180 protein-coding genes, 4 tRNA genes and 2 pseudogenes (1 of these 186 cut by a window edge) are annotated in these 230686 nt (G+C 41.1%); 74 read left to right on the top strand and 112 right to left on the bottom strand.

Annotated features, from left to right (window positions below):
* The 4 genes from VB073_RS07105 to VB073_RS07090 all read right to left on the bottom strand — a co-directional run.
* Window positions 1-862, bottom strand: the beginning of a protein-coding gene (locus VB073_RS07105; protein ID WP_323403459.1) for an alpha-glucuronidase family glycosyl hydrolase. 1574 nt of this gene lie to the left of the window's left edge; 862 of the gene's 2436 nt are visible here — the first part of the coding sequence; the start codon lies at window positions 860-862; its stop codon lies off the left edge, out of view.
* Between the two features lie 210 nt (window positions 863-1072).
* Window positions 1073-1753, bottom strand: coding sequence for a DUF3823 domain-containing protein (locus VB073_RS07100; protein WP_323403458.1), 681 nt, complete (start codon window positions 1751-1753; stop codon window positions 1073-1075).
* A 230-nt stretch (window positions 1754-1983) separates the two neighbouring features.
* Window positions 1984-3777: a RagB/SusD family nutrient uptake outer membrane protein gene (locus tag VB073_RS07095; protein ID WP_323403457.1), complete on the bottom strand. Its 1794-nt coding sequence runs from the start codon at window positions 3775-3777 to the stop codon at window positions 1984-1986.
* A gap of 12 nt (window positions 3778-3789) precedes the next feature.
* Entirely contained in the window at window positions 3790-6948 is a 3159-nt protein-coding gene (locus VB073_RS07090; protein ID WP_323403456.1) for a TonB-dependent receptor, read from the bottom strand.
* A gap of 800 nt (window positions 6949-7748) precedes the next feature.
* On the opposite strand from VB073_RS07090, the gene VB073_RS07085 reads away from it, so the two are divergent.
* The 9 genes and pseudogenes from VB073_RS07085 (at window position 7749) to tnpA (ending at window position 17448) form a co-directional block, all read left to right on the top strand.
* Entirely contained in the window at window positions 7749-8198 is a 450-nt protein-coding gene (locus tag VB073_RS07085) for a helix-turn-helix transcriptional regulator (protein WP_323403455.1), read from the top strand.
* A gap of 443 nt (window positions 8199-8641) precedes the next feature.
* Window positions 8642-9694 carry a CHC2 zinc finger domain-containing protein gene (locus tag VB073_RS07080; protein ID WP_323403454.1) on the top strand — a complete coding sequence of 351 codons (1053 nt, stop codon included), beginning with the start codon at window positions 8642-8644 and terminating at the stop codon, window positions 9692-9694.
* Complete coding sequence (locus VB073_RS07075) at window positions 9675-10370, top strand: hypothetical protein (protein ID WP_323403453.1); 696 nt, start codon at window positions 9675-9677, stop codon at window positions 10368-10370. The genes VB073_RS07080 and VB073_RS07075 overlap by 20 nt, the downstream gene beginning before the upstream one ends.
* 81 nt (window positions 10371-10451) lie before the next feature.
* Complete coding sequence (locus tag VB073_RS07070) at window positions 10452-13739, top strand: reverse transcriptase domain-containing protein (RefSeq protein ID WP_323403452.1); 3288 nt, start codon at window positions 10452-10454, stop codon at window positions 13737-13739.
* Between the two features lie 169 nt (window positions 13740-13908).
* Window positions 13909-14127 (top strand): hypothetical protein, encoded by a 219-nt coding sequence (locus VB073_RS07065; protein ID WP_323403451.1) that lies wholly within the window; start codon window positions 13909-13911, stop codon window positions 14125-14127.
* On the top strand, window positions 14120-15376 hold the full coding sequence (locus tag VB073_RS07060) for a 5'-methylthioadenosine/S-adenosylhomocysteine nucleosidase (protein WP_323403450.1): 1257 nt from the start codon (window positions 14120-14122) through the stop codon (window positions 15374-15376). Before VB073_RS07065 ends, VB073_RS07060 begins: the two co-directional genes overlap by 8 nt.
* Before the next feature lie 208 nt (window positions 15377-15584).
* Window positions 15585-15677, top strand: a pseudogene (locus tag VB073_RS07055) (IS200/IS605 family transposase); the annotation flags it as partial.
* Between the two features lie 133 nt (window positions 15678-15810).
* Window positions 15811-16857: a hypothetical protein gene (locus tag VB073_RS07050; protein ID WP_323403449.1), complete on the top strand. Its 1047-nt coding sequence runs from the start codon at window positions 15811-15813 to the stop codon at window positions 16855-16857.
* A 378-nt stretch (window positions 16858-17235) separates the two neighbouring features.
* Window positions 17236-17448, top strand: coding sequence for an IS66 family insertion sequence element accessory protein TnpA (gene tnpA / locus VB073_RS07045; protein WP_416349511.1), 213 nt, complete (start codon window positions 17236-17238; stop codon window positions 17446-17448).
* Window positions 17449-17491: 43 nt separating this feature from the next.
* Here the strand turns inward: tnpA and VB073_RS07040 are convergent, their stop codons facing one another.
* Window positions 17492-17734: an integrase core domain-containing protein gene (locus tag VB073_RS07040; protein WP_323403448.1), complete on the bottom strand. Its 243-nt coding sequence runs from the start codon at window positions 17732-17734 to the stop codon at window positions 17492-17494.
* A gap of 191 nt (window positions 17735-17925) precedes the next feature.
* On the opposite strand from VB073_RS07040, the gene VB073_RS07035 reads away from it, so the two are divergent.
* On the top strand, window positions 17926-19146 hold the full coding sequence (locus VB073_RS07035) for an ISL3 family transposase (RefSeq protein WP_323403447.1): 1221 nt from the start codon (window positions 17926-17928) through the stop codon (window positions 19144-19146).
* A 9-nt stretch (window positions 19147-19155) separates the two neighbouring features.
* Window positions 19156-19578, top strand: a complete 423-nt coding sequence (locus VB073_RS07030) for a transposase (protein WP_323403446.1) — start codon at window positions 19156-19158, stop codon at window positions 19576-19578.
* Here VB073_RS07030 and VB073_RS07025 read toward each other — a convergent pair.
* Entirely contained in the window at window positions 19565-19783 is a 219-nt protein-coding gene (locus VB073_RS07025; protein ID WP_323403445.1) for a hypothetical protein, read from the bottom strand. The two genes, VB073_RS07030 and VB073_RS07025, sit on opposite strands and share 14 nt — an antisense overlap.
* Before the next feature lie 774 nt (window positions 19784-20557).
* Here VB073_RS07025 and VB073_RS07020 point away from each other — a divergent pair.
* Together VB073_RS07020 and VB073_RS07015 are read left to right on the top strand one after the other, a co-directional pair.
* Window positions 20558-20797, top strand: coding sequence for a hypothetical protein (locus tag VB073_RS07020; RefSeq protein ID WP_323403444.1), 240 nt, complete (start codon window positions 20558-20560; stop codon window positions 20795-20797).
* Window positions 20798-21209: 412 nt separating this feature from the next.
* The gene (locus VB073_RS07015; RefSeq protein WP_323403443.1) at window positions 21210-22226 is read left to right on the top strand and encodes a nucleotide-binding protein; all 1017 of its coding nucleotides are present in this window, start codon (window positions 21210-21212) and stop codon (window positions 22224-22226) included.
* A gap of 71 nt (window positions 22227-22297) precedes the next feature.
* Here the strand turns inward: VB073_RS07015 and VB073_RS07010 are convergent, their stop codons facing one another.
* The 3 genes from VB073_RS07010 to VB073_RS07000 are packed head-to-tail and all read right to left on the bottom strand — an operon-like array spanning window position 22298 to window position 23611.
* Window positions 22298-22756 (bottom strand): group II intron maturase-specific domain-containing protein, encoded by a 459-nt coding sequence (locus VB073_RS07010; RefSeq protein WP_323403442.1) that lies wholly within the window; start codon window positions 22754-22756, stop codon window positions 22298-22300.
* Window positions 22757-22780: 24 nt separating this feature from the next.
* Window positions 22781-23206, bottom strand: coding sequence for a reverse transcriptase domain-containing protein (locus VB073_RS07005; RefSeq protein WP_323403441.1), 426 nt, complete (start codon window positions 23204-23206; stop codon window positions 22781-22783).
* A gap of 9 nt (window positions 23207-23215) precedes the next feature.
* Window positions 23216-23611 carry a hypothetical protein gene (locus tag VB073_RS07000; protein ID WP_323403440.1) on the bottom strand — a complete coding sequence of 132 codons (396 nt, stop codon included), beginning with the start codon at window positions 23609-23611 and terminating at the stop codon, window positions 23216-23218.
* A 737-nt stretch (window positions 23612-24348) separates the two neighbouring features.
* On the opposite strand from VB073_RS07000, the gene VB073_RS06995 reads away from it, so the two are divergent.
* Window positions 24349-25560 carry a hypothetical protein gene (locus VB073_RS06995; protein WP_323403439.1) on the top strand — a complete coding sequence of 404 codons (1212 nt, stop codon included), beginning with the start codon at window positions 24349-24351 and terminating at the stop codon, window positions 25558-25560.
* A gap of 715 nt (window positions 25561-26275) precedes the next feature.
* Here VB073_RS06995 and VB073_RS06990 read toward each other — a convergent pair.
* The 4 genes from VB073_RS06990 to VB073_RS06975 form a co-directional block, all read right to left on the bottom strand.
* Window positions 26276-27472 (bottom strand): IS256 family transposase, encoded by a 1197-nt coding sequence (locus VB073_RS06990; RefSeq protein WP_323403438.1) that lies wholly within the window; start codon window positions 27470-27472, stop codon window positions 26276-26278.
* Between the two features lie 191 nt (window positions 27473-27663).
* Window positions 27664-28869, bottom strand: a complete 1206-nt coding sequence (locus VB073_RS06985; protein ID WP_323403437.1) for a DUF4062 domain-containing protein — start codon at window positions 28867-28869, stop codon at window positions 27664-27666.
* Window positions 28870-29025: 156 nt separating this feature from the next.
* Window positions 29026-30540, bottom strand: a complete 1515-nt coding sequence (locus VB073_RS06980; RefSeq protein WP_323403436.1) for a hypothetical protein — start codon at window positions 30538-30540, stop codon at window positions 29026-29028.
* Between the two features lie 210 nt (window positions 30541-30750).
* Window positions 30751-31029: a helix-turn-helix domain-containing protein gene (locus VB073_RS06975; RefSeq protein WP_323403435.1), complete on the bottom strand. Its 279-nt coding sequence runs from the start codon at window positions 31027-31029 to the stop codon at window positions 30751-30753.
* Window positions 31030-31613: 584 nt separating this feature from the next.
* Between VB073_RS06975 and VB073_RS06970 the strand changes: the two genes are divergently transcribed.
* The 5 genes from VB073_RS06970 (at window position 31614) to VB073_RS06950 (ending at window position 38742) form a co-directional block, all read left to right on the top strand.
* Entirely contained in the window at window positions 31614-32450 is an 837-nt protein-coding gene (locus VB073_RS06970) for a hypothetical protein (protein ID WP_323403434.1), read from the top strand.
* A gap of 134 nt (window positions 32451-32584) precedes the next feature.
* Window positions 32585-33904 carry a hypothetical protein gene (locus VB073_RS06965; RefSeq protein ID WP_323403433.1) on the top strand — a complete coding sequence of 440 codons (1320 nt, stop codon included), beginning with the start codon at window positions 32585-32587 and terminating at the stop codon, window positions 33902-33904.
* Window positions 33886-34527: a condensin complex protein MksE gene (locus VB073_RS06960; RefSeq protein ID WP_323403432.1), complete on the top strand. Its 642-nt coding sequence runs from the start codon at window positions 33886-33888 to the stop codon at window positions 34525-34527. The genes VB073_RS06965 and VB073_RS06960 overlap by 19 nt, the downstream gene beginning before the upstream one ends.
* 2 nt (window positions 34528-34529) lie before the next feature.
* Window positions 34530-37802: a hypothetical protein gene (locus tag VB073_RS06955; protein ID WP_323403431.1), complete on the top strand. Its 3273-nt coding sequence runs from the start codon at window positions 34530-34532 to the stop codon at window positions 37800-37802.
* Window positions 37792-38742 (top strand): hypothetical protein, encoded by a 951-nt coding sequence (locus tag VB073_RS06950; RefSeq protein WP_323403430.1) that lies wholly within the window; start codon window positions 37792-37794, stop codon window positions 38740-38742. The genes VB073_RS06955 and VB073_RS06950 overlap by 11 nt, the downstream gene beginning before the upstream one ends.
* A gap of 563 nt (window positions 38743-39305) precedes the next feature.
* Here the strand turns inward: VB073_RS06950 and VB073_RS06945 are convergent.
* The 5 genes from VB073_RS06945 to VB073_RS06925 all read right to left on the bottom strand — a co-directional run bounded on the left by VB073_RS06945 (window position 39306) and on the right by VB073_RS06925 (window position 47496).
* Window positions 39306-39752 carry a DUF2971 domain-containing protein gene (locus VB073_RS06945; protein WP_323403429.1) on the bottom strand — a complete coding sequence of 149 codons (447 nt, stop codon included), beginning with the start codon at window positions 39750-39752 and terminating at the stop codon, window positions 39306-39308.
* Between the two features lie 561 nt (window positions 39753-40313).
* Window positions 40314-41000: a tetratricopeptide repeat protein gene (locus VB073_RS06940; RefSeq protein WP_323403428.1), complete on the bottom strand. Its 687-nt coding sequence runs from the start codon at window positions 40998-41000 to the stop codon at window positions 40314-40316.
* Window positions 41001-41075: 75 nt separating this feature from the next.
* The gene (locus VB073_RS06935) at window positions 41076-43040 is read right to left on the bottom strand and encodes an RNA-binding domain-containing protein (RefSeq protein ID WP_323403427.1); all 1965 of its coding nucleotides are present in this window, start codon (window positions 43038-43040) and stop codon (window positions 41076-41078) included.
* Window positions 43041-43291: 251 nt separating this feature from the next.
* Entirely contained in the window at window positions 43292-45565 is a 2274-nt protein-coding gene (locus VB073_RS06930; RefSeq protein ID WP_323403426.1) for a DUF2357 domain-containing protein, read from the bottom strand.
* Window positions 45566-45570: 5 nt separating this feature from the next.
* The gene (locus tag VB073_RS06925; RefSeq protein ID WP_323403425.1) at window positions 45571-47496 is read right to left on the bottom strand and encodes an McrB family protein; all 1926 of its coding nucleotides are present in this window, start codon (window positions 47494-47496) and stop codon (window positions 45571-45573) included.
* 661 nt (window positions 47497-48157) lie between these two features.
* On the opposite strand from VB073_RS06925, the gene VB073_RS06920 reads away from it, so the two are divergent.
* The gene (locus tag VB073_RS06920) at window positions 48158-50038 is read left to right on the top strand and encodes a DUF2075 domain-containing protein (protein ID WP_323403424.1); all 1881 of its coding nucleotides are present in this window, start codon (window positions 48158-48160) and stop codon (window positions 50036-50038) included.
* A 302-nt stretch (window positions 50039-50340) separates the two neighbouring features.
* On the opposite strand, the gene VB073_RS06915 is transcribed toward VB073_RS06920, so the two are convergent.
* The 5 genes from VB073_RS06915 to VB073_RS06895 all read right to left on the bottom strand — a co-directional run bounded on the left by VB073_RS06915 (window position 50341) and on the right by VB073_RS06895 (window position 54035).
* Window positions 50341-50763 carry a PIN domain-containing protein gene (locus tag VB073_RS06915; protein WP_323403423.1) on the bottom strand — a complete coding sequence of 141 codons (423 nt, stop codon included), beginning with the start codon at window positions 50761-50763 and terminating at the stop codon, window positions 50341-50343.
* The gene (locus VB073_RS06910; protein ID WP_323403422.1) at window positions 50735-51085 is read right to left on the bottom strand and encodes a hypothetical protein; all 351 of its coding nucleotides are present in this window, start codon (window positions 51083-51085) and stop codon (window positions 50735-50737) included. The genes VB073_RS06915 and VB073_RS06910 overlap by 29 nt, the downstream gene beginning before the upstream one ends.
* Before the next feature lie 637 nt (window positions 51086-51722).
* Window positions 51723-52013, bottom strand: coding sequence for a hypothetical protein (locus tag VB073_RS06905; RefSeq protein ID WP_323403421.1), 291 nt, complete (start codon window positions 52011-52013; stop codon window positions 51723-51725).
* Window positions 52014-52019: 6 nt separating this feature from the next.
* Window positions 52020-53102 (bottom strand): right-handed parallel beta-helix repeat-containing protein, encoded by a 1083-nt coding sequence (locus tag VB073_RS06900; RefSeq protein ID WP_323403420.1) that lies wholly within the window; start codon window positions 53100-53102, stop codon window positions 52020-52022.
* Window positions 53103-53402: 300 nt separating this feature from the next.
* On the bottom strand, window positions 53403-54035 hold the full coding sequence (locus tag VB073_RS06895; protein WP_323403419.1) for an NAD(P)H-dependent oxidoreductase: 633 nt from the start codon (window positions 54033-54035) through the stop codon (window positions 53403-53405).
* Window positions 54036-54181: 146 nt separating this feature from the next.
* Between VB073_RS06895 and VB073_RS06890 the strand changes: the two genes are divergently transcribed.
* Window positions 54182-54547, top strand: a complete 366-nt coding sequence (locus VB073_RS06890) for a helix-turn-helix domain-containing protein (protein ID WP_323403418.1) — start codon at window positions 54182-54184, stop codon at window positions 54545-54547.
* A gap of 102 nt (window positions 54548-54649) precedes the next feature.
* Window positions 54650-54874 (top strand): hypothetical protein, encoded by a 225-nt coding sequence (locus tag VB073_RS06885; protein WP_323403417.1) that lies wholly within the window; start codon window positions 54650-54652, stop codon window positions 54872-54874.
* A 42-nt stretch (window positions 54875-54916) separates the two neighbouring features.
* On the opposite strand, the gene VB073_RS06880 is transcribed toward VB073_RS06885, so the two are convergent.
* Genes VB073_RS06880 through VB073_RS06870 form a run of 3 tightly spaced genes read right to left on the bottom strand, consistent with a single transcriptional unit; the run spans window position 54917 to window position 59491 of the window.
* On the bottom strand, window positions 54917-56767 hold the full coding sequence (locus VB073_RS06880; RefSeq protein ID WP_323403416.1) for an MBOAT family O-acyltransferase: 1851 nt from the start codon (window positions 56765-56767) through the stop codon (window positions 54917-54919).
* On the bottom strand, window positions 56757-58052 hold the full coding sequence (locus VB073_RS06875; RefSeq protein ID WP_323403415.1) for a GDSL-type esterase/lipase family protein: 1296 nt from the start codon (window positions 58050-58052) through the stop codon (window positions 56757-56759). The genes VB073_RS06880 and VB073_RS06875 overlap by 11 nt, the downstream gene beginning before the upstream one ends.
* A complete protein-coding gene (locus tag VB073_RS06870) occupies window positions 58049-59491 on the bottom strand; it encodes a hypothetical protein (protein ID WP_323403414.1) in 1443 nt (480 codons plus the stop codon). Before VB073_RS06870 ends, VB073_RS06875 begins: the two co-directional genes overlap by 4 nt.
* A 275-nt stretch (window positions 59492-59766) precedes the next feature.
* On the opposite strand from VB073_RS06870, the gene VB073_RS06865 reads away from it, so the two are divergent.
* The 4 genes from VB073_RS06865 to VB073_RS06850 all read left to right on the top strand — a co-directional run bounded on the left by VB073_RS06865 (window position 59767) and on the right by VB073_RS06850 (window position 61785).
* Window positions 59767-59922, top strand: a complete 156-nt coding sequence (locus VB073_RS06865; protein ID WP_323403413.1) for a hypothetical protein — start codon at window positions 59767-59769, stop codon at window positions 59920-59922.
* 152 nt (window positions 59923-60074) lie between these two features.
* Window positions 60075-60305 carry a phage tail protein gene (locus tag VB073_RS06860; RefSeq protein ID WP_323403412.1) on the top strand — a complete coding sequence of 77 codons (231 nt, stop codon included), beginning with the start codon at window positions 60075-60077 and terminating at the stop codon, window positions 60303-60305.
* Window positions 60306-60399: 94 nt separating this feature from the next.
* Window positions 60400-60738 carry an antibiotic biosynthesis monooxygenase gene (locus VB073_RS06855; protein WP_323403411.1) on the top strand — a complete coding sequence of 113 codons (339 nt, stop codon included), beginning with the start codon at window positions 60400-60402 and terminating at the stop codon, window positions 60736-60738.
* On the top strand, window positions 60739-61785 hold the full coding sequence (locus tag VB073_RS06850) for a DUF2891 domain-containing protein (RefSeq protein WP_323403410.1): 1047 nt from the start codon (window positions 60739-60741) through the stop codon (window positions 61783-61785).
* A gap of 82 nt (window positions 61786-61867) precedes the next feature.
* Here VB073_RS06850 and VB073_RS06845 read toward each other — a convergent pair whose 3' ends face one another.
* Together VB073_RS06845 and VB073_RS06840 are read right to left on the bottom strand one after the other, a co-directional pair.
* Window positions 61868-62311, bottom strand: coding sequence for a cold shock domain-containing protein (locus VB073_RS06845; protein ID WP_323403409.1), 444 nt, complete (start codon window positions 62309-62311; stop codon window positions 61868-61870).
* A 44-nt stretch (window positions 62312-62355) separates the two neighbouring features.
* Window positions 62356-63471, bottom strand: a complete 1116-nt coding sequence (locus tag VB073_RS06840; protein ID WP_323403408.1) for a DEAD/DEAH box helicase — start codon at window positions 63469-63471, stop codon at window positions 62356-62358.
* A 315-nt stretch (window positions 63472-63786) separates the two neighbouring features.
* Here VB073_RS06840 and VB073_RS06835 point away from each other — a divergent pair.
* Window positions 63787-63861: transfer RNA gene (locus VB073_RS06835), tRNA-Val, on the top strand.
* 164 nt (window positions 63862-64025) lie between these two features.
* On the opposite strand, the gene VB073_RS06830 is transcribed toward VB073_RS06835, so the two are convergent.
* The 5 genes from VB073_RS06830 to VB073_RS06810 all read right to left on the bottom strand — a co-directional run bounded on the left by VB073_RS06830 (window position 64026) and on the right by VB073_RS06810 (window position 68902).
* The gene (locus VB073_RS06830; protein WP_323403407.1) at window positions 64026-64787 is read right to left on the bottom strand and encodes a metallophosphoesterase; all 762 of its coding nucleotides are present in this window, start codon (window positions 64785-64787) and stop codon (window positions 64026-64028) included.
* The gene (locus tag VB073_RS06825) at window positions 64784-65554 is read right to left on the bottom strand and encodes a hypothetical protein (RefSeq protein ID WP_323403406.1); all 771 of its coding nucleotides are present in this window, start codon (window positions 65552-65554) and stop codon (window positions 64784-64786) included. The genes VB073_RS06830 and VB073_RS06825 overlap by 4 nt, the downstream gene beginning before the upstream one ends.
* Entirely contained in the window at window positions 65539-66525 is a 987-nt protein-coding gene (locus tag VB073_RS06820) for a hypothetical protein (RefSeq protein WP_323403405.1), read from the bottom strand. Before VB073_RS06820 ends, VB073_RS06825 begins: the two co-directional genes overlap by 16 nt.
* Before the next feature lie 605 nt (window positions 66526-67130).
* The gene (gene purU / locus VB073_RS06815; RefSeq protein ID WP_323403404.1) at window positions 67131-67994 is read right to left on the bottom strand and encodes a formyltetrahydrofolate deformylase; all 864 of its coding nucleotides are present in this window, start codon (window positions 67992-67994) and stop codon (window positions 67131-67133) included.
* 212 nt (window positions 67995-68206) lie between these two features.
* A complete protein-coding gene (locus VB073_RS06810; RefSeq protein ID WP_323403403.1) occupies window positions 68207-68902 on the bottom strand; it encodes a Crp/Fnr family transcriptional regulator in 696 nt (231 codons plus the stop codon).
* 274 nt (window positions 68903-69176) lie between these two features.
* On the opposite strand from VB073_RS06810, the gene VB073_RS06805 reads away from it, so the two are divergent.
* From VB073_RS06805 to VB073_RS06770, 8 genes and pseudogenes are all read left to right on the top strand, one after another.
* Window positions 69177-69524 carry a thioredoxin family protein gene (locus tag VB073_RS06805; RefSeq protein ID WP_323403402.1) on the top strand — a complete coding sequence of 116 codons (348 nt, stop codon included), beginning with the start codon at window positions 69177-69179 and terminating at the stop codon, window positions 69522-69524.
* A gap of 29 nt (window positions 69525-69553) precedes the next feature.
* Window positions 69554-70510, top strand: a complete 957-nt coding sequence (gene trxB / locus VB073_RS06800; RefSeq protein ID WP_323403401.1) for a thioredoxin-disulfide reductase — start codon at window positions 69554-69556, stop codon at window positions 70508-70510.
* A 1-nt stretch (window position 70511) separates the two neighbouring features.
* Window positions 70512-70928, top strand: coding sequence for a thioredoxin (trxA, locus tag VB073_RS06795; RefSeq protein WP_323403400.1), 417 nt, complete (start codon window positions 70512-70514; stop codon window positions 70926-70928).
* Between the two features lie 60 nt (window positions 70929-70988).
* The gene (locus VB073_RS06790) at window positions 70989-72236 is read left to right on the top strand and encodes an exonuclease SbcCD subunit D (protein ID WP_323403399.1); all 1248 of its coding nucleotides are present in this window, start codon (window positions 70989-70991) and stop codon (window positions 72234-72236) included.
* 2 nt (window positions 72237-72238) lie between these two features.
* Window positions 72239-75970 (top strand): AAA family ATPase, encoded by a 3732-nt coding sequence (locus tag VB073_RS06785; protein WP_323403398.1) that lies wholly within the window; start codon window positions 72239-72241, stop codon window positions 75968-75970.
* Between the two features lie 70 nt (window positions 75971-76040).
* Window positions 76041-78158: a prolyl oligopeptidase family serine peptidase gene (locus VB073_RS06780; protein WP_323403397.1), complete on the top strand. Its 2118-nt coding sequence runs from the start codon at window positions 76041-76043 to the stop codon at window positions 78156-78158.
* 301 nt (window positions 78159-78459) lie between these two features.
* On the top strand, window positions 78460-78759 hold the full coding sequence (locus VB073_RS06775; RefSeq protein ID WP_323403396.1) for a type II toxin-antitoxin system HigB family toxin: 300 nt from the start codon (window positions 78460-78462) through the stop codon (window positions 78757-78759).
* A gap of 11 nt (window positions 78760-78770) precedes the next feature.
* Window positions 78771-79106 (top strand): annotated as a pseudogene (locus VB073_RS06770) (helix-turn-helix domain-containing protein); the annotation flags it as partial.
* Between the two features lie 272 nt (window positions 79107-79378).
* On the opposite strand, the gene VB073_RS06765 reads toward VB073_RS06770, so the two are convergent.
* The 16 genes from VB073_RS06765 to VB073_RS06690 form a co-directional block, all read right to left on the bottom strand.
* Complete coding sequence (locus VB073_RS06765) at window positions 79379-80332, bottom strand: endonuclease/exonuclease/phosphatase family protein (protein WP_323403395.1); 954 nt, start codon at window positions 80330-80332, stop codon at window positions 79379-79381.
* Between the two features lie 123 nt (window positions 80333-80455).
* Complete coding sequence (locus tag VB073_RS06760) at window positions 80456-83338, bottom strand: glycosyl hydrolase (RefSeq protein WP_323403394.1); 2883 nt, start codon at window positions 83336-83338, stop codon at window positions 80456-80458.
* Window positions 83339-83566: 228 nt separating this feature from the next.
* Window positions 83567-85075 carry a BACON domain-containing protein gene (locus tag VB073_RS06755; protein ID WP_323403393.1) on the bottom strand — a complete coding sequence of 503 codons (1509 nt, stop codon included), beginning with the start codon at window positions 85073-85075 and terminating at the stop codon, window positions 83567-83569.
* A gap of 98 nt (window positions 85076-85173) precedes the next feature.
* Window positions 85174-87075: a DUF4998 domain-containing protein gene (locus VB073_RS06750; protein ID WP_323403392.1), complete on the bottom strand. Its 1902-nt coding sequence runs from the start codon at window positions 87073-87075 to the stop codon at window positions 85174-85176.
* Window positions 87076-87137: 62 nt separating this feature from the next.
* Window positions 87138-88340 (bottom strand): sialidase family protein, encoded by a 1203-nt coding sequence (locus tag VB073_RS06745; RefSeq protein ID WP_323403391.1) that lies wholly within the window; start codon window positions 88338-88340, stop codon window positions 87138-87140.
* A gap of 98 nt (window positions 88341-88438) precedes the next feature.
* On the bottom strand, window positions 88439-89608 hold the full coding sequence (locus VB073_RS06740) for a sialidase family protein (protein WP_323403390.1): 1170 nt from the start codon (window positions 89606-89608) through the stop codon (window positions 88439-88441).
* Window positions 89609-89661: 53 nt separating this feature from the next.
* Window positions 89662-90378 (bottom strand): DUF4998 domain-containing protein, encoded by a 717-nt coding sequence (locus VB073_RS06735; protein WP_323403389.1) that lies wholly within the window; start codon window positions 90376-90378, stop codon window positions 89662-89664.
* A complete protein-coding gene (locus tag VB073_RS06730; protein WP_323403388.1) occupies window positions 90362-91534 on the bottom strand; it encodes a DUF5000 domain-containing lipoprotein in 1173 nt (390 codons plus the stop codon). The genes VB073_RS06735 and VB073_RS06730 overlap by 17 nt, the downstream gene beginning before the upstream one ends.
* 38 nt (window positions 91535-91572) lie before the next feature.
* Window positions 91573-93504 carry a RagB/SusD family nutrient uptake outer membrane protein gene (locus VB073_RS06725; protein ID WP_323403387.1) on the bottom strand — a complete coding sequence of 644 codons (1932 nt, stop codon included), beginning with the start codon at window positions 93502-93504 and terminating at the stop codon, window positions 91573-91575.
* Between the two features lie 12 nt (window positions 93505-93516).
* Window positions 93517-96954: a SusC/RagA family TonB-linked outer membrane protein gene (locus VB073_RS06720; protein WP_323403386.1), complete on the bottom strand. Its 3438-nt coding sequence runs from the start codon at window positions 96952-96954 to the stop codon at window positions 93517-93519.
* Window positions 96955-97109: 155 nt separating this feature from the next.
* Complete coding sequence (locus VB073_RS06715; protein ID WP_323403385.1) at window positions 97110-98258, bottom strand: DUF4998 domain-containing protein; 1149 nt, start codon at window positions 98256-98258, stop codon at window positions 97110-97112.
* A 40-nt stretch (window positions 98259-98298) separates the two neighbouring features.
* A complete protein-coding gene (locus VB073_RS06710) occupies window positions 98299-99480 on the bottom strand; it encodes a DUF5000 domain-containing lipoprotein (RefSeq protein ID WP_323403384.1) in 1182 nt (393 codons plus the stop codon).
* A 51-nt stretch (window positions 99481-99531) separates the two neighbouring features.
* On the bottom strand, window positions 99532-101454 hold the full coding sequence (locus VB073_RS06705; RefSeq protein WP_323403383.1) for a RagB/SusD family nutrient uptake outer membrane protein: 1923 nt from the start codon (window positions 101452-101454) through the stop codon (window positions 99532-99534).
* Window positions 101455-101476: 22 nt separating this feature from the next.
* Entirely contained in the window at window positions 101477-104863 is a 3387-nt protein-coding gene (locus VB073_RS06700) for a TonB-dependent receptor (RefSeq protein WP_323403382.1), read from the bottom strand.
* A gap of 207 nt (window positions 104864-105070) precedes the next feature.
* On the bottom strand, window positions 105071-106261 hold the full coding sequence (locus tag VB073_RS06695; RefSeq protein ID WP_323403381.1) for a FecR family protein: 1191 nt from the start codon (window positions 106259-106261) through the stop codon (window positions 105071-105073).
* 216 nt (window positions 106262-106477) lie between these two features.
* The gene (locus tag VB073_RS06690; RefSeq protein ID WP_323403380.1) at window positions 106478-107014 is read right to left on the bottom strand and encodes a sigma-70 family RNA polymerase sigma factor; all 537 of its coding nucleotides are present in this window, start codon (window positions 107012-107014) and stop codon (window positions 106478-106480) included.
* 481 nt (window positions 107015-107495) lie between these two features.
* Here VB073_RS06690 and ahpC point away from each other — a divergent pair, with 481 nt between their 5' ends.
* The 3 genes from ahpC to VB073_RS06675 all read left to right on the top strand — a co-directional run bounded on the left by ahpC (window position 107496) and on the right by VB073_RS06675 (window position 110173).
* The gene (ahpC, locus tag VB073_RS06685; protein WP_323403379.1) at window positions 107496-108062 is read left to right on the top strand and encodes an alkyl hydroperoxide reductase subunit C; all 567 of its coding nucleotides are present in this window, start codon (window positions 107496-107498) and stop codon (window positions 108060-108062) included.
* A 4-nt stretch (window positions 108063-108066) separates the two neighbouring features.
* Complete coding sequence (gene ahpF, locus VB073_RS06680) at window positions 108067-109617, top strand: alkyl hydroperoxide reductase subunit F (RefSeq protein WP_323403378.1); 1551 nt, start codon at window positions 108067-108069, stop codon at window positions 109615-109617.
* Between the two features lie 82 nt (window positions 109618-109699).
* A complete protein-coding gene (locus VB073_RS06675) occupies window positions 109700-110173 on the top strand; it encodes a Dps family protein (RefSeq protein ID WP_323403377.1) in 474 nt (157 codons plus the stop codon).
* A gap of 93 nt (window positions 110174-110266) precedes the next feature.
* Here the strand turns inward: VB073_RS06675 and VB073_RS06670 are convergent, their stop codons facing one another.
* From VB073_RS06670 to VB073_RS06660, 3 genes are read right to left on the bottom strand one after another with little or no spacing between them, the layout of a single operon-like run.
* Window positions 110267-110977 carry a LytTR family DNA-binding domain-containing protein gene (locus tag VB073_RS06670; RefSeq protein ID WP_323403376.1) on the bottom strand — a complete coding sequence of 237 codons (711 nt, stop codon included), beginning with the start codon at window positions 110975-110977 and terminating at the stop codon, window positions 110267-110269.
* A complete protein-coding gene (locus VB073_RS06665; RefSeq protein WP_323403375.1) occupies window positions 110949-112055 on the bottom strand; it encodes a sensor histidine kinase in 1107 nt (368 codons plus the stop codon). Before VB073_RS06665 ends, VB073_RS06670 begins: the two co-directional genes overlap by 29 nt.
* Window positions 112056-112089: 34 nt before the next feature.
* Window positions 112090-114957, bottom strand: a complete 2868-nt coding sequence (locus VB073_RS06660; RefSeq protein ID WP_323403374.1) for an outer membrane beta-barrel protein — start codon at window positions 114955-114957, stop codon at window positions 112090-112092.
* Window positions 114958-115261: 304 nt separating this feature from the next.
* Here VB073_RS06660 and VB073_RS06655 point away from each other — a divergent pair, with 304 nt between their 5' ends.
* Window positions 115262-116446 (top strand): YeiH family protein, encoded by a 1185-nt coding sequence (locus VB073_RS06655; protein ID WP_323403373.1) that lies wholly within the window; start codon window positions 115262-115264, stop codon window positions 116444-116446.
* A gap of 34 nt (window positions 116447-116480) precedes the next feature.
* On the opposite strand, the gene VB073_RS06650 is transcribed toward VB073_RS06655, so the two are convergent.
* Window positions 116481-116969 (bottom strand): SixA phosphatase family protein, encoded by a 489-nt coding sequence (locus VB073_RS06650; RefSeq protein ID WP_323403372.1) that lies wholly within the window; start codon window positions 116967-116969, stop codon window positions 116481-116483.
* Between the two features lie 157 nt (window positions 116970-117126).
* Between VB073_RS06650 and VB073_RS06645 the strand changes: the two genes are divergently transcribed.
* Entirely contained in the window at window positions 117127-117954 is an 828-nt protein-coding gene (locus VB073_RS06645; protein ID WP_323403371.1) for a DUF4230 domain-containing protein, read from the top strand.
* A 14-nt stretch (window positions 117955-117968) separates the two neighbouring features.
* On the opposite strand, the gene tdh is transcribed toward VB073_RS06645, so the two are convergent.
* From tdh to VB073_RS06570, 16 genes are all read right to left on the bottom strand, one after another.
* The gene (gene tdh, locus VB073_RS06640; protein WP_323403370.1) at window positions 117969-118994 is read right to left on the bottom strand and encodes an L-threonine 3-dehydrogenase; all 1026 of its coding nucleotides are present in this window, start codon (window positions 118992-118994) and stop codon (window positions 117969-117971) included.
* A gap of 105 nt (window positions 118995-119099) precedes the next feature.
* Window positions 119100-120287 (bottom strand): glycine C-acetyltransferase, encoded by a 1188-nt coding sequence (kbl, locus tag VB073_RS06635; RefSeq protein WP_323403369.1) that lies wholly within the window; start codon window positions 120285-120287, stop codon window positions 119100-119102.
* Window positions 120288-120315: 28 nt separating this feature from the next.
* Entirely contained in the window at window positions 120316-121587 is a 1272-nt protein-coding gene (locus tag VB073_RS06630) for a DNA recombination protein RmuC (protein WP_323403368.1), read from the bottom strand.
* 26 nt (window positions 121588-121613) lie between these two features.
* Window positions 121614-122834 (bottom strand): bifunctional 3,4-dihydroxy-2-butanone-4-phosphate synthase/GTP cyclohydrolase II, encoded by a 1221-nt coding sequence (locus tag VB073_RS06625; RefSeq protein WP_323403367.1) that lies wholly within the window; start codon window positions 122832-122834, stop codon window positions 121614-121616.
* A gap of 17 nt (window positions 122835-122851) precedes the next feature.
* A complete protein-coding gene (locus VB073_RS06620; protein WP_323403366.1) occupies window positions 122852-124807 on the bottom strand; it encodes an LptF/LptG family permease in 1956 nt (651 codons plus the stop codon).
* A 290-nt stretch (window positions 124808-125097) separates the two neighbouring features.
* The gene (locus VB073_RS06615) at window positions 125098-125487 is read right to left on the bottom strand and encodes an START-like domain-containing protein (RefSeq protein ID WP_323403365.1); all 390 of its coding nucleotides are present in this window, start codon (window positions 125485-125487) and stop codon (window positions 125098-125100) included.
* Between the two features lie 159 nt (window positions 125488-125646).
* Window positions 125647-127632 (bottom strand): glucosamine-6-phosphate deaminase, encoded by a 1986-nt coding sequence (locus VB073_RS06610; RefSeq protein WP_323403364.1) that lies wholly within the window; start codon window positions 127630-127632, stop codon window positions 125647-125649.
* Between the two features lie 72 nt (window positions 127633-127704).
* Window positions 127705-129096, bottom strand: coding sequence for an MFS transporter (locus VB073_RS06605; protein ID WP_323403363.1), 1392 nt, complete (start codon window positions 129094-129096; stop codon window positions 127705-127707).
* Window positions 129097-129189: 93 nt separating this feature from the next.
* Window positions 129190-131616, bottom strand: a complete 2427-nt coding sequence (locus VB073_RS06600) for an endonuclease MutS2 (protein ID WP_323403362.1) — start codon at window positions 131614-131616, stop codon at window positions 129190-129192.
* Window positions 131617-131831: 215 nt separating this feature from the next.
* Window positions 131832-133565, bottom strand: a complete 1734-nt coding sequence (locus tag VB073_RS06595) for a sensor histidine kinase (RefSeq protein WP_323403361.1) — start codon at window positions 133563-133565, stop codon at window positions 131832-131834.
* Between the two features lie 9 nt (window positions 133566-133574).
* Window positions 133575-134705 carry a sensor protein KdpD gene (locus VB073_RS06590; protein ID WP_416349510.1) on the bottom strand — a complete coding sequence of 377 codons (1131 nt, stop codon included), beginning with the start codon at window positions 134703-134705 and terminating at the stop codon, window positions 133575-133577.
* A gap of 81 nt (window positions 134706-134786) precedes the next feature.
* Entirely contained in the window at window positions 134787-135437 is a 651-nt protein-coding gene (locus VB073_RS06585; protein WP_323403360.1) for a potassium-transporting ATPase subunit C, read from the bottom strand.
* Between the two features lie 11 nt (window positions 135438-135448).
* The gene (kdpB, locus tag VB073_RS06580) at window positions 135449-137488 is read right to left on the bottom strand and encodes a potassium-transporting ATPase subunit KdpB (RefSeq protein ID WP_323403359.1); all 2040 of its coding nucleotides are present in this window, start codon (window positions 137486-137488) and stop codon (window positions 135449-135451) included.
* Window positions 137489-137507: 19 nt separating this feature from the next.
* On the bottom strand, window positions 137508-139199 hold the full coding sequence (gene kdpA, locus VB073_RS06575; RefSeq protein WP_323403358.1) for a potassium-transporting ATPase subunit KdpA: 1692 nt from the start codon (window positions 139197-139199) through the stop codon (window positions 137508-137510).
* 3 nt (window positions 139200-139202) lie between these two features.
* A complete protein-coding gene (gene kdpF, locus VB073_RS17430) occupies window positions 139203-139280 on the bottom strand; it encodes a K(+)-transporting ATPase subunit F (protein ID WP_416349512.1) in 78 nt (25 codons plus the stop codon).
* A gap of 310 nt (window positions 139281-139590) precedes the next feature.
* On the bottom strand, window positions 139591-140934 hold the full coding sequence (locus VB073_RS06570; protein WP_323403357.1) for a sigma-54 dependent transcriptional regulator: 1344 nt from the start codon (window positions 140932-140934) through the stop codon (window positions 139591-139593).
* A 165-nt stretch (window positions 140935-141099) separates the two neighbouring features.
* Between VB073_RS06570 and VB073_RS06565 the strand changes: the two genes are divergently transcribed.
* The 16 genes from VB073_RS06565 (at window position 141100) to VB073_RS06490 (ending at window position 164168) form a co-directional block, all read left to right on the top strand.
* Window positions 141100-141173 (top strand) — tRNA-Met (locus VB073_RS06565).
* Between the two features lie 120 nt (window positions 141174-141293).
* Window positions 141294-142040, top strand: coding sequence for a DeoR/GlpR family DNA-binding transcription regulator (locus VB073_RS06560; protein ID WP_323403356.1), 747 nt, complete (start codon window positions 141294-141296; stop codon window positions 142038-142040).
* 575 nt (window positions 142041-142615) lie between these two features.
* The gene (locus tag VB073_RS06555) at window positions 142616-145819 is read left to right on the top strand and encodes a TonB-dependent receptor (RefSeq protein WP_323403355.1); all 3204 of its coding nucleotides are present in this window, start codon (window positions 142616-142618) and stop codon (window positions 145817-145819) included.
* An 11-nt stretch (window positions 145820-145830) separates the two neighbouring features.
* On the top strand, window positions 145831-147747 hold the full coding sequence (locus VB073_RS06550; RefSeq protein ID WP_323403354.1) for a RagB/SusD family nutrient uptake outer membrane protein: 1917 nt from the start codon (window positions 145831-145833) through the stop codon (window positions 147745-147747).
* 38 nt (window positions 147748-147785) lie between these two features.
* Window positions 147786-149021 (top strand): DUF4959 domain-containing protein, encoded by a 1236-nt coding sequence (locus tag VB073_RS06545; protein ID WP_323403353.1) that lies wholly within the window; start codon window positions 147786-147788, stop codon window positions 149019-149021.
* A 9-nt stretch (window positions 149022-149030) separates the two neighbouring features.
* Entirely contained in the window at window positions 149031-150803 is a 1773-nt protein-coding gene (locus VB073_RS06540; protein ID WP_323403352.1) for a DUF4998 domain-containing protein, read from the top strand.
* A 45-nt stretch (window positions 150804-150848) separates the two neighbouring features.
* Window positions 150849-151664: an N-acetylmuramic acid 6-phosphate etherase gene (locus VB073_RS06535; protein ID WP_323403351.1), complete on the top strand. Its 816-nt coding sequence runs from the start codon at window positions 150849-150851 to the stop codon at window positions 151662-151664.
* Window positions 151665-151689: 25 nt separating this feature from the next.
* Window positions 151690-153051, top strand: coding sequence for a DegT/DnrJ/EryC1/StrS family aminotransferase (locus VB073_RS06530; protein WP_323403350.1), 1362 nt, complete (start codon window positions 151690-151692; stop codon window positions 153049-153051).
* Window positions 153052-153140: 89 nt separating this feature from the next.
* A complete protein-coding gene (locus VB073_RS06525; protein WP_323403349.1) occupies window positions 153141-154070 on the top strand; it encodes an N-acetylglucosamine kinase in 930 nt (309 codons plus the stop codon).
* Window positions 154071-154099: 29 nt separating this feature from the next.
* Window positions 154100-156028 carry a hypothetical protein gene (locus tag VB073_RS06520; protein WP_323403348.1) on the top strand — a complete coding sequence of 643 codons (1929 nt, stop codon included), beginning with the start codon at window positions 154100-154102 and terminating at the stop codon, window positions 156026-156028.
* Between the two features lie 90 nt (window positions 156029-156118).
* A complete protein-coding gene (locus VB073_RS06515; RefSeq protein WP_323403347.1) occupies window positions 156119-157228 on the top strand; it encodes an acyltransferase family protein in 1110 nt (369 codons plus the stop codon).
* 43 nt (window positions 157229-157271) lie between these two features.
* Complete coding sequence (locus VB073_RS06510) at window positions 157272-159200, top strand: hypothetical protein (protein ID WP_323403346.1); 1929 nt, start codon at window positions 157272-157274, stop codon at window positions 159198-159200.
* 23 nt (window positions 159201-159223) lie between these two features.
* Entirely contained in the window at window positions 159224-160480 is a 1257-nt protein-coding gene (locus VB073_RS06505; protein WP_323403345.1) for an MFS transporter, read from the top strand.
* A gap of 74 nt (window positions 160481-160554) precedes the next feature.
* Window positions 160555-161319: a creatininase family protein gene (locus VB073_RS06500; protein WP_323403344.1), complete on the top strand. Its 765-nt coding sequence runs from the start codon at window positions 160555-160557 to the stop codon at window positions 161317-161319.
* A gap of 68 nt (window positions 161320-161387) precedes the next feature.
* The gene (locus tag VB073_RS06495) at window positions 161388-162845 is read left to right on the top strand and encodes a sialate O-acetylesterase (protein WP_323403343.1); all 1458 of its coding nucleotides are present in this window, start codon (window positions 161388-161390) and stop codon (window positions 162843-162845) included.
* A gap of 105 nt (window positions 162846-162950) precedes the next feature.
* A complete protein-coding gene (locus tag VB073_RS06490) occupies window positions 162951-164168 on the top strand; it encodes a uracil-xanthine permease family protein (RefSeq protein WP_323403342.1) in 1218 nt (405 codons plus the stop codon).
* A gap of 23 nt (window positions 164169-164191) precedes the next feature.
* Here the strand turns inward: VB073_RS06490 and VB073_RS06485 are convergent, their stop codons facing one another.
* From VB073_RS06485 to VB073_RS06370, 24 genes are all read right to left on the bottom strand, one after another.
* The gene (locus VB073_RS06485) at window positions 164192-165085 is read right to left on the bottom strand and encodes a hypothetical protein (protein ID WP_323403341.1); all 894 of its coding nucleotides are present in this window, start codon (window positions 165083-165085) and stop codon (window positions 164192-164194) included.
* Window positions 165086-165168: 83 nt separating this feature from the next.
* A complete protein-coding gene (locus tag VB073_RS06480) occupies window positions 165169-166158 on the bottom strand; it encodes an acyltransferase family protein (protein WP_323403340.1) in 990 nt (329 codons plus the stop codon).
* A gap of 3 nt (window positions 166159-166161) precedes the next feature.
* Window positions 166162-167610: an MBOAT family O-acyltransferase gene (locus VB073_RS06475; RefSeq protein ID WP_323403339.1), complete on the bottom strand. Its 1449-nt coding sequence runs from the start codon at window positions 167608-167610 to the stop codon at window positions 166162-166164.
* A gap of 155 nt (window positions 167611-167765) precedes the next feature.
* Window positions 167766-169013: a glycosyltransferase gene (locus tag VB073_RS06470; RefSeq protein ID WP_323403338.1), complete on the bottom strand. Its 1248-nt coding sequence runs from the start codon at window positions 169011-169013 to the stop codon at window positions 167766-167768.
* 91 nt (window positions 169014-169104) lie between these two features.
* Window positions 169105-169575, bottom strand: a complete 471-nt coding sequence (locus tag VB073_RS06465; RefSeq protein ID WP_323403337.1) for a GNAT family N-acetyltransferase — start codon at window positions 169573-169575, stop codon at window positions 169105-169107.
* Between the two features lie 46 nt (window positions 169576-169621).
* Window positions 169622-170899: a DUF418 domain-containing protein gene (locus tag VB073_RS06460; protein WP_323403336.1), complete on the bottom strand. Its 1278-nt coding sequence runs from the start codon at window positions 170897-170899 to the stop codon at window positions 169622-169624.
* Window positions 170900-170954: 55 nt separating this feature from the next.
* Window positions 170955-172040 (bottom strand): GDP-L-fucose synthase, encoded by a 1086-nt coding sequence (locus tag VB073_RS06455; protein ID WP_323403335.1) that lies wholly within the window; start codon window positions 172038-172040, stop codon window positions 170955-170957.
* Window positions 172033-173118 (bottom strand): GDP-mannose 4,6-dehydratase, encoded by a 1086-nt coding sequence (gene gmd / locus VB073_RS06450; protein ID WP_323403334.1) that lies wholly within the window; start codon window positions 173116-173118, stop codon window positions 172033-172035. Before gmd ends, VB073_RS06455 begins: the two co-directional genes overlap by 8 nt.
* Before the next feature lie 63 nt (window positions 173119-173181).
* Entirely contained in the window at window positions 173182-174570 is a 1389-nt protein-coding gene (locus tag VB073_RS06445) for an exopolysaccharide biosynthesis polyprenyl glycosylphosphotransferase (protein ID WP_323403333.1), read from the bottom strand.
* Between the two features lie 89 nt (window positions 174571-174659).
* Complete coding sequence (locus VB073_RS06440) at window positions 174660-175424, bottom strand: WecB/TagA/CpsF family glycosyltransferase (RefSeq protein WP_323403332.1); 765 nt, start codon at window positions 175422-175424, stop codon at window positions 174660-174662.
* 63 nt (window positions 175425-175487) lie between these two features.
* Window positions 175488-176411 (bottom strand): hypothetical protein, encoded by a 924-nt coding sequence (locus tag VB073_RS06435; protein WP_323403331.1) that lies wholly within the window; start codon window positions 176409-176411, stop codon window positions 175488-175490.
* 10 nt (window positions 176412-176421) lie between these two features.
* A complete protein-coding gene (locus tag VB073_RS06430; RefSeq protein ID WP_323403330.1) occupies window positions 176422-177501 on the bottom strand; it encodes a glycosyltransferase family 4 protein in 1080 nt (359 codons plus the stop codon).
* Window positions 177502-177566: 65 nt separating this feature from the next.
* Complete coding sequence (locus VB073_RS06425; protein WP_323403329.1) at window positions 177567-178730, bottom strand: glycosyltransferase; 1164 nt, start codon at window positions 178728-178730, stop codon at window positions 177567-177569.
* A gap of 9 nt (window positions 178731-178739) precedes the next feature.
* Window positions 178740-179612: a glycosyltransferase family 2 protein gene (locus VB073_RS06420; RefSeq protein ID WP_323403328.1), complete on the bottom strand. Its 873-nt coding sequence runs from the start codon at window positions 179610-179612 to the stop codon at window positions 178740-178742.
* Complete coding sequence (locus tag VB073_RS06415; RefSeq protein WP_323403327.1) at window positions 179560-180918, bottom strand: hypothetical protein; 1359 nt, start codon at window positions 180916-180918, stop codon at window positions 179560-179562. Before VB073_RS06415 ends, VB073_RS06420 begins: the two co-directional genes overlap by 53 nt.
* A gap of 30 nt (window positions 180919-180948) precedes the next feature.
* Entirely contained in the window at window positions 180949-182232 is a 1284-nt protein-coding gene (locus VB073_RS06410; RefSeq protein WP_323403326.1) for a glycosyltransferase family 4 protein, read from the bottom strand.
* A 20-nt stretch (window positions 182233-182252) separates the two neighbouring features.
* Entirely contained in the window at window positions 182253-183170 is a 918-nt protein-coding gene (locus VB073_RS06405) for a glycosyltransferase (protein WP_323403325.1), read from the bottom strand.
* Between the two features lie 81 nt (window positions 183171-183251).
* Window positions 183252-184169, bottom strand: coding sequence for a glycosyltransferase (locus tag VB073_RS06400; protein WP_323403324.1), 918 nt, complete (start codon window positions 184167-184169; stop codon window positions 183252-183254).
* A gap of 26 nt (window positions 184170-184195) precedes the next feature.
* Complete coding sequence (locus VB073_RS06395; RefSeq protein ID WP_323403323.1) at window positions 184196-185692, bottom strand: O-antigen translocase; 1497 nt, start codon at window positions 185690-185692, stop codon at window positions 184196-184198.
* Between the two features lie 16 nt (window positions 185693-185708).
* Window positions 185709-186815: a DegT/DnrJ/EryC1/StrS family aminotransferase gene (locus VB073_RS06390; protein ID WP_323403322.1), complete on the bottom strand. Its 1107-nt coding sequence runs from the start codon at window positions 186813-186815 to the stop codon at window positions 185709-185711.
* A gap of 8 nt (window positions 186816-186823) precedes the next feature.
* Entirely contained in the window at window positions 186824-187237 is a 414-nt protein-coding gene (locus VB073_RS06385; protein ID WP_323403321.1) for an FdtA/QdtA family cupin domain-containing protein, read from the bottom strand.
* A gap of 15 nt (window positions 187238-187252) precedes the next feature.
* Complete coding sequence (locus VB073_RS06380; protein WP_323403320.1) at window positions 187253-187669, bottom strand: FdtA/QdtA family cupin domain-containing protein; 417 nt, start codon at window positions 187667-187669, stop codon at window positions 187253-187255.
* Between the two features lie 102 nt (window positions 187670-187771).
* On the bottom strand, window positions 187772-190141 hold the full coding sequence (locus VB073_RS06375; protein WP_323403319.1) for an exopolysaccharide transport family protein: 2370 nt from the start codon (window positions 190139-190141) through the stop codon (window positions 187772-187774).
* A gap of 37 nt (window positions 190142-190178) precedes the next feature.
* Window positions 190179-190976, bottom strand: a complete 798-nt coding sequence (locus VB073_RS06370) for a polysaccharide biosynthesis/export family protein (RefSeq protein ID WP_323403318.1) — start codon at window positions 190974-190976, stop codon at window positions 190179-190181.
* A 618-nt stretch (window positions 190977-191594) separates the two neighbouring features.
* Between VB073_RS06370 and VB073_RS06365 the strand changes: the two genes are divergently transcribed.
* Window positions 191595-192983 carry a right-handed parallel beta-helix repeat-containing protein gene (locus tag VB073_RS06365; RefSeq protein WP_323403317.1) on the top strand — a complete coding sequence of 463 codons (1389 nt, stop codon included), beginning with the start codon at window positions 191595-191597 and terminating at the stop codon, window positions 192981-192983.
* A 174-nt stretch (window positions 192984-193157) separates the two neighbouring features.
* Window positions 193158-193613, top strand: coding sequence for a lipid-binding protein (locus VB073_RS06360; RefSeq protein WP_323403316.1), 456 nt, complete (start codon window positions 193158-193160; stop codon window positions 193611-193613).
* Between the two features lie 4 nt (window positions 193614-193617).
* On the opposite strand, the gene VB073_RS06355 is transcribed toward VB073_RS06360, so the two are convergent.
* Window positions 193618-194430 carry a hypothetical protein gene (locus VB073_RS06355; protein WP_323403315.1) on the bottom strand — a complete coding sequence of 271 codons (813 nt, stop codon included), beginning with the start codon at window positions 194428-194430 and terminating at the stop codon, window positions 193618-193620.
* Window positions 194431-194750: 320 nt separating this feature from the next.
* Between VB073_RS06355 and VB073_RS06350 the strand changes: the two genes are divergently transcribed.
* The 4 genes from VB073_RS06350 (at window position 194751) to VB073_RS06335 (ending at window position 199709) form a co-directional block, all read left to right on the top strand.
* The gene (locus VB073_RS06350; protein ID WP_323403314.1) at window positions 194751-195701 is read left to right on the top strand and encodes a glycosyltransferase family 2 protein; all 951 of its coding nucleotides are present in this window, start codon (window positions 194751-194753) and stop codon (window positions 195699-195701) included.
* 53 nt (window positions 195702-195754) lie between these two features.
* On the top strand, window positions 195755-196774 hold the full coding sequence (locus VB073_RS06345; protein WP_323403313.1) for an FAD:protein FMN transferase: 1020 nt from the start codon (window positions 195755-195757) through the stop codon (window positions 196772-196774).
* Window positions 196775-197043: 269 nt separating this feature from the next.
* Complete coding sequence (locus VB073_RS06340; protein WP_323403312.1) at window positions 197044-197904, top strand: hypothetical protein; 861 nt, start codon at window positions 197044-197046, stop codon at window positions 197902-197904.
* A 104-nt stretch (window positions 197905-198008) separates the two neighbouring features.
* On the top strand, window positions 198009-199709 hold the full coding sequence (locus VB073_RS06335; RefSeq protein ID WP_323403311.1) for a tetratricopeptide repeat protein: 1701 nt from the start codon (window positions 198009-198011) through the stop codon (window positions 199707-199709).
* A 95-nt stretch (window positions 199710-199804) separates the two neighbouring features.
* On the opposite strand, the gene VB073_RS06330 is transcribed toward VB073_RS06335, so the two are convergent.
* Together VB073_RS06330 and VB073_RS06325 are read right to left on the bottom strand one after the other, a co-directional pair.
* On the bottom strand, window positions 199805-201748 hold the full coding sequence (locus tag VB073_RS06330; protein WP_323403310.1) for an FAD-binding protein: 1944 nt from the start codon (window positions 201746-201748) through the stop codon (window positions 199805-199807).
* A 46-nt stretch (window positions 201749-201794) separates the two neighbouring features.
* Window positions 201795-203456, bottom strand: a complete 1662-nt coding sequence (locus tag VB073_RS06325) for an electron-transfer flavoprotein:ubiquinone oxidoreductase (protein WP_323403309.1) — start codon at window positions 203454-203456, stop codon at window positions 201795-201797.
* A 206-nt stretch (window positions 203457-203662) separates the two neighbouring features.
* Between VB073_RS06325 and tyrS the strand changes: the two genes are divergently transcribed.
* Complete coding sequence (gene tyrS, locus VB073_RS06320) at window positions 203663-204955, top strand: tyrosine--tRNA ligase (protein ID WP_323403308.1); 1293 nt, start codon at window positions 203663-203665, stop codon at window positions 204953-204955.
* A gap of 83 nt (window positions 204956-205038) precedes the next feature.
* Window positions 205039-205109 (top strand) — tRNA-Gln (locus tag VB073_RS06315).
* Between the two features lie 207 nt (window positions 205110-205316).
* Here VB073_RS06315 and VB073_RS06310 read toward each other — a convergent pair.
* Both VB073_RS06310 and VB073_RS06305 read right to left on the bottom strand, forming a co-directional pair.
* On the bottom strand, window positions 205317-206003 hold the full coding sequence (locus VB073_RS06310) for a 30S ribosomal protein S16 (protein ID WP_323403307.1): 687 nt from the start codon (window positions 206001-206003) through the stop codon (window positions 205317-205319).
* Window positions 206004-206086: 83 nt separating this feature from the next.
* Window positions 206087-206668 (bottom strand): DUF4468 domain-containing protein, encoded by a 582-nt coding sequence (locus VB073_RS06305; protein WP_323403306.1) that lies wholly within the window; start codon window positions 206666-206668, stop codon window positions 206087-206089.
* Between the two features lie 245 nt (window positions 206669-206913).
* On the opposite strand from VB073_RS06305, the gene VB073_RS06300 reads away from it, so the two are divergent.
* From VB073_RS06300 to VB073_RS06290, 3 genes are all read left to right on the top strand, one after another.
* A complete protein-coding gene (locus VB073_RS06300) occupies window positions 206914-208179 on the top strand; it encodes a S8 family peptidase (RefSeq protein ID WP_323403305.1) in 1266 nt (421 codons plus the stop codon).
* A gap of 6 nt (window positions 208180-208185) precedes the next feature.
* Window positions 208186-208416, top strand: coding sequence for a hypothetical protein (locus VB073_RS06295; protein WP_323403304.1), 231 nt, complete (start codon window positions 208186-208188; stop codon window positions 208414-208416).
* Window positions 208417-208541: 125 nt separating this feature from the next.
* Window positions 208542-210578 carry a TonB-dependent receptor gene (locus tag VB073_RS06290; RefSeq protein WP_323403303.1) on the top strand — a complete coding sequence of 679 codons (2037 nt, stop codon included), beginning with the start codon at window positions 208542-208544 and terminating at the stop codon, window positions 210576-210578.
* 79 nt (window positions 210579-210657) lie between these two features.
* On the opposite strand, the gene VB073_RS06285 is transcribed toward VB073_RS06290, so the two are convergent.
* From VB073_RS06285 to VB073_RS06255, 7 genes are all read right to left on the bottom strand, one after another.
* On the bottom strand, window positions 210658-211836 hold the full coding sequence (locus VB073_RS06285; protein ID WP_323403302.1) for an MFS transporter: 1179 nt from the start codon (window positions 211834-211836) through the stop codon (window positions 210658-210660).
* Window positions 211837-212124: 288 nt separating this feature from the next.
* Window positions 212125-212577 (bottom strand): helix-turn-helix domain-containing protein, encoded by a 453-nt coding sequence (locus VB073_RS06280; protein WP_323403301.1) that lies wholly within the window; start codon window positions 212575-212577, stop codon window positions 212125-212127.
* A 406-nt stretch (window positions 212578-212983) separates the two neighbouring features.
* The gene (locus VB073_RS06275; RefSeq protein WP_323403300.1) at window positions 212984-214144 is read right to left on the bottom strand and encodes a site-specific integrase; all 1161 of its coding nucleotides are present in this window, start codon (window positions 214142-214144) and stop codon (window positions 212984-212986) included.
* Window positions 214145-214504: 360 nt separating this feature from the next.
* Window positions 214505-215149 carry a ligase-associated DNA damage response endonuclease PdeM gene (gene pdeM / locus VB073_RS06270; protein WP_323403299.1) on the bottom strand — a complete coding sequence of 215 codons (645 nt, stop codon included), beginning with the start codon at window positions 215147-215149 and terminating at the stop codon, window positions 214505-214507.
* Window positions 215150-215185: 36 nt separating this feature from the next.
* Entirely contained in the window at window positions 215186-217648 is a 2463-nt protein-coding gene (locus tag VB073_RS06265; RefSeq protein WP_323403298.1) for a ligase-associated DNA damage response DEXH box helicase, read from the bottom strand.
* A gap of 6 nt (window positions 217649-217654) precedes the next feature.
* The gene (locus VB073_RS06260) at window positions 217655-219235 is read right to left on the bottom strand and encodes an ATP-dependent DNA ligase (protein ID WP_323403297.1); all 1581 of its coding nucleotides are present in this window, start codon (window positions 219233-219235) and stop codon (window positions 217655-217657) included.
* 74 nt (window positions 219236-219309) lie between these two features.
* Entirely contained in the window at window positions 219310-220332 is a 1023-nt protein-coding gene (locus VB073_RS06255; RefSeq protein WP_323403296.1) for a ligase-associated DNA damage response exonuclease, read from the bottom strand.
* Window positions 220333-220498: 166 nt separating this feature from the next.
* On the opposite strand from VB073_RS06255, the gene VB073_RS06250 reads away from it, so the two are divergent.
* Window positions 220499-220636 carry a hypothetical protein gene (locus VB073_RS06250; protein ID WP_323403295.1) on the top strand — a complete coding sequence of 46 codons (138 nt, stop codon included), beginning with the start codon at window positions 220499-220501 and terminating at the stop codon, window positions 220634-220636.
* 20 nt (window positions 220637-220656) lie between these two features.
* Here VB073_RS06250 and VB073_RS06245 read toward each other — a convergent pair whose 3' ends face one another.
* The 4 genes from VB073_RS06245 to VB073_RS06230 all read right to left on the bottom strand — a co-directional run bounded on the left by VB073_RS06245 (window position 220657) and on the right by VB073_RS06230 (window position 224037).
* On the bottom strand, window positions 220657-221673 hold the full coding sequence (locus VB073_RS06245) for an inorganic phosphate transporter (protein ID WP_323403294.1): 1017 nt from the start codon (window positions 221671-221673) through the stop codon (window positions 220657-220659).
* 10 nt (window positions 221674-221683) lie between these two features.
* On the bottom strand, window positions 221684-222331 hold the full coding sequence (locus VB073_RS06240; protein WP_323403293.1) for a DUF47 domain-containing protein: 648 nt from the start codon (window positions 222329-222331) through the stop codon (window positions 221684-221686).
* A gap of 958 nt (window positions 222332-223289) precedes the next feature.
* Window positions 223290-223700, bottom strand: coding sequence for a site-specific integrase (locus VB073_RS06235; protein WP_323403292.1), 411 nt, complete (start codon window positions 223698-223700; stop codon window positions 223290-223292).
* Between the two features lie 103 nt (window positions 223701-223803).
* Entirely contained in the window at window positions 223804-224037 is a 234-nt protein-coding gene (locus tag VB073_RS06230) for an Arm DNA-binding domain-containing protein (RefSeq protein ID WP_323403291.1), read from the bottom strand.
* 169 nt (window positions 224038-224206) lie between these two features.
* Here VB073_RS06230 and VB073_RS06225 point away from each other — a divergent pair, with 169 nt between their 5' ends.
* Window positions 224207-225016: a type IV toxin-antitoxin system AbiEi family antitoxin gene (locus VB073_RS06225; protein WP_323403290.1), complete on the top strand. Its 810-nt coding sequence runs from the start codon at window positions 224207-224209 to the stop codon at window positions 225014-225016.
* Window positions 225013-225471, top strand: a complete 459-nt coding sequence (locus tag VB073_RS06220) for a nucleotidyl transferase AbiEii/AbiGii toxin family protein (protein WP_323403289.1) — start codon at window positions 225013-225015, stop codon at window positions 225469-225471. Before VB073_RS06225 ends, VB073_RS06220 begins: the two co-directional genes overlap by 4 nt.
* A gap of 87 nt (window positions 225472-225558) precedes the next feature.
* Here the strand turns inward: VB073_RS06220 and VB073_RS06215 are convergent.
* Window positions 225559-225631: transfer RNA gene (locus tag VB073_RS06215), tRNA-Lys, on the bottom strand.
* A 228-nt stretch (window positions 225632-225859) separates the two neighbouring features.
* Entirely contained in the window at window positions 225860-227278 is a 1419-nt protein-coding gene (gene ahcY, locus VB073_RS06210; RefSeq protein ID WP_323403288.1) for an adenosylhomocysteinase, read from the bottom strand.
* A gap of 78 nt (window positions 227279-227356) precedes the next feature.
* Between ahcY and VB073_RS06205 the strand changes: the two genes are divergently transcribed.
* From VB073_RS06205 to VB073_RS06190, 4 genes are all read left to right on the top strand, one after another.
* Complete coding sequence (locus tag VB073_RS06205) at window positions 227357-227686, top strand: hypothetical protein (RefSeq protein WP_323403287.1); 330 nt, start codon at window positions 227357-227359, stop codon at window positions 227684-227686.
* A 127-nt stretch (window positions 227687-227813) separates the two neighbouring features.
* A complete protein-coding gene (locus VB073_RS06200) occupies window positions 227814-228662 on the top strand; it encodes a bifunctional methionine sulfoxide reductase B/A protein (protein ID WP_323403286.1) in 849 nt (282 codons plus the stop codon).
* A 110-nt stretch (window positions 228663-228772) separates the two neighbouring features.
* A complete protein-coding gene (locus VB073_RS06195; protein WP_323403285.1) occupies window positions 228773-229258 on the top strand; it encodes a BON domain-containing protein in 486 nt (161 codons plus the stop codon).
* 6 nt (window positions 229259-229264) lie between these two features.
* Entirely contained in the window at window positions 229265-229675 is a 411-nt protein-coding gene (locus VB073_RS06190; RefSeq protein WP_323403284.1) for an SH3 domain-containing protein, read from the top strand.
* Window positions 229676-229744: 69 nt separating this feature from the next.
* On the opposite strand, the gene VB073_RS06185 is transcribed toward VB073_RS06190, so the two are convergent.
* Entirely contained in the window at window positions 229745-230293 is a 549-nt protein-coding gene (locus VB073_RS06185; protein ID WP_323403283.1) for a hypothetical protein, read from the bottom strand.
* Window positions 230294-230686 lie beyond the last annotated feature (393 nt).

The raw sequence follows: 230686 nt of genomic DNA, 5'->3' as shown, positions 1-230686 counted from the left end.
CCCCTTTCCTGAAGACCTCTTTGTTGGACAGGTTTTCATTGTGCAGGGCACATTCCGATCCGAAATCATAGTCATCAAAAAAAGACGATGCACCGAACAGGTACTCGTTCACATCCCAGCCGGGCGAACTCCATTTATGGCCCGTACCGGCCGTCGGCATCCATACCCTCGACAAATATCCCCTGTAGGCAAAGTTATGGAACGGCTCATTGTGTCCCAGTTCGCCGTTGTAATTGTGGACAAGGATAAAGTTCATCCGCATCTTGGCCGCCTGGTCAATGATATATTTCCAATCGTTCCACGAATAGGAAGTGGCGGACTGTGGGAAATTGGTCCACGGCAGGAATCCCCGGATATACATCGAAGGGATTTTCTGTTCATCCACTACCGGCAGCCAGAAAGCCTGCTTTTTATCGGGAAGGACATCGCCGCTGAAATAAAAGCCGATCCGGTAATGATCCTGCAGCAGGCCATACACGCCGTACAGAACCCCGACATCACTCTGCCCGGCAATGATCAGGCTGGGCTTTCCATCTCCTTCCATGGTTTTGAGGATATATCCCTGTTCCTCAGCCGGCGTATCATTAGCATCGGGCAACCGGATCGTCCCCTTTGTATCCAACTCCGCAATAAGCCGGTTACTTGCCGGAGTACCGACAATAAACACGGGATCATCACAGGCAACCGAATCAGGAATGATCTGTAGCCATTCTCCGGATATCTGATAGATATACCGTTGAAGTTCCTTTACGGCATATTCTTCGATCGCCGAACCGGAACTCCCCGAAACAATCTGCGCTTTTGCCGGAACAGTGCACAAAAGCAGGATAAACACAAACAAAAAATAGTTGATCTTTCTCATGTAATTATTATTTTCCTTAGCCGATATATGAAATATCTTAGAACCAAGACTTTTAGAATCAGGAACCAAGACAAAAAATCCTGAATCTCCCATCTTGGTACTTGGATCTTGAATCTCCAGTCTTATTTCTTGGATCCTCAATCTCCCGTCTTGGCTCTTGAATCCCTAATTTCCCGTCTTGATTCTTGGCTCTTGGATCTTGGTTCTTCATCATGGTACCACCACTTCAAAAACCTTACTGTAATTATACCTTTTCAGGGCATTATTGGTCGCGACCGCAATACGGACGTAATATTTCCCGGCGGGTAATCCCGTAACTTCATCGGTAAACGAACCTTCCAGAAGATCTTCATCGGCTATTCCCGACACGTTGGTATCCTTCTTCCAGTTATATATGGCATTGTTCACCGTCGGTATTTTGGATACGAGCGTCTTTCGTTCGATAATCTTATCGCCTACCCTCGACCGTGCGATGCCGTAACTTGCGGTGACCTTCCCCGCCGAGGGCTGCACCGAAGCACCTACGACAGCCAGGAAAGGCGTTACCGTGAAATTCACCTCCGTACGTGCTCCCACGTTTACCGTGACGGTGTCGACCGCGAAAAAGGCGCCTTCCGTGGGAAGCACCTTGTATTCATTCCGGAAGATCCATGCATTCTCGAAACTCCCGTCGGGTTTGCCAGAAAAGGTAATGGGAGAATTGATCCGGCCTCCCCTTTCGAATAACTTGATGTTAAACCCGTTCGGCTGTTCCGATTGCAACGGCTCGTTCGTTATGTTGTCCGTCAGCGTCCCGTAGATCCCTCCATCCGGTTCATCGTAGTTATCAATTTCACATGCCGCAAGAAGCAACGTAAAGGGCAAAAGGAATAATATCTTTTTATATTTCATCGAAGTAATCTTTTATAGTTAATTCACGTGAATATTTGGAATGTATGCAACTAAAGCGGAGGCATTCAGATATTTTATGGGGACCCATAGTTCGAAGCGAGCGCAAAAAGAGTAGTTGTTTGAGCGAAGCGAGTTTCTACTCTTTTAGCAAGCAAGAACTGTAATGGGTCATAAAATATCGTCCGACGCAAGATTTAGTTGCATACACCCTACTTATAAAACTTGAGAAATCAATAATTCGGATTCTGGATAATCCTGGGATTCCGTGTAATTTCCCCCGGATCGATCCGTTCATAATAAGCCCTTACGGGAAAAGTCTTTGGAAAACGGCCCGCGATTCCCGTCTCGAACCGGTACGCATCCGCCTGCACATCATAATAGGGCTTCAGGGCATGGAACCGGGTGTTGTTCAATATATTATCAGACATTCTCCATCTACGGTAATCCCACCATCGGTGGTTCTCAAAAGCCAGTTCCACGATCCGCTCATGCCGGACCCGCTCCAGGGTGACTTCCTGATCCTCAAGAAGCCTGATCCCGGCACGCTCGCGGATGGCATTGACCGCCCACTTCGCGTCTTCCACCCGACCCAGTTCAAAAGCCGCTTCGGCATAATTCAACAGCACCTCGCCATACCTCAGGTCGATCCAAGCCTGGTCCGACCCCGTCTGGGTAGCCCTCGACCGTGGCAGGTTCACATCCAGGTATTTCCGGACATAAAACCCGGTCTGGGTCTTCTCGTTCCCGCCAAAACCGTTCAACCCGACAATATGGAGTGTCCCGTTCTCGTTATCGGGCTGATGGGTCTCCACGTTATACATCGCGCTGTAATCCCCCGCTTCATACTTCTGGCCAAGGTCGTATATCCCCGCCTGCACATCGATGGCCGTTCCCTGCCAGTCGCTGAAAGGCACGATGACCGACGCCACGCAACGGGGATCCTTCTCCTTGAACAGGTCGACAGGATCGGCATAATAGATGGGATTCCCCTCACTGTCCGTGATCCTTAACGTGCCCGGTGAGCCGTCGATATATTCGAACTGCTCCACGCATTCCAGCGTCGGAGCCATATTCGACCCGTATCCCTCGGGCCCCCTCACCCCGAAAGGAAGCACCAGCAGGTCGTAGAAATGCCCCTTGTCGGGATAGGAATAGTATTTCGTAAAGATGGCTTCCGGGTTGCTTTCATCGAGGAACAGCATCTGGAAATTGGTCGCCTTGTCCGTCGGATACTTGTTGTACAGTTCATATCTTCCCGAAGCGATGACCGCTGCTGCCGCATCATACGCCGCCTGCCAGTACTTCCCGGCACTTGCCGGAGGAATGCCGATCAGCCCGTCGAGCTGGACACTTGCGTTCTTCGCCTCCGACGCGGCATAGAGCATCACCCGCGACTTGAGCGCGAGGGCGGCATACCGGTTGACACGTCCCTTCGCATTGGTCTCGCCCAGCAGCAGGGCGGCACTGTCCAGGTCGTTGGCGATAAAATCGTACACCTCCTCATGCTTGTCCCGGGGAACCTGCAGCTCTGCCATGTTGTTGCCGCTGAAATTCTGCACATGCCTGATGATGGGGATGCCGCCATACCGCTTTACCATGGCGAAATAATAATAGGAGCGGATAAAGTAGGCCTCACCCAGCACCTGTTTCCTCTTCGTCTCGCCCAATACCGAACCGGGAAGTTTCTCCATCAGGTCGTTCATCACCCGCACGTTGTCGTACCCCCACCACTGGGTCTGGGTACCGTCGGCGATACTGCTCTTCTCATCGGTGAAATGATGCATCACCTCATCGGTATTATGCGCCAGATAATTGTTTGCCCCGGTACGGAAGGTGAGGTCTTCCATCGGCAACCGGTCGTACAGGCTGACCATATAGGCGTCGATGGCCGATTCGTCCCGGAAAATCTGCTCTTCGGTCAGGATATTGATGGGGGCGATATCCAGCCGGCTGTCACACGAACCGGAAAGTACCGCACCGGCCAGCAGGATAATCATCCCGGTTATATTGATAGTTGTCTTCATTTTCATCTTGATTTAGAATGTGACATTGATACCCATATTGTAATTCTTCATCAACGGGTAGAGATAGTTATAGGTGTTCGGGTCCTGTTCCGGATCGATATATTTAATTTTCGTCCATGTGAACAGGTTGAACCCGCTCACGAAGATCCTCGCGCCCCCGATGCCCGTCTTGGCCAGGATACCCTGCGGAATGCTGTATCCCAACTCCACGTTCTTCAGCCTCAGGTACGACGCGTCGGGCCACCAGAACTCCGAATTCCAGTTGTTGGACGGAGGATAGTTGGTAGCCGGAAACCGCCCCGGAACCCACGGGCTGTTCACGTCATAGATATCCTCGTGATGCCACCGGTCCATGAACTGGCTCAGGCTGTTCCGTCCCCACGGCAGGGGCGCCCTCATCTGTTCTATATACTGGAAATTGAAATTCGCCGCTCCCTGGAAAAGCAGGTTCAGGTCGAATTGCTTCCACGACGCGTTGACATTCAACCCGTAGTTGATTTCAGGGATATGGCTCCGGGCAATCGGCACCTCGTCGAGCGAACTGATGATGCCGTCCCGGTTCACATCCTCGTATTTCAGGTCGCCCGGACGGAGCGTCCTGTTACCCTGCCCGTCCTGGATGGGAGAGGAAAGCACCTCCTCCATCGACTGGAACTGGCCGATATAGCGGTAACCCCATGTCTGGTTATCCCTGCGGCCGACCGGGTTACTCCGCCAGTTGAGGTAGCTGTTGGCATCCGGATTCCTCTCCACATACACCGGCTTGCCCCTCGTGAAGGTGAAATTCCCCGAGATATCATACTTCAGCTCACCCGTCCGCTTGGCATGCCCCAGTACCAGTTCGAATCCCCGTCGCATATCCTCGTTCAGGTTCTCCTGCGGTAAGCTCGCCCCGACCGTCCTCGGGATCGTCAGCGCGCGTGTGGCCAGCAGCCCGGTACGGTCGCGCCTGAAAAGGTCGAACTGCATATATACCAGCCCGTTGCTGATATCGAAGTCGAGCCCCGCATTCTTCGTGGTGACCGTGTACCATGTGATATTGGCATTGGGCATTCCCCTGAACCCGAGGCCCGGTATTACCTGGCCGTCAATCACATAATTCCTGTCGGGATAGTTATACCCTGTCAGGAACTGGAAGGACGCTGCCCCGTCGTCACCCATCTGTCCCCACGACGCCCTCACCTTCAGGTTCGACACCGCAGGAAAAATCCCCTTGAAAAATTCCTCCTCCGAGATGCGCCATCCCGCCGAAGTATAGGGGAAGAACCCCCACCGCTTCCCCTTGGGGAATTTGGACGAGCCGCTGTAGTTGAAGGCGAACTCGAAGAGGTACCTCGACAGGTAATCATAATTCAGCCGCCCGATCACGCTCTGGTTGGCATCTTCATACAGTCCCCCCGAATTCACCTGCGCATTCTTGGATAAACCGGCAAAGAACTGGTCGATGTCGATGGCAAACTCCTTCCTTGCCCACAGGTTGTCGTTCTTCGCATACCGGTCCTCGAAGACGACCGACGATTTGAAATGATGCTTTTCGGCCCACGTCTTCTCGTAGGTGAGCTGTCCCTGGAACGTGGTGATCTCCGTCGGGTAGTAATTCGCGCTGAGGTTCGACGGGCTGTTCTGGGTGCCTTTCAGGATATAGGCATCATTCACCCTGTCATAGTCATAGGTGGAGTATTTCTTCCGCCACGCCTTCTGGAACCAGTCCTTGTTGTAGAAGCCGTAGGTGAGCTTGGCCTGCAGCCCCTCGATAAAAGGCATGTCATAAGTCAACACCATGTTTCCCTGGAAAGTCTTGGTTTTGGTCTTCGTATATCCCCCTATGGAGGCCGTCGTCATGGCGACCGGGTTCCACGGGTAGGTCATGTCCTGCAGGTACTCCGGATTGTCATTCGCGTACACCGGATAGGTCGGGATGTTCATCCATGTGAACTTGATGACGTTCCACGCCGCCTCACCCGGCTCGTTCTTGTTTTCGAGCATGCCGTCCAGGTTTACCTGTATCTCCAGCCCGTCGGTGATCTTCCCGGTGACGTTCGACCGGATATTGTACTTGTGGTAGTTCAGGTCGCCGCTTTTCCAGAGCCCCTGTTCACCCAGATAGCCCACCGAAGTGAAATACCTTATCCGCTCATTCCCTCCCGAGATATTCAGGTTATGCCTGTTCAGCGTGGTATAGTCCCGGGCGACGACATGGTACCAGTCGGTACTCGGATAGGTCCCGTCCCTGAATTTCCCGATGTCGTCGGGCGTATAGGTCGTTTCGCCCGGCGCCCTGCCGCCGTTGATCTCGTTTTCGGTGGTCAGCACGGCAAACTCGTAGGCCGTCCCCACCGTCGGGGTATTGCTTATCCGCTGCCATTCATAGGCACCCGTATAGGAGATGGTCGGCTTCCCCGTCTCCCCCTTCTTGGTCGTCACCAGGATAACCCCGTTGGCCGCTTTTATCCCGTACACGGCCGCCGACGCATCCTTCAGTATGGTGATACTCTCGATGTCATGGGGATCGAGCCGCGCGAAATCGGCACCGTCACGGACTATCCCGTCCACCACGATCAGGGGAGCACCGAACCCGCGGATATCGTACGAAGTGGTATATGCACCCGGCTCACCCGTCCGCTGGGTCACTTTCAGCCCCGGAAGCTTGCCCGCCAGACCCGTCACCAGGTTGGCTGTGGAAATCGACTTCACCTCGTCCCGACCGACGGAAGCCAGCGCACCCGTCAGGTTCACCTTTTTCTGCGTGCCATACCCCACGACCACCACCTCTTCCAGCGACCGGCTATCTTCCCGCAGCACGATATCGAAAGAACTCCTTCCGGCGGTATTGATCTCCTGCGCCAGATAGCCGATATAGGAGATCAGGAGCACACCCTTGCTTTCAATGGTAAGCGAAAAACGTCCGTCTCTGTCGGTTACGGTACCGTTGGTGGTACCTTTCTCCATTACGTTGGCACCGATAACCGCCTCGCCGTTGGCATCCGTCACCGTTCCCGAAACCGTTCTCCTTTGCTGTTGTACGCCAAAAGATGTGTGGGGATCGTGCGGCTCGTAAACGTAGTTGCCCGCAAACCCGTTGACTGTGCCCAATACTACAAAAACAGCCATAAACTGGATGGTAAGGGATAGCCCTACCCTGCCCCATCGGGGCAATTGAATGATTTTCATTGTTTTATTCATGCGATTAAAATTACAGACCGACAGCCGAACTGAACTGTCACAAACGGCAAATGCTTGTCGGCGTCTATTGAAAAATGAAACAGGTATTTCCGGTGAAATCCGGCCAAGTGAGAAGAGAGTTTCCAGTTAACTGAAACCCGGTGCGGTATTAGACAATCGTACGGCGAAGGATAGATATTCTATCTGTGGAGGAATAAGGCTGCCCGTAATCAGGCATGTATAATCTTATTCGATTTACTCTAAAGTATATGCGGGGATATAAAAAAGAGGCGCGGACGATTGTCTATTCCTATCTCCAGGCTCCGCAAGGGCCTTAACACGAGAATACGACAATGTCCACGCCCTTATTGCTAAGGGCGCTTCCATTCTTTGGCCTCGTGTTTGAATTTTGCGGATTCGGAGATTAAGACCAAAAAAGCGCTATATTATCTTCGTACCGTAGTTTAACGACGCAAAGATAATAATTCGTTTTAATCTATTATGTTTCCATAGGCTTACTCTTTAACAATACAATGATTTTTTACTTAAATTCTATGCATAAGAGAATTCAATTCACTATCCACTCCAACCTCTTTTATTGACAATTAATCGATTCATCATAAGACAGTTGTCATGCTCAACAATAAACAATTCTTATCAAAACAGATAACACAATGACAAAGGAAAATAGATTTTTTGTGTATAGTAGAACAAATCCGGAATATAATTATGCAATTTCCTGATATAATTATACGTATCTCACCAAAAGTCACTATTTTTGTTCTATAACACCGAAGACGATAGTAAAAATGGAAACAAAAGAACGGACTCTAAAAAACACCCATCACGGGCACGCTATAAAGCGCATCCGTCATACCTTAGGAATCAAACAGGAAGTTCTGGCTGATATGATGGGAACCACTCAGGCACGAATTTCCAACAGTGAACAGAAAAAAGAGTTGGAAGATGAGGTAATTGATAAATTTGCCAAAGCCTTAAACGTAGCCCCGGAATTAATCAAGGAGTTGGAAGAAGATCCGGTAACTTTTATTATTGAAAACAACACTTTTGAAAAAGGAAGTGTAGGTAACATAACTTCGTACAGTGATATCAGAAATGAAAATTTTGGGAATACGTATAATCCAATCGAACAAATACTCGAATTAAATAAAGAAAAAACACTCTTGTATGAGCGGATGCTTGAATTAGAAAGGGAGAAAATTGCTCTTCTTGAACAATTATTGAAAGACCGGAAATAAGATCCGGTTTCTCGATTTTCAACTTTATATTGTACAAGTACTTTTATAAAAATTATCATAGAGTGCTTACGATATAGGCATTTAAGTCCTATAACCATCCATATACCCGATCCACAAAATCAATAAGTCGTTACCCAAACCGTCTATGATATAATAGAGAAAGAATAATGGCAAACTTTACGCAAAAAAACTAACCTATGGATAAACAAGGCGAAATCATGAACTACTAACCTGATGAAACGGTTTGGTTCACTCAGATTCAAATGGGTGAGCCAGTCCAATTTACCAAACAAAATCTGGGTTTACATATTAATAACGTTTTAAAAAAAGGAGAGCTGAACCAAAGTTCAGTTGTCAAGGAATCCTTGACAACTGCTGCTGACGGCAAAAAATTCTGGACTAAATAGTAAATAGATGATCATTGTACAATTTAAATTTTTCATATGGTAAGAATATCACAAGAAACTATATCCCGTTTGTGCATGCTCTCTTGCGAGAGTGTGGCAGAACGACTTGGCATTGAGGTACGAAGACATAAGGCATTATGCTTTATGCACGAAGACCATCACCCAAGTTTGTCGTTTTTCGGTGAAAACAGGGAGAGGTGGAACTGCTTTGTTTGCAACAAAGGTGGTAGTGCTATAGATTTTGTAACAGAATATACGGAACTTAACTTCGTGGAAGCATGCCAGTGGTTGTGTCAAACGTTTGGAATTCCTGTTGAAAATTATTTTTCCGCCAAGAGCAGTATAAAGACAATTCATACTAAAAAAAGACTAAAGTTAGAAGAAGAGGAGAAATCATTTTCAAAGGCTGTTGCTCAATGGATTCTGGACAATAATTCGCTTACTGAGAATGGAAAAAGATTCTTGTTTGGGAAAAGATTTCTCAACACCGAGGTAATAAAACAATTGAACATCATATCAATCGACGATTCCAAGTTGTTAGTTGAGAAGATAGTCAAGATTTTCGATTCAAAGGTCTTGCTTGATAGTGGTTTCATAACTGTCACTAACGAAAAGTTATATTTCCGCTTGTTCACACCGTGCCTTATATTCCCCTACTATGACAAAGAAGGTAACTTGGTAGGAATACAGTCACGATATCTGGGAGCAAATGTGGATGCTCCACGTTTTCAGTTTATATCAGCACAAAAGACAAGGCTATTTAATCTGCCTATCTTAAATACGATGAAGTTTGGCGAAGATTTGTTCATAAGTGAGGGAATAACCGACTGTTTGGCATTACTTTCGTCTGGAAAGAAAGCCGTGGCAATACCGAGTGCTACAATACTGCCACAGTTTGATTTGATCAAGTTGAGAACTTACAAACTGCATATATATCCTGATCAGGACAATGCTGGAAGGCTGGCGTATATTAATCTTAGAAAATTCTTCATCAATCACTATACGATGCTTAAAGCGGAACAACTACCCGAAGGAGTAAAGGATTACAGTGAATATTATATAACAACATATGGAAGGCAAGAAAGTTAAAATAGTAGAAGCGCAAGAGGTTATGCTATACACAAAGGCTGAATTGTTTGAAGACATACAAATAATTCCTGAAGAGTGTGTAGAAAATACTCCCGAAGGGAACAAGGCTCATCGTGACTATGGACATAAGCTGAAGGTACTCCAATCAATCTTTGACATGAAACTTCCACTGTATGATTTCGAGAAAGATAACATGGAAGAAATAAAAGAGGCAATTGAGGTTTATGTAGAAAGGAATGGATTTCTGTTTGGTTACACATTTTTTTTATCATCAAATACAGACTTCGATTACTCATGGAGTTATTTACGTAAGCAAATGGATAAATATATAGATTTCTTTTCCGAGGCATACAAGTTTATTAGTTATGTTGTTGTAGACATAAATACCATGAAAACAAGTCTCAGCGGAAACAAAGATTTGCATATTGAGTTAAATGAATTGTTTGATGTGACATTTGTCGATGACAAACCGTTTATAAAAACGATAGTCTGTTGGGAGAACTTCTATCAAATCAATAAGGTTAAGAGCGGATACTATATATCCGTCAAAATCGGCAAAACCACTTTATTGACGTGTTATCGCAAATATAGTAACAAACTAAATCCATTCCTCGATAGAGTTAAGCAAGTATTAGCTGCATGGAAGGAACAAACGGAGAAAAAGGATAAGGCTTAGACTATGGTACAGAATATAACTAATTCTAAATTGTATAAAAAGATTCTTAATGGTCAGAATATCTTCAATGCGATATTCTGTATGGAGTCATACATTTTTGATAAAGGATTGTTGAATATTGACGAGACAGTTGAACTTTTTGATGAATTTGGCGAGGTGATTGAAGTAATAGCTAAAAATGATTTGGAATTATTTTATATGCTCGCAGATAAACATAATGTTGAACTGATAGAAAAGGTCATAAAAGATTGTCAACGGAATCTTCGATGGATTTTTTCAAGCGAAGAAAATCTGTTTAAAGCTAAAGTCTATTTCAAGCTAAAGAATTATGATAATGAGGTGCTGAAGTTCCGTCCACTACATACAGCTCGATTGATTGACCTAATCTGTATGGTTAGTATTCTGAACTGTCTAATGTATGAAGACAATTATAAAGAAGGCAAGAGGAATTTGTCGGACTTGTCGAAACTTGTGCCGCATAATTTTTATGGCAACATACCAAGCACAAATGTGCAGTACTTGTTTCATAAGTGGCAAATAAAGTACAAGGAATACACTGAAAACGTTATTGAACATTGCCGATCATATCAGAATAATCATAATTATCTGACAGAGGTGTGTTTGGATATCAAGAATTTCTTCCCATCCATTTCACCAAAATTACTTTATGATTACATTATTGAAAAGCTTTCTTCAACGTATAAAGACGACTTACCAGCCTTAAAGACAGTTGTTACAAAGTTGCTATTTTTTAAGTTAGAGGAAGACAATATTGAACCTTGGAAAGACTGTTACTATCCAGATGATTTTGAAACAGCACGTGGTGGTTTGTTCATGAATTGTGGTATTCCGCAGGGATTGCCGCAGTCTTATTTCTTCGGCAATCTCTGTATGATAGAAGTGAAGAATTGTCTCATGAAAGATGAATGTTTCCATGGTGATGCTTATTTCTATGTTGACGATTCAATGATCTATGTTCAAGCAGAGTTAGATGAAAATTCATTCAAAAAAAGAATAGACGCACTTAATGCGGATCTTTCGGAATGGTGCAACAAAGCTGAGTTGAATAAAAGCGACATAGGAGAGTTTGTTCCACAAACATATTTGGATTTCCATGCAAAGTTGGAATATCAGATTAAGTTTCATGACGAAGGGAAAAGCGTGTTCACTCCAATAGATACTACAGACAATCAATTCGGTCCGATTCTGAATCTAACTAGAGAAACATCTATTTCTTCCGAGCTCTCATGGAATTTGGATGAAATTGACGATCAAGTGTCTCTCGGAAAGTTGGAAGCTCTTGACAAGGTTATTTCTCGTGAGATAGAAGAGCAAAAAAAGAAAGAGAATGCTGATAGTGAGTATAAAAATAAAGTATCTTCGAGATTGAAACTTCTGCGCAGATTCAAGAAATTTTTCCTTTATCGTAATCGTCTATTAAAGATAAGAGAAGATGGCGGTCCAAATGAAACTCTCAATAGCTTTAAGGAGCGCTACTTAGAAAAGGATACCAACCTTACTGAATGGTTTGAGCAAAACGATGAGGGCATATTCCAGTCTGAATATAGATTACTTATACAAAGAGTGTCGAAAGAGGAAGCTCTGGAGTTAAGTAAGGATATAGTAAAATTCGAGAAGACTGCACTGAAGCATGGAAAAAAGGATGATAAAAATAGATACAAGTATCTTTTCTTCACTAAAGATGCGAATAGTGCTGTAACGATGAAATCACTTTCTCAAGACATCTACGCATCACTCATTCGCTGGACAAAAGAGGATTTTAGCGGATTTAAAGGGCTTAATCCCGGAAGACAGATGGAAAAATTCCGCACGTTCATGACTGAAAAATCCTCAATGGCAATAAATGGCATGAAGGATAACGGATATAGAGAAAAAGACTTTACGAAGTTTGTAATGAAATCATCTGCGGAATATCAAAGAAGAATCCTGAATGTTTATTTCTCTGAAATTATGGGTGTTGTTCCATCAGATGCTTTGACATTCATGAAGACTAATTCACGCAAGTTCCACTATACCGAACTTCGAATACTAGCATACCTAAGGAATAAAGATTTTAATTTGGAGCAGTTTGAAGAGTTTGTTGAACATATAAAAGACAAGGATATATCTAATTGCATGGGTATTGATATGGGACTACTCGACGTGTTGAACAGATTCATCAGTCATGTGCGTAAGCCAGAATGGGTGGATTCATTGATTCTCACTCATCAACTGACAAAAGGCTTGTGGTATAACGGCTCTAAGTTTCTCAATGCATATACACTTCATAATGAGGAACATGCAGTAACTCTGATTAACAAGTCGCTGGAGTTGACTAACAGAATTGACTATTTTGTGTTGAAAGATATAGATTATTACATCTTGTTCTTAGCCTGTTATCTACATGACATCAGTATGGTGATTCATCCCGACCTTGGCAGGATGAGTTCTGCCGAAGGTAAGAATATAGTTATCATATCTGACCTTATGATGAAGATGCAGGGTGAATTAGAAGCTTTCAATATCATAAATCCAGAAGACCGCAAGAATTCTCGATTGAAGAATGCTGGTAAGTTTTTGCTATCTATCTTCAATGATGTATATGGCTACTTTGAGAGTGAAGTAAGAGACCATCATGCTACGGATAGTGCGAAGTTTATCCGCGAAAGGTCTAATACATTGCTCAGCTATCTTGAACCTACTTTACTGTCATTCGTAGCAAAAGTTTCAGAAAGTCATGGCTATGACGTGTATGATGTATATGGTTTGAAGTCGAGAGCAAAAGACGATACTGTCAGCTTGAAATACCTGATGATACTCATCCGCTTGGCAGACCTGCTTGATGTGGCAAACGACAGAGTGAATTATCATCTGCTACGACAGAATCTCAAACACTTGTCGTTAACATCGAAGTTCCATTGGATTTCGCATCTTGTGACAGATAAAATCGAGTTAAAGACCGTTTACAACACAGATGGAAACAAGGTGAAAAAGTTGGATGAAAAACCAATTTCAGAGGATATAAACCTTAATTTATATCTGAATGTCAAACAACTCACTTCTGCAACCAAGAAAGATAAATGCGAAAGTTGCCAGTGTAATATGAAAGATGGATGCATCAGCATAGAAATAAAGAATGGTAGCAAGCCGAGAGAGAAATGTAACCAGGACTCGTGCACTCTCCTCTGCCGATGGATGATGAAGAAACATGAGTGGCTCATTCCGGAACTCGTCTCCCTGAATGACTACCTCTTTTCCGTGAACAACTCGCTCATAAGGACAAGAATAAATTTCAACATACACTATAGTGGTGATATGAGCCTCGACCCTGATATGTTTGACTATATACAAGAATATTTGGGAGTATAATTGGATAAAAAAATGATAGTATCCAGGAAACTTAACACTATCCCATTAAGTATGTAAGTGACAATTGAAGGGTCTTGTTTATAGCCTGACCCTTCACTAGCTGGAAAACTTTGTTGGTAGTGACGATAATTGACACTGTTCATGCAAGTGAAAGAGATTAATGATAGAAATGGAAAATAGAAAAACTGCTGCCAACAAGACATTACCAAAAGGCGGATTGACATCTAAAGCTCAACATTTTTTTACTAATTTAGCTACAGTGCAAGGCTCAACTGGAGTGCTATTTATTTCCCGCCCTCCGGCAATGCCCTGCTCGTTATCAGCTATTCTATGGCGATCACGCAAACATCAAACGATAGTTTTAAAATCAAACTTACAAAATGACTGATACAGAAGAATATTTACCACAATCACGAACACTTTTTAGAAAGTTTATGCAAGCACATTACCGTGACTATTTTGAGGATATGAGAGAAGCACGAGTTGGACCTAGTAGTGGTTACTGGTATTTTTACCGAGACGGTGAAGTGATTCAACATATTCGTGACATCGTTCATAATCTTGAAGAAACTTTTGGGAATGTTACAATTCCCGGAGAATTCACGTCTCCGAAACTTTTAGTCGAAGCATGGAAATGGTTTCATGATTATCTCCAAACAAAGGAGACTGAACTTTTTGATGATGTATTTAAAACATTGGAAAAGAAAAAACAATTAGTTCCCGAACCATTAAGATGGGTTTACAGAGACCATAAAAATGTATTAGGTTTATTAGAGAAAATCTTATCTATGGAAGAAGTAAAAAAATATCTAAACGAAAAAAAAGAAAGCAAACAAAATGCTAATTCCAATTCGTTTGATATTGTAATAATTACAGCACTCCACGATACCGAGTTTGAAGCCTTAAAGAAGATGCCAATTATCTTAAATCGCTTTCCTGTTGCAGACGACAGCACAAATTATTGGAACGGGAAAATTGGTAACAAGTCAATTCTATTAGCAACTGATGATAAAATGGGTATTGCTGCGGCTGCAAGTTTATCTACAAAAATTATTTCTAAATTTTCTCCGAGCTATTTAATTATGGCTGGTATTGCAGCAGGAGTAAAAGATAAAGAGAAAAATTACGGAGATATTCTTGTTGCTAGATTTACTTGGAATTACGAATCAGGAAAATACAAATACAACATAAAAACAAAGACAACGACATTTGAACCGAACCCCGAACAGATTGAGTTAGACGATTCTATTGTTCACATCATAAATGAAATCAAAACTGACAAAACACTATTACAGACAATACATCATGGCTTTACTGTAACAAACAATGATCTAAAACCAGATGCTAATCTCAAAGTTTTTATGGGTCCATTTGCTTCAGGTTCTGCCGTTTTAGCTGACAAAAAAAAGATTGATTCAATTAGAAGAAACAATAGAAAACTTATCGGGATTGACATGGAAACTTTTGGTGTGTTCTATGCTGCCAAGAGTTTTTCCAATAATGGCAAAACAAAAGCAATCTCAATTAAATCTATTTCAGACTTTGCTGACCAAAAGAAAAGTGACAAATTCAGAAACTATGCTGCTTACACAAGTGCGAGTTTTATATATAATCTCATCAGACTGAAACTGCAATAAATAAAATGACTGCAAACTTTAACATGACAAGACTTCGGTCGGATAGAAAAACAACCAGGCATTCAATGGCAGATATTCAAAAGTTGATAAACAAATTGACATGCTAATAGAAGATTACATAGCAAGTAGTCGAATGATAATTTGTTGATCGTTAGTCTCTTATGGTTTAATTCCCCGCCGCTTGCGGCGAAAAATGTTATATTTGTACATGGTACAAAGTAGATATATTCATAAATCACATAATGTGACCGTCTTACTTTATCACATAGTTTTACCGGCAAAGTATCGTCGAGTAGTTTTTTAGTGATACAGTTGATATAACATTTAATCAACATAAACAATAGTGTGATAAAGAAGAGCTTCAAGATGCGCAACGTTTCATATCGACGAACGTTAGCTGCAATGGTAGTGCGACATCGAACAATGACTAATGAATGGACAACAAAAACGACATATTAAAACGCTATCAACAGCGACAGCTTGAAAAACGAATGGAAGAACTGACCGAAAACTCATCTCTTATTCAATCTTTCATTGACTATTGCGACAGCAAACAAATAAAGTTGAAAAACGACAACTTTGATTATGTTCAGACGATTGGAATTGTAGCAATATATCCAAACATAGTTCATCTTTTAAATAAGAAAATTTCTACGGACAAGGAAGAATTAGTGGAAGTAAGTGTTTTAGACAAAGAATTTAAAAGAGAACGTTTTGCTTCGGGTTATTATTACTCAGACAAATATATAATAATGGCTCACCCTTATTTCAGACGAGGATATCATCAAAATAGCAATTTTGTACCACACTTTATAGACATCTTTTGGGACTACGATAAAGACAATATTCAAAAATATATTGCAATTGATAGCGACAGAGTAAGAATAAACGTTGATAATCGTATGTATATCGAAGCTGACACTTGGTATGGTGCTAAATTTAAAAATACAATTTCCGATATTGAAGACGGAATAGTTAAACTTCGTCCACCGTTTGGACTTGAACCGTTTGACATTGAATTCCTTTTTGGTAACACATACTCTCTTGACATAAAATGGACATCTAAAAATGGAATTAAGGTTTTCCAAGTAGAAGAATTTAAGGCAGACAAAAACCGAATTACTAAAAATGGTAACGAATACTATCCAGTGAAATATTTACACGCTGAATTTGACAACCATGCAGGGACATTCAAACATCTTGACGGTGCTATTCATTTTTACACAGAAGAAGAATATTATCAAAGACGGGACAACGACTTTAATTATAACAGCAAAAACAGTTTGCAATTAAAAACACTTTCACAAAAGTTATTTAAGGTCAACGGTCACGTAACGATAGACGAGTGGATTGAACTTGTTAGTCATTATTTACAAGGCGATCCACTTATCTTTGAATATTTTGAAGGTAAATTACCCGACAACATATTAGACACAGTTGAAAAACTTACAGCATGCAGACAGAAAAACCACAGCACCTAACACCTAAAGTTTCGTTGTGCCCGCAGGACAAACAATGAAATCAATGTTGAAGGGAACTGAAATCAGTTATGGAGATGTCGTAAAGAAAGGATAAGAGACAAGGAGTAGTTTTAGGACTGTTTTTTGGAGATGACAAAAGAGAAAAGTTAAATTGATAATTTCTTCATTTTATCCACTATTTTTACCTGTGAGTTTTCATTAATGATAATTTTATGACGACAGTTAAAACAATTGGCAAACCCCAAGAATATTTCGACGAAATTGAAAAACTAATTGAAATAGTTTTTAATGGTTTTATGGCAATATCGTAAGCCCCCGATAAAATACCCGTTTCACTTGATGTGATATTTTCAGAACTTTGCCGGCAAAGATACAGAGATGAAGCCGAGAGAGATAAGCAAAGAAGAATTTATCATGATCCTTGAACGCCAGCAGCAAAGCAGGTTAAGCATCAAGGATTTTTGCGAGAACGAGTCCTATATCCGTTTGAGTTTTTATTATTGGAAGAGCAAGTTGGGGATTGGGCTCCCATATAACAATCATGTCAGTGGAGTCCCTTCTCTCCGGAGAGTTGGTCCCGATAAGCATTAACTTTAACTGTGCTATAACAATAGATTCGCTACAAATGGGTTTTCTAAGCTATAATTTCTTGGAATAGTCTATTTATTAGTATTCTTTTCTTAAAGTGTTTGAGATACTCATAATTTCTCGGCCAGACTTCTTCCTTCGGGTCCCAAAACTGTTTGGTCACATCAGGTTGTATAGGGATTAGAGGTTCAACCGATTTTAGTTTTTGCCATGGAGTTTTACCATTTAAGGATGAGTGGGGTCTTTTTTTATTATAAAACTCCTGCCATTCAATAGCTAAATATTCCATGTCCAGAGAGTCATCAGAAAGATCTGTAATCAGTAATTAGAAATGGTTCTTCGTCACTTTTGGTGGTCTTAAAAAACATTACACTTTTCAACTTAAATATCACATATTCAGCAAAATACCTCTTAAATAATTAGGTTAAAACAAAATTTATGATTAACTTTAATGCATTATTTATTAAACAGTTATCATAAATGAAGAGAGTTTTTAAGAGTAAACAAAATTTGCTATTACCATCTTTACTACAATTCCCAGGAATTAGTGTGAAAGGAATCTTTGTGAAAGATGATCAGGTCTCGATATCAGCGAGAGTTACATCAAAATATGATATCTGTCCAATCTGTGGCTTAAAAAGTAAACGTCTGCATAGCTATTATCGTAGGAAGTTGAATGACCTCCCTATTATATCCAGGTCTGTTGTACTAGAACTTACCGTAAGAAAAATATTCTGTGACAACCCCATATGTTCAAGAAAAGTATTTTCGCAACAGCTACCCGACAAAGTGGCTCCGTATTCCCGAAGGACATTGCGTGCAAACGACAGGTTACTTCAATTGGGCAAGGAGACATCGGCAAACAAAGGTTCATGGATTTCAGGACAAACGGGGCTTCCAGTCAGTTCCTCGACCTGTCTTAGAATAGTGCATAGATGTAAGATTTCCCCAGCTGTCAAGGCGGTACATTTGGGGATCGATGATTGGGCTTATCATAAGGGACATACCTATGGTACGATTGTGGTAGATAGAGAAACCGGCAAGACTATAGAAATTTTAAAGAGCCGGGAAAAAGAAGATATCATTGAATGGCTTAAAGGGTATCCTACTATTCAAACTATTACCCGTGACCGGGGTGATTGTTACATCCAGGCAATCACAGAGTCCCTGCCCCATGCAATACAAATAGCCGATCGATTCCATCTTATGGTGAATTACTCTGACCATGTCAGGGATGCTATCAAAAGACTTATCCCAAAGCTTGGAACGGCAGTAACTGTAAAAACACTTAACAATCCGGACAGGGATGACTCTGCCATTCAAAAAATAACAGATCTTGCTACCGGTTCGATTTTACAGACAGATGAAAATAAAAATACTTTGATTGAGAAGGCAAGAGAGCTTTACCTGAATAATTATTCTATAAGGTCCATTGCTCAAATTCTAAGGCTTAATTTCAGAACTGCGCGTAAGTATGTCCAGGGGGATAATGCACAAATATTTACAGTAAGAAAAACGTTTATTGATTATACAGAATACCTTGATGACTTAATCGGGGGATATTGTAAAGGAGAGAGTCTTCCTTTCATTTTCAGAAAGATAAAAATGAAGGGTTTCCAGGGTTCATTAAGGGGATTGACAATGAGGTTCAGTAAACTATACAAGGGGCGAATGGAAAGAAGCGGATTGCATGCCATCTAAAAAGGAGCCTTGAGACCACCAAAGATATTTTCGTGCAGAAAGCTCTGTATATACCTTACAAATAAAAATTACGAAAAATTATTATCCCCTGTTGAAATCGGGTGGTATGAAGGTCTTAGAAAAGATAATCCAATACTGCAAAGCCTATGGGATTTATCAAACAATTTCAGAGTGATTTTTAAAGAGAAATCCATTCAAAAATTTCATGAGTGGGTTCAGCAGGTTCAGCAATCCACTTTCAGGGGATTAATAAACTTTGCGCATGGCTTACAGGGAGATTTAAAGGCCGTGGAAGCAGCAATTGTTTATGACTACAATAACGGAATAACTGAAGGTTGTGTAAATAGGCTAAAAAATATAAAGAGGCAGATGTATGGAAGGGCAAGTTTTGATTTGCTGAGGAAAAAAGTAGTTCTTTCTAGATGGGGATGACCACCAAAAGTGACGAAGAACCATTCTTAGTTACCGTTAACAACTTGCTCTCCCGGTATTTTTTGATAATGATAACAGAACTGGGAGTACTGGTAGCCGTCGGGATGCGTCTCCTTGTATTTGCACCAAAGGTAATGAAGGGTATATCCCGTTTTCTCAAGGTCAGGTTTTCATCGTTCCCTGGCTTTTGCAAATTCCGTTTCATACTGACTCCCTATTCCAGCACAAGCTGACCCCTCCTCCCGGGATGCTGACCCCTCTGTGAGCTTCCTTCACACAAACTCCTTTTTGTGAAGTTTCAAGGGGGCAGAATGCCGGACTGTCCGAACTGTCATTCCGGCATATTGACCCCAAAAGGTGCCGAAGGTTTTCCTTGCTTTGAGTCGTTTTATGTCAGAGGCAAACATAAACGAAATCAAGCTATTCGATTATAAACGCTCCCTATCCTATTCCTTTGACCATCAGAATACCATGAATTACAGCACTGTTTCTGAGCAAAAAGTTATCATAAAAATCTGAATGATTCATTATTTTATTTCCCTTCTCAATACCGACTCTGGAGCTAATCTCAAAACGATAAAGTTTTACAGACCCAAAAAGGTAAGAATCTCTGTCCCTTCAGACTACACTATAGTTACTGATTACGAAAATAGTATTTTCAAGTGATAAAATGGATTTTCATATTTTCAACCCGCGTTTGGAAACGAAGGAGACGAAAGAGATAATTTTTTCACTTTATCGAACGTTAAATTAATAAAATCAGTATCTTTGGAAAATTAGATTTATCGTACCACCAATATGCAACAATTTAAGCAAATACAAAAGACGCTGAGGAGAATAAATACAAAACACATAGCTAATATGAGTAATTTAGATCAAATAATAAAAAGATAATAAAAACCGGGTTTACGCATGTTGAATATTTTTTGCGCAAATTAGACGTTAGCAGTAATTGCCGACCCACAAACACGACAGAAAAATGGACAATTCAATTTCAATCACATTTGGGACACCTAAACACGGTTGGCTGCCTATTGACTTCCATTATCAGGATTTTCATTTGGATTTTGATGCTTCAGACGCTTTAAATGACCCGATTGAAGAACTTTATAATGCAGTTACTAATTTACAAGACAATGAGCTTAAACGAATAACCTGGTGGCTCGAACCAAGTGCATATTTTTTGACATTGAAAGAAAAGGACAAAGTATTGACTTGACAATTATTGAAGTAGACGATCTTCACAATGAGAATGCTGACATTATATCATTAATTACAATTACTGGAAACGATAAAGAAATAATTGAACCATTCCGTATTGTGTTAAGGCAGTTTTTTTCGCAGACTTATGAAGAAAATCATTGGTCATACAACTTGGATAAAAATAAAATAAATAGTTTATGACAGGATCTTTACCTAATGCAGACAAAGGAAAAGCAACTTCTGCTAACAGCCCATTTGCAATAGGCGGGGTTTCGTGCTCCGCAGACAGTTTAGTGGTTATAGAAAGTTCAGTGCTCCGAATGAACATTTGTACTGAAAAGCCCACCCATCGCAAATCGGCAAACCGTTAGGTGTAATTTTATTAAACCATATAATATTGATAAACAACATAACTAAAAATTAAACAAATGCGAGAATTAACTTCAAAGGATTATAGCAATGCATATTGCCTAGGTACTCAATTGATTAGATATACTGCTCATGTCGATAACGGTCTCAAAGTGGCTGAATTATCTCTTAAACGTGTTGAGGCTATTCTTAATGCATTAGAATTTCACGATACAGACTACTATATTGATTTAGTAAAGCAAAGTGCAAAATCTAAAATGAGGTATGATGAAGTAAGAGAGGTAGCTAATCACCTCGGTATGATATTATCAACTAAAAAAACTTTTGAATTAGGAATATTATGTTCGTTTGGATGGTACTTGCCATTTTTCAAGCTAGCTCTGGAATCTGGAGCAAACTTAAAAACTCTTGATGTTGCAAGAGGAGAATTACAAGAACATTTTGAACTAATCAAAGGAATACTTCCACCAAATATAACGGAATTAATCTCCAATTACATTAAGGAATCTGAAGGAATTATGCCAAAAACTGAAAAAGCTATTAAAATGGCAAATATTTTGGATGATGTTTGGAGAGATTTGGAAATGATTTTAGACAGAAAAGATATCAAAGAATCTGTAATGTTAAATCCTCAAAAAGTATTTGTTGTTCATGGTCATGATGAAGCAATACTTTATAGTGTTTCTTCATTTCTTCAAAAAATAGATATGGAACCGATTATCTTAAAAGACCAGCCAAATAAAGGATTAAGTGTAATTGAAAAATTTGAAAATGAAGCTAAGAATGCAGGGTTCTGTATTTCAATTTTCAGCCCAGATGATGTTGGAAGAGTAGATAACAAAGAGGATAAATTACAGAAGAGAGCGCGTCAAAATGTAATATTTGAGTTAGGATATTTCACGGGGTTGCTTGGACGAGATAGAACATGTGTTTTATATAAAGATGGTGTTGAAATTCCGAGTGATTATAACGGAGTAATTTATATCAAATTTGATTCTGAAGGAGCTTGGAAAACAACCTTAGCAAGAGAAATGAGAGTTGCTGGAATGAATATGAATATTGATAAATTATTTTAAAAGATTTACAAGAAAAACTACACCTAATCCAGTAGACTGCCCTGCTAGCCTTGACTGACGGGGAGAGTTTCTCACACCACTGTACGTACGGTTCTCGTATACAGTGGTTCGTTAAGAAAAGGAGCAATTTTCTGATAATAGATAAACAAAGATTCGTAACCACGTTGTTGCAGACGTTCCACCGTGATGATGGTTCGCAAAATCGGGCTACAGACAACCGCCCATGTACCCATCCGGCTACGGCTGTGACTGTATGCATGTTCAAGGTCAACACCCAAACGCATCAGGTTTTTCCGTCTTCGTCCGGGTTTCTTACATTGTTTCCGGATACAGCACCGCAACCGGTTACGCACCCAACCATCAACATCTTTAAGTTTTCCCTGAATACTTGCCATGCGGTAGTATTGCAGCCAACCTTGCTGTACTTCTTTCAGTTTTTGGATACGCTCATCGAATGTGGCTGGTGTGGTTTTCCTAGTAATGGTTTTGAGTTTTAGTTTCAGGTTTTTCCATCCTTTGTCGCTTACCACCAATTGGTATTTGCCTTTTCTCCCTTATTTGTAAGTAGGTACAAAACCATATCCTAATAGCGAAAAGTTTACAGGCTGACGTATTCTGCTTTTCTTCCGGTTAATAGGCAAGTGTAGTTTACTCTTAAGAAAGAGAAAAATCCCGTTGCCTATTTTGCGGGGTTGCCATTGGCTTTTGCAGTAAATGCTAAAGTTATCGGCATAGCGGATGTATTTTAATCCACGCCTCTCCAATTCTTTCTCCAACTCATTGAGCATGATGTTGGAGAGGATCGGGCTAAGCGGACTACCCTGTGGTACTCTTTTTCGGCGTTTGACTAACTTCCCGTTGATTAATATCGGGGATCGTAGCCATTTGCGGATAAGGCGCAGCGTGAGCGGGCATTTTACCTTGCTGTACAACAATTGTAGCAGGATGCAGTGGTTAACTTCGTCAAAGAAGCTTTTCAAGTCTATATCCTAATGACCTTTGTTGATATACTCCAATGCTTTGAGTATCGCTTGTTGGGCATTCTTGTTCGGGCGAAATCCGTAACTGTAATCCTCAAAATCCATCTCGAACCGGTTGGCCAAAACTTGCCCCACGGCTTGTTGAAGCATCCGGTCTACAGCGGTAGGCATACCTAAAAGACGTGTCTTCCCATTACTCTTGGGTATTCCTACCTCCAAAATGGGTTGCGGCAAGTAAGTGCCATTTAACAACTCCTGTTCTATACGTTCCCTGTTGTTTGTCAGGTAATTGTACAGTTCACTTACGGGCATCCGGTCAACTCCTGCTGAACCTTTGTTCTGCCTGACCTGTTGTAATGCACGCATCATGTTGTGACGGTTAATCACTTGCTCAATCAGTTCCATTTGGTTTTGTTTACTTGTTTTACCTCTCTTTTGCTCTGTTTCGCTTGCTACAGGCTATCCGTTCAACGGGATTCCGTGTCGCATTTGAAACTTCCTAACGTTCAGTCCTTCATCACTTTTGTGAGGCCTCCGGCTTTCTGGCTTTCTGGCACTTGCCGGCTCATTTTCCGTAACTACTATGACCTCGGCTGACTTCTCGTTGCATTTTACTGCTTCGAAACCTCCCCCGGTAAGAGCTTTTTCCTTCCTCCGATCCCTGCAATATCTACATATCTGTCCTTTGATTTGATTAACTTGCTTAATCAGGGCGTTACAATGATGTAGTTGCTTATCCCGAACAATTATGCCTCATATACCGTTTCTATTCGTCAGTACCGGATTTTGCAGTCTCGCTTCCTCCATTGCTGTCGTTACCAACAACCAGCTTGCGACTTGCTAATGCTTCGGGCACGACCCCGCGCATAAGGGACTTGAACCCTCTGGAAAAATACACCTGCCTAAAGCATTGTTTAACCAAAATTATTTGTAATTTTGAAATTTTCCTGTTGCTTTGCAGCAGGTGTCCTCTGCTCATGCAGGGCGCAAACACGGGTTTTGCGTCAGGCGGGTTGACGTGCAAGCTTGAAGCTTTGTGCTTCTATTCAAGTTCAGCGCTTATTGATAGTTTTGTGTTCCAAAACCCGCCCGAACGCAAAGCCGCCGAACCGTTAGCGGTAAGCCAAAAATGCAAACAAACTATGATGGGAAACCTTTTCAATAAATATTTTCTAAGTGACTTTATAAATCATTTTAGAAAGTCATTGTCAGAACGAATTGATAAATTAGAAATCATTGATTCTACAGATATTCTATCTCTAGTTGACAGATTAAAATCAGAATTTACAATTTACCCAATTGACATAAAAGACCCAGAACCCTCTGAACCAAAGGAGACAAAGGTAGAAAGACAAAATATGTGGGGCGAAAATTATCTGCAAAAGGTTTTTGAAGTTTTTGTTACGATTCCATTTGAAGGAGACAAGGGCCTTTTCTATTGCCACCCATCAACATCGACAGCTGTTTACCTTGATAAAGGTGTTTCAATAAATTCAAACAACGTCACCGCGAAAATCGTCTTAGACAGTTTGGATGAAAGAGTATATCATTCAGAAGTAAATAAGATTCTTGGAGCATTAAAGACAAATCTTCCAAGAATTCACTCTGAAATAAAACCGTGGAATGATGGTTTGGAAACCTTGATAAAACAATCATTGGAAAGCAGAAAAGGAGTGGTGGCAAAAAAAATTGACTTTATGGAGAAAATCGGACTAAAAGTAAATCCGAAATCAACCGAATACTTAATTCCTCCTACAGTTATTAAAAAGACTATACCAATACCTGCGACAGAAACCTCCAAGACTGCAGCTAAAGAAAAAGTGCCAATTCTTCAGCAAGAAGTGTATGCAGACATTAGAGAAGTATTGTATAACGTTGGGAAGGCAATCGAGAGAAAACCGTCAATATACAAAGACAAACACGAGGAAGATTTAAGAGATATTTTCTTGTTGTTTCTTGAAACAAGATACGAAGCAACAACAGGTGTTGGCGAAGCCTTCAATAAAAAAGGAAAAACTGACATTCTTCTAAAGTATGCTAAGGACGGAACAAATCTTTTTGTTGCAGAATGTAAATTTTGGAAAGGGCAAAAAAAGTTAATAGAAGCCATTGACCAATTATTGGGCTATTTGACACATAGAGATTCTAAGACAGCATTAATATTTTTTGTTGACAAAAAGGAAATGACAAGCATTGTAAATACAATAAAGACTGAGATTATAAAGCACAAAAATTTTAGTAAACACAATAAGGACACTTACGAACATTCGATTAACTACGAATTCACTTTGCCTGACGATAGCAATAAGAAAATTCAAGTTGAAGTAATGCTTTTTCATTTCCCAACTATATGACGAATAGAAAATAAATAAAACGCCATACCGCTAACATCTAAGGTTTCATTTTTGTACGCAGCACACGAAATGAAACCGCTATTGAACGGAACCGGAATTAGTTATGGAGATGTCATCCGGGAAATATGATTGGGATTAAATATTTGAATACATATTATGCCTATGGATTGTAAGTACGGTGAGGGGTTTTGTATAATTTGTAAAATAAAAATATTGCAGAACGTTAATGCACCTATATGCAATAATTGTAATATTTCGTTTCTTAATAGAAAAATTACAGATTGGATAGATGGATGCTATTGTCATATATGTGGCAAATCAGGCAATGTAAGCAATCATTACCCACGTTGTAAAAAATGTGAAGGTTTCAATCGCGATAGCAATGAAATAGAAGAGAATTACCTTACCATTCTTACAAAATATAAACAATTGCCATTAGTGGAATTAATCAAGATAAAGTCTTTATGGGCATGTGGAAAACATAAAGCCCAATGTATTAGAATACCATCAAATAGCACATTGATACAAATGAAAGTACGGGATGTTATAAACAAAACTCAGTTGTCGAACAGACTTAATACTCTTCATGTGTTTGATAATGAAGTAAAGAGTAATAAAAGAATTTTAAATACATTAGAAAGGTGGAATGGAGGTTTGTGTGTAGAGATCCGACACTATCCCATTAAGTGTGTAAGTAGTAATTGAAGGGTTCTGTTTATAGCCTGACCCTCCCGGCAAAGATAATTAAAAATTGGTTCAATACCAGCCCCCAGTCCCTTATTGGCATCGTCCATTTTTTGGTTGCCTCCCTGACAGCCAGGTATACAGACTTGATGACTGCCTCATCAGTAGGGAACGAGAGCTTGTTTTTGATGTATTTCCTGATCTTCCCGTTCAGGTTCTCGATCAGGTTGGTAGTATAAATAATACGCCTGATCACCACTGGAAAATCAAAGAACACGGTCAGATCCTGCCAGTTGTCACGCCATGAGTTGATGGCGTATCCATACTTTCCTTCCCATTTGGCGGCAAAGTCGTCCAGTGCCGCTTCTGCCGCCTCCCTGGTGGTGGCGTCATATATCAGCTTCATGTCGGCGGTAAACTCCTTTTTATCCTTCCATACCACGTAGCGGCACGCGTTACGTATCTGGTGTACCACACATATCTGGGTGCGTGATTCGGGGAACACGTTGCGTATGGTGTCTGTAAAGCCGTTCAGGTTGTCCGTGGCGGTGATCAGGATATCCACCACGCCACGTGCCTTGAGATCCGTGAGCACGCCCATCCAGAAGGCGGCACTCTCGGTCTTTCCAAGCCAGAGGCCCAACACCTGCTTTTTCCCGTCCCGGCGCAGTCCCACGGCTATATAGACTGTCTTGTTGGCCACCCGGGAGTTCTCCCGTACCTTGAACACGATCCCGTCCATCCATACGATCAGATAGACCTCCTCCAGGGGACGGTTCTGCCACGCCGTGATATCTTCCGTCACACGGGCCGTGATCCTCGATATTGCGCTTGTGGAAAGCCTGAAGTCATACATCTCGAGCAGTTGCTCCTCGATGTCGGCATTGCTCATCCCCTTGGCATAAAGGGAGACCACCAGGGACTCGACACCTTCGGCCATGCTCTTGCGCTTGGGCACGATAACCGGCTCGAAACTGCCTTCCCGGTCACGGGGGACATCGATGCGGGTCTCCCCAAAATCAGTCCTTATGGTTTTGCATCCATAGCCGTTACGGGCATTGGACTGGTCACTTTTGGCGTGCTTGTCGTAACCGAGATGGTCATCCAGTTCTCCTTCCAGCATCTGTTCGATGCCACGTTTGTGCAATTGGGAAAGGAAACTCTCGAGTTCCTTCCCGCTTTTGAACTGCTTTAAAAAATCGCTGTTTAGTAAGTCTTCTTTCTTCATATTGTTCAACTGTAAAGTTAGTAAAATTATTGGAGGGTTGAAGTCCGGACTTCAACCCTCCAATTACCAACTTACACAGTTCGTGGGATACTCCCATCGTCGGGAGTATCCCAAATTATAGCTTAGAAAACCCATCTTATAGAATATAACAAAATCGCCCTACTGTCAGATCAAGTCTAAACTTTTACAGATTATTCTACTTCTATTACTTCTTCAAAATCTAAATTCTCATTAATCTTTTCATCTAACACTTTCACAAGAAGATTAGTATCATGTTTTGATTTCTCCATGTCTATAATAAATTTTCTCAATCTGGTGGTAACTTCTTTTTTTGCAATAATAATTTGTTGGGAAAGCTTTGGCAAACTACTAACAGATTCAAGATATTCTTGCATTGATGGAATTGTACTATCTATAGTTTGAATTAATCCATTATAAACATCCCTTGTTTTTATTAATTCTGTAATATTATCCTCATCAAAATTTTCACTCAAATCTAATAACTGTTTGGCTGCATCAAGAGCCTGTCCATAGGAAGTATACCATCCATTAATTGGTGCATCAATAGTTATAGCATATCTATGCATGATCTTTGCAGTTTCAGAAATAATCTTCTTTTGTTGCTGGGTGCCATATTTCACAGAGGATTGATTTACAGCATTTAATTCTGCTGTCTTACCTCTAATTTGTACACCGAGCGTAGCAGTTTCCTCACTTATTTTATTCAAATCATCAACAGACTCATCTAATTTCGTTTCTAAAATATCGTGATAATCTAAAATTCCTAATTCACCTCCTGTTTCTTCTATAACAAAATCTTCATTTATTTCCTGTTTTTCGATAATTACTAAGGCATTATTTCCTCTTTTATGTTTTCCCCAATCACAAATCACTTTATATAAGTGTGCCTTTAATAAAGACTCAAAGTCAGCTTGCATGAAACTAAAATGATAACAACCTAAATTTGATGTCTTTTTCTTAAATTCCTTTATTTTTGCTACTTGCTCTAAATCAATATCATCTACTGAAAGACGTTCTTGGCTAAAATATAGCATTATTTCAACATCGTCAGAAGAATTTTTATACTTTTCGTATGCAATATTAAATTCTTCTTCAGTACCCGAAGCAAAATATTTAGTTGGTGTTCCAAAACGACTCCATAAAATTCCAATAAATATATCGTAATCTCCAATTTGGCGATTAACAACACTTTGAGGATAATCTCCTACTGAAGGATATGTATTATCTTCCCATGTTATTAATGATATTGTTGAACTCAATTGCTCAGAATAAGTTTTATTAAAATCCTCAACAACTCTTTTAACTATATCCCTTTCTGTCTGAACATCACTTGGACTCGCTAAAAATAATCGATAATTTGTTATTTGTTGTGGCATATTTTTTATTACTTTTGTTTTGGTTATTTTGATAATACATTAGTACTGATGTTTGTACAACACAAATTTACAGATTTTTAAACGATAGAGAACAATTAAATCAACAATTCTAATAGGAAAGCTCGTATTTTCCAATTCGCATCTTAATTGATATGTTTATTTTTCCACCAAATCAAAGAGGTTAGTAAGCTTCTTTTCCATCTCATCAAGCATAGCGATAGTCTGTGCTTTCTTCTTCTTTGATGATTTGGAATTTATTATTTTAGTTCGCATCTTCTCAATCATTGTATGAAAGTAGTCCTGCTGTTCTCTCGATTTTTGCTGTTCTTTCTTTTCAATTCGACTGACAATCGACATAGTATAATCCTCAATCTTTTCACAAAGATGAACTAGATTAAGTGATTTATTAATTTCAGAGACCTGATCCAGATCTTTATAGGCTTCATATCTCTTCAGAATATTGAGATTTTCACCCTCACGAAAATGAGTATAGAGATTCCTACGGGTACAGTCAAGTTGGTTCGTTATTTCTTCAAATTTTTCTTGTAATGATTTCGATTCATTTTCACTACTTTCATCATTTAAGCCCATTAACTGGTTCCATAGACTTTCAGACTTCTTTTCCTTATTATACCCGTAGAGATGGGTCAATGCAGACACTTCAATCAGGTAAATCTTACGCAGATGAAGTGAACGCTCCAAACTCGATCCTGAGCTCATATATGCTCTAATGGCACAAGTAAGGTCACACCGAATGAAGGCAACCATTATACGCAACAAAACAAGTTGATGAAGTATTCTTGCGCTTATGGGTAACTCCGTATTTTGAGTTACAATAAACTCTTTTAATCCTTCGTATCTCAAATGGTCATTGTATAGAGAGTCTATGCTATTACTTACAATCGCCAATGATTGGCCTGACACATTAACCAGTCGTTCATCTGATAAAAATTTTTCAGCGATACTCCTCTCCACAAAGGCCTTTACATCGAATATAGGGATTTTAGGGATTTTCTGTTTAACTTCTGGAATAGTATTCTTGGGAATAATTTGGCTAATGATAGAAAAGATTATAGTCGAAATCTGCGAGATACGCAAGTGAATCAACATAAACTGAGATACCCCCTTACAATATTTATCTTCCTCTGTAATACTACAAACCGATTTATATCTCTTCATAGGTTCATCAAAGTGCGCAGTGCTATTACGCATATCTTTATCACAATACTCTGTTCTCAATTTAGTCAATTCTCGATCTATTATTGTAACGTAAGAATGGAGTATGGGATTATCCAATACAAAAATCATTGATTTCAATAAAATCCAAACGCCATTACTTTTGTTCCCAGAGAAATAGTTGTAGGCCTCACACAAACTAAGGTTGATGCTTTGTATATGATAACGTTTTTCATAGGGGATAGTCGTATCTAAAAGCAACCGCAATGATGACATAAGTTCATGTAAAATAAAATGGCTACCCATAAACAAGTCTTCTGTTTTACTGAAGAGTGATAGGATTGTATTAGTCTTATCTATATCATCTGCACCTACCATCGTAAGTCGACAACGCAGTTCCATCATAGTAGGGAATATTTCCTCCAATTCAGTCATAGTATCCTTACAATTACTCGTCAGCGAGTTAAGCATCTGTTTGTTGGCGGGTACACTCATATGTTCAGATTATGTTTTCAATTATTTCTTATTTTTCAAGTTCGTTATGCTTACCGCTAGAATTATTATAAGTAGTTATCGAATAGTCTATGGTCATTTTATTATATCAGTATTGTTTTTTGCTCTTGTTATCCGAACCATATAAGAATTACAACAGTGTGTTACATGACTGTTATATAAAAAACAGAACTGATAATCTGACAGTTAACACTATCCTCTCGGTTTTTTCATCTTTCCGGTTACATAAGCTATGCCCAATAGGGAACAGTAGCTTTTAGGTTTGAAATCAGTTCCTATCACGGTGTGAGTCCCATCTTCGCTACCGAACACCAAATATCCATAAGGTTTATTGTGTAAACAAGCGCTGTTTGCCAATATTTGTTCCCCTATTTCTTCCGGCGAATGAAAGTTACGTTTAAACTCCACCCATTCAGTTTCTCGGGATAAAGAGATTATAGCATCTAATTCTTTGATAAGGTCCTTATTCATGAATACAAAAATTTATGGAAAAGTATAAGTCGCCTGGCAAAACTCATCCCTATCCGCTTTGGGATTCGTTCGTTAAACACATGATGGATTTCTGTGTCGGAAAGGATATATCGGAGTTGAGTCTGTGTGAGCATTTTTTACTTAGCTTTTATTTTCAATGAAAGGTAAGATTCTATACTACAAAGTTATAATAAAAATTTGAATGATAAGACCATAAAATCAGTATCTTTGGATACAAAAATTTATCGTACAAAAAGGTGAGCCCTTTCTATCCCATGGGAATGGCGTGATCGAATGGTTACGAAAATATTACTGCTTATTGAACGGTAAATCAATAAAATCTGTATCTTTGGCTATTAAGATTTACCGTACATACTATAATAACAATTTAATAAATTAAGAAGACATAGGAGGGATAAGTGCAAAGTGTATCACTATTAGTAATAATTTAGATTTTATAGCTGGATTATTCGTCCGAACGCAAGACTCCAAACCGTTAGTTGCAAGAACAATCAAAATTATCGCAAATGACAAACCAAGAATTAACCAGATACAATGATTTTCTCTTTATACAACTAGAATTAATGAAAAAGAGAGTGATACAACTTATTTACCGGGGAGATTCTTTGGAAAATCTGTGTGAAAAGTTGAACGTTTATTTTGACAATGAACAGACTAATATTTCTACAATTTTAGAAAGGTTGTTTATGGTAGGAGAAAAAGCAAAAAGGTTCTGTACGGATGATGAAAATTTTGAAATAGACGATGCTGATAATTATGTTTTTGAGAAGATAATGAAGTATTTCAAGACTTCTTTAAAAAATAGAAATAGAAATATAATTACTTTTTTTGACAGAAATCCAACTTTAAAATCTTTTTTCTCAAATAAACAAAACAAAAAGATTTTCTTGGACATTCTCAATCATGCTAGCACTCGTGAAAGACTTGCGATAAGAAATTATTACTTGACTTTACTTCATCAACTTGCAGCAATTAACTATAAGAATAAATCACACTTTGTCTCAACTTCATCCGAATATAAAATTGCAGAAAAGTTTTCCAAATCAAAGGGAAATAAGAACAGAATAATTTTACACTGTTGGCAGCCATTGAAAATGGCAAGAAATATTGCAAAAAAATATAATCTACCTACTTATATTTTAGGTCCATATCATTACCAAAAAGAATTTTCAATACTAGGAGGAATTCTTCCTCACTATATTGCCGGTATTGAATTTACACACTTAAAAGAGTTTTATCCTAATCCCAATATTTTCAAACAAAATATTTCAGATGAAACTTTCTTCTATGGTTTAGATATTGACCAAAGCAACTTTGAAGAAACATTCCTTTTGACAAACTATAAAAGATCTCTGACTACAGATGGATTTGATATTTGGGAAAACACCTTCAGCAGATAATAAATAGTTTGACAAGAGTTAAACTGGGCATGTAAATTTATTAGAAACAGGGGCTTAAATAATATTTTAGTTAATTCTTTTCAAATTGAGCTGCATCCAAATTTCCACGGTTGCAACCTTTTAATTTTTACAGAATGCAGTCTTTATTCGAGCAAATAAAAATAGACAACACATACGAACTTCTTTTTCCTAAGAAGGAGAAAGGTCTAGCTGTGATTTGGTTGTATGAACGAGTAAAGAATGGGGAGTTCGAGAATGGGATTTTTAAAGAGAAAGATATACATCGAGCTTTTGAGGCAGTAAGTTTTATCAGTCGTGAACCGGTGCGGTTACCATGGGTAACTTATAACGCTTATATCATGGAACTGCAGGAGTTTTATCTTATTTATAATGACGAAGATCAAACCTATATGTTCACGGATTTTGGACTTCAAATATGTGATAAGGTACATCGTCTGATATCCCAACGATTTAATCCGACCATTATTGAATTAACGTGTGCAGAGCTTTACGCTAAACTGGAAGTTGCTGTCACAGAAGAACAAATCCGGAATTGGCTTTCGATAGATTTATTTAAATCACGGACACTTTTACTGGAGCAGGTAGATTATTTGAATCAGCAAATTGACCGTTCCGTAACGGCCTTAAGTGAAAAGGCGAAGAGAAGAAAAGAAACGTTGCTCGTAGCTTTACAGGAAATAGAGGAACAAATTGATACGATACGTCAACAAAATAAGGAACTAAGAGCAGCTTTCCGGGAAATTGACAGGATGAATGATATATTAATTTCCCATCCAGTGAGAGATATCAGTGAAGAGGTGGATAATATGGTAAGTGGAGCAATTTCATATTTTGAAGGTATCCATATGCGTTTATCGATGGTAGACTCAAGAATCGATAAGATTCAGCCTAAAATAAAACAGTTTTTTGCCTCTCTCAATCGGGATATATTTAATTCAAAGGTGGAGAAGTTTTTATATTTTTTGCTGGAAAAAAGTCGAGTAGTAGATAAACAGATAGAATTTCCTATTCCGTATGACCAAACAATTCAATTCATAGATTCATCCCTAACTTTTATTTCCGTAGATAGACCGGAGGATCTTTTCCCACCAACACGTAAGCCACGTCCCGACTACAAGAAAGATACAAGAAAAGAACATGAAGTTCACCGGAAAGGTCATGTGCAAATGATGCGTCAGATTCATATCCAATGGTGGATGGAGTTCATAAGGCGTAAGTCTTTGGAAACAGATGCAATACATCTATCGGAAATATTTTTCAGTATTTTGGAAAAACATGATAATGATTTGCAGTTAGCCATTCAGGTGATTGACCAGATTGTCAAAAGGTATAAGGAAGAAGCACGTTGGGAAGTACTGATTGATACGAACAACAAAATAAATAACCCCGATTCTAATCATACAATATCTGATATATGGATGAAGCAGAAGTAACCAAAAAATATAATTTCCTGGAGAGCGAAGATGGTGCGGTGCTATTTTCCCAATTGGTGGAGGCATTGAAAAAAGGAGCCCATATACAATATGACGGCGACAAGGCACTTTTTCTTTATCTGGAAAAATATATAGATAATCTGATGGCGTATTTTGAACGACATGAGAACATTTTCTTAGAAAAGTCCGGTAGTGAAAACAGCATTTATTATTTCCCTGTCTTCCTTTCTTCCTCCAGGAGTAATTATTCTCTTGATCGTACACCTCTGCCGAAAGAACATATCCTTATTGCCTTGTTGCTGTATAAAGCTTATTACATAGACCACAATATTGAATTGACTTCCGTGAAAAAGTTTCTCACACTAATCAGGGTAGATATGCCGGATTTGAAGAAGAACATCCAACGTTTACTGGTCAAGACAAAAGGTACACAAGAACGTTTTACAGAGAAGAATGAAGGTCATATTGCTAACGAAGTGCAACGTGCGTTTAGGAACTTTCATAAATTGAGATGGATTGACCTAAAGGAAGATGACTTTACTATTCTTCCGGCTTTCCAGCGTGTTACCCGGGAATTTGCAGATTATATTAATCATATCAATGAATGGTTTAAAGACGAATAAGTATGAAGGAATATCCTCGCATTTATAGTTTATCTACTCTTGGGATTATACACCATCAAGACAACGATTATATTTTTCATCCGGCCAGGACCGATTTTATTGGTGACAGCGGTTCCGGCAAAAGTATCATCGCCGATTTATTACAACTCATCTTCGTTGGTTCTTCAGCCTTTCGGTCAGCAACAGTTACCGTCAAAGAAAAACGGGAACCGGATGGGTTGGTTTTGCGTACACCAGGTAAATCGACCGATTATGGATATGCTTTTGTAAACATAGAAGTTTCTGAAGGGCAATTTATTACTGCAGGGGCTTATCTGGAAAGCACTTCTAAAGCAACACGACCTTTTATTGTTCAAGCAGGCCTTGCTATCGAACAAGGAGATTTCACACCTATGTCGAAACCTCTATATGCTTCCGATTTTCAGAATGAAGAATATTTTTTCACACTAGGTGAAATGATTGAGCAAATGGAAGAAAGAGGTCTGGTTTTTAAAGATTGGCAACGGATTTCCTATTTCCATAAAGCACTTTATAAAAATAAGATACTACCTCTTGACCTTACTGACAAGGATAAAGTATTGAAAGATTACGCGAAGATAATTCAGTCGTTTTCCCGGGGTAAAGAACTGGATACAACCAAAAGTTCCAGTTTGCTGGATTTTTTATTCGGACAGGAAAAAGGAAAAGAGTTAATGAGTAAATATAAGTCAATCGTAGAAGAAATTGAAAAAAATGCGGTGGACTACGGGAAAAACAATGAAGAAATTATCCTGTTGACTGAAAAATGCCTTGAGGTAAGTGACTTATATAAGGTATTACAAGACAAAAAGGAGGCAGAGAAGAAATTCCGGACTTATCAATATGTCTATTCTCAAAGAGTCTATGTTTCAAACAAAAAGAGTCTGGAAGAAGAACTGCGTACTTTCTTGCAGGCAAAGAAGGACTTATCAGACTTACAAAGATTAGTACGCCATGATTTAGAGGAAGAAGAAAAAAGTTGTGGAAAGAAAAAAACTGCTTATGAAGCTGCTTTAGATACCTATAGTGAATGGAAACAAAAGAAAGAGCAGCTGAATACAGCTATAAAAATAGTTGAACAGTTAAATATCTCTTCTGATAAATTAGCCGGTTATTATGAACGATATAAGGCCCAGAAAAGAGACTATACGTGTTATAAAGAGTTACATGACAAGTTGGTGGATTCACAGATGATTGATTTATTCATCAATTCGGGCTGGAAAGATGGAATAATAGCCGGGAATAATTTTTACCGCAAACGAACCGATAAATTGCGGGACCGTTTATCTCAATTAGATATGGTAGGACGTTTTCACGATATAAATAATCCCGACTCACTGGCTCGTTGGGCTCTGTCGTTACAACGTAAGCTCACAAAAGAGGAGGAAAGCCTCATTCTCCATTTTCAGAAATATGGGATGAATAAACCCAACGAGTGGAAAGCTACTGACCGCTATGTTTACTCTCCAGAAGAATTGTTAAGTAACAAAAGCATAGAACCGGATGGTGAGGGTTTCTGGATAAACCTTGGTGGTATAAAAGAATTTGTAGGCTATGTAAAGGAACAATATTTGAATAGTGACCGGAAGATGATTCTACAGTACTTCCAATCGCAGGTTGCAAATATTGAACAGGAGAAAAAGACTGTTGAAAAAGAATTGGAATTGTGGAACAAGCTGTCTGATATTGTGAATAGTTTGGAACTACCTGCACCTTCATTGAATGCATTTTTCCATCAACCGGAGATAGAAGATTTTCAGGAAATTGCAGTCTTAAATATTTCTCCTGAACAGATGCAACTGTATGTGGATAGTTTTACAAATAAGGAATTGATAGAAACATCGGAGAAAAAAGCAAAAGAAGAACAAGCATCATTATTCAACCAATTTACTCAAGCCAAGAAAATGGTTGAAGTATTCCCACGTCTGATAGAAAAAACAGAGAATTTATTAACTTTCATATCCACAAAGACACAGGCTCAGGGCATAGACTGGAAAAGCTTTTTACCGGAGGAATCTTTTGATGAGTATAAGGAGGAAGACTATTTAGATGCAGACGATAAAATAGAGTTTTTTCGGGATGAATTAACCATTTTAGGCTCCACATTAGATAAATGTGATGAATTAATACAGTCGATAGTGAATTTTAAAGAGTTAGAAAGTACCTTGAAGACCATTACGTCTGAATATATATCGCTTTATACAGACTTACCTCTGCTTGATAATTTCACCATAGTGGATAAAGAGTTGGTGGAGGAAATAAAAGACCTTAAGACCCAAAAGAATGCAGACTATATGAGCAAATATATGCATATCGTGAAGGAATTCTTACCAAATGAACAATATAAATTTGAAACCAGCCATGACTTTAAGGAACTAATAGCCCATCTCCTACCCGATTTATTCCCTGAAGATATGATCATAGAAGATGAAGTGGTAAACAAAATCAAGAAAAGATTAGAGGATATTAATCAAAAAAATAGTGAACTAAATAGCAAGAAAATTGGAAAAATCCAGGATTTATTAATCGAAGTAAAACGGCAAGTGGAAGCACAATGGGATGAGATTCGGCGGATAAATCGCTTTTTTATAAGTGGCACTAAAAAGATATCGGGAGTGTATAATATGAAACTGGAAAGAGTAGATTCGTTGCAGTTTCCGGTTAGTTGGTTAAGCCAGTTTAAATACAAAGCATCCTTAGATAATATGGCTGATATGTTTGAGGGTACGATTTTAAACTCGCTAAACACGCAAGTGTCCATCCGGGAAAAAATCATGATAGCTTTTCAAGAAATAACAAATAATTATTCGAATGATATCACATTGGAAGATTTGTTGAATCCTAATTCATACATAGAATTGAGTCTTGACATGAAAAGTCAGACCGGGCGAAATAATAAAGGAAGTACCGGACAAACGTATGCCGCTATTGCCTTATTGTGTATAGCGCGTCTTTCAATCGTTGGTAATAAAAACAAAGGACAGGAAAAAGGATTACGCTTTATGCCTATTGATGAGGCGGAAGGGTTAGGAAGTAATTTTGACCTGCTGAGTGAAATCGCTAAAACACACGATTACCAGATACTGACTTTTTCTATTAATCCGTTGGGTAGATACAATGAACAGCATGTATATATCCTCAATCTTGATCCGGATGCAGAAGAAGCAATAAATTATGCTCCTATAGAAATACGTAGCCGGAATGATATTGACTCGGAATTAGCCAAATTTATAAATGTGGATGATTATGGAAGGTGAATTAACCTGGCGAACATTAACTGCGATGTATTCTCTTTATGAGGGAAATAAGATATCCGCTACCAAAAAGAACGATAATAAGTTCCGGAATCTCATGAGTAGAAAACTGGTGCAATATCAGCCGGGCAATCATAATTATTTGATTAAAGGTGAAAAATATGACGATTATTTCGCTAAACGTTATCTGGAAGATTACCTTGAATATGATCAGTTTTTAAAATCTGTACAACGGGATGTAAATGGCAGACAGACATATACTGTCAATGATATCCGTTCATTACAGTTTATAGCTGATAATAAGACTCAAATCCGGGATTCCTTGACAACCCGGCATACATTTAGTGAAGAATTTTTTGAACATGGTGGAAGTAAACATCTGGATATTTATCCAGGGTTGGACAAGCTGGTACTTTCTATCTTAGGAGTAGAAGATTATCCCCAGGATGATCCGAAAATGCATCAGTGGAGGTTCGTAGTAGATGTAGGTGATCCGCGCTGTATTGTACTATGTGAAAATCTCAATTTCCTGAAAATACCCCGTACTGCTCGTGAACATAAAATCGAGTTATGGTACGTAGGTGGAAATAATACTAAAGGAACTCCTTTTATCGATGAGAAAAAACTAGATATACCTTTATTCTACTCCTGTGACTGGGATTGTAAAGGTTTAGAAATTTATACTCGATTAAAGAAGATTTTCCAGAAAAAAGGATGTGATATAAAACTTCTCTATCCCTCCGAACCCATCAAAAAATATCCTGTCAATATGAAAAAACATAAAAGTAAATGGAAGCCATCCCTACCCTTTTCCGGATTGGAACAATCCCATTTTATCCCAAAAGAGACTCATTTAATCAATGAACTAATAAGTACGGATAAATGGGTAGAGGAGGAAACCAATAATCTTGTATTGATGGTGAAGGGCTATATGGATCTGTGAGAATCAAACGAATCTAAGGTATTATTACCGAATACATACCATAGGTTGTTACATCTACATAATCAAAAACGCCTTGGAAAATTTTTCAATCTCTTTAAACTCATATACTGGATCAGATAATATATTTCAAAAGACAGCAAAAGAACAACTACCCAATATTCTTAAATTTGTAGAAGAAAAATTTATATACTAAGAGAGATAGTATACAAGAATGAGACGCATGGGGTACTTTTTGTGCAAATTCCGTTTCAACCTGACCTCTCATTCCGTTTTATCCTGACCTCCGGAATACTGTGACTCCTCTATAGAATAGTCCCTGGTAGGCATCTATTGTTAGAGATTTGCGGGGGTCAACATGCCGGAATATCCGCATCCTACCGTTCCGGCATGCTGATCTCACCCGGTTGCCGAAGGTCTTCCTCCTTTTGAGTTGTTCATGTTTTCAAGTAAAACATAAGTAAGCGACCGGTGAAGCACGTCTTTTCGATTCGTCATAAATTGATATAACTAGCCCTGAGTAGGATCAAAAAAGAAAGCCGGAATTATCCGGCTTTTTTAGTATCTCATATTTTTTTAATTAAACTCATTTTCATCGTATCTACATCTAAATCAACTTGTTTATATTCAATATCAGGTATATGCTTAGCATTATGTTTAACTAAATCAATATTTTCAGGACTTGTATTTTTACCAAAATAGATGCTTGTAAGTTTACCCAGAAAAGACTTTAATTCTCCTTTTTTTAGGCTGTCCTCACAAATTATATATGTCCTTAATTCATCTTCATATTCCCAATTCTTGAATTTTTGAATTATGAACTTTCCATTCGTCGAAACATTCAATGACAAATGACCGGTTTCTAATCTTTCAACTGTATCCAAAGTTGTTAAAGTATTCTCATACTTTACTTCTAACAATAGTCCTTTAACTTGTTCTTCATCAACTTCCCATTCTAAACAGACACCCCTATGACTATCGGCATAATGAGACCACATTATAATATTATCCATATTTTTTGAAAAGCAGCAAGCACAAAGTGTAGAAATGAGATCTCTATAAACATTTGTTCCAGTCTTATCAATTACAAAGCATTCGTGGGGATCATTTAAGTAAGATAACTTTGAATACCAATGTGTTTGAGTTCTTAAACTGTTTAACAGATTAATATTAATAGAATGATACTTGTATATTTTCATATTATTTTTTTACAAATGGATAGATTTCTTTTTGATTTCAGAAAAGTAAAAAGGGGAATTATCCAGCTTTTTCTGTTTCTATTAGTTCTTCAGGTAGTTTAAATGTTTGTTCAATATAATACATATTTTCCTTTACTGGATGAATTACACTATCTTCGGATAAATCTGATATATGCTTAATATCCCCATAAGTATAGAGAGTATATTTTCTTCTCCAAGCATCATATTTACATTCTACTTTATTTCCGTTCTTCAGGAATATTTATATTCTAATTCTTGTATCACGCTTACCAGTATATAGATCGTACTTTATATTATCAGGTCTCTTAATATATTGCTTTACTTCATCATTATATTTGAAGTCTGAAGTTTCCGCTAAATGTAAATCGCTTTATTATACCAAGCATCAAAATCTTTGTTATTAACTTTAATCGCCTGATCAAAACATGACAAAGCTTCTTCATATCGCTTTTGGATACTATGTATCTTACCTATATAAAACCAAGAATCACCTATTTTCTTGTCAATACCTAGGGACTTATTAAAATAATCAAGAGAAGTATCATAATCCTCTTGTCCAAAAGCAATAAGCCCTTTAGTATGCCATGCCTCTACATGTTTTGGCTCTAGTTCCAAAGTTTGATCTAAGCATTTTACAGCTTTCTCATACTCTTCTAAATCGAAATGTGCTAATGCCTTTTTATAAAATAATTCAGGATCGTTTTCTTCAATTTTAATAGCTTTACTAAAGCACTGTAATGCCTCTCGATACTTTTTTAAACAACACAAGTTTACTCCTCTAAAAGCCCATGTATCATAGATGCTAGAATCACAGTTTATTGATTTCTCAAAAGATTCTTCTGCTTTCTTATACATACCAAGACAATAATACGCCTCTCCTTTATTATACCAAGCGATTTCATTATAGGGGTCAAAGCCTAGTATTTGATCACATAAATTAATAGCCTTTCTGAAATGACCTTCAAAAAGTTCTTTATGCAAAGAACTCAATAATTGTTCTATTTCATTCTCTTTTTCAGCAGTAAAATCTACATTTTCCATCAGAAGCACAAAAGTTACTGGTATTTTCTATTTCATAAAGATATCCCCATCCCGATCTTTAATTCACCCAAACGTTTATAATTTCTCCGCATACTCATCTGTAGTTTTATATCCTTGTTCGGGATGATTATGGGTATATGGAAAACGTTTTTCCAATTTCCCCATCTTTACCATATTAGGAAAAATTTTATTTTTCAGATAGTCAACCGATTTACCTATTCTTATGGCAACCTCTTCCATTTTTATATAATTGTCCTTGCAAACCTGCATGATTTGCTTTTCCAATTCATCCTTATTCAAACGAGAGGTTACAACCTTCATCCCGGAGGTGTCAACCTTTGATTCGGAGGTGTCAACCTTTCTATCTGAGGTTACAACCTTTCTGTAATTTATATCACCAATAATCATTTGATTATCAGTATATTTATCTAATATTTCAACCTCTTTATCAGAGGTGTCAACCTTTATGTTCGAGGTTACAACCTTTGATTCGGAGGTATCAACCTTTCCTTTAATTTTATAGATAGTCCATCTTCCGTTATTATCCGATTCCAGATAATCTTCTGCACATAGTTTTTTCAATAATGAAGTTATATCTGCACTGTGCATATTCAGCACATATTGCAGTCGATGATTGGAAATAGAGCCTTCTATCAAGCAGAACGATAAAACAGTTAATTCATCAGAAGTTAAATGAGTTACGTCATTAAATAATGCATTTAATTCATTCAACACCGCTTCAGGAATAACATTAAACATGGGCAGTGTCAATTTTACACGGTCAGGTTGTGATTCAAGCTGTATAAATGGTTTTCGCCAATGTGACTCTCGCCAACCTTCCATTATTTTATCTACCCCACTTCCTGCTTTTTCTGCACGGCCTATCAGCATAAACATTTTTTGTAAAGATGGATTCCGACACTCACTCACCCCACCAGCATAATATTGCTGAATGGAAACCAATAAGGTGCCAGGATTGGAAAAAACAAACTCTTCAGCATTCAGTTCAATAATAATATTGCCACTTAAAGAATAGTCAGTATGAATCAACGCATTGACAAAAGCTTCACGGAGAGCAACGTGAGCGGGTGTTTCATCTACCCTTTCATCTTTATTCAACATAAAAGGCTTGGGTAGTGTGGAAGATAATTTAGGCCATACCCTCAGGTAAAATTGTAACAGGTTACATTCCCAACTCCCATCGGGATAAATCCGATCTGTCCATCTTACCTTTTGATCTGTGGATAACTGTTCCCTGAAATCCGGAAAATAATCCGGCAATGCTTCCTGTTCTTTAATACTATCTTCCTTCCCAAACATCAACAAGCCGGCCAAGGTAATTCCCTCTATGTTTGTTTTCCTGTCAATCCGATATGCTCCAATTTTTTTCAATAACTCCAAATCATCCAATACATGCCAAGGGTGTCCGGGGAAGGAGGAAAGAAACAATTGACGAAATTGTTTTAACGTGGTAGCATCTAAATCGGAAATGGTATAATATTCAAGAATAAGACTGTCCCTTTTCAATTCGGCACTGGAATCAGCCAACATTCTTTTTACTTCATCTTCCGTACATCTATAATCACCCTCATGGTTCCTTTTGTAAGTGTTACCAAAAGGGTTCCGTGTAAGATAAACAGGTCTTTCAGTTCTGCTTGCGAATGGGATGCGGAAGGCTAATATTTTTTTGTCTTTTGTTGTGATTACTTTCACATCTTTATTCGACAACAAATTCCGGCTCACGGTATTCGGATTATTACAATCATCCCAAAATTGTTTTTTATATTTCTTTATTTGTTCATCCGTTAATCCTTCGATATGAATACCGTTTTTCTTCTCTGCAATACCCAAAACAATAATCCCTGCATTGGTATTGGCAAAAGCGGAGTATGTTTTCCAAAACTCTTTTGGGAAACCATATTGAGCCGATTTATATTCAATTTCATGATATTCATTCGAGGGAAACTCTCCGTCAATTATACCAAAAATTGAAAGTTCTTCTTCAAAGTCAAATAAATTTAGTTGTAAGTCTCCCATCATAAATCAATTTTAAATCCGAACGTATCAAATACCTACAATAGATTTCACCTGGTTTGTTTGTCGATTCCCATAAGGACTCTTGTTTTTTCTCTTTTGCCGTATTATTAACTCAACTATATTTGGGCATCTGTTCAGCATGATAAAGGTCAGACAAACTTACATAAAAAAGTTGAGTTATATCCCACTTAATATGACTAATTACGCATATTATGCATGCACTATTTAGACAGTTTGAAAAAGAAGAATATAAATCACTCTTTTATTCTATACATCATTAAATCAGATAAGAGAATAGTGTCTGGTACTGCTCTTTGATGCCCTACATGACTAGTTATATCTGCTATTCTCCATTTCATATTTTCAAATTCGGGTTCAGTATTCTTTATTTCTAACTTGAAAACAACATAGTATTCTCCTCTTGGGATTTCCGGGTATTTTTTGTTTATCAGATCTTGTCTAGACATAATACGAGGACCTGATGTATCCATTTTAACAAAACGCTGTCCTAACGATCCATGTAGCAATAAATATCTTGCTGCTGTGAACTTTGAATCGAGTTTTAATGATCCACTTCCTGTACCTGTACGCGTATTGTACAAATTGGATTTTAAAATCCAGTCCAGATGCTCCTCGTTTTTATAATACCCAATCAGTACATAGGTTTCATTGGGTAACAGACCGCGGTTTTTACCATATGGTTCGGGAAGAGGTGCATTTAAATTAATTCCTTTTTTCTGCAGTACAGAATAAGAATGATAAGCCAAATTCTCTCGTTGGGATGTTCTATCCAGAAAGTTCTTGATTACATCATCCAGAAAAGAAATAAATTTTGTTATACCCAATTCACTATTTCTGGGAGATATCGCAAATGCTCCCAATCCTGGAATTATTTCATGAAAACCAGAGATTACTTTGTTTTCTGTTCCTGGATAAAGAATATATGCGCCGCTTGTCCGCCTAATGGCATCTTTATAAGCATGCATTTTTAATAAATCGGCTCTTTTATATGTGCCAAATTCTTCTTCGGTTTTAATCGTAGATAATTCATCTAGAGATATTTGATCGGAAGGAACTTCTTTCCCTAACAAAGATAACCGATCGACCCTATATTTGGCATCGAAATGTATATGTGTAATCAATTCTTCTCTTTCTGCCTGCTCACTTGTAATATTACCAGGCCAAATTGATAGAGTGTAATCGGGACGAAAACCTTGAGTCCAGCTTCCTGACGTCTGGTAATCCTTTGTATAGCTAAACACCCGATTATAAGAAAATTGAATATTTAGTTTTCGACTTTCGGTTTCATAGAGCCCTCCTAACACAATCGTTTTTCCTTGCTTCAATCCTAGATTTAAAGCTCCGTGTTTATTCTCAATAAGGTCCTCTTTATCTTTCGGCAATATTTGAAACTTTTTACTCAATACATCCAATAGTTTGAAGAATAACCAATATTCATAAAGTATGGCTACGTCTTTTTTGCCAGCATCATATACATTATCCCCTCCTCGCCAAGTCAATCTGGCAGCCATATCAAACATTAGCCACTTCTGATAAATCTCCCTATATCCCTCTTTTCTTTGTAAAACTGGACTATTAAGAGGAAGTATATTTACTTTTGATAGGTTACGAAATACCGGATAGGACAGATATATATTTAGCTTTTCACAGGCTTGCTCGGCTTCATCACTCAAACGCTCACTGGCATCAGGATGTCTTTGTATAGAAGAGCAAAAAGCTAAAAATGATTCCAACACATATCGTATAAAACGATTTTCTGGAATATCTACGGTTTCTTTCTTTGAGGTAATGGATATCTTTCTAGGGAGAGAGCTTAACGTACTTCTTAGAGTATGTCCTTCGGGTAAATTTATTCGGTCTGTGGAGCCTGCAAATTGTCTTAATGCATGAGAACCAAGTCGCTTTACATTGGATATATGCTTCTCTTCTTCAATTTCCATCCACTTCTTAGCTGGTGACAATTGTATGCGATGTAGGGCATCGGCAAAAGCTTCACTATCAATAATAGAACGAACAAAGGCAAAACGTTGATATTCAGCCCTAGGGTTTGTCGCAATATCCACTTCAAATTTTTGTGATACAGGAGAGCTTTGTGACATTAACAGTTCGGTACAATACTCTGTTATGTCTTCCAACATCTTTCTGTAATCATTTCTATATCCAGCCTTTGAAGAACGAATTTCAAAACATACATCGCCGACTTTATGGTTTCCTTCTCGTTCTAAGATATCGATATGATAGGTACCCACAAAAATCCCTGTAAAAATATAACCTCTAGAAATCTTATGGTTACTTTTGCTATTCGTAAGAAGGTCGTTATCCGCTAAGTAATACTTAAATTTATCCAATTCAAAATCATACCTACATCCTTCTTTTAACTGATAAGGAGCTTCACCATACTCTTTCGCATCGTCTACCTCAAACAGTGAATCTTCCTGCAGCGCAAAAATAGTCATGGTAATATTGTCATGATTATCTAAGGATATATGTATAGGTAATTCATTCATATATATCAAGCTTCAGCAAAACTCGTAAAACCGTTATCTTGAGCAATTCGAAACATCCGCCATATCTTTTCAGCAGACAAAGGATATCTCATGTTACTTTCTTCAGGGAATTGAGAAATAGTTTCTAGATTCTGCTTTTCGTCATTTACACATAAATTCCAGAGGGCTTTTAGCGTGGGTTCTATCTTTTTACGTGAGCCATGCAACTTTGGCAATAATTTCTGAATAATAGCGGCATCAATAATCTCATCTAGAGTCCACCCTGTCTTTAACTTTTGTCCCAATGATATAAATCGGAATAACTCATTTGCTGTTCTATATCCAAATTCAGCATGTATACTCTTCAATTCTAAAAAGAATTTTTTCAAGGTATCTATTATAGCTTGTCGGCTTTCAATGTTTTGATGATCTATAGTATTATTCGCAATTGTGACAAAGTCGGCTGATTGCAAAGCTCCTTTACCAATAATAGACTTTTTATCTTTGACTGCTGACTTCTGAAAGAAATCGTCTAAATCGCTAGGCATAATTCGGAACTCTATCACATTGGCACGGTCAAGCACTTTAGGACTAAACATATATGTTGTCTCATCTACATTGATAGTTCCGATAATAAACAAATTCTTTGGCAATTCAATACTCGCAGGGACATCATCGCTATCCTTCATTAATGGTATCTTTTCACCGGATTCCATCGCACTGAGAAAGTCAGCCAAGTATCTCTCGACATAACTGAGATTCATTTCATCCAAGATTAAGAAATAGGGTTTATCTTTATTTGCATTGGCTTTGAACAGAAGTTCCAATGCTCCATTATCTGGCATTACATATTTACCCGGTTTAATGGCATTAGGATATCCCAATAAAAACTCTCGATTGGTCCAATCTGCCCCTATGGGGACCACACATACTTGTTCATCATTATTCTCACAGATCCATTTTGCAAAACAAATAGCTAATTGGGTTTTCCCTGAACCAGACAATCCGCTCAATATAACAAATGGTTTTGTTAATAATGACAAGACAAAACGAGTCACCAATTGGTTGGAGAAGACTAATCCTGTTGATTGTAAATCTGTGGTAAAGGTGTTCAAATCAAATGGAGGTTGTTTCACTTTTGATTTTATATCGATAGGCTTTGTTTCTATTGTTTTTAAATTTCTCTTTAACTTTATTGGTTTTGAATTTATGGCATTATCTAAAGTCACCTTATACTCCTGGATTAAGTTTTTTAGATCAGACTCGATAGACTTAAAATCTAATTCTTTTGATGTATCATAAATATTATAAACAAAGGAACTCCCATATCTATCGGGAACAATTCCCTTTGATTTAAAATAGTCTTCTATCGTTTCTTTTTCATCATTCATTATATTCCACTCAATACTTGGTAGATATTTTTCACTTATTCCATAAGCCAATATCAAAGTATCATGCTTTTTGTAAAATAAAAATACAGGATAAATGCCTTTACTTGTTGTTTGATTTTCTGCTAAAAACGAAATCCAAGGGACGCGTGAGACTACACCTTGTCCAAAACTAACTTTTACCTTCAATCCTTCAAAAGTCTTAAGATAATCCTTGTTTTTCAAATTAGAGGTATGAGCCTGTTCTATAAAACGCTCTAATAATTCTTTAATAGGTTCTTGTGATCCAGTCATAGATTCTTTTGTTACTATTGTAAATCCATTCTCTTCAAGTATTTTAAAGCAAGGAGTCCCTATCCCTCCTTCAAATTCACTTCTGTCCAATGCTACACCGTTAGCAAAAATATTGGCATAGGATAATACTAATTTAGGTGGAAATCTTCTGCCTTCATAAAGTACATCATAAGTAGAAGAATGCGCTTGTGGTGGAATTCCTTCTTTCTCAATCTTATGAATAGCTTGAACGATATGTTCTGGCTTAATATTCTTAGGTAAATCTTTCATAAATAATCTCTAACTACGCTTTAACTACAAAAATATAATATTCTGTTCATATTATCATGTATTAGATGATCTTTATTCTCTATAGCTGTAGGAGGCAGAAGCTATCTTTAAACCGCTGAAAAACGAGCATTCGTTCTACTTCTCTCCTATCCTCCTCGCTCTCCCGACGGGTACTCCTAAGATTATTCTTTGATAAATGCTTTATTATCAAAAACCGGGTAGAAGGGAGGGTAAGAACAGGAATCTAACAATAGTCTAATCAATGTCTAACAAATCTAACCGGACTATCCTAACGAATCTAATATAGAACTAAAGATTAAATGGCCACCTATGCCGTGAGTGCATATCACCAGAATATCTAAATACGAATTTGCTACACAAACAAAATGGATAAGTTCAATCTATTAGAATATATTCTGTTACCTTTGTTTACGAATCGTATAAGAAAGATGATAACCGCAAAAGAAATAATAAATGGCACTATAAATGACACTGTAAATGGCACTGTAAAATTTAAGACTATAAATGAAGAGGTTGCTTTGAACTGATAAAATTAAAATCGGATTTAATGAATTATTACTATTGAAATACAATAAGTAGTTTCCTACAAAGAAGCACTGACGAAATCATTGGTTCAATTACCCGCGCCAATGAATTTGATGTGACATTTTTTCAAAACAAATCATGGGAACTGCAAATACCCATTCTAAAAAATGCTTTACAGGATTTTCAAGGAGAAATCTTTTTTGAGTTCTCCATTCCACGGATGGGGAAAAGAGTCGATACGCTTCTCATCATTAAAAATATAGCTTTCGTAGTAGAATTTAAAGTGGGTGAAAGTCATTTTTTAAACTCCCACATCGAGCAGGTTTGGGATTATGCTTTGGACCTAAAAAACTTTCACAAAACAAGTCACAATGTTGTTTTAGTCCCTATTTTGATTGCGACTGAGTCCAAGACATCTTTTACGGAGATTGTCCTTACTTCACACAATGACAACCTGACATTGCCTGTAAAAATTAACAGCAAAGGGCTGAAAGAGGTTATTCAAAATGCCTTATGCTTCTTTTCTGACGAACCGGAAATAAATATACCCGAATATGTGGATGGAGGATATATGCCCACACCGACTATCATCGAGGCGGCTGTATCTCTCTACACAAGCCATAGCGTCGAAAATATTACTCGAAGCGATGCAAGTGCGAAGAACCTGACATTGACTACAGATAAAATATCTGAAATAATTGATATTGCCCGAAATGAGCATAAGAAAATCATTTGCTTTGTTACGGGTGTTCCGGGAGCAGGGAAGACGCTTGTCGGGTTAAATGTGGCCACTTCTCACCTCGACAATGAAAATGGAAATGCAAGCGTTTATTTGTCAGGGAATAAACCATTGGTGGATATATTGCAAGAAGCATTGGCAAGAGACAAAGTACAGAGAGAACGAGAAGAAGGCATCAAAATAACGAAAACAAGTGCCAAGCAGGCGGTCAAGACATTCATCCAGATTATACATCACTACAGGGACGAATATCTGAAAAATCAAGAAGCTCCATATGATCATGTCGCCATTTTTGATGAAGCGCAACGGGCATGGAATAAAGAGCAGACCGTCAAATTCATGAAGCAGAAAAAAGGTATTCCCGATTTTGATTATTCAGAACCGGAATTTCTGATTTCATGCTTAGACAGACATAAAGATTGGGCTGTCATTATCTGTTTAGTGGGAGGTGGACAAGAAATTAATACCGGAGAAGCAGGTATCTCCGAGTGGCTTCACGCGATAGATACAACTTTTTCGGATTGGAGTGTCTATATTTCACCTAATCTCACTGATTCGGAATATGCGGCTATGGATACAATTCGAATTTTGGAGGATAAAGGTAAGGTCCATTTTAGCGAAGACCTACATTTATCTGTCTCAATGCGCTCCTTCCGAGCAGAGAAATTATCTTCGTTTGTCAAGAATATTCTGGATATCGAAATAGAGAAGGCCAAAGAAGATTTTTTACAGATTGCTGAAAAATACCCAATCGTATTAACCCGCGATATCCTGAAAGCAAAACAATGGCTCAAAGAAAAAGCAAGAGGAAGCGAGCAGTACGGTATTGTTGTTTCTTCACAGGCATTGCGGTTAAAGCCATTTGCTATTGATGTGAAAACACCGATGAATCATGTCAATTGGTTCCTGGATGGCAAAGACGATGTCCGTTCTTCTTTTTATTTGGAAGATGTCGCCACTGAATTTCACATCCAAGGTCTGGAATTAGACTGGAGCTGTGTTGTCTGGGACGGCGATTTACGGTATTCTCCAACGGGTTGGAAAACATTCTCCTTCAAAGGCAATAAATGGCAGAATATCCATCATATTGAGCGTAAGAAATATTTGCTAAATGCCTATCGGGTTTTACTCACTCGTGCAAGGCAAGGAATGGTGATTGTTATTCCTGAAGGGAATGAGGAAGATCATACCCGTAAAAAAGAGTATTACGACGGCACATATAATTATTTGAAAGGAATCGGATTAGAAACAATATAAATATCGTCTTGGCTCCCTACCCGATTCCCTATAGGTATATAGTGTCTGTTTAACCATTCTGATGCCACCGGAATGTCCGTATCCTGTCATTCCGGCATGTTGACCCCAGCAAATCTCTGATAAGAGAGACTACCTGATACGATCTCTACCTTCTTCACTCTCGCGATTGTCTGCTCTTGAACCGTCATGTTAATATTCTAAAGATAGCAACTGTCAAGTATTCCTTGACAGTTCATAAAGAAGTTACACCTCAAAAAAATCTTGAGAAGAACAAAAAAATTCAAACAAGTCTAAATATGATATCAGATAAAGGGATTAATAATACGCAACGACTTATTTACAGACAATTGATGTTGCATATCTTCAGAATACAAGACATCACATCCTCCTTGAATCGCCGAAGCTACAATAACAGCATAGAAAAGTTGGAATTGATACTGTTTTATCAATAAAGAAGCACTGGATAATGTTGTAGGTAAAATAGGTATAATATTGCATCCTCCAAAAAGATTCGCCGCATGAATTAATAAATCTTCCTTGGTCATCGGTAAAAGTCGTCGCAATGTATTCAAACACTCCGAAATCACTTGACCCGGAATTTGAGGTTTCTCACTTAACAAGTCTAGAGCAATATTCCTTTTTCCGGAATTACTACTATCGTACAAATAGATCAATACATTTGTATCTAATGCTGCCTTATGACCCTTCATAATTGTTTGCTTCATTACGGTCAAATTTAAATTTGCTCAAATCCAGAAGCAAAGGAGCGGTTAAAGCCTCAATACGCCGACGGTATTCCTTCTTATCATACGTTGAATCCGTAAAAGAGATAAAATCCTTGCCTTGTTGTAAATTTTCAAGCATCTTCTTTTCTTTATCTATCACGACCCTATACGTAGATTCGGATTCATTTACCATCATCTTTTCCTGAGAAGGTTGTTGTATCAACTCTTCAATTTGCCGGACACATTGTTTCTTTTGCTCCCGGGACATAGCATTCCATTTCACGATAGTCATATCGTCCACTTCTATCATAATCTTTGCCATATCTCTAAAAATCAAAAGTTTCAATTACGAATACAAATATAATAAAGAGAACTTAAAAGACTACTTTTTTAACAAAAGAATCGATAGAACAAATTTTCTCGACCCTGTATCAACCCCTGACAATAATGCTCTTATTTTATGCTTTGAGGTGTTAAAGCCGAGTTTGGTCAAAAAGAAATAGACTATTATATAACCTGCAAAACGCCTTCCCCTAATAAAGACTTTGCTAAAAGGTGCGCTCACAGATGAAAACAATAGCCAAGAAATATTCATGAAAGGGATTCTATTTTGCGTTGCTAGCTCTTGAAATAATCTGCCACATTTCCAGGAAAAGATTTTTCCGATATTGTAAAAAGCATATCTCATTACACGTTCCAACAATTCCACATCACGGATCTTGTGTCGTTGTACGGTATCTCTCAAGATGACGGATGAGTAGATGTCATAAAGGAGAAATCATTTCTATAGGTGAGAAGGTAGTGGCACTATAAATGGCACTGTAAATGGCACCGTAAATGGCACTGTAAATGGCACCGTAAATGGCACTGTAAATGGCACTGTAAAATTAATGGCTATAAATGAAGAAATTGTTTTTGAACTGATAAAATCAGAAAAAGGATTATCAACTCCTGAAATTTCAGAAGATGTTAGGAAAAGCCTTCGGATTTAACAGTGGAGTAATATCCCAACTTGTGTAGCTTGCCAGGATATTATCGTAGGAAACCATTTTGAGTGTCTGTAAAACCGGATCTTTAAGCGACCGGGGCAACGTCTTATCCTGAAGCAATTTTTCAAATAGATCCATCATATCAAAGCGGGACTCGCTATAATCCATACAATTGAAATCGTCAATCATCGAATACCAACTATCCTGTTTGAAGTGATTGTTGAGGGTGACGATCAAAGGATATAGACGAGTTGCTATCACTGACCTTCAAAATTCATCCGCACCCACATCGTAAGGTTGCTTCCTGTCCTGCCGGTCAAAATCTATCGAGGGAACCATGGTGGTGGTGCCCTTGTCGATTGCTGGGCTGGAAGCTTTCAAATGAAAATCGAATGCAGCCGGATCCTTGAAATAAGTGGTATACTGGCCCACGGAAATCTGGATATTGTTTTCTGCTACCCTACCGGATGAATTGCCGGAAAGATTCGGAGAGATATTATTCCGGATGAAATTTCCGATGGGCTGTGTTCCGTTTTTGTGGTTAAATACGCCGATCCAGGGTCTCATAGTATCGCCATTGTCCCTTTTCACCACTGTGTTATTGACAATATTGCAATTGATGGCGCCATACACCGAAATGCCATGCCAGTGGTTGGTAATGATGATATTATTTTCTATCAACAGATTCTCAAACATTCCGTCGAAGAACCCGATCCCCTGCACGCCTGCCATCTTGAAGGGCTGGTTATCATCCTTATGGGTCAGGAAATAGTTTCCCCTGATCTGGAGATCTTTCACAACTCCGGTACCCACTTTGCCATCCGCCCCGACGGACCAGGACTGGACAAAATCGTAGTGCCATTCATCATTCGTATACACTTGAAGGAAATTCTGAATGGTGGTATATTCCATGACACATCCGTCACTCAGCATATGTACCCCGTCACCGGTTATGTATTCAATAAGGCAACCACGCACTATATTGCTATTTGCATTGGAAAACAGGGTGACTCCAGTCTTCACATTCCGGATTCGGTTATCCTCGAACAGGCACTCTTTCGAACTCCTACTTGAAATTCCGTTATAGATCTTTGTATTATCCCTCAAGTCATCCCTTGACCAGGTCGTGATCTTTTCGTCGGTCGATGCAATGTCGCAATCCCGGACTACAATATGATCGCTTCCGGTAATATTTACGATCGCGGCATTCCCAGCCACATTGCCCAATGCCGGATTTACTTGCACACCGGACAAAACCCAATGCGACGCGTTGTTGAATTGTACTCTTCCCAATAAGGGCGAAGCTCCTAAAAGTGTAAATAGATGGATTGGATTGAGATTTTTTTTCATTTCCGTAGTCATTACAGATTGCATAAAATGGATGGAAAGGGGTTACTACCTTGCGGGTTCACTCCTAAGTGTAATTTGTTTGTGACGGAAAGATAGGAATAAATATTTAACCGCTCGGTCGATTTTGTGACAAATTTCGGAATTAGTTCCACGCGAGCTATTTGATAAGTTGGTTCTTGAAGAGATGATTCAGAGGAGCATTACAAGACAATCTGACACTGCAAAGTTGCAGCATTTCAAAGCAAACGGCTCCGGATCTCAATGAGTCCGGAGCCGTTTTAAAGTTGTTGTGCGATTGGATTAATCAATCACTGTGACAAATTCTTCTTTGGGTGTGCGAACCTTTTTGAGGTTTACCAGCCAGTCGTGTTGCTCATCCCTGTAACCGATGGGCAGGATAACGACACTCTTTAAACCCAATGCTTCAAGTCCGAGGATTTCGTCCAACTTGGCGGAATCAAATCCTTCCATGGGGGTGGCATCGACCTGTTGTTCTGCCGCCGCGGCAATCGCTAACCCGAAGGATATATAGGCCTGCTTGGCGGTGTGGTTCTTGTGCCACTCCTCGCCCAATGACTGATAATTGGCCCAAAGCGACTGGCCATATTCGTCGGACGCATTATCGGGCAAACCGCGTTCCCTGGATGTCTTTGTCATCACATCACCGATCTTTTCAGATGAATAGCTGTCCCATGCAGCCCAGACGATCAGGTGGGAGCAGTCGGTGATCTGGCTCTGGTTGAAAGCGGCTCCTTTTATCTTTTCAAGCACCTCCTTGTCGCTGATGACAAAAATTCGGTAGGGTTGTAATCCCGATGATGAAGGGGCCAGCCTTGCGGCTTCGAGGATGTAATCGAGTTTCTCTTTCTGAACGGTCTGCCCATTCATTTTCTTGGTGGCATAACGCCAGTTCAGGTTGTTTATTAGTGACATACTTTTTTAATTTGATTTTTGCTGTAATTTTTTTTGATAAAATCGTTTTGATGATGCAAAATTAACTATATTTGCTATATAAAAGTAACCACTATACTTATGTATATCAATATACTTTGGTATAGTAACAACAAAATCAAGCATATATGAATCATGTGATTGAACTGAATAAGGCAAAGCAATGTGCCGGCAATTATGTACTGGCCATCAATGATACGCTGAATGTTGTCAGCGGTAAATGGAAGCTACCCATCATCGGGGCACTGCTTTTCGGCAAGAAACGCTTCAAGGAGTTGGAAAGGAATATCCCGAAGATCACCCCGCGGATGTTGTCGAAAGAGTTGAGGGACCTGGAGGTGAACGGTATTGTGACAAGGACAGTATATGATACAGTGCCGGTGACCGTTGAATATGAACTGACAAAATCGGGGCAGTCGCTCACCAAAGTGCTGGACGTCATGGTGGAATGGGGATTGCAACACCGGGAGAATACAGTAGGAAAGGCAGTATAAACTGTAGTTGTTATATATGGTACAACCCGGAAATGTACCTTGACTAAAACATGGGTACGATGTACGGGAAGATGTAAAAACTGAAGTTATTATAGTTCACAGATGGACAACTATTTAAACAAAACATGCAACAGTTGCATCAAGTTTGACGAATATGAGACGAAACTCAATTGCCGGGATGTGGCTGAAAAAGAGATATTCGATATTTTCAGGCGGCTGGATGTTCCCATGAATGAGCAGGCGATCCTGGTACGGACCATTAACCGGGAAAACATCTGCTGGTCCAGTTTTAAATCGGTACTCTCTAACCTTATCCGCCACAAATAGCATCAGTAGGGACAGGAAAGCCATACTTGTGTAGCGGGTCTTCTAAAACTGGAAATAGATAAAAGGCACAAGGTCTGCAATCGAAAACTGGTAGATGGCAAACACGGTAATCACGACCAATAGGGCCTGCACTGGTTGCGGCAACAGGGCAAATGAATAGCGGTAGCGCCGTTTGAACTTGTCCGGCAGCCAGTGTATGAGCATGCCCAGGGCAAAGAGCCCGAAGATTTTATATTGTTCAGCGATGATCGTGTTTATCAACGACCAATCCCATGTACCCCCAATTTTTGCCACCATGTTTTTTGCGGTCTCCCAGGCTTCCTCGTTGGCCCTGGCGGGATCGAGATTGGACCCGGAGCGGAAAAACAAACGGGTAAAGGTGATAAAGACAAAGGTCATCAGGACCGACCAGGCATTACTAAGCCAGGGTTTCAGCTCTTTCCCGAATAACGCACACACCCCTTCAACCAAAGTGCCGAAAAAGAAAATGCCGCTCCACACCACCGCAATCATGAAAATCGGTTTGGGAATATAATAATGGAGTATGACAAAAAACAGAAAGACCACAGCCATGATTATATTTTTACGTCGGACCGTATATTTCCGCCAGAACTTGAACAACACCACGCCTGCACCGTTCAGTCCTCCCCAAATCATAAAATTCCAACTTGCCCCATGCCAGATACCACCCAGCAACATGGTATTCATCACATTGATATTGGTATTGATTGTTTTCCGTGCTTTTGGGAAGAAGACAATCATTACCGCCAATAGCACCATTATACCACCAACAGCGATCGTTACCCACAGGATATGGGACAATAATATTACTACCAAACCGATAATTCCCAATATGAGGTAAGTGGCTACGGTGGCGTTGCGATTACCGCCCATGGGGATATAGAGGTAATCGGTCAGCCATTTGGAGAGGGAGATATGCCACCTCTTCCAGAAATTGGCCGGGTCGGGCGCCTTGTATGGCGAATTGAAGTTCTTCGGGAGATAGAAGCCCATCAGCATGGCCGTACCAATAGCGATGTCGGTATAACCGGAGAAGTCGGCATATACTTGGAGCGAGTAGACAAACAGCCCCATCAGATTCTCAAATCCGGTGTACATCAACGGATTCGTAAATACGCGGTCGATAAAATTCACAGCCAAATAGTCGCTGAGGATCATTTTCTTGACCAGCCCGTTCAATATCCAGAATATCGCGATGCCAAACTGTTTCCTGGTCAGAAAGAACGGCTTGTATATCTGTGGTATGAACTCGTTGGCACGTACGATCGGGCCGGCGACCAGTTGAGGGAAAAAACTGACGTAGAAGCCATAATCAAGTATATTCTTCACCGGTTTCACCTTGCCGCGGAAGATATCAACCGTATAGCTGATGGTCTGGAAAGTATAGAATGAGATACCTACCGGCAGAATAATCTTATCGACCGTAAAATGGCTCCCCGTCCAGTTGTTCGCCCACAATGCAAGGTAATTGACTACTTGCACATCACTTTGCATCAAATTATTGTAGACATCGGTAAAGAAGTAGGCGTACTTGAAATAAAACAAAAGCACCAGATTGATCGTAATGCTCAATGCCAGGAAGAGTTTTTTCCTCCCTTTTGTCGCTGCCTTGTAGATAAGGTGCCCCAGTGAGAAGTCCGACAAAGTGGTGAATAACAGGATCATCACGAACAACCCGCATGTCTTGTAATAGAAAAAGAGGCTGACGGCAAAAAGGAACGCACTCCGCATCAACCGTTTCCTGCCGGTAAAACTAAGTAATGCCATGACCAAGGCAAAGAATACCCAAAAATCGAACTGTGTAAACAGGAACGGATGTTCGGGATTGAAGGTGAGAAACCGGCTAGCGTAAGCTAAAATATCATTCCACATGTTGCGCGTGATCTTGAGCGGTTGAATATTGCAGATAATCACGCATCAGGGCGTTGTAGACCAAATCACCCAACAGCATGTAACCTTGCGGCGTAAAGTGTACTTTGTCGCGTCGACTCAAACCGTGCTGCTCCCACTTACGCATCGATCCTAGTCCCCCCATCAGGGAAAAGAGATCCCAGACCCCCGCCTTATGGTAATCGGCAAGGGAATAGAATGCCTTTTGTGCCAGGGCCCCGTTTTTATTGTTTTGATAACTGCGTTTCACGCGCCGGTAGCTATCGTTATTGGTGGTGAAGAGTATCACACAGTCGGGCGCAACCGAACGAATACGGCGAATCAGTTCCTTATAATTCTCCTGAAAAAGATTGACGTCGAAGTTATATCCACTGGCGTCGTTGATACCGACCGAAAGAATACATAGGTCGGGCTTCACCAGGGCCAGATCCTGTTCGAGGAGTGAACATTTCAGGTAAGAGGGCACACTTGCCCCATTGACGCCGATATCGACATAACTGATGCCGGGTTGGGGATTGTCGAGCCAGAAGCCCCGCAGACGAAAGTCGGCCGTTGTTCCGGTCAGATCCGGGTTGTTCTCAAAGCGAAGCCTAAATGAATCGACCTTGCAGGGCAGGTGATAGACATAAGCCTGATAAACAGGATCGTACTCACCGGTAAAGCAGGAGTCCATTGTCTCGACACAAGGAGTGAGTGGCGCGTCGTTATTTGCCAGCACATATACAGAAGAGAAAGTCCTGATGGTATCATTGAGTGGATTGATGGTATCACCTTTCATCTGAATGAAGATGGTAGCCGCAGGATCTGTCGTGCCCACGCACATCCCCGTCAGCCCCAATTCATAAACAGGGTTACGCTGCACATTCTTTGCCACCTGCCATTTACCCGTATACCGGCTACGGTAATTGACCGGGTTATTGGTTTTGGCAACCGAAAAAGGAAAAATCATATCCCTATTGACAGAAGGGAAGACAGACGCAAGATTCCGCCTTATCTGGTTGGAGAACATGCCGGCTTGTATGTGAGACCCGCCGATATGCAGGATATTGACGTGCCCCTTGCCGGAAAGGCGGAGGGTGTCAAGTTTACTGAAAAAATGAGTGAAAACCGCCTTATCGCCCATTGGATAATAGATCGAATCGGCATTCAGGTTGAAGACAGGCAGATCCGGGATTGGCTTCAATGTATTGTCGGCATGCAACGGTCGATTACCACATGCCACCATCAAAAGCACGATAAGGAAACGAAAGGTGCGTTGTAATCTCATAGAGTCTCTGTCATAAATTCTCTTACTAAATCGGGATTGCAAGTCTGGCGCAACCTGTAAAACTGATAATAGACCATAAAGGCATCGGACAACGCGACGGCTATCTCTTTGGCGCCCAAATCGGTAAAATGGATATAATCCGTACTTGCCCATGGCGGTGAGTGATCGACCCAGGCACTCATTGAGTTACGGCCCCCCATCACGTGAAACATATCCCAATAGACGGCATTATTGGCCATGACTGTCCGGCGCAACGAGTCGTTCATCGCCGGCAGGTAGGGATAGGTCTTCATCTCTCCGTCGATACGCTTTGCCATATCGGAAGGACCGATGAACATTATCAATGCTTCGGGATTGGCTCCCTGTAAACGTTTTATCTGACGTGAAATCATCTCCATATAACGTGAAATCGATTTTTCACCACCTATCTGCGGCATCATGTTGCCCCCGTATTGCATCAATATCATCCTGACATTCATCGCACTATACGACTGAGCGATGACAGTGGAATCCAGCGAGGTGAAGATTGTACCGGAGCAACCGCGCATCGGCACGTTATCCACGCTAACACCGGACTTTCCTTCCAGCGATATGCCGTAGATTTCAGCGGTACCGCTCATCGAAAGGGAAGTACCCGACACAGGCGTGTCAAAATCCCAAACAAGCGTGTTGACACCCTTGCCGGCCTGTTCAATGCTTCTAACCACACCGTTGCATGTGGCCGTGAAGCCAGGCTCGTTATTTCCCAGAAGGAGTATTACTCTCGAGAATTCCTTCACATTCGGCTGTGTCTGCTTGTAACCGGCTGCCCGTAATGAGACTGTGGCGCTGCCGTTAAGCTGCGAAAAGCTGGCCAGCAAGCCATAACGCCTGTGTGAAGTCCTGATATTGGTGGTGTCTCCGTAGATTGCATAGCGACTCAGGTCCCCGGAGTAAGATTGACTCACGGAAACGGATGGAATCGGCTGTATAGCGGGCACAATGCCTGCCCCTTGGCCTCCGAACAGCGTTTGCAGGGCCTGACGAAAAGTGCTTGAGATACGGTCCATCTCTATCTGGGAATCGCCGTAATGAGTAATATGGACAGCCTGCTCCCCGGCGCGGGCACTGTCCAGAAGTGAAAAGAAGCGATCCAGGAAAGTGTAATCATTACCCGGCAAATAAAAACGTGCGGAATTATTCGAAATATAATCCTTGAAAAAGAGCAAACTATCTTCTACCTCTTTGATTTGGGAGAGGTCGGCTTCCCGTTTCAGGTCCGCAAGCGTCTTCTCCACATCGATGACCGTATCGGTTTTTATTGAGAATATCGACTGGGGCGAAGGAAAGTCCAGCTTCACTTCAGCTACCTGAATACCGTCTTCAGGCATCACAAATCCGATAGCGGCCAGCAATAGAAATACGCAGAGAATAAAAAGAAATATCTTTTGAAATTTCATCTTAACTAGATCCAACTTTTCAGCGGGCAAAGGTATATAAAAAACGCAATATATCCGTTATCCCCAAAACAGATTAATTTGCCACTGAAAAATCATTATTTTAGGGTATTGCACCGTACTTCGCAAGGAAGTAATTTTATTTTTTAATTGGTATACTCCGCAAGGAGAAGAATATTTAAGTCATAACAGCAAGAATTATGGTGATGGTCAATCATTTAAATTCGGCATGCGATAATTGCAGGAAACATGCTGAACATGAGAAAAGGCTTTATTGTATGAACGTGGCAGAACGGGAAGTTTTTGATATTTTCCGAATCTTGGGGGTTCCCATGAATGAACAGGATATTCTGGTTCAGACAATCAACAAGGAGAACACCTGCTGGTACAATTTAAAAACATTGCTGGATACGCTCCTTATCCGCAATAAATAGGATAAATGCCACAATAACAGAAGGAAACCATGTGGATCATGGACGGGCGACCGAATCGTCACTCCATATTTAATTTCTCCTTCAAAGATGTTTGTTTTGATTATATAATACTTATATTTGTCGAATTATTAACATGATAATATTCAGTATTTATGGAATCTACAATGGGACAAATTATCTGGTTTGCTTTTGATTTTGAGGTGAATTGTTTTATGAAATGTGATGGACGTTCACTCCCCATCAATGTATATACAGCGTTATTTTCATTGCTGGGCACCAAGTATGGCGGGGATGGAGTGAATAGTTTTAATATCCCTGATTTAAGCACCGAAACGGGTTCTTATCAAATCTGTACCGAAGGGTATTACCCATCCCGCAGGTAATGTATTTTTTTAATTAAGGGGTATAGGTTTTCTGTATCCCTTATTTATTCCGATATTTATTCAGAGTTCTTATAAACATTTAAAATTCACAGTTATGTATGTCGTTTCACGTAATATGAAGGTTGCGAAAGATATTTCGGAATCAGTCTTAGAGGATCTTACCCTCCCCTCCAGAGTTAACAAAGCAGAAGGTTTTATACGCCGGGAAGTGTTAGTCAATAAAGAAGCCGACGATTTTGATATTATAAAGGTGCTTGTTTACTGGAAAGACAAGGCATCCCAGGAAAAATGGCATGCCAGTAAGGAGCATTCGCAGTCGCATATAGATAAGCATAAACTGAGGAAAGAAATGGGCAAAGCTCCGATAAGCCGTAAAGAACTGAATATGACTTTTGAGGAATTTGAGTTGATCTCAACGTTAAGCGCTGAGTAAATGAAAAAGTTTTTCTTTATTTTCTTGTTATTTTGCGGGTATATCAATGCCCAGACGCTGGATCTGCAACAAGCGGAAAATATATTCAAGCTGCCGGTACATTGTATAGAGGTTGAATATCCCAATAAGTTGGGACAGGTATTGGGCAGTGCGGATGATCTGAGAAGCCCTAAAGAGTTGCGTCCTATCTTTTATGGCTGCTTCGACTGGCACTCTTCTGTACACGGCTATTGGTCTATAATAAGATTATTGAAGGACTATCCTCAGTTGGATGCCTCAGGAGAAGTGAGAACTATCCTGAACAGGAATATCACACCGGAGAATGTAGCTGTAGAATTGGCTTTCTTTGAAGACCGTAATAACCGGAATTTTGAACGTACCTATGGATGGGCCTGGTTGTTTCAATTACAGAACGAATTATCTTCATGGAATGATCCCGATGGGCGACGATGGGCTCAAACGCTAAAACCATTGGCTGACATCCTGGTGAAGAGATTAGAGGAATATTTACCGAAGCTCTACTACCCTATCCGTACCGGACAACATGACAATACGGCTTTCGGCCTCTCTTTATCTATTGATTATGCACGCTCTGTAGGCGATAAGCAGTTTGAAGAATTAATAGCAGGGCATGCCACCAGATTATATGGGACTGACATAAATTGTAATCTCTCTTACGAACCCAGCGGTAGTGATTTTCTCTCCCCTTGTCTTGAAGAAGCCTTACTTATGAGTAAAGTGCTGAACAGGCAGGAATGCCGTATATGGTTAAAGAAATTCCTGCCGGAGATATTCAATCCTGATTTCTCGCTTGAACCCGGTAAAGTTTCAGATCGCACCGATGGTCATCTGGTTCATCTCGACGGATTAAATTTCAGTAGGGCGACCTGTCTCTATATTATCTCGAAAAAGCTGCCTGAACTGGCTTATCTGAGAAAAATAGCGGATAATCATCTCAACTATTCTCTCGGAAATATCACCGATGATGATTATATGGGCAGCCATTGGCTGGGCTCTTTTGCCCTTTATGCACTCATGAATAAATAAATCACCAATAAATAAATCACCAGGCAAGCACTGAATAAGTCAACCGAACAAGTATACAAGACCGGTACAGGTCAAATAATCCTTAATCCGTAATCACAATATTCACGGCATTCATCCCTTTTTTACCCCGTTCCAGTTCGAAGGTGACCTTATCGCCTTCATCGATATCGGCAGGAGCGCTGCTGATATGGAAGAAGAATTTATCCATATTGGCGGCACTCTTGATAAATCCATACCCTTTATTGCGATCGAAGTACTCCACACGCCCTTTGTTGGGTTCAAGTTCTTCCGTATCCTCCTTTTTGGGGGTAGACACAATGATATCCTCAATGTCAATCTCCTCCTTTCTGAATGGATCGGGCGGAGTGTCGGTAATCACACCGTTTTTATCTACATAAGCAATCATATCGTCCATAGAACTGGAGCCTGCAGCTTTGCGTTCCTCTTTCCGTTTTTGCTTCTCTAAACGTTTTTCCTGTTTTTTCTTTTCTACGTCTCTTTTATTATACGAAACCGGTTTAGCCATATTTATACCTTAAATATCTTTTTTATTGAATGAATGGTTGTTATTCAACTCGCCACGACAAGCGTTTTACCTGTCAGCTTCTGGATGTCTTTCAACATATCCCGCTCTTCGTCGGCACAGAAAGTGACGGCAGTACCGCTGTTTCCAGCCCTACCCGTACGTCCGATACGATGCACGTAAGTCTCGGCCACATCGGGGAGATCATAATTGATAACCAGTTCCAGATTATTAATATCGATCCCTCTGGCTGCTATGTCCGTTGCGATAAGAGTTTGTATCTTGTTCAATTTAAAATCGGAGAGCGCCCTTTGTCTGGCATTCTGCGATTTATTTCCATGAATGGCTGCACTGTTGATACCGGATTTAGTCAGTATCCTTGCAATCTTGTCTGCGCCATGTTTAGTACGGGAGAATATCAGTACCGATCTCTTTTTATCTTTTTTCAGCAGATCGATCAATAAATCCTTTTTCTCCGGTTTCTCTACAAAATAGATATACTGCTCGATGGTGTCGACGACCGATGAAACCGGTGCCACTTCCACCCTGACCGGCTTATGCAGGATAGAGCGTGAGAGATCCGCTATGGATGACGGCATCGTAGCCGAGAAGAAAAGGGTTTGCTTCACCCTGGGCAATTGCGGCAACAACCGCTTGATATCATGGATGAATCCCATATCCAACATCCGGTCCGCTTCATCCAGCACGAAATGACGGATAGCCTGGAGAGAGACAATCTTCTGGTTCATCAGGTCGAGTAATCGTCCCGGAGTGGCGACTAATATATCGACCCCCCTGTTCAGTTCATTCACCTGGGCATTCTGCTTCACACCTCCGTAAATCACGCAATGACGGAGACCCGTATAGCGGATATAATCGCCCAGACATTCGTTGATCTGGATAGCCAGTTCACGTGTGGGTGTCAAAATCAACGCCCTGATCTCTCTTTTTCTACTTTGCGACTTATTCAGATAGAGGTGCTGTATGATGGGAAGTACAAAAGCTGCGGTCTTTCCTGTGCCGGTTTGTGCCAATCCTAAGATATCACGGTTATCAAGTGCGGGGGCAATAGCTTGTTGTTGTATTGGTGTAGGAGTTGTATGTCCTTTTTCGTTAAGAGCCCTCAATACCGGCTCTATAAGAGATAATTCTTTAAATATCATGTTTTAATTTTAGACAGGATATGCCACGATAAACGATATCACACATTCCTGTAACTGATTGATAACTTACACAAATAAGTTGATTTTGATGTCGATTTCGGCGATGGGAAGATCCGCGTAAAGTGGCGGATCAAAACATTGAGAAGAAAGAAACAATACAAACTTAATTGCTAATTAGCTGCAAAGATACGAAAATAAATCGGTTTTTCACTTATTTCCAAAAACAGGCTGCAATTACCTCCAAAACCAGGAATGTTTATAATTTACTTCCCGGAAAATTAGAATATTTCAGATTTTTCCGTACTTTTGCGCCACGAACTGTTAGCTCAGCTGGTTTAGAGCGCTGCCTTGACAGGGCAGAGGTCGCTGGTTCGAATCCTGCACAGTTCACTCAAAGTCTCAACGCAAGTTGAGGCTTATTTTTTTATAATGAATTGGTTTTTTAGAACTCTGTATTTTACTTCATTTCTCTCCTTCCTGTCTAATTACCCCGAATTCGGGATAATTAAATTCGGACAGGTATTCATCTCTGTTAAAAGTAGTTGGATATCCCCTCATATATTAATAGTCTTTCCACGATCAAAACTCGTATGTTCATTATGAGATACGTATCCTAGTTGGTTGGATAGACATTGAGTTTTCCCAATCTGTTTGTTGATATTCCGGTGTGAATGTCCGTAAATCCAATAAGATATAGGACTAGTCATGATATAACCTTCCAACTCAACAGTAAATGCTCCATTTATTCTACTCCCGGCAAAATCGGACGAAGATAACTGAAACGATGGAACATGATGCGTAACGACTATTCGTTGTTTTGCCGTACTATTTTCTACACTTTGCTTGATGAAGCTTACACATTTCTCATGCTCTTCATTGAATTTATTCCATGTCAATAATTCTCCATTATATAATATGCGATGAAAATCACTTACTCCTCTCTCTGTGATATAAGCGTCTTCTTGCGGAATTTTTGACCATAAAGTCGACAAGACAAGATCAGTATTGTCCAAGTGAATAACACCATTATAATACACGTCGATGTTATTTCTAATGGAGTCAATCAGTCCTTGTGGCAATTTCGCCAAATCCGTGTACTTATACAATTCATGGTTCCCTATAATCGCATAGGTTTGTTGAAAATTATCTGAAACCCAATCCCAAAAAGGATGTTTTGAATAATTATCATCATTCAGATAACCGATATCACCGGCAAGGATAAGAATATCTCCAACCGGGATAAGCGGATTCTCCTTGATGTATCGTGAGTTATCCCGAAATTCAAGATGCAAGTCAGATGCGTATTGTATTTTCACAATTCAAATATGTTTTTTATTTGCTCGATAAACAGTTCAAATGTAATTTCAATAGCAAGTCCAAGTTCTCTGGAAAGAGCCGCAGTATCCAAACCGTCTTTTTCTATCATCGCCAAGAACGTGTGTAAATCTTTTTTGATCTCCTCTGGCACGTTATACCTCTCTTCTCCAGTAAAAGTGGAAATTATCCGAAAAATATCGTTTTTATGTTTTGTAATCTCTTCCGACCTTACTGATTCGCCTCTTGCCTTACGGTTAGAATTACTGATATAGGCTATCGCTTTTAGCAAAATAACCGCATCCCTGTCAATAAAGTGTAGGTCGTCCAAAACGACTGTATGTGATGTCGCATAATGATAATAATCGTCATCCAACAGAATTGCCGATAGGCTTGAAAGATCTTCACCGACAGGAATCGGTGTTAGATGCGCACCGTCCGGGACTTGTATCATGTCGGACTGTCGAGAAAACAGTTCTACCTGTAACGGAAAATTTACCATTTGAGGTTTGATGAAGCGATAAAACTGAGTTTTCTCCGACATGGTTTGCCAGAGTTCATATTTCCCCTCTTTGACAAACTCCCAGAAACGTCTTACGAAATCATCGCTCAAAGCTTCAATAATGAGGATAGTATCAATATCTTTTGTTGCACGTGGCTTTAATCCTCTTTCAGCAATCAATTCATCACACGCGGTTCCTCCGATAATCACATAATTATCCGTATAATCCCGAAAATATTGTCGAAATATATCTATTCCTCTGACCATACTTTATCAGTTATTAAATTCTTGATTTCAGCCTCGACCCGCTCATTACGATCCTCCCTATAGCACAGATAAAGGGATAAAGGGTCAATATATCCATTATTATTCAATAAAGCCGGATTGTATTTCCATACTTCTATTTGAAAATCACCTTCTATCTCATCCAGATATTTCCAATAGCCTGCAGCTTTTAATTCCTCAAATTCTGATTTGTAAAGAGCATAGCTCTTCTTTCCGGTATCTGCCAGAAAAGTATAATGAGCAAGTGCCATATCACCGGATTTACAAAATCGTTCGTCTGTATCAGTACTTGTAAAATAGGTTTTAATTATTGGAGATTGCATTTGAGGTTCAGCCATTAACCATAGCTGTTTGTCGTTCTTTTCAAAGACAAATTTCTTCTCCTTTGTGCCGATGATCAGACAAAGCTGCTTTTCCTTCAACTCTTCTGCAACTTTGGTGATCGTTTTGGGTGAATAGCCTATTTTTTTTGCAATTTCTTTAAATGAATAACCTTCCAACCGTTCCACTTGTAGGTGGTATAACAATAAGAGCTGTGCGGATGGTGTTAACTGTTCCGAAAGGCGATAGTAGCGATGATTATTTTCCTTAAGAGAAATCAGCATATCAGGCAAGTATATCTGATTTTCAGGAACGACAAAATTAATCCGATCTTTAATCATATTCCGCCTCATCTGCGGACTTTGATTAGTTAAGACAAACACTGGTGATAGTCCAGTATGTTGAAAAAACTCCTTGGCTTGTCTTTTTAACTCTCCCGCTGTTCTGGAAATCTCCTTATTCTTTTTTATTTCTTCTACAAGCAAAAAAGAGTACCCATCTATTTTAAACAAACTATATTTATAAGCATTCCTCATATATAGAGGAAGCTTTTTCAAAATGTCATCGGTCGTTTGCTCTATAATACCTGACAAACCAACTGTATCCTGCAAGTATGTTAAGATATAATCCATAATAATTACCTTAAAAAAATAATGATTACCATATATAGGTAATTATTGCAAATATAGGGTAATTATTTAATATAAAGGCTATATTATGACAAATAAATTCGAATTGGTATAAAGACAATCAATCCCGTTTTCGGATACTTGAAATGATTAAACGTGGCTTTTGTGTCTTTTTAGAATGTTCATAATTAGGTTGATTAACCTCTAAATTATATTGATATGAACTGTTTTTTAGTTCATTAAGTCTCCGCAAATCTTCTAACAGTTGGTTCGAATTTTGTACCAGACAGTTCACACAAAGCTTCAACACAAGCTGGGGCTTATTTTTTTTACAATCTATTGGTTTTCAGAACTACATTTTTCATCCATTTCATTATCTACTACTTCCATAAAATGTGGTTAATGGAGATCGAACTGTCCTCTACATAGCCTACTATCTTTTAAGAATCTGTTATTCACCAGATAATGTGTTCTTCTATTTCAATGTTGACCGATAGTAGGTTCGAATACCAGTTCGTGAACCTTTTGGGACAAATCTATCTTTTTTAGATTTATCCCATTTTTTCGACCTTTAAACCATTATTATTCAGTTATATTAAGTCGATTTCCTACTGAAAAACCACTGTCCGGTTCTTGTAAGAAAGAATTTTTCGATCGATATGTTTTCCAACCGCACGCGAAAGCACGATTTTTTCTAAATCACGTCCTTTTTTTATCAACTCATCGATGGTATCTTTATGCGATATGCGGGTTACGTCCTGCTCTATAATGGGACCCGCATCCAAATCGCCGGTAACGTAATGGCTGGTGGCTCCAATAATTTTTACGCCCCGCGCATGAGCTGCGTGGTAAGGTTTCGCACCTGCGAAAGCAGGTAGAAAAGAATGGTGGATATTGATAATCCGGTCAGGGTAATACTTGATGAAATCTGCAGAAAGTACTTGCATATAACGGGCAAGCACGCAGAAAGTAACCTTGTGTTTTTTCAGCAATTCTATCTCCTTCGCTTCCTGTTCAGCCTTGTTCTCGATTGTTATCGGAAACAGGTGATAATCTATCCCGAAACGTTTGGCAACCGTTTCCATATCGGTATGATTACTGATAATCAACGGAATCTCCACGTTCCATTCGCCGGAAGCGTAGCGGGCCAGCAAATCGTAAATGCAGTGCGACATTTTCGAAACAAAAATCGCCATACGAGGTTTTACGTCGGAAAAATACAACCGGAAATTCATCTCGAAACGAAGTGCCAACAACGTTTGAAAATAATCTTCTACTTTCTCCCTGGGAATTTGAAAGTCCGTCAAATCCCATTCCACACGCATAAAAAAAGTGCTTTCTTCATGGTTTACATATTGGTCGAGATAGAGTATATTCCCCCGGTGCTGATTGATAAATTCTGTGACTGCAGCTAAAATTCCCGCACGGTCGGGACAATGTATAAGCAAAACTGCTGTATTCTTTTTGTTCATTTCTCTTTCAATTTTCCAATAAATCGGCTGCAAAGATAATAAATTGGTGAAAGAAGCAGTATTTTCGTGTAAAAATATCATTATAATGCGCTTTATTTTCCCGATGTACAGACCCAATATCTTCATCTCATCATTCAGATAACCGGTATCACCTTCAATTTTCCATTCGACATCAAGGTGTGTAATTTCAGGTAAAGAAGATCAGATCATTCTTAACCCCGCTTACTTATTTCCGTCAAAGCTTCATAATTAATAATCGAAATATTTTTTTCAATTAGTTGTATCAGTCCGTCTTTTTCAAAGGTTTTCAGTAGCTTAACAGCACTTTCGGTAGAAGTGCCGGCAAAATTGGCAATATCTTTTCGGGAGAGGAGTTGGAAGATCTCGGGATAATCCTGTTTGAAGCTGTCGATATATAACAAAGTTGTCGCCATGCGACCGTTGATCTGGTTGTAAAGTATGGTATGCAGGGTTCCCAACAGATCGGTATTCTGGTCACAATATCTTTTAATGATATTGAATCCGAACACGCCGTTTTGCTTTATCAGGTCGGCTATCGCATCTTTTTCGACCAGAAAGGCCCTGCAATCGGTCAAGGCTACCGACGAATAGGTAAATGTATTGCGCTGGAAGACTGATGACAACCCCGCAAACTCTCCGGGACGAATAATCCTTAGATTGAAACTTCGGGAAGCATCCCCTTCGATGTATTGTTTCGCTAAACCATCAATAATAAAAAGGACGTAGGAAGCGAAAGCCCCTTGCTTAGTAAGATTATCCCCTTTTCGGAATAACACCTGGGTCTTGCTTCTCTGCACCAGTTCCATCTCTTCGGGCGCCAGTATCTGGAAACAGGGAGCCTGAATATCACATACAAAATCGTTGTCGTTTTCTGAAATCGTCTTCATCCAGCAAAAAGGGGTTTTACTTGCAAAAGTTGAATAATCAATGATTAGTTGGAGGAGAACTAACTCTCAGCTACCGGTTTGACACATACAGAGGTTGAATAATCAACAGGACATCCAACCACATATACAATACAAAGATAATCTTTCTCAATAAAAAAGTTGTCCAATCTCAATCGTGAAGTTGTCCTGCCAGAGGCTATTTTCCTTTATTTATCTTTCCTGCCGCCGTAACTTTGCATCATCAAAATTATAAACGACTAAAATTATCAGCATTATGTTATACACAAATTTGAATCATATCGAGACAGCGGCAGATCATGCCCGGATTATAGAAGAGAACGAAAACGTGATGGTCATCTGCGGACGGATGGGCCCGATGTGTATCCCGGTTTATGAAATTGCCGAAGAACTGGAAGATGAGTATCCGCACGTGAAGTTCTTCGATATGGAGTTCGATAATCCCGAATCACATGTAATCCGCAGGCTCCCGGAAGTACGGGGATTTATGGGTATCCCATTCACCATCTACTACAAGAATGGGAAAGTGGTAAAAGCGACTTCCAGCATTCAGACCAGAGAGCAGGTGACTTCTATATTGGCTAAGGAATTCGGACAGCAATAATGATCGGACAATACTAAAGAATTGAAGTCATGAACACGACAAATCATTATAATACGATTGTCATTGGTGGGGGCCCTGCCGGATTAACGGCGGGCATCTACCTCTCCCGTGCGAAACTGCGGACGCTGATCGTGAACGAAGGTCCCGTGGGAGGACAGATGGTGCTAACCCATGAGATTGCCAACTATCCCGGAGTGGAGAGTATCAGCGGTTATCAGCTTGCATCGATCATGAAAAAGCAGGCGAAGGCGTTTGGATGTGCCATAAGGTCGAATATCCTTATTTCCGATGTGGAATTAAAGGGTGAGACCAAACAGGTGACGCTTTCTGATGGTAGCAGTTATACCTCCGATAGTGTGATCCTTGCTACCGGCGGCCGGTCAAGGACATTGGGGGTATCCGGGGAAGATACTTTCAAAGGCAAGGGGATATCTTATTGTGCTACCTGCGACGGTGATTTCTTCACCGGCAAGGAGATCATTGTCTTGGGTGGCGGTAATTCCGCCCTCGAAGAAGCGGTCTCACTGACCAAATATGCTTCGAAAGTGAACATCGTCCATCAGTTCGATCATTTCCAGGCTTTCGAGCATGCGGTGGAAGAAGCCCGTAATAATCCCAGGATAGATTTTATACTGGAATCATCGATTACCGGTTTTTATGGTGACGAGAAGCTGGAAAGCGTCGATATAAAAAATCTCAAGACCGGCGACATGACCCGTTTCAAGACAGATGGCGTCTTTATCTTTATCGGATATATGCCCAACACCGAATTTGTAAAGGACAAAGTGGAATTGAGCCAATGGGGTGAAATCATTGTCAAGCCTAACCTCTCGACCAATATCGAAGGGGTATATGCCGCGGGTGACAGTATTGCCAAGCGTTACCGCCAGGTCGCCACAGCTGTCGGTGACGGCACCATTGCTGCACTGAGCGCATCCGCCTATCTACACGAATTGAAAACAAAGAAACAATTAACAACCGCATGATATGAAGATAGCTCTCATTATTCTCGGAGTACTCGTGCTTGCTTTTATCATTCTTATGTATCGACTTCAAGCTAAAATGAAAAAGACACCGATGGTGGCTGATCACAAGGAGATCCTCACCCTTACACCGAAAAATTTTCAACAACAGATCAAGGGCAAGACCGTACTGATCGACTTCTGGGCAGCCTGGTGCGGTCCTTGCCGGATGATGGCACCGGTGTTGAACGAAGTAACCGCAGAACTGACCGGCAATGAGCGTGTTGGAAAAGTGGATATCGAACAGCATCAGTCACTGGCAGTGAAATACAATGTACGCAGCATTCCCACGATGATCCTGTTTAAAAACGGAGTGGAAGCAGATCGCTTTGTAGGAATTAAAACCAAAGGTTTCCTGTTAAAACAGATTCGCAACGCTTAGAAACGAAAAAAATCAATCAATTTTTACTATTTTTGAAGGAAAATAGGGCCAAAGATTGATATGATACGGATTTTACATACGGCGGACTGGCATATAGGGCAACTCTTTCACGAATATGATCGCACATACGAGCATCAGCAATTTCTTTACTGGCTGTTAGAAACGCTTAAGGAAGAGCAAATTGATGCGTTGCTGATCAGTGGAGATGTGTTCGACTCGTCCAATCCGTCAGCGGCATCCATCAGGATGTTTTACTCTTTCCTCAATCAGTCCGTAAAACAAAATCCCGATTTACAAATCATTGTCACTGCCGGTAACCACGACTCCGCATCACGGTTGGAATCACCTAAACCGCTGCTGGAATCCTCCAATATCCATATTGTGGGTGTTGTGGAAAAGAATGATGATGGTAGGGTTGATTATGCTAAAATCTGTATTCCTTTAAAGGACAAAGAGGGGAACACCGAAGCATGGTGTATTGCAGCCCCGTTCTTGCGGATGGGCGATTATCCTTCGATACCGGATTGCGCCAATTCCTATGCCGAAGGCGTTACTGCATTTTATAAGGATACCTATGAGTATGTTGCTTCGTTAAAAGAACCCGGACAAGCGATTATCGCGATGGGGCACCTGCATGCTCAACAGGCAGAGGTAGGCGATATCGATAAAATGGAAAGGTTGATCATGGGAGGGATAGAATGCATCTCTGCGGCGGCATTCAACAAAAAAATCCGTTACGTGGCACTGGGACATATCCATAAAGCCCAACGTATTGGAGGAAAAGAGCATATCCGTTATAGCGGCAGTCCCCTGCCTATGTCTTTTTCGGAGACCCATTATAAGCATCAGGTGATCGTGTTCAATGTTGGAAATGATGCAATAAGTAATTTGAAATCAGTCGAAATTCCGGTTTCCGTACCGCTTATGCGAATTCCGGCAGTCCATAGCTCACTCACAGAAGTGCTGGCGTCATTATCCCGATTGAAGGTTTTTAAAGGAGATTTATGTACCTCACCCTATCTGGAAGTGCGGGTATTGTTGGATGGGCCGGAACCGGGACTAAGGCATAAAATTGAAACAGCCCTATCGGGTAAGAATTACAGATTGGCCAAGATTGATGTGCGTTATCAATCCGCTACAACAACATCCCGTAAAGAGACTGCCATCGATCCGGAGCAACTGAATCAACTGCAACCGATAGAAGTGTTCTACAAGGTGTATCAAACCAAATACAACACAGCTGTTCCCTCAGCACTGGAAAAACTTTTTCAACAAGTAGCACAGGAAATAAACGAATTGGAGGTATAATCATGAAAATACAGGCTATTCGCATTAAAAACCTGGCTTCTCTGGATGGGACTACCGAGATAGATTTTACCTGTGAGCCTCTTTGCTCTGCAGGGATTTTCGCCATCACGGGACCGACCGGAGCAGGCAAATCGACCATCCTCGATGCATTATGTCTTGCGCTCTATGCCAAAACTCCCCGGTACAAGCTGGCGGAACATAGTGTAGATATCACCGATGTAAAAGGGAGTACCATCAAACAGGATGATGTGCGGGGAATCCTGAGGGACGGGACTTCTGAAGGTTATGCGGAGGTCGATTTCGAGGGTGTCGACGGGGAGTATTATCGTGCCAACTGGAGTGTAAGAAGATCATACAACAGGGCCGACGGTAATCTAAAAGCTTTTGAGATGTCGTTGAAAAATATCACCACTCATCAGGATATTTCCGGTAGGAAGAGCGAATTATTGGCAGAAATTGAACGGCTGGTCGGCTTGAATTTCGAACAGTTCACCCGTTCAGTTCTGTTGGCACAGGGTGATTTCACCGCTTTCCTGAAGGCCGGGAAAGACGAGAAATCATCCCTGCTGGAGAAGCTGACCGGCACCCATATCTATTCTGAGATATCTAGAAAAATCTTTGAACACTATCGGGAGGAGCAACAAAAACTCAGGGATCTGAACCTAAAATGTGAAGGAATACACACCTTCACCACCGAAGAGTTATATGAGTTACAGGAGCAGAAATCCCATTTGAAAACCGTCATCGAGGCAAATGAAAAGGAAAGGGATGCACTGGAAAAAGAGATCAACTGGCACGAACAGTGGATAAAACTACAGGAAAGCCTCCAGTCTGCCATATCCCAACAAGAGCAGGCAAGAACAGCAAAAACAGAAGCAGCACCTCGGGAGCAGCAGTTGGCACAGGTCATCCGTATCCAACCGGCCGGACAAATTGTCAATAACCTGGAGAATATCCGGAAACAAATTGGTACTAGAAAGATAGATTGTGATAATATTTCGGTAAAACTGGAGTTGCTAAACGAACAGAAAAAAGTAACCGTTACAGCATTTGAAGAGGCAACGACAGTGCTCGAAGTTGCGGTCCAGAAGGAAGAGAAGGCACAACCACTGCTGGATGCAGCAAAAGCCCTGGATATACAACTCTCTGAAAAGGCAGCACAGGTAAGACGGGCCACCGGAGAGTTCTCCGCTATCACTGAAAAAGAAGCGCATCAGAAGGCTCAATTAACCCTGACGGATAAAGAACTGGAAGGATTGTCCAAAGAGATTGATGAATTAAGCCGGTGGAGAACGGAAAATGAATCCCGCCAGCCGGTAGCCGAACAGGAGAGTCTTATCCTATCCAAGTTGGGAGATGCTGAAGGAATTCTGAAAAACCTGTACAGTTACACTACCCGCATTCATGCTTCAAAAGAAAGCGTACTGAAATACGAGCAGGAAAAACGAGATCTGGAAGATAAAAGATATTCGCTCCAGGCCACTCAACAACAGCAACAGGGTGAATTCCAGCGCCTGCACACTACCCTATCCGTTATTCCCATCCAGGAGATGGAGAAGGAAAAGTCCGTTTTGGATAATTTTATCGCAGATCTGGTGTCAGCAGAGGCTCATTGGAAGATACAGCACCAGGCTATTAATGATAGAGATACGATAGGCCAGTCCCTCCAAAACAACAGAAAGGAACTGGAGCAGAATAAGGTTCGATTATCAGAAGCGGAAGAGCTCCTGCACACAAGGAGCGTAGAAAAAGAGACTTCGTTGAAGATGCTTGAAAGAGCGAGGCTGGTCTCAGCAGAAAGTGTGGAACGACTTCGCAATCAACTGGAAACGGGAGAACCCTGTCCTGTTTGTGGTAGTACCTCCCACCCTTATGCAGTGGAACACCTGTTGGCCGACCGCTTGCTTTCCGAACTGGAGACGGCTCATGCACAAAAAGAAGCCGCTTACGCACAACAACTGACCGTTCACAGCGGCACCCGTCAGATCTGTATCGGACTGGAAAAATCGATCAGTGAATTGGCACAAAAACTTTCCGATAAAGAGAGCTCTTTACTGGAACTCGATACAAAATGGTCGGAATTCCAGATCGCTGAAAAATGTAATGAATACCCGTTGACAGAAAGATCGGCGTGGTTACAGGAGCAGTTACAACAATGCAAAAGCCGACAACGGCAGTTATCAGAGCAGATACAATCTTACACGGAGCAAAAAGAACAATTAGGATCATATAAAACTGATCTTGCGGTATTGGATAAGCAGATAACTGACCATGAAAACCTGATCAAGGACAATGACAGAACGCTGAAATCGTTGCAGGAACAACAGCAAAATGATGCGAAAGAACAGATGAAAGCGGCTGGAAATCTGGAAAATGTGAAGCAAATATTGTCAGTTTATTTTCCGACCGAACGATGGTTTGAAAACTGGCAGCGTAATCCGGAACTGTTTATAAGCCATATCCGTGAATTCGCCCGCACCTGGAAGAGCAATACAATCCGGCTTGAAGAACTGATTCATCAACAAAAGATGATGACTGAAAAGAGGAAAGGAATCATTGAGCAGTTGAAAAGTATCGGTCAGGAAATCACAGAGAAAGGAGAATATCTATCTGCATTACAGGCGAACCATAAAGAATTGTCCGATCGAAGAAAGTCTATTTTCAATGGCGCATTGGTGATAGAAATTGAGACCGGACTAAAAGAAGCGATCCGTTCGGCAAAACAGGCTTTGGAGGAGCAGAAAAAGAAGGTAGACACACTACAAGCAGAAATTACCCGCCTCGAAGCCCAGCATGAGCAATTGGAAAAAGATATAAATGAACTAAGCTTACAAGAATCAACACTCGGTAAACAACTCGAAAAGTGGATCACAGATCATAACCAACAGCATAATGCAACACTCACCCTTGAATATCTATCGTCTCTCCTGGGATTTACGCAGGATTGGATCGAAAAGGAAAGAACTGAATTAAGGGAAATTGATAACGCTTTGGTACAGGCCGAATCAGTTTTAGGAGAGCGGAACAAAGCATTTGAAAAACATTCAGAAGAAAGGATCACAGAAAGATCATTCGATGAATTATCTCTATTACAATCAGAAATAAAAGAATTATTAAGTAAAAGTTTATTTGAGTCCAATGAAATCGATTTTAAGATAAAAGAAGACAAGTCCAATAAAGAACGCATCGGTTCACTGTTAAAAGAGATAGAAAAACAGGCAGAGATAGAAGAGAATTGGGCAAAGCTCTACGATATTATCGGTTCAGCCGACGGTAAGAAATTCCGTCAGATCGCCCAGGAATATACCCTGGATGTATTGTTAAGCTATGCCAACGTGCATTTGGAAATTCTTAGCAAACGTTATGTCCTGCAACGAATTCCAAACTCATTGGGACTACAGGTCATTGACCAGGATATGGGCGATGAGGTACGTACAGTCTATTCCCTTTCCGGTGGAGAATCCTTTCTCGTCTCTTTGGCATTGGCATTGGGACTGGCATCACTCTCTTCCAGCCGGATGAAAATCGAGTCCCTTTTCATCGACGAAGGTTTCGGTTCACTCGATCCCACCACTCTCAATATCGCCATGGATGCATTGGAATGTTTGCATAACCAGGGGCGTAAAGTAGGGGTGATCTCTCATGTGCAGGAAATGACAGAACGGATACCGATACAGATCAAGGTGAGCAAGCAACAAAGTGGAAAAAGTAAAGTAGAAGTGGTGGGGATATGATTTGATAAGATTATTTTCGACTCTGACTATAAAAAGCTACTTTTGCAAGCAAATAAACAATCGTTTTAAAATGAAGAAAATTTTTATTCCTATGTGTATTGTTGCTGCATTGGCTTCATGCAATCAAGAAAACAAACAAGCCGAGGTAATCACATATCCGGAAACCAGGAAAGGAGAGGTGGTGGACACCTATTTCGGTACGGAAGTGAAAGATCCGTATCGTTGGTTGGAAGACGACCGTTCAGACGAGACGGCAGCCTGGGTAAAAGTGCAGAACGAAGTGACATTCGGTTATCTTGAGAAAATTCCTTTCCGCAATCAGATTAAAAACAAATTGGAAGAGTTGTGGAACTATGAAAAGATCGGCGCTCCGTTTACCGAAGGGGATTACACTTTTTATATGAAAAACGACGGATTACAGAATCAGTACGTTTTATACAGAAAGGATAAGGAGGGTAATGAGGAAGTCTTCCTTGATCCGAATAAATTTTCTGAAGATGGAACCACTTCATTGGCCGGCTTGCAGTTTTCCAAAGACAGTAAAACAGTCGCATATGCCATTTCCGAGGGAGGTAGTGACTGGAGAAAATTTATCATTATGGATGTGGCTTCCAGGACAATTCTGGAAGATACGCTTGTAGATATTAAGTTCAGTGGGATCTCGTGGAAAGGAAACGAAGGATTTTATTATTCCAGCTATGATAAGCCTACAGGCAGTGAGCTTTCTGCAATGACAGATCATCATAAACTCTATTATCATCAATTGGGCACACCTCAATCGGAAGACAAGGTAGTTTTCGGTCTCGACCAAAAAAGACGTTATATCGGAGGTTCTGTAACGGAGGATGATAAATATCTGATCATTACTGCAGCTAACTCTACGTACGGAAATGAGTTATATATTAAAAACTTGACAGACCCGAAGAGTAAAATTATCACCCTTATTGATAACTTCGAAAACGATTATTATGTGATTGAGAATGAGGGAGACAAATTGTTTATCGTCACCGATAAAGATGCACCCAACAGCAAGATCGTAACAGCCGATGCCAAGAATCCGACAGCATCCTGGGTCGATTTTATCCCGGAAACAGAAAATGTGCTCTCCCCTACTACCGGTGCCGGATATTTCTTTGCCCACTATATGAAAGATGCCATTTCACAGGTAAAACAATATGATTATCAGGGAAATTTAGTACGTGAAGTCGAGCTTCCGGGAGTAGGAACAGCCGGAGGATTTGGAGGTAAAAAAGAAGATACAACGCTTTACTATAGTTTTACCAATTATATCACGGCAGGGACAATCTATTCGTATGAGCCGAAAGAAGGAAAAACGGAAGTATATGAAAAATCAAAGGCGAAGTTCAATTCCGATGATTTTGAGTCAAAACAGGTCTTTTACACTTCCAAAGACGGCACAAAAGTACCTATGATCATCTCCTATAAAAAAGGAACGAAACTCAACGGAGAGAATCCAACCATCCTTTACGGTTACGGAGGATTTAACGCAAGTCTTACACCTTATTTTTCGATTGTCAATGCGATCTGGATGGAAAACGGAGGCGTATATGCCGTTCCTAATTTGAGAGGTGGAGGAGAATATGGTAAGAAATGGCATGAGGCAGGAATTCAAATGCAAAAGCAGAATGTATTCGATGATTTCATCGCAGCCGGAGAATATCTGATCAAAGAAGGTTATACTTCACCCGATTTTCTGGCCATCAGTGGAGGTTCCAACGGAGGATTGCTGGTAGGTGCTTGTATGACACAACGTTCCGATCTTTTCAAAGTGGCGCTTCCTGCAGTGGGTGTTTTGGATATGCTGCGTTACCATACCTTCACGGCAGGAGCCGGCTGGGGTTATGACTACGGAACTGCCGATCAAAGCAAAGAGATGTTCGAGTATCTGTTGGGATATTCGCCTGTACATAACGTAAAAAAAGGAGTGGAATATCCAGCCACGCTGATTACCACAGGAGACCATGACGACCGGGTTGTTCCGGCACACAGTTTCAAGTTCGCTGCAGAACTTCAGGAAAAACAAAGCGGGACAAATCCAGTGCTTATACGGATTGAGGTAAAAGCGGGACATGGTGCAGGAAAACCTCTTTCGAAAATCATCGAAGAGAATGCGGATATTCAGGCATTCACTTTGTATAATATGGGAGTACGGAAATTATCCAACTGATTTTCCGGTATCAACCATAATAAAAAATCCCGGGCTAAAAACTCGGGATTTTTTATTGGAAAAAAGGTGATGGACTTATCAATCTTTATAGAAAAGATAACGGGTATGCTTTCATTAGAAGACCACTACTCCTAATTGCATTAGGAAATACAATGTTTGACTATGGTAAATGTTTTACATATTGTCAATGTAAAAGGTAATTCATAACACAAAAATATCAAATTACAAATTTATTTTATTATTATATTTTGTATATCAAAATAATTTATCGAAATTTGTATAGCGAATAACAACTGGACAGATGGTAATAATAGCACACAAGACATTACGAATTTTTTATGAGAAAAGAGAGTATGAAGATTCGAAGGATGCACTTGAATGCTGGTATGCAACGGTTAAAAAAGCTCAGTGGAAGAATCTGGCTGAACTAAAAACTGTTTTTCCGAAAACGGATTATGTGGGCAACGACCGATACATATTTGATATTAAAGGCAACAAATACAGGATTGTCGCTATTATTCTGTTTCAAGTGAGAACTATTTTTATCCGTTTTGTTGGAACACACAAAGAGTATGATAAGATAGACTGTTCAACTATTTAAGAAATTGAGTTATGAGTAAAATCAGCAAAGCACAATATGAATTCGCCCTTGCAAGGATAGAGGAACTTTTATTTCTTGTGGATGGCAATACTCCGGTTACAGATAAGAATCTGATAGAATTAACGCTTGTGTCGGATGTAGTTGAAGAGTACGAAACAACTCATTTTCCCATAGGTAAACCCACCATAGGAAATTTGATTAAAAATGGTCTGGAAGAAAAAGAGATGACGCAAAAAGCACTTGCAACCGTACTCGGGATTAGCCCTTCCAGGATCAACGATTTCATTGTCGGACGCTCAGAACCCTCTTTAAAAATCGCCAGCCAGATATGCTATATCCTGAACATCCCATTGGATGTAGTAACAGATATTTATGTAGATGAATTAGCTCATGCCAACTCTCAATCACCATATTCAGATGAGTCTGTAAACCAAGCTATTTGATATTTCAAGTTTTATTAGATGTCGTTCAATATGTAATTAATTTTCTTTTCCAGCCCTGTTTTTAATACTGGCGTACTACAAGTGACCATGATGACCGGGACATTCCGGTACACAGTTAAATAAGCCCAGCCCGCTGCAACCGTTTATGAGTATTTGTATTTTACCTGTCACCTGTTTTAAGGGTTTATCAGTAAAATTTGTGCCGTAACGGGACAATGATCGGATAAAAAGATATCATTCAATCTTGCAGGAAGAACAGTGTGATTGGTGACCTCAGACTGTTGGTTTACAAAAATATAATCAATAAATATCCGTTGATCTGGCGGAGTTGCACCAAAATCATGCACAGTCCAGTTCGGGCCGGTTTGGGTTCCGGCAGCGTCTTTGGTATGCAGCAAGTAATTCGGGGTGGAAGTGTTTACCAGATATTGTACAGGAGGCGATGAGGGAACCGCATTGAAATCTCCCATCAGGATTACCGGTAATCCTCCGCTCAGACTACCTATTTTGTTCAGGATCAATTTGACACTTTCCAGTCGTGCCGTTGCCCCGGCATTATCCAGGTGGGTATTGATCGCGAAAAATCGTTGCCCGCTGGTTTTTTCTTCCAGTATCGTCCATACGGCTATCCGCCTGTAAGCCGCATCCCAGCCTATCGATTTGACCTCAGGTGTCGGACTTAACCAGAAAACGCCGGAGTTAATAAGGGTAAAACGGCTCTTTTTGTAGAAAATGGCAATATTTTCGTCGGAAACCCAACCTTCGTCGCGTCCATGTCCATAACTGCCGTAATCTGCATTTAAAAGTGTTTTCAGATCATTAAACTGGTCAATAACCCAGAGTGTCCAACTCATTTCCTGTGTGCCGACTACATCCACGGCCTCATTCTTAATAACCTGAGCGGCAACATTTTTCCTGTTGGGCCAATTATTACTGCCGTCACCGGGTGAATACACACGGACATTAAAAGTCATGGCTTTTACATTCAAACCTTCCTGGGCGGCTTTTGTCACCGGGTTTTCGGAAGCAATCTCAGGATCCGGAATAAACGTTTCCTCCATTTGGTCGTCACTGCATGACCAAAATCCTATGCCCAAAAGAGCGATAAAAAGAAAAATAGACTGTTTCATTTGAATAATTTTTTTAGTTTTAATAAAATTAAATACGAGAGTCATTATTAATAATCATTAATGTATTCATTGATCACATACGTATTCCTTAAAAACTAGCCTCTGCTTATTGGCCAAAGTTTCTTAAAGTTGTTTTTCCGATTGATATTGCAATCGTACCGGCCCGACTAAACCTGCCGGCTGCAGAGGGCTGTCTTCCCTGTAATAATGCCATATGGTAAATGTCTTCCGTCCTTGTGAAGGGCGCGGTTGGTTGTTGATAAACCAGTCGGGATAGGCTTTCAGTCCGCGTCCCCGGTCGCCACGGTCAGGTCCCCACTCAAAATCGGCAGGTTCCCGATCGTCTCCTATCAGCCGGTTAGCCCAGTTATTCGTCACAGCGATCTTCAACTCATTTTTCCCGACTTTAAGGGCGTCGGTAATATCCATTTTGTAAGGAGGATACCACAGGATTCCAATATCTTGACCATTAACCCTCACTTCGGCAATATCATTCATCACACCTAAATCCAGTAACAGACGATGGTCTGATTTTAAATCGTTTATGATTACTTCTTTTTGATACGTTGCTGTTCCTGAGAAGTATTTCACATCATCGTTATTATGTCCACTAAAATCTATCAACTCGTCGAATTCCAATTCAAAAGGCTGGCCCAATTTAGGAACAAAAGAAACTCTCCATGCTCCCGGCGTTTCAATTTCGCCGGGAGGATCCAATGTGACGGTTTCCTGTTTCCCTGAATCATAAGATATCACAGCAGATAAGGAGTCCGAAGAGCGTAAGACAGGTAAACCTTCTTTGTCCGTTTGTACGTTCCAATCGGCAGTGGTATCCTGAACTGACACGGAAACCGGATGATCGCCACCGGAAGCTGCTTTCCTGAAAACAACAAACAGGGATTGGCTTCCCTTCAGTTGCATATCGACCGTGGTACGTCTATCTTTTTCACTCCAAACCGGAGCATTTGCGATAGACCCATCTTCTGCCTGCCACAATTCGGGCTGTTTCCCTGAAATGAGGAATGACACGGAAATGTTTTGAGGCTTTGATGATTGGTTCACTATAAAATAAATATCCGCATCGGATGAATACCGGTGAACAAATTTTATATCTTCAGGATTTACCGCTTCTTCAACTAAAAAATCAGGTTGTATATTGTGTTTTTTCATTGCATCTTCCAACCGGGTAAAAACAAATCCTTTTTTATACTTGTTTTGCAAACCGTTTCCCCAAAGTTTATCTGCAATTTTCTTAACTTCGTCATCACATGCGGAATAGTTCTTCAAACTTGGAGACTTACCGGGTTTGACGGAAACAACTGTGGCTCCTTTGGAGACAATATCTTTGATCTTGCGGGCTACTTCCGGCAGCATTTCGCCTTCACCCGGAAAAACCATGAACGCGTAACTTCTCCCCGAAGGCAATATGATTTTACCTCTCCTGACCTTTAACCGGGCGCTTAAAAAATCGTCTTTCGAGATCACGTCCGAAAATCCTTCGGGTCTATCCATACAAAGATAATCACTGTATTGCTCCCCGTATTGAAGCAAGGCCTGGCACCGTCCCAGGTAAGTAAAAAATACCTTTCCGGGCTCAAACCATGTTTGATACCGGTTAAAGTGTGTGCCCCACCAACCCATACTTAGCCCGGGTTGGTATTTATCATCGAAAGGCTGATGTACCCAATGATGAAGTATCAACCGGTTCACACCGTCGGCAAAAGCCCCATCGGCAGACAATTTCAGAAAAGCCGGGTCTTCTGTCCATTTGCTAAGTTCAGGTTCTCCGGTAAATGCTTCGGCGCCGACAATGGTTTTTCCGGCAGCCCGGGCTGCGGCAGGAACCAATTGGTTAATTTCTCCTTTAGAGAATGTCCAAAACTCTCCCATCGGCAAGTCGGCCATTGCCGCTCCCTGAGGAATACTGAAAGGACCTGTATAAGGTTCGAATTGAAGTTTTAAATTTGCTTCGTGTATAAGCTCCTTGGCAATATTCCATCCGTTTTCAAAATAGAGTTGGTGAATCACATCCTGATAATCCCATTCAAACCGTTTGGTCGCATCTTCACTTTCTATGACTCTTTTAACACTACCCTGCCATCCATGAATAATCAACGGGCTGAAAGTTGTTATCCAGGGAACCGGGTCGTATCCTTTCCGCTTAATAAATTCTTCACGAAAACCTTCATTCCAGTTCTGTTGTCGGGCTTCATAACTGTCAATTAATATATGTTTAAAAGATTTGCCCAAATAAGGGCCAAGATGCTCTTTTAAGGGATTGAGCACTGTTTCCCAATGAAATTTATTTTGTACGGCACTTATTTTATTTACTTCGTAAGATATTCCCATAATATCATCGGGTAACGGATGCGGATCGGCCATTGTAGGAGCATAGCCAATACGGCAAATGATCCAATCTCCTTCGGGAATATCCCATTCCAGGTTACCTGATTCATCCATTTTATCGGAGATATCGATCACATCTTTTAATGAAATGGAATCGCCGGCTGGTACGGCAACTACGGCGATATCATCATAAAGGGTCGCTCTTCTTTTAGGGCTTCCCCAATCGAGGGTAACGGGCAGTTCCGGCTTTTTCAAAACGACAGAAACTTTTTTACCGCCGACTATTGAGGCTTCACTCCACACAATCTGCTGCATACTCCTTTGCTCATCAATCCAGGGACCTCCGGTAGTGGCATATCCCGGAGAGTTGTGCAATCCTATTTCCATCCCTAATCTCTGTGCCTCTTCTGCCGCAAACCTAACGGCATCCCAATAGGCAGGACTGCGAAAAGTTTGTTTCGGCCAGGGATTGTTTAACATGGGCGCATGGCTTTCCTGGACAGACGATGTAATATTAAAAATGGTCGCTCCTCCGATTCCGACATCTTTCATCGCTTCAAGATCTCGGGTAATCCCTTCTTTAGAAAAATTGGGCCCCATCCAATGCCACCACACGTAGGGCTTTACATTTGTTGGCGGATTGAGGAATCTATTTTCCAACAAATCCGTTGTTGAATTTCTTTTTTGAGTGAAACAACCGACTATGCAAATACTCATGATACATAGAAATAATACTTTTCTCATCATATGATATTGTTTTATTTTTTACACTCAGGTTTTATGAATTGGCAAGGCCGGATACTTGATTATTGATCTGTATCTTCCGGATAAAAGGATGAGAGTATCCAATTGCCAAAATACCCTCATCCTGAGAATCATGACTTTCTTTTATTCTAATTCACATACACAACGTACCGGACGGCCTCCTGCCTTACCGGTACTGGAGGTATTGGCTTGCGGACTGACGTTGCCTTCATTGGTTAGCAACTGGTAGTAAGCTTTTTCATCATTAAATGAGGAAGATGTCCAAATGTAATGATAGGCTCCTTGGTATTGCAATGTGCCGTCCCCCTTAACATGACCTCCGTATGAAACTTTCCACTTAGTGGCATAGTTGGCCAGATGATCAGGTACAAAGGTTACATTCTCACCCGTACCTCCTAACGCTTTATCAAGATTTATCAGGTCTTCTTTAGTAGGTACGCGCCATGGCGAAGGACACAACTTATTTGCATGATCGGTTACATAATACCAACTGTATAAATATCCCCTGTATCCCGGAGCGGCGTCGCGATATTCACCATCAAAGGTTGATAAAGTACCGTCGGCAGCCTTATTATTACCATCATATTCAATATAGTCACTCCATTTTTGTTTGATGGTCTGATCAGCGCTTTTAATCTCCCATACCTGTGTACTGATAGCATAAGTAGGGACTCCTGCCAGATTACCCTCCTGCTTGATATCGATTGAGATACTTGCCCCTTCACCAGCCGTTACCGTCACTGTTGCCGAAAGCTCGTTTACGAACATATTGGCATTGGCAGATAAAGTAAATTTATTTTCTTCTTTTTCTACTGTCAACCACGATTGATCAGATATCACATTCCAGGTAGGATAATTGGTGGTTACGGTAAACACGGGTGTAAAGGCAACCCCATTCGATATGGCACTTTTTCCGTCAATTGAAAATATTACCTCATCCGTTGAAGAGACCTCCAATAAAGGAGGCGACGGCAACTGATTTACAGTAATACTGAGGGGTGTCGCTTCGCCCGCCGTTACCGTTACCGTTGCCGGTTCAGGCGCATCAAGGCTTGTATTGGCATCGGCAGTCAGGGTAAACGTGTTGTCGGATTTTTCCACGTGCAACCATGATTGATTGGATACGGCTTCCCATGCAGACACATTGGTGGTTACCGTGAATGTGGGTGTAATTGGTTTGTTGTCCGAGGTAGCGCTCGCTCCGTCTGCTGCAAAAACGATAGTTGTTATTTTTTCTGGCGATATTGATAAGAATGGATTTGCACCCATCTGGGTCACGGAAATAGTTACAGATTTTGCGTCCCCTGCCGTTACCGTCACTGTTGCCGGAGCGGATTCGGAAGTATTTGTGTTGGCATCGGCAGATAGGGTGAACGTATCACCTGATTTCTTTACATGCAACCATGACTGATTTGAGGAGGCATCCCACGATTCCTGATTGGTAGTAACGGTAAAGGTAGGTGAAATGGTCGTTCCACCGGCAGTGGCGCTTTTTCCATCCGCAGCAAAAACGATTGCTGTTGTCGTTGGTGACACCGATAATTCGGGATCGGGTTCTTCATCCTTGCAGGACATGAATACCATTGTTGTTATTGTAAGTACAATGGAAAAATTTCTGATAATTCTTTTCATTTGAATAATAGTTTAATAAGTAATTCTATGCCATAGATTTTAATTTAAAGTCGGTGTGGGCGGGAAACCCACCCCCACCGACCGAAAGAAAATTATCACTATTGTTTTGGGACAAGTTCCTCAATGAAAAACGACTTACTGCCTTCAGGGGCGTTAGCAGTTATAATCCTCATATAATTCAGATATAATGTATATGTTTCCGGATCAAAAGTAGAATCCTCTTCAGGTACTCCATGATCTGCCGAACTTCCACCTTCACCCCTTGTCTGATCATTATTATAGATAGAATAAGGGTTAACGGTGTCTTCTTGCCCTTTTCCGTAAAATCCTGATATGAGAACCTTATTATCAGAGATGATTTCCAATTTAAACTGATGAACAGGGGGGATGGAAAAATATTCCGTAAGGAAATTCGTGCCACCCAATGCATTAAAGCATCCGAATCGATTACAATCCAAGACAGTAATTGTCTCCTGGTTAATTGCCCAAAACAGTTTCTGGAGCTCCCAGTCATATGCAGCCGTTCCCCACGTACCGGCGGGAAGATCATAATTTAACCGTGCCCTTGGTGCATCTTTTACCATATAAACAACCATCTGGCTCTGAAGCGTCTTTGATTGAAGGGTATCAATACCTCCATCAGGAAGAAATAATGTCGAAACATAAAGAATATCATCGGGATGAAGCAACCTGTTACCTGCTTCCGTTATATTGGTAGCTGTTCCGGCATTGGGTTCTTTAACGTAAACGATAGTTTCATTTCCTGCCTTTTTGTACCGGATTTTCGTTGCAATACTTCCTTCCGGCGCTGCTTCCCAGGTAAGCGTTACATCACCAATAGTGACTGGAGAGTTGTCCCTGGCACCATTCTCGGGGGTATAACCCGTCATCATGATCCTCCTGAGTTTCCGGGTTTTGTCTTCTAGCCCGGCGGCACGTTGTGCTCCATAAGGTGTGCCGGAGGCAACCACAGGTGAGGATTCGTCACCGGATGAATTTTTATTCACCAATTCGAAAGTATACTGGACGTCTTCCGTCAATTCAGGAATATAAACGGAATCTTTTTGCCAGCCCTCTTCTCTCCTGACAACATCCACTTCAACAAAGTTTTGTCTGTCGTTCCAATAAATCACCGTGGTTTCGATCAACGGATCCGGATTTTGTTCCCATGCCAGAAGGACTCGTTCATAACCCGGGCGAACCTGAATATTCCGCATACTTCCTAAAACAGTGCCTTGCCTGGGAAGCCGTTTTAGTTTCAGCGCCCTCGGATCAGGTACGGTTGCAATTTGGGATTCGGTGGGCTTTACTGTCCAATAAATGGTTGCTTCCGCTTCCCAGGGATAGTCCCATTCTTCCAATGCAGCATCCAGTTCCTCAGCGGTTACCTCTTTCGAAAGTGCATCGGAAGTAAAGGTGACCGGGGCAGTCAAATCTTCCGCTTTACTCAGGTATAAGGTGTATCCGCCCGTAATTGTGCCGGTAACCGCCCATGAAAAAGATACCTTTTCGACCGTGTTCAAGTCAATAGTCGCCCCGTCGGCTCCAGGGGTGGACAATGTGATTACCGGCGCCGGTTCGGGAAGCCGTTTCAATTTCAACGCCCGTACGGTTTCAGGCAGAGTAGCCTCTCCTTCCACAGTCGGTTTAACAGACCAATATATAGTCGCTTCTTCTCCCTTGGCGATCCCCCATTCACTTAATTGCGTATCCAGGTTGCCTGATGATATTTTTATGGAAAGCTCGGAGGTGGTATAAGTCTTGGGCGAAGATAAATCCGCCGTCTTACTTAGGTACAATGTATAACCTCCTGCAACGGAACCATTCACCACTGCCCACGAAAAAGCTACTTCTCCAGTGGCATTCAAATCAATCGTTGACGCACCATCTGCCGGCGTAGACAACATAATAGCCGGAACTATTTCTTCAGGGTCATCATCGCTACATGACCACAAACCTATGCCCAAAAGAGCAATAAAAAGAAAAACATAATTTTTCATTAGAATAACATTTTAATTGATGAGATCTTTAAATTATAAATTTCATTAGTATGCAGTTTCTTTTAATTCCTTATCGAAACTATTCTTTCATGCGTAATCTCAAGGATGGTACCGGCAATGCGTCTTATTCCTCCGGCCACATTGAAATAATAAACTACCAGTACCTTGTTTTCATCTAACTGGACGGACCAGGGATAACCGAGATCGGTACTGCCTCCGTCTTCACGGAGAACAATCTCTGGAGCAGTCTTAAAATCAGTGCATTCGGGATTCAGGATACGGGCGCGAATACCATAAGGTTCATGCCGGTATCCGTAGGTGAGCAACACTTTGTTATCGGATAACCGCAGTGCATGCAGGGGATGTCCCCGGAAATCCATCTTCTCCCATGGTTGAAAGCTTTTACCACCGTCCGTAGAGCGTGCAATACAAGCTATATCATCCATATCGGTTGTGCGAAGGAAAGCAACGATATCGCCTTTAGGGGTCTTATGCAATGAGGCCTCACTAAAACTGTACGTATCATCGGTGGCCACAGGACAGGCATATTCCCAGGTTATCCCTTTGTCATCCGATGTCAACAGATGGGCGGAGATCTTTCTCGGAGTTTTTTTATCGTTGACTGCCACAACCCACAAAATACGTCCGTCTTCTTCTTCATACATTACTCCGCGGTTATAGGCCGGCAACGGATTGCCTAAAGCGCTATAATGGACTTCGGAAGGAATATGCGGCGGATAATCAGGCCCTTCCCATGTTTTCCCGTTATCGTGAGAACGTATTACGTAACCACCCAGAAAATAAGCCCGGCCATCTGCCATGTGATAAGGTTCCTTAAGGTTCGGTACTCCTGACGGAAGGACAAAAGCCCATGAATAGCTTGTACAAATAAGGGTACCATCGCGTAATTTCAATAAACAAGGATCCTGCGAACCGCCAAAAGGATGGGCATACATCAACTCCGGTTCTTTTGTCCAGTTTTCCCCGTCCGTCGAACGTACCATCACAAGGTAACTGTTCGGATCCACATGATTGCTTCCTGGCTCCCCGAATATTCGCCTGTCCGGCGCCCGGCGGAAGGCAACAAGAAATTCACCGTTTTTCCCTCTTACCACAGAAGGAAACGCAGAATAAAACCGGGCATCGTTATAAATGGTGATATCCCTGACTTTTCGGACATATGTTTGATCAACCGTATCCGTAGGCTGTTCTTCTTCCTCTAATTCAGGGTTGAGATCTTTATCCTTACAGGATACTAATACCATCGTCATTATTGAAAGTACAATGCTAAAATTTCTAATACTTATTTTCATCCGAATAATACTTAAAATGATAGTTTATTTTCAGTTTTTTACCTAATTCTTTAATGCGTAATTTCAAGGATAGTACCTGCAATATGCCTTGTCCCTTCGCCCACATTGAAATAATAAGTTACGAGCGCCCTGTTTTCATCCAGTTGTACCGCCCAGGGATAACCGATATCGGTACTGCCACCATCTGTACGGAGAATGATTTCGGGAGCTGTTTTAAAATCGGTACATTCGGGATTCAGGATACGAGCGCGGATGCCGTAAGGTTTATGCCGGTATCCGTAGGTGAGCAATACCCTATTGTCGGATAACCGTAAAGCATGCAGGGGATGTCCCCGGAAATCCATCTTCTCCCATGATTGAAAACTTTTTCCTCCGTCCGTAGAGCGTGCAATACAAGCTATATCATCCATATCGGTAGTACGCAGAAAAGCGACCAGATCGCCTTTGGGGGTCTTAAGCAGTGATGTTTCACTAAAACTATACATATTATCGGTTGCGACGGGACAGGCATATTGCCAGGTTATCCCTTTGTCATCCGATGTCAACAGATGGGCGGATATTCTTCGTGGGTTTTTCCTGTCGTTTGCCGCCACAACCCACAAAATACGTCCGTCCTCTTCTTCATACATTGCTCCGCGGTTATAGGCCGGTAACGGATTTCCTAAAGCGCTATAATGAACCTCGGAAGGAATATGCGGGGGGTAATAAGGCCCTTCCCATGTTTTTCCATTATCTGAAGAACGGATCACGTAACCGCCCAGAAAATAAGCCCGCCCGTCTGCCATGTGATACGGTTCCTTAAGATTCGGAACGCCCGACGGAAGGACAAAAGCCCATGAATAGCTTGTACAAATAAGGGTACCGTCTTTTAATCTTAATAAACATGGATCCTGTGAACCGCCAAAGGGATGGGCATACATCAACTCGGGCTCTTCTGTCCAGTTTTCCCCGTCCGTCGACCGTACCATCACCAGGTAACTGTTCGGATCCACATGGTTACTTCCCGGCTCCCCGAATATTTTTCTGTCCGGCGCCCGGCGGAAAGCAACAAGAAACTCACCGTCTTCTCCTCCTTTTATTATAGAAGGAAAGCAAGAGTAAAACAGGGCATCTTGATAAATGATAATATCCCTGACTTTCCGGACATAGGTTTGATCAACCGATTTCAAGGGCCGGCTTTCCGATTTCTCAGAAAGAAACATGATAAAAAAACTTATCATCAAAATTTTGCTTAATAATCTTAATTGCATAAAATAAAAACTTTAAAGACATATCATTGATCATAGAGTTCAACAGTTTTGAAATCAGTATAAAAAGTGTCAATAGCGGTAGATTCAGGTATAAATGAAGTATTGTATTTTAAACCTGAAGCCAGATCGGTTAGAACAGTAACTGTCTCGGACATTGGAATCTTTTTAGTAACCTGATCCCCGTTTACATTCATGTAAAGCAGATTGCAGCAAATTCCATAATTCACAGCCGTGGACCAATGAATGGTTAAATTTCCATCCACTAAAGGAGTCGTGCTCTTAATTGCCCTATTTATGAGTGCTGCCTGGAACCTGTCGCCATAAACATTTCCGGTTACTTCAAAGGGTAATGACCGGTGTCCATATTTATCAATACTTACAAACTGGAAGATGTATTCTGTCTCTTCCATATTTTCCAATATTTCTTTATAAATACCGGATTGGTTATTAATCTGAATTTCTGTAGAATCGGTAAAATCATTCCAAAAAATACGACATGTTTCGATTCTTTGAGACATGATAAATATTTCAAACCGGATTCGGTTTCTTCCGGCTCCAGGAGCAACACTATCGACTTTTGCCCCATAAACAATCTCTCCTTCGTCTAAATACGGTTGGTGCAGATCATTCATTTTGGAGCATGATAGTGTAAAGAATGCCAACGATAATAGTAGGCTAGTTGTATTGCTTAATTTCATTTTTCTTTGTTTTAATGGTAAAATGCTATCTGTTATCGCCATAGACCTCTAACTCGGATATTTGAAAATTATCCCCGCCTGCCCATGTTTGGAGTATGTTAAGCCGGATATAACGTACTTTGGGATTTGTGGGGGAACAAATAAAATCTTCGCCGTTTTTAGCCACATACACATCCTCATCCGTTACTTGCCCAAAAGGTAAGCCTGAAGGTTTCACAGATGTACAGTCCATCAATTTTGTCCAACTATCCCAATCGCCGGTTTGATCAAGAGTTTGACATCCATAGACTTCAAACTTCCTGGGATTACCCTCTGCGAAGATAAAGCCTGTGCGTTGATAGAGTCGTATACGGCTAATCTGACCTGTAACTCCAAGATCAATCGTAACAGAATGCGGCCAGACGCCTGTTCCTCCGGGAGAACTGAAACCTTGGTCACCCACTTTTCCGTCCCACATATGCTCCATTATCCAGCCATAGGTACTTGGCTGATCACCAGGCAGTAATACTGCTTTAAATTTAAGGCGGTCAAAATTCGTCTCATAAAGAGGTGTCAAAGTGAAATATTTAATTTCACTTTGGTTTTCCCAATGATCTTGGACATAGACCGCAAAATTGGAAGGAATTGTATCCATGCCGCGGGAAGCCACATCTCCATTGACAACAGTGCTATAAAACGTCTCAATGGGTATATACTCATCGTTATCATCTTGTTTTAGAATGACTACGGAAATCTCCGTACGGGTTGGATTTTCCCAATAAGCATGCACTCCGCCAAAATCTGCTAACAGGTCAACCGTTCTACCGATGGTGGTAACAGGAGGCTCAAGTGGGGTAACCGAGACATCTACCCCGAAAGATTCGTTTCTGCTCCGGTCAACTGCAATTATCTTTACCTGTCTTTGTTTCGTATCGCCAAACCCTTCCACCTTCAGGGTATCTGTGTAAAGAGAAGCACGTGATTCACTCATTACTCCATCATCTTTACGGGAATAAACAGCTTTTACATAGAGTAGGTCTTCGTCTTCCGGTAGTTTATAGGTAAGAATAGCTCCTCCCGGTATATTTTCAACTTTTATATCCGTTACTATTCCCGGAGGAGTACTGTCAAGAGGTTGCATTCCTATGGATTCTTCCTCACAGGCAGATAGTAACCCGACGACACAAACCATTACAATACTGAGATATTTGCTTTCCATACATTCAATTTTTTAATTTATTGACACTAAGATTAATATCACCAGCCATAATTTTGGATGAGGTTCTTATTCACTGACAAGTTAGATTCTTTAATCGGCCAGAAATAATCTTTAATGGTAAATTTTACCGGTACTTTGGCTACGGTCACAATTTGATAAAAATCTTCCGGCGTTTCACCCATAATATTCCATCCTCGCGGTTGATTGTTCAACTCACTGATCTCTTTCCATCGCCGGAGGTCCCAAAAGCGTTTGCCTTCGAATGCCAGTTCTATCATCCGTTCCCGGTGTATGATTTGGCGAAGTCCTTCTTTTGTATCCGGTTTATTTGGAATGGAGGAATATTTTAGCCATGATTCTTTGACTCCTTCTAAACCGGCGCGTTTCCGGATCAGGTCGAGATAATAATAGATTTCCTCACTGGGTCCTTCCACTTCATTCAGCGCTTCTGCATACATCAGGTAAAGATCGGCAAGACGAAGAATAGGAAAAGGATAGTATTCAATACTGTAAGAAGTTGCAGTCAATGCGTCTTTAAAACTATGCATCTTTTTAGCAGAATATCCGGTAATTGAATAACCACTACCTCCTTGAAATCCTGAATGGCCTAAATTCAGGAAATCACAGTGTTTTACATTGGATGGAAAACTATAATACCCACTACCAAAGTAAATTCCCTTATCGAAGCCCACACTTGCATAAAAACGGGGTTCCCGGTTATAGTGCAGATACACGGTCTTTTCTCCCTCTTTTACATAGTATTTTTCATCGCCCGATGATGCTTCCTCTCTTATTTTATGCCGATTTTCATACCATCCGTTATTCAACCATTGAATATCCTCATCAATCGGTACACCGTTCGAAGAATAATATGCTTCGACTATTTTTAATGTCGGGGCCCATTGGCTTGTTACGTTCCCTAATGTTTCGGAAGACAAGCGTAAAATTCGTGCGTGTGCTTGCCTTGCAAGAAAATCCTGGTCATTATTGGTGCTTCCCCAAATCAACTCCTTGTTCCACCGGTCGCAAATTGCCTGTCGGTAGGTGGTTTGTAGCTTGAATGGTTCCGGAGACAAAAGAACCTGGGGATCTATCAGGTCATATAACTCTTTATGTTGTGAATGACATGCGTCAATAACTTCTTTACAGGCATCGGCTGCCAATTTCCATTTATTTTCATCATATTCCTGGGGAAATAATTGTAGGCCGCGATTATCAATTAAACTTGCATAGTCTTTATTCCCGTTCAATAAGGGACTTGCTGCAAATAACAAGATGCGTGCCCGCATACCCAATGCACCCAATTTATCTATCCGGCCTGCCTCAGTCCCTTCAATAACTTCATCTACATCAGGCAAGTCACCGGCAGCTTCCGCCATCAGATTTGTAATATACTGCACTACGGTGTCAACGGGTTCACGGTATACTTTTGCTTCGTCTGTTTCAGCGAAAACAGGAAGATTCTCATCGACAATGGGAATAGGTCCATAGCACATGAACAGGTAAAAATGATAGTACGCTTTCAGGAATTTCACTTCGGCGATCCATCTTGTTCTTTCATATTCCGTTATGTCGTATACCTTACCGATATTTTCAAGGAAAATATTGCAATCCCGTATACCTATCCACAAGGGTTTTCCGGCGTTTTCCCCATCCCAAAAATTGAGGATCGGATTAGTTAACGATTGATATCCTCTTGCGATCAATGAATTATTCCAGTTTGGCCATCCTCCGCTTTCGTAACGTTGCCATGTTTCATCGCAACCGTTCAATGCCGGGTCAGTATTGACAGATCCGATCGGCGGACGATAACTATAACAGGTGAATAAAAATTTCTCGGCTTCCGTCCTATTCCGGAATGCATAATCAATAGTTGCCACATTATCGGGGACAATATCAAGATAATCGCACGACTTGAATCCAAATCCGATAATGCAGAACACAAAAAATATTATATATGACCGTTTCATGAAAATCTGATTTTAAAATGAAATTTGTACACCCAAATTATATACTTTCTGGACAGGATATCCCAGTCCGTTACCCCCCATCTCAGGATCCCATAATTTGAACTTACTAAAGGTCAAAAGATTGGTCCCGCTAAAATAAAATCGTAAGCTGGTTATTTTTGCCTTTGAAATGATATTAGCAGGCAAAGAGTATCCCAATTCTACGGACTTTAAGCGGAGGAATGCGCCGCTCCGCATAAACCAGGTCGATCTTTGTAAATTATTCGAGATAAGTGTCGAAGAGAGGCGAGGCCATAATGCATATAAATTACGATTGTCTTCCGACCAATGATCGTCTGCGTACGCCTTTATCAAAGCATTTTGTCCGTTTATAAAAGGAGACGTTGCTTCGGCATCAATCCAGAAAGATTCACGCGCCAACCCTTGAAAGAAACAAGAGAGATCGAAATCTTTCCACCCACCGGATAAACCGAATCCATATATGATTTCTGGGACGGTTGGATACCCGATAGGCACCATATCCAGTTCGGTAATTTTGCCATCCCGGTTAATATCCCTGTATTTGATATCGCCGGCCATATAATCCCCAAATTGGGCCGGAGAGTTACGGATTTCTTTTTCATCCACAAAAAGACGTTCAGCCACATATCCCCATTCTTGTTTCAAAAAATGACCTACATGAGATTTCCATGGCGTACCGGAATAATCAGGCTCTTCATAGATTTTAAATTTGCTGGTGGCATAGGTAAAATTAGCCAACCCCGATAACCACAGGTCTTTATTGAATGAATGGTTATAGTTGAATGATGCATCAAATCCTTTACTGGAAGCTTCACCTACATTGGCCCGAACAATAGTCTGAAGTCCCATTGTTGTTGGAACCGAACGATCCATTAAAATATTGGAACGATATTCGTGAAAAACGTCCATCTGAACATCCAAATTATTCCAAAGCCCTATTTCAACACCTAAATCTAATTTTTTAGCTGTTTCCCAGGAGATAAGATCATTCGGGTAACGGGAAATGGAAATCCCGTTCAAGGTATAACCGCCCCTGTTTCCATACGTGCCGAAAGAAGATTGCCGCGAATTATCACTCATATTGACATTCGAGAGATAGAAGAAACGGTCTTTGTCGTCTCCGATAGCATCATTCCCCGACAAACCATAGGTCACTTTCAGTTTCAGGTTATTTACCACCTTCTTCAACCGGTCACTGTAAAAATTTTCATTAGATATAATCCATCCTGTACCTATCGATGGAAAAAAACCGAAACGCTCTTTTTCGGAAAAACGTTCGGACCCATTGAATCCGAAATTGAATTCGAATAAATATTTTGAATCGTAGGCATATGTGGTACGACCTGCAAAACTGATATTCCGATAGGGAAGGGACTTCTGAAGATTGCCGGCATTGGCATATAATTGTTCCCGCATGGTAAATACCATTAAAGTTCCCAATTCATGTTTTTCGGCAAATGCTCTGTTCCAGTTTAATGCCGATTCAAAATAATTAGCGGAAATGACATCCTTTGTCCCCTCATTGTAATTGAGATATTCTGTCCCTGTTTTCTCATTTATTAACATTAATATGTATTTATCATTTACTTTATCGTATGAAGCAACCTTGTAATAAAAAGGATTATAAAACCGGGCTACGTCAAAATAAGAATAACGACTAATGTGATATAAAGCCCGTATGGAAAGACCCTTTGTGATAAAATCCAGTTTTTGTTTAAGTTCAAATTGAGCATCTATCTGCGAAATCGTATAATCTTTATACCCTCTGGTCATATCTGCATAAGGGTTATTATACTGTCCCTGATCATAATTACCGAATAAAATGTGCTGGGTATTTGCGTTGGCTTCGTCGGGTTGATAATACGGAGGAAAAAGTACGGGATTTGTACGCATGATTTTTTTAAATAGTTCCGAACCGCCGTCAATGGGCCCGGTATAATCGTCAAAAGCTCCATGGAAACGAAAGACAGCCTCCGTTGTTTTAGTGATATTAATATTTACATTTGAACGCAGCATATAACGGTTCAATTGAATATTATTATTGAAATTGTTTTTGTGATCTACTTTCAGCATTCCTCCGTCATTGGTCACGCTGCCCGCCAAATAATAACGTGCGATATTTCCTCCACCACTCACACTGAAATTCAACCGGTGATTATCGGCATAATTTTTAAACAGAATATCATACCAATCATTTGCCGGGTATACATACGGATTATCCCCTGCCATTGTATGGCTGATCTTATTCTGAGAATAAAGTGTAACTGATTGAGGATCACGTGTTCTTATGGCTTCATTATGTAATTGCATGTAAGTTATAGGATCAGCCAGTTCAACCATTTTTGTCGGCATGGATACGGACTCTTCATACCTCACGTTGATTTGCGCTTTTCCTTCTTTTCCTTCTTTCGTGGTAACTAAAACAACACCATTTGCTCCCCGGGAGCCATAAAGAGCCGTAGCCGTAGCATCTTTCATAATGGAAAAACTGGCAATATCATCAGGTTGCATACGGGATAATTCCAAAGCGGTCACTTCATTATTGTCAATTAAAATCAATGGATCCTTTTTGTATCCAAAGGTGGTGACCCCGCGAATAAAAAATTGTGCGTTGTCCATTCCCGGTTCTCCGCTACGTTGATAAGAAATAATACCTGCCATGCGACCGGCTAATGCAGTGGTCAGGTTGCTGGAAGGAACTTTCAATTCACTGGGATTAATGGTTGTAATTGAAGCCACGACACTTTCTTTCTTTTGCTTCCCAAATGCAACTATAGTTACTTCTTCCAGTTCACTTACTTTTTCCTTCAGGATCACATTTATTTTTGTTTGATTGTTTACATCAATGGTTTGGGATTCCAATCCGATAAAAGAAAAGTTAAGTTTGTCCGTAGGTTTGGTTTCAATTGAATAATTTCCGTCGGTATCCGTAATCACACCTTTTGTTGAACCTGCAATGGTTATTGTTACGCCAGGCAACGGATTCCCTTTTTCATCCAACACCAGTCCCGTTACTATAATTGTTTTTTGTTGGGACTGCTCTTCAATGACATTGGAAACCGTTTTCTTTTCATGGTAAACGACAATCTGTTTTCCCAATATTTTGTACGTTAATCCTGTGCCTGATAGAATTTCCGTTAAGATTTCTTCTATATTTTTCGAGTTAACGTTAACATCTATTTCCTTGTCAAGTATTTTTTCTGCGCTGTCCGAAAAAACAAAAATATAATCACTTTTCCTTTCAATTTCCCGGCATACTTTTTTTATAGTAGTTGACTCAAACTCAAAGGTAAATTCCTGTGAATAACCGTTTGAGGCCGGAGAAAACAGCATGTAGAAAAATAAAAAGGATAAGGTGGTTCTTATGATTTTTAGAAAATGATTTGAATTATTGAAGCGCTCTTTTTCCTCAATAGAATGTTTATTCATATCTTTTTGTATGATTTGATTATTATTTGAACTAAGAAAACCAAATTATCACACCAGCCGAACGGTATTTGCGGTATCGTACGGCTTTTTTTATTTGCATTTGCGTTTTAACTTTAATCAGGAGTGATATTTGTCATTTCAAATCAATGGCATTGTTATTGGCTATACACGTCCAGTTCCCCTAAAACCATATATTTTTCAGGTCCCCTTATTCCCATAAATTTGTAATATCTTGCTTGAGTAGGGGTTACCGGATATAGCTGTTCGCCTAACTTGGATCGGTCAAAGTCAAATGATCCCAAATCAGTCCATTCATTTCCATCACGACTTACCAGAAACTGAATTTTATCCGGTCCCCTGAGGTCGACATTTCCTGTTGCCTGTTCAAACGTGGTTGCCCAAACTCCAAATTGAGAAACCGTTACTATACCACCTAAATCAAAAGTAACATGATGAGGATAAGGCGGTCCTGCAGGAGTGGCATCACAATGCCATCGGGTTGCATTTGTCCCGTCAATTATATTTGTTACGGCGTTATCACCTCCGGCATGCTGTGACGAAAAATTAACTATTTTCCATCCTTGTTTTATAAGGGAAAAATGAGTGCTTACACTCTCCTTATAATCCGTATAAAAAGTATCAACCCCCATTTGATCGGGTACATATACTGTTCGATATTTAAATTTTGTTCCGCCTTTATAATCTGGAATAACAGTTCTGGAATCTTCAACCGGAACTTTCAATGTTACGTTTTTTCCTGTTTGATTAGTGTATTGTATTTCCGTATATTTGGCTCCAAACGTTACATCCACATTCCCCCAGGTTATAAATTTGTTTCCATAGGTATCAGACTGTATCAAATAAACGCCCCTATTCAATAAAGTACTTTGATAATTCTCCCCGTAAACAGTTCCCGTAACTTCATAGGGTAAGGATCTATTTCCATGTTTATCAAAACTTACGAGATTAAAAATGTAACTCTTTTCAGCCAATCCATCGATCGTTTTTTTAAAAATATCCATTCGACCATTGATAGGAACATCCACCGAATCCGTATTGTTGTTCCAATAAATTCTGACAGCCTCTATTCGGGGAGTTCTGATATATAACTCGATCAGGATCCGCCTATTCCCCGTCCCGGCAGAAGCACTGTCTACCTTTGCCGCATAGATAGTTTCACCATTATCCAAAAATCTGTCGGCTAACTCATTCATATCCGAACACGAGTATCCCAAAGGGATAAGTAAAATGATACCAATAATATAAATGGGAGCAATTAAATATTTTAATTTTGTTGATTTCATCTGCTTATATTTTTTATGTTAATCATAAACCGAAAATCTTTTATCTGTCATCACCATATATTTCTATTTCTCCGATTTGAAAATTATCCCCACCCGCCCAGGTTTGTGTAACTAAAAAACGTAAATAACGAACCGGTGGATTTGTGGGCGAATTGATAAAATCTTCACCGTTAGTCGCTAACTCTATATCTTCATCGGTGTTCTGCCCTAAAGGTAATCCGGAAGGTTTGACGGAAACGCAATCCATTAACAGCGTCCAGTTGTTCCACCCTCCGGAATAATCGAGTGTCTCGCAACCATACACTTGAAACTTCCGTAAGTTCCCTTCTCCCCAAATATAGGGTTTTAGGGACATACGCTGAAATATTCTGATTCGACTGATTTTTCCGGTTATTCCCATATCCATGGTAGCGCTATGCGGCCAAAGTCCGGTACCGCCTGTTGTACTGAAACAAGGATCCCCGTTATTATTCCCATCCCACATTCTCCATATTTCAAAACCGGAAACCTGGGAAGCGTCCCCCGCCAAATCTACTTTGGCAAATTTAAGCCTGTCGAACAGGGTCTCGTAAATCGGCGTCAGCATATAATATTTTTGTTCGCTTCTATTTCCCCATCGGTCTTCAGCATACACAGCAAAGTCGTAGGGTATGGTATCCATACCCCTTACTGTTCCTTCACCGGCGCTTCTTGAACTATAAAATGTTTCCAAAGGAACATATTCTTCATTATGGTCTTTTGTTAAAACTGCAATCGCAATATCCACCTTGTTGGGATTGTCCCAATAGGCATGTACTCCACCGAAATCCTCCACCAGAACCAACGATTCACCAATATTCAGCACATCGGGACTAAGCGGCGATATGCTTACGGTCACTTCCGGTGATTCATTTTGACTACGGTCCACAGCGATCAGTCTTACCTGTCTTTCCTTTGTATCGCCAAAGCCTACAACAACTAATGAGTCAACATAAACCGAAGCCCTGGTGTCCACTTCGATGCTATCTTTCAGGTGATAAAGGGCTTTCACATAAAGCAAATCTTCGTCATCAGGCAAGGTATAGTGAAGAATGGCTCCTCCGGATATATTTCGCACAGTTACATTTGTTACAGGATTGGGAGGATTACTGTCTACCGGTTGCTGTCCTATATATTCCTCCTGACAAGCGTAGAGTAGTCCTATGACGAAAATTATTAAAATGTTGAAATATTTAGTTTTCATACCCAATATTTTTGTAATCAATTTATTGTTCATTCATATTAAAATCAAAAGTTACCAACCATAATTTTGTACAAGATTCTTATTCACCAACAGATCAGACTCCTTTATAGGCCACAAATAGTCCTTTACTGTAAAGTCCAGTTTATCCCGTGATAAAGTGGTGATATTATAAAAATCTTCGGAGGTTTCACCCATTATATTCCATCCCTGGACAGATTCATTCAAAACAGATATTTGTTTCCAGCGCCGGATATCCCAAAATCGTTTACCTTCAAAAGCCAGTTCAATGGTACGTTCTTGTTGGATGATCTTTCTTAACCCATCTTTTGTATCAGGTTTACCTGGATTGGAAGAATACTTTTGCCATGATTCCCGTACACCTTCCAGGCCGGCCCGTTCCCGCACCAGATCGAGATAATAGTATACGTCCTCACTTGGTCCTTCAGCTTCATTCAACGCTTCTGCATACATTAAGTACAAGTCGGCCAAACGTAAGATCGGAAAAGGGAAATATTCCGGAGTAGAGGTTAGGCTGTATTGCTGTACATTTTTAAAGTGGTGTAATTTTTTTATGGCATAACCGGAGATGGAATAACCGCTACCTCCCTGATAACCGGAATGGCCTTTATTCAAAAAATCGCAATACTTCACATTCGAGGGAAAATTGTAATATCCACTACCATAGTAGATCCCTTTATCAAAACCTATACTGGCGTAAAAGCGGGGTTCCCTGTTATAATGCAGATAAACCGTTTTCTCACCTTCTTTTACGTAATATTTTTCTTCGCCCGTAGATGGAATGTCTCTGACCTTATAACGGTCTTGATACCATCCGCTATTTTGCCAATCTTTATCTTCCTCAATGGGAACCCCGTTTGATGAATAATATTTATCTACCATTTTTAAAGTAGGAGCTATTTCGCTCATACAATGGTTCAGCATGTCCGCATTTAATCGTACTATTCTTGGTGTGGTATATTGCGCCAGATATCTGTGATCATTTTTCGTATTTCCCCATATCAGTTCTTTATTCCAACGGTCACAAATAGCCTGGCGGTAAGTAGTCTGCAACTGGAATATTTCGTTCTGGTTCATCGTTTCTGAGGCTACCTCATCATATAAAGCTTTTCCTTCGGCATGACAGGCATCAATTGCTTCTTTGCAGGCATCGGCAGCCAATTTCCATTTATTCTCGTTATATTCCTGTGGAAACAGTTGAACACCCCTGCTATCCATCACATTGATGTAATCTGTATTTCCATTGAATAAAGGGCTTGCCGCAAAAAGCAACACTTCCGCTCTCATGGTCAAAGCTATTAATTTGTCCACACGTCCCGCCTCCGTCCCTTCAATAATCTCACTGGCATCAGGAAGGTCTGCGGCAGCTTCCAGCATCAAATCAGTAATATAATTAACCACTTGATCCACAGGCTCCCTATACACCTGGACTTCTTCGACACTCGCGGATACGGGTATGTTAACATCCATGATCGGAATGGGACCGTAAAGCTTAAAAAGAACATAATGATAGTAGGCTTTCAGGAATTTTACTTCGGCAATCCATCTCGCCTTTTCATATTCCGTCATATCGTGTACCTTGTCGATATTCTCAAGAAAAATATTGCATCTGCGGATATCTTTCCAGCGAATCCCGAACCAATCATAAAGCGGGTTATCGGCATTTTGTTCTCCCCGGGCTATTTTGGAATTTAAAAAAGTAGGCCAGCCGCCTTCTAACTGAATATACCGTTGCCAGGTTTCATCACAGCCGTTCATGGCAGGATCGCCGTCAATAGACCCGATATTCGGCCTTCCTGAATAACAGGTATATAGATACTTTTCCGCTTCGGTTCTGTTACGGAAGGCATAATCGATAGTTGCGATATTATCGGGAACAACATCTAAAAAATCACAGGATACTATACTTGCGAATAGAATGATCACTAAAATATATATTTTGTTAATTGTCTTCATACCATAAAAAAGATTATGTTGTTTAAAAAGATAATTGCATACCGATATTAAACACCTTTTGAACGGGGTAACCTAACCCTTCACCTGCCATTTCAGGATCCCACAATTTAAATTTACTAAGAGTAAGTAAATTAGTGCCGGAAAAATAGATACGTAAATTATCCACCCAAATCCTGGAAACTAATCTGTCCGATAGTGAGTATCCGAATTCAAGAGATTTTAAGCGAAGAAACGAGCCGTCACGTAAAAACCAGGTGGAACCTCTCGTATTATTCTCTACAAGTTTCGGTGAAAGTCGTGGCCATAATGCATAGATATTTCTGTTATCTTCCGACCAATGATCGTTTGCGTAGGCTTTTATCAAGGCATTTTGTCCATTAATAAATGGTGCGGTACTCTCTGAATTTATATAAAAAGATTCACGCGCTAACCCTTGGAAAAAGAATGAGAGATCCCACTGTCTCCACCCGGTCGATAATCCGAAACCATACACGATTTCAGGGCTTGAAGGATATCCGATAGGTGCGATATCCAATTCATTGATTTTACCGTCGCCGTTCAGATCTTTGTATTTTATATCTCCTGCCATGTAATCTCCAAATTGTGTGGGCGAATTTCGAACTTCCTCTTCATCTACAAAAAGACGTTCCGCTATATATCCTGTGATTAAATTCAGGGAGTATCCCTCGCGTGATTTCCATGGAGCCGTTGGATAAGACGGTTCTTCATATACCAAGTATTTGCTGGTAGCGTAGGTGAAATTTCCCATGCCGGTAACCCAGAAATCCTTATTGAACGAATGATTTAAATTCAACGATAGATCGCACCCTTGACTTTCTGCTTCACCGACATTTGCGCGAAGTTTAGCTTCAAGTCCCATAGTAACAGGGATATGTGCCCTATCCATCAAAATATTGTTTCGTTTTTCCTTGAAGAATTCAACCTGTAAGTCCACTTTTTTCCAAAAGCTGGCTTCTAAAGCCAGATTCATCTTTTTTGCAGTTTCCCATGTAATATTTTCATTGGCATACCTTGAAACCGATATCCCCGATAATTTTCTTCCGCCGGCGTTTCCATAAGTTCCGAAAGATGAACCCAGATCGCCGTTATCCATATTCACATTGGAAAGATAAAAAAAACGGTCATTGGCGTCGCCGATAGCGTCATTTCCTGAGAAGCCATACGTTGCTCTCAACTTTAGATGATTGATTGTTTCTTTGAATGGTTCCGCATAAAAGTCTTCATTAGATATAATCCAGCCCATACCTATCGATGGGAAAAAACCGAAACGCTCTTTTTCGGAAAAACGTTCGGAACCATTGTATCCGAAATTAAATTCAAATAAATATTTTGATTTCAAAGCATACGTGGCACGTCCTGCCCAGTTTAAATTCCGGTATGGAAGAGATTTCTGAAGATCTCCGGCATTGGCTACCAATTGATTTCTCAACGTGAAAACCAGCAAGGCGCCTAATTCGTGTTTTTCATTAAAGTTGCGATACCAATTCAATCTACTTTCAAAATAGGTTGTAGAAGTTATATCTTTTGCCCCTTCATGATAACCGAGATATTCCGTTCCTTTGGTTTCATTAATGGGTTTACTCAATGTGTAAGTGTCTGTCTTTTTATCATATTTTGCTACTTTGTACCAAAATGGCTCATAACTCCTTCCAATACTAAAATGAGAATAACGGCTTGTATTGAATAAAGAATTGAAAGAGAGCCCATTAGTGATAAAGTCCAATTTTTGATCTAACTCGAACTGCGCCAACATTTGTGCAGTAGTGTAATGCTTATAGCCCCTGACCATTCCCGCATACGGATTATGGTATTGTCCCTGATCATAATTACCGAATAAAATATGTTGGGTATACTTATTGTTTTCATCGGGTTCATAATATGGGGGAAAAAGAACAGGATTCGTAGCCATCACTTCCTTGAACACTGCCGCGCCTCCATCCATAGGCCCCGAGTAATCATCAAAAGAACCGGACATACGGGCAATAACTTCGGTTGTTTTTGAAACATTGACTATAATATTGGTTCGAAGTGTATATCTGTTTAAATTGACATTGCTGTTGAAATTATTTCGCTTGTCAACATTTAGAACTCCGTTATCATTAATAATACTTCCCGCCATATAATAACGTGCGACATTTCCGCCGCCACTCACGCTGAAATTCAACCGATGATTATTGGTATAATCTTTAAACAGAATATCATACCAATCCGTCGTAGGATACACATACGGATTGGTTCCTGCTATCGTATTGGCTATTTTATGTTCGGAATACATACTGGACCCCAATGGATCCCGTGTTTTAATAGCTTCGTTATGTAAACGCATGTATGTAATGGGATCAGCCAACTCAACCATGCTCGTTGGCATGGATACTGCTTCTTCGTATCTCACATTGATTCTCGCTTTACCTTCCAGCCCTCCTTTTGTGGTAATCAAAATAACACCATTTGCGCCCCTGGATCCATAAAGCGCACTGGCGGTAGCATCTTTTAGAATGGAAAAACTGGCAATATCATCAGGCTGCATGCGAGCCAAGTCTTCAGTGCTGGATTCATTATTATCAATTAAAATCAGAGGGTCTTTCTTATATCCGAAAGTAGTTACTCCACGTATAAAAAATTCGGCATTATCCCGCCCGGGTTCTCCACTCCTTTGGTAGGCTATTATACCTGCCATGCGACCTGCTAAAGCAGTGGTCAGGTTACTGGAAGGAATTTTCAATTCACTGGGATTAATAGTGGTGATTGAAGCCACTACACTTTCTTTCTTTTGTTTGCCGAAAGCAACTATAGTTACTTCTTCCAGTTCACTTACTTTTTCCTTCAGAATCACATTTATTTTTGTCTGGTTGTTTACTTCAATCGTTTGTGGTTCTAAGCCAACAAAGGAATAGGTAAGTTTATCTGTAGGCTGGACTTCAATCGAATAATTTCCATTGATATCCGTAATCACACCTTTTGTTGAACCTGTAATGATTATTGTTACGCCAGGCAACGGATTTCCTTTTTCATCCAATACCAGTCCCGTAACAGTAATCGTTTTTTGTTGGGTTCGTTCTTCAATGATTTTGGAATCTGCTTTCTTTTCATGATAAACCACAATCTGCTTATCCAATATTTTGTATGTAAGGCCGGTATTGAAGAAAATAATATCCAAAATTTCTGTGACATTTTTTGAATTGGTGTCAACATTCACTTTCTTGTTAATTATTTTTTCGCTGTCATCCGAAAAAACGAAAATAAAGTCACTATTTTTTTCAATTTCCCTGCACACTTCTTTTATTGAGGCTGATTTTAGATTAATTATAAATTCAGCTTCCTGTGAATAACCAGTGGTAGCCTGTGAGAAGAGGATACCAAAAAACAAAAAGAATAAGGTTATTCTCATGATTTTTAGGAAATGTTGTAAATTATTGAAGAGTTCTTTTTCCTCAATAGAATGTTTATTCATATTTTTGTATGATTTAATTATTATTGAACTGAGAAAATTAAATTAATCCGGTCGAACAGTATTTGCGGTACTGTTCGACCTTTTTTTGCTATTTCCTGCCTGCCGCAGGTCTACTTAGTTTTCACTTTTCATAGGCATACAATTTTAAAAGGGTTCATCGGTAATAAATATCTCATTTTCTGTTCTCGTATAGATTGTGGAAGATAGTAAACCTATAGTTGTCATCACATTATCCAAATTATCGGATAAGTGTATTTTTCCCGTACAGGTCCTTTTTTGCAAGTTTGTATTATTTCCAAAATCGAATGAGAGGTTGTAATACCTTCCAATCTGTTGTAACACTTCAGTAATCGGTGTTTTATCAAAAGAGAGATAACCCTCTTTCCAACTGATAAACTGACTCGCATCCACTTTTTGTGTTTCGAATATACCGCCTTCGCAATAAACGGCTTTTTCATTGGGTGTTATAAACAATTCCTTATCTCCTTTTGATTGCAGACTGACACTTCCCTCAACCAGAACTACCGATTGCGGTAAACCAGAATAGTTGAAGATATTGAATTTTGTACCATACACCTTTACATTGAAATTGTCGGTCTGTACGTAGAAGGGCTTTTCTTTATCATGGGTTACTTCTATATACATCTCGCCCGATATCAGGCGTATTTCCCGTTTCTTACCGTTGAATTGTGCCGGAAACTCAAGTACCGACCCCGAGTTGAGCCATACTCTGCTACCATCTACAAGGGTAAGTGTGGACCGCTTGCCGTAGGGAACGACCAATGAATTAAGCTTATCCAAGTCAATTTGTATTGTACTGGTCTCATTATTTCCTTGTATAATTTCAGCAGTTCCTTCTTCTCTGAGCGTAACTTCTACATCATTCCGGAATAAAATAGCCTCACCGGTTGTAATGAGTTGAATATCTTCGTTATTCAGCAATTCGCCCACAATCAGTTCCTTGTCGGGTACACTAATCTGCTCTGAGAAAGGGAAGAACAGGCTGATCCCTATAATAATCAGTGCTATTGCCGCCGCTGAAGCCGATGCATACCAGAGCATCCCGTGTCGATAGATCTTCTTCTCTTTACGAAGGGTCTTCCGAATCCTTTCAAGTATCTCTGTCTTTTCAATCTCGCTTAGAACATTTTTAGTCATTCCCTTTTTCTTTAGATAACAGATTGCCTTTTCCGATTCTTGTACTAATTCCGGGCGTTGCTTAAAATACTCTTCCCAATAACTGTTGAGTTTCTCATCCGGCATCAGTTGCCATTGAATGAATTGTCTGTCTTTTAGGAAATCGGTATAAACATTGTATCTATTGTCCGTCTTCATTCGGATATTTTATTATTGTACACTATAAAAGTCTATTGACAAGAATCCCTTGTTATATAAAGACGCCTTCGGATTTTATTTATCCCCTTCTCCTGATAAAATCTTTTAATTTTAACATTATAACGCCTGAAAAAAGAGGTTGTCATAGTTACTGGTGTGCCTCAGGGGTACTGGTAGGTAGGAGAAAATAATCCGGCGGATCGATTTGTCGAAGTATTAGGATAGGATGAGAAAGAAAAAGATACCATATTTTTCCTTTAGGCTGAGGATGGCTTTTGATACCAATTTGCGACACCCATGTATGGAAATCTGGAGTAATTCGGCAATCTGCGGATAATCATATTCCTGAATATAACGGAGGTAGATAATTTCACGTTGGCGATCTGTGAGAGATCCTAATAGTTGTTCAATCTCTGTTTTTATCTTTGTCTGTTCCTCTTCTTCGATCATCAGCTCTTCCACATTTACTTCTATATTAAATGATATTCCACGGGAAGGATCTATATTTTCCAGTTCAATATGTTCCTTTTGACTTTTATAAATATCAAGAAGCCTATTTTTCAGTGATCTGAAAAGATAGAATTTGATGTTGGATATATTATCAAGGTTATCACTGTTGGTGGCGATCTTTACGAAAACATCATGAATGGCATCTTTCACGGTCTCTCTTTCAAAACCGAGGTAACAGCCATACGTGAACAAATCTTCCACATGGAGGCTGTAAATCGAGGCAATGTCGTTTTGTTTTTTCACTGATGTCTGTAGTAGGCCTTATCCAATTGATGTACAAAATAAGTGAAAAATATCGGAATAAAGAATTTTATCTTTTCGATGAAGTTATGTTACGGGCAACTTAATTTAACGTGTGTTCGATATAATTTAAACAGTATAAGTTTTTATAATTGGTAAAAAAATTTTGATTATTACTCCGACTATCAAAGATAAAGATTTTCTTTATTTGCCCTACTCTGTAAATCTATCTAACACACAGAAGATTGGCGAAAATTCTTAAAAGACCTTATCCAAAGCCAAAACTTTAGCCAATACCACATAAACACAATCAATCAAATATGTATTATTATAAATAAAATCTTTATCTACCTTTGTATCACGAATAAGGAAAAAGGTTCGTGATGCTTATGAAAACAGGTTTTTCAGGCAATATTGCAAAGAAACCAAATGTTACACAAACAGAGAAACTCTAATTATATAACAAATTATAAACAAAAAAATTATGACTTCAATTATCAATTCACAACTGACAGAGTTTAAAGTAGAAGCCTATCACGAAGGCGAGTTCAAAACAGTAACCCACAACGACGTATTGGGTAAATGGGCTATTTTCTTCTTTTATCCCGCGGATTTCACATTCGTATGCCCTACAGAGTTGGTTGACGTAGCTGAAAAATATGAAGAGCTCCAAAAAATAGGTGTGGAAGTTTACTCGGTAAGTACCGATAAGCACTATACTCACAAAGCATGGCACGATACATCCGACAGCATCCGCAAAATTAAATATCCCATGTTGGCTGACCCGACCGGTCTTCTTTCACGCGCTTTCGGCGTAATGGTAGAAGAAGAAGGTGTTGCTTACAGAGGTACTTTCGTGGTAGATCCTTCCGGCAAGATCAAGATCGCCGAGATTCATGATAACGGTATCGGACGTAATGCTGAAGAACTGGTACGTAAGGTGAAAGCTGCACAGTTCGTAGCTACTCACGACGGTGAAGTATGTCCCGCTAAATGGCAGGAAGGTCAGGAAACATTGAAGCCCAGCATCGACCTGGTAGGAAAAATATAGTAGAATGTTAGACACATCATTAATAGAACAACTACAGGGTATCTTCGCAGAACTAAAAAATAATTATACATTTGAGGTATCAGTCAGCGAAAACCATCCGAATCGTGGACAACTGCTTGAATTGCTCAACGATGTAGCATCGACGTCAAATCGCTTATCTGTAAAAGAAAATTCCGGTGACGCCCTTGCTTTCGATATATTGAAAAACGGTGAAAAGACCGGTATCAGATTCCGTGCCGTGCCAAACGGTCATGAATTTACCTCACTCCTGCTGGCTATTTTGAATGCTGACGGCAAAGGCAAAAACCTCCCTGATGAATTTGTAGCAAAGAAATTGAAATCGTTGAAGGGTGATATCCATTTAACGACTTATATGTCGCTTACCTGCACCAATTGTCCGGATGTGGTACAAGCGCTGAACGCCATGGCGGTGATCAACCCGCATATTACGCACGAGGCAGTGGATGGCGCTATTTACAAGGAAGAAGCAGATGCACTCGACCTGCAAGGGGTACCTGCAGTATATGCCGATGGTGAACTGCTGCATGTCGGCCGTAGTAATTTCGGCGAATTGCTGGCCAAATTAGAAGCCCGTTACGGTACGGAAACGTCCGATACAGAAGAGCAGACTGTTCGTGAATATGATGTGATTGTGGTCGGTGGTGGCCCCGCCGGATCTTCTGCAGCCGTTTACAGCGCCCGTAAGGGATTGAAGATTGCTGTGATTGCCCAACGTGTAGGCGGACAGGTCAATGAAACGAACGGGATAGAGAATCTTATCTCGGTTCCCAAGACGACGGGCCCTAAACTGGCTGACGATCTCACAAACCATATGAAGGAATATCCTATCGATATTTTTGAAAATCGTTCAGTAGAAAATATAAAAGTAAAAGATGGTCTAAAGGTTGTTACGGCTCAGACTGGAGAGATATTCACCGCTCCTGCATTGATCATCGCTACCGGTGCCGGATGGCGCAGACTGAACGTGCCCGGCGAAGCCGATTTCATCGGGAGAGGGGTGGCATTCTGTCCCCATTGCGATGGTCCGTTCTACAAAGGCAAACGGGTGGCTGTAGTTGGTGGAGGGAATTCCGGAATCGAGGCAGCCATAGATCTGGCTGGGATCTGTTCACATGTTACTGTTTTTGAATTCCTCGATGAACTGAAAGCCGACAAGGTATTACAGGAAAAGGTAAAGAGCCTGCCCAATGTAAATATCTTCCTTAGTTCACAAACAACCGAAGTGATCAACAATGGCGACAAGGTCATCGGAATGAAGGTGAAAGACCGTAAAACAGGAGAGGAGCGTTTTGTAGATCTTGACGGCGTATTCGTACAGATCGGGCTGGCGCCCAACAGTGCGGCATTCAGGGATGTGGTAAATACCAACCGTTTCGGAGAGATTGAGATCGATGAACGTGCACGGACCAATGTGCCGGGGATCTATGCTGCAGGAGACGTAACTACAGTACCCTACAAACAGATTATCATCTCCATGGGTGAAGGTGCAAAAGCGGCCCTGGCGGCATTCGATGATCGCATCAGGGGAATATGAACAATGAAAAAAATTGGCAAATAACTCACTATTTTGTACATTTGCCACAGTTATAACAACAACACAGTTTAACAAAAAAATTATGAAGACATTAGATTATTTAGGATTAGATCCGAAAAGTACAGGAAAGACAGTGGACGGCTTACAGAAATTACTGGCCAGCCTGCAGGTTTACTACACCAACCTCCGCGGATACCACTGGAACGTGAAAGGCGTAGAGTTCTTCGGCGCGCACGCAAAATACGAAGAGTATTACGATGACACCGCAGAAAAGGTAGATGAAGTAGCAGAACGCATCCTGATGTTGAGCGGTACTCCTGCACATAACTTCAGCGAATACCTCAAAGTATCGGTTATCAAAGAGACCGGCGTAGTGACCAACTCCAAGGAGATTGTAAAAGAAATCCTCAACGCCCTGAAAGAGATCATCGCATTGGAACGCGAAATCCTGGAAGGTGCTTCTCAAGCGAGTGACGAAGGTACTGTTGCATTAATGAGCGACTATATCTCGGAACAGGAAAAAACTGTCTGGATGCTCACTGCATACCTTTCGTAAAATAACATTGAGAATATTGCTTAAGGAGAGTAAATCACACGATGGTTTACTCTCTTTTTTATTGCCCCGCCCATAAGGATTTACTTTTATAATCTATTGCCCGATTATCGACATGAACTGTTTGCGGTAGGTATCCCCCATAGGAATCTGTTTTTCGCCGATAATAATACGCCTTTTATTGATACTTGAAATCTTATTCTTGTGGATGATATAAGAACGATGAACACGCATAAAGCGCTCCGTGGGAAGATCTTCCTCCAGTGTTTTAAGGCTTATCAACGAAAGAATGGGTTTGGATTGGCTCTCTGTATATATCTTCACATAATCTTTCAATCCCTCGATATAGAGAATATCATCATACAAAACATGCAGCAGTTTATAGTCGGATTTCACAAAGATACCCAAATTTTCCTGAGCCGTTTCACCACCCTGTTTCTTGTCGGTCATTTCAAACCAATTCAACGCTTTTTTCGCAGCAACAAGAAAATCGGCAAAGGAAAAAGGTTTCAAAAGATAATCGAGGGCACTTACCTTATATCCTTCTAAGGCATACTCACTAAAAGCAGTGGTAAAAATAATACGGGTATGGTCTCCAATGATACGGGCGAACTCCATCCCGTTCACATCAGGCATCTGGATATCAAGAAAGAGCAAGTCGACCCTCTCACCGGCCAAATGCTTCATGGCCGACAGTGCATTGCTGTATTTGCCTGTCAACTTCAGGAAAGATGTTTTCTGCACATATGATTCCAGTAGTGAGAGCGCCAATGGCTCATCATCCACGATCCAACAATTGAGTATCATCCGATTGTTTTTTTGTATCGATCAAAAGCCTGGTTGAATATACATCCTCCTCCATAGAAGTATTCCATTGATAATTACCAGGGTATAGCAATTCCAGTTTCTTCTTCACCAATTCTAGTCCGATACCGCTTCCGCTCTTGTCGGATCCCGATTTGGGAAAGTAACTGTTCCGGGCAATAAATTCCACTTTCCCGTCGGTATGTTCCTTCAACGAGATATCTATAAACGAAGGTTTATCCCCGCTGATACCATGCTTGAATGCATTTTCGATCAAAGATATAAAAATTAAAGGAGAAATAAGAGTATTGCCCGACTCCGAATAGGAGAAGTCGGTCGTCAGCTTCACATTGCCCGGTAGGCGTATTCGCATTAGCTCAATGTAATTACGCATGAAAGTGGCCTCCTGATGAAGGGGCACGAAAGTTTGCTTATTGTCGTAAAGTAGATGGCGCAACATCTTACTCAGATCCATCACCGCCTGTTGTGCTTTGGGTGGATCAAACTCTATAAGTGCATATATATTGTTCAATGTATTGAGAAGAAAATGGGGGTTGATCTGGTTTTTGAGGTTTTGCAGCTCTGCTTCTGATTTTGCTTTCGCCAGTTCTTTACGCTCATTATCTACTTCAAACCACCGGACTGTCATCTTTAAAGCCACACTTAATCCGGCCATTAAAAACAATGATGTGGAATTGCGTACCAAAAACAGGACATGCATATTGGCACCTCCCGGTCTCATACGCTTTTTAGGCCTGAGTTCCGGTATAATCGCTTCAATCAGGCCACGACCGTAGTACATCAGGAAGGCAGCCGCCACGATAAGCAACAGATTATAGAGTATAAACTGTCTGGTTTTCCCCTTAAAGAGGAACTTATTGATCAGCAAGAAATAGTTTACATAAAACACCAACATAAACCCCAGCATCTCCGAGAGAGATCTCATAAAGTACTGCCAATAAAACAGATGTTCTGAATCCATGAAAAAATAGGGGAGAATGAAAATCACTCCCCATAATAGAATATGCGTAAACACATTATTCAATGCCCCTCTTTGTTTTGGTTTTAGCAGTTGATCCATGTTAATGCAATTATTGATTATGTAAAATATTCTGTCAAATTGGTCCACCGGGACCGCCACCGGGACCACCCGAACCTCCGGGACCTCTTCCGGGTCCGCCTCCCCATTCTCCTCTTTGAGGCATCATATCCTCTCGTGTGGTACCTCCTTTAAAGATATTGAACCGGTATACGAAATGTACCATAAAATAACTTGTGAGCGTGTTGGTCGTCGTATCTCTTATATAATTGGATGTCACACTCCTGCTGATATTACTACGTTGTTGCAGGATATCATATATCTTAAAACGGATAGTACCATTCTTTTGTTTAAATAATGATTTCTGTAATGAGGCATTCCATAGCCACTCGTTTTGTTCAAAACCGTCGGCATAGCCGGAATTGGTAGAATAGTTGATATCGCTCTCCAATGTCAGGTCCCATGGTAGGTATATTGCGGTAGTCGCACCACCCCCATAATTGAAGTATTTTTGATCGATCTGACCTACAAGGCTGTTGGTTACATTATTGAAATTGACATTCCCGCGCAGGGAGAAATCAAACAGGTCTGAACGGTAATTCAATCCAAGCGTTTCCGCCAGAGAAATCTGCCTGTTGGTATTTTTATCTGCATTGGTAAATATCTTTGAATCATCCTCTCCGGTAATCGACTTGGAGTAGCCATATCCCTGATTATACCTTGCAAACGACATGGAGAAAATAGAGAATTTGATATTCTTCAATGGCATATTGAACATTACACGCCCATCTGTATTCCAGTTTCCGGACGCATTAAGATATGTGGTTTCCTTACGTCCCGTATTCACATCGGTAACGGTTGCAGACACAATGCCGTTTGTCATAAATCCTCCATTCACAAAAGCCGTTATGGATGTCGCTTTTTCAGGATTTGAAAGTTGGTAGCGTGCTTCCATCCGATGTTGAAAAGAGGGTTTAAGATCGGGGTTCCCATAACTGATGTTGAGCGGGTCAGACACATCTACTACCGGAGAGAGTTGTGTTACCGAAGGTTGATCGGTACTCCCCCAATAACGCAGGCGGAGATTATGAGTACGACTCCAGCGATAATTCAATTGTGCCATGGGAGCGTAATTGATTACATCCTGTTTTGTATCGTGTATAAGGTCTGTTCCTATAAAAGTTTTACTGCGTGAACTGGAGGGTTCCAACGACATACCGAACATATAGTCGTAGTTTTCCCGTACAGCCTTGAAGTTCAGTTCTACTTTCTGGTTCATGAAATCGTTCTCAAGACGCTTACTATAAAGCGAATCGAGCACCGTATATTCACCGGATCCATCCGGCGTCCGAGTGTCCTTATCCGATTCTGAGATATTATGGCCGTACTCGTAAGCCAATTGCACGAAATTATTACTGCCTATCGGTTCTACGTAAGAGAGAAAGCCTCGCCAGGAACTGTTATCGCTCCTATTCGTAAAACGCTGATCGATGAGATCATCGGGACGTGTTCCGTGATAGAAGGTACCCGAAACACTGGTCCCCGAATTTTCCGACTCTCCCCTGTTTGCCCGCAACTGGGCACTCAATACACGTCCTTCCTTTCCCAGTTGGCGGCTTATATCCAGATTTCCTCCATAACTATTTCCATTTCCTTCGGAGAGGTATTTCGAGTCACCATAGTTGATAGTATCACCCGACAGTTCATTTCTGGTATGGAAACTCCCTGTTTCATCCCGGTTATTACCGTAAAATGATACATTCGGACGGAAAATAATGGTAGTGGCTTCATCCGGCTTCCATTCCATCCTGAGATCCATATTAAAATTCTGACTATTGTTGTTCGACCAGTTACTTTCTCTCTCCAGCGTATTGCCGGCACTGAGAATATTCTGTGTAAAAACGTCCGACTCCACATCGGCATCGGTAGATCCATAACGAACATTACCTCCTATCTTGAATTTAGATGAGAGTTGAGTGCTGAAATTGGCACCTGCGTTTATCGAGGTAGAAATACCGTCTCTTCCTCCAAACATCCGGCCTCTACCACCACGGCCTCCCATATTACCGAACATCGCCCCTGCCAGGTCGGAAAAACCGGCATTATTGGTATTGTTAATACCTCCGAGAAAGGTGAACTGATCTTTATTCTTCATATAGTTGACCATACCGTTGGCCTCATATCGCTCCTGGCTACCATATCCGGCGAAGGCATTGCCAAACAACCCCTCCTTCATACCAGGACGTACCAACAAGTTGATCACATTTTCTTCTTCACCGTCGTCGAAACCGGTCATTTGTGCCATCTCGGTTTTTCTTTCGAGTACCTGCAACTTTTCTACCATCTTTGCAGGGAGGTTTTTGGAGGCTACTTTAGGGTCGTTACTGAAAAACTCTTCACCATCGACCAATATCTTTGAAATCTGTTTTCCGTTCACTGTGATTTTCCCTTCATTATCGATTTCCACACCGGGCATTTTTTTCAACAGGTCTTCAACCACAGCACTTTCTGTTACTTTGTATGAATCGGCATTATACTCAAGCGTATCCCCTTTGACGGTAATTTCCGGCATTTTGGCCAACACAACAGTCTCGGACAACATGATACTGTTATTTTCCAATGCGAGACTGCCTAACTGCACACGGGGATTGGCTGAAGTTACCTCTACATTTCGGAATATATCATTATATCCTATATAAGAAATATGCGCAATGTAGGATCCATTCTCTACCGGTATGGTAAAGAGTCCCTTTGCATCGGATACTTTTCCGGTAACAAAAGTGCTGTCGGACTGCCGGAGTATGCGAATGGTAGCCATCTCTACCGGTTCCTCCGATTCTTTTTCTATTAACTTTCCGGAAATAGAACTATTTTTCTGTGCCTGGGCCATTAATGAATAGAGCGGCAGCAAAAGAACAATCACCAAAAAACAAATCTTTTTCATATAATTAAAAATTTAGACACAAGAATCAAGAAGAAAAACACAAGACATTATAATCATACCTATATGTGTGAATAATTTGCGACAAAAATAGGTCAACGATCAGGTTTCTACAAAAGAAATAGATAAACTAACCTATTTTGTCGACCAACAGAGGGTTTCCGACGATTAAAGCAATATAATATTTCCATGATAAATTAAAAATTTAGCAAGAAAAAAGTATTTTGTCTTCATTATTTCTGAAATATTTATAATTTTGTCGACAAATCAGTTGTTAAATAAGAAATTTATAACGTTCCATTTGATCATGCTAAAAAAATTAAAAACTGAAGATTGGGTTTCCACTCTTATTGGAGGAATAATACTTGTGTTGGTAGTCTTCTTACCGTCGGTGATGAAGAATTATCTCTATATGTCGCTTATCATAGCGATACTGGGATATGCGGGATACCTATTTATGGGGAATAAGGACAAGGGGGGATTTTTATTCTCTTTTATTGTTGTATATGCTTTAGCCTGGTTAGCGGAATATATGGCCGGTCTTGGTCCGATTAAAACGATAGGTTTGGAATCGGTTTTCTTTGCCGTACTTATCGGGTTGTTGATCCGCAATACGGTAGGTTTACCCAAATGGTTGGCCCCGGCAGTAAAGAGTGAATATTATATCAAAGCAGGCCTGGTAATTCTGGGTAGTTCCATCCTTTTCAACGAGATCATGCGTGCAGGTGCATTGGGTATGGTGCAGGGTATTATTGTAGTATTCTCGGTCTGGTACTTCAGCTTCTGGATATCTACCAGGGCATTCAAAATAGACCCGGAGATGTCGATGTTGTTATCGAGTTCGGTTTCGATTTGTGGCGTTTCAGCAGCCATCGCCACGAGCGGAGCCATCAAGGGTGATCCCCGAAAACTTTCGTTCGTGATCTCACTGGTACTTATTGTGGCTATTCCCATGATGTATCTCCTACCCTTTTTGGCGAAATGGATAGGGTTGAGTGAAGAAGTCGCCGGCGCCTGGTTAGGTGGCACCATCGACACGACGGCAGCAGTGGTTGCCTCCGGAAAATTTATCGGTGAAACGGCCGAACAATACAGTGTAATCATTAAATCGGCGCAAAATGTGTTGCTGGGAGTCGCGGCTTTCGCCATATCCATTTACTGGTCTTATAAGGGCACAAACAGCGAAATCCGTCCTTCAGGAAGTGTGCTCTGGGATCGTTTCCCGAAATTCGTACTCGGTTTCCTGATCGCTTCGCTGGTTTTCAGTTTCGCCTTCGATGCCGAGACAGGTAAGGAATTATCTCGCGTGGCTAACAAGGGAGCACGTGGATTGCTTTTCTCACTGGCTTTCGTATGTATTGGCCTGGAGACCGACTTCCGCTATATCTTTAAGAAGGAAAACGCCAAATATATCTGGTCATTCCTTACAGCCCAAGGATTTAATATCATACTTACACTATTGATTGCCTGGTTATTGTTCAGCAATTTCTGATCCCGGCCCGAAGGATCTTTCAAAAACGTCCGGATCAGAGTTCTTTCACCTGTTTCAACCATAGAAAGGCAGCTCTGTCATTTGATACATCTGCCCAGGAGTCGATATGCAATTCAAAGCAGGCAGCCGATGCTGTGGGGAGGTTATCAAGGCCTACACCCAGGTCGTTGATCAGCTCGGTCACACCGGGATTATGTCCCACATAGAGGCACCTGTTCACCTCATCAGAAAGTTTGGAGATTACGTTTAGTATCCAACGTGAAGGAGCAAAATAAAGATTCTGGTCAGTTCTGATCTCCTCCTGCGGATAACCGAGGCTTTGTGCGACCAGTATAGCGGTATCATGTGCCCTTTTGGCAGAAGAAGACAGTATCAGATCCGGAACACCCCATTTTTTCAAAATGAATCCCCCCATATCGGAGGCATTCTTGCTGCCGCGCTCGGTAAGGACGCGATCATAATCATCTTTGGCCATTGTATCCTGTTCGGCTTTGCCATGACGTAAGATAACAAGTTGCTTCATATAGTTTTGGCTTATTGGTAAAGCTGTAATAATTTTTTAAAGGGACAAAAGTAATTATAATTTTCGACATATTATATTTTTGTCTATTTCGACTCCATAATCCACATCGATCAAAACTTTATCCTTATTTTTGCGTTCTATCACAAATATTTTAATTATGACAAAAAAGATCATAAAGAGAATCGGCATAGTAACTGCAGCTATTCTTTTGTTATTGATTGCAGGATTTCTTTACCGGACATTCTTCAAACCCACTTACGCCGGAACCGGAAACATATTGGGTATACTAATCTTTGGTCTGCTTATCGGTATCGTCACTGCCTGGCTTCTGTTCCAACTCTGGAATATACGCAAAGCACAATCGGCTACTGTCACCTCTTCCCATACCATTGTCGAGGGTATAAAACGGGTTTTCAAGATAGTAGTGGCCGAAGGACAACTCAACGAAATATATAACTATGAGAACACAAAAAAGTTGTTGAAATTCATCCCTTCTACAAAAAAGGCATTGGTTATTGTGAGGGCGCAGGTATTGATAGGTTACGACATAGAGAGATGCTTTTGGGAAATAGATGAGGAGAAGAAAGAGATCCGTCTGATCGAATTCCCCAAACCGGAAATCCTATCTGTGGATTGCGACTTTAACTACTATTATTTCGAGGATGATCTATTCAATGTGATAGGGCGAAAAGATCTGCAGCAGATTCAGAGTCTGGCCAAGGAACAGGTGAAAAAAGCTGCATTACAAAGTGGTTTGATGAAAATTGCGGCTGACCAGATGAAACTATTGTTAGAAGAAGTGACAGTTGCCAATCAATGGGCTATAAAAAATATCAATCTGATTGAAGATTACAAGGTGCTCCCTGAATCGGAAGGAGAAAAAGAAGGGAGCCCTGAAAAAGAGCTCCCTCTGTTAAAGCAGATAAATCTGTTTGATAAGGCGTTTGACAAGTTTGATAAAGCTGTCAGGTTCCTCAAATCCTGAAATGGAAACGATAATTATTCCCAGTTAAGAATTACCTTACCACAGTTACCTTCTTCCATCACATCAAATCCTTTCTGGAAATCATCAACGCCGAAACGATGAGTAATGATGGGGTTTAAATCCAATCCGGAGATGATCATCTGTTCCATCTGGTACCATGTCTCCCACATCTCCCGGCCATAGATACCCTTCAAGGTAAGCGCCTTAAAGATGATATCATTCCAGTCAACCATTGTGTTGTTAGGAAGAATGCCCAACAGCGAGATTTTGGATCCGTTGTACATATTGGCAATCATTTCCCGGAATCCGGCGGATGAACCGGACATCTCCAGCCCCACATCGAAACCGCGCATTCCCAGTTTCTCTTTCGCCTGTGCGACCGTTTCTCCCTTTGAGATATTTACTGTAAGCGTAGCGCCCATCTTCCGGGCAATCTCCAGCCTGTATTCACTCAGGTCGCTCACCACAATATAACGGGCACCGGCAAAACGGCAAATAGCCGTAGCCATGCTGCCAATCAATCCCGCACCAGTAATCAGTACATCTTCGGCGATCAACGGGAAAGAGAGGGCGGTATGTGTGGCATTACCGAAAGGGTCCATGATAGAAGCAATCTCATCGGGTATCCGCGGATCGAGTTTCACCACGTTGGCGGCAGGAAGGGATAGGTATTCGGCAAAAGCACCGTCGCGGTTTACTCCCACGCCGATAGTATTCTCACAGACGTGAAGTTTTCCACGGCGGCAGTTACGGCAATGTCCGCAGGCAATATGCCCCTCGCCGGTCACCCGGTCACCCACTTTCAGATTCTCCACCCCACTACCCATATCCACGATCTCACCGACATATTCATGTCCGATGGTCATAGGTGTCTTGATGGTTTTCTGGGACCAGTCGTCCCACTTATAAATATGGAGGTCTGTACCACATATGGATGTCTTTTTAATTTTGATCAGTACATCGTTCACACCGATTGATGGAACGGGGACATCTTCCATCCAAAGACCTTTTTCAGGACGTAATTTTACCAATGCTTTCATATTGTTTAAATTAAAAGTGAAGAGTGAAAAATTAAAAGTGAAAATTGAGCGCTGATTATCCAGCAAAACATTCAATCAACTAATTATCACACCATCATATCATTATCAAATTATTTTCAGTTTTTTCCCTACTTTGATAAAGGCTGCAATTGCCTTGTCGAGGTGTGCACGTTCGTGGCCGGCTGAAAGTTGTACACGGATACGTGCTTCGCCTTTCGGTACTACCGGGTAGTAAAAACCGGTCACGTAAATACCTTCATCAAGCAGTTCGGCCGCAAAATCCTGCGACAGCTTGGCATCGTAGAGCATTACGGCGCAGATGGCCGATTGAGTAGGTTTGATATCGAAATTCGCATCTTTCATCTTCGCCACAAAATAAGCCACATTTTCGTGCAGTTTATCCTGCAATTGATTGGATTCCTGCAACAGATTGAATGCTTCTACACCTGATGCAGCTACCATGGGAGGAATAGAGTTGGAGAAGAGGTAGGGGCGTGACCGTTGACGCAGCATGTCGATGATCTCCTTGCGGCCAGTTGTAAAACCACCGATAGCACCACCAAAGGCTTTACCCAGTGTTCCGGTGATCACATCCACTTTGCCCATCACATTGTATAATTCGCTCACTCCTTTTCCGGTTTGTCCCACCACTCCTGCTGAATGGCTTTCGTCAACCATCACCAATGCATCGTATTTCACCGCCAACTCCATAATCTTATCGAGAGGTGCTACGTTGCCATCCATAGAGAAAACACCGTCAGTGACAATAATACGAAAGCGTTGGGCTTGTGCCTCTTTCAATTTTTCTTCCAGATCGGTCATATCGGCATTGGCGTAACGATAGCGTTGAGCCTTGCAGAGGCGTACTCCATCAATAATGGACGCATGGTTCAGTACATCTGAAATGATGGCATCTTCATTGGAGAATAATGGCTCGAAAAGGCCACCATTGGCATCAAAACAGGCTGCATAAAGGATGGTGTCTTCGGTTTTGAAGAAGCGGCTGATGGTTGCTTCCAGTTCCTTGTGGTAATCCTGGGTTCCACAGATAAAACGAACCGAAGACATACCGTACCCCCGTTCATCGAGCGCCCGTTTTGCTGCATCGATCAGTCGCGGATGATCGGACAATCCGAGATAGTTGTTGGCACAGAAGTTCAACACTTGCTGTCCTGTTTGTACTTTAATTTCAGCTTTTTGTGGCGAAACAATGATTCTTTCCTTTTTGTAAAGACCTGCCTCCTCAATCGATTTCAGTTCGTTTTGCAGGTGTTGTTGCATTTTTCCGTACATATCTTTTCTTTTTTAATTGAATCTCTGATTACTCTTCAACCGTGACCTCATCGAGCAGCGACTGGGGCAGTGATTTTTTTGCTCTCACCCCCAGTTCTCGCAGTTTCTCGGCCTGTCCGATCAGGTTTCCCCTACCCGTCTTTAGTTGGCTATAAGCATTTTCATAGCTTTTCCGGGCTCTACCAAGATGAATCTCTATATCGGTAAGTGAATCCACAAAATTGACAAATTTATCGTATAGCGCCGCTCCTCGTTCGGCAATGTCTATCGCATTCCGGTTCTGGTATTCTCGCTTCCACAGATCTACAATCAGTTTCAAGGCGGCAATCAGATTAGTCGGACTGATAAACAGTATTTTTTTATCGTATGCATACTGCCACAGGCTCTCATCATATTGTAATGCCAGACTGTAGGCCGGTTCGTTGGGAATAAACAACATCACGAAATCGAGTGTTTCGGTATAATCCTGATAGCTTTTCCGGCTCAATTCATCAATATGTCTCCGCACTGATCGTAGGTGCTCGTCTATATATTTTTTTTGCTCAGTCAGATCGTCGGCATCTACATAATTGGCATAAGCTGTGAGTGATACTTTCGAGTCGATAATCACTTTCCGGTTGTCGGGATAGGAGATAATCACATCAGGCCTCATTCTGGAACCACTCTCACCGATAAAAGCGTTGCCGTCTGTATCTCTGAGCGATTCCTGCACAAAATATTCACGGCCTTCCACCAAACCCGATCTTTCAAGGATATTTTCCAGGATCATTTCTCCCCAGTCCCCCTGTGTCTTTGAATTCCCCTTCAAAGCCCTGGTCAGATTATTGGCCTCAGTACTGAGCCGGTCGTTCAGTTCCCGCAGGTTTTTCAACTCCTGTCCGAGCGAGAAACGCTCTTTCGACTCGTTGATATATACCTCTTCCACTTTCTTTCGGAACGATTCGATATTCTCACCAAAAGGCTTTAATATAGCCTCCAGATTATCCCTGTTGAGATGGGTGAATTTCTCTGATTTTTCATCCAGTATTTTAGATGCGATATTCTCGAACTCAAGGTTGAACTGTTTTCGTAATTCAAGCATCTCCGTCTTTTGATTTTCCAGCTTTTCAAGTAACAATTTTCTTTCGGCGATAATCCTCTCCTTCGACAGAGCTAGTTCGATATTCAATGCATTGTATCTTTCGGTCAACGCATCAAATTCGTTTTTGGGAACCGTTTTCGACCTGGTCAGCAACAAGGCGGTAATCCACGCCAGTACTCCCCCCGCCAAAAAACCAATGGAAAGATAAAAAATATTCACATCATCACATCATTAAATCATCACATCTATTTTATACTCCTTAGCACGTGTCCCATTCTTTTTTTCTTGGTCTCCATATAAAAATGGTTGTACTGGTTGGGAGAAATTTCGAGCGGCACATTCTCTACCACCTCCAGTCCATAGGATTCCAGTCCGACCCGTTTAGTAGGGTTATTGGTCATGAGTCTCATCTTCCTTACTTCCAGGCTGCGGAGTATCTGTGCTCCTACCCCGTAATCCCGTTCATCTGCCTGATAACCGAGGTGAAGATTGGCATCTACGGTATCAAGCCCCTGCTCCTGTAACTTATAGGCTGCCGCTTTTGCCATCAACCCGATTCCACGTCCCTCCTGATTCAAATAGACTAGTATTCCTTTTCCTTCCTTTTCAATGAGCTGCAATGCTTTGTGGAGCTGTTCTCCACATTCACAGCGCATCGACCCGAAAATATCGCCTGTCATACAGGAGGAGTGTACACGCACCAGCACCGGTTCATCGTCTTGCCACTCTCCTTTGATGAGGGCTACATGTTCCTGTCCGGTAGCTTTTTGAAGGAACGGCACCATTGTGAACAGGCCATATTCCGTAGGTAACTGTACCGATTCCCCCCTTTCGATCAACGATTCAGTACGGAGTCTGTATTTTATCAGGTCTGCTACGGAAACGATCTTCAGGTTGAATTTCCGGGACATCTCCATCAGTTCCGGCAGTCGTGCCATGGAACCGTCTTCATTCTTGATTTCAGCGAGGGCTCCGGCAGGATAGAGTCCTGCCAGTCGGGCAAAGTCGATGGTTGCCTCAGTATGTCCTGCACGACGCAATACGCCTTTGGTCTGTGCACGAAGTGGGAAGATATGTCCCGGACGGCCGAAATCTTCAGGTGCCGTCTCTTTGCGGGTCAACGCAAGGATAGTTTGTGCCCTGTCGTAAGCCGATATTCCGGTAGTACATCCGTGCGTAAGTAGGTCAATGGAAACAGTGAACGGGGTAGAATGTATTGATGTATTATGTGACACCATCATCGGCAGATCCAACTCTTCGGCTCTTTCTTTTGTGATGGGGGCACAAATCAGTCCACGTGCATGTGTTTCCAGAAAATTGATCTTTTCGGGAGTGATGTGTTCTGCCGCAATAATCAGATCTCCTTCATTTTCCCGATCCTCATCGTCGACAACTATGATGAAATTACCTTTTCGAATTTCTTCAATGGCTTCATCTATTGTATTCAATTGAATTATTTCTTGCATTTGTATTGTGAATTGTTTTATGCTAAAGCTACTACCTCCGGTTCTATCCCATGCATGACAGCTATCAACTCCCCATTCAATTGTTGAATAATCTTCAGATCTTTCGAGATAACCCTCTCAAGAGGAATAGATAAAAGCCGGAAAATGATCCCTATGGGGAAAAGATACATACAGATTTTAGCCGGAATAGTACCCGGATCGAAAATCCTTATTACGTTGAATATAACGGGAAACTCTTCCGCTTTTGACAATACCTCCAATTTGCGGGAATTGGACAGGCTATTGAGTATTATCTCCAATGAACTTCTGAGTGACCGTAAATCCTTATTATAATTAGTATTCATCCAGTAATCTTTATAAGATAAACTGGCATATCGATCAAGAAACAGATCAATCCTCTGTGACAGATCAGACAGTGATTGAGATATTTCTTCATAATCAGGTTTTTCAATGATCACGTTCTTCACCGGATATTTTCTCTTGTCACGAATGAAAAAAAGCCTTTTGAAGAAATTGACGTAGGTATCGGCATTCATGATCACCGAATCATTGATTGCCTTATAGGTCAGGAAGACTCCTATAGGCAACAAAATAAACGAACTGAACCACATACCGAACCAATGTTCCCATACAGCGTCACGGGTCATTTTAGTACCTACATTATCAAGGATATAATAGATAATAAACAAAATGACGGATATAACGATAGGGGTTCCTAATCCCCCTTTCCGCACGATGGAGCCTAACGGAGCACCGATAAAGAAGAATAACAGGCAAGTGAAAGGAATGGTAAACTTACGGTGCCATTCTATCCAGTGCCGGTTGATGGTACGTTGGGTGGTAGTTTTATTAAGCGATCTGAAAAGAAATTCATTACTGTTGTTATCGGCCTTGTTGAATGCGCTCTGTAGAATAGACGACTGGACATAAAGGTCTTTCGACTGTAACAGGGTATCCGGAGCGGGCACTTCAATTTCCGCGAGAACTGCGGCAGAGAACAGAGAATCTCTCTCTTCCGGGGAATACCCGTTTCTGAAAGAGAGGTATGAGTGATCTCTCATCAGTTTCCTGTCTACCAGGTTTACACTGTCGAGCACCAGAGACATGGAGTCGATAGAAACACTTAACTGTGATAAGTTTTTAGACACATAATTGCTTGTGGAACTTCCTTCGATCACCTCTTCACCTATACGGCTGAAGTTAGCGTCATATGAAACCATCATCGTTTTCGTGTTGAAACTCTCCCGGGCATAAGGTACAAAATCCTCATTGTAACGGGAAGAACGAGGGTTGCCTCGTTGAAAGTTCTGAAACTGCTGACCTTTGTGCATGGTGACGATAAGCATTTTTTTATCTTCTGTCATACTCATTTCGGCAGAGTCACAAATGAACACCATCATATTATTGAATCCGCCCGTCACATCATAGATCATCACGTTATGCAACATTCCCGTTTTTTGGTCTTTTTTACCTACATAGATATTATAATTGGGAATTCCTTTATAGAAGACCCCTTCGGGGATTTCGAGTTCCGGCGAAGCCTGTCGCACTGAAATAATAAGCGAGAAATATTTAGCCTGTATTTTGGGAAGTACATTATCCTGATAGAAAAAAGCGCCCACAGAAACACTTAGGATCAGGATAATAAGTGGTTTCATGGCTGTCAGCAAGGGAATACCGGCAGCTTTTACGGCCAGCAGTTCCAGGCTTTCCCCCATGTTTCCGAACATCATCAGGGAAGCCAGCAAGATAGCCAGAGGTAAAGCCATAGGCACGAAAGTAAGTGCTGCATAGAAGAACAACTCTCCGAGTACAGTCAAATCAAGTCCTTTACCCACCATATCCTCCACATATTTCCACAGGAACTGCATCAATACCAGGAAAAGGCATATGACAAATGTCATCAGAAAAAGCGGAATATAGGTCGTCAAAATATAACTGTACAACCGCTTTATGTGGAAAAATCTATTCATTGAAAATGGACAAAAAAAGAATATTTTCGTTCAGCTCAATGTACAAAGTCAAAATTGTTTGCACTTTGCCACAGCGAGAATTAGAAATCGAGGAGCGTAGGCGACTCAAAATATCTAACGTAATTGAACTTGTTTAATTTTATGACAAAGATAGTGAAAGCTGAGAGAAATCGTGAGAGTTTACTCTCAAAAGATTTCCGAGGCGCATCCTATCTTATCCAAAGATAATAAAATCAAACGAATTGTGGTTTTTTAAATAGTAAGGATGAGAGATACCTACAAAGAGAAAATCAGATACCCAGTCTTCTTTTCATTTCATCGATTTGGGATTCCCAGAGGGCTATGGCGTCTCCTTTTTCGTCGGGTTCGGCAAAATCGGTTATTTCGAGAGTCATAGCACCCGATAAGTCCAGTTTATGTAGCAGAAATTCAAAGTACAGTTCTTCATCTTCTTCGTCAAGCCATCTGTAACGGATACTCGATTGTGGTTTTTTACTAATAATTTGGACTTCATTATTGGTTTTTCCCCATATGAATGTGTAAATGGCCTCTGTTTCATCCATTGACACCTCATCTGCAAACCATTCCGAAAGCCCGTCAATCTGACTGATCATACGCCACAAACTACTCTGGGTGGCATTTCCCATCAGGAATTCGATATGAAATTTTTCTTTCGACATCTATCAATTCAAAACAGGCTCACAATATACAATTTTTTTTGGGATTTATACCCAAATCGACCTCTTTATTTTATATTAGAAGTAAATTAAAATAAAAACCGGTGTCAGAAAGCTTCATACAGCTATTCCAACGCCGGTAACTCTTTGATTAAAACGAAATTATTGTACAGGAATATATTCAACGAAAGCCTCTATTGCTTCGTAAGAAGCGAGACCCAGTTTCCAGTACATATCTGCCGTAGCCCTGTTCCGTTCTTCCGAACGCTGCCAGAACAACCGTTCATCATCTCCCAGAAAAGGAGCGCTTTCCATCTGCGACTGATGCCTGAGGATAGCGTTTCTCTTTTGTCGTAACTCTTCCGGAGAGAGAGGTACCGCCATTTCGATATGATCAATCTCCCACTCCATCCAGGCACCACGATACATCCAAACCCGGCAATCCTGGTACCAGTCATCTTCTTTCATCAGATCTATAGCGGCCAGAATTGCATCGAGGCAGACCTTGTGTGTTCCATGCGGGTCGGCCAGATCACCCGCTACATAAATCTGGTGCGGTTTGATAGTCTCAATGAAGTCTTTTACAATATTGACATCTTTCTCCGATATAGGGTTCTTCTTAATTTTGCCTGTTTCGTAGAAAGGCAGATCGAGAAAATGTACATTCTCCTCGGGAAGACCTACATACCTGTCGGCCGAACGGGCCTCTTCACGGCGGATTCTTCCTTTAATGAAAAGGATATCGGGCGTATCGACATCGTCTTTCGTCTTTTCATGCAAAAGATAACGACGGATACTTTCATATTTTTCCAATAAGCCGGTATTTTCGGGATTGAATTTCTTGCGCATGCTATTCAGTACGGAGATATAGCGGATTACCTCTTCGTCGCCCACGGCTATATTTCCGGAAGTCTGGTAAGCTACATGCACCTCGTGTCCCTGATTGACTAGTCTTTGAAATGTACCTCCCATGGAGATTACATCGTCATCGGGGTGCGGACTGAAAATAATCACCCTTTTGGGATAGGGTTTTGCCCTCTCGGGACGATAGGTATCATCGGCATCGGGTTTACCGCCAGGCCAACCGGTAATAGTGTGTTGCAGGTCGTTGAATATCTTAATATTCACATTGTATGCAGAACCATATAACGTAATCAGTTCACTTAATCCGTTATCGCTATAGTCTTTGTTTGTCAACTTCAGAATAGGTTTGTCTACCACTCCACAAAGCCAGACGATAGCACGACGGATCAGTTTGCTGGTCCATTCGCAATTGGTCACTAACCAGGGACGACTGATACGTGTCAATTCGGAGGCAGCTGCCAGATCCACAAAGACTTTAGCTTCAGGATGTGTCTGCAGCATGGAACCGGGCATCATATCTGTTACTGCTCCTTCCACCACATCTTTGACGCTTTCCGCCTTTTGTTCACTCCAGGCTACAAGTGATATTTTTTTTGCGTCCATCATGTCGGATAATCCCATAGTGATAGCACTTACCGGCACTTTATCGAGTGATCCGAAGTTGCGGGCGATATCTTTTCGGGAATCACCATCAAGCATTACCAGACGGGTTTGTGAGTGAAGGCTGCTACCGGGCATATTGAAGCCTACATTTCCCTTACTGCCTAATCCTAACAACAAGTAATCGAGGCCCCCCATTTTCTTTAAATTCTGCTCGAAAGCCTCGCAATTTTCAGCGATCAGATCTTTCTCTACAGTGGCATCAGGGGAAAAAATATTTCTTGGATCTATATCAATCTGATCCAGAAAACTCTCTTTCAGCGTTTGCAGATTACTATAAGTGAAATCATGAACCGGATAGAATTCATAGGTATTGAAAACGACCATGTTGCTGAAGCTAACACCTTCTTCCTTATGTAACCGTACCAATTCCTCATAAACCGGTATGGGAGAATTTCCACCACTGATTCCCAGTATAAAGAATTTTCTCTCCTGCTGTTTTGCTTTCATTTCAGCGATAATATCCTTCGCTACTTTTTTTGCCGCTCTGCCCGACTCTTCAAAAATGGCAACCGGTAATTTCTCGAAACGCGATAGATTGTATTCCTCGAAATCGTTTACCGGCCTGTAATACTTTTTAGGAACCCTTTCAAAGGTAATGTGTGAACTCAGATCTAATCTCATATCTCCTTACTATTTAAAAAAAAGATAATTATGTACTTATTATATTATAACATCCCAAAAGGGGACAAGTTCTCAAATAGCGTTACCTGCTTGTTCTTTCTTGATATCTATCTTACGTGTAATACGTGCGTAGATAACTAGTGCTACTGCGGAGATAGTTCCGATACCGACAAACACATACCAGATATAGTGGGCGTTTTGTGTAGCTACAGCATAAGCAACCGAGTCTAATACCCCCGCCTCATTAGTGAACAATCGCGGATCAGGGCAGTACTTATCCAAAAGAAATCCCGACAATCCGAAAGCAAGTAGGAACGAAAAGAAAGAGTGTAGATGACTGAATCCCAGGTAAAGTCCCTCCTCTCCGTTGGGTGCCTGAAGTGAGAAATACTCTAAATAACGGGGTGATATAAAACACTCAGCCAACGCTTGCATAGCAATCCCCACAATCATCATGAATGCTACGGGATGCAATCCCAAAATATTTGCTGCTCCCACCTGTGTCCCAAATGACATCACCAGCGCAGATAATGGAATAATAAACATTCCTATCATCATAGAGGAAATAGCACTCCTTTTTTTCATAATTGAGGTGACAAAGTTAACGCATACAAAAACTATCAATGGATTTACATTGGCATACCATCCGGGAGATGCGCCCTCTCCGATCAGGCGGATCACATATTTAGGCATCGTAGCATACATTTGGCTTTGTATCACCCAGAAACCACTCACTATCAATATGAGTAGCATCAAACGGCCGTTAAGCATCACCTTTACCAATGAATTTCCCAATTCTGCAAAACTTTTCCCTTTCCCCTCTGTCTTTGCCGATTTATAAAAGAGGTAAACAGCAATCAGGGCTAAGAGCGTCATGGCTGCCGAAAAATAATTCAGGTAAACCAATCCCTGGTCACCCATGGTTCTCCTTAACGGGTCTACAACCGTTTTTCCTGTAAAAGCACCGATATTTACCATCATATAAAATATGGAATAACCGCGAGCACGGTTCTCCGGAGTAGTTTCACGCGCGACAGTACCCGATATCACCGATTTAATGAATGACCCTCCGAGTACCACTAATATCAGTGGTGCGATAATCGACCATCTCAGATAACTCTCATTCAAACCCGTGTAAGTAGTAGTCATGTCATATTTAACCAACCCTGCATTTTCAAGCATGGTGGGCAAAATTCCCAGTCCGGCGTACCCTACTGTCAATAATGCAAATGCAAGAATGATCGCCGAACGAAACCCAATCTTATCGGATATGGCACCGGCAAACACAGGCAAGAGATAGAGCAAAGCCGAAAACAGACCGGCAATAACACCGGCTTCAATATCGGAAAAGCCCCATACATTGGACAAATAAAGTGTTATAACTATGAAAACGGCATAGTATGCCAAACGCTCGAGAAGTTCTACAAAATTGGCTACCCAAAAGGGTTTGGAGAATCTTACCATCAGAAAGTATTTATTTTTAAAAAATTAGGATAAATATAAAATTATCGACAAAGATAAAAAATAATCTGAAAATCGAATGGGGTAAATATGATTTTACTCCAGATCAACCACAGTAATTCCCGTACCACCAAACTGCACATGCTCATCCTGAAAATGAGCGACACCGTTCACACTACCCAGATATCCCCTGATAATTTGCCGTAATGCTCCGGTACCTGTACCATGAAGAATACGCACTCTCGACATTCCCAGCTGAATGGCATCATCCACGAAGTACATTACTGCCTGCAACGCCTCGTCGCCACGCATCCCACGAACATCGATATCCTGTTTGAAAGTGAGCCTTCTTTCATGCAGCAAGTCACGTGTGTTGGAGGACTTCTTCTCCTTTTTTAATTGATTGTTACTCACGCGTTCCAGTTTATCAAGTTCGACTGTGGATTTGATCATTCCGAATGCGACAACAGCTTTCTTTCCTGAAATCTCCAAAATCTCACCCGGTAAGTTTTGACCTGTCAGGCGTACCGTATCACCCGCTACAAAAGGTTTTATTTGCTTCAGCCCCTTATCTTCACCAACCGAATGTTTCGGTTTTTGTTTTTTTTGCTTCCTGTGTTCAGGACTATCTACCGGTTCCAGTTTATCTTTAAAATCCTGAAGTGATTGCCGTATCTGTTTGGTTTTCTCTTTATCGGCCTTGGCTTCGCGAATCTCACGGATTGTATTTTCAATACGGGCATTGCTTTCTGCCAACAACCGCTCCGCTTGCTCACGTGCCTGCGCAAGAATCTCCTTCTTTTGCTTATTGATCGCCTCCAGATCGGCCTCATACTTTGAGGTGACCTCTTCCAGGTGTTTCCGCTCACGGCGTATCTCATCCCGCTTTCTTTCCCAATACCGTTTATCGCGTGATATATCTTGCAGATATTTATCCATATCAATATAATCCTTGCCCACGATCTGGGAGGCACCTGCAATCACCTCTTCCGGAAGGCCTGTCTTGCGTGCGATCTCAACGGCAAACGAACTGCCCGGATTACCGATAGCAAGACGAAAGAGAGGTTGCATCTCGTGTCGGTCGTAAAGCATGGCTCCATTCACTACCCCTTTATTCTCATTGGCAAAATGTTTCAGATTTTGATAATGGGTAGTAATTACACCGTACGATTGTTGACGGTTAAATCTGTTCAACAGCGCTTCAGCAATAGCAGCTCCTATCGTGGGTTCGGTTCCGCTCCCAAATTCATCGATCAACAACAGTGATTTACCGTTACAATGCTTCTCGAAAAACTTCATGTTCAGCAGATGGGAACTATAGGTCGACAAATCGTTTTCTATCGACTGCTCATCACCTATATCAATAAAAATATCGTTAAACATACCTACCCTTGAATTCTCTTTCAGAGGGATCAGCAATCCGCATTGCACCATATACTGTAATAAGCCTACTGTTTTCAGGCAGACTGATTTTCCACCGGCATTGGGACCGGATATAACCAGAATCCTGTTATCCCCTTCCAGGGTAATATCGAGCGGAACGATTTTCCGGTGTTGTTTCTTTAAAGCCAGAAAAAGCAGAGGATGCACTGCTGCTACCCAATCGAATTCCGGTTTGTTTTCGATTGTAGGTTTGATACCTCCTATCAGAGTGGAAAAAACTGCTTTCGCCTGTATAAAATCGATTTTCGCCAAAAACTCATACGATTCCAGCAAATCGGGTAGAAAAGGCCTTAGATAATTGGTGAAATCGGTCAATATCTTGATGATTTCGCGCCGTTCATCCGCCTCCAGTTCACGGATTCGATTATTGGCCTCTACCACCTCCGACGGTTCGATAAATACCGTTTTGCCGGAAGCCGACTCATCATGCACGATTCCTTTGATCTTCCGCTTATGGGAAGGATTCACAGGAATCACCAGTCTGCCGTCTCGCATACTCGGCGACACATCTTTATCCACAAATCCTTCGGCCTGCGCTCTTCGGAGGATGGCATTCAGACTTTTAGAGATACCATTTACGGTAGAAATGAGTTCACGGCGTATCTCCGACAGGCGGGGCGATGCATGGTCTCTTATCTGTCCAAATCCATCCAGGATAGTATCTATCCTTTTGGTGATTTCAGGAAAAGTAAGTACATCCCCCGCCAATGCGAGCAGATAGGGATATTTTGGTGTTTTCTCTTTATCGCGATGCAAAAACGCCACGATCCCATTGATGGTATGAAGCGAGCGACGTAGTTCAAACAGCGCACTTTGATCGATCCACGCCCCTTCCACCCTGATACGTTTCAGTGTAGGGCGCATATCATAAAAGTGATCGGCGGGAAATGAATCCTCCTCTTCTCTGATACGCACAAATTCTTCTGTCTGGGAAAGAAGAGATACAATCTCTTCGTGGGAAGTAGAAAAATGCATCTCATCTACCTTTTCCCTGCCAAGAGAACTTAGGCATCGTTCCGAAAGGAGTTGCCGTACTTTCTGAAATTCTATTTTTTGTTCGAAATTATCGGGATAGATCATATAGATCGCTGTTATCAATCAGTTTAAAAAGAATCAAGATTCAAGAACCAAGACTTTTAGACTCAAAAGCCAAGACTGTTCAAGAGTCAGGATTTTTAGAAAGATCCCCCACATCGAATTAAAAAATAATTGTGTGAAATACCTTTAAGCCTGCAAAATTACAATTTTAAACCGATTTTTACCACTTTGGATAAAGATAACCCATGTTACTACGATTATATAAATCTCTCCTCACTTTTATTGAGCGAGACCGTGAACTCACTTCCCTCTCCGTATTCGCTTCTCAGGGATATCTTTCCGCCTTGGGCTTCTATAAATTCCTTGCTGATGGATAAGCCAAGGCCGGTTCCCGATTTATTGCTACCCGGAACTTTAAAATAGCGTTCAAATATTTTTTCCCGGTATTCGGGAAGAATTCCCTGCCCGGTATCCCTGACAGAAAAAAGCACCCTATCCCCTTTCGTAGAAACAGTCAGATAGATCGTCGATCCTTCATGCGAATACCGGATGGCATTCGTAATCAGATTGATAAGCACCCATGCTGTTTTTTCCCGGTCGGCAAGTACAGGCGGAACTTGTTCGGAGTAGATTGTGGAGAAATGAATCGATTTTTGTTCCGCTTGTACTTTTGTGGCGCTGACGGCATAATCCAGGATTTCCCGGGGATTGGCAGGAATGATGGAAAGCTGGATATTTCCGGTCTCGATTTGCGTCATATTCAGCAATTCGCCGACGATGTTCAATAATCGCTCCAGATCTTCATTGATACTCTCTATCAGTTGCGATTGTTCTGTGTTGAGACTCCCTATTTTCTTGTTTTCCAGCAGTTGGGTACTCATCTTTATGGATGAAATGGGGGTTTTCAGTTCGTGGGAAACCGTTGCCATCAAATTGGTCTTGGCAGAATCCAACTCTTTCAATGAAGTAATGTTTTTTAGGAAAATAACGCTGCCGATATGTTGCGCCGATGTCTCACCCGTCGGCACGATATTCATTGGCATGATCTCTTTCTGGAAGTAACTTTCCTTATTGTCGAAGTATATTTTCAACGGGACGGAGGATGGTTTTGTCACAGAAAGATCCCTTATAAGCGTCTGCATCAAATCGTTTTTTGCAGCGATCTCCTGCGCGGGTTTCCCGATCACTTCCTCCTTCTGAAGATTGGTAATCTGCAGCGCTTTATTATTCATAAACAGGATATTGGAGTTCTCATCCAACCCGATGACCGGCTCCTGGATATTGTCCACCAACGCTTCAATACGTTTTTTCTCCGCCAGCACTCTCTCAAGGTTACTACTGTTGTATTCCTGCAATTTCTCCGCCATGGTATTGAAAGCGACTGCCATGGTTTGAAACTCGTCATTCCGTCGGAGAATGACCCTTTCGGAGTAGTTCCTGGCGGCAATGTTTTGTATGCTCTCGGTGAATTCATGAATAGGATTGGCAATATTCCTCGGCATAAACAGCAGCAACGACAATGCCATTATCAGGCAGAGGATACTTCCGGCAGTGATCCATTTGATGGCATTGTCGGCAGTACCTCCGGCAATGTTGCTTCTCTTTTGAATGGTTTCCATATTCAGACTGATAATATGCAGCAAGTCCTCCCTCAGCGCGGAATAATAGGTCGAGTCGGAAGTGTCCTCCTTAAACCTGTTATAGTCCTCGATCAAGGCGTGGGTGGAGTTCTTCTCACCGATTTCCGTTATATTTTGCTGTTGCAATTCCAGATTATGTTCAAAAGTTCGAAGTACGGAAGAGTCATCCATATCCCCGTTCAATGCTGCCAGCATCTCTATGGCATACTTCACTGAACTGTAGTTGTTCGACAAAATATTGCTGGAATCGTCCGATAATTGGGAGATGTTATATCCGGCCAGTACCGACAAGAAAACGATCAATAGGAACAACGAACCGATCCCTGTAAAAAGTTTTGTTTTGATACGCATATCATTCAATCAGTTTAAGATGATTAAATCTATCTTGGTGTTATTCAACTTCTTAATTAAATTATTGAACACGTTGTGTGAAGTAATTATATGGATGAGCGTCAAATGGGGTTTGCCGATACAAATGGTGGTTATCTTATGCTCTTCCGCTTGTTGTACGATCGCATCGGAGATATTATCGGCTTTAATCTTAATGATTTCACCACCCAGTTCCGTCGCCAACTGGAGATTATTCATCAGAAAACGCTGTTTATCCAATGCAATCTTGTCGAACCGCTCGCGAGGCGTTTCAATATACAACGCAAACCATTTACTCTGATAGTATTTTGCTAGTCGTGCGGTTTTTCTGATGACGGTCCTTGCTGTCTTTTCGCTGGAACTGATGCAGGCCAGGAACCGTTCCTGGCGCATACCGCCTTTGGTGATCTCGTTTTCGACCTGCCTTTTTACGGCTGAAGCCACTTCATTGAGGGCCAGTTCCCGAAGTTGCAGGATATGTTCACTTTTGAAGAAATTATTGAGTGCCGTCTGGATCTTCTCTGCTTTGTAAATCTTCCCCTCTTTCAGACGGGTGATCAGTTCATCCGCCGGAAGGTCGATATTGACAACCTCGTCCGCCAGTTTCAATACACTATCGGGAATCCGCTCCGACACTTCAATCCCCGTAATTTCCATGACAGACTCGTTCAGACTTTCAAAATGCTGGATATTGACCGCCGATATCACGTTGATGCCCGCATCGAGGATATCCATCACATCCTGCCACCTTTTCCTGTTCTTGCTCCCCTCCACGTTGGCATGCGCCAATTCATCCACCAGCACCACTTCGGGATGTTTAAGGATAATGGCGTCGAGGTCCATTTCCTCCAGTTCTTTCCCCTTGTAGAATATCTTGTTTCGCGGTATCTCAGGGATGCCTGCCAGCATCGACTCAGTCTCTTCCCTGCCGTGTGTTTCGATAAATCCTATACGCACATCTATCCCATTGCGTAAAAGCGAGTGCGCCTCGTTCAGCATACGGTATGTCTTGCCTACGCCCGCAATCATACCGATATAGATCTTAAACCTTCCGCGACGTGACTTTTTAATCAGATCGAGAAAATATTGCGGCCCCTGCTTATCGTTTATCTCCTGTTGCATTGAAAAAACATCTAAAGGTCTCTACTTTAGTCGCTAGATTTCACAAAAGTATCACCTAATTGAAAGATTTGTCCCAAATTATCAAAATAAATTATCCAATGCGATGTTAATTTTCAGGACATTGACTTTCTCCGGCCCGAACGGATTTTTTTCGGTATACTGATTTACAAGATCGTGCACGGTTTCCAAGTCAAGCCGTCTCGCCGCAGCCACACGACCGGACTGTGCCAATGCCGCCTCCACTGAAATATGAGGATCGAGACCGCTACCGCTCGCCGTTACCATATCCACCGGAACCTCAACAACCGGAGAAACAGAAGTGGGTGCTTTCCTACTATTCGCCTTAGTTATACTAGAAGTAAACGCTTTCCGACCCTTGGCCTTAAACTCACCGGCCGGAACAGGGGCATGCGGATTTCTTGCCCTGAAATCAGCGACACGGGCTTGTACGTCACTCAAATATTCCGGATCATTTGGACCCTTATTGCTCCCCCCGCTGCCTGCCGCATTGTAATCCACGGCCGACGGACGGCTATGGAAGTAAATGTCTTTATCGAATTTCTGTCCTATATTTTCAAAATAGGCATTTCCGTTTTTATCGATAATCAGTTTACCTTTCCCGTGATTGGGCGATAGCTGCGCCACACCCAGCATCAACAGGGGATAAATTACGGCACACAAGAGGAGCAAGACTCCCGTTAGCCGTAGTGATGGAAAAAGATATTTTTTCATTGTGATGATTTTTACATAAATAACGACACGAACAAGTCTATCATTTTGATACCTATAAAAGGCAGGAGAACTCCTCCCAGTCCGTAAATAAGCAGGTTTCTGCGCAACAGGGCGCTGGCTCCGACAGGCTTATAAGCCACACCACGCAATGCCAGTGGGATAAGCATCGGGATGATAAGGGCGTTGAAGATCACAGCCGACAATACCGCACTCTGCGGGGAATGCAACTGCATGATATTCAACCCGTGCATCGCGGGAATGGCCGTGATAAACAGTGCGGGGATCAGCGCAAAATATTTGGCGATGTCATTGGCGATGCTAAAGGTGGTCAGCGTACCGCGGGTCATCAAAAGCTGCTTGCCGATTTCCACCACCTCGATCAGTTTGGTGGGGTCATTATCCAAATCGACCATGTTGCCGGCCTCTTTGGCAGCCTGCGTACCGCTATTCATTGCCACGCCCACATCTGCCTGCGCCAATGCCGGGGCATCATTGGTACCGTCCCCCATCATCGCGACAAGATGACCGTTCAACTGTTCCTGACGGATATACAGCATCTTATCTTCGGGTTTGGCTTCGGCGATATAATCGTCCACTCCGGACTTGTATGCGATATGCCTTGCCGTCAACGGATTATCACCGGTCACCATGACCGTCTTTATACCCATCTTGCGAAGCCGCTCGAAACGCTCCCTTATACCCGGCTTGATGATATCCTGAAGTTCGATGATACCCATCACCTGTTCATTTAGCGCCACGACCAACGGGGTACCTCCTTTGCCTGAAATTTCGGATACTTCACCGACCACGGCTAAAGGGAAAATATTGCCGGCATCTTCCACTATTTTTTCAATGGAGTCTGCAGCGCCTTTCCGGATACATTGACCCTGATAATCGATACCCGACAGGCGGGTTTCGGCAGAGAAGGGAATAAAAGTAGCGTCCTCCAGATTGAAATCGTCTTTATTGACATTTGCCAGTTCGATGATGGACCTACCTTCGGGCGTAGTGTCGGAGAGGGAACTGAGTACGGCCGTATAGATGAACTCTTCTTTTGCTATGCCGGGGGCGGGAATAAAATGAGTCGCTCTGCGGTTACCGATGGTGATTGTGCCAGTCTTATCAAGCAACAGCACATCGATATCACCCGCTGTCTCTACCGCTTTCCCGCTTTTGGCAATTACATTGGCACGCAGTGCCCTGTCCATCCCCGCAATGCCGATAGCACTCAGCAACCCACCGATGGTAGTGGGGATAAGACATACAAAAAGCGAAACCAAGGCGACAATACTAACCGGCGTCCGGGCAAAATCGCTGAAAGGCTTCAGGGTAATGACTACGATGATAAATACCAGCGTAAAGCCTGCCAGAAGAATAGTCAACGATATCTCATTGGGGGTTTTCTGGCGGGCGGCACCTTCCACAAGTGCGATCATCTTATCCAGAAAACTCTCACCCGGTTGTGTCGTCACTTTTACCTTGATGGAATCGGACAAGACCCTGGTTCCTCCGATTACCGAACTTCTGTCGCCCCCGGCCTCCCGGATGACGGGCGCACTTTCACCGGTGATGGCGCTTTCGTCAATCGTCGCCATCCCTTCTATGATCTCTCCGTCCGCAGGAATGGTATCGTCCGCCTCGCAGATGAATATGTCATTTTTCCGGAGTTCTGATGATGTCACCACTGTATATTTCCCGTTCCCGGAGATCTTTTTGGCGGGTGTCTCTTCCCTTGTCCTGCGTAATATATTAGCTTGTGCTTTTCCCCGTGTTTCGGCGATGGCCTCCGCAAAATTGGCGAACAACAGGGTCGCCAACAGGAAGAAAGTGATCCACAGGTTATATCCGAGGCAGCCTTGCCCTGCTGTTTGTGGCATGATAGCAATCCAGATGCATACAACGGCCATGACGACAGTACCCACCCATACACAAAATATCACGGGATTACGAAACATATATTTGGGCCGGAGTTTTATAAACGACTCCCTGAGAGCCTGCTTTACTAAGAGCGGTTCAAAGAGCTTATCTGATATGTTTTCTCTTTTTGTCATTTTTGTATGGAATAAAAAATTAATGGATTATTGTAAAATATTCGGCGATAGGGCCTAATGAAAGCGCAGGAAAGAATGACAAGGCAGTCACGATGAAGATAACAGCAAAGACCAATATCCCGAAGGTGGGATTGTCTGTTTTGAGCGTTCCCACACTGTCCGGGATATGTTTCTTCGCACTCAGGCATCCGGCAATAGCTACCGAGCCGATAATGGGGATAAATCTTGAGAGCAGCAACACCAATCCGGTACTCAAATTCCACCACGGCGTATTATCGGCCAGTCCTTCCAACCCGCTACCATTATTGGACGAGGCGGAGGTAAATTCATAGAGTATCTCGCTGAACCCATGGAACCCCGACGTATCCAATCCATTTGACGCCAAGGTCGGCATCCCCACCGAAAGCGCCGTACCTGTCAGGATAAGGAGCGGATGAATCAGTGCGACGATCATCGCAATCTTTATTTCCTTTGCTTCCACCTTTTTCCCTAAAAATTCAGGTGTCCTGCCGACCATCAACCCGCTGATAAAGACCGCCAGGATAATAAAGACAAAGAAATTCAGTATCCCCACTCCTACTCCTCCATAAAAGCTGTTGGTCATCATTGCCAAAAGCATATTCATCATGCTTAGCGGCATATAACTCCCGTGCATGGAGTTCACCGAACCCGTGGAAATGGCCGTGGTAGCGATACTCCAATAGGCGGACGTCGCAGAACCGAAGCGGACTTCCTTTCCTTCCATATTCCCTTGTGATACATCCGCTCCCATCGCTTCAACATGGGGATTACCCCCTATTTCCGTCACGATTGTGGGCATAACCAACAGCAGAAATCCTACGGTCATCACGCCCCAGATCATCAGGCTCAGTTTTTTCTTCTTCAGGAAGAAACCAAGTGCAAAAACCATCGCGAAAGGAATGATCGTTTGTGAAACCAATTGGAGCATATTCGTCAGGTAAGTAGTATTTTCAAAGGGATGCGCAGAGTTGGCGCCGAAAAATCCCCCACCATTGGTCCCCAGGTGCTTGATCGGCACAAAGGCGGCTACGGGCCCTGTAGACACCGATACCGTATCGCCTTGCAAAGTGGTCATCAATTGTTTTCCTTCGAATGTCATCGGCGTTCCGCTGAATAACAGGATAATCCCGACCATTACCGAGATGGGAAAAAGTACGCGCGTTACCGACTTCACCAGGAAGGCATAGTAATTCCCCTGGGTATGGTGGCTCCCCTGTCGCAATGCATGGAACAGTGTCGCGGCGGCAGCCATTCCGGTAGCCGCAGAAACAAATTGAAGGAATATCAGATAAATCTGTCCGAGATAACTTACACCTGTCTCGCCTGCATAGTGCTGCAAATTTGCATTCACCACAAAAGAAATCGCGGTGTTGAACGACAGCGAGAGCGATTGATCAGGGTTGTTATCGGGGTTGAGCGGTAGCCAGCTCTGGTTGGTCAAAATGAAAATTCCCAATGCAAACCAGACAAGGTTGATGACAAGCATAATCCTTATTTGCTCCTTCCAGTGCTGTTCCCTACCGGCGTCAACCCCACCCAACCGGAAGAGCATTCTTTCCACGGGACTCATTACTGCGTCGAGTAACGTCTTCTCGTTCGCATATACCTTTGCCAGATATTTGCCCAAAGGTATCCCTATGAGCAACGACAATAAAAATGTCGTTAACGGACCTAACACATCTGTATCCATTGCTTAAAATTTTTCGGGGTTGAAAAGCACATAGCACATATAAATAAAAAGCCCTATGCCGATGAATAATAACAGTATCATATCATTTCAAAAAATAAGCGGCCGCATGAGGTAACGTGGGATAAGTCAAGCCTGCCAAAGTGAATAAAATAGTCTGCATTTTTTTATATTTAAATGTTTGCAGATTATAAGCGAATGGCATGCCATGAAGGGGGTTCCGGTATATCGTTTAGATTATCAATACAATGAAATAGATGCCGCACATGAGGGCAATAAAAAAACCTATCAAAATGATAGGTTCCTTCTCAAAATGAGACAGGCATAGTAAACCGTTCTTCTCAAAAATATGATCACGGACATCCCAAAAATCGGGTTATCACCATCCTCTCAACTATTCTTTGAGTTTATATTCTTCGATCTTGCGGTAAAGGGTGGCGATGCCAATGCCGAGCAATCGGGCCGCTTCCGCTTTATTGCCGCCGACATGGCGCAATACTTTCTGGATATGTGATTTTTCGACGGATGCTATCGAGAATCCCGGGGTGGACAACGGTGTTGGCGATGAAGAAGAGGTATATTGCTGGATTTCAAAAGGGAGATCCTCCAACTGCAGCATATCCGAATCCATTAAGATAACGCTTCGTTCAATCACATTGCGTAATTCGCGTATATTTCCCGGCCATGAATAATCAACCAGTGCTTTTAGCGCCTGATCAGAGACAGAGATTTCTCTCCCTCCGGAAGATTTTGACAAGAAATAATCTATAAACAAGGGAATATCCTCCCTGCGTTCTCTCAAGGGAGAGAGTTGAATCTGAAAAACAGAAATACGGTAATAGAGGTCTTCGCGGAAATTGCCTTCCCTGATCTCCTGTTGCAGGTCGCGGTTAGTCGCCGCAATAATACGGATATCCACTTTGGTCGGTTTGGTCTCACCGATCTTGATAAATTCACCGGCTTCCAATGCACGTAGTATCTTAGGCTGGAGCTCCAACGGCATTTCTCCGATCTCATCGAGAAACAAGGTTCCGTGATCGGCTTCCTCCATCAATCCTTTCTGGTCTTTGGACGCTCCGGTAAATGCTCCGACCCGGTGACCGAACAACTCTCCCTCGAGGAGTTCCTTACTGAATGCGGCACAGTTGAGGGCGACAAAACTCTTCCCGGCACGATCACTCATACTATGGATAGCCTTGGCGAAAACCTCTTTGCCCGTCCCGGTTTCCCCAGTAAGCAAAACGGAGGTGGATGTGCCGGCAACCTTTTCCGCCCACAAGAGACTCTGCCTGATCACCTTCGATTTCCCGATGACAGAATCTGCTCCACCCGCTTTTAAAAACTTCTTCGTTATCGATTTTTTCCGGTTTTTATCTACCTTTTCAATGGCCTGGTGCAGTAAAGGAATAATCTTATTGTTATCATCTCCCTTGATGATATAATCGAAAGCACCGTTTTTCATCGCCTGCACACCATCGGGAATATTGCCATAGGCCGTGAGCAAAATGACTTCTATATGGGGATACTTTTCTTTAATCAGCCTGGTAAGATCCACACCATTGCCGTCGGGCATCTTCACATCACACAGCACCACGTCAATTTCCGGAGTCTGTTCAAGGGCACGCAGCGCCGATTTGCAGTTATCCGCCTGCACTACCTGGAAATTCTCCACCGTGAGTATCCGCGACAAAAGTGTCCGGAGTTTAACTTCATCGTCAACAATAAGAATATTATTCATCGCCGGTTCGTCAATAGTTGACTATTTATTTAAAAATAGATGCGAATTTTTTCTACAACACAAATTTACATCTAAAAATGATTTTTCGATCATGTTGTTGCAAAATTCAAAAAGTTGTACTACTTTTGCACCTCAAATTCGGGAAGATTATTCTCATTTTTTGTTGGCGAGATAGCTCAGTTGGTTAGAGCGCATGATTCATAATCATGAGGTCGGGGGATCATGCCCCCCTCTCGCTACAATATGAAATATTAATAATTAAGGTGGTTGAGAGATTCTTAGCCGCCCTTTTTTCTTTTATCAAAAGAGTATTAACTTTGTAGTTGCAGTTGATAACTTTTAAAAATTAGGTTGTTTCAATGTTGAAAGAAGAGCGTCATAAAATCATTATGAAGGAGATTAATCTCCACCATAAAGTCTTGTCTGTCGATTTAAGTTCCATGCTGAATGTCTCCGAAGATACTATCAGAAGGGATTTAAAAGAATTATCAGAGGAAGACAGGATTATAAAGGTTCATGGAGGTGCAATTAGCAAATCTTTTGTAAGGCCATTCGTTGCCGATAATAATATCTATGCACACGAGGAAAAGAAAAAAATTGCAAAGAAAGCTCTTTCTTTATTACAGAACGATATGACATTGCTTTTTGAAGGTGGAACCACTATTCTTGAATTGGCCAATCAATTACCCTCCAAAATAAATCTCACCATATTTACCGTGAGTCCCCAAGTCGCTATTACCTTGTCGAATTTTGAAAACATAAAAGTATATACAATTGGCGGTAACTTGAGTAAAAATGCAAATATACATACAGGAGCCAGTGTCATTAATGATATTTCCGATATAAAATATGATATTTGCTTTATGGGTGTAAGCGCCATTTCTATTGAAAAAGGAATTACAGATATGGACTGGGAAACGGTGCAGGTTAATAAGGCGATGATAAAAGCATCCAGCCAAACGGTACTGTTGGCAATTTCCGAAAAATTAAATATTTCGAAAAAATATAAAGTAGCTGACTTGGATGACATCTCTCACCTCATTACAGAACTGGATCCGGAAGACAAACGGCTATCTCCCTACAACAAGAAAATCACTATCATTTGAATTATCCTATATTTCCATCGTCTCAACCTTTCCTGTTTCCCGATAATACCATATTTTCATCTTAATAAATCTCTATTAAGATGAAAATACCATGTAAAAATACCAGTTTCTCAAAGATATCTTATTTTTATTTTCTATTATTCCAATAACCAAATAGTTATTCTTTGTTAAATATATACATATATTTCAACTTCCTTTTGCATCCTTATTATTTTAATGCATATATTTGCATGTATTTATATTTTAAATACGCAAAAATACGCAAAACAATAATTTAGTGATTGAAAAATCTAGGAAAATACTTACATATTATATATTAATGGTTGATAATTAAAATTGTTGCAAGATATGAGTAAGACGGACCCGTAGAAAAATCCTATTTTTTTAACGATATAATAACAGAATGCCTATGGAAATAGATGAAAAGAAAAAATCGGACAATGCCGTCACATTGCCCGATTACATGAAAAATTAATTTACAAACTATCAAATTAAAAAAGTAAACTAAAATTCATTACAAATGTATGAAAGAAGTAATTAAATCTAACCTCGTTGTACTTAAAAAATGCAACGGAATGCAAAGAATAGTATCGATTTCTATTCTTTTAGCATTCTCCGTCTGCTTTTTTACAGTTACCGGAGGAACTGCCCCCACGCCAGAAGAAAGTTCTTTTACGGCGGTAAATGTAAGTGCCCGTCATAATATTGATGATGTGGAGCAGCAGCAAGTGACTGTTTCGGGAAGGGTTGTCGACCAGGATGGTTTTCCCATGCCCGGTGTTCAGGTAGCGATAAAAGAAAGGAGAGGCGTTGGCGTTGTGACCGACATAGATGGGAAATATACCCTCAAATGTGGTTCAGAAGAAACACTGGTCTATTCCTTTATCGGTTATATAACGAAAGAAGAGAAAGCCATTGAGGCTAATAATGTAACTATCACCCTGCAGGAGGATGTGGTATCATTAGAGGAAGTTCAGGTAGTCGCTTTTGGTAAACAGAAGAAAGAGAGTGTGGTAAGCTCTATCACCACCATCAGTCCCAAAGAACTTAAAGTACCCTCGAGCAATATGACCACTGCTTTTGCGGGACGATTGGCCGGTGTGATTGCCTACCAACGGTCGGGAGAACCGGGTTTAGACAATGCCGAGTTCTTTATCCGCGGCATCACCTCTTTCAGTTCTTCCGGAAAGAGAAATCCCCTTATCCTGATCGACGGTGTTGAAATGAACGCAACCGATCTTGCCAAGTTGAATCCGGATGACATAGCATCCTTCTCGGTAATGAAAGATGCCAATTCTGCCGCCCTCTATGGTGCACGGGGTGCAAACGGTGTAATCCTGGTGACCTCCAAAGAGGGTACTCCTGAACAGATGAGTATCAATGTAAGGGGTGAACTTTCCAGTTCTGCCAATTCCAATCTGGTGGAACTGGCCGATCCTGTTACCTATATGAAATTACACAATGAGGCGAGGATCACCCGGCAAGGGAAACTCGACTACGTATATTCACCCGAAAAAATCTACAATACCGAGCGGGGTATCGACCCGCTTCGCTATCCATCAGTCAATTGGTACGATTATTTAGTCAAGGACCGTACCTTTAACCAAAGGGTGAATGTCAACATTTCCGGCGGTGGAAAAATGGTACAATACTATATTGCCGGTAATATGCAACACGATACCGGGATATTGAAAGAAGTACCCGAAAATACCGTCAGCAGCAATATTGACATAAAGAGATTCCAGTTGCGTTCGAACGTCACCATCAAGCTGACTCCCCGTACCAAAGGGATGGTACGGTTTTACGGCACGTTTGACGATTCGCATGGACCACAACAGAGCGGAGAAGAAGTATTCAATCTGGCGAGAAATGCAACATCTGTCCGATTCCTGCCTACCTATCCCAAAGATGAAGCCAATCTTCACACTAATCACCTGCTATTCGGTACGGCGCTACATACACCGCCAAACGGTTATTTCATCAATCCTTTGGCTCAAATTGTCAGCGGTTATAAAGAGTCGAAAAAATCAATGATGCTTACCCAGATGGAGGTTGATCACAACTTTGACAATGCATTGAAAGGTTTGTTCATGAAAGGTTTAATGAACCTGAAACGTGAGTCGTATTATGACCTGAGACGTTCTTACAAACCCTTCTATTATGAACCCGTCACCACGCTGGATGGTTCCTATCGATTGAGGAATTTTAATCCGACCGAGGGTTCTGAATATTTGTCTTATGAATTTGGACAGAAGTCAGTAATCGCCAGCTTGTATGGTGAGTTCCGTGCCGGCTATAACAGGGTATTTGCCGAGAAACACGACATGAATATTCTGTTGGTATCCTCTTTTCAGGAGATTACCAATACCGAAGCAACATCTATACAGCAGTCTCTTCCCCAGCGGAATATATCAACCGCAGGACGGTTTGCCTACGGTTATGATTCACGTTATTTCGCGGAATTCAATTTCGGCTATAACGGGAGCGAACGTTTCGCCAAGAACTATCGTTTCGGTTTCTTTCCCTCTGTCGGTGCCGGATGGGTTATTTCCAACGAATCATTTATGGAACCCTACAGGAAAACGATCAGCAACCTCAAGTTAAAAGCAACCTATGGTTTGGTGGGGAATGATGAGATCGGCTCCTTGAGTGACCGTTTCTTTTATATGTCACAGGTCAACATGTCGGATTCTGGTTATGGATACACCTTTGGTACCGATTTGGGAACCACGAAGCCGGGTATATCCATTTCCCGATACGCTAATCCGTTGGTTACATGGGAAGTCTCCAAGAAAATGAATCTCGGTTTTGAATTGGGGTTATTCAATGATTTGTCTATCCTGTTCGACTATTTCACCGAGCGGCGTGAGAATATCCTGCAAACCAGGCAGAATGTACCCAGCAGTATGGGATTGGCCACCATACCACAATCGAATCTCGGTGTAGCAAAAGGTAAAGGTTTTGAGACCGAAATTAAATATCAGAAGTCATTTAACAAAGATTTATGGTTGGTGATGAACGGAAACTTCACCTATGCAGTCAGCAGATATGTAAAGGTTGAGGAACCCAATTATTCCGACGTACCATGGAGGTCAAAGGTGGGTCGTAAACTCGGTCAACTGGAAGGATTAATTGCTGAACGCTTGTTTATCGATGAAGAAGAGGTAAGAAACTCTCCTATACAAAATTTCGGTGATGCCAGAGGCACTATGGCCGGAGACATCAAGTACATGGATATCAATAACGACGGCATAATTGACAGTAACGACATTGTACCCATCGGTTACTCGGTAACCCCAGAAATTATATATGGAGCAGGATTTTCAACGGGATATCGTAATTTTGATCTCTCCGCCTTCTTCCAGGGATCAGCCCGATCCTCATTCATGATTGATGTCAGTAATATCACACCTTTCATCAATACCGGTCAACGAGCGTTGTTGAAGTATATTGCCGACGACCATTGGTCGGAAAACAACCGGAGCCTTCATCCTTTCTGGCCTCGGTTATCTGAAGAGGTGATATCGAACAATACACGTAACAGCACCTATTGGTTACAGGATGGCTCTTTCCTGCGGCTTAAAACTGCCGAATTGGGCTATACACTACCGCAAAGTATCACGAAAAAGTTCAGAGTCAACACTTTTCGCCTCTATCTGAGTGGTAGTAACCTGTTAGTATGGTCGAAATTCAAACTTTGGGATGTTGAAATGGCCGGTAATGGATTAGGTTACCCGGTACAAAGGGTATATAATCTTGGAGTAAATATCATCTTTTAGATATAAATAATATGAAGAACTCTATCTTAAAAACTGTATATATTGTCGTTTTATCAGCCTTTATCACTGGCTGTGCCGATTATCTGGACGTTGTACCCAACGACGTACCCCGGATCGAACATGCATTTTCGAATCGGGAGACCACCGAAAGGTTTCTCTATTCCTGTTATTCGTTTCTGCCCAATCCTATCCACATGTGGAATTATCCAGCTATTTTTAACTCTCTCGATGAGTTCGATGTCTCTGAGTATTACAAAACAACATTTCAGACTACTGCTCCGGGAAAAATCAGTTTTGGTGGTCAGAATAGTGATAACCCCTTTCAGAATTACTGGTCGGGAGGCAATGGTGGAACAAATCTGTTTTTGGCTATCCGGCAATGCAATATCTTTCTTGAAGAAATCCACAAGCCTCGCGATATCGAAGAATCGGAGAGGAATAGATGGATCGCCGAAGTGAAATTCCTGAAAGCCTATTATCACTATTTCCTGTTGCAGTTATACGGCCCGATCCCGTTGATCAAGGAAAATTTACCCTTGTCAGCTCCTCCCGAAGACACTTGGCTATTCCGTGAACCGGTAGATGAATGTGTGGATTATATCGTGGAACTGCTCGATGAAGCATCTCCGCAACTTCCTATGGTGATTGATAATCCAATCGAAGAGGATGGCCGGATCACGAGGCCTATTGCCATGGCAGTCAAGGCGAAAGTATTGACACTATCCGCCAGTCCGTTATTCAATGGGAATACCGATTATTCCAACTGGATAGATACAAGAAACAAACAGTTGATATCCTCCACCTATAGCAAGGAGAAATGGATCAGGGCGGCTGATGCCCTCAAAGCGGCTATTGACACCTGCCATAATGCAGGATTTGAACTCTATCGCTACGACAAGATGTCTTCACCCAACTCCAGTGCGATGAACGACAGCATCGTGAAGCTGATGCATGTAAGAAAAGGTGTGACCGAGAGATGGAACAAAGGTGTTGTATGGACAGATACCCGATATATCGGCGATCTGCAAAGACTTGCTTTACCCATCATGAAACCCATAGATATTGGTAAAATAACACCCCGGTTTTATGCATCATTCGATATGGTAGAACTATTTTATACCAACAAAGGAATTCCTATTACGGAAGATCCCAATTGGAATTATGATACCCGTTATCAATTGCGCGTTTCCACTCCTGAAGCGGGAAATACCAGTTATATTCCTGTAAATGAAAGAACAGTTGCCCTTCACTTCGACAGGGAACCCCGTTTCTATGCAAACTTAGGGTTCGACCGTGGCTATTTCGAATTGTCAACCCTGACCCAAGATAGGGGTAAAACTTTCACTCCGTTTTTAATGTCCCGGTTGGGAGATGTATCCAATTATGAAAACCCAGCCTCCTACTATATCAAGAAACTGATCGCTTATGAATCCAACGCCAATGTAAACGGAGGATATGTGATGAACCCCTACCTTATGCCCATGATCAGGCTGGCTGATCTCTATCTGCTTTACAGCGAGGCGTTGAATGAGGTGAAGGATGCTCCCGATGCAGAGGTGCATAAATGGATCGATCAGGTAAGAGCCATTACCGGCCTGAAGGGAGTTGCCGATGCCTGGAAAGAATCCCTTTATCCTAACCGCCCCTTCGAAAAGGAAGAGATGCGCAAAATTATCCAACAGGAACGGTTGATAGAACTGGCTTTTGAAGGACAGCGTTTTTGGGATGTACGCCGGTGGAAACGGATCAATGAGTTCTGGACACTCTCCGGCAGGAATTGGAATAATGATGGACGAAGCCCGGAGGATTACTATCAGGTTATCCAGACACGGGAACCGCGTAAGATCTCTGTTAAGGATTATCTCTGGCCGATCAGGCAAAGTGATCTGAGAATAAACAGGAACCTGGTACAAACCTGGGGATGGTAGATTATAAATGCAATCACAATTCAATATTATTTACTGCTATGAATCATCTGAAGAAAATATACCTGCTGTTGCCGTTATTTTTTATTATTATATTGGCATGTGAAGGGGAAAAAAACAAGATTTATGAGAAACCTACGGCTATCACTGATTATGAAGTGACTCCGATTAACGGGGGAGCCATCATAAGCTATGCTGTGCCCAAAGACCCCAATATCATGTGTGTAACGGCTGAATACGATAGAAACGGTGAACATTTTGCCGAACGTTCTTCCTATTTTAAAAATTCAATACGGATTGAAGGTTTCAGAACCTCCGATCCGGTCACGGTAAAGCTCTATACAGAAAATGAAAATGAGGATCGTTCCGAAGCGATCACAGTACAATTCACCCCTTTGAAAGGTTTAGTCGATGTCACGAAAGAAACAATCAACTTTATCACTACTTTCGGAGGCATTGTATTAAATTGGGAAAATTTATCGAATACAGAGTTGAATATCCGTCTGTTGGCATTCATTGATGGAGAACTGCAAAGCGATGAGATATATTTCTCTTCATTCGCGAAAGACAAGCGTTCTTACCGCGGATTTGAAGCCGTAGAAACTACTTTTGCCGTACTCATAGGCGACAAATGGAAAAATATCTCAGACACCATATTTTATACCACCACCCCTCTTTTTGAGATGGAGGTTCCCAAACCGTGGGGAGATATGAGGGCTTATGTCAAAGGAGATAATCTCACAGAGTTACAGGCTTCCCACGCATTCCCCAAATTTTATGACGGTCAGATTGGTGGAGGTAGTTATGGTTATCTGAACCAGGCTGGTTCTGCGGGAAATTCTTTCACGTTCGATATGAAAGAGGTTTTTAAACTGAGCCGTTTTAAATTCTGGCCCAGCCTTAGAGCCGGTGCCATAGGCGATGTCTATCGTAATGTGAATATTACTGAGTTTGAGATGTGGGGGTCTCCTATATTGGATCAAACCAAACCCGATAGCTATTGGGCAAATAATGAAGACCCCTCTGGCACTTTCAAGGAAGACTGGGTCTATATCGGTTATTTTGCAAGAGAAAGGCTCGACCTGATGGGGGCCAGCGATACCGAGATCTGGCAAAGAGGAGCAGTAGATGGTGATGAGTTCGAACTCCCTATTGATTTGAGTCCTGTTCGTTACATCCGTTTCTTTGCCCGTGCTACGGCAGATGGAAAACCTGTACCTAACAACTACTGGCAGTTGGGAGAGTTAAGCTTTTGGGGAACTAATGAAATTGAATAATTGAACACTATGAAACGAATAGAAATCATATTTTTAGGGATATTCACAATCTGTGCTTATCTCCTCTTTCCCGGATGTAGTGATATGAATGACATACAACAGCAATATCTCGACAGGGAAAAGAAACTATACCTGGGCATTACTGATAGCCTGACCTCCTATCCGGGAGAGGGAAGAGTAAAGCTGAAATGGTTTATGAATGCCGATCCCAATATAGAAGCGACAGTGATTTACTGGAACATGCGTCAGGATTCGGTGGTAAAGCCTTTTACCAGAAAAGAGAAAGGGATACAGGCCGATTCCATCATCATCGGGAATCTCCCTGAAGGGACTTATACTTTTGAATTGATCAACAAGAACGCAAGGGGTGACCGCTCTATCTCATCCTCGGTACAAGGCGCATCTTATGGTGATGTTCACAGATCTACGTTAAAGAATAGAAATATCACCGCGATGAAGGTTGTCTCTTTCGACAAGGAAAAACAGACATCTGACATCGAAATCAATTGGGGTTCAAAGATCCAGGGGGTTGTCGGCACGAAAATAGTCTATATAAAACGTTCGACAGGTGAAAGAAAGATGATTTTTGTCCCGATTGACGAAACCACCACCCTATTGACAGATGTGGGCAACAGGATAAATAATACAGATGATTTGTTAGAGGTATCAACGCTTCACTTTACCAGGCAGAACGTCGATACCCTCTCCACTTTCCCCCTCAAAGAACAGCTATGCATCTATTCCGCCTCCGGAACCCGTTCTGACTATGGAAGCGACGGTACGCTTTTGGGCACTACGTCCTACGATAATCTGGTAAAGATCCTCTATAGGGTATCGTCATTTCCCAACGCCGACGTGTATGAATGCAACTGGGTGGGCGAATCTCCTAAACTATCCCCCTCCCTGTTCCGAATGACATTGACCGCCACGAACGGCATCAAAACAGACGGCTATTTCACAGGAGTATTGAATACCATATCCGATGTAGAAGAGGGAGTATTTACTCCGTCACAACAAAAACTGAAACTGAAATACCGTTATCTCAAAAGCGGAGGTACTTATTCCATAGTAGAGGAAGAATATATTCCAGCAAATCTTACCCTTCCTGCAATACCCGAGAAAGTCTATAGTCTGGGAGATAATAAGGAAGGGCGTTTCTTTACCAAAGGTAACGATTTGTTACAACTCGATAAATCGGGAAAATTATGGTTATACAAACCACATGCAGACAAAACGTTCGGAGCATCCACCGAGATTGCATCGGGATGGCCCTTCTATAATTCGATATTCTATATGCCTGATAACAGGATAATGATGTATGATGTAAATAATGTATATTCAATCCCTATTTTAAATGACAGTTATGATCTTGGAGCCAGGACTTCCCCCGGAGCGGGATGGAGCAGCACAATAGCAATCAGGTTAATGCCGTTTAAAAACCATGCTATAATTATGACCAATGATGCAGGCATATTAAAAAAGATAAGTATTAATCAAAGTAATGGATGGGTAGGTGGTTTTGTAGATTTAGGAAGCGGGTTCAAGGATTATTGGAAGATTGTTCCTTATGACAACTCACTGCTGTGCATCGATGGATCCGGCGATTTATGGTACATGACCCTCTCTGACAGTTACGCCTTAGGCGCCCGCCTAAAAATTGGGAGTGGATGGAATAAGTACATCGATGTGATCAAGCAGGGATCAGCTTTACTCTGCATTGACCCCAACGGCGATCTATGGCGATATGATTTCAGTCCCGAATTGCCATGGAATATTGATTAAAAAATGTTTACTATACAAAATAATTCAAATTATTAATTGAAACTTATGGAACGAATTACAGAGCAACCCTCCCTGTACCGTCATCTGGAGAAGATGAGCGTGGAAGAATTGGTCACAAATATAAACCGGGAAGACCAGAAAGTAGCACCGGCGATCGAGAAAGAATTGGTAAAGATCAGTGAGATGATCACCGCCATTGAAGGGCAGTTACGAGCGGGAGGACGTTTGATATATCTTGGTGCGGGGAGTGGAGGCAGGCTTTCGGTACTCGACAAGGTGGAACTCCCCAATACTTTTGGCATTGAGAAAGGTGTTGTTATCTGCCTTCTGGCAGGGGGTGAGGAGAATCTGCTTCAGGTGCTGGAAGAGAAGGAGGACGACACCGATGATGCCTTGCGACAGATGGAACTGTACCAGATCAATGAGAAAGATTTCGTATTGGGTATTTCAGCTAGCGGTACCACTCCTTATGTATTGGAGGGATTAAAGAAATGTCGGGAATTGAATATTCCCTGCGGATGTATTGTCAATAATCCCGATTCACCTATCGCTGCAGCATGCGATTATCCGGTAGAAGTAATCACCGGTCCTGAGTTCATTTCAGGAAGTACCCGTATGAAATGTGGTACGGTACAGAAGATGCTTTTCGACATGATCAGCACCACCGTTTTTGTCCGGTTAGGACGTGTAGAGGACAACCGGATGGTCAATGTACGCCTAATCAATAACAAGGCCGTAGACCGATCTGTGAAAATGCTACAGGAAAAACGGAATATTGCCGATTACGAGGAAGCTAAAAAACTGTTAATCAGTTTCGGAAGCGTAAAAAAAGCGATGGACTATATCGATTCTCAACAATAATAAACAACAATAAAATAACAAGACAATGAAAACAATTAACAGGAGAGCATTTATTGGTGTCGCCGCAACCGCATCGGCGGGAATGGCTTTGAGGCCTGAATCAATACTGGCAAATGGCGGCAAACAGAGTATCAAAGACGCAAAACCCGCTATTCTGGGAGGTTCCAAAACGTTCACAGGCAGTTTTCCCAGCTGGCCGATATATGATCATACGGAAGCCAAAGGGCTATTGGATGTATTGTACAGCAGCCAGTGGGGGCGCCTGAACGGTCCTGTTACATCCCGGTTTGAAGAAGCACATTCTAAATTGTACGGTGTAAAACATTCACTTGGTGTAACAAGTGGAACCGCCGCATTGTACGCAATGCTGGGCGGTCTGGGTATTGGCCCGGGTGATGAAGTGATCATACCGGTATACACCTTTATCGCAACCTACAATGTAGTAGCGCTTCATTATGCATTACCCGTGATTGTAGATATGGATCCTGAAAGTTTCCAGGTAGATCCCAAAAAGATAGAAGCAGCTATCACTAAAAACACCAAGGCAATCATGCCGGTGCATATCGGTGGTACTCCCTGTGACCTTGATGCTATTTTGGCTATCGGGAAAAAATATAATATTCCGGTAATAGAAGATGCCTGCCAGGCCCATCTGGCAGAATGGAAAGGAAAGAAAGTAGGTAACTGGGGAATAGGAGGAGCATTCAGTTTCCAGTCTTCCAAAAATCTCAACTGCGGTGAAGGTGGAACTATCATTACCAATGACAGCGACTTTTACAATGCCTGCTTTGCCTTCCACCATCAGGGACAGACCAGTGCAACCGCCGCGATAGTGGCTACTGGTGCGGGTATCAGGGGGAGCAACCTTCGTATCACTGAATTTCAATCGAATATTTTGCTTTCCCAGATGACCCGTTTGAAAGAGCAGGCTAAGACCCGGAATGAGAATGCCTTGTATCTGAGCAGTATGCTCAAGGAGATTCCGGGACTGATTCCTGCCAAATTGTATGAAGGTACAACCAATGGCGCTTATCATCTCTATATGTTCAGGTATGACAAGGAAGGTTTCTCCGGTATGAGCCGCGCACAATTTATAAAAGCGATGAATGCTGAAGGCTTCCATCCCAGTACAGGGTACGGCAAAATGGATAAAGATCCTTATGTACTCGGCCTGGTTGATAATCACTTTTACAAGAAGATATATGGTGAAAAGGAAATGAAGCGATGGAAAGATCGTATCGATTGTCCGGTGAACGCCCGTGTGACCGAAGAGAACGCCCTCTGGTTCCTTCAAACTGACATGCTGGGAACTAAAATCCAAATGGAACAGATCGCCGAAGCAGCCAGAAAAATTCAAAAGTATTCGGCTGAAATCAAAAATAAGTAACGATTTTAAGATTCGAAAGGAACAAGATTGCAATTGTAGCTCTTGGCTTTAATTGCAATCTTTCCTAACCTATTAAAACTGTTCATAATATGCTTTTTTGTGGAATAGATGGTGGTGGCACGACGACTACCGCAGTTGTTTGTGATGAACGCGGGAATATATTAGGTAGTTTTCAGGCGGGTTCAATCAATCATTACGGAGTGGGATTGGAAAAAGCACGTGAAAATTATGCCTTCATTAAGGAGCAGTTGATCGCTTTGCTGGGATGCGAACCAGATATCACCTATATCGGTAATTCGGCCTTAGACAGCGAAGCCACGGATGAACTTGTGCAACAGCTCGTGGGGGGTATTTTTCATAAAAAGACCCTCATGCATTCTGACGTATATGTGGCCTTGTTAGGATTTACCCAAGGTTCTCCCGGTGCTTTACTCATATCTGGTACGGGATCCATGGCTTGTGCTATCGATCGGGAAGGCAATTACCACACGAGTGGTGGATGGGGCCAGATCCTGGGCGACGAAGGAAGCGGATATCACCTGGGACTTAAGGGGGTACAGGCGGCCTTACAGTTCCATGATCAGATGGCACCTCCTACTCTTTTACTTGAAAGATTGATTGGGTTCTACCACCTGAGCCGTGTGGCTGATTTGATAGAGATTGTGTACAGTCCGTCTCTGGAAAAAGGGACGATTGCCGCATTCGCCATCGAAGTAGAGAAAGCAGCCCTTCAAGGAGATGAAGTTTCAATCCGGTTGATAAATGATGAGGTAGAATGGCTATTCCGACTGTCAGAATCAATATTAAAGAAAAGCGGCGTAAAACGCCTGGGGCTTTACGGCAGTATGCTGGTCAAGAGCCATATTATCGGACCTCAATTGATTTCAAGATATTCCGGTCACGACGTGGAGTTATTGTACCCCCGTTTCAAACCGGAGATCGGAGCCCTGTTTGGAGCCTTTACCAATGAAAATATTTCTCTCGATGAAAAAATTATTGCCAATTTATCTTTGTATTAGATGTTTTAAACAGCATTAAAAAGATTACAATGAAATCCTGTTATTTACTTATCCTTTCTTTTTTTCTTGCCTCCTGTCATCAAAATTTGTATGAAGTGGGCAGCTCGGTTGTCAGTATTGAACCGACAGGAGAAACAGTTTCCATAAGTTTGGCAGGATATTCATCTCCTCCTTTGGGTAGGTTTACCATCACCTGGAATGACAAAGGTGTATTAGAAGCAATCGCCATGTGCAGTCTGGATGAAGCAATATATATTGCATCTCCCGTTGGCGACATATTCTTAGTAGATACGGAAGATCTGCAAAAGAACAAAAAAGCCGGAAGTTTGCAACATATAAAATTCCTGGCCGGGTTAAACGGATTGCTTTATGCCCTTGATAAAGAAGGTAATCTTTTAGCCGGTAATCCGAAAGACGATCTCCGGTGGAAACGGATTGGTTCTGTTCAGGGAGTTACCGCTTTTACCGGTTCATGTGAGAACCTGTATGTAACTACCGAAAAGAACGAACTGCTTATGGGCACAGTCGATGGAGAAACCGTCAATTGGATATCCATAGGCAAAGGTCCTGATATTATCTCCCTGGCCGGCGATCATCGGAAAATATATGCCGTAACCAAAGAAAACTTCCTGCTGCAACGCAGTGTCAGGAAACAAGGCGAAGAATGGCAACGAATAGGATATAACAATGGCGATACATATACGATTGATGTGAAACAAATAGCACGAACAAAGGAACGGCTGTACGCCATTGCTTCAAATCGCCTGTATGCCAGTCGACACCACACTGAGGGAAAGCTTTCCGTGAGGAGTATGGCGGTTAAAAAGAAAAAAGAGATAGCTGTCATTGTCAGTCTGGATGTGTGCGGCATCGACCATTCTTTCACCCAGGACATCCGGAAAGAGATGTTAGAGCGTCGAAATATTCCTGTCTCGGCCATCTTCATCAATTCCACTCATACCCATTTTGCACCCACTACCCAAACCTGGATTACCTGGGGTATTCAAAACCAGTATCCGGACAGCCTCTATTTCAACAATATATTGAAAAAGGCAGTTATCCGATCCATCGAAGAAGCTTTGGATAATGTAGCGCCATCATACCTCAGTTTCGGGCGCGATACAACGAATATAGGATTCAACCGGAGCCTCAGGGGAGAAGCGGCCATATACGACAACTCAGTAGATGTAATACAAGCTGTTTCCACCGACGGTCAACATAAAACCGTACTATTTTTAACAGGTTGCCATCCTGTTTTTACAGATCAGGGATCAGGGCATTACAGTGCCTCCCCTAATTTTCCGGGTTACAGCCGGGAGATACTCGAAAGAACAGGTATTCACAATACTCTGTTCCTTCAGGGGTGTGCAGGAGATATTAACCCCCTGAAGCCTTTCAGAACATCAGGAATTGATTTGGCGGCAGACGTTCTCCGTGTATTGGCCAAAGAAATGAAACCTGTCAAAGGTAATATCACCCATTACATTGATTCGATAGGAATACCCGTTCATCCCTGGGACAGGGAAAAAATAAGCTCACTCAGGCAACAACGTATCAAGGATGTCCGTCAGGATATACCTGGAGGTTGCGAAAGCATTTTATCCAGCAGAGAGGTGCGCTGGGCAGATATCATGCTTCGTCATTATGAGAAGGGTACAATGCCTGAAGAGATGCCGATTTACATACAAACATTTAATATAGGGAATTGGAAACTTATTGGGTTGTCCCGTGAAGCAACCACCGAATTCGGGATAGCTGTCAGGAATCTCTGGCCCGGTCAAAAAGTGAGTGTGACAGGATATACCAATGATGTAGCGAGCTATCTTTCTACCGACCCACATATAGAAGCAGTAGACTATGAAGGGTATCTTTCTTTCTTCTCGTACGGGCAGCCTTCGCCATTCCCCTTGGGTGTTTTCAATACTGTAATTGAGACCATTAAACGTAATGATAGATAAAGTTGCCAGGGCTGCTGGTCATGACATTATCAGGAAACTCGTTATCATCAACAGCCATAGATGCAATGAAACTTACATAATTTGTATAAAATGAAAACAGAAAAATTACGCACGGATCCTCAAAAACGGCTCTACTCTCTTGATGCGCTTCGCGGATTCGATATGTTTTGGATTACAGGAGGAGGAGGGCTTGCCATACTACTTTCAAATATGACCGGAGCAGAATGGCTCGGTATTCAAATGTATCACGTGGATTGGGAAGGTTTTCAATTTATGGATTTAGTTTTCCCGCTATTCATGTTTATCTCAGGGGTTGCAATACCATTTTCAGTATTATCGAAGCTTGAAAATAGTATACCTAAAAGTAAACTTATTTGGAAAACGTTCAGGCGTTTTGTGTTGCTTGTTATTTTGGGGCTTTTGTATAACGGCGTTTTTCGGGACGGTTTTGAAAATGCACGTATTGCAAGCGTTCTGGGACAAATCGGTACTGCATATTTTTTGGCTTCCATCATTGCTATTTATTTTCAGTCTCTTCGTAGTCGTATAATTTGGTTAGTGGCGATCTTGGTAGGTATAGGTATAATACAACTGCTGGTCCCGATTCCAGGTATCGGTGCGGGAGTTTTAACCCCTGAAGGCTCTATTAACGGGTATATCGATGGGTTATTACTCCCAGGCAAATTTTACGGTGGCACTTTTGATCCTGAAGGGATACTCTGTAGTATTTCTGCCACAGGAATTACTTTAATGGGGACGCTTGCCGGAAGCATTTTAAAGGATTCAAAAAGAGGAGACTGGCAAAAAATAGGTTTACTTTCAATTTCCGGCGTTACCTCAATTCTGCTGGCATTGGCACTTTCGTCTTTTTATCCTATCATAAAAAGTTGTTGGACTTCCACTTTCAACCTTCTCACGGGCGGTATCAGTTTACTATTGTTGGCCCTTTTCTATCTGCTTATAGACCACTGGGGGTTAAAAAAATGGGCTTTCTATTTTAGGGTAATCGGAATGAACTCCATTTTCATATATCTATTTCAAAGTATAGTGAATGTACCACGGGTTACCGATTCTTTCATCGGCTGGCTGGAAAAACCTATGGGACAATTCTGGGATTTGTTCTGGAATATAAGTTACCTTGCCGTTATCTGGTTATTACTTTATTATATGTATAAGAAGAAAATTTTTATACGCGTATAAAAATTGCATTTATAACAATTACACGAATTAAACTAAAAATAGTATGAAATCCTATTATTTACTTATTCTCTCTTTTTTTCTTGCCTCCTGTAATCAAAATTTATATGAAGTGGGTAGTTCGGTGGTAAGTATCGAACCGACAGGCGAAACTGTTTCCATAAGTTTGGCAGGATATGCCGCCCCTGCCATGGGCCGGTTCTCCATCACATGGGATGATAAAGGCGCATTGGATGCAATTGCCCTGTGTAGCCTGGATGAAGCACTCTATATTGCCGCTCCCAATGGTGATATAATTTTAGTTGACTCCGAAGATTTACAAAAAAATAAAAAAATAGGAAGCATCCCTTCTATAAAGTTCCTAGCGGGGTTAAACGGTTTACTATATGCTATCGATAGCAAAGGAAACCTCTTGGTAAGCAATCCCATGACTGAACTCAAATGGGAACAGATAAGCAACATACAGGGAGTAACCGCTCTCACCGGTTCGGGTGAAAATCTTTATGTATCAACTAAAGAGGGAGAACTGCTTAGAGGTACGGTCGAAAGAAAAGCCACCCATTGGGTCCCTGCGGGCAACGGAGCGGATATTATCTCGTTGGCTGGGGATACAGAGAGACTATATGCCGTAACCAAAGATAATATCCTGTTACAACGCAATGTAAAGAAACAAGATAACGAGTGGCAACGTATCGGATATAACAACGAGGCTACCTATACGATTGATGTAAAACAGATTACACGTACCAAAGAACGATTGTATGCTATTGCATCAAACCACTTGTATGCCAGTCGTCATCAGACAGAAGGAACACTCTCGGTGAGAAGTATGGCTATTAAGAAGAATAAAGATGTTGCCATCATCGTTAGTCTGGATGTATGTGGTATCGACTATTCGCTCACCCAAACTATACGGAAAGAGATAGCGAAACGCCGGAATATACCAGAGTCGGCCATCTTTGTCAATTCTACGCATACCCACTTCGCTCCCACGAGCCAAACCTGGATTACCATGGGAATCCAAAACCATTATCCCGACAGCCTATACTTCAATAATGTACTAACTAAAGCAATTATCCAATCCGTTGAAGAAGCTTTAGACAATGCTGCACCATCATACCTTAGTTTCGGACGCGACACAACCAACATAGGGTTCAACCGAAGTTTAAGGGGAGATGCGGCCTTATATGACAACGCTGTAGATGTGATTCAAGCGACCTCTGCAGACGGGAAAAATAAAACCGTACTGTTTTTAACCGGTTGTCATCCTGTATCAACCGACAAAAAGCCGGAATATTTCACCATCTCTCCCAACTTTCCCGGTTTTAGCCGGCAAATAATTGAAAAATCAGGCATCAATACCACCCTGTTCCTTCAGGGATGTACCGGAGATATTAATCCCCGTGCGCCTTACAGAACCTCTGGCACTGATCTTGCGGCAGATGTTCTCCGGATACTGGAAAAAGAGATGAACCCAATCAAAGGGAAGATTACCCATTACATCGATTCGATAGGGATACCTGTCAATCCGCTGGATAAGGAAGCTATACAATCGATGAGGGATAATAACATCCCAAATGTGCGTCAGAATATACCGGGAGGATGTGAGAGCAGTTTGCCAAACCGGGATGTACGCTGGGCGGATATCATGCTCCGTTATTACGGAGAGGGTACAATGCCAAAAGAGATGACCATCTACATACAAACCATCAATATCGGGGATTGGAAACTTATCGGTTTGTCGCGTGAAGCCACCACCGAATTCGGCATCGCCATCAGAAACCTCTGGCCCGACCAGAAGATAAGCGTAGCAGCCTATACCGGTGAGGTAACAAGCTATCTCGCTACCGATCCGCATATCATAGCCAAAGACTATGAAGGGGAAGGCTCGTTCTACTGGTATGGACAACCCGCTACTTTTCCCTTGGGAGTTTTTAACACTGTAGTTGAAACGGTCAAACAAAATAACAGATAATTTTTTAAAACAATTTTAATAGAATGAAACTGAATAAATATTTCCTTCCTTTAATCATTATCGCTTTTGCTTTTTTCATTATTGGTTTCGGTGTCGGAATCAACGGTATTATGGTACCTATCTTGGAACAAACTTTCTCGTTGAGCAAAGGGATGTCGTATCTGGTTCTCACTGCCACTTTTTCGGCATTCTTAGTATTTGGAGGACCATCCGGCTGGGTGATAAAAAAAATAGGATATAAGAAATCACTGATCATTGCCTTGTTTATCATGAGTTTCGGTATGTTCCTGTTTATCCCTTCCGCAAGAATGAGCGCTTCCATGACTGGATTCTATCTTTTTTTGGTAGCATCATTTATCGGAGGTATCGGAAATACGTTATTACAAACAACCATCAATCCTTATTTAGCCATCATAGAACCGGTGGAAAAAGCAGCACAACGAATGTGCGCCATGGGAATTATGAACCAATCAGCATGGTTTCTGGGACCTATCTTCCTGAGCCTTTTCATCGATGTAAGCAACCCGGCACTAGAAAAAGCAGCAATACCCTTCGGTATGGCAGCCGGCATTATCGCATTATTCGCCCTAGCAATGATTTTCATTCCTCTTCCCGAAATCACAGCAGAAGGAGAAATTGAAGAAGAAGACGTTAACCTGAACAGCGAGTTGGTAATAACTGCCAATCGGAAAAAAAGTATCTGGCAATTTCCCCATTTACTCCTCGGGGTGTTTGCTTTGTTCATATATGTAGGGGTTGAAACCCTTCCCATGGCATCGGTCATCGACTTTGCTCGATCGATAGGAGTAGATTCTCCCGCCAGATATTCAATGATCGGGCCGGTTGGGATGATCATCGGTTATGTCATCAGCATTTTTTCTCTCCAATGGCTTTCACAAAGTAAAGGTCTTATACTGTTCTCTCTGATAGCATTGACATCATCCATCCTTTTAGTGATCTTGCCTCCTCATATTGCCATTTACTTCCTCTCCGGCTTGGGCCTCTCCCATTCCATCATGTGGGGTTGCATCTGGGGACTGACGATCACCAGTATGGGTAAGTTTACCAAATCGGCTGCATCAATGCTGATTGTAGCCTTGGTGGGAGGAGCGGCCATTCCCTTGACATTCGGGTTTCTGCTGGATGCGATCAAAGTAAGCGATATAGCCTTGCCGTCTGATTTCCAGACAGCTTACCGCATATTCATCCCCTGCTATCTTTACATACTCTTTTATGCCCTGATAGGACATAAAATTGGAAGAAAAACTTCAAAAGTATGAGAAATTTTTAGCATATTTGTAATAGTATTTTCCCAAGAAACAAAGTATTGATAAATAATTTAAATAGTAGAATTATGATCAGACCCTATATTCTAGCAGAATCGAACTGGAAGTCGATAAAAGAGACCGATTATGATTTGGCAGTACTTCCCTGGGGCGCTACCGAAGCACATAATTATCATTTACCTTACGCTACTGACAATATTCTCGCCGAAAATATCGCAGGCGAATCAGCCCGGATTGCATGGGAACAAGGGGCAAAGGTAATTGTATTACCTACCATCCCTTTCGGGGTAAATACAGGACAATTGGATATAAGATTAGATATGAATATTTATCCAAGTACCCAATTGATTATCCTGAATGATATCGTAGAGAATCTCAACAGGCATGGCATCAGGAAAATGGTTATCCTCAACAGCCATGGAGGAAATGATTTCAAGGCGATGGTACGCGAACTGGGAGCAAAATATCCCGATATGTTTATTTGCGTATGCAATTGGTTCAGGTGGGAAGGAAGGAATGGTTTCTTCGAATATGCGGGCGACCACGCCGACGAAATGGAGACCAGCATGCTACTTCACCTTACCCCCCAATGGGTACTTCCTTTAGATGAAGCAGGCGACGGAAGAGAGAAAAAATATAAAATCAAGGCATTGAGAGAGGGTTGGTTTTGGGCGGAACGACAATGGTCGAAGGTAAGCCCGGATACTGGTATCGGTAACCCGGTAATGTCGACAAAAGAAAAAGGAAAGCAATTCTTTGAAATGGTCATCGAACAGGTGGGTACTACATTGGTGGAATTGGCCAGGATCGATACCGGAGATATGTATGAATAGATATAAGGAACGGATGCACGGGTTTTGACGAATAAGGATACATTTATCGTTAAATTAAAGACATGACAATGAGAAAAGCATTTTTCATAATATGGCTGATTTTAATAGCTCCCATCGCAATGGGAGCTATCCGGTTACCGGAGGTATTATCCGATAACATGGTATTGCAGGGAAATAAGGAGATACGTATCTGGGGCTGGGCAGATTCGGGAGAGAGGATTAAGGTGTCATTCAACGGACAGATCCGGAAAGTGAAAACGGCAAAAAACGGAGAATGGATGGTCACCCTGGATCCTGAAAAATATGGAGGTCCTTATATTTTGCGTATCGAAGGAAAAGATCATGCTATTGAATTGAATAATATTCTCATCGGAGATGTATGGTTTTGCAGTGGTCAGTCGAATATGGTATGGAGTGTGTCGGGTTCAAAAGATGCCGAAGAAGAGATAGCTTCCGCGAAATACACGGAAATCAGGTCTTTCAATGTGGGAAGAAAAGTTGCCTTTGAGCCTGCAACTGAAATACACGGGCAGTGGCAGGTTTGCAGTCCCGAGACGGTAGGCAGTTTCTCGGCAGTAGCCTACTTCTTCGCCCGTAAATTATTCCAGGAGACCAACATCCCGATCGGAATCATCAATGCTTCATGGGGAGGGACAGAGATTGAGCCCTGGATTAGCGGAAAATCATTCGCAGCCCTACCCTACGAATTAAAAGATCATTATAACTACATACCGGAGAACTCTCCCGACAGTATGAAAATAAAACTCGCAACAGGTGCGGTAGAGGCCGGGAAAGTTCAACCGAACTTATATCCTTCGATATTGTATAACGGTATGGTTAGTCCGGTTGTAAATATGCCCATCAAAGGGGTGATATGGTACCAGGGAGAGAATAATGCCCACGCCGAACGTTCGGGAGATTATTATTCCCTATTTCCCTGTTTAATTCGCGATTGGAGAGCACAATGGGGATATGAATTCCCTTTTTACTGGGTACAGTTAGCCAATTACAAACCAGAAAGCACATTGCCGGTAGAGAGCCACTGGGCGGAACTAAGAGATGCACAACACCACACTTTATCGGTTCCGAACACCGGTGAAGCAGTAACAATTGATATCGGTGAAGCGAACGACATACATCCCAGGAACAAACAGGATGTCGGATTCAGGTTGGCATTGATCGCCCTGAACAAGACATACGGGCAAGAGGTAGTTTATTCCGGTCCTGTCTATAAATCGATGATTATAACGGGGAATAAGATTACTCTCGATTTCGATCATACAGGTTCCGGATTGATGGTGAAAAATAAATACGGTTATCTTCAGGGATTTGCCATTGCGGGGGCAGATAAACGGTTTGTATGGGCGAAAGCTTATATCAACAAAAATAACCAGGTAGTGGTCTATAACGACGAGATAGCCAGTCCGGTCTTTGTGCGTTATGCATGGAGTGATAATCCGGGAGATGCCAATCTCTACAACCGGGAGGGGTTACCGGCTTCTCCTTTCCAAGCATCCAGGGATTAGATCAGGATATAGTTTTCAAACATTGTTTAATTTTTATTTGTAATTGCTTACATATTTACTAAAATCTTTTATCTTTGCACGCAAAAATTAATTTTCACTTATTCAATGGAGAACAACAAACAGCTCAGCCCCACCTATAAAACCATTGTAGGGATTCAATTTCTTTTTGTGGCGTTTGGAGCCACGGTACTGGTTCCGTTATTAGTAGGACTTGATCCTTCCACAGCACTGTTTACCGCAGGCGTAGGGACACTCATCTTTCATCTGGTTACGAAAGGGATGGTTCCTATTTTTTTGGGTAGCAGCTTCGCTTTCATTGCCCCCATTATAAAAGCTACAGAGTTATACGGAATGGCTGGCACGCTTTCGGGTTTAGTGGCTGTGGGTTTTGTTTATTTCCTGATGAGCGCGCTTGTTAAATGGCAGGGAGTGAAACTGATTGAATTTCTTTTTCCTCCGGTAGTCATCGGACCGGTGATTATGCTGATCGGATTGTCGTTGGCCGGTACTGGAGTAAATATGGCACAAGAGGATTGGGTGCTGGCAATTATTGCTTTGATAACAGCCATTGTTGTGAGTATGTTTGCCAAAGGGCTGTTGAAGTTGATCCCGATTTTTAGTGGAATTATCGTCGGTTATATTGCTGCCATGCTGTTGGGAAGAATTGATTTCTCCGGTATTGCTGCGGCACCATGGATCGGATTGCCTCAGTTCGTCAAACCGGAATTCTCATGGGGAGCTGTTTTATTCATTATCCCTGTAGCCATTGCCCCGATCATTGAACATGTGGGCAACATCTATGCAGTAGGCCAGGTCACTGGGATTGATTATGTAAAGAAACCGGGATTAGACCGTACTTTGCTGGGCGACGGTATCGCCTGCTGTGTGGCAGGATTTGTCGGAGGACCTCCCGTCACTACTTACTCGGAAGTAACCGGTGCCATGATTCTTACCAAAGTAACCGATCCGGCTGTAATCCGTATTGCTGCCATTGCCGGCATTGTCTTTTCACTGGTGGGGAAAGTGAGTGCCTTCCTTAAATCAATACCGGGGTCCGTACTCGGTGGCATAATGTTATTACTTTTCGGTATGATTGCGGCTACGGGGGTAAACAATATGATCCATAACAAAACCGATATGAGTAATACCCGCAACCTGATCATCGTATCGCTGATCCTCACCACCGGAATCGGGGGCGCTGTATTACAGATGGGAAATATAAGTATGACCGGTATCGGTCTTTCAGCCCTTATAGGACTGGTACTAAACCTGATCCTGCCGAAGAAGAAAGAGAAAAAGGAAAGTGAAGAAAATGCTGCGTGAATTTTGAATTAGTCCTGTTTCTTTTATTTATAAAATGCAGGACTTTTTATTATTTCATCCACAATCAGTGAAAGCTTTCTTGCCCCAATTTCATTCAAGTGATCTGCATCAAAGAAATGCATATCCTCAAACCGGTCATCTTCCAGCAGGTTCATGTAATAACAATGATCGTATACGTCAGTAAGGTGTTCCATGGCGGCAATCGTTTTTTCCAGAGGTTCAGCAGGTAGATTTCCGGTGTAGGATCGATAAGCAGGAACAGTGATAAAAAGAACTTTGATATTTCTCTGTTGGCAATCCGACAATAGTGCATTCAAAATATCCATATTATTTTGAAAAAGTGCTTCTACCCTTTCCGATTGTAGATCCTTCACTTCATGCCTTTTGGCCGCACTTTCACCCGTAGCTGTCAAATCTTGAGGATTTCCGGATTGATAATTTATTCCATATCCCAAAGGGGTACTATAAATGCCCGGTTTGTTCTCCAGGTAATAAGAACGGAGTCTTGTCATATGTAGAATAAAATGAGAACTGAATAACTCCGTTTGATATTTTAAAGCACGGGAAGTTTTAAGGTCATAATAGATATTGTAGTTTTTTATTCTCCACGATTCGGAAGTTTCAGCTAAAACCGCCCAGAGGCTCGGATAGGAAATTGAAACGATAACAGTCTTTAAATTATCAAGTTGCGACAAATATTTTTTAAAAATAGCATAATCGAGATCTAACGACTGGGATACATATCCGGTATTGAATGTATTATTGGTAAAAAATTCAGGATTTAATCCCGAATGGGCATGCGAATTACCCAAGATCAGCGTCTCAATTTCAGATGAATATTGATCCAAATATTTCTTTTTTGACAAATAATCATTGGGGATATTTCTCAGCAATACCTCCATAATGATCGCAATCATCACAATTGGAACAAAGAAAAACAATACTTTACAAATAAAACGTCTCATACTTAAAAAATAAATACCGAATAATCAGGCTATAGTTAAGAAAACAGCGCATTTATTCTCTTTCTCACATATTTGTTGTACAAGTATATTATTGGAATAATGATGATTATAGTGACAATTGAGATTGACACACAATATAACAGATTCGTTCTTATCAAATCCACCTCTATACCGGAAAAACGACTAAACCCACCAATCAGAAACCGATAGATCGGTTCATGTACACTCATAATTACCAATGAGTTTATTCCTAAATACTCCAATATTTTATTCTTATTAACCAGAAGTGACACTACTGCCCAAAAGAGAATACCACATAACGCTATCGGAATAAAATAAATAGGAGATGTCTCGATATTACCTTGGTATCCATTTTGCACAGCCAATATTTGCACGTACAGACATCCCACTAACAACATCATTTTAAATAAGAATGAAAGGTTCATAAAACTATTTTCCTGTTGCTTTGATAAGAATCCTATTCCATAAAAGACCAATCCAAAAAAGGCCGTATGCAAACCAAAAGGTAAAATATTCAGATTATATTGCTGTATTAAAGAGCCTATCGTAAAAGATACAATTAAGACGGCTATTATTCCTACTTTGTTTTTAATCCTGGAGATATAATAAAACATCAGTTCGACTAAAAACAAACAAGGTAAAAACCATAATGGTCCATTAAAATGTAAATGATTTCCTTCTATAGTTCCGTAAAATAGTCCGAGAAACTGATGCAATATACTGTATTCACCACCTCTAAAACGTCTTTCTATCAACACCCAATATAAAAACGTCGCCAGGAAAAACAGCACATAGGGTATATAAATAGATTTAAATTTTGATTTAAAGAAACCTTTAAAATCAGGATACTTGGTCGGGTTATACAGAAAGCCTGATATCAAAAAAAACAATGGCATGTGAAAATTCCAAATAAAGACACGCAATTCAGGCATTCTTGTCACGTGTCCAAGAACTACGAAAAAAATACCTATTCCTTTTAAAATGTCAATGTAATTTTTTCTCATTATCTAAAATTGAAAATAAATAAATTCTTGCTCTTTTCCACTAAACCAAATGATTACTGCGATGATCGCATAATACATTGCGTATCTCAATGGCCTTTTCCATTTTAAGCCCAAATTGGAAATCGCATATTCTCCTTCCCGTCCTTTCCATTCAATCAATACAAAAATGGCAACAAGCATGATAACCGTCAATGCTTTTTTCATTCCGTCAAATTCAGGAATTTCAAATAGTGAAGGGGAGAAGATTGTAGAAATATAATCGAATGCATGCCCGATATTGTCAGCCCTGAAGAAGATCCATGCGAATACCGTCAGACAAAAGGTGACGAGCATTGATATAAATTCTTTACCCGTCGGTAGGGATTTTCCCTGGGCTACTATTTCCAGATTGTTCCGGTTATTGTGGGTCAATAAGAGTGGCAGGAAGTAAATAGCGTTCAGTGCTCCCCAGACAATAAATGTCCAATTAGCCCCGTGCCAGAATCCACTCACAATGAAAATGATAAATGTATTTCTGATTTTCATCCGGGTACCTCCCCGGCTACCCCCCAATGGTATATAAAGATAATCCCTGAACCAGGTTGAAAGTGAGATATGCCAACGTCTCCAGAATTCTGCAATGTCCCTTGAAAAATAGGGAAATGCAAAGTTTTTCATTAGATTGAAACCGAATAAACGGGACGTTCCAATCGCAACATCCGAATAGCCGGAGAAGTCGCCATATATCTGGAAAGCGAAAAATAATGCACCCAGGACAAGTGTACTTCCGTTCATATCAGCCGAGTTATTAAAGATCTGGTTTGCAAACTCAGCACAATTGTCGGCAATAACAATTTTTTTGAACAAACCCCAGAGAATTTGCCGCATCCCGTCAACAGTTTTGGAGTAATCGAAAGTCCGTTTGTTATAAAATTGGGGAAGCAAGTTATCAGCCCGCTCAATAGGTCCGGCAAGTAATTGAGGAAAAAAAATAACGAATGCGGAGAAAGCTATAAAATCTTTGGCCGGTTCTATTTTTCTCTTATATACATCTATGGTGTAACCCAAGGTCTGGAAAGTGTAGAAACTGATACCAACCGGCAGGATTATATACAAAGAGTTGGCTTTAATTTCTGTCCCAAAAAATGAGAATACCGAGATAAAGTTTTCGATAAAAAAATTGTAATATTTGAAGAACCCTAAAAGACCAAGATTGACAAAAATACTTGTCCATAACAGTACCTTTCGTTTACGTTGATTTTCTCCATTCTTGAGCTTTATTCCAATGACATAATTAACTATTGTACTGAAGACAATCAACGATAGAAATCTCCAATCCCACCAGGCGTAAAAAATATAACTTGCAACTACAAGCAATAAATTTTGTAGCTTCAAATTTTTATTTGTTACAAACCAATAGAGAATAAAAATTATTGGCAAAAAAATCGCAAAATCTATCGAATTAAAAAGCATATTTTCTTAGCCATTATTTTGAAAATTATCAATAAAACCACCCTAAAATTATTCTATTTTCGAAATAATAAGCCGGTAATCATCATTATACTAAAGCAATTGTTATGCATTGCATTACCCGTTATTTTTGATTAATAAGGCTGGTAAAAATGTCCTCAAACATTATCGGACAATACTTTTCGATATAAACTCACAACCTGTTTTACTTTCTCATCCCAAGAGAGTTGTTGTAGCAGTGTCTCACAATTCAGGGATAACTCTTCCAGTAAAGAACGATTGATATAAAACATATTTAAATGCTCTGCAAAGCCTGTGATTGATTTTTGAGGAGTAGTAAGTGGAATTTTTCGACCCACTGTCTCATTGATTATAGCCCCAAATCCACAAGTATCGAAACACAATACGGGTAAGCGATTACTGATAGCCTCTAAAATAACGTTAGGATTATCTTCATTTACGCTCGTAAAGAAAAAAAGTTGTGCTTCACGCATAGCATGTTGTACCACGGCATGCGGCTTATTACCATGCCATACTATTTGATCGGAGACATCCAAGTCCTCCGCAAGCTGTTTTGCTTCTCTTTCCTGCACTTCGTTTCCCTGACCATACACATTTAAAATAATTCGTTTATTGTTGGCTGCTGCCAATGCTTTCAGCGCCAATGTCAATTGTTTACGAAAATCGAACTTACCTACCCATATCGCTTTAAAATCTTCGTCGTAAAATCTCTTTGTGGATACTTCATTACTATTCACAGATAAACCTGTTTCAGAAATAAGTACAGAATCTCTTTTCTTGTATTTCTTAATGGCCTGGTATGAAACAGGGATAGAACTGATTAATAAATCGGCCCGTTTAAACGCCTTATTAACCCGAACATCATATTTCAACTGTAATACATTGATAATATTTTTGAGACGATTAAAGAGTTGTGTTTTTATTCCTGCTCCCTGAAGGTAAGCTACAGGAAATTGTTTCATACCTCCAATGGGACCCCACACAAATGGAATACCTTCTATTTTCCACAAGTATCCCGGTTCCCTGAAACCGATCATGTTTAATTGGTGCAGGACGTCTATTTTTTGTGTGGCAATAATCTCTCTAGCTATTTCAAGAGTTTTCTTTTGCCAATTTTTATAATGGGCATAGAATCTCCAATCTCCCTGATTCCTGGCCATCTCCCTTACCCTCTCAGGTACAGGATTATAATAGAAATGCATATTCTCACCCTGTGGTAAAGTCGTTAGGGTTGACTCAATTTTCTCTCGAAATTCTTCCTCTGTAATAATATGTACTTCACAGTGCTTCGCCAAGTGTGCACACATATTCCATCCAGTACCGGGTTCACTACCCCTATCCGGGCAACAGGCATAAGCGTTGATAACTATTTTCAGTTTTTCCATTTCTTACTTTATAATAATTCTTCGTTTGATTTTCATTAAGCGGACAACCACACCGGTTACCAGGATGAATAATATTACTGAAATTGAATCTCTATAGATAATAGCGCATCATCATCCTCTCGCCATCCAACTCTGTCTCTTCTCCGTAACCGAATCTACGGAGTATTTTAACGGAGTAGATATTTTCTTTCAGCATTATAGCATAGAGAGATTTCAAATTTAGTGATCTGGCATAATCGAATACATGATGCATCATTTCGATACCAATAGCCTTTCCCCAATACTGTTTTTCTCCAATATATCCCCAAATTTCACCGTCGGTAGCAGTGATGTGTTTAATACCGAATACGGCAATAGGATCATCGCCTCTCCATACGGAACGGATATAGTAATTATCTCTGTTCTGTATACTCTGGAACCATGTTTCCTGTGATTTCTCATCGAAATCCGGAGTAATCGTCAACTCTTTTATTTGAGGATCACTCAACCATTCCCTCGTCTTTTCCAACGTTCTACGATCAAATTCACGGAACTCTACATCAATAATTTTCCTGTATTCCATAACTTTTTTTTATTTAAACTGAATTTTTACTATTAAATATGATTGATTATTCCACAACAACTGTACTCTTTTCTCTATTCTGTTTTTTCTTGAACGGCTGCCATTTCAGGTAGGTACCCGATCGCCATAGCCACTCAAGCGGACCATACAGAAACCTTTTGACCCAATACTGACTAATGATAACCTGCAATGCATAGATTAGTAGTCCGAGGACAAAAAGCACTGCTGCTCCTTTAGTCCCGAATACAGATCCAAAACCCCACCCAGAAAAAAGAATGGCTCCTATTACATTTTGAATCTCATAATTGGTGAGCCCCATGCGACCATACGGCGTAAGAATATCCAGATATTTCCTGACGCCTTCAACCTGATAAAGAGAGATAAATCCCATCGCCCACATTCCTGACATGGAAACTGTACTGAGGTTATTCAAAGCAGACATTACAAGTGCTATAAGCGGAACTTCTCCTCCTTCCATCCTTACTTTCAACAAATCGACATGCTCTTGGGGCCCTATTAATTTGATTATCACTAAAAGAGCAAAAGTTGCCAGTAGAAACAGCAGAAATAATCTAACATTCCTTTTTTTCCGAATATTCACCTGTTCAAAGAAACGAAGTCTCCCTACAATAAATCCAAATATAAATAATGCCAAAACCAGATATCCGACATCACTATATAAGAATTGATATTTCAATTTATTAGAATTCTTAATGGTCAGGTTTTCTTTAGCGGTTTGAAAGAATGTTACACTTTCGATAGTATTGTCCGCAGGCAGTTGCTCCGAAACTACAGAAATCGCTGTTATGGCCGGTTGCCCGATCACTATATTGTCGAAACCAATTAAAAACAAACTGGGTACCCCTACTAACAACAAACTTACAATGAGCATCAACACCCAATTCCTTAACGGGAACAAAAAGACCAGTACAACTCCGAAAACAGCATAAATTGTCAGTATATCCACGTAAGTAAAACACATCCCGATCAATCCGATCACAAATAATAAGGCCATTCTCCACAAGAAGCGTCCGCGAAAATCAATTCCCTTTTTTGAGGCTCTATCCATTTGAATATAAAAGCTGAGACCAAAAAGGAAAGAGAAGATGCTAATAAATTTTCCTTTGATCATTCTGTCGGTAAACCATTGAATAACGGTATCCCACATAGTAGGAGATAACTGGTGTTGCACATTGGAAAAGAGATATCCAAAATGATCTAACATATGCATAAGAATTACCCCTAGCAATGCAAATCCTCTCAAAGCATCTATCACTGTCATTCTTTGAGAAGGAGTCGGGATGATTTTATTTTCTTTCATCATATATATAAATTTGTTATTGTTTCGGGGCAATTCTTACCTATCTACTTCACACGATCTATTCATTTTCCTCCTGATCCTGGAGGTACCAATGGTACATCCGACGGATACCCTCATCCAGTTCTACCTTATACTGCCATCCCAACGATTTTAGTTTTGAGACATCGGTTAATTTCCTCATCGTACCATCGGGTTTTGCCGGATTGAATTTAATTTTTCCGGTATACCCCACAATGTCGGCAGTAAGCAAAGCCAGATCCCTTATACTGATTTCCTTGCCGGTTCCAATATTGATATGGCAATTTCGAACTTCATCTTTCCCCTTTCTCAGATCTTCAAAATTCACATTTTCGAGGATAAAGACACAAGCATCGGCCAGATCTTCACTCCAGAGGAACTCCCTCATCGGTTTACCTGTACCCCATAATTCAAGATGGTTTGAAAATATCCCAATCTTATTCAAAGTAAAAACAAAATCATCGATAGTGCTTTTTCCATCTACACCATCCAGAGATCTTCGTCTCAGGTCTTTCTGTATGCCGCTCCAATTATTTTCTTTCATACATTTGGCCAAATGCATTTTTCGGATCAATGCCGGAAGCACATGGCTCTTCTCCAGATCAAAATTATCATTGGGGCCATATAAATTGGTCGGCATTACGGCAATATAATTGGTGCCGTATTGAATATTAAAACTTTCGCACATTTTAAGGCCAGCTATTTTGGCGATCGCGTAAGGTTCATTGGTATATTCGAGGGATGAAGTCAAAAGATCTTCTTCATTGATCGGCTGTGGAGCCTCTCTCGGATAGATACAACTGCTTCCAAGAAATAACAGTTTCCTTACTTTATACCGGAAGCTCTCTCCTATCACATTGTTCTGTATCTGAAGATTGCGATAGATAAAATCTGCCCGGTAGGTATTATTCGCCACAATCCCTCCCACATAAGCCGCCGCCAGTATCACGTAATCCGGCTTTTCTTTATCAAAAAAATCTCTCACGGCATCACTATCCATTAAGTCCAACTCACTGTGGCTACGACCTATAAGATTGTTATACCCCCGTGATTGAAGATTTTTCCAGATGGCAGAGCCTACAAGACCATTGTGCCCGGCAATATATATTTTACTATTCTCATTCATTGTCGATCGCATCTTTTGCTTTTAATTTTTTTACAAATTTCATATCATGTCTTACCATCAATCTTACCAGTTCTTCAAACGAGGTTTTACGGGGATTCCATCCCAATAAGGTCTTTGCTTTGGTAGGATCACCTAAGAGTAGTTCCACTTCAGCGGGACGGAAATACTTGGGATCTACCTCTACCAAAACTTTCCCGGTAAGAGTATCTATTCCCTTTTCATTCACGCCTTCATCTTCCCAACGCAGGTTGATACCGGCTTCAGCGAATGCATAAGTACAAAACTCACGGACGGTATGCATCTCTCCTGTAGCGATTACAAAATCTTCGGGTTTCTCATGTTGGAGCATCAGCCACATACACTCTACATAATCTTTGGCATAGCCCCAGTCTCTCAATGAATTCAGGTTACCGAGATAGAGTTTATCCTGTTCTCCTTGTGCAATACGGGCTACGGCAATGGTTATTTTTCTGGTAACAAAGGTTTCCCCCCTACGTTCACTTTCGTGGTTGAAGAGGATACCATTCACTGCAAACATGTTGTAAGACTCCCTGTAATTTTTAGTGATCCAAAATCCATATAGCTTTGCTACGCCATACGGGCTACGCGGATAGAAGGGAGTGGTTTCTTTCTGAGGTATTTCCTGTACCAATCCGTAAAGTTCTGAAGTTGATGCCTGATATATCTTGGTTTTCTGCTCCAGGCCAAGAATTCGGACTGCCTCCAACAGACGCAGCGTCCCTACGGCATCAGCCTCTGCAGTATATTCCGGCACATCGAAACTCACCTTTACATGACTCTGTGCCGCCAAATTGTAAATCTCATCCGGTTTTGTAGTTTGTATGATACGGATCAGGGAACTGGAATCAGTCATATCGGCATAATGAAGATTGACAAGCCTGTCCCTATGCATATCCCTCACCCACTCATCAAAATAGAGATGCTCAATACGTGCGGTGTTAAACGATGAAGAACGACGGATTATCCCATGTACTTCATACCCTTTTCCGATCAATAATTCGGCCAGAAACGATCCGTCCTGTCCTGTAATACCTGTTATCAGCGCTACTTTTGTCATATTATCTTTAATTATTAATTATTAATTTTTCATTATTAACTATTCATTTTTCACTTCTAAGATCTATCCTGCATTTTCATAAGCTTTATTACCAAATAATGTCAAGAAAATTATTTTGATATCCCAGAAAAAATTCCATTTTTCCAGATATTCCATATCGTATTCTACCCTTTTCTCCATTTTCCAGAGTTCGTCTGTCAATCCTCTGAATCCGTTCACCTGTGCCCATCCGGTTATTCCAGGTTTGACAAAATGGCGGACCTTATAATGTCTGATCAACTCTGAATATTGTTGGGTATGTTTTAACATGTGCGGACGGGGACCCACTACGGACATATTACCCAGCAGCACGTTAATAAATTGAGGTAATTCGTCGATATTGGTTTTTCTCATGAAACTGCCTATTGAGGTAATCCGTGAATCATTCACTTGTGCCTGTTTACTGTCGGAATCACTATTTACCGTCATTGTTCTGAATTTATAGCACATAAAAGTTTTATTGTTAATTCCCGTTCTTTGTTGCTTAAAGAATACAGGACCTTTTGAGTTGAGTTTGATCAATATCGCCATAATAGGGAATAGCCAGCTGAATACAAATAGAATAATAGCTCCGGAAAATAAGATGTCAAAAATACGTTTTTTTGTACGTAAAGTCAAACGATCCAGCGGAATTTCCTGAGGATTGAACATTTCAAAATATCGGGCTGACTCTTTTTTCTTACCTATATTATTAGGGTTATTCCAATACCCCTTCATAAGAATATACCGCACTCTGACTCCCGTTTCATTACATTTAGAGAGTAACGTTTGGGTATTTTCTTTCGTAAAATAGGCTGGATCACTTACAAAAAGCATATTTAATTTGTATTTTTCCGACAGAGTAGGTAATTCATCTAATTCACCCAACGTAGCAAAATCTGATTGAAGACGTTTGTTCGAAAGATATCCAGCCAGTTTAAACCCCAATGAAGGATTATCGATGAGCAATTTGCCCAATACCAGGTCTGAATTCCCTACCCCCAGGATAGCAACCCTATGATGTGCGTATCCTTTTTTATATCTGAATTGCTGAAACCTGTAGAGAAAATAAAAAACAACCACCTTCAAAACGTAAAAGAAAGCGGTATATTCCAACAGGAATCCTTTGTGATATCCGTCGGGAAGAAATAATTCCGCCAGCAGGAAGAGGATAGGAAGAAGAATAAGGAATCGTATACTAAACGATTTCACCCTTTCAGTATAACTGTCCGTGAAAAAATAATTCTGCCTTGAATACAAGATATAGGCTAACAATTCAGAAATGTTGGCATGCAGAATATAGAGGTTTCTCCCCGGAAGATCCATATAATTATACATCGGACTATTGTAAAACACCATGTAAACCGATATATTTAAAAGTAATAAATCGAAAAGAAGATAGAAGAATCTTACTCCTGAATGATCTGTATTCATATGCTGTGATTATAAAAAAAATACAATAATATTCAAAAAAAGGACTACACGCCCCATATCAAATAAGGACCAAAGAAAAAGTTCTTTCTTTAATCTTTTTTCGTCTTCACCGTTTCCGATTGTAAAGTGACAAGTGGTGATCTGTTAGAGCCAGTCTTGAATTTCTCCTTCAAAATCCCGGATACAAAGAGGGTGTTCCCTATCAAATATCTCCTCCACATACGCCGTGGTTCACGTACCAATCGGAAAAACCATTCCATCCCAGCCGAGATTATCCATACCGGTGCCCTTTGTACCGTACCGGCATAAAAATCAAATACGGCACCAATACAACAGATATGACCGGATTTCAATCGGTTGAAATGTTCATGCGCCCATTTTTCTTGCTTCGGAGCTGTCATCCCTACAAAAAGCACGTCCGGTTCCACTTCGTTCACCACATCAATCATTGCCCGATTATCTTCTTCTGTGAATTCAGGTTTATAGGGCGGAGAATAGCTATATACACGCAGCCCGGGAAAATCTTTCTTTACCTTCTCTTCGATAAGGTTCAAAGTAGTTTCTGAGCTTCCGAGAAAGAAGCATTTACCTCCCATACTGTGTACCCTTTGCATCTCATAACGGAACAGGTCGTCACCGGCTATCTTTCTTATTCTTTTCCCTTGTAACAACCGCACTGCCAGGACCACACTAATCCCATCTGGCAGTATCACATCACTGGCCCGTAACGCCTCTCGGAAAAGAGGATCTTTTTTAACTGTATTATATGAATGGGCGTTCAATGTGGTAATCAACTTTTTTGTATGGGTTATTTCCTGTAAGGACCCATTAAACAATTCAAATTCCTGTAGCATAACTTTGTGATCTTTAAAAACTTTAAAACAATACTATTGCCCGCATATACTGATTAATACCAGCTAAGGTGTCCAGGAAAGAGTATGGCGGAGCGATGCAATACAATTGTGGAGTTCTTTAAAGCGGACCAATCCGGCATTAGGTTCACCAGCGAGACCGGAAATACCCAGATCGAGAAAGCTGAATCCCATTTCTTTATAGTATTCGTAGAGATTCTTATATAAAAAGTTCATAGTTCCTAAATTTCTCTTTTCCATATCATCTCCCAAAAAAATACCTATGACTATTTTCTCATGCCCCCGGTAAAAAATTCCTGCTCCTATGCCATTACCGTTACTCTCCCTAACCAGGAAAAAATCCACTGGTACGATATGCTCCATTCCCAATAGATCATCGAAGGTCATATATATTTTACGACCCAATTGTTCACGGTTCTGTAAAATCACCTCATAAGCTTCTTTCTTCGATTCCATATCTGTCACCAGAGACCAGGTGAGACCGTGTTTAACTGCCTTACGACAATTTTGTGTAACCATATTTTTTGTCCATGTACCGTCAAAATTTTTCAGATCAGCCCAATGGGTGATATCCGGGTTTTCCATAGTAAAACCAAGCCTGATAAAGGCGTTCACCAATTTTGCATTCATATTGATTTGATAGAGATCAGGGGGTAAGGTGATTTGCACCGCTTTCAATCCCTGGCTGGCGATATAATCTTTCAGGTCTGAAATAAAATCGTGAACGATATTATAGAACAGATATTCATGTGAATAGTGAAATCCGCCGAATGGAGCTGAAAAAGGCGATTTTGCAACACCATCTTTTATGCCCAGAATCAATCCTATGGACGATTCATCATCTTTCATTAACCGAACCACTCTGTCGCATTTATTTTCTACATTAGCAATAAACCCATCATTAATAAAAATATGCGGATCAGTGCTAAAATGTCTTTTGTATTCTTCTCTTGATACTTCTACAATCATTTTATTGTAATTATTTAATAACGTCCTGTAATATAGATAGTAATCTTTGTTCAAAAATAGGGAGCGTAAAATATTTCTCATATTTTATCCTTCCGTTTATCCCCATTTGCTTGCTCAATAACGAGTCAAACATTAAAAGTTCAAGTCGATCTGCCAATGTCTCAGCGTCATCATAACGGGAAAGCAGAAAACCGGAGCTCCCTTCATCCACCATGTCAGGCATTCCCCCTTCCTTTGCAGTTATCACCGGCAAGCTATGCTGCATGGCTTCTAAAACTACCAATGGGAAACAATCATAACGCGAAGGCAATACAAAAACATTGGCCTGCTCAAAAGACATCTCTTTCAAACGGCCATACCGCTTTCCAAGATATTTTACCTGTTCTGTCAAACCTTTTTCCTGCACATATACATTAAACTGTTTCTCACTCACATCTCCTTCCCCACCTACAAAATCGCACTGGAAGGAATATCCTTTATCTTTCAGTATTGAACAGGCTTCAACCAGTACAAACACCCCTTTTTCTTCTATGAGATTCGAGAAAAAAAGAATATTAAAAGGCCTGTTTTCAGGTAAAGTAACAAGTGCAGCACTCGGCTCATAATCTTTAATACCATTAGGACAATAATAGACATGATCTTGTGACACGTATGCCTCTATGTCATAATAAAGATGTCTGGAAAGCAGGATAACATGTGTATTTTTGAATACAAACCGGTAAAGAATGTGATTCAATTTTTTCTTTTGCGCCTGTATTACCCCTTTATTATGAATATGATAAATGATTTTTACCCTAAAAAGGCGTAAAAGCCCTATCAGCAGTACATCCTTATAGAGTCCTGCACCAGTGGTTGTTAATGCGTAATAACAAAGATCCGGTTTACGATGTATCAGTTTACCCAGCAGATGTAGCCAAATTATTACAAAACGTACTATTTTCTTAGGATTAGTTTTACCACTTTCGTTCACTTTTCGCGAGAGTATCAGATTGATGTATCGCCCATGAAAAGAATCGTTGATAATACAACTATCTTTCACAAGTTCTCCCACAATGGACGAACCATGTACCGGAGGCGGCAAATGGAGCATAAAAAGAATATTTTTGCGTGTCTGACCCATAATATATTATTATATAATGTATTGAATTGATGTTTCTATCCTCTTGTTAATGATAATACTTTTCCCCATTCATGTAAAAAAGAGTGTCGTTGATCTTCCATTAAAGAAGGCTTATCTGTCAGTGAAATATCTCCAACAGGCTTTATAGATTCTATATACTGCTGAAATTTGTCAAGTGTATCAGTACTATCCAGAGGATTGAAGACGATGCCATTCTCAGGAGTGATCAGGCTGGATGCTCCGGCATAACAGGAACAGAAAACCTTCAAGCCAAATATCAAGGCTTCGTTCACAACCGCACCAAAAGGCTCCCACTTACTTGGCAATACGAATCCGGAGGCACAGGTATACCAGCCATAGAGCTCCTCTGAAAGATACTTACCCGGGAGAATGATCTTCTCTTCCAGCATTTTTTCTTTTATGGCAGCAATTATTTGCTCCCGTTCATCGCCATCTCCAACGAGCACAAGCCGGATATCATCACGAGATATAAGCCAGGGAGCTATAGTCTCGATGAACAGTGGTAAGGTTTTCTCTGGAATGAATCGCCCCACGAAAAGGATCGTTTTTTTCCCACTTAATCCGTACTCCCGAATATAATGGTTAGCAAAGGACTCAATTGTGGCAGCCTCTTTCCTCAATCGCTCCGGGAGTTGTAAGATAGGTGAAACAACCACTTTCTTTGCGTCCAGATTGAAGTGGTCCTGATAAAAACGGGCTACCTCTTTCGACATCACCACCATAAAATCAAGCTGTTTTACCGATTGGTTTCTAACCCTTTCTCTCATTTTGGATTGTACATGATTGCAGATAGCCAGACTATCGTCAACGGAAGTACCGATTTTTTGCTTAATGAGTCTCATCTTTTTTAATAGCATAAGATATTGGGTGGTGAGCGAGTACTCGAACCCCATCACGATATCGGGTTTACTTCGTCTTATTTTGTGCAGCATACCGAAACGGAAAAGACGTCTTCTAAAGAGTATCCCACGCAACAGAAAAGAATATTTGAAATTGGATGCTTCGCGCAACTTTTGCTGATCCATATTAAAATTCGACAAATAGACATCCTCCAGGAGAAACACCACCTCCAGGTCGAACAGTTCATTGAGTAAATTAAACTGGTCGATCCGGTATGGTGCAAGTGCGGGATGGAAAATCAACATTCGCGGTTTATTATATGTCGGCTCTTTTTTCATTTTAGCGGCTTAAGCATTATTTTTAACGCGATCCCATAAAAAAGGAAACAGGGTTTTCATCCATAGCATGACAAACGAATAGGGCACGAATAATGGAAAATGTTTTTTGATATAATACAGATACTCATTATAGGCCAATCCTTTCGGGCTCTTCAGGTAGGCAATCCGCTCCTTTAGAGAATATTGACTGCTTTTCCAGTTTTTCCTGTGATCGTTATCGCACACACCGCATATCCGGGGCGCAAGAAACAACGGTATTTTTTTTCTTGATGCATGGAAGGAGTAGTCGTAATCGGCAATGCCGTGGGTGAAACGATAATCGAAGATGCCGATTTCATCTACCACCTCTTTACTGACCCAAAGCACATTGGCATTGGTAATTTCACACTCTTGCGGCTGTTCTTCCGGGGCAAGCATATTCGACCTGACAACCAACAGATAATTGATTATTCTGGATGCACCATAGGTTACCTCTTCTGTTGTCTTATCAATCGTTGCACCAGAATAAATTCCCGATTTACCGGTTTCTGCAAGAGAATACGTTTCCGCATCCAATAGGTTGAGGAAAAAATCGGGATACAAATCCACATCATCGTTGATCAGTAAATAGGCATCATATGCCTTTTCCTCCATAGCTCTTTCCCATGCCAGACGCATTCCTCCCGCCCAAAACAGATTACCGTCGCCTCTTATCACCTCTACCTGAGGAAAGAGTTCTTTGACGGCATCACCCGTTCCATCTGTAGATCCGTCATCTGTCAAAAAGATATCCAACAGATACTCCGAGGGGATAGTTGCCCGGAATAAGGAGGAAAGACAAGAGATCGTCTTATCCTTCCTGTTGTGGCACGTTAGCAATACTGCTATATTCCGTTTTTTCATATCTATTCTTCTTATATATATATTGTTGCAGGCGTACATATCTTACATCGAATATACCACGTACCCAAATGATGACATCCTTATTGGACATACTCCTGAATGATTCGGAAAAACACAACCCGATCATCATCATCAGCATGAAATAGTTAAGACTGAACTCATTTACATCCTCTATCCATGAATAGAGCCAACGGAAAGCCACATAAATCCCGAGCATTTTGGCATAGATATTTCTGGATCGGTTGACAGCAAGGAACGACGATCTGAAAAAAATCAACGAGTAAAGTATTACCCCAACTATACCTGTCCAGGTAAATACATTGGCCAAGCCTATTTCGTTTGATAAGCGCTCATATCTCCCTGTCAATTCAGCCTCCCTCATGCCAAATGTATAAGAGTCGTTTCCGCGGGCCGGAGTACGCCCCAACAGCCAGTAATCGTTATTTACAGCAGATTCCAACACCTCTTCATATAGGAAAGTACGGGTATCCTCCATAACATTCTGTTCCACAACCTGACCGTCTCCACCTACGCCGGAAGCATGGATCTCACCCTTCATATAATCCTGAATATGGAAAATATTGAAAGTGCCGGTGACACCCAGTACAAAGAATAGCAAAGGGAGTATGAACAGAGTAAGACGGGCCCCTTCCATCATTTTCAATGATATTCTTTTACGGAAATAATAGAGTAAGAGGACAAAAAACGGTACTCCGAATTTTATTACGTTACTACGGGCATTCAAATCCACCAACATGACTGTTAATGAGATAAACAGCAAAAGTATTTTTTGGCGCTTGGTAAGTGCCGGGAAAAACAATACCAGAAAGCTGATCGGTATCAGATAAAAACCAAAAGCATCCATTCTGATAATCAATGCAACTATCAGAAATAGAGGCAATCCATATTTTATAAAAAATGAAAGTAAAGACTGTACCACCATTTTATTGGTTGACGAAAATATCACAACCGGTAAGAGCAATGCCATTGCGTTACCGATTAATCCTTTCCAGTCCCAGTAAATTTCGGCAGCAAATATTCCGCGTATGATGCAAACCAGATTCCATAATAGATAGATCCATACAATCAACATATTCTCCTCGTTTCTTTTATCAAAGAAATAGCGCTTGGAAAGAAGAAAGAGTGCCAATATTAGAAAAGATATAGCCCACCACACAGTCGTATTATTCAATAGGGCAGCCATAGGCACTCCCGGTTTCATAAAAGGTAATACCGAGTTAATTGCAAACAATATAATCGTTACAGGAATAATATGACTGATAATTTGTTTATTTACCGTATTCATTGTATTCATTGGAATTCAACTAAAAAAACGTTAATTATTTTGACTATGCTTATTAACAATATCTTCGTATGCTCTCATATACTGTTGTACTGACTCCTCTATATCATGTCGTCTTTCCGCAATCGAACGTGCCTTTTTACTGATGTTTAATGCCAGTTCCTCATCTGAGAACAACCGATCGATTTGATATGCCATCATTACGAAATCTCCAGAAGGAAAAAAAAGTCCGCTGGAGTCATCTTCTACAATAGACATTACTCCTCCTACAGGGGCCGATACAGAGGGAGTACCAATCATCATTGCTTCTCCCAATGAATTCGGGCTATTTTCCTGAAAAGAAGGCAACACAAACACATGCGCTTTACGGTACTCATTAGCCATTTCCTCGGCATTCAGATTTTTCAGGAGTACCACATTTTCTTCCAGTCCCCATCTGACTATCTCTTTTTTTAAATAGACACTATAATCTTCTGAAATCAAAAAATCTACCCATTTCGGTGCATTTATCCTCATCGATGAGAGCGGAGCAACAATCTTAATATCAGGATATTTTTGCTTCAATAGACCTGCCGCCTTCACAAGTACATGAAACCCTTTTAGGGCATAGGCACAGGAAGAAATGAATATCCTGTGTTTCTCACATTGTTCTATATCCCAATATGTTTTATAAAAAGGGGCACGCAATAACTCTTCGCCGTGATAATAGAATGCTTCCGGACTATACATATTTACATAGGCTTTATCCCACAGCGTACGGCCAATGAAATATCGATTGATCCCGAAAATCTCTTTTTCAATAGCCGGATACTTTTTCCACCTCCTGAATGCGCCATTTACTCCACCCCGGCCCAGCCTGTTCTTAATGGAACGATACTTTCTTACATCAGTATCGGCCACACTATAATTCATAAAGCTAAGCCATGGAGAGATTATCCCCTCCAAGGAGCAGACAATAGGTATTGATCTATCCACATATTTACGTAACAAACCGAAATTATACTCGGTACCATGTACATGAATGATATCGGGTCTAAAATCATTTATTGCTCGTATATAACTATCTGATAACTCTTTTTTTATTTCCGTTCTGTTTCCTTCCTTATTAATAGGGACAGTGTAATATACTATACGATCTATCTCTTTTTTTTGCTCTTCTCCATCGATCACGGGTGTAATCATTCCCAATTCAACACCCGGTTGTTTATGGAGATTATAGAACAGAGGAGCTATCCATGATCCACCTTTGGTGGGTTTTCCTTTCACATGAGGAAAGAAAACATCCAAAATATTGACTGTAATCCATAAAATACGCATAACTATCTTCCTTCTTTAAATCAATAAGTTTTCACACCGCTCATTCTCAAATACCAGTAATAGAGACTGAGTTTCCTTAAATATGCCACTCCTTTGCGGCCGTTAAATCCTTTATATTTGAATCTTAACCAATTTTCATAATAGACAGACAAATCAAGAGGATTGAAAATATTCAGATGCTGAGTCTGATACTTTTTGAAAATTCTGTAAGCTTCTTTTTCTCTGATATCATCCACCTTTACACTTCTGGATATGGAACTAGGGTATATCCTGTATTCAACGGTGGGTTTATTCATATAATGTAATTTGACACCTTGAGCCATTACATTGAGTACAGCCGTCATATCGTCATATATTCTGAATTCTTCATCGCAATAACCCGACATTTCCCATATCTCTTTTTTACAGAAAAAAGTAGGTGTATTCAAAAAAACCGGCCATCGTGAATAGTTCTTTAACTGCTTCTTAGCCGAGGGGAGATTTGCAAAAAAAATCACCCCATCATTAATCACCTTATCTCTTATCAATACACTATTTTCATCAATTTCACGCACATCAGAGATGATAAAAGAGGCATCCGGAAATCGTGAGGCATATTCAAAATTGTCTGCAATACAATTTCCCATGAGTTTATCGTCCCCTGAAAGCATTTTAACCCAATCTCCGGTTGCCGCCCGTAACCCCCTGTTAATGTTGGAAGGAATCCCGGTATTCCGCGGTACGGTAATTAATTTTGTTGTAAAAAAATGACTTTTATTCGCTCCTATCCAGTCTGAACAAAGCTGAACGGTACAATCTGTAGAAGCATCATCGGATACTATCAGTTCAATATTCTTCCACGTCTGCGCTTTTACGCTTTCCAATGTCTCAATCACAAATTTAGAACTGTTATAAGTGATAACGACTACCGAGACCAATGGGGTATTTGTTGTATTCATAAATAATTATTTTTATACGATTGTATCCAAAGCACAATGCCGGTTTTTAGTAATTAAAATTGTCATTGCAATCTTTCAGTTTTAATAGCTCTTTACTCCGTTGAACTGCATATACCAATAATAAAGGCTGAGTTTTCTCAAATAAGATATTCCTTTACGACCCATAAATCCCTTATACTTAAATACTAACCAACTTTCATAATAGATTGACAAATCAAGAGGATTAAAAATACTCAGATTCTGATTCCGGTATTTTTTGAAAATCCTATAAGCTTCTTTTTCCCTGATATCATTCACCTTTTCACTTCTTGAAATAGAATTCGGATATATCCGGTATTCAACGGTTGGCTTATTCATATAATATAATTTGACACCTTTGCTCAATATCCTGAATACGGCTGTTGTATCGTCATAGATTTTGAGTTCTTCATCGCAGTAACCCGATATCTTCCATATCTCTCTTTTACAAAAAAAAGCAGGAGTATTCAGAAAAACCGGCCATCGTGAATAGTTTTTTAGTTGTTTCTTAGCTGAGGGGAGATTTGCAAAAAAAATCAAGCCGTCATTGATCACATTATCCCTTATCAGCACACTATTTTCATCAATTTCACGTAAATCAGAAGTGATAAAAGAAGCTTCAGGAAATCGACGGGCATATTCAAGATTATCAGCAATACAATTCTCCATGAGGTTATCGTCTCCGGAGAACGTTTTAATCCACTCCCCGGTCGCCGCCCGTAACCCCCTGTTGTTATTGGAAGGTATCCCGGTATTCTGTGCTACGGTAATAAATTTCGTCGCAGAAAAATGACTTCTATTAGCTTCTATCCAGTCTAAACAAAGCTGAACGGTATGATCTGTAGAACCATCATCAGTTACTATCAGTTCAATATTCTTCCATGTCTGCGCTTTTACGCTTTCCAAGGTTTCTATTATAAATTTAGCACTGTTATAGGTCATAACAACTACCGAAACCAGAGGTGTATCTGTTGTGATCATAAATAATTATTTTTTATACGACTATTTTAATTATGCCGGTTTCTTACTTTTTGGATTATAGTTTGAATAATTTCTTTTATGCCGATTCTTCGTTCCAGTTCTCTAAATGAATACCAAACGGAAATAGCAATCAATACTATTCCCAGAAAATAGGAATAAGGCTGTTTCATCAGATTCATAAGAACAAAAGTGAGTAAGGCCAGTGTGAATTGAACCAGAAAAATGGTTATGAATGAGGAATAGAACGAAAAATGATATTTCACCTTGGCTATGACAAATACTTGTACGAGATAGACCATAAACGAGAGAAGAAAAGAAATTCCCAATCCGGTCAATCCTCCCAAATAGTATCCCAACATATTAAAAATCAATGTGTAGATACTAGCGGAGAACTCATTCCAAAAATAGAGTTTTCCGGCACCTTTCGCCAGAAACACAAATGCGATGGACCAACTTACAGCCTTGAAAAAAATACCCAAAGCTGCCCAATGGAGCATGCCGGTAATTACTAAAAATTGTCTGGAATATAGCAGGACTACTGCCCAGTCCACAAAAACAAGGAAAAGCATGAGAATCGGGGCCAGGATAAGTAATGCTATCTCCGCTTGCTGATTGATATTATCTTTGCATTGCTGATTATTGTCTGCGACAACTGATAACCGGGGATAGTAATCGGTGCCCATCGCCGTGAAGACCATCCCCACATAGGTGTTGATGATAGCAAACCCGGCATTATAAAAACCCACGTCTTCTACATGACCAGTATGATTGATAAATATACGAAGTAGATAGTCCACAAACAGGATTATCATCGCACTCATACTAATCATAAATCCCATCACCATCATACTTTTACCTTTGATAATAGTATCTGACATGGAAAGTTTTATTTTCTCCGTCTTGACCTTTCGGGCAAAATACCGCGAAAAAAAGAAGGTCATAAACGAGGTGATGATAATAACAGGTACAATTCCCTTAACACCGAATTTATAATAGAGAGGAATAGTTATGATCAGTCCCGACAGACTACCATATACATTGGCTTTTGCCAAATGTTGCAGCTTACGCACCCCTTGTAGTACCACCAGTTCTCCAATATTCAACTGACTAAAAAGTAATGTAATGGAAATCCAGACAAAAGCCACTGTATATTCCTTGTTCCCAAATGTAAACTCACTCAGCCAGGGAGAGAACGCCAAGGTCAATAAAGCACCCAACAGTCCTGTGAACCATACCAAGCGGCGTACAACATAAACAACCATGCTGATACGATCTTTATCGCCGGAAGCATTTGCCTCTGTAACATTTTTTACTCCACTTGTGCCAAGGCCAAAACCGGTAAGCCCCGCAATCAAACTGGTAGTAGAGGCAAGCAATCCGACAATCCCCATACCGGTCGGTCCCAGCAGTATCGCTACAAATTTGGAACGTACCACAGAGATTAATATCTGGAAAACCTGTACTCCTCCAAATAGGGAGGTGGCTTTCATAATTTGCCGGTATGAATCTTTTTGTTCTGTCATTTTTTATTTCACTATTTCAACGAAAATTATTGACTGCGTTTACTACTGACTTAACTTCTTCATCGGTCATTACCTGACTAATCGGTAAAGTCAATACTTCGTCATGAATTTTCTCCGTAATCGGCAATGAGAGATCATTCCAATCGCTGTATGCTTTTTGTTTGTGAGGAGGGATCGGATAATGAATCAGTGTTTGTATTCCGTTGTCCTGCAAAAACTGTTGCAAATCATCACGTCTCACTGAACGAATGACAAAGAGATGAAACACATGTGCATCCCAGTCATTTATCACCGGCAAAATAATTTGAGGATTGGTAATATGTTTCAGATAGTATTTTGCAATCTCTTTGCGGCGACTATTATCTTCATCAAGACATGCAAGTTTTACACCCAGAATAGCAGCCTGTATTTCATCAAGACGACTATTATATCCCTGGTATTCGAAAACATACTTTATCTTTGACCCATAATTGGCCAGTGTTCTCACCTTTTCAGCCAATAACGGGTCATTGGTCGTAATAGCTCCCCCATCACCAAGAGCACCAAGATTTTTCCCAGGATAAAAACTATGTCCGGCAGCATCTCCCAATGAACCGGTTGTTTGACCATTCAACCTGCAGCCGACTGCCTGAGCATTGTCCTCTATTAATTTTAAATGGTATTGCTTACATAACGCTTCCACCTTTTCTGTATATGCACATTGTCCGTACAGATGTACAATCATGATGGCTTTGGTTCTGGGACCGATTGCCGATTCAATTTTTGCATCATCGATCTGATAAGTTTCTATATCGGGTTCAACCAGTACAGGTACGAGCCTGTTATCGGTGATAGCTATGATAGAAGCGATAAAAGTATTGGCAGGAACGATAATTTCATCTCCTTCCTGCATGACTCCCATCTCAATATAAGCACGTAAGATAATCCGCAAAGCATCCAATCCGTTGGCAACACCTATGCAATGATTGACACCAATATAATCGGCATAGTTTTTTTCAAATATTTCAGTTTCTTTTCCCAGAAGATACCATCCGGAATCTATAACACGCCGGGCTACCTCATGAATTTCCGCAGCATATCTCTGTGTCACTTTCTGTAAATCAAGAATTTTTACTTGTTCCATTTATAGAATTATTTTTTATACTCTTTAAATTCATCATAATCTCTTATATAGTCTTCCTCTGAATACTCTGTCGATGCTAATACGAGACAGACAGAACCGGAAGAGAAATTATCCAGTTCTCTCCAAATACCGGGTACCACCAACAAACCTCTGTATGGCCTGTTGATAGTGAAAGTCCTTCTCGATTCGCCGTCATCCACAGTAACATCAAAACTACCACTGGCTGCCACGATAAACTGCTGTAATTCTTTATGTGCATGTCCACCTCTGGATTCACCGCCAGGAACATCATAGAGGTAATAAACACGCTTAACATCAAAAGGAACTGTACTACCATTTTCTACTACACTGATATTTCCTTTTTCATTATGATGCTTGTCTATCTCCAGCATGGAGCAATCATAAATATTTGTCTTCTTCATACGACTTTTTCTTTTTTATAACTTTGCGTCTTTTACCAATTTTGTAAAGAGCGAGTAATCATAAATATAATCTTCGGGATCGAATCGGACTGAAGCTAACACAAGCGCCAAGGCATTGGTGGAGAAATTTTGCATCTGGCGCCATACTCCTTTAGGTACGTATAAACCGTAATATGAACGGTTCAAAGAATATGTTCTTCGTACCATTCCATTGTCCAAGCTGACATCAAAACTTCCTGACAGGGCCACGATAAATTCCTGATTCTGTCTGTAAGCATGTCCGCCACGCACCTCTCCGCCCGGAACATCATAGATCCAGTAAGTACGCTCAATCTTGAACGGGATATGATTAATACCTTCAATAAAAGAGAGATTCCCCCTTCTATCGAAATTTTTGGGAAGTTGAATGATATCTTTTTCGTTGACTTTCATTTTGCTGTGCATTTTAAATATGTTATCATATATTTATCCTCACTGAGAAGCGTAACCGGACTATTTCAGATATAGAGAACCAACCGGCTACAAACCTATCAGTTAGGAATAACCATATCCGTATTTTTTATAAAGACCATATCTATATTCTACCGCATTCAGATTTACAGCGTTGAGTATGAAATACATCTTCTTGAGTCTGTTTTCCTGAAAATACCTGTCTGCTTCCTCCACAAATTTTTTCGGCGTAAATCCGGCACGGGTCACAAACAGGTTCACATCCGCAATACGATTCAATAAAAATCCATCGGACACCATCCCTACCGGCGCCGTATCAATTATGATGAAATCATATTCTGCTTTTAACTCTTTAATAAGTTCATCCAATGCCGGTTTCGCCAACAATTCGTTCGGATTTGGCGGAATAGATCCAGCGGTAATGACAGATAGATTAGAATGCAATCCGGAAGGTTTTATCAACTCCTTCTTGTCCTGATAACCAGACAGGTAAAGTGTAATACCTTGCTTACTATCAATACCCAGTTGCTTGGCAAGTTTGGGTTTTCTTATATCGAGCTCAACCAACAACACTTTTTTATCGAGTAGAGCCAGACTCATTGCCAGGTTAAGAGAGACAAACGATTTTCCTTCGCCACTGATACTCGAGAGCATATTGATTACCTTCTTATCTTTACCGTCTATCACAAACAGAAGATTGGCGCGCAGAAGTCTCAGCATTTCATTGAAACTATCGTTATTGTCCTCTTTTATTATGACTGGCTGCGTTTGAACGGCCTTCGGTATTTCTCCCAACAACGGGATAGAAGAGATTTTTTCCAATTCTTCTTTGGTATCCAGTTGGTAACGAAGTAAGTCTCTTATTTTAATAGCTATTACCGGCAGTATCAGTCCAAGACCGAAAAAGAAAAGTAAAACGAACATTTTTTTCGGCCAGACGACGCCCTTCACACGAATATTGTCAACTAATTTAGAATTAGGTTCTACGGCTGTCATATTCATGTAACGTTCCTCCTTTTTCTGAAGGAGATAGAGAAACAGATCCTCCTTGATGTTCTGCTGGCGTTTAATATCCGAGAAGGCCCTTTCCTGCTGCGGAATTGCCCTAATTTTGGCATTGTTTCGCGAATATTCGGTGTTGATATCCTTCAATTGTATTTCCAGATTGTTTTTTTCGCTTTGTAGGCCGGAAATCACGGAACTAAATGTAGATTCCAGTTGATTATTCAGATCTATCATTGATTGATTGCTACTGGAAGCGATTCGTGCCAGTTTGTTTCGTTGTAGCACTAAATCATTGTAGGTAGTGATTTGAGAGTTCAATATCACGCTTTGGATGCCTGAGTTAGCAGGAATAAGCTGACTATGACCACTTTTCTGTTGTACAAAGCTTAGGAGGCTCGAGACAATACTGTATTGGGATTCAAGGTCCATCCTCCGCTGGCTGACCCCCGCCAATTGCGAATTATACAGATCAGCCTGAGATGAAATGTTGGTCAATCCTTGTGATTGCCTGAACTCCTGCGCCTGATCCTCCACACTACCGAGCTCATTACTCAGATTAGCAAGATGTGTATCTATAATCTTCGAGGTTTTCTCAGCTAATTCCAGTTGGTCCTTAATTCCACGCTCGTTGTATGCATCAATATACTCTTTCAGAAAATCCTGTCCCAATGACATATTATAAGCTGTCAAAGTGATATCTGCCACCGATGACATTTTCGATGTTAATTTTATATTTAATGAACCCAAAAATCCATCAGCCACAGACATCGGATGATGTATCTGAACCTTGATCCACATATCCTTTTTAGGTTTTGTTTTTCCTTTTGAGAGTTGGAGCTCTCCAAAAGGTAACTGCACTATAGTATCATTCGATGCCGCTTTGATCTCATAATTGTCACCTCTGAACTTACCTGTGAAGAGATAATTACCATCGGGATAAGCTACCATATCAAAGGCTATACCTTGTGTCATGGCATTCAATTTATCTTTCGAAACCCTTATCGTAACAGGCAGTTCATCTCCATACAGCACAGCAGTTTTTCGCTTCGGAAAATTTCGGTGAATCCTATCTAAACCGAAAAGAGATTTCATTTCAGTGTACGAGACATAGAGATCGAGTTTCCTTACCACATTCTCTGCGACCAATGATTTTTTCATGATCTCCACTTCATTATCCACATTATTCCTTCTGGTGACCACTCCCATATCCCGTACGATATTCAGCTCTGTGGTTCCTCCTTTCTGATCATCCTTAAACAGGATGGATGTGGAAATCTCATATTTCGGCAACGAAAAATAGATATAAGTTACAGCTATGGCAAGTGATACGATAATAGACAGTAAAAACCACTTCCAATAGGAAAGATATTTCATCAATATGGCCATCACATCAATTTTCTTTTCTGATAGCGCAATAAATTCTTCTTCGACTTCCAAATATTTGTTCATAACAGTTCTCCTGAAAGGTGTATCTAATAATAATTGCTCAATGAGTCCGTGTCAATCCGAGAATAGTAGCACCCAATGTAGCCACAGAAATCAATATCGATAAGGTAGATATGCGAAAGTTCTCCGCAGCCCCATATCTCGACGAATTGGCTCTTGATTGATTCGGTTCTACATATATCACATCATTCTGCTCCAGGAAGAAAGCAGGAGAATCGAATAATTTTTTATCATTCAGATTTACTGTATAAATAATCTTTTCCCCATTTTCACTCTCGCGCAGGACCTTTATATTGTCGCGACGCCCATATATGGTTAAATCCCCAGCCATGGCTAACCCTTCAAACAGAGTCATCCGGCCATTGGTCGATACAAACGTACCAGGTCGGAGAACCTCTCCCAACACATTCACCGAATAATTCAATATTCTTACGGTAATGATGGGCAATTCTTCTGTGAAGAAAGGCTTCAGAGCTTCCCCTATCTGCTTTTCCAGTTCTTTTGTACTCAATCCTTTCACTTTTAGCGTACCTAACTCAGGGAAATTGATATTTCCATCATTATCCACCAGATAATTTTGCAATGTAGGCTGGGATTGGATGCTGTTCATTGTAGCATCGATCTGCGGCATGATAAGATTATATCTTCTCGAAGCTGCCGGTTCACTGCTTACTACGGTAATGGCAAGGAGGTCTTTGGGTTTAATACGGGCATCATACATTTTGCTGTTCAGCGAGGTTTGCCCCTGGTCTGCTTGCTGGAAATAAGAGATATCTTTCACCTGCACACACGAAACTGTAATGCAAGTAAGTACCAGCAGATAAAAACTTTTTCTCATTTTTCTTGTACTTTCTTTTGAAGTAATTGCATAATTCGGCCATATTGCAGTAAAAAAAGGACAGAAATTATGCAAAAACTATAAACTGTGATTTCTAATTTTATTCACAATGACAAAATTTCATTGTGTGCACCGCTAATTTTCTTAACTAAATTAGTTAAGTGCAGCAAAGATATGCTGCTATGGAGTTGTTTGTATCAAAAAATTCCTTACATAACATTACATTTGGGACAGAAAAGATCATAAAAACGTTTGTAGCATTTTCTTTCCGTATTTTTATTTTTTTTAAATCGTATTGTTTTGTGGATTTTTTCCCCGAAAATATCTTTTCAATTTTACTATTTTGATTTTTTACATCTATTGCTTTGTCTTTTAACATGATGATAAGAAAATAAAAGTGTATATTTGCAGCGCAATCAAAAACAAGCTACGTTGGATAGGTTACTCTTGGTGGAGGTAACTTTTTTAGGAAAATCAAGCATGCTCTCTCCCTTCATAACTACCGGGGGGAATCCATATTTAGTACCTTCCACCGAATACAACCGGATCGATTTGGCTTACACTTTTAAACACACTATTTTATTCAAACACACTATTTAATTGAAAAGGAGAAAAAAGATGAAACTAAACAACATCACTATCATTTTAGGTGTGGTACTATTATGCCTGCCTTTCCATCTATCTTATGGACAGGGGGACAGATATACCGGATCTTACAAAAAATCAGCTGCAATCCAGCATGTAAATAAATCCAACTTTATAATTGAAGGATTAGACTTTTCCTCTAATAACCCAAGAGAATACATTGCCTTATATAGTTGCGAAAATGTTATTATCAGATATAACAAGTTCAGTTCAGCTCCTTTCAAACGGGCTATTTATCTGGATAACTGCAAAAACGTAACAATAATAGACAATACATTCGAAAATGTAGGAACTGCTCTGAATGCGCATAAATCTCAAACTGTAAAATTTGAATACAACGACGTATTTAATTTAGGTGGTCCATTAAATAACTCAGATGACTCTGTAAACGGGTTTATGGTGTTATTCGATAAAGTGAGTGGCGCAGGAAACAGCGTCAGCTACAATGCTTGTGAGAACATATTTGGGGATAGCTCTCCCGGTGACATTGTCAATATAAATCAATCACATGGCACACCAGAAAGTCCTATCACGGTGAAAGGAAACTGGATTAGAGGAGGTGGACCGTCAGACTCAGGCGGGGGAATCCTGATAGGTGATATCGGAGGTTCTTACCAAATCGTAGAAGATAATATCCTGGTTAATCCCGGACAATACGGTATCGGTATTGGAGGAGGTCATGATATGACATTGAGAAACAATAAAATATATGCAAAAAGTCAATATTTTACCAATGTAGCCATTAGTGTCTGTAACTGGTACGAACAATATGAAAAATCCTATAATATTACGGCAGAAAAGAATGTTGTAAATTATGCGAACAGTAAGGGAATGACCGGTAACTCCTGGTGGATTTATCAAAATATGGAGCCAGTAAAAGGTAAAGAGACCAATAGATACGATCCCAATCTAACGGCCTCAATACTACCGGATAAGATCCTCGGAAGAGCACGCTCAGCCACCTCCACTCCTACTCCGCCGTCTACGCCCGGAGGAGGATCAACCCCTCTCCCCGAAGATACAGATCAAAAGCCTACTCCAGAACCAAAGCCTGAAACCAAACCCGACGAACAACCGGGAGACAAAACCCCAACAATTCCGGGAATAACATTACCAGATATAAAGAATGATCCCTCGATTACAATTTATCTGGATAATTACAATCGGGTATGTGTGAATATCAAAGGGAAGTTGTCCCCATCGGCAACCGTTTATGCGGCCAACGCGGCAGGAGAACTGATATATACCAAAAAACTCTCCAGTTATCACACCGTACTGCCTGCCAGGCCTTCGGCAGGTAATTATATCCTTTTTGTAAAGAATGGCGATGCTTTACATTTGAAAACACTATATATTCGCTAAACACCATTTTCAACATTTGTAGACCATGTCATGGACGTAAGAGCATGCCACGTCCCTGTCCTTTGGTTAGACAAATACAACTTACATAATTACAATAACAGTTTTGGAATAAGCATGATATTGATTATAAAAAATCATGACACTGCCTCTTCCAGACATAGATAAAGAAAACATATGAAAAAAATTATATATTTATTGGGACTCATAACCATTGGTATTTTTGCATCGTGTGAACGCGAAGTAAACACAAGCATATCCGACAGTACCAATTCAGTCAACATAAACCTCGCCGGTCAATGGGAAGTGACAGCTTACAATGACACAAGTACCATATTTGGCCCTTTCAAGGTGATCACCCTTCAAAATCCTTCTGCAAAAAATGATTCAATAACAATTCAGGATTCGGAAGTAAAATTCTGGAATTTCCAGATAAAGGCATCGGTTAATGAAAAAAACGGCACCTTCCAAACAAAATTGTCTACCTGTGAAATGAGCGAAGACGGCATCGGGGTAAAAATTTCGAATGGAAAGATAGTGAATACCGACAGTATCTACTTCGAAATACAGTTCGAAGACGATGAAACACCCTACGGAAATACCTATCAGTTAAAAGGACATCGAATAAGCTGACGGATTATCTTTGTGAAACAGAAACTGTAGTGGGTACAGGCTGATCAATCTCCTGTTTGTTCACCAACTCTTTGAGTGTATCCACTAACTGTTTTTTGTTGAGTATATCCAGTTTCCTGTTAATACGGTGAATTGTTACAAATACCGCATCCAGGGTTCTGTTAGTAATTGAGGCTATATCCTTGCTGTCCATATCGTTTACAAGTAATCCGCAAAGGATAACTTCACGGTGGGACAGTGAAGGATATGCTTTTTGTATAATCCGTAATTCTCGCTCGTAATAGACCAGATCGTCTAAGGTTAGTTGCTGGTTTTCTTCCCTGAAATATTTGTTCATCAAACTTTCATGCATGATCTTACCTGTTCTGTTCAGATAGGGTTTCAGTTTTGCAACTTCTTCTTTTACTGAATAGAGAGACGAAATAGAAGCCACCGAATATTTTTCGGATGCTTTTGAAAAATAGATGATATACACTTTCCCCAATAAAGGATTAGTAATACGAGTCAAAGAATAATTCATTATTTCATGCTTGCCATTGAGAAGAATGACATGAACTTTCTGATCATTTACTATATCCTCATTGACTTTTCTGTAACAATCAGCCAAAAATGGATTAATTTTTTTCCATGTTGTCAGGTCGAATACATCCCTTTCATTCATTCCAAGTGTTTCATAAGCACGCCTGTTCAATATAATCTCTTCTTTAGAAGGTATATAAACAGCTGTCGGATATGGAATCTGATTGATATCGACCACAATTTTACCATTAGATTGGTATTCATTACCAACCTCTACCTCAAATTTCTGGGTTCGCATTTTGCTGTGACTTTATGATTTTTGTCGCAAATATATAACACAATGTCGATATCTGAACACAATTAAAGCAACAAAAAACTTACAAAAACTTACAAACAGCCGAAAGTATCACCACAAACAACTGATTATAATATATTTAAATCAATTTATATTTTTTTATCTGATGTGGAAAAATTCCATATTTTCTACATTATTTGTCATTTATATTTTCTATATTGACGATTCTAAATTTAAGAATTTCCTTTAAAAAACGGTTATTTTTTACTGCATATACAGGTATCCCACGAAAATCATGTAAATTTGTGTAATAAATGGAAATCATGAATATATCAGTTGTCATACCTCTCTACAACGAAGAGGATTCGCTCATTGAGTTGCACGATTGGATTCAGCGTGTGATGCAGGAAAACAAGCTGTCTTACGAAATCATTTTTATAGATGACGGAAGCAGTGATGGATCCTGGGAAATAATTAAAAAGCTCAAAGAAGAGTCTGACCATGTGAAGGCAATTAAATTCCAACGGAATTACGGTAAATCGCCTGCACTTCACAACGCTTTCCAGAAAGCACAGGGTGATGTAATTATTACTATGGACGCCGACTTGCAGGATAGTCCCGATGAAATTCCGGAACTTTACAGGATGATCAAAGAAGAGGGATACGATCTGGTCTCGGGTTGGAAAAAGAAACGATATGATGATAAACTGACCAAAAACCTGCCGTCGAAGTTGTTCAATGCCACAGCCAGAAAAGTATCAGGAATAAAACTTCACGATTTCAATTGCGGGTTGAAATCTTATCGTAAATCACTGGCCAAAAGTATTGAGATTTATAATGATATGCATCGATGGATTCCAGTCCTGGCCAAAAATGCAGGATTTACCCGTATAGGTGAGAGAGTGGTCAAGCATAGTCCGAGGAAATACGGTAAGAGTAAGTTTGGTGCAGACCGTTTCGTAAACGGATATCTTGATCTGATGACACTTTGGTTTCTGAGCCGGTTTGGAAAAAAACCAATGCATTTCTTCGGACTGTGGGGAAGCGTGATGTTTCTCCTTGGGTTGATCGCCATTATTCTTGTAGGTGCCATCAAGCTATATGACATGCATCAGGGGAATCCATACCGATTGGTAACGGAATCCCCATATTTCTATATATCTCTCACTACGATGATCATAGGTACCCTACTCTTTCTCGCAGGATTTCTGGGTGAACTGGTATCAAGGAATTCTCCCGAGAGAAACAATTACCGGATTGAAGAAGAATTCTAAGAGAGGTGAATAGGTTGATAAGTGATTGGGGGGATTCTTAGTTTCAAAAACATATGCAAATAAAATATCAATATAATAGCCTGCTGCTACTTCTTTTTGTCTTCATCTTGTCCTGTAACCAGGGAAGTAAGGAAAAATACATCTATCATCACGATCAGGGAGAAATATTCACGACTGGATATGATATCAAATATGCCTACAATCGATCATTAAAAGAGGAGATAGTTGCCGAGTTGAATAAATTTGACATGTCGTTAAATCCTTTCAAAGAAAACTCTATCATTTCGAAAGTAAACCGGAATGAGCCGGTAAAACTCGATTCATTTTTCCTGAAGGTGTTTCACAGAGCGGAGGAGATCTCACGCACAACAGATGGAAATTTCGACATCACCGTTTCACCTCTTATCAATGCATGGGGGTTTGGTTTTCAAAACATGGACAGTATCACCCCTCAAATTATTGATAGTCTGAAAAGTTTTGTAGGATACGAAAAAATATCGATCGATGCCACAGGAAACATTATCAAAGCCGATCCGCGGGTACAGATAAATACTTCGGCCATAGCCAAAGGATATGCATGTGATGTAATCGCCAATTTACTGGAGGGTTACGGCATAACAAATTATATGGTAGCGATCGGTGGTGAAATCGCGGCAAAAGGGAGAAACAATAAAGGTGCATGTTGGCACATCGAAGTAACCAAACCCGTTGATGATGCCACCGGGATGCTGTCTTACCGACAAACAGTACTTTCTCTCTGTGATAAATCGATAGCTACCTCGGGGAACTATAGAAATTACTATATCAAAGATGGAAAGAAGTATGCCCACACCATAGACCCGATCAGCGGATATCCCTCGCAACTGGATATTCTGGGTGCTACCGTAATAGCCGATGACTGTATGACAGCCGATGCTTATGCCACTGCGTTCATGGTCATGGGCCTTAAAAAATCTATCGAGACGGCAAAAAAATTAGCAGGAATACACTATTATTTTATTTATGAGAAAAATGACGGCTCATTCGGCGTTGAATATTCCGATGGCTTCGAACAATTTTTTGTAAAAGAATAACATAAAAAAGTATACACAAAAGTAAAATGAAACAACCAGAAACAGAAAAAAAAAGTCTGATTATTAAAAGAGAGTGTTTTCAAAATAATGAAAGCATTGTAACCAATAGCCCTGATTCAATATATAAGAAGGTGTGCAATACTCTATTTTCATTATTTCTATTCTCTTCTTTTTTCCTTTCCGCCCAGGAAAATGATTCGGCAATTTATCCCAACTTCAAAATTGACGGAACATTAAAAAATAAATTCGAATACGCGACCAGAACAAATATGTCCCGTTTTTCTGTTCGAAACTCCCGTATAGGTGTTGCAGGGAATATCAATCCCTACTCGGCCTACAAAGTACAAATAGAACTCAGCAACGAAGGGAAGTTCAGTGTGCTGGATCTATTCGGGACATTGAAACCTCTTGATGGGCTTTCACTCTCATTGGGACAGACCAGTATTCCATTGTTCAACAATTACATTGTAGCTCCCAATGCAATGATGTTCGCCAACCGTACTTTTTTGGGGAAATATTTCTTAAGTACCAGAGATCTGGGGTTTTTGGCTAAATATGATTTTCGCATTGGTGTGATACCTTCAAAACTCGAGTTTGGAGTCTTCAACGGAAATGCAATAAATGATCCCGTCTGGAAAAAAAACTTGTCGTATGGAGGAAGGGTTGAACTGGGCAACATGCAGGGATTTCGTATGACCGCCAAAATATATGATTACGAAAAGGATGAAACCACCCATTTTCTTTTCTATGGAACCGACTTGCGTTACGAACAAAAGAACTGGAAAGTGGAAACCGAAATCATGAAGAGAGAGAGTAAAACTGAATTTCATACCGATTTGCTCTCTTATTATCTTCAAGGAGCATATACGATACCTGTGAAAACCAAGATGTTTGAATTTGTGAGGCCTGCTATTCGATGGGATGCCATTGACGATCAACCAAAAGTAGGAGGATTTGACGTCAACCGCTTGACATCCGGCTTCGGTTTCGGATTTAAGAAGGAACACTTTACCTCTATTCTCCGTCTCGACTATGAATGGTATATAGTAAATCACGAAATAGACATCTTCTCAACGAATGATGAAATGGCCTCCAACAAGTTCACAGTAGAGTTATTATTTACTTTTTAAAAAAATTCGATCAACTTGCTTTTTTAATTAGCTGAAATTGGGTAAATTTGTCCCCACAAACTATTGAGAAATTGATCAATGCAAACAAATAAATAAATTTACACATGAACAAAAAATCTTCTATTTTGGCGCTCCTGCTTATCTTTGGGGTCGCCCTCTTATCGACTTCTTGTAGCAGCAAATTGAAGCCGCTTTCGCAAAACAACTTCAATGTAACGCCGTCGCCACTAGAAACAGTAGGAAAACAAATTCCTGTAACCATTAACGGAACTTTTCCGGAAAAGTGGTTCAACAAAAATGCTACGGTAACCATTACTCCTATCCTGAAGTCAGCTAATGCTGAAATTGCAGGTACTCCCTATAGCTATCAGGGAGAAAATATCTCGGGCAACAGAATTACCATTTCTCAAAACAGAGGTGGCAATTTTTCCATGAACAGTTCGTTTCCTTACAGTCCGGAGATGCAATCAGCCGAACTCTATCTCCGTTTCGATGGAAGGATCAAAAACAAACGTTCTAATTTGCCCGATCTGAAAGTGGCAGACGGAGTGATTGCCACTTCTGCTCTGGCCGATGCAGGCACGACCCCACCGTCGGTTGCTCCCGATGGCTTCCAGCGTATCATTCAGCAAGCCCAGGAAGCCAACATTATGTTCGTGATCCAACAAGCAGAACTGCGTCAAAGCGAGTTGAACAAACAGGATATGAACGAGTGGAAACGTCGTGTTGAAGAAGCATTCAACGACCCAAAACAAAATGTAAATGTAGAGGTATCAGCCTATGCATCACCCGATGGAGGTCTCTCTCTCAATGAAAAACTTGCTGCCCAACGTGAGCAAAACACCTCTAAATATCTGGAGAGTGAACTGAACAAAAGAAAGATCAATACTGATGTTTATGCACATTATACTGCACAGGACTGGGATGGATTCCGTCAGCTGGTTTCTGCCTCCAACCTTCAGGACAAAGAATTGATCCTTCGAGTGCTGGAAATGTATCCCGATTCTGAAACCCGTGAAAGGGAAATCAAAAATATCTCTTACGTATTCGAAGATCTCGCAGGAACAATTCTGCCACAACTGCGTCGTTCACGTATCATTGCCAATATCGAGATTATCGGCAAATCTGACGATGAAATCATGACAGCCTGGAAAAACAACCCGAAAGAATTGACTCCGGAAGAGTTGTTGTATGCCTCTTCACTCACCAACGACGAGAGTGTAAAAGAAAAAATATATCAGTATATTACAGCCAACTTCACCAGCGATTACAGGGGATGGAACAATATTGGTACTATGTTCTATAAACGTGGAGACTATGCCAAGGCAAAACAGTCATTCGACCGCGCAGCACAAGTAAACCCCTCTGCCCCCGAAGTGAACATGAATAAGGCGTTGTTGGCTATTATGGATAACGATCTACAAGCTGCTACTGAGTTGATGGGACGATCTGCAGGAGCCGATGGGCTCGAAGAAGGCATGGGTCTTCTCAACCTGTTACAAGGCAATTATAATCAGGCAGTAGGGGCTTATGGCCAGAGCAAGAGCAATAATGCCGGTCTGGCACAGTTGCTGGTCAAAGATTACAACAAGGCAAAACAGACCCTGGAAACAGTGGATAAACCCGATGCAATTACAGCTTATCTACTTGCCGTGATCGCTTCCAGAACCAATAATTTCAATGATGTAGTTTCGAACCTGCGCACTGCTATCGGCCGTGACAGGAGCATCGCTACAAAAGCGCTGAACGATCTGGAATTCGCGAAATATCGCACCAATCAGGAATTCATGTCAATCGTGAAATAAGATATTTACGAGAGGAGAATTCACAATAAAAAAACAGGAGGAAAACTGAAAACGGTTTTCCTCCTGTTTTTTGTTTTTAAAGCTCACCATTTCTTTTATTTTCTCATAGGTTCCAGACCAAATGTAAAACCATTTTTCACACGTTCAATCAGTTCGGGAAGAATATCCTGATACTCTCCTACTACGCCAAAATCGGCATGATGGAAGATAGAAGCTTTCGCATTGTGATCGATGGCAATAATTTTGCCGGATTCTTTAATACCTGCAATATGTTGTATGGCGCCCGATATGCCGACGGCAATATATATTTTCGGCCTCACCGTCTTGCCGGTTTGACCTATCTGGCGTGCATATTCCGAGAGGCCCTCGTCTACTACCACACGACTGCAAGCCCATTCAGCTTTGATACCTTTCGCTTTTAAAGCCTCTGCAAGCTCTTGTACCAGTTTCATGTTATCTTCAACAGTCCCCCGGCCACCGGAGACAATCACTTCAGCATCGAAAAGGTCTTGCAGACCACCTTCACCTCTTACCGTCTGTAATATTTGTACCCTGAAGTCCTCTTCCTGAAGTGTCGGTGTAAATACCGACAATATCCCCTTGCGCCCCTCTTCTCTTTTCGGAACTTCAAATGTTCCGGCACGGGCAGTTGAAATCTGAGGATAAGAAAAACCCAGGATAGTAGCCAGCTTACTTTCACCGTATGTGGGCCGGCGCGAATGAAGGATCGGCCTGTTGATCACTTTTACCTTGCGGTTGATATACTCGCCGATCTCGAGTCCCGTACAATCGGCGGTAACTCCACTACCTGTCTTTACGGCCGTACGCGGCGCCAATTCACGACCGGCAGTAGTAGCGGCAAAAAGGGTTATTTCGGGCCTCTTTTCATGAATGATTTGGGTAATGATATTGGAAAAAGGAAGCACCAAATACTCTTCCAGCCTATTATCTTCCACCAACACAACCTCATTGGTACCATGTTCGAAAAGGGTTTGTGCCAGTGGTTCCACATTTTTACCGATAAGCACAGTAGTAATCTTCGTGTCGTTACCCAGCTGATCGGCCAAATGACGGGCAGGTGTAAGCAACTCCAACGAGGGACGAGCTATTTTCCCATTCGTTATCTCCGCCCAGGTTAAAATACCTTTTGCACCGTTTCGATTGTCAACAACCGGAAAATCAGGTATTTCCACCTCCCTCTTTTCCTTTTCTTCTTTCTTTTCAAGCACATTCCCTCCCCTTTCGAAATTGGCGATCAGGCTCTCCACCAGTTCTTTTTCGGTATTTCCCTGCGACATTAATACAGGAGAACGCTCACTGACCATATTGGTTACATTGGCCACGATGGTAGGTGATCCGCTCAAACCGATCTTCGCAGTACTCAGTCCGATATCCTCCACACTGAAAACCGTAACAGATAATTTTCTCGCTTTGATAGCTCCCGAGAGGGACGGCTTGCGCGGTGGTACCCCGGTGGGCGTGAGCGAGACAGCACATGGCAGCGGGAGTTGCAACATTTGATAGCCGCCTTCGATAATGCGTTTGGCGATCACATTTCCATTACCATCAGCTTTTACAGATTCGATGAATGTAGCTTGCGGAATGCCCAGATTTTCTGCCACCTGAGAAGGAACATGCGCCGTATCACCGTCACTCGTTTGCCGCCCGGCGAAGATGATAAACGGCTCTTTCGATTTTTTGGAAAAACCCAGGTGTTTGAGCAGGGTTGCCAACGCCAGTCCGGTCGCATAGGTATCACTTCCACCCAATTTACGGTCGGAAAGAAGATATGCTTCATCATAACCCATCGATATGGCTTTGCGTAGTGATGCTTCAAATGATTGCGGCCCCATGGAGCATACAATCAAGCGGGCATCCGGATATTGTTTTCTGATTTGCAGTCCCGCTTCCAAACCGAACTGACAATCGATATTGATGATTGATTTTGCTTTTGTCCTGTCCATCAAACCATCATCCCCCATTCTCATTTCACTTGGAAGGGGTACCTGTTTTATTAAACTTATAATTGTTAAAGGCATAAACTCTATTTTTCAGTAGTAAATAATATTTGGAAAACTATCCTCTCTACATATATTGATATTCCGGACCATTTCCGCCGTTGGGAGTCATCCATGTAATACCGTCGCCGGGCTCTTTGATATCACAGGTCTTACAGTGCAGACAATTTTCGGCATGGATCCTTAACTCTTGCTTCCCATCCCTGCCAGTATGAAGTTCATATACCTCTGCAGAACAGTAGAACTGGCATGGAGCACCATATTCTTTTATATTGACGGTCTCGAATGTAGCCGGGTTGTTGACATGTAAATGAGGCACTTGTTGTTCATCGTGATTGACACCCGTATAATATACGTTGGTCGCTTTATCGAATGTAAGCACTTTATCGAATTCCAGCTTGCCTTTGAATCTCTCTTTAAAATACTTTTTCCTGTATTCCATCAGTTTTTTGGTAGCCTGACTATCGGGGTGCGTTTTCAGTCGACCAAAAAATCCGGCACCGCCCGTGATCAGTTGTGTGCCGAAATGGAACGCACCGGCAATCATCCCTTTGGTAAAACCCTGCCTGAAATTCCTGACAGGATAAAGTTCCTTGTGGATAACACTCTTTTCAATCAACGTTTCGTACTCTTTCAGTACACTTTCAGAGAAATCGTTTTTGCTCAACGCCAAAGCCGCAGTACGAGCAGCCAACATTCCTGAATGGATTGCCAGATGGACGCCTTTCAGTGCGGGCATTGCTAGAAATCCGGCACTGTCGCCTACGATCAGGGCATTATCGGTATAGAGTTGTGGTAGTGAGTAATAACCGCCTTCAGGAAGCGTTTTTGCACCGTACTCGATCATTCTGCCGCCTTTGAGTATACGTGCTATAAAAAGATTTGTTTTCCACACCTGAAATGCATCGTGCGTGTCAAAAGTGGGATCCGGGTAATCAAGACCGACCACCAGGCCTAGAGCTACTTTGTTGTTATCCAGTCCATAGATGAAACCACCCCCAAATTCACCCATATTCAACGGATAGCCTACCGTATGATATACTTCTCCCGGTTTGATATTGCCTTCGGGAACGCTCCATAATTCCTTGCATCCCAACGAAAATATCTGCCCGTTTTTTCCTTTTTGCAAATTAAATTTGTGAATAAGTTGTTTTGTAAGACTTCCCCTCACACCTTCTGCAAAGATCGTCAACTTTGCTTCAATCCGTGTGCCGGGCTGAAAGTTTTCCATCCGGTTGCCATGATGGTCGATACCGGTGTCGATCGTCTTTGCACCGGCTACCTTGCCGTTTTCATCATAAAGGATCTCGTTCACCGCGAATCCGGGATAAATCTCCACCCCTTTCTCTTCAGCTTTCGTGGCCAGATAACGGCATACTTGTCCCAATGAAGCGGTATAATTTCCCTTGTCACCCATATAGGGAATATGAAACGGAAGTTTTATGGCATCTTTTTCAGTCAAGAAAACAGTAGTATCTTTCACTACTTTGGCATCCAAAGGTATTTCACTCAAATCGGCATCCGGCAATAAATCCTTGAACACATCGGTTTTGATTACAGCACCAGAGATAATATGATTCCCTATACTGCTTCCTTTCTCAATCAACAAAATCCGCTCATGAGAGCCGCTTTGCCTTAAAATATCCGCCAGATGAATTGCGGTGGCTAAACCCGATGGACCTCCCCCGATAATCAGGATATCCGTCGATACTGTGTTAACATCACTCATTGTTTCTCCTTTTTTTATAATGACAATTTTATATTCGAAGGCTATACAAAGACGCTTGAAAAGTGCTTTAGATATAGATACGCATTTGTTCCAATCATATCACAAATGTATAAAACATTTCATTAAAAACGCCATGGGCAAATAAAAATATAAAAGAAAATCATATCTTTACACCCGTTTTGAAAAAATAAATATACAAAAGCTTTATGAATTTTATTGAGGAGCTCCGTTGGCGTGGCATGATACATGAAGTAATGCCCGGCACGGAAGAGCAGTTATTGAAAGAACAGACGGCAGGATATCTCGGGATCGATCCCACAGCCGACTCATTGCATATCGGACATTTGGTGGGCGTGATGATGCTGAAACATTTTCAACGTGCGGGACACACTCCCATCGCACTGGTTGGCGGTGCTACAGGAATGATTGGTGACCCCTCCATGAAATCGGCAGAACGTAACCTGCTCGATGAAGAAACACTACGCCACAATCAGGAGGCCATCAAAAAACAGTTGGCCAAATTTCTCGATTTCGAAAGTGAAATACCCAACAAAGCTATTCTGGTAAACAATTACGACTGGATGAAAGATTATTCTTTCCTGAATTTCATCCGCGATATAGGGAAGCATATCACCGTCAATTACATGATGGCGAAAGACTCGGTAAAGAAACGGCTGAGTGGAGAATCGAGCGAGGGAATGTCGTTTACAGAATTCTCCTACCAACTGCTGCAAGGATACGATTTCCTTCATCTCTATCGGGATAAAAGATGTCGGTTGCAATTGGGTGGATCCGACCAGTGGGGTAACATCACCACCGGTACGGAACTGATCCGGCGGGTGGAGGGAGGCGAGGCCTATGCCCTGGTATGTCCGCTTATCACCAAAGCCGATGGAGGCAAGTTTGGCAAGACCGAAAGCGGCAATGTGTGGCTCGACCGGCGCTATACCTCACCCTATAAATTCTATCAGTTCTGGCTCAACGTAAGTGATGCCGATGCCGAAAAATATATCAAGATCTTCACATCCCTCACCCGGGAAGAAATAGAATCGTTGGTTGCGGAACAACAATCGGCTCCTCACCTTCGACCGTTACAAAAGAAGCTGGCCGAAGAAATCACCGTGATGGTGCATTCACGTGAAGATTACGAAATGGCCGTCAACGCATCGGAAATCCTGTTCGGCAGGTCAACGTCCCAGACGCTCCGCGCTATCGACGAGGAGACCTTCCTGCAGGTATTCGAAGGAGTTCCCCAATTTACTGTTTCACGCAAGAAACTGGAGCAGGGTGTCAAAGCGGTGGACCTACTCACCGAAGAAGCCACCGTATTCCCTTCCAAGGGCGAGATGCGTAAGACTGTACAAGCAGGCGGTGTAATGGTCAACAAGGAGAAGCTGGAATCGTTCGACGAAACCATCGGGCTTTCCCATCTAATCGGCGAAAAATATATTCTGGCCCAACGTGGGAAAAAGAACTACTTCCTGCTGATAGCCGAATAGTGGCAGAAAAATCACCGGAATTATTTGGACAGTTACAATTATTATACTACTTTTGCACTGCTTTTCACGAAGCAGTTAAGGATTGTCCCATGGTGTAATGGTAGCACATCTGATTTTGGTTCAGCCAGTCTAGGTTCGAATCCTGGTGGGACAACATCGACTACTAATAATCAATCGATTGAAAGCATGTCGGACTAAAAAACGGACTATTTCTGACGAAATAGTCCGTTTTTTCTACCTTACTCCTTGAGTATATACACATTATTATTTTATTCATATCCATTTTTATGTATGGCACATAAAAAACCCGGTACATAAAAATGCATCGGGCTTTTTCTTAATGTATGTTTTTATCAGGAACTTATTCTTCTGTCTTCTCTTCAGTAGCAGGTTTTTCTTCTTCAACAGGAGCTTCTTCAGTGGCAGGGGCTTCTTCAACAGGAGCTTCTTCAACCGCTACAGGAACTTCTTCAGTTTTTACCTCAACAACTTGCTCTGCTACCGGTTCTGCCGGTTCAGCTACTTCTACAGTTTCTTCAACTGCTGGAATCTCCTCTTCTACGGGAGCAGGAGCATTCGCAGCTTCCTCTTCGGCTCTCTTCTTAGCCAAAGCTTCCGATCTTGATTTGTTAACCTCCTTTTCAGCATCCAGACGAACTTTTGCTTCAGCACGCTTTTGCTCTTCATCCTTATCTTTGATTTTCTGGTTAAGCTGCGATTTCGAATTCTTCCATGCTTCGAATCTTCTTTCGGCTTCCGCTTCATCAAAAGCGCCCTTAGTCACACCTCCAAGAAGATGTTTTTTCAACAATACACCCTCATCCGATAAGATATTACGAACCGTGTCGGTGGGTTGTGCCCCTGTTTGCAGCCAATACAAAGCTCTTTCGAAATCTAAAGTGATCGTAGCAGGATGTGTGTTCGGATTGTATGAACCTATCCTTTCAATGTACTTTCCATCTCGTGGTGCTCTGCTATCTGCAACAATAATTTGGTAGAAGGGATAATTTTTGCGTCCTCTTCTCTGTAAGCGAACTTTTGTTGCCATTTAGTAGTTTCTTTTAAAATTTATTTTTGCATTTGCGGGTGCAAAGATAGTGATTAATTCGATATCTTCAAAACAGGACCTGTTTATTTATTACGAGAAAGGAAATCGTTATAATCTTTGAAGAGATCTTTTGTAAAATCAATCGTCTTAACTCTCCATTTTTCCGACATTTTCAAAATTCTCATCTGTTTTTTATCCAGGCTCACCTCATCGGTGATCATCTCTTCAGCAGTGTAGCGGTCTTTTCCATAATCGTACCTGATCCTGATAATCGCCATATCCACAGCACCATCACTACAATTAGCGTGAATATAATAATTCATATCTGCCTGGTCCAAGAGTAGTAATGCCGATTTAAAAACAAGTTTTTCACTGCATCCTCCCACCACAGAGCCTTTCTCTTCATCAAAAATCAATACCCTGCTTGAACGCTCTTCTTCCGGGTTATCTCTTCCGTTGATCCATTCCTGGGTAATATTCATCAGAGAATCACGGCTTATGCCAGGTGCACTGAATAATTCGCGGAAAACTACCTCTCCATCCTCCACCTTAACAGCTCCCTTCAGATATTCTGAAGAAGTACGATTCTGAGCTGACAGTTGAACCACCATAGAAAACGTAAACAATGTGGTCATTAACAATAAATTGGTAATACTTTTTTTCATTTTCTTACATATAAAAGTCGTGTAATCATTATTCTTCTTGCTGGTCAAAAGCCCCTTATCTGAAAGTAAATATGCCGGGGCAGAAATACAGCAGTCTCTTCATATTGGCAAAGGTAATGATTTTTCCGTTTTTTCTTCCGACAAGAGGAAAAAAAATGGACGTTCATCTTGTCAAGCCAGAAAGAATTTATTACCTTGCGGTCGTGATGAAGGCATATTGGAGTCGTACAAAAAGAAAAACAATTATGCTACCACCAAAACTCGGAAGGCCAACCGCCCTGAAAGAGAATATCTTCCCAACCTCCTCTCTGGATAAATTCAGGAAGGAGATATACGACAGCGAGAGAGATAATCCTCGTTATACCGGCCGTTATTTTCTGATTCTTGAAAAAAACAGTAAAAAGATAGTTGAAGCTATCCGCCTACTCGAAAAACGATGGGAATTATCAGTCGCCTCCACCGCCGATTTTATCACCTCCTCTCCCGATGAAAGTCAGTTAAAAGATGCCGACACCCTCGTATTTAACGACCTGGGCGTAGCACTTGTCGGAGTAGAAGAGGATAAGGTCATACAGATGGAATTATCCGGTAGTGGTTTTGTATTTGTACCGGAGAAGGTTGTTTACATTCCCGATGAAATACCAACAGACGAGAATGATAGTAGTCGGGGAACCTGGGGAATACATATAACGGAAGTAATTCGCTCAACATATACAGGAGCAGGCGTAAAAATAGCGGTGCTGGACACCGGACTCGATATCTCTCATCCCGACTTTGAAGGGCGGGAAATCACCGCAGCCTCATTCGTCCCTGATGAAGCAATTAATGATCTTCACGGGCACGGTACGCATTGTATCGGGATCGCATGTGGATCCGCTACATCACAAGGAGTGCGATACGGTGTCGCAACTCATGCACATATCTATGCAGGTAAAGTACTAAATAACCAGGGAAGTGGAGCACAGTCATGGATATTGAACGGGATGACATGGGCTGCCAACAAAGGATGCAAGGTGATATCTATGTCCCTCGGATCCCGGGTATTAAAAGGAGAGAGCTACGATATAGCATATGAACGGGCTTCCCAGTTTGCTCTTTCGAAAGGGACACTGATTGTTGCTGCAGCAGGCAACGACAGCAGGCGGTCTGAAAGATATTTCTGCCCCGTGGCAAGTCCGGCCGACTGTCCTTCTATCCTTGCCGTAGCCGCAATAGATTCAGAATTGCAAGTGGCCGATTTTTCAAACCGGGCCATCAATCCCTCCGGATTAGTCGATATCTCCGCTCCAGGGGTAGAGATTCTCTCCTCATGGCCTATGCCGGAAAGATACCACACCTTATCAGGTACCAGTATGTCTACTCCTCTCGTAGCCGGTATAGCAGCTCTCCTCTTTGAAAAATATACCGATGCTACCCCTGCTATGATAGAAGAGGAATTGAGAAAAAATATTCATACTCTCCCCTTTCCGGCTGAAGATGTGGGGGCAGGGCTTTCGATGGCTCCTAAATGAGAAGATATGCGACAGATTGTGATTACAATATCGGAAATCTATTTGAATCGATTGAGTATCGTAGCAGAAGAACTTCACAAAGAGGGACTGATCATAACCCACCTTTATGAATTTGGAGTGATTATCGGTGTGGCAGAAGAAGAATTGATTCCCAGGATACGCGCTCACAAGGAGATTGTCTCACTGGTAGAAGAAAAAAAAATAGATATTCCTCCTCCTTATACAGAAATTCAATAAATCACGTCTGAAAACAACTTTGGTTACCTGGATGTTCTATTGTGAAGAAATGACTGTCATAATCAAAGTTAATGATCCCCATAGTTAGATTTTTGCTGATTATTTTGTGCCCTATTTATTCTTCAATGATGTTTGGGCAATTAACAGACACAATATCACTGAATCGGTCACTTGAACTGGAGCCGGTAGAAATAACTGCCTATTTTAGCCAGCAACCGGTTTTGGGGTTAACAGTTTCGGCACAATCCGTCTCTTTCACTCTTATAGAAAAACAACAAACCACCACATTATTACCGGCTTTGAATACCGTAGCAGGGTTGCGTATGGAAGAGCGTTCGCCCGGAAGTTATCGCTTAGCTTTGCGAGGAAGTTTAATCCGGTCTCCATTTGGCATTCGTAATGTCAAGATATATATCGATGAATTTCCATTGACCGATGCCGGGGGTAATACATATCTGAACTTAACAGACCCGGGGGCTATCTCCTCGATACACATATTGAAGGGACCTGATGGTTCACTTTATGGCGCCAACTCTGGAGGAGTTGTCCGGATTCAACCTAAAGGATTTAGCCTACACCAAAATCAAGGATCCCTATTATTGAATGGTGGTTCTTTCGGTCTGTTTCAGGAACAGCTTTCCATACAGAGAAAAATAAACAATGTATACGCTTTTTCGATAGACCAGTCGTTTATACGTTCGGATGGCTATCGGGATAATACTGCTTTGAATAAAAAGAGTCTTCAGACAGCCCATAAGTGGCAATATGCAAAAAACAACGAGATAAAGCTGTTCGCTTTGTATACTGATCTGGGATATCTCACTCCGGGAGGATTGACAGAAAGCCAGGTGCAGGAAAATCCGAGGATGGCTCGCCCTGCCAGCGGACCGATACCTTCTGCCAAAGAACAAAAAGCAGGTATATATAACAGGACATTTTTCGGAGGTATCGCCCACAACGCCCAAATCAGTGAAAGACTGTTTCATTCCATTAGTATTTTCGGTTCGCATACCGATTTTGAAAATCCCTTTATCACCAATTATGAATTCCGGAAAGAGAAAAACCTGGGTATCCGTACTTACTTCTCATACAAGGGAGCTTTAACTGAACAGTTTGAATGGCAAATGCAAGTAGGTCTCGAAGCACAAAAGGGATGGAACAGGATTGATAATTATGATAATGAACAGGGCAAAGCCGGCGCGCCACAAGCAAAGGACAACCTGGATAACAGCCAGAATAGTCTCTTCTACCGTGCAATGGTTTATTTATACAGGCAATGGACAATCGAAGCCTCTTTGGGTCTGAACCAGGCTGAAATCAATTATAAGCAACGATATCCCGAAATTTCAGATCCCAATGGTCATATTTCCTTCGGTAGCATATGGATGCCAAGGATCGCCTCTTCCTATTTATTCGGAAAGGGTTTAGCCGTTCGTGGTTCCATATCAAAAGGATATTCAACACCGACTATCGCCGAAGTACGTTCTTCGGATAATATCATCAATCCAGATCTTAAGCCGGAAACAGGAATAAATCTCGAGATCGGGGTACGTTGGGAGACCGTCGACAAGAGATTTATTGCAGATGTAAGTCTCTATAACTACAATATAAATAACGGCATCGTACGACATCTTCGAGACAATGGCGCAGAATATTATGTAAATGCCGGTGAAATCAAACAAAAAGGGATTGAAGCCTCGATTTGGGCTTACCTTCTGCCCATGCAACCCGACAGATTTATACAAACACTTAGTCTTCAATCCACGGCAACATACAATCATTACCGATTTGGGAAATATCTTGTAAACAACAATGATTTTTCTTATAACAAAGTGACCGCTGTACCTGATTGGGTATGGTCGAATTCATTGTTTATCACTTTCCCCCAACAGATAGGGTTGAATATTTCCCATAATTTCACCTCAGCAATGCCACTGAACGATGCCAATACTGTTTTTTCTGACAAATTCCATTTGGTTCAATTGAAAATAAGCTGGAAGGGGGGAATCACCTCTTCACAACAAATTGAGTTTTTTGTAGGAATAGACAACTTGTTAAACGAAAAATACAGCCTGGGAAACGATATCAATGCTTTTGGGAATCGCTCTTTCAATCCTGCACCCACAAGAAATTATTATGGAGGGGTCAGAATTTTATTTTAAAGAAATTTGAATCTCCCTGTACCCTATCATGTTATGAAGATACTCTTCTTCATCCATATTTATCCTGTCCTGCACTACCCTACCGGAGCCGTTTTCTATCAAATAAGGGCTTGGAGACGAACAAATATATTACGACACTGATTAGACAGACCGCACCGGCGATCATAAACAATGCTTCGAAGGAGTGATGGCCCGATATAAATCCACCCAGCAACATTCCAAGAGCAAGGCCTAAATCGAAACCCACCAGGTAAGTCGAATTGGCCGTACCCCGCTGGTTATGTTCAGCCATATTGATATAGAGGGTCTGGAGAGCGGGGAGCATCATCCCAAATCCAATACCGATAAAAAATCCCGCCAGACAAAAAGCATAAATATTGTGATAATGGGCAAAGCCGAAAAATGCCAGGGCAACAACAACCATAGCGATCATATTCACCTTATGGATATGACCTCTATCTACCAGCCGTCCGGCAAATATACGTGATAATATAATTCCTCCTGCCCAGAACAGGAAATAGATACCGGCATTGGGTATATTGATCTCTTTCCCATATTGTGCGACGAATGGGCCTATTGTACCCCATGCAAAACTGGGTAATAGCTGATTGATAAAAATGGGCCATGCACGTACCAGGAAAAAACGGTCCAAAGAGAGTTTCTTTCTCACCATTTTCTGACGTACAGGTGCTTTTATCAATGAAACAGCTATTATCCCTAAAATCCCCATAACCATGGCGCAACCCAATAATATCTGGAAACCGTACGACTCGTAAATATGGATCGCGATAAAGGGTGCGATCGCCATCGCCACATTCATAAAGGTGCCGTAATAACCAATTCCCTCTGCACGCCTCTCCGAGGGAACCAGGTCAATTGCCAGCGTGCTGGAAGAGACAGTGGTGAATCCCCATGTAATACCATGAAGAAAGCGGATAATAATGAAAAAGAAAACTGTTGTAACGAAGAAATATCCGGAAAAGATAGCTACAAAACAGATAAAGCTGATCAGCAGGATTTTCTTGCGTGAATATAAATCTACAATATATCCTGAAAAGGGCCGTACAAACAAAAGAGCAATGGCATAAGAGGCAAGAACGATTCCTGTCCGGGATTGTGAAACACCTAACACCTCCGTAATATACAGCGGAATTGTAGGCATCAACAAGTTAAAAGAACAAGCCATCAAAAAATTGGCAATACAAACATTTATATAACCACCAGTCCATAATCTGGCGGGACGTGTATCAATATCCATATCTCCCTATAAATAACCTATAAAAACTACTGTTGTCCGATAAAAAAATTTAGGAAAAAATATGAGGGCAAATGTAAGTCTGCCCATCATACTAAAAGTTGTAGCTTTGTGTTCACCACAAACAAAAAGACAATAATGAACAAAAGTACATATTTTTTCGGACAATCGGTTTTCGTCACAGCTCATTTCTATGATTGATACCTGATGGAGATAAAAAGATATAAAAACCCCAGTTCTGGTAATTGAAAGTTGTCTCCTGAAATATTTTATAAAATAATTTTCACAATATCACTTCCTTTTCGACAATCTACTCTTCTGGGGTGAAATTCCGAATCTTTTAGTGTATGTGCTTACCATATGCGACACAGTCTTAAAACCATACATTTTGGATAATTCAGTAATACTGATTTCTGAATTGAGTACATATGACTGAATTTCTTCCATTTTCCTGTCGAGCAACCATTGATAAGGAGTTTTCCCGAAACATTCCTTGAAATGACGTATAAAAGTCTTTATACAGTCGTATTTACAGAGTGTTGCCAATTCACTAATACTCTCCGTAGATGAATAGTATCTTAGAACATTACCCTCAAATTTTTTATATTTTGATGTAAGTGGAAGAATTTTCACTAATACGATTTCATTCTCCGGCGATGAAGTAATTGTACTCTTCAGGCCGTCGGAGAAAGTAAAGGTACATGACATTACATCTTGTAGTAAATATTTCAGGTCCTTATCCATATATCAGCTATAGCTTTTACATCAATCAGTTCCTCGTCAGTAGAGATTTTGAGGTCTACCGGCAAATTCGCCTCTGGCAATTGTTACCGTTTTCCCGTCAACTACACGAAATTCCGTGTTGGTGCTCTTGTAACAATTTGCAATAATAAAATCAAACCTCTCCGGCTCCTCGTAAATTCAATTCTTACCGGTAGGAATAAATAATCAAATGTGCTATAGTATTCCAACCATCGTTGTATTTTTGATAGTTATCTCTTTCTTAAAAAGAAAGGGACTACAGACCTGATTTCTCAACTAGATGGATAAATGGCGTGTTTATTATGTATATTTCTGTTTGTCAGTTTGTTGAATAATGTATTTAAAATGGCATCTGATAGGAAAAAGGGGAATAGTTCTACAATAAGTATTACAGATTGTATTTTATTTTGTTTACTATAAAAAAATATATATCTTTGTATCTTATAGTTATACAATTCATAATAGTCCCTTTCTTTTTAAGAAAGAGACTTTGTGAGTCTAAATTAATGCTCCTTTGTGTGAATAATCGCCTGAATCCATTCAAATGGGTATGTGATGTTTTAATCGTGTAATCAGTTTTCCTATTCTTTTTACTTGTGTTCGGCCGAACAAAACGATTCAGCATATCATCCACTTCTATGTCTATTTTTGTAGTTGAAATTGAAGCAAGATAAATTTGTGTCGTTTTTATGGAAGAATGTCCCAAACATTGGCTTATTATCTCGACGGATTTTCCAGCTTCAAGCATTAATGTTGCCCATGTATGCCGTGCAACATAAGTGGTAAGTTTGCAGGGGATATCCAATAACCGACCAATAGCGTTGAGATGCCTGTTTATACGCCTTAATGCGGACTTTTCACAAAGTAAGTGTCCATTTGCAGTTTCCCTGAGAAATGGAAATACATATCTGTTGTGCGGTCGTTGGTAGCGTAGCATTATTTCGCGTACTTCATCGGGAATGTAAAAGCATATGTATTGGCCTGTTTTACTTCGGTGATAGTGTATCTGCCAGTCGTGATCGACCATAGCCCAAGTCAGATCATAAATATCTTGAAATACCATTCCTCTACAATATAGACTAAAGAGTAAAATATCTAATGTTTTTACCCAGTTATCTTGCAAGGAAGCCTTTAGTTTGGGGTTTAGCAGGCGTTTTAAAAATTCAGAGGAAAGTGCTCGTTTGTGGGTCTTTGTCTTTTTTATACTTAAACCAAAAAATGGATTTAAACCGCACTGTTTTCTAAATTTTTTCATCTTGATCGCTTTATTATATAAAGCCCTGAACCCCCTGAAATAAAAATCAACAGTTTGAGGTTTATCAGGGTGTCTCTCTTTCAACCATTCGATATATCCCTCAACCCACTCTTGGGTAATATTGTATAATGAAAACTTTTCCCCATTATTGCCTAAATACATAGTCAGTTTATTGACAACGCTCTCGTAATTTGAGGCAGTATGAGAATTCCCTTTTTCTCTCTTGTTTTTGGTGATTTCCCTGAAAAGGGGTAGTACCGGGCATTTATAGCCTGTGAGTATTGAATTATTCATATAAAAACTTTTTATAGTGTGAATCAGTCCATGAAGTGTTGTTCTACAAATGTAGGAGGTAATATGTTAATAATAAACACTATCAGCATCATTTTTTATATTGATTATTTTCATGTACGAATTATTAACCACATTTTTTAAGTATGGGGGAGTATCCGTTGATGATAATCTTTCAAGTTGATGACAAAATCAGCCTATGAAGAAGTAAAGGCTGCCTCAGGCAATAACAGGATTGAATATATGACAGCCGGCTATGGATGTTGCCCTCTACGCTGTTATCAGTTGTTATCCTTTGTTCCGGTTTGTACTTATTCGTGAAATATAAAAAGCAGTCAAAACCAAAATGTATACACTTATGATTCAGACGGTGAAAATTCCTTCTTCGTGAATCGCGTAACAAACCGTATCTTCTGGCAACGAACAGGTATCCAAACCGGTAAATAGACTGAATGCAGGCAGGATAAGCAGATTGCCTGTAAGGGCGAAGCAGGGAAATTTCAGAAATTTCCTGTCAGGCATACGGATACGCACGCCGGGGTGGATATGTCCGCTGATGGTCGGAATCTCACTGTGAATAAGAGAATGGGAAAAATGAATATTTTGTAATTGCAGCAGGTCATAACAATGAGCAATACCCAATTCGCTCAGTTTTTTGGGATCATATTTGTCGTGATTCCCCTTTATGAGCGAGAAACAGGTGTTGGGAAACTGCAAAGTCAGATTTCTGAAGGATTCCACTTCTTTATTTGCGCCGGCATGAATCAGGTCTCCCACAATGATTATTAGCTCCGGGTGGTAATGAACCAACAGTTGTTGCAGACGGAACAGGTCACGCTCACTTACGGTTGCGGGTAATGCTATGCCGTATTTACGAAAATAAGCGGCTTTCCCCAGATGCAGGTCGGATAGTATCAGCGCATTTTCCTGCGGCCAATAGATCGCCCGTTGATTGTTTAGAAGTAGTTCCTGGCCACCAAATAACAGGGGATATTCCGATAGTTTCATGCGATTATCCTGAATATACTGATGTTCATGCTCATTTCATCTTTTCTTTTTAGCTTGCTTTAATGTTCTTTCCTGCAACTTCACGATGCGTGCTGCCAAATCTTCGCTCGACAAGGATTGGCGCAGGCTGTCCACCTTTATCGGGAAACTCAACGGGGTAAATCCCGTGGAAAACCGATAAATAATCCTGCTTTGGTGGATGCGGTCGAACGCAGCGATTAACCGTTCTTCTTCCAGTTGCTGATTAAATACCTCGGTGTATGCCTGCCGTAGTAAAAGGCTGCGGGGTTCGTATTCCTCCAGTACCTGAAATGTAAGTCCCGATGAGGACTGCAATGATTTATTATTGCGCTGCTTTCCATACACGTTCCGGATAACCATTCCCGAAATTACAGCAATATCCCGAAATTTACGCCTGGCCATTTCCGTAGCATTGATACTGTCAATAACGTCCTGCATAAGGTTGTCCTTGCTAAGAACCTGCCGAAGTTCCTGTTCGGAAAGCTTGACTTCCGAATCGGAAAACAGTTCAAATCCATAGTCGTTCATCGCTATCGAGAAGCTGATCGGATACAACCGGCTGATACGGTGTGCAACAAGCGCAGACATCACCTCATGTACCAGGCGGCCCTCGAAAGGATACATAAACAGATGGTATCCTTCCCCTGTCTTGATGGACTCCACTAAAAATTCATCAGCGGCAGGAATATGCGAATGCTCGCTCTGCCTCGCCAGTAAAGGATGCAGGAATTGAAGCTCTTTTTCCTTCGGCTGCGGATGTGCCGACAAAGCCAGCTTTTGCCGGAGGAAACGGGAGAGGTTGGAAGTCAATGACAACCGGCCACCGAGCCAGCTTGGCGCTATGGCTCGGCCTGAGGAACTCCTGACATAGACGGTCATGTCTTTGATGTGTGTTAGTTCGACTGTCCTGCCGCCCAGAATAAATTTATCTCCTTTTTTCAATCTGGAAATAAAATACTCCTCCACCATACCCAGGTATCCGCCTGAAATAAATTTCACCCGCAACATGGCTTCGCTCACGATGACACCGATATTCATGCGGTGCAACATCGCTATACGCCGTTTCTGGACCACCAACAATCCGTCTTCCTGCTTGACCACTTTGTGAAATTCCTCATAATTTTTCCCGACACTACCTCCCTGGGTGATAAACATCAAACACCACTGCCACTCTTCTTCAGTAATTTCAGAAAAGACAAACGTACTTTTGATAACGGCAAACAATTCGTCCGCCTTGAATCCCCCGCCCAATGCAATGGTTACCATAAACTGCACCAGCACGTCGAAAGTCAGCACCATGGGTTCACGCCGTTCAATGGTTTGCGTCCTGACCGCTTCTTTCAATGCCGCTACTTCGATGAGTTCCAGGGAATGTGTCGGCACAAAATAGATTTTTGATACCTCATACGGCGAATGTCCGCTTCTGCCGGCACGTTGCATAAATCTTGCCACACCTTTGCTCGACCCGATCTGGATAACGGTATCCACCGGTTTGAAATCCACGCCTAAATCCAGTGACGAAGTCGATACCACCGCCTTCAACCGGCCTTCGCTCAACGCATCTTCTATCCACTGCCGGATATTCGAGTCAATAGAGCTGTGATGCAACGCCAGTTTCCCGGCAAAATCGGGATAGGCATCCAACAGGAGTTGATACCATATCTCACTCTGATTGCGGGTATTGGTGAAAATAATCGTCGATTTACTTTCCAAAATGATCGGAACCACCTTGTCCGCCAGTTTGGCACCGAGATGACCTGCCCAGGGTAACACTTCCACTTCGTCCGGATATACCGGCAGGATCTCAATCTTTTTCTTCTCTTTGGCAATGATTTTTGTTTTCTTTTTTTCGTTAGGCAACAGGACTTCCATCGCTTCGTCCAGATTGCCGATGGTAGCCGTGATACCCCAGATACGTAGTTTTTTATGTTGACTTCTCAGGTAAGCCAATGCCAATTCCACCATCACACCGCGTTTCGTGCTTAACAACTCGTGCCACTCATCCACGGCGACACATTGTATATTCTTGAAAAAGCCCTGCCTCCCTTTCTGTGCCAACAGCAGGTGCAGACTTTCAGGCGTCACCAGCAACACGTCCGGCATCGACTTGCTCTGGCGTTGTTTCTCTTTCACTTCAGTATCGCCGTTGCGTACACCTACCGTCCAGTCGAGGCCTATCTCGTCTATCGCTTCCTGCATGGCTCTTCCAAGGTCTTTGGCTAATGACCGTAGCGGTGTAATCCAGAGGAGTTTCAGTCCGCTTTGATACCGGTCAGTGTGGTTCATAAAGTCGCTCAGCACTGCCAGAAAGACCGAAAATGTTTTTCCGAATCCCGTTGGTGCAATCACCATCCCACTGTAACCATTGGCATAGCGCACCCAGGTTTTCTCCTGAAAACCGAACGGTATATTGCCTTTGGACTGCATCCATCGCGCAATAACACTGTATCCTTCTGTTTGTCGGAATTTATTGCTCAAAGCGCGTTATTTAATCAGCTTTTTGATTTCTTCAATCTCATCGATTTCATCGACAGTTTTATCTTTTCTCCACCGTACAATTCGAGGAAAACGCAGTGCCACACCCGATTTATGCCGGGTGCTGAACCCGATCCCTTCAAAGGCAATCTCAAATACCAGTTCCGGTTTCACCGTACGCACTGGGCCGAATTTCTCCAAGGCATTCTTGTTCACAAAACGGCTGACTTCCTGGATTTCCTTGTCTGTCAATCCCGAATAAGCTTTGGCGATGGTAACCAGTTTGCCTTCACTTTTTACGGCAAAAGTGTAATCGGTATAATAGGCACTGCGACGACCACTCCCTTTTTGGGCATAGACCAACACCGCGTCAATGGTTAAAGGACTGATTTTCCATTTCCACCAGTCTCCTTTTTTACGTCCGGTATGGTAGGGCGATTGTCTGTGTTTGAGCATCAGTCCTTCACTGTTGATATCTCGGGCAATTTCCCTTACAGTCACCAATTTATCCCAGTCTGAGCAGGATATAATCTCCGAAAGTCGTAAATAGTCGGATGGGTTGAGGTGGAACAGCATTTCCAGCTTTGCCCTACGTTCATGCATTGTTCTTTCACGCCAATCTTCTCCCTCCCACTCCAACAAATCATACGCCAGGACTCCAATAGGTAACTCTTCCATCATTTTTTTGGAAAGCGTCTTCCGGTTGAGACGTTTCTGCAGTTCCGAAAAATTGAGCACCTGATCCTCTTTTATGACCAATATTTCACCGTCTATGACAAAATCACCCTGCCATTGCAGCAACTCATCACGAATTTCAGGGAATTGGTCGGTCACCAGTTCTTCTCCCCGCGACCAGATGAAAACCTCCCCGTTCCGTTTGATAAACTGCCCGCGGATACCGTCCCATTTATATTCTGCCTGCCATTCGTCTATGTCACCCAACTCCTCCGGGGTCTTCTCCAAGGGATACGCCAGGCAAAAAGGGTATGGCTTGGAAAGCTGAGTATCCGTATAATGGCCATTCACCAATCCACCAAAGGTTATTTCTCCCATTTTCCAATCTCCCATAATGCTGTGCGTAACGGCATTCGCATCGAGATCATAATGCTTGGCAAGTGCATTGATAAGGGATTTGGAAGAAATACCGAGTCGGAAGCTGCCCCCTATCAACTTGTTGAAGATAAAACGTTCGGTAGATGGTAGTCCATCCCATGATTGCAGCACAAAATCTTTCTTCTCTTCGTCGGATTTATCTTGCAAGTCGATAATCAGCTCCATCCATGCCGACAGGCTTCTTTCTATATTTTTACGGGGTTGCGGTAAGATAAGGGCGATGGTTTCGCTCAGGTCGCCGACCGATGAATAGCTTTCTAGAAACAACCATTCTGGAATGCCTGACTTTTCTATTGCCCATTGTCGCATCAAGGTGCTGTTGATATTGCGTCGAGGACGTTTACCCGTGAACAAGGTCAACAGCCACAACTTGTCCTGCTCATCCGCTTCATCGAGAAAACGGTCGATGGCTTCCAGTTTCTGGGTGGTCTTGTTGGTACTGTCCAACGCATTCACTAAACGAGCAAATGTTCTCATATGACTAAAATTGTTTACTTTCAACAGTTACCATACTCGTTTCATATAAAACGGGATTTCTAATTGATGTCCGGTTACTCATCCGTCCGTGAATCTTCATTATCTAAAAGCGTTTTCTCTTCCTCCTCATTGCCAAAATCGGTTTTTACCTCTTCCGCAGCTATGCCGATTTCATTCAGGTAGCGTGTAAAAACGGAGGTCTGACCGTGCGTGACATACACTTTTTCGGCTCCGGTTGCTTTTATGGCTTCAAGCAGCCCGTTCCAGTCGGCATGGTCGCTGATAGCAAAACCGGCGTCAGCACTTCGCCAACGGCGGGCTCCCCGCACCTGCATCCATCCCGAACAAATAGCCGTCACCCGATTCGGAATCTTGCGGATAACATTGGAATCCGCCAGTGCGGGGGGTACAATCACAATACCTTTATCCAGATACCTGACATCTTCCCTGAAGTCGATAGTATGATAATCCGGCAGATCAATGCCGACACTTTCGTACGCCTCGTTCAGTTTTCCGATAGAATAATGTACATGTAATCTGCCCATTCCTTCCAAGGCTTTCATTATGCGCTGTGCCTTGCCCAAAGAATAGCCGATGAATACCGATGTTTTACCATTTGCTTGGTTTTGCTGTACCCAATCCTGTAACTGCCTGTTCAACTCCAAAACCGGAAGCCAATTATAAATAGGTAATCCAAAAGTGCTCTCCGACACGAATTCGTGGCACTTGACAGGTTCAAAAGGAGTGCACAATCCATCATCCTGTACTTTGTAATCCCCCGAGACCACCACGATCTTACCTTTATATTCCAGACGAATCTGTGCCGATCCAAGAATATGTCCGGCGGGATGGAAAGAAACTTTAACACCATTGATATGGATCACTTCATTGTACCCGACACTTTGCACGTCAATATCAGCACCCATCCTGCTTTTTAATATCGGTTCGGTATAGTGATGGCATAAATAATGTTTCATTCCCCATCGTGCGTGGTCTGCATGACCGTGGGTGATTAAGGCTTTATCTACCGGCCTCCACGGGTCAATATAAAAATTACCCGCTTCACAATAGAAGCCTTCTGAAAGAAATGTAATCATATATCATAACAAAAATGAGTCCATATAAATTCCATCACATTGACGAGAAAATGTAGATATATTATAGACAAATAGGGTTGGCAAAATGTTCTAGCAATATCAATGGACGGGGGGATCCCTACTAATCAGAATTTTTGGATGTTAATGAATATGAAATATAAAAAACATGGTATTCAAAAAGGCTAGTGAGACCAAAGATCGACAAGAGAAAAGAGTGAGTAGGAGCGCAAAAACAACGGGTGGTGTTCCCCGTATCATCTTACAAAAAGGCGTATCTAAAAGCAACGGTACAAAAGCCTATTAATAAATATAAAACCTTTCCTATTATAGGAACAAGGTTGCAATACCGTAGATGATACCTGCAAGTAAAGCACTGACAGGAATCGTCAGAATCCAGGCAATCAGCAGGTTCTTAGTTACTATCCAACGAACGGCAGACAAACGCTTCACTGCTCCCACACCAATAATAGCACCCGTAATGGTATGGGTGGTACTTACCGGTATTTTCAGGAACTCGGTCAGAAACAGGGTCAATGCACCTGCCGTTTCGGCAACAACGCCTTCAAAAGGAGTAACCTTGGTTATCCTCGATCCCATTGTCTTTACAATCTTCCAGCCACCCGACATGGTACCCAAGGAAATCATGGTAAAACAAGAAATGGGCACCCAAACCGGTAAATCATTGATGGACTGAATCCCCATTCCTAAGCCTAAAGGATGAGCTGCTATCATAGCCGCGGCAATGATACCCATTACCTTCTGAGAATCATTCAAACCATGCCCTATGCTGAATAAAGCGGAGGAGACTAACTGTAGCTTCTTGAACCACCTGTTTGCCTTATGCGGATTTGCCTTCTTGCATACATAATAAAGAAGAATCGCCAACCCGAGGGCAACCAGCATACCGATAAGTGGAGCCAAAAAGATAAAAGCCACAATCTTCATGATAACCGTCCCATGAACAGCCTGAAAACCATTTGCCATTATTGCGGCACCAGCAAACCCACCAATCAAAGTATGTGAAGATGATGAGGGAATACCAAACCACCAAGTGGCAAGATTCCACATCACCGCAGCAATGATACCGGACAAAATGACCGGAAGGGTGATAAACTGTTCATAGACAGTTTTCGACACTGTATTGGCTATTCCAAACTCTCCTATAACATATTTGGCAATAAAGAAAGCGATGAAATTGAAAAAAGCGGCCCACAATACAGCCTGGAAAGGAGTCAAGACTTTTGTAGAGACGATGGTAGCAATAGAATTTGCCGCATCATGAAATCCATTGATATAATCAAATATAAGTGCTAAAACAATTATGGAAACAAGCAAAGCCATATTTTCGGTTTTATGCGTATTTTACAATGATTGTTTTAATAATCTTACCTACATATTCCGCCGAATCTGTAGCCTTCTCAAGTTCATACATAATCTCTTTCACTTTGATGATTTCAATACCGTCTTTCTCTTCTTCAAAAAGATGAATAATGAAGTTCTCGTAAACATCATCAGCTTTATTTTCGATGTCATGAAGCGATGAGCAGTACTTCTTCGCATTCGTAGGTCTCTTCTTCAATGCATCCAGTTCATCAACAGCCTTTCCTATACAGATGGAGGATTCACGAATCAGATTGGCCAAATCACTGGATTGCTTCGGCATGTATTTAGGATTATAAAGCACAATGCGTTTTGCACAACTATTGATATGGTCAATCACATCATCCAGCCTGCCTGCCAGTGCGTTTATGTCTTCACGATCGAAAGGGGTGATGAATGTAGTGTTCAATTCATCAAAAATCATATTCGACAAACGGTCACCTTCTCTCTCTTGTTCTTTAATCTTCTTGTAATAATCTATAGAAGACTCATGACTGTAATTTTGCACGCATTCTATCATCAGATCGGATGCAGTAAGCATAACATCAGCCATCTTACGCAGCAAAGGAAAGAACTTTGGTTCTCTGGGAGTAAACTTGCTTAAAAAAGAATTGTTCATAATGTAACAATTATACGTGTATCAAATGTAAATTTTCTGTAACGCCTCTTTATCAAGTAGATATGAAAACACTAAAGACCATTTGCGGAAAGCATTTATAGATTTCCTGTTAATTCATCAAAGAAAACGCTATCCCTTGATAGCAGAGGCTCTTTATAAAAATTGTGCAAAAATATGAAAATGTTATTGATAAATATGCAATATTTAAGCCAAAAAACACTTATCACCAACAAAAAACACATATTCATCCGGTATAATCTATTCCGTGCCAGCTTCTTTTATTCTCCAGAATCTGTATCTACTATTTATAGAATAAGATGAATAGTAATGACCGGCTGTATAAATAGGATAAGGTAGCAAATGGAGTATATCTCATCCTAACAGAGCCCGTTAGCCGGAAGGTCTTAGTAGCCGGATTTTTCTTGTAGGAAATTCGGGGATCAACCCTAAAAAATTGATCCCGGGTTGATCCTGGATCCTCTTTTCAGGTCTTTATCCCTTACTTTTTATTCAGGCTTGCTAATATTTATGCATAGTCCACAAGAAGTCGGGTTGATCCGTCTTTGATCCTCTTTCACATGGCTTTTGATTAAGACAAAACACCATAAAAAACCTTCCAAATTCTCTGAATTTGAAGGGTTTGTCTTACTTTTGTCGCCGTTTGGCTTTTGTTTCCAGTGATCCGCCTGGGGCTCGAACACTTTATGATAAACCGTTAGTTTTCAGAGAATAATTTCTGCTTTATTAGCAGGGGTACAAATTAGGTTAGCCTTTTTTGGCGGCTATTGGCGCTAACTTGTCTGCATAAAACTTAGGTTCAAAGTTACTACTTTTTTTAATATACAAACCTTTGAGCAATAATGTTTTAAAATTAGTGCAAGGTGCAAGCTATCTATATATAGATACTTGCACCTTGCACTCTTATCCATGATTAATTCGTTCATATGAATCTCATATTTCAAAAATCCCTATCAAGTAACGGCCTCATATTCTGACTAATTTTCAGATTAGTCACCTTGGCATAGATCTGTGTAGTTTCTATTCTTGTATGGCCAAGCATTTTTGAAATTGTCTCAATAGGAACTCCATTCCCAAGTGTAACAGTAGTGGCAAAACTATGTCTGCCACAATGAAAAGTAATTGTTTTATTGATTCCACAGATAATTACAATTTCTTTTAAATACTCGTTCATTTTTTGATTGCTATTAATAGGAAAAATTGGCTTATCGTCATATTCCCGTTTATATTTACTGAGTAATTGCTGGGGAATCTTTAATAGAGGGATAGGAGAAGGCTGATGCGTTTTATGTCGTTGTACAACGATCCATAGACGACCATTAAGCCCTACTTCTATATTTGCTTGCGTCAATCCACACAAATCAATATATGAAAGCCCTGTATAACAACTAAAAATAAAAATATCTCGGACCTGCTCAAGCCAACGTGAACAAATTTCTTATTCCAGATTGCTGTTATTTCCTGTTGATTGAGAAACGTACGTTTTGTTTTCTCAATGATTTGGCATTAACTGACCGGCCTATTACCCTTTGACTCACTTGATCCCATGTATCGGGACTGACTTCGAGTTTACTATTGAACTGGCAACGCTTTCCGTCTATGGTGACGCGGACAATGATGGAAGCCAATCCATTTCTTTTGACATCATTTCTTTTGATGTAAAATAAGATGTAGAATGTACTTTTCATAAAGCTCCTCAATTTTAGTGATGAATAATATATCGACTAAAAGTAGATGAAACATCATGAAAAGGAAAAATTTGAACTATAACATTGGATCTACAAGAAAAATATATTAAGTTTGCAACTGCAATAGGGGTGGAATTTCAACCCCTAACGCAATTATTTACTTAATAAAATGGCAGAACAATATAAATACTTAGACTCTTTTATTGATGTGCAAAGGGCTAATGGGAAGTATAGCTTCACCACGGAGAACCTTCATGACCAATTGGATGTTTCGGAAAACGCTTTAAAAAAATCATTACAACGACTAAAAAATCAAGGAGAAGTCGTGTTGATTCGACGCGGGTTTTACGTGATTGTTCCTCCGGAATATAGAGCTAAGGGCATTATTCCAACGAGCCTTTACGTAAACGACCTGATGAAATTCCTAAATAGGGATTATTATGTAGGTTTATTAAATGCTGCTGCTTATCACGGTGCAGCCCATCAACAACCCCAAAGCTATTCTATCATAACCAAAGGTATTACTTTAAGACCCATTAGAAATCATAAAGTCAGTATAGCCTTTTACATAAAAAAAGAGTGGGACAAGAAGGATATTATGAAAAGAAAGGTAGATAGTGGATATATCAATATATCATCTCCTGAATTAACAGCATTAGACTTAGTCAATTATTATAAAGAAGCGGGTGGCTTTAACCGGATAGCTACTATTATAGAAGAATTGAAAGAAGCAATGCAAGCGGACATATTGATCGAAACAGCGAGAAAATATGAAGAAGTCGCAGTTGTTCAGCGCTTGGGTTATATTTTAGAATACGTTTTAGAAGAGCATGAATTTAGTAATGGATTGTACAACTATCTTGAATCTATAAACTATTATCCAACTTTATTACGTCCCCAAAGAAAGAAATCGGAGAATATGATAACCGGAAACAGATGGAAAATTGTGCCTAACGTAGAAATAGAAACAGATATATGATACCAAAATCATACATAACAGCATGGCAAAAGCAAGCACCCTGGCAGGAGAATTATCAGGTGGAACAAGACTTAATCATACATCGCACCCTGATTGCATTGTTCAACGATGAATTTATCCGGGAACGTTTGGCTTTTCGCGGAGGGACAGCCTTGCATAAATTATTCTTAGCACCCGCAGCAAGGTATTCGGAAGATATTGATTTAGTCCAGATAAAAGCAGAACCATTCGGAGCAATTATAAACATAATCAGGGAGCAGCTTTTATTTTTGGGAAAACCTCGTATTAAGCAGAAAGAGCATAATAATACAATTGTATATAGTATCCAGTCGGAAGAAGATGTCCCCATTAAACTAAAAATAGAGGTTAATACCAGAGAACATTTTTTGGTTTATGGGTTACAAAATGTTCCAATGACATTAGAAAATACACATAACTGTTTATCAGATAGTTAACAATTTATAGATCAAGGGTTCGAACCCTTTTGCGACTAAAAATAAACCCTGATAATCGATTGATTATCAGGGTTTTACTCTTTCCAGTGATCCGCCTGGGGCTCGAACCCAGGACCCCATCCTTAAAAGGGATGTGCTCTACCTGCTGAGCTAGCGAATCGACCTGATGCTTTCTTGCAAAAGCGAGTGCAAAGATAGAATCTTTATTTTAATTATGCAACCTTAAAAGCCATAAAAAACCGGTTTTTTTGTCCTGTTTCGGCTAAATCGCTAAAATCGAAAAGGTTTCCCAGTAAAGTTTTTTTGCATTTTTTATTCGAGATATATGAATCGAAGATTCCGGATCATCAACACATCCGCCTAACCACTTTCCCACCTAACCACCTATTTAATACCGATAATGCTCCGGTTTGTAAGGTCCTTCTACCGATACGCCAATATAATCAGCCTGTTCGGGTGTAAGAGTAGTCAGCTTCACACCAATCCGTTCCAGATGGAGCCTGGCAACTTCCTCATCAAGTTGTTTAGGCAAGCGGTAAACACCTACCTCATAATTATTCTTCCAGAGGTCGATTTGCGCCAATGTCTGGTTGGTGAACGAATTGCTCATTACGAACGACGGATGCCCCGTGGCACAGCCCAGGTTTACCAAACGACCCTCGGCAAGCAAGAAGAGCGAGTTACCGGCAGGGAAGGTATATTTATCTACCTGCGGTTTGATATTCAGATGCTGAATTCCGGGGAAATTCACCAGATGGTCGACCTGTATCTCATTGTCGAAATGGCCAATATTACATACAATTGCCTGGTCCTTCATCTGCTGCATATGCTCAATGGTAATCACATCACGGTTTCCTGTGGTGGTCACGAATATATTACCTTCTTTTACCGCTTGCTCCATCGTAGTCACCTCAAATCCCTCCATGGCAGCCTGTAATGCACAAATAGGATCGATTTCTGTAACGATCACACGTGCACCATAGGTACGCATTGAATGAGCACATCCCTTGCCTACATCGCCATATCCGAGAACGACGATCACCTTGCCGGCAATCATCACATCAGTAGCACGTTTGATACCGTCTGCCAATGATTCACGACAACCATACAGGTTATCAAATTTCGATTTAGTCACCGAATCATTGACGTTAATCGCGGGAACCAGCAACTCGCCTCTCTCCATCATCTGATACAGGCGATGCACACCGGTGGTGGTCTCTTCGGAGATCCCTTTCATCCCGGCAATTGTTTTGTGCCAGCGCTGATTATCTTCCTTCAGTATCCGGTTCAATGTATTCAGGATAGCCTGTTCCTCTCGATTAGAACCTTTTCTGTCGATTACAGAAGCATCGTCTTCGGCCTGATATCCCATATGTACCAGCAACGAAGCATCACCTCCATCATCCACAATCAGGTTGGGTCCTTCCCCACCGGGAAAACGTAAAGCCATCTCGGTGCACCACCAGTACTCTTCCAGCGTCTCACCTTTCCATGCAAAAACAGGAACCCCTGCAGCCGCTATCGCAGCAGCAGCATGATCCTGTGTGGAAAAGATATTACAACTGGCCCAACGCACATCGGCGCCCAATTCTACTAATGTTTCAATCAGTACAGCCGTCTGGATGGTCATATGCAATGAACCCATTACGCGAGCTCCTCTCAATGGCTTTTCTGAAGCATACTTCTTCCGTATCGCCATTAAACCGGGCATCTCATGTTCTGCTATATCTATCTCTTTCCTTCCAAAATCAGCCAATGAGATATCAGCCACTTTATAAGGAAGAGCGGGGGAGAAAATCATATCCATTTTATTCTATATTTTGATTTATCGATTTTTAAGTCTGCAAAGTTACAAAATTTACGGAATGTTTCTACCTTTGGTCGTATGAAACGAGTTATCTATTCCAACTTCCTTCCGATAAAGGGGTTCAAGGCGATCAACCTTTTCGGGATCATCTTTGCGAGAAAGGAAGAGTCCGGATTGGATGAACGCATCCTTACCCATGAATCCGTTCACACACGGCAAATGATAGAGCTGCTGGTTATCGGGTTTTATATATGGTATGTGATGGAATGGCTCTTGAAATGGATCCGCTATAAGGACAGATATACCGCGTACAGGAATATCTGTTTCGAGCGTGAAGCTTATGATAATGATACCGACCCGTTCTACCCAAAACAAAGAAGTCGGTATGCTTTTATAAAATATCTGTAATTATCAAAGAACAATGATAGCAATGAGGAGAACATCCCTACTGTTTCTGTTTAGCCTCATTCTTTTTCTTGGATGTGGTCAGGCTAATCAAAAACAATTGTCAATTATAAAAAATAAAAATGAAATTATGGACTATAATATATTAACTCCCGACGAAGAGAGAGTAATCATATATAAGGGAACAGAACGACCCTTTACGGGTGAGTATTTAGATAATAAGATGGCAGGAACATATTTCTGCAAACGATGTGATGCCCCACTCTACCGTTCGGAAGATAAATTCGAGTCGCATTGCGGATGGCCCTCTTTTGACGATGAGATCGAGGGTGCTGTAAAACGTGTGCGGGATACCGATGGACGTCGTACAGAGATCATCTGCAATCACTGTGGAGCGCATCTGGGACATGTTTTCACAGGTGAAGGATTTACACCCAAGCAAACACGCCACTGTGTGAACTCCATATCAATGAAGTTCGTACCTGTAAAGAAAGAGGGGCTCGCTACAGCCTATTTCGCTTCGGGCTGCTTCTGGGGAACAGAATATTTCTTTATGAAAGCTCCCGGAGTGAAACAGACGACTGTGGGATTTATGGGTGGCCATGTGGAAAATCCCACCTATGAGCAGGTATGTCAAAAGAATACCGGACATCTGGAAACAACCGAAGTGGTTTTCGATTGCGCAGAGACATCATATGAAGAGATGGTGAAGCTCTTCTTCGAAACGCATGATTTCACTCAGACCAACGGACAAGGGCCGGATATAGGACCACAGTATCTCTCATGTATCTTCTATTCCGATCCCGCCGAGAAAGCTATCGCAAAGAAGTATATTGATATATTGACTGAAAAGGGATATAAGGTAGCCACCATGCTGAAGCCCGCTTCAACCTTTTGCAAAGCGGAGGACTATCATCAGCAGTATTACGAATACAAAGGAACTACACCCTATTGTCACAGATATACTCCGATCTTTTGACAATATGGAATTCTTTCATAAAATTCTGCTTAGTTTGAAAACAATTCAAATTTTCATACGTTTTATTATTGTCGTTTAAATAACTATTTGTTTAATTAAAAAAGAAAATTATGAAAGCATTACGTTTATTTTCCGTAGTGACACTCATTCTTGCACTTGGAGTGAGTGTAACATCATGTAATCAAGTAAAAGATTCTGACATTCAAACATCAGCACAAGAATTGCTCAAAGCAAGTCCTGATCTGGCAGGTATTACAGTAACAGTAAAAGACAAAGTTGCCACACTGACCGGGACTGTGAAAGATGATGCAACGAAAGCCGCTGCTGAGACCAAAGTGGTAGGTGTAAAGAATGTAAAATCGGTAATCAATCAATTAGAGGTAGTACCACCCGCACCCGATTATACAGCACTCGATGCCACTATTAATGCGGCATTACCCGATGCACTTAAAGACCATGGTACCGTGACCGCCACTGCAAAGGATGGTGTAATCACGCTAAGCGGTGAAATTAAAGAAAAAGATTTACAAACATTAATGGAGAAGATCAATGCATTGAACCCTGTAAAGATCGAAAACAACTTAACAGTAAAATAATAGGTCATGGCCTTGACAGATAAATACAAAGAATTAGTAGACCTGGCCAGATTGAATAATCTTTCGGTCAGTGAATCAGGAGATGTGTTGAGAGTAGAAGGAGTTGTCTCTTCTGCCAGCGTGAAAGATAAATTGTGGGAGATCTATAAACGGATCGATCCTCTTTTCAAGAGTAACGACCTGGTATTGAATATAAAGACTGCCGTCAGCGACGGTGGAAAGGTAAGAGTGGTTACCCAGGAAAGTCGCCTGAACATCCGCAAAGGTCCGGGAACGGATCAACCTATCGTTGGCAAAGCGGAAAAGGGAGAGATTATCACACTCATCAGTAAAACGAACGACCAGTGGTGGTTGGTACGTGATGTGGATGGTGAAGAAGGATATTGCTACTCGCAATACCTCGAACCGGTGCAATAGTAATAATTAGTACATAACAAAAAAGGTTGCTTCCGGGCAACCTTTTTTGTTATGATAATTCTCTAAAAATCAATTAAAAAAGAATTCGGCATCTATTCGTATAGTCATTTTCACATTCGGATTGACCATAGTAGTACCCGGGGTATATTTCAAAACAATTTTGGAAGAACCTTTACTTACAACCTCATTCATAACAGCTTGCATAAAGGTTACCCGATCTGTCCTATCCGCTGCAAATTTTTCATTATTTGTAATTGTGGTGATTCGAAAAGAAAACTGATTAGCAGGAACACTTGCCAATGAAACGGTTACATTCTTCAGTTCTACCTGATCTTCTTCAGAGATACCCTTCAATTCAATATAGGTAGAAGTAGTCGACATAGGAACATCTGCATTTTTAATCCATTTCTTATACTGAACTACACCAGGAAAATCCTCCACACGAAATTCAACTTCAACACTCTGGGCTACCCCTTCCGTGGCAACTAAGGCAGGAAAAGTCTTTTCTGCTGCTGCTTTTACCTGTACAGGGAGATCACCTGGCTTTTTGTCGCCACCACAAGAGATAAATAAAATTGCGATAAAAAGCAATGCGGGAATAAATAATAATTTTTTCATATAGTTATTCAATTAAAATATTACACATTATATAACTCGTAGCAAATATAACCAGTTTGTACATCACTTTGAACAAACAAAACAGTAAAAAGTTTAATTCGTTGCATTATGCTACAGTTGCCTCCAATTTATGTATATAAGATGTAAAAAGGATGAAAACGTTGCACAGTTAATGATGATTTTAGATATTCAGTTACAGTTTCCAGTATCTCATTTCTCTTGTTTTCACTAATTCCAGCCCTCCCTGGGATATTCTAAAACAGTGTTCTATGGCATGAAAAAAAAGCCCCCGCAAGATTACTCTCACGGGGGCTCCTGTAAAGGATGGCGGCTACCTACTCTCCCACAAGACATGCAGTACCATCGGCGCGATCGGGCTTAACTTCTCTGTTC

Origin of the sequence: Proteiniphilum sp. (assembly GCF_034927365.1) — a bacterium.
GTDB lineage: Bacteria > Bacteroidota > Bacteroidia > Bacteroidales > Dysgonomonadaceae > Proteiniphilum.
The sequence above is the reverse complement of the archived record's forward strand: the minus strand, read 5'-3'. Positions and strand labels throughout refer to the sequence as shown.

Bases quoted from the DNA above. Each gene is read 5' to 3' on its own strand.
- VB073_RS06385 (WP_323403321.1), bottom strand. From the start codon at position 187,237: ATGAAGAAGACAAATATTTATGATTGCTCCATGCTGGAGATAGACAAG.
- VB073_RS06650 (WP_323403372.1), bottom strand. From the start codon at position 116,969: ATGAAGCAACTTGTTATCTTACGTCATGGCAAAGCCGAACAGGATACA.
- VB073_RS06570 (WP_323403357.1), bottom strand. From the start codon at position 140,934: ATGAATAATATTCTTATTGTTGACGATGAAGTTAAACTCCGGACACTT.
- VB073_RS07000 (WP_323403440.1), bottom strand. From the start codon at position 23,611: ATGGAACTGATTGAGCAAGTGATTAACCGTCACAACATGATGCGTGCA.
- VB073_RS06250 (WP_323403295.1), top strand. From the start codon at position 220,499: ATGGTATTCAAAAAGGCTAGTGAGACCAAAGATCGACAAGAGAAAAGA.
- VB073_RS06735 (WP_323403389.1), bottom strand. From the start codon at position 90,378: ATGGCGATAACAGATAGCATTTTACCATTAAAACAAAGAAAAATGAAA.
- VB073_RS06995 (WP_323403439.1), top strand. From the start codon at position 24,349: ATGATGGGAAACCTTTTCAATAAATATTTTCTAAGTGACTTTATAAAT.
- VB073_RS06950 (WP_323403430.1), top strand. From the start codon at position 37,792: ATGGAAGGTGAATTAACCTGGCGAACATTAACTGCGATGTATTCTCTT.
- VB073_RS06860 (WP_323403412.1), top strand. From the start codon at position 60,075: ATGGAATCTACAATGGGACAAATTATCTGGTTTGCTTTTGATTTTGAG.
- VB073_RS06455 (WP_323403335.1), bottom strand. From the start codon at position 172,040: ATGAATGAGAATAGTAAAATATATATTGCCGGGCACAATGGTCTTGTA.
- VB073_RS06810 (WP_323403403.1), bottom strand. From the start codon at position 68,902: ATGAAGACGATTTCAGAAAACGACAACGATTTTGTATGTGATATTCAG.
- VB073_RS07015 (WP_323403443.1), top strand. From the start codon at position 21,210: ATGCGAGAATTAACTTCAAAGGATTATAGCAATGCATATTGCCTAGGT.
- VB073_RS06330 (WP_323403310.1), bottom strand. From the start codon at position 201,748: ATGCCTTTAACAATTATAAGTTTAATAAAACAGGTACCCCTTCCAAGT.
- VB073_RS06510 (WP_323403346.1), top strand. From the start codon at position 157,272: ATGAAATCCTATTATTTACTTATTCTCTCTTTTTTTCTTGCCTCCTGT.
- VB073_RS06665 (WP_323403375.1), bottom strand. From the start codon at position 112,055: ATGGATCAACTGCTAAAACCAAAACAAAGAGGGGCATTGAATAATGTG.
- VB073_RS06730 (WP_323403388.1), bottom strand. From the start codon at position 91,534: ATGGAAAGCAAATATCTCAGTATTGTAATGGTTTGTGTCGTCGGGTTA.
- VB073_RS07100 (WP_323403458.1), bottom strand. From the start codon at position 1,753: ATGAAATATAAAAAGATATTATTCCTTTTGCCCTTTACGTTGCTTCTT.
- VB073_RS07060 (WP_323403450.1), top strand. From the start codon at position 14,120: ATGACTGATACAGAAGAATATTTACCACAATCACGAACACTTTTTAGA.
- VB073_RS07090 (WP_323403456.1), bottom strand. From the start codon at position 6,948: ATGAAAATCATTCAATTGCCCCGATGGGGCAGGGTAGGGCTATCCCTT.
- VB073_RS06750 (WP_323403392.1), bottom strand. From the start codon at position 87,075: ATGAAAAATTATGTTTTTCTTTTTATTGCTCTTTTGGGCATAGGTTTG.
- VB073_RS06435 (WP_323403331.1), bottom strand. From the start codon at position 176,411: ATGATTGTAGAAGTATCAAGAGAAGAATACAAAAGACATTTTAGCACT.
- kdpF (WP_416349512.1), bottom strand. From the start codon at position 139,280: ATGATACTGTTATTATTCATCGGCATAGGGCTTTTTATTTATATGTGC.
- kbl (WP_323403369.1), bottom strand. From the start codon at position 120,287: ATGTACGGAAAAATGCAACAACACCTGCAAAACGAACTGAAATCGATT.
- VB073_RS06245 (WP_323403294.1), bottom strand. From the start codon at position 221,673: ATGGCTTTGCTTGTTTCCATAATTGTTTTAGCACTTATATTTGATTAT.
- VB073_RS06345 (WP_323403313.1), top strand. From the start codon at position 195,755: ATGCAAATAAAATATCAATATAATAGCCTGCTGCTACTTCTTTTTGTC.
- VB073_RS06695 (WP_323403381.1), bottom strand. From the start codon at position 106,261: ATGAAGACGGACAATAGATACAATGTTTATACCGATTTCCTAAAAGAC.
- VB073_RS06465 (WP_323403337.1), bottom strand. From the start codon at position 169,575: ATGGAATACAGGAAAATTATTGATGTAGAGTTCCGTGAATTTGATCGT.
- VB073_RS06405 (WP_323403325.1), bottom strand. From the start codon at position 183,170: ATGAATACAACAAATACCCCATTGGTCTCGGTAGTCGTTATCACTTAT.
- VB073_RS06425 (WP_323403329.1), bottom strand. From the start codon at position 178,730: ATGAAAAAAGAGCCGACATATAATAAACCGCGAATGTTGATTTTCCAT.
- VB073_RS06845 (WP_323403409.1), bottom strand. From the start codon at position 62,311: ATGGCTAAACCGGTTTCGTATAATAAAAGAGACGTAGAAAAGAAAAAA.
- VB073_RS06885 (WP_323403417.1), top strand. From the start codon at position 54,650: ATGGACAACTATTTAAACAAAACATGCAACAGTTGCATCAAGTTTGAC.
- trxA (WP_323403400.1), top strand. From the start codon at position 70,512: ATGAAGATAGCTCTCATTATTCTCGGAGTACTCGTGCTTGCTTTTATC.
- ahpF (WP_323403378.1), top strand. From the start codon at position 108,067: ATGTTAGACACATCATTAATAGAACAACTACAGGGTATCTTCGCAGAA.
- ahcY (WP_323403288.1), bottom strand. From the start codon at position 227,278: ATGGATATGATTTTCTCCCCCGCTCTTCCTTATAAAGTGGCTGATATC.
- VB073_RS06335 (WP_323403311.1), top strand. From the start codon at position 198,009: ATGAACAAAAAATCTTCTATTTTGGCGCTCCTGCTTATCTTTGGGGTC.
- VB073_RS06535 (WP_323403351.1), top strand. From the start codon at position 150,849: ATGGAACGAATTACAGAGCAACCCTCCCTGTACCGTCATCTGGAGAAG.
- VB073_RS06260 (WP_323403297.1), bottom strand. From the start codon at position 219,235: ATGAGAACATTTGCTCGTTTAGTGAATGCGTTGGACAGTACCAACAAG.
- VB073_RS06675 (WP_323403377.1), top strand. From the start codon at position 109,700: ATGAAGACATTAGATTATTTAGGATTAGATCCGAAAAGTACAGGAAAG.
- VB073_RS06525 (WP_323403349.1), top strand. From the start codon at position 153,141: ATGCTTTTTTGTGGAATAGATGGTGGTGGCACGACGACTACCGCAGTT.
- VB073_RS06670 (WP_323403376.1), bottom strand. From the start codon at position 110,977: ATGATACTCAATTGTTGGATCGTGGATGATGAGCCATTGGCGCTCTCA.
- VB073_RS06775 (WP_323403396.1), top strand. From the start codon at position 78,460: ATGGTAATAATAGCACACAAGACATTACGAATTTTTTATGAGAAAAGA.
- VB073_RS06595 (WP_323403361.1), bottom strand. From the start codon at position 133,565: ATGCGTATCAAAACAAAACTTTTTACAGGGATCGGTTCGTTGTTCCTA.
- pdeM (WP_323403299.1), bottom strand. From the start codon at position 215,149: ATGAAACTATCGGAATATCCCCTGTTATTTGGTGGCCAGGAACTACTT.
- VB073_RS06190 (WP_323403284.1), top strand. From the start codon at position 229,265: ATGGCCTTGACAGATAAATACAAAGAATTAGTAGACCTGGCCAGATTG.
- VB073_RS06990 (WP_323403438.1), bottom strand. From the start codon at position 27,472: ATGAAGAAAGAAGACTTACTAAACAGCGATTTTTTAAAGCAGTTCAAA.
- VB073_RS06945 (WP_323403429.1), bottom strand. From the start codon at position 39,752: ATGGATAATATTATAATGTGGTCTCATTATGCCGATAGTCATAGGGGT.
- VB073_RS06600 (WP_323403362.1), bottom strand. From the start codon at position 131,616: ATGATCTATCCCGATAATTTCGAACAAAAAATAGAATTTCAGAAAGTA.
- VB073_RS06940 (WP_323403428.1), bottom strand. From the start codon at position 41,000: ATGGAAAATGTAGATTTTACTGCTGAAAAAGAGAATGAAATAGAACAA.
- VB073_RS06615 (WP_323403365.1), bottom strand. From the start codon at position 125,487: ATGTCGAAAGAAAAATTTCATATCGAATTCCTGATGGGAAATGCCACC.
- VB073_RS07050 (WP_323403449.1), top strand. From the start codon at position 15,811: ATGGACAACAAAAACGACATATTAAAACGCTATCAACAGCGACAGCTT.
- VB073_RS06375 (WP_323403319.1), bottom strand. From the start codon at position 190,141: ATGAACAAATATTTGGAAGTCGAAGAAGAATTTATTGCGCTATCAGAA.
- VB073_RS06515 (WP_323403347.1), top strand. From the start codon at position 156,119: ATGAAAACAGAAAAATTACGCACGGATCCTCAAAAACGGCTCTACTCT.
- VB073_RS06285 (WP_323403302.1), bottom strand. From the start codon at position 211,836: ATGGATATTGATACACGTCCCGCCAGATTATGGACTGGTGGTTATATA.
- VB073_RS07065 (WP_323403451.1), top strand. From the start codon at position 13,909: ATGGAAAATAGAAAAACTGCTGCCAACAAGACATTACCAAAAGGCGGA.
- VB073_RS06290 (WP_323403303.1), top strand. From the start codon at position 208,542: ATGATGTTTGGGCAATTAACAGACACAATATCACTGAATCGGTCACTT.
- VB073_RS06660 (WP_323403374.1), bottom strand. From the start codon at position 114,957: ATGAAAAAGATTTGTTTTTTGGTGATTGTTCTTTTGCTGCCGCTCTAT.
- VB073_RS06585 (WP_323403360.1), bottom strand. From the start codon at position 135,437: ATGAAAAAATATCTTTTTCCATCACTACGGCTAACGGGAGTCTTGCTC.
- VB073_RS06490 (WP_323403342.1), top strand. From the start codon at position 162,951: ATGGAGAACAACAAACAGCTCAGCCCCACCTATAAAACCATTGTAGGG.
- VB073_RS06870 (WP_323403414.1), bottom strand. From the start codon at position 59,491: ATGAAATTTCAAAAGATATTTCTTTTTATTCTCTGCGTATTTCTATTG.
- VB073_RS06305 (WP_323403306.1), bottom strand. From the start codon at position 206,668: ATGAAAAAAAGTATTACCAATTTATTGTTAATGACCACATTGTTTACG.
- VB073_RS06470 (WP_323403338.1), bottom strand. From the start codon at position 169,013: ATGGAAAAACTGAAAATAGTTATCAACGCTTATGCCTGTTGCCCGGAT.
- VB073_RS06930 (WP_323403426.1), bottom strand. From the start codon at position 45,565: ATGAATGAATTACCTATACATATATCCTTAGATAATCATGACAATATT.
- VB073_RS06440 (WP_323403332.1), bottom strand. From the start codon at position 175,424: ATGCTACAGGAATTTGAATTGTTTAATGGGTCCTTACAGGAAATAACC.
- VB073_RS06400 (WP_323403324.1), bottom strand. From the start codon at position 184,169: ATGATCACAACAGATACACCTCTGGTTTCGGTAGTTGTTATGACCTAT.
- VB073_RS06725 (WP_323403387.1), bottom strand. From the start codon at position 93,504: ATGAAACGGTCATATATAATATTTTTTGTGTTCTGCATTATCGGATTT.
- VB073_RS06960 (WP_323403432.1), top strand. From the start codon at position 33,886: ATGGATGAAGCAGAAGTAACCAAAAAATATAATTTCCTGGAGAGCGAA.
- tyrS (WP_323403308.1), top strand. From the start codon at position 203,663: ATGAATTTTATTGAGGAGCTCCGTTGGCGTGGCATGATACATGAAGTA.
- VB073_RS06745 (WP_323403391.1), bottom strand. From the start codon at position 88,340: ATGGTATTAGTATCCTGTAAGGATAAAGATCTCAACCCTGAATTAGAG.
- VB073_RS07020 (WP_323403444.1), top strand. From the start codon at position 20,558: ATGGACAATTCAATTTCAATCACATTTGGGACACCTAAACACGGTTGG.
- VB073_RS06700 (WP_323403382.1), bottom strand. From the start codon at position 104,863: ATGAGAATAACCTTATTCTTTTTGTTTTTTGGTATCCTCTTCTCACAG.
- VB073_RS06240 (WP_323403293.1), bottom strand. From the start codon at position 222,331: ATGAACAATTCTTTTTTAAGCAAGTTTACTCCCAGAGAACCAAAGTTC.
- VB073_RS06610 (WP_323403364.1), bottom strand. From the start codon at position 127,632: ATGAGATTAGATCTGAGTTCACACATTACCTTTGAAAGGGTTCCTAAA.
- VB073_RS06300 (WP_323403305.1), top strand. From the start codon at position 206,914: ATGCTACCACCAAAACTCGGAAGGCCAACCGCCCTGAAAGAGAATATC.
- VB073_RS06765 (WP_323403395.1), bottom strand. From the start codon at position 80,332: ATGAAACAGTCTATTTTTCTTTTTATCGCTCTTTTGGGCATAGGATTT.
- VB073_RS06825 (WP_323403406.1), bottom strand. From the start codon at position 65,554: ATGGTCAGAGGAATAGATATATTTCGACAATATTTTCGGGATTATACG.
- VB073_RS06225 (WP_323403290.1), top strand. From the start codon at position 224,207: ATGGCAGAACAATATAAATACTTAGACTCTTTTATTGATGTGCAAAGG.
- VB073_RS06475 (WP_323403339.1), bottom strand. From the start codon at position 167,610: ATGCTTTTTAATTCGATAGATTTTGCGATTTTTTTGCCAATAATTTTT.
- VB073_RS06480 (WP_323403340.1), bottom strand. From the start codon at position 166,158: ATGAGAAAAAATTACATTGACATTTTAAAAGGAATAGGTATTTTTTTC.
- VB073_RS06625 (WP_323403367.1), bottom strand. From the start codon at position 122,834: ATGCAAGAAATAATTCAATTGAATACAATAGATGAAGCCATTGAAGAA.
- VB073_RS06710 (WP_323403384.1), bottom strand. From the start codon at position 99,480: ATGAAAACTAAATATTTCAACATTTTAATAATTTTCGTCATAGGACTA.
- VB073_RS06705 (WP_323403383.1), bottom strand. From the start codon at position 101,454: ATGAAGACAATTAACAAAATATATATTTTAGTGATCATTCTATTCGCA.
- VB073_RS06605 (WP_323403363.1), bottom strand. From the start codon at position 129,096: ATGGTAAGATTCTCCAAACCCTTTTGGGTAGCCAATTTTGTAGAACTT.
- VB073_RS06395 (WP_323403323.1), bottom strand. From the start codon at position 185,692: ATGACAGAACAAAAAGATTCATACCGGCAAATTATGAAAGCCACCTCC.
- VB073_RS06280 (WP_323403301.1), bottom strand. From the start codon at position 212,577: ATGGATAAGGACCTGAAATATTTACTACAAGATGTAATGTCATGTACC.
- VB073_RS06865 (WP_323403413.1), top strand. From the start codon at position 59,767: ATGAACGTGGCAGAACGGGAAGTTTTTGATATTTTCCGAATCTTGGGG.
- VB073_RS06460 (WP_323403336.1), bottom strand. From the start codon at position 170,899: ATGATGAAAGAAAATAAAATCATCCCGACTCCTTCTCAAAGAATGACA.
- VB073_RS06645 (WP_323403371.1), top strand. From the start codon at position 117,127: ATGACAAAAAAGATCATAAAGAGAATCGGCATAGTAACTGCAGCTATT.
- VB073_RS06500 (WP_323403344.1), top strand. From the start codon at position 160,555: ATGATCAGACCCTATATTCTAGCAGAATCGAACTGGAAGTCGATAAAA.
- purU (WP_323403404.1), bottom strand. From the start codon at position 67,994: ATGAACAAAAAGAATACAGCAGTTTTGCTTATACATTGTCCCGACCGT.
- VB073_RS06355 (WP_323403315.1), bottom strand. From the start codon at position 194,430: ATGCGAACCCAGAAATTTGAGGTAGAGGTTGGTAATGAATACCAATCT.
- VB073_RS06360 (WP_323403316.1), top strand. From the start codon at position 193,158: ATGAAAAAAATTATATATTTATTGGGACTCATAACCATTGGTATTTTT.
- VB073_RS06410 (WP_323403326.1), bottom strand. From the start codon at position 182,232: ATGCGTATTTTATGGATTACAGTCAATATTTTGGATGTTTTCTTTCCT.
- VB073_RS06275 (WP_323403300.1), bottom strand. From the start codon at position 214,144: ATGAATAATTCAATACTCACAGGCTATAAATGCCCGGTACTACCCCTT.
- VB073_RS06965 (WP_323403433.1), top strand. From the start codon at position 32,585: ATGCAGTCTTTATTCGAGCAAATAAAAATAGACAACACATACGAACTT.
- VB073_RS06295 (WP_323403304.1), top strand. From the start codon at position 208,186: ATGCGACAGATTGTGATTACAATATCGGAAATCTATTTGAATCGATTG.
- VB073_RS06255 (WP_323403296.1), bottom strand. From the start codon at position 220,332: ATGATTACATTTCTTTCAGAAGGCTTCTATTGTGAAGCGGGTAATTTT.
- VB073_RS07075 (WP_323403453.1), top strand. From the start codon at position 9,675: ATGGAAGGCAAGAAAGTTAAAATAGTAGAAGCGCAAGAGGTTATGCTA.
- VB073_RS06975 (WP_323403435.1), bottom strand. From the start codon at position 31,029: ATGAATAAGGACCTTATCAAAGAATTAGATGCTATAATCTCTTTATCC.
- VB073_RS06820 (WP_323403405.1), bottom strand. From the start codon at position 66,525: ATGGATTATATCTTAACATACTTGCAGGATACAGTTGGTTTGTCAGGT.
- VB073_RS06310 (WP_323403307.1), bottom strand. From the start codon at position 206,003: ATGGCAACAAAAGTTCGCTTACAGAGAAGAGGACGCAAAAATTATCCC.
- VB073_RS06925 (WP_323403425.1), bottom strand. From the start codon at position 47,496: ATGAAAGATTTACCTAAGAATATTAAGCCAGAACATATCGTTCAAGCT.
- VB073_RS06230 (WP_323403291.1), bottom strand. From the start codon at position 224,037: ATGAAAAGTACATTCTACATCTTATTTTACATCAAAAGAAATGATGTC.
- VB073_RS06200 (WP_323403286.1), top strand. From the start codon at position 227,814: ATGGACTATAATATATTAACTCCCGACGAAGAGAGAGTAATCATATAT.
- VB073_RS07080 (WP_323403454.1), top strand. From the start codon at position 8,642: ATGGTAAGAATATCACAAGAAACTATATCCCGTTTGTGCATGCTCTCT.
- VB073_RS06715 (WP_323403385.1), bottom strand. From the start codon at position 98,258: ATGAAATCAACAAAATTAAAATATTTAATTGCTCCCATTTATATTATT.
- VB073_RS07040 (WP_323403448.1), bottom strand. From the start codon at position 17,734: ATGGAATATTTAGCTATTGAATGGCAGGAGTTTTATAATAAAAAAAGA.
- VB073_RS06955 (WP_323403431.1), top strand. From the start codon at position 34,530: ATGAAGGAATATCCTCGCATTTATAGTTTATCTACTCTTGGGATTATA.
- VB073_RS06855 (WP_323403411.1), top strand. From the start codon at position 60,400: ATGTATGTCGTTTCACGTAATATGAAGGTTGCGAAAGATATTTCGGAA.
- VB073_RS06350 (WP_323403314.1), top strand. From the start codon at position 194,751: ATGAATATATCAGTTGTCATACCTCTCTACAACGAAGAGGATTCGCTC.
- VB073_RS06755 (WP_323403393.1), bottom strand. From the start codon at position 85,075: ATGAAAAGAATTATCAGAAATTTTTCCATTGTACTTACAATAACAACA.
- VB073_RS06505 (WP_323403345.1), top strand. From the start codon at position 159,224: ATGAAACTGAATAAATATTTCCTTCCTTTAATCATTATCGCTTTTGCT.
- VB073_RS06365 (WP_323403317.1), top strand. From the start codon at position 191,595: ATGAAACTAAACAACATCACTATCATTTTAGGTGTGGTACTATTATGC.
- VB073_RS06545 (WP_323403353.1), top strand. From the start codon at position 147,786: ATGAATCATCTGAAGAAAATATACCTGCTGTTGCCGTTATTTTTTATT.
- VB073_RS06895 (WP_323403419.1), bottom strand. From the start codon at position 54,035: ATGTCACTAATAAACAACCTGAACTGGCGTTATGCCACCAAGAAAATG.
- VB073_RS06415 (WP_323403327.1), bottom strand. From the start codon at position 180,918: ATGAATACGGTAAATAAACAAATTATCAGTCATATTATTCCTGTAACG.
- VB073_RS06720 (WP_323403386.1), bottom strand. From the start codon at position 96,954: ATGAATAAACATTCTATTGAGGAAAAAGAGCGCTTCAATAATTCAAAT.
- VB073_RS06325 (WP_323403309.1), bottom strand. From the start codon at position 203,456: ATGAGTGATGTTAACACAGTATCGACGGATATCCTGATTATCGGGGGA.
- gmd (WP_323403334.1), bottom strand. From the start codon at position 173,118: ATGACAAAAGTAGCGCTGATAACAGGTATTACAGGACAGGACGGATCG.
- VB073_RS06935 (WP_323403427.1), bottom strand. From the start codon at position 43,040: ATGATGGGAGACTTACAACTAAATTTATTTGACTTTGAAGAAGAACTT.
- VB073_RS06620 (WP_323403366.1), bottom strand. From the start codon at position 124,807: ATGAATAGATTTTTCCACATAAAGCGGTTGTACAGTTATATTTTGACG.
- VB073_RS06740 (WP_323403390.1), bottom strand. From the start codon at position 89,608: ATGATAAGTTTTTTTATCATGTTTCTTTCTGAGAAATCGGAAAGCCGG.
- kdpA (WP_323403358.1), bottom strand. From the start codon at position 139,199: ATGGATACAGATGTGTTAGGTCCGTTAACGACATTTTTATTGTCGTTG.
- VB073_RS06520 (WP_323403348.1), top strand. From the start codon at position 154,100: ATGAAATCCTGTTATTTACTTATCCTTTCTTTTTTTCTTGCCTCCTGT.
- tnpA (WP_416349511.1), top strand. From the start codon at position 17,236: ATGAAGCCGAGAGAGATAAGCAAAGAAGAATTTATCATGATCCTTGAA.
- VB073_RS06485 (WP_323403341.1), bottom strand. From the start codon at position 165,085: ATGATTGCGATCATTATGGAGGTATTGCTGAGAAATATCCCCAATGAT.
- VB073_RS06540 (WP_323403352.1), top strand. From the start codon at position 149,031: ATGAAACGAATAGAAATCATATTTTTAGGGATATTCACAATCTGTGCT.
- VB073_RS06420 (WP_323403328.1), bottom strand. From the start codon at position 179,612: ATGAAAAAACGGAATATAGCAGTATTGCTAACGTGCCACAACAGGAAG.
- VB073_RS07025 (WP_323403445.1), bottom strand. From the start codon at position 19,783: ATGAAACGGAATTTGCAAAAGCCAGGGAACGATGAAAACCTGACCTTG.
- VB073_RS06780 (WP_323403397.1), top strand. From the start codon at position 76,041: ATGAAGAAAATTTTTATTCCTATGTGTATTGTTGCTGCATTGGCTTCA.
- VB073_RS06495 (WP_323403343.1), top strand. From the start codon at position 161,388: ATGAGAAAAGCATTTTTCATAATATGGCTGATTTTAATAGCTCCCATC.
- VB073_RS06850 (WP_323403410.1), top strand. From the start codon at position 60,739: ATGAAAAAGTTTTTCTTTATTTTCTTGTTATTTTGCGGGTATATCAAT.
- VB073_RS06985 (WP_323403437.1), bottom strand. From the start codon at position 28,869: ATGCCACAACAAATAACAAATTATCGATTATTTTTAGCGAGTCCAAGT.
- VB073_RS06205 (WP_323403287.1), top strand. From the start codon at position 227,357: ATGAAACGAGTTATCTATTCCAACTTCCTTCCGATAAAGGGGTTCAAG.
- VB073_RS07035 (WP_323403447.1), top strand. From the start codon at position 17,926: ATGAAGAGAGTTTTTAAGAGTAAACAAAATTTGCTATTACCATCTTTA.
- VB073_RS06430 (WP_323403330.1), bottom strand. From the start codon at position 177,501: ATGCTCCATTTGCCGCCTCCGGTACATGGTTCGTCCATTGTGGGAGAA.
- VB073_RS06555 (WP_323403355.1), top strand. From the start codon at position 142,616: ATGCAAAGAATAGTATCGATTTCTATTCTTTTAGCATTCTCCGTCTGC.
- VB073_RS06195 (WP_323403285.1), top strand. From the start codon at position 228,773: ATGAAAGCATTACGTTTATTTTCCGTAGTGACACTCATTCTTGCACTT.
- VB073_RS06900 (WP_323403420.1), bottom strand. From the start codon at position 53,102: ATGAAAAAAAATCTCAATCCAATCCATCTATTTACACTTTTAGGAGCT.
- VB073_RS06220 (WP_323403289.1), top strand. From the start codon at position 225,013: ATGATACCAAAATCATACATAACAGCATGGCAAAAGCAAGCACCCTGG.
- VB073_RS06890 (WP_323403418.1), top strand. From the start codon at position 54,182: ATGAATCATGTGATTGAACTGAATAAGGCAAAGCAATGTGCCGGCAAT.
- VB073_RS07070 (WP_323403452.1), top strand. From the start codon at position 10,452: ATGGAGTCATACATTTTTGATAAAGGATTGTTGAATATTGACGAGACA.
- VB073_RS07095 (WP_323403457.1), bottom strand. From the start codon at position 3,777: ATGAAGACAACTATCAATATAACCGGGATGATTATCCTGCTGGCCGGT.
- VB073_RS06390 (WP_323403322.1), bottom strand. From the start codon at position 186,815: ATGGAACAAGTAAAAATTCTTGATTTACAGAAAGTGACACAGAGATAT.
- VB073_RS06370 (WP_323403318.1), bottom strand. From the start codon at position 190,976: ATGAGAAAAAGTTTTTATCTGCTGGTACTTACTTGCATTACAGTTTCG.
- VB073_RS06380 (WP_323403320.1), bottom strand. From the start codon at position 187,669: ATGAAAGTCAACGAAAAAGATATCATTCAACTTCCCAAAAATTTCGAT.
- VB073_RS06340 (WP_323403312.1), top strand. From the start codon at position 197,044: ATGTCCCGTTTTTCTGTTCGAAACTCCCGTATAGGTGTTGCAGGGAAT.
- VB073_RS06840 (WP_323403408.1), bottom strand. From the start codon at position 63,471: ATGATATTTAAAGAATTATCTCTTATAGAGCCGGTATTGAGGGCTCTT.
- VB073_RS06590 (WP_416349510.1), bottom strand. From the start codon at position 134,705: ATGCAACAGGAGATAAACGATAAGCAGGGGCCGCAATATTTTCTCGAT.
- VB073_RS06790 (WP_323403399.1), top strand. From the start codon at position 70,989: ATGATACGGATTTTACATACGGCGGACTGGCATATAGGGCAACTCTTT.
- VB073_RS06550 (WP_323403354.1), top strand. From the start codon at position 145,831: ATGAAGAACTCTATCTTAAAAACTGTATATATTGTCGTTTTATCAGCC.
- VB073_RS06560 (WP_323403356.1), top strand. From the start codon at position 141,294: ATGTTGAAAGAAGAGCGTCATAAAATCATTATGAAGGAGATTAATCTC.
- VB073_RS06805 (WP_323403402.1), top strand. From the start codon at position 69,177: ATGTTATACACAAATTTGAATCATATCGAGACAGCGGCAGATCATGCC.
- VB073_RS06980 (WP_323403436.1), bottom strand. From the start codon at position 30,540: ATGAGTGTACCCGCCAACAAACAGATGCTTAACTCGCTGACGAGTAAT.
- ahpC (WP_323403379.1), top strand. From the start codon at position 107,496: ATGACTTCAATTATCAATTCACAACTGACAGAGTTTAAAGTAGAAGCC.
- VB073_RS07085 (WP_323403455.1), top strand. From the start codon at position 7,749: ATGGAAACAAAAGAACGGACTCTAAAAAACACCCATCACGGGCACGCT.
- VB073_RS06185 (WP_323403283.1), bottom strand. From the start codon at position 230,293: ATGAAAAAATTATTATTTATTCCCGCATTGCTTTTTATCGCAATTTTA.
- VB073_RS06875 (WP_323403415.1), bottom strand. From the start codon at position 58,052: ATGAGATTACAACGCACCTTTCGTTTCCTTATCGTGCTTTTGATGGTG.
- VB073_RS06910 (WP_323403422.1), bottom strand. From the start codon at position 51,085: ATGGCAAAGATTATGATAGAAGTGGACGATATGACTATCGTGAAATGG.
- trxB (WP_323403401.1), top strand. From the start codon at position 69,554: ATGAACACGACAAATCATTATAATACGATTGTCATTGGTGGGGGCCCT.
- VB073_RS06785 (WP_323403398.1), top strand. From the start codon at position 72,239: ATGAAAATACAGGCTATTCGCATTAAAAACCTGGCTTCTCTGGATGGG.
- VB073_RS06970 (WP_323403434.1), top strand. From the start codon at position 31,614: ATGAAAAAGAGAGTGATACAACTTATTTACCGGGGAGATTCTTTGGAA.
- VB073_RS06445 (WP_323403333.1), bottom strand. From the start codon at position 174,570: ATGAATACAGATCATTCAGGAGTAAGATTCTTCTATCTTCTTTTCGAT.
- kdpB (WP_323403359.1), bottom strand. From the start codon at position 137,488: ATGACAAAAAGAGAAAACATATCAGATAAGCTCTTTGAACCGCTCTTA.
- VB073_RS06915 (WP_323403423.1), bottom strand. From the start codon at position 50,763: ATGAAGCAAACAATTATGAAGGGTCATAAGGCAGCATTAGATACAAAT.
- VB073_RS06880 (WP_323403416.1), bottom strand. From the start codon at position 56,767: ATGTGGAATGATATTTTAGCTTACGCTAGCCGGTTTCTCACCTTCAAT.
- tdh (WP_323403370.1), bottom strand. From the start codon at position 118,994: ATGAAAGCATTGGTAAAATTACGTCCTGAAAAAGGTCTTTGGATGGAA.
- VB073_RS06530 (WP_323403350.1), top strand. From the start codon at position 151,690: ATGAAAACAATTAACAGGAGAGCATTTATTGGTGTCGCCGCAACCGCA.
- VB073_RS06655 (WP_323403373.1), top strand. From the start codon at position 115,262: ATGCTAAAAAAATTAAAAACTGAAGATTGGGTTTCCACTCTTATTGGA.